Source organism: Streptomyces sp. NPDC096079, from assembly GCF_040303145.1.
Taxonomy (GTDB): domain Bacteria; phylum Actinomycetota; class Actinomycetes; order Streptomycetales; family Streptomycetaceae; genus Streptomyces.
This window is the reverse complement of the sequence record NZ_JBEOST010000003.1, coordinates 111,441-309,911: the sequence shown is the minus strand read 5'-3', so window position 1 is coordinate 309,911 and position 198,471 is coordinate 111,441. Positions and strand designations below refer to the sequence as shown.

At 71.6% G+C, this 198,471-nt stretch carries 184 protein-coding genes and 3 tRNA genes (1 of these 187 cut by a window edge); 83 read left to right on the top strand and 104 right to left on the bottom strand.

Annotated features, from left to right (window positions below):
- The first annotated feature begins 288 nt into the window (after positions 1 to 288).
- Positions 289 to 1,104, top strand: coding sequence for an MBL fold metallo-hydrolase (locus tag ABTY59_RS08840; protein ID WP_352018193.1), 816 nt, complete (start codon positions 289 to 291; stop codon positions 1,102 to 1,104).
- Here ABTY59_RS08840 and ABTY59_RS08835 read toward each other — a convergent pair whose 3' ends face one another.
- Both ABTY59_RS08835 and ABTY59_RS08830 read right to left on the bottom strand, forming a co-directional pair.
- Complete coding sequence (locus ABTY59_RS08835; RefSeq protein WP_352018192.1) at positions 1,105 to 2,169, bottom strand: AI-2E family transporter; 1,065 nt, start codon at positions 2,167 to 2,169, stop codon at positions 1,105 to 1,107.
- Between the two features lie 141 nt (positions 2,170 to 2,310).
- Positions 2,311 to 3,273 carry a pirin family protein gene (locus ABTY59_RS08830; RefSeq protein WP_352018191.1) on the bottom strand — a complete coding sequence of 321 codons (963 nt, stop codon included), beginning with the start codon at positions 3,271 to 3,273 and terminating at the stop codon, positions 2,311 to 2,313.
- 226 nt (positions 3,274 to 3,499) lie between these two features.
- Between ABTY59_RS08830 and gcvH the strand changes: the two genes are divergently transcribed.
- Positions 3,500 to 3,892, top strand: a complete 393-nt coding sequence (gene gcvH, locus ABTY59_RS08825) for a glycine cleavage system protein GcvH (protein ID WP_352018190.1) — start codon at positions 3,500 to 3,502, stop codon at positions 3,890 to 3,892.
- Positions 3,893 to 3,963: 71 nt separating this feature from the next.
- Here the strand turns inward: gcvH and ABTY59_RS08820 are convergent, their stop codons facing one another.
- Positions 3,964 to 4,473, bottom strand: coding sequence for an SseB family protein (locus ABTY59_RS08820; RefSeq protein ID WP_352018189.1), 510 nt, complete (start codon positions 4,471 to 4,473; stop codon positions 3,964 to 3,966).
- A 143-nt stretch (positions 4,474 to 4,616) separates the two neighbouring features.
- On the opposite strand from ABTY59_RS08820, the gene ABTY59_RS08815 reads away from it, so the two are divergent.
- The 3 genes from ABTY59_RS08815 to ABTY59_RS08805 all read left to right on the top strand — a co-directional run bounded on the left by ABTY59_RS08815 (position 4,617) and on the right by ABTY59_RS08805 (position 8,299).
- Entirely contained in the window at positions 4,617 to 6,446 is a 1,830-nt protein-coding gene (locus ABTY59_RS08815) for an acyl-CoA dehydrogenase (protein WP_352018188.1), read from the top strand.
- 142 nt (positions 6,447 to 6,588) lie between these two features.
- A complete protein-coding gene (locus ABTY59_RS08810) occupies positions 6,589 to 7,896 on the top strand; it encodes a M18 family aminopeptidase (protein WP_352018187.1) in 1,308 nt (435 codons plus the stop codon).
- Between the two features lie 58 nt (positions 7,897 to 7,954).
- Complete coding sequence (locus ABTY59_RS08805) at positions 7,955 to 8,299, top strand: hypothetical protein (RefSeq protein ID WP_352018186.1); 345 nt, start codon at positions 7,955 to 7,957, stop codon at positions 8,297 to 8,299.
- Here the strand turns inward: ABTY59_RS08805 and ABTY59_RS08800 are convergent.
- Positions 8,296 to 10,089, bottom strand: coding sequence for an NHL domain-containing thioredoxin family protein (locus ABTY59_RS08800; RefSeq protein WP_352018185.1), 1,794 nt, complete (start codon positions 10,087 to 10,089; stop codon positions 8,296 to 8,298). The genes ABTY59_RS08805 and ABTY59_RS08800 overlap by 4 nt on opposite strands.
- A gap of 142 nt (positions 10,090 to 10,231) precedes the next feature.
- On the opposite strand from ABTY59_RS08800, the gene ABTY59_RS08795 reads away from it, so the two are divergent.
- Genes ABTY59_RS08795 through ABTY59_RS08785 form a run of 3 tightly spaced genes read left to right on the top strand, consistent with a single transcriptional unit; the run spans position 10,232 to position 12,910 of the window.
- Positions 10,232 to 11,635, top strand: coding sequence for a CLIPPER-2 domain-containing protein (locus ABTY59_RS08795; protein WP_352018184.1), 1,404 nt, complete (start codon positions 10,232 to 10,234; stop codon positions 11,633 to 11,635).
- A gap of 2 nt (positions 11,636 to 11,637) precedes the next feature.
- Positions 11,638 to 12,387: a bestrophin-like domain gene (locus ABTY59_RS08790; RefSeq protein WP_352018183.1), complete on the top strand. Its 750-nt coding sequence runs from the start codon at positions 11,638 to 11,640 to the stop codon at positions 12,385 to 12,387.
- 31 nt (positions 12,388 to 12,418) lie between these two features.
- Positions 12,419 to 12,910 (top strand): LURP-one-related/scramblase family protein, encoded by a 492-nt coding sequence (locus tag ABTY59_RS08785; protein ID WP_352018182.1) that lies wholly within the window; start codon positions 12,419 to 12,421, stop codon positions 12,908 to 12,910.
- Positions 12,911 to 12,926: 16 nt separating this feature from the next.
- On the opposite strand, the gene ABTY59_RS08780 is transcribed toward ABTY59_RS08785, so the two are convergent.
- Entirely contained in the window at positions 12,927 to 14,111 is a 1,185-nt protein-coding gene (locus ABTY59_RS08780; protein ID WP_352018181.1) for a trans-sulfuration enzyme family protein, read from the bottom strand.
- A 63-nt stretch (positions 14,112 to 14,174) separates the two neighbouring features.
- Here ABTY59_RS08780 and ABTY59_RS08775 point away from each other — a divergent pair, with 63 nt between their 5' ends.
- The 5 genes from ABTY59_RS08775 (at position 14,175) to ABTY59_RS08755 (ending at position 19,104) form a co-directional block, all read left to right on the top strand.
- Positions 14,175 to 15,647 carry an aminotransferase-like domain-containing protein gene (locus tag ABTY59_RS08775; protein WP_352018180.1) on the top strand — a complete coding sequence of 491 codons (1,473 nt, stop codon included), beginning with the start codon at positions 14,175 to 14,177 and terminating at the stop codon, positions 15,645 to 15,647.
- A gap of 144 nt (positions 15,648 to 15,791) precedes the next feature.
- A complete protein-coding gene (locus ABTY59_RS08770; protein WP_352018179.1) occupies positions 15,792 to 16,169 on the top strand; it encodes a hypothetical protein in 378 nt (125 codons plus the stop codon).
- Between the two features lie 10 nt (positions 16,170 to 16,179).
- Positions 16,180 to 17,637 (top strand): hypothetical protein, encoded by a 1,458-nt coding sequence (locus tag ABTY59_RS08765; RefSeq protein WP_352018178.1) that lies wholly within the window; start codon positions 16,180 to 16,182, stop codon positions 17,635 to 17,637.
- Between the two features lie 17 nt (positions 17,638 to 17,654).
- Positions 17,655 to 18,263, top strand: coding sequence for a hypothetical protein (locus ABTY59_RS08760; RefSeq protein ID WP_352018177.1), 609 nt, complete (start codon positions 17,655 to 17,657; stop codon positions 18,261 to 18,263).
- Between the two features lie 7 nt (positions 18,264 to 18,270).
- Positions 18,271 to 19,104: a histidine kinase gene (locus tag ABTY59_RS08755; RefSeq protein ID WP_352018176.1), complete on the top strand. Its 834-nt coding sequence runs from the start codon at positions 18,271 to 18,273 to the stop codon at positions 19,102 to 19,104.
- Here the strand turns inward: ABTY59_RS08755 and ABTY59_RS08750 are convergent.
- Together ABTY59_RS08750 and ABTY59_RS08745 are read right to left on the bottom strand one after the other, a co-directional pair.
- Positions 19,101 to 20,240, bottom strand: coding sequence for an SMI1/KNR4 family protein (locus tag ABTY59_RS08750; protein WP_352018175.1), 1,140 nt, complete (start codon positions 20,238 to 20,240; stop codon positions 19,101 to 19,103). The genes ABTY59_RS08755 and ABTY59_RS08750 overlap by 4 nt on opposite strands.
- Before the next feature lie 22 nt (positions 20,241 to 20,262).
- Positions 20,263 to 21,066 carry a carbon-nitrogen family hydrolase gene (locus ABTY59_RS08745; protein ID WP_352018174.1) on the bottom strand — a complete coding sequence of 268 codons (804 nt, stop codon included), beginning with the start codon at positions 21,064 to 21,066 and terminating at the stop codon, positions 20,263 to 20,265.
- Positions 21,067 to 21,221: 155 nt separating this feature from the next.
- Here ABTY59_RS08745 and ABTY59_RS08740 point away from each other — a divergent pair, with 155 nt between their 5' ends.
- Positions 21,222 to 22,049: a maleylpyruvate isomerase family mycothiol-dependent enzyme gene (locus tag ABTY59_RS08740; protein WP_352018173.1), complete on the top strand. Its 828-nt coding sequence runs from the start codon at positions 21,222 to 21,224 to the stop codon at positions 22,047 to 22,049.
- 164 nt (positions 22,050 to 22,213) lie between these two features.
- Here the strand turns inward: ABTY59_RS08740 and ABTY59_RS08735 are convergent, their stop codons facing one another.
- From ABTY59_RS08735 to pdhA (ABTY59_RS08710), 6 genes are all read right to left on the bottom strand, one after another.
- Positions 22,214 to 23,524, bottom strand: coding sequence for an MFS transporter (locus tag ABTY59_RS08735; RefSeq protein ID WP_352018172.1), 1,311 nt, complete (start codon positions 23,522 to 23,524; stop codon positions 22,214 to 22,216).
- Positions 23,521 to 24,195 (bottom strand): GntR family transcriptional regulator, encoded by a 675-nt coding sequence (locus ABTY59_RS08730; RefSeq protein WP_352018171.1) that lies wholly within the window; start codon positions 24,193 to 24,195, stop codon positions 23,521 to 23,523. The genes ABTY59_RS08735 and ABTY59_RS08730 overlap by 4 nt, the downstream gene beginning before the upstream one ends.
- A 59-nt stretch (positions 24,196 to 24,254) precedes the next feature.
- On the bottom strand, positions 24,255 to 24,764 hold the full coding sequence (locus tag ABTY59_RS08725) for a hypothetical protein (RefSeq protein ID WP_352018170.1): 510 nt from the start codon (positions 24,762 to 24,764) through the stop codon (positions 24,255 to 24,257).
- Between the two features lie 74 nt (positions 24,765 to 24,838).
- On the bottom strand, positions 24,839 to 26,221 hold the full coding sequence (locus ABTY59_RS08720; protein ID WP_352018506.1) for a dihydrolipoamide acetyltransferase family protein: 1,383 nt from the start codon (positions 26,219 to 26,221) through the stop codon (positions 24,839 to 24,841).
- Positions 26,222 to 26,252: 31 nt separating this feature from the next.
- Positions 26,253 to 27,233, bottom strand: coding sequence for an alpha-ketoacid dehydrogenase subunit beta (locus tag ABTY59_RS08715; RefSeq protein WP_352018169.1), 981 nt, complete (start codon positions 27,231 to 27,233; stop codon positions 26,253 to 26,255).
- 2 nt (positions 27,234 to 27,235) lie between these two features.
- Entirely contained in the window at positions 27,236 to 28,426 is a 1,191-nt protein-coding gene (gene pdhA / locus ABTY59_RS08710; RefSeq protein WP_352018168.1) for a pyruvate dehydrogenase (acetyl-transferring) E1 component subunit alpha, read from the bottom strand.
- 339 nt (positions 28,427 to 28,765) lie between these two features.
- Here pdhA (ABTY59_RS08710) and ABTY59_RS08705 point away from each other — a divergent pair, with 339 nt between their 5' ends.
- The 3 genes from ABTY59_RS08705 to ABTY59_RS08695 all read left to right on the top strand — a co-directional run bounded on the left by ABTY59_RS08705 (position 28,766) and on the right by ABTY59_RS08695 (position 31,187).
- On the top strand, positions 28,766 to 29,425 hold the full coding sequence (locus ABTY59_RS08705) for a response regulator (protein ID WP_352018167.1): 660 nt from the start codon (positions 28,766 to 28,768) through the stop codon (positions 29,423 to 29,425).
- A 250-nt stretch (positions 29,426 to 29,675) separates the two neighbouring features.
- The gene (locus ABTY59_RS08700; RefSeq protein WP_352018166.1) at positions 29,676 to 30,155 is read left to right on the top strand and encodes a pyridoxamine 5'-phosphate oxidase family protein; all 480 of its coding nucleotides are present in this window, start codon (positions 29,676 to 29,678) and stop codon (positions 30,153 to 30,155) included.
- 15 nt (positions 30,156 to 30,170) lie between these two features.
- A complete protein-coding gene (locus tag ABTY59_RS08695; RefSeq protein WP_352018165.1) occupies positions 30,171 to 31,187 on the top strand; it encodes a phosphotransferase in 1,017 nt (338 codons plus the stop codon).
- 49 nt (positions 31,188 to 31,236) lie between these two features.
- Here the strand turns inward: ABTY59_RS08695 and ABTY59_RS08690 are convergent, their stop codons facing one another.
- Entirely contained in the window at positions 31,237 to 32,847 is a 1,611-nt protein-coding gene (locus tag ABTY59_RS08690) for a protein kinase domain-containing protein (protein WP_352018164.1), read from the bottom strand.
- 276 nt (positions 32,848 to 33,123) lie between these two features.
- Here ABTY59_RS08690 and ABTY59_RS08685 point away from each other — a divergent pair, with 276 nt between their 5' ends.
- From ABTY59_RS08685 to ABTY59_RS08660, 6 genes are all read left to right on the top strand, one after another.
- Positions 33,124 to 34,767, top strand: coding sequence for a protein kinase domain-containing protein (locus ABTY59_RS08685; RefSeq protein ID WP_352018163.1), 1,644 nt, complete (start codon positions 33,124 to 33,126; stop codon positions 34,765 to 34,767).
- A 466-nt stretch (positions 34,768 to 35,233) separates the two neighbouring features.
- On the top strand, positions 35,234 to 35,944 hold the full coding sequence (locus ABTY59_RS08680; RefSeq protein ID WP_352018162.1) for a hypothetical protein: 711 nt from the start codon (positions 35,234 to 35,236) through the stop codon (positions 35,942 to 35,944).
- An 85-nt stretch (positions 35,945 to 36,029) separates the two neighbouring features.
- Positions 36,030 to 36,668 carry a PadR family transcriptional regulator gene (locus ABTY59_RS08675; protein ID WP_352018161.1) on the top strand — a complete coding sequence of 213 codons (639 nt, stop codon included), beginning with the start codon at positions 36,030 to 36,032 and terminating at the stop codon, positions 36,666 to 36,668.
- 143 nt (positions 36,669 to 36,811) lie between these two features.
- Entirely contained in the window at positions 36,812 to 37,546 is a 735-nt protein-coding gene (locus ABTY59_RS08670; protein WP_352018160.1) for an ABC transporter ATP-binding protein, read from the top strand.
- On the top strand, positions 37,543 to 40,407 hold the full coding sequence (locus tag ABTY59_RS08665; RefSeq protein ID WP_352018159.1) for an ABC transporter permease: 2,865 nt from the start codon (positions 37,543 to 37,545) through the stop codon (positions 40,405 to 40,407). The genes ABTY59_RS08670 and ABTY59_RS08665 overlap by 4 nt, the downstream gene beginning before the upstream one ends.
- A gap of 97 nt (positions 40,408 to 40,504) precedes the next feature.
- Positions 40,505 to 41,050 (top strand): bacterial proteasome activator family protein, encoded by a 546-nt coding sequence (locus ABTY59_RS08660; protein ID WP_123453478.1) that lies wholly within the window; start codon positions 40,505 to 40,507, stop codon positions 41,048 to 41,050.
- A 211-nt stretch (positions 41,051 to 41,261) separates the two neighbouring features.
- Here the strand turns inward: ABTY59_RS08660 and ABTY59_RS08655 are convergent, their stop codons facing one another.
- The 7 genes from ABTY59_RS08655 to pdhA (ABTY59_RS08625) all read right to left on the bottom strand — a co-directional run bounded on the left by ABTY59_RS08655 (position 41,262) and on the right by pdhA (ABTY59_RS08625) (position 49,330).
- On the bottom strand, positions 41,262 to 42,248 hold the full coding sequence (locus tag ABTY59_RS08655; RefSeq protein ID WP_352018158.1) for an NAD(P)H-quinone oxidoreductase: 987 nt from the start codon (positions 42,246 to 42,248) through the stop codon (positions 41,262 to 41,264).
- A 26-nt stretch (positions 42,249 to 42,274) separates the two neighbouring features.
- Complete coding sequence (locus tag ABTY59_RS08650; RefSeq protein WP_403537395.1) at positions 42,275 to 43,360, bottom strand: potassium channel family protein; 1,086 nt, start codon at positions 43,358 to 43,360, stop codon at positions 42,275 to 42,277.
- Positions 43,357 to 44,763 (bottom strand): molybdopterin molybdotransferase MoeA, encoded by a 1,407-nt coding sequence (locus tag ABTY59_RS08645; RefSeq protein ID WP_502995351.1) that lies wholly within the window; start codon positions 44,761 to 44,763, stop codon positions 43,357 to 43,359. Before ABTY59_RS08645 ends, ABTY59_RS08650 begins: the two co-directional genes overlap by 4 nt.
- Positions 44,733 to 45,587, bottom strand: a complete 855-nt coding sequence (locus ABTY59_RS08640) for an NTP transferase domain-containing protein (RefSeq protein ID WP_352018156.1) — start codon at positions 45,585 to 45,587, stop codon at positions 44,733 to 44,735. Before ABTY59_RS08640 ends, ABTY59_RS08645 begins: the two co-directional genes overlap by 31 nt.
- Before the next feature lie 70 nt (positions 45,588 to 45,657).
- Positions 45,658 to 47,124 carry a dihydrolipoamide acetyltransferase family protein gene (locus ABTY59_RS08635; RefSeq protein WP_352018155.1) on the bottom strand — a complete coding sequence of 489 codons (1,467 nt, stop codon included), beginning with the start codon at positions 47,122 to 47,124 and terminating at the stop codon, positions 45,658 to 45,660.
- Positions 47,124 to 48,170 carry an alpha-ketoacid dehydrogenase subunit beta gene (locus tag ABTY59_RS08630; RefSeq protein WP_352018154.1) on the bottom strand — a complete coding sequence of 349 codons (1,047 nt, stop codon included), beginning with the start codon at positions 48,168 to 48,170 and terminating at the stop codon, positions 47,124 to 47,126. The genes ABTY59_RS08635 and ABTY59_RS08630 overlap by 1 nt, the downstream gene beginning before the upstream one ends.
- Positions 48,170 to 49,330 carry a pyruvate dehydrogenase (acetyl-transferring) E1 component subunit alpha gene (gene pdhA, locus ABTY59_RS08625; protein WP_352018504.1) on the bottom strand — a complete coding sequence of 387 codons (1,161 nt, stop codon included), beginning with the start codon at positions 49,328 to 49,330 and terminating at the stop codon, positions 48,170 to 48,172. Before pdhA (ABTY59_RS08625) ends, ABTY59_RS08630 begins: the two co-directional genes overlap by 1 nt.
- Positions 49,331 to 49,522: 192 nt before the next feature.
- Between pdhA (ABTY59_RS08625) and ABTY59_RS08620 the strand changes: the two genes are divergently transcribed.
- On the top strand, positions 49,523 to 50,047 hold the full coding sequence (locus ABTY59_RS08620) for an Lrp/AsnC family transcriptional regulator (RefSeq protein ID WP_352018503.1): 525 nt from the start codon (positions 49,523 to 49,525) through the stop codon (positions 50,045 to 50,047).
- Positions 50,048 to 50,293: 246 nt separating this feature from the next.
- Here ABTY59_RS08620 and ABTY59_RS08615 read toward each other — a convergent pair whose 3' ends face one another.
- Positions 50,294 to 50,887 carry a TetR/AcrR family transcriptional regulator gene (locus tag ABTY59_RS08615; protein ID WP_352018153.1) on the bottom strand — a complete coding sequence of 198 codons (594 nt, stop codon included), beginning with the start codon at positions 50,885 to 50,887 and terminating at the stop codon, positions 50,294 to 50,296.
- Positions 50,884 to 52,470: a 3-hydroxyacyl-CoA dehydrogenase gene (locus tag ABTY59_RS08610; RefSeq protein WP_352018152.1), complete on the bottom strand. Its 1,587-nt coding sequence runs from the start codon at positions 52,468 to 52,470 to the stop codon at positions 50,884 to 50,886. The genes ABTY59_RS08615 and ABTY59_RS08610 overlap by 4 nt, the downstream gene beginning before the upstream one ends.
- A 124-nt stretch (positions 52,471 to 52,594) precedes the next feature.
- Here ABTY59_RS08610 and paaN point away from each other — a divergent pair, with 124 nt between their 5' ends.
- A complete protein-coding gene (paaN, locus tag ABTY59_RS08605) occupies positions 52,595 to 54,292 on the top strand; it encodes a phenylacetic acid degradation protein PaaN (protein WP_352018151.1) in 1,698 nt (565 codons plus the stop codon).
- Between the two features lie 43 nt (positions 54,293 to 54,335).
- On the opposite strand, the gene ABTY59_RS08600 is transcribed toward paaN, so the two are convergent.
- Genes ABTY59_RS08600 through ABTY59_RS08590 form a run of 3 tightly spaced genes read right to left on the bottom strand, consistent with a single transcriptional unit; the run spans position 54,336 to position 57,003 of the window.
- The gene (locus ABTY59_RS08600; protein WP_352018150.1) at positions 54,336 to 54,998 is read right to left on the bottom strand and encodes a TrmH family RNA methyltransferase; all 663 of its coding nucleotides are present in this window, start codon (positions 54,996 to 54,998) and stop codon (positions 54,336 to 54,338) included.
- Complete coding sequence (locus ABTY59_RS08595) at positions 54,995 to 56,248, bottom strand: HTTM domain-containing protein (RefSeq protein WP_352018149.1); 1,254 nt, start codon at positions 56,246 to 56,248, stop codon at positions 54,995 to 54,997. Before ABTY59_RS08595 ends, ABTY59_RS08600 begins: the two co-directional genes overlap by 4 nt.
- On the bottom strand, positions 56,245 to 57,003 hold the full coding sequence (locus ABTY59_RS08590) for a DUF5819 family protein (protein ID WP_352018148.1): 759 nt from the start codon (positions 57,001 to 57,003) through the stop codon (positions 56,245 to 56,247). The genes ABTY59_RS08595 and ABTY59_RS08590 overlap by 4 nt, the downstream gene beginning before the upstream one ends.
- Before the next feature lie 145 nt (positions 57,004 to 57,148).
- Between ABTY59_RS08590 and paaA the strand changes: the two genes are divergently transcribed.
- The 6 genes from paaA (at position 57,149) to ABTY59_RS08560 (ending at position 62,042) form a co-directional block, all read left to right on the top strand.
- Complete coding sequence (gene paaA, locus ABTY59_RS08585) at positions 57,149 to 58,165, top strand: 1,2-phenylacetyl-CoA epoxidase subunit PaaA (RefSeq protein ID WP_352018147.1); 1,017 nt, start codon at positions 57,149 to 57,151, stop codon at positions 58,163 to 58,165.
- Positions 58,162 to 58,449, top strand: a complete 288-nt coding sequence (gene paaB, locus ABTY59_RS08580) for a 1,2-phenylacetyl-CoA epoxidase subunit PaaB (RefSeq protein ID WP_352018146.1) — start codon at positions 58,162 to 58,164, stop codon at positions 58,447 to 58,449. The genes paaA and paaB overlap by 4 nt, the downstream gene beginning before the upstream one ends.
- Positions 58,446 to 59,174: a 1,2-phenylacetyl-CoA epoxidase subunit PaaC gene (gene paaC / locus ABTY59_RS08575; protein WP_352018145.1), complete on the top strand. Its 729-nt coding sequence runs from the start codon at positions 58,446 to 58,448 to the stop codon at positions 59,172 to 59,174. The genes paaB and paaC overlap by 4 nt, the downstream gene beginning before the upstream one ends.
- The gene (gene paaD / locus ABTY59_RS08570) at positions 59,168 to 59,665 is read left to right on the top strand and encodes a 1,2-phenylacetyl-CoA epoxidase subunit PaaD (RefSeq protein ID WP_352018144.1); all 498 of its coding nucleotides are present in this window, start codon (positions 59,168 to 59,170) and stop codon (positions 59,663 to 59,665) included. Before paaC ends, paaD begins: the two co-directional genes overlap by 7 nt.
- The gene (locus tag ABTY59_RS08565) at positions 59,666 to 60,754 is read left to right on the top strand and encodes a 2Fe-2S iron-sulfur cluster-binding protein (protein ID WP_352018143.1); all 1,089 of its coding nucleotides are present in this window, start codon (positions 59,666 to 59,668) and stop codon (positions 60,752 to 60,754) included.
- A 154-nt stretch (positions 60,755 to 60,908) separates the two neighbouring features.
- Positions 60,909 to 62,042, top strand: coding sequence for an acyl-CoA dehydrogenase family protein (locus ABTY59_RS08560; RefSeq protein ID WP_352018142.1), 1,134 nt, complete (start codon positions 60,909 to 60,911; stop codon positions 62,040 to 62,042).
- 13 nt (positions 62,043 to 62,055) lie between these two features.
- Here the strand turns inward: ABTY59_RS08560 and ABTY59_RS08555 are convergent, their stop codons facing one another.
- From ABTY59_RS08555 to ABTY59_RS08530, 6 genes are all read right to left on the bottom strand, one after another.
- A complete protein-coding gene (locus ABTY59_RS08555; protein WP_352018141.1) occupies positions 62,056 to 62,400 on the bottom strand; it encodes a rhodanese-like domain-containing protein in 345 nt (114 codons plus the stop codon).
- Positions 62,401 to 62,454: 54 nt separating this feature from the next.
- Complete coding sequence (locus tag ABTY59_RS08550; RefSeq protein WP_502995344.1) at positions 62,455 to 63,282, bottom strand: hypothetical protein; 828 nt, start codon at positions 63,280 to 63,282, stop codon at positions 62,455 to 62,457.
- A 101-nt stretch (positions 63,283 to 63,383) separates the two neighbouring features.
- Positions 63,384 to 64,844 carry a DUF2252 domain-containing protein gene (locus ABTY59_RS08545; protein ID WP_352018139.1) on the bottom strand — a complete coding sequence of 487 codons (1,461 nt, stop codon included), beginning with the start codon at positions 64,842 to 64,844 and terminating at the stop codon, positions 63,384 to 63,386.
- 139 nt (positions 64,845 to 64,983) lie between these two features.
- Positions 64,984 to 65,643: a response regulator transcription factor gene (locus tag ABTY59_RS08540; RefSeq protein ID WP_352018138.1), complete on the bottom strand. Its 660-nt coding sequence runs from the start codon at positions 65,641 to 65,643 to the stop codon at positions 64,984 to 64,986.
- 38 nt (positions 65,644 to 65,681) lie between these two features.
- The gene (locus tag ABTY59_RS08535; RefSeq protein ID WP_352018502.1) at positions 65,682 to 67,460 is read right to left on the bottom strand and encodes a sensor histidine kinase; all 1,779 of its coding nucleotides are present in this window, start codon (positions 67,458 to 67,460) and stop codon (positions 65,682 to 65,684) included.
- 182 nt (positions 67,461 to 67,642) lie between these two features.
- Positions 67,643 to 67,729, bottom strand: a tRNA-Leu gene (locus ABTY59_RS08530).
- A gap of 550 nt (positions 67,730 to 68,279) precedes the next feature.
- Here ABTY59_RS08530 and ABTY59_RS08525 point away from each other — a divergent pair.
- From ABTY59_RS08525 to pknB, 6 genes are all read left to right on the top strand, one after another.
- Positions 68,280 to 69,125 (top strand): FHA domain-containing protein, encoded by an 846-nt coding sequence (locus ABTY59_RS08525; RefSeq protein ID WP_352018137.1) that lies wholly within the window; start codon positions 68,280 to 68,282, stop codon positions 69,123 to 69,125.
- A 10-nt stretch (positions 69,126 to 69,135) separates the two neighbouring features.
- Complete coding sequence (locus ABTY59_RS08520; protein ID WP_352018136.1) at positions 69,136 to 69,654, top strand: FHA domain-containing protein FhaB/FipA; 519 nt, start codon at positions 69,136 to 69,138, stop codon at positions 69,652 to 69,654.
- Positions 69,655 to 69,833: 179 nt separating this feature from the next.
- Positions 69,834 to 71,324, top strand: a complete 1,491-nt coding sequence (locus ABTY59_RS08515) for a Stp1/IreP family PP2C-type Ser/Thr phosphatase (RefSeq protein WP_352018135.1) — start codon at positions 69,834 to 69,836, stop codon at positions 71,322 to 71,324.
- Between the two features lie 26 nt (positions 71,325 to 71,350).
- Positions 71,351 to 72,772, top strand: a complete 1,422-nt coding sequence (locus tag ABTY59_RS08510) for an FtsW/RodA/SpoVE family cell cycle protein (protein WP_352018134.1) — start codon at positions 71,351 to 71,353, stop codon at positions 72,770 to 72,772.
- Positions 72,769 to 74,235 carry a peptidoglycan D,D-transpeptidase FtsI family protein gene (locus ABTY59_RS08505; RefSeq protein ID WP_352018133.1) on the top strand — a complete coding sequence of 489 codons (1,467 nt, stop codon included), beginning with the start codon at positions 72,769 to 72,771 and terminating at the stop codon, positions 74,233 to 74,235. Before ABTY59_RS08510 ends, ABTY59_RS08505 begins: the two co-directional genes overlap by 4 nt.
- 156 nt (positions 74,236 to 74,391) lie before the next feature.
- Positions 74,392 to 76,410, top strand: coding sequence for a Stk1 family PASTA domain-containing Ser/Thr kinase (gene pknB / locus ABTY59_RS08500; protein WP_352018132.1), 2,019 nt, complete (start codon positions 74,392 to 74,394; stop codon positions 76,408 to 76,410).
- A 70-nt stretch (positions 76,411 to 76,480) separates the two neighbouring features.
- Here pknB and ABTY59_RS08495 read toward each other — a convergent pair whose 3' ends face one another.
- The 6 genes from ABTY59_RS08495 to ABTY59_RS08470 form a co-directional block, all read right to left on the bottom strand.
- On the bottom strand, positions 76,481 to 77,158 hold the full coding sequence (locus ABTY59_RS08495) for a class E sortase (RefSeq protein WP_352018131.1): 678 nt from the start codon (positions 77,156 to 77,158) through the stop codon (positions 76,481 to 76,483).
- Between the two features lie 37 nt (positions 77,159 to 77,195).
- A complete protein-coding gene (locus tag ABTY59_RS08490; protein ID WP_352018130.1) occupies positions 77,196 to 78,443 on the bottom strand; it encodes a class E sortase in 1,248 nt (415 codons plus the stop codon).
- Positions 78,440 to 79,078 (bottom strand): aminodeoxychorismate/anthranilate synthase component II, encoded by a 639-nt coding sequence (locus ABTY59_RS08485; protein ID WP_190106396.1) that lies wholly within the window; start codon positions 79,076 to 79,078, stop codon positions 78,440 to 78,442. The genes ABTY59_RS08490 and ABTY59_RS08485 overlap by 4 nt, the downstream gene beginning before the upstream one ends.
- Positions 79,075 to 79,236, bottom strand: coding sequence for a hypothetical protein (locus ABTY59_RS08480; protein WP_015034837.1), 162 nt, complete (start codon positions 79,234 to 79,236; stop codon positions 79,075 to 79,077). The genes ABTY59_RS08485 and ABTY59_RS08480 overlap by 4 nt, the downstream gene beginning before the upstream one ends.
- A gap of 64 nt (positions 79,237 to 79,300) precedes the next feature.
- Complete coding sequence (locus ABTY59_RS08475; protein WP_352018129.1) at positions 79,301 to 79,972, bottom strand: class E sortase; 672 nt, start codon at positions 79,970 to 79,972, stop codon at positions 79,301 to 79,303.
- Positions 79,973 to 79,987: 15 nt separating this feature from the next.
- A complete protein-coding gene (locus tag ABTY59_RS08470) occupies positions 79,988 to 80,755 on the bottom strand; it encodes a DUF881 domain-containing protein (protein ID WP_352018128.1) in 768 nt (255 codons plus the stop codon).
- A 140-nt stretch (positions 80,756 to 80,895) separates the two neighbouring features.
- On the opposite strand from ABTY59_RS08470, the gene crgA reads away from it, so the two are divergent.
- Positions 80,896 to 81,150, top strand: coding sequence for a cell division protein CrgA (gene crgA, locus ABTY59_RS08465; RefSeq protein ID WP_030206706.1), 255 nt, complete (start codon positions 80,896 to 80,898; stop codon positions 81,148 to 81,150).
- A 291-nt stretch (positions 81,151 to 81,441) separates the two neighbouring features.
- On the opposite strand, the gene ABTY59_RS08460 is transcribed toward crgA, so the two are convergent.
- A complete protein-coding gene (locus ABTY59_RS08460; protein WP_352018127.1) occupies positions 81,442 to 82,305 on the bottom strand; it encodes a rhomboid family intramembrane serine protease in 864 nt (287 codons plus the stop codon).
- A gap of 22 nt (positions 82,306 to 82,327) precedes the next feature.
- Positions 82,328 to 82,855 (bottom strand): peptidylprolyl isomerase, encoded by a 528-nt coding sequence (locus ABTY59_RS08455; RefSeq protein ID WP_352018126.1) that lies wholly within the window; start codon positions 82,853 to 82,855, stop codon positions 82,328 to 82,330.
- Between the two features lie 183 nt (positions 82,856 to 83,038).
- Here ABTY59_RS08455 and ABTY59_RS08450 point away from each other — a divergent pair, with 183 nt between their 5' ends.
- Positions 83,039 to 83,719 (top strand): DUF5324 family protein, encoded by a 681-nt coding sequence (locus ABTY59_RS08450; protein ID WP_352018125.1) that lies wholly within the window; start codon positions 83,039 to 83,041, stop codon positions 83,717 to 83,719.
- A 170-nt stretch (positions 83,720 to 83,889) separates the two neighbouring features.
- On the opposite strand, the gene ABTY59_RS08445 is transcribed toward ABTY59_RS08450, so the two are convergent.
- Together ABTY59_RS08445 and ABTY59_RS08440 are read right to left on the bottom strand one after the other, a co-directional pair.
- Complete coding sequence (locus ABTY59_RS08445) at positions 83,890 to 84,264, bottom strand: DUF6344 domain-containing protein (RefSeq protein ID WP_352018124.1); 375 nt, start codon at positions 84,262 to 84,264, stop codon at positions 83,890 to 83,892.
- 276 nt (positions 84,265 to 84,540) lie between these two features.
- A tRNA-Ala gene (locus ABTY59_RS08440) sits at positions 84,541 to 84,613 on the bottom strand.
- Between the two features lie 130 nt (positions 84,614 to 84,743).
- Here ABTY59_RS08440 and ABTY59_RS08435 point away from each other — a divergent pair.
- Both ABTY59_RS08435 and ABTY59_RS08430 read left to right on the top strand, forming a co-directional pair.
- On the top strand, positions 84,744 to 85,292 hold the full coding sequence (locus tag ABTY59_RS08435; RefSeq protein WP_352018123.1) for a helix-turn-helix domain-containing protein: 549 nt from the start codon (positions 84,744 to 84,746) through the stop codon (positions 85,290 to 85,292).
- Positions 85,293 to 85,356: 64 nt separating this feature from the next.
- A complete protein-coding gene (locus ABTY59_RS08430; protein ID WP_352018122.1) occupies positions 85,357 to 86,706 on the top strand; it encodes a serine/threonine-protein kinase in 1,350 nt (449 codons plus the stop codon).
- Position 86,707: 1 nt separating this feature from the next.
- Here the strand turns inward: ABTY59_RS08430 and ABTY59_RS08425 are convergent, their stop codons facing one another.
- From ABTY59_RS08425 to dnaA, 11 genes are all read right to left on the bottom strand, one after another.
- Positions 86,708 to 88,054, bottom strand: a complete 1,347-nt coding sequence (locus tag ABTY59_RS08425) for a hypothetical protein (RefSeq protein ID WP_352018121.1) — start codon at positions 88,052 to 88,054, stop codon at positions 86,708 to 86,710.
- A gap of 186 nt (positions 88,055 to 88,240) precedes the next feature.
- On the bottom strand, positions 88,241 to 88,375 hold the full coding sequence (locus ABTY59_RS08420) for a DLW-39 family protein (RefSeq protein WP_003958712.1): 135 nt from the start codon (positions 88,373 to 88,375) through the stop codon (positions 88,241 to 88,243).
- A gap of 147 nt (positions 88,376 to 88,522) precedes the next feature.
- Positions 88,523 to 88,596: transfer RNA gene (locus tag ABTY59_RS08415), tRNA-Ile, on the bottom strand.
- Between the two features lie 99 nt (positions 88,597 to 88,695).
- Positions 88,696 to 89,256, bottom strand: a complete 561-nt coding sequence (locus ABTY59_RS08410; RefSeq protein WP_352018120.1) for a DUF3566 domain-containing protein — start codon at positions 89,254 to 89,256, stop codon at positions 88,696 to 88,698.
- Positions 89,257 to 89,362: 106 nt separating this feature from the next.
- The gene (gene gyrA, locus ABTY59_RS08405; RefSeq protein ID WP_352018119.1) at positions 89,363 to 91,969 is read right to left on the bottom strand and encodes a DNA gyrase subunit A; all 2,607 of its coding nucleotides are present in this window, start codon (positions 91,967 to 91,969) and stop codon (positions 89,363 to 89,365) included.
- A gap of 41 nt (positions 91,970 to 92,010) precedes the next feature.
- Positions 92,011 to 94,041, bottom strand: a complete 2,031-nt coding sequence (gyrB, locus tag ABTY59_RS08400; protein ID WP_352018118.1) for a DNA topoisomerase (ATP-hydrolyzing) subunit B — start codon at positions 94,039 to 94,041, stop codon at positions 92,011 to 92,013.
- A gap of 439 nt (positions 94,042 to 94,480) precedes the next feature.
- Positions 94,481 to 95,035, bottom strand: coding sequence for a DciA family protein (locus ABTY59_RS08395; RefSeq protein ID WP_352018117.1), 555 nt, complete (start codon positions 95,033 to 95,035; stop codon positions 94,481 to 94,483).
- Positions 95,032 to 96,153 (bottom strand): DNA replication/repair protein RecF, encoded by a 1,122-nt coding sequence (recF, locus tag ABTY59_RS08390; RefSeq protein WP_352018116.1) that lies wholly within the window; start codon positions 96,151 to 96,153, stop codon positions 95,032 to 95,034. The genes ABTY59_RS08395 and recF overlap by 4 nt, the downstream gene beginning before the upstream one ends.
- 59 nt (positions 96,154 to 96,212) lie before the next feature.
- Positions 96,213 to 97,091: a phosphogluconate dehydrogenase (NAD(+)-dependent, decarboxylating) gene (gene gnd, locus ABTY59_RS08385; RefSeq protein ID WP_352018115.1), complete on the bottom strand. Its 879-nt coding sequence runs from the start codon at positions 97,089 to 97,091 to the stop codon at positions 96,213 to 96,215.
- Positions 97,092 to 97,201: 110 nt separating this feature from the next.
- Positions 97,202 to 98,332 (bottom strand): DNA polymerase III subunit beta, encoded by a 1,131-nt coding sequence (dnaN, locus tag ABTY59_RS08380; RefSeq protein ID WP_041130169.1) that lies wholly within the window; start codon positions 98,330 to 98,332, stop codon positions 97,202 to 97,204.
- An 828-nt stretch (positions 98,333 to 99,160) separates the two neighbouring features.
- Positions 99,161 to 100,942: a chromosomal replication initiator protein DnaA gene (dnaA, locus tag ABTY59_RS08375; RefSeq protein WP_352018114.1), complete on the bottom strand. Its 1,782-nt coding sequence runs from the start codon at positions 100,940 to 100,942 to the stop codon at positions 99,161 to 99,163.
- Positions 100,943 to 101,338: 396 nt separating this feature from the next.
- Between dnaA and rpmH the strand changes: the two genes are divergently transcribed.
- The 9 genes from rpmH (at position 101,339) to ABTY59_RS08330 (ending at position 108,006) form a co-directional block, all read left to right on the top strand.
- Positions 101,339 to 101,476, top strand: coding sequence for a 50S ribosomal protein L34 (gene rpmH, locus ABTY59_RS08370; RefSeq protein ID WP_007265229.1), 138 nt, complete (start codon positions 101,339 to 101,341; stop codon positions 101,474 to 101,476).
- A 21-nt stretch (positions 101,477 to 101,497) separates the two neighbouring features.
- On the top strand, positions 101,498 to 101,869 hold the full coding sequence (rnpA, locus tag ABTY59_RS08365) for a ribonuclease P protein component (protein WP_352018113.1): 372 nt from the start codon (positions 101,498 to 101,500) through the stop codon (positions 101,867 to 101,869).
- Positions 101,866 to 102,192, top strand: a complete 327-nt coding sequence (gene yidD / locus ABTY59_RS08360; RefSeq protein WP_352018112.1) for a membrane protein insertion efficiency factor YidD — start codon at positions 101,866 to 101,868, stop codon at positions 102,190 to 102,192. Before rnpA ends, yidD begins: the two co-directional genes overlap by 4 nt.
- A 3-nt stretch (positions 102,193 to 102,195) precedes the next feature.
- Positions 102,196 to 103,512, top strand: a complete 1,317-nt coding sequence (yidC, locus tag ABTY59_RS08355; RefSeq protein WP_352018111.1) for a membrane protein insertase YidC — start codon at positions 102,196 to 102,198, stop codon at positions 103,510 to 103,512.
- 33 nt (positions 103,513 to 103,545) lie between these two features.
- The gene (locus ABTY59_RS08350) at positions 103,546 to 104,058 is read left to right on the top strand and encodes a Jag family protein (protein ID WP_352018110.1); all 513 of its coding nucleotides are present in this window, start codon (positions 103,546 to 103,548) and stop codon (positions 104,056 to 104,058) included.
- Between the two features lie 118 nt (positions 104,059 to 104,176).
- Positions 104,177 to 104,893 carry a 16S rRNA (guanine(527)-N(7))-methyltransferase RsmG gene (rsmG, locus tag ABTY59_RS08345; protein ID WP_352018109.1) on the top strand — a complete coding sequence of 239 codons (717 nt, stop codon included), beginning with the start codon at positions 104,177 to 104,179 and terminating at the stop codon, positions 104,891 to 104,893.
- 236 nt (positions 104,894 to 105,129) lie between these two features.
- Positions 105,130 to 106,206: a ParA family protein gene (locus ABTY59_RS08340; protein WP_352018108.1), complete on the top strand. Its 1,077-nt coding sequence runs from the start codon at positions 105,130 to 105,132 to the stop codon at positions 106,204 to 106,206.
- Complete coding sequence (locus ABTY59_RS08335) at positions 106,203 to 107,231, top strand: ParB/RepB/Spo0J family partition protein (protein WP_352018107.1); 1,029 nt, start codon at positions 106,203 to 106,205, stop codon at positions 107,229 to 107,231. The genes ABTY59_RS08340 and ABTY59_RS08335 overlap by 4 nt, the downstream gene beginning before the upstream one ends.
- 157 nt (positions 107,232 to 107,388) lie before the next feature.
- Positions 107,389 to 108,006 (top strand): GNAT family N-acetyltransferase, encoded by a 618-nt coding sequence (locus ABTY59_RS08330; RefSeq protein ID WP_352018106.1) that lies wholly within the window; start codon positions 107,389 to 107,391, stop codon positions 108,004 to 108,006.
- 72 nt (positions 108,007 to 108,078) lie between these two features.
- Here the strand turns inward: ABTY59_RS08330 and trxA are convergent, their stop codons facing one another.
- The 7 genes from trxA to ABTY59_RS08295 form a co-directional block, all read right to left on the bottom strand.
- The gene (gene trxA, locus ABTY59_RS08325) at positions 108,079 to 108,408 is read right to left on the bottom strand and encodes a thioredoxin (protein ID WP_352018105.1); all 330 of its coding nucleotides are present in this window, start codon (positions 108,406 to 108,408) and stop codon (positions 108,079 to 108,081) included.
- Between the two features lie 45 nt (positions 108,409 to 108,453).
- Positions 108,454 to 109,419 (bottom strand): thioredoxin-disulfide reductase, encoded by a 966-nt coding sequence (gene trxB / locus ABTY59_RS08320; protein ID WP_352018104.1) that lies wholly within the window; start codon positions 109,417 to 109,419, stop codon positions 108,454 to 108,456.
- Positions 109,420 to 109,559: 140 nt separating this feature from the next.
- Positions 109,560 to 110,498 (bottom strand): RsmA family anti-sigma factor, encoded by a 939-nt coding sequence (locus ABTY59_RS08315; protein ID WP_352018103.1) that lies wholly within the window; start codon positions 110,496 to 110,498, stop codon positions 109,560 to 109,562.
- Entirely contained in the window at positions 110,495 to 111,199 is a 705-nt protein-coding gene (gene sigM, locus ABTY59_RS08310; RefSeq protein WP_502995343.1) for an RNA polymerase sigma factor SigM, read from the bottom strand. The genes ABTY59_RS08315 and sigM overlap by 4 nt, the downstream gene beginning before the upstream one ends.
- 25 nt (positions 111,200 to 111,224) lie before the next feature.
- Positions 111,225 to 112,919 (bottom strand): protein kinase family protein, encoded by a 1,695-nt coding sequence (locus tag ABTY59_RS08305; RefSeq protein ID WP_352018102.1) that lies wholly within the window; start codon positions 112,917 to 112,919, stop codon positions 111,225 to 111,227.
- A 118-nt stretch (positions 112,920 to 113,037) separates the two neighbouring features.
- A complete protein-coding gene (murJ, locus tag ABTY59_RS08300) occupies positions 113,038 to 115,260 on the bottom strand; it encodes a murein biosynthesis integral membrane protein MurJ (protein WP_352018101.1) in 2,223 nt (740 codons plus the stop codon).
- Between the two features lie 45 nt (positions 115,261 to 115,305).
- A complete protein-coding gene (locus tag ABTY59_RS08295) occupies positions 115,306 to 117,660 on the bottom strand; it encodes a DUF6049 family protein (RefSeq protein WP_352018100.1) in 2,355 nt (784 codons plus the stop codon).
- Between the two features lie 236 nt (positions 117,661 to 117,896).
- Here ABTY59_RS08295 and ABTY59_RS08290 point away from each other — a divergent pair, with 236 nt between their 5' ends.
- A complete protein-coding gene (locus tag ABTY59_RS08290) occupies positions 117,897 to 119,339 on the top strand; it encodes a CCA tRNA nucleotidyltransferase (RefSeq protein ID WP_352018099.1) in 1,443 nt (480 codons plus the stop codon).
- Positions 119,340 to 119,424: 85 nt separating this feature from the next.
- Here ABTY59_RS08290 and ABTY59_RS08285 read toward each other — a convergent pair whose 3' ends face one another.
- The 3 genes from ABTY59_RS08285 to ABTY59_RS08275 all read right to left on the bottom strand — a co-directional run bounded on the left by ABTY59_RS08285 (position 119,425) and on the right by ABTY59_RS08275 (position 122,572).
- Complete coding sequence (locus tag ABTY59_RS08285) at positions 119,425 to 120,684, bottom strand: MFS transporter (RefSeq protein ID WP_352018098.1); 1,260 nt, start codon at positions 120,682 to 120,684, stop codon at positions 119,425 to 119,427.
- Positions 120,685 to 120,760: 76 nt separating this feature from the next.
- Entirely contained in the window at positions 120,761 to 121,843 is a 1,083-nt protein-coding gene (locus ABTY59_RS08280) for an inositol-3-phosphate synthase (RefSeq protein ID WP_352018097.1), read from the bottom strand.
- Between the two features lie 48 nt (positions 121,844 to 121,891).
- Positions 121,892 to 122,572, bottom strand: a complete 681-nt coding sequence (locus ABTY59_RS08275) for a PadR family transcriptional regulator (RefSeq protein WP_352018096.1) — start codon at positions 122,570 to 122,572, stop codon at positions 121,892 to 121,894.
- 370 nt (positions 122,573 to 122,942) lie between these two features.
- Between ABTY59_RS08275 and ABTY59_RS08270 the strand changes: the two genes are divergently transcribed.
- Complete coding sequence (locus ABTY59_RS08270; RefSeq protein WP_352018095.1) at positions 122,943 to 125,699, top strand: transglycosylase domain-containing protein; 2,757 nt, start codon at positions 122,943 to 122,945, stop codon at positions 125,697 to 125,699.
- Positions 125,700 to 125,829: 130 nt separating this feature from the next.
- The gene (locus ABTY59_RS08265) at positions 125,830 to 127,344 is read left to right on the top strand and encodes a glycosyltransferase family 87 protein (RefSeq protein WP_352018094.1); all 1,515 of its coding nucleotides are present in this window, start codon (positions 125,830 to 125,832) and stop codon (positions 127,342 to 127,344) included.
- Between the two features lie 102 nt (positions 127,345 to 127,446).
- Here the strand turns inward: ABTY59_RS08265 and ABTY59_RS08260 are convergent, their stop codons facing one another.
- The 3 genes from ABTY59_RS08260 to ABTY59_RS08250 all read right to left on the bottom strand — a co-directional run bounded on the left by ABTY59_RS08260 (position 127,447) and on the right by ABTY59_RS08250 (position 130,104).
- Positions 127,447 to 128,478, bottom strand: a complete 1,032-nt coding sequence (locus tag ABTY59_RS08260) for an alanine racemase (protein WP_352018093.1) — start codon at positions 128,476 to 128,478, stop codon at positions 127,447 to 127,449.
- A gap of 73 nt (positions 128,479 to 128,551) precedes the next feature.
- On the bottom strand, positions 128,552 to 129,670 hold the full coding sequence (locus ABTY59_RS08255; protein ID WP_352018092.1) for a lipid II:glycine glycyltransferase FemX: 1,119 nt from the start codon (positions 129,668 to 129,670) through the stop codon (positions 128,552 to 128,554).
- 119 nt (positions 129,671 to 129,789) lie between these two features.
- Positions 129,790 to 130,104 (bottom strand): hypothetical protein, encoded by a 315-nt coding sequence (locus ABTY59_RS08250; RefSeq protein WP_352018091.1) that lies wholly within the window; start codon positions 130,102 to 130,104, stop codon positions 129,790 to 129,792.
- A 284-nt stretch (positions 130,105 to 130,388) separates the two neighbouring features.
- On the opposite strand from ABTY59_RS08250, the gene rpsF reads away from it, so the two are divergent.
- The 4 genes from rpsF (at position 130,389) to rplI (ending at position 132,109) form a co-directional block, all read left to right on the top strand.
- Positions 130,389 to 130,679 carry a 30S ribosomal protein S6 gene (rpsF, locus tag ABTY59_RS08245; protein WP_015034882.1) on the top strand — a complete coding sequence of 97 codons (291 nt, stop codon included), beginning with the start codon at positions 130,389 to 130,391 and terminating at the stop codon, positions 130,677 to 130,679.
- A 74-nt stretch (positions 130,680 to 130,753) separates the two neighbouring features.
- Entirely contained in the window at positions 130,754 to 131,350 is a 597-nt protein-coding gene (locus ABTY59_RS08240; protein ID WP_352018090.1) for a single-stranded DNA-binding protein, read from the top strand.
- 57 nt (positions 131,351 to 131,407) lie between these two features.
- The gene (gene rpsR, locus ABTY59_RS08235; protein ID WP_005315025.1) at positions 131,408 to 131,644 is read left to right on the top strand and encodes a 30S ribosomal protein S18; all 237 of its coding nucleotides are present in this window, start codon (positions 131,408 to 131,410) and stop codon (positions 131,642 to 131,644) included.
- A gap of 18 nt (positions 131,645 to 131,662) precedes the next feature.
- Positions 131,663 to 132,109: a 50S ribosomal protein L9 gene (gene rplI, locus ABTY59_RS08230; RefSeq protein WP_053640001.1), complete on the top strand. Its 447-nt coding sequence runs from the start codon at positions 131,663 to 131,665 to the stop codon at positions 132,107 to 132,109.
- A 93-nt stretch (positions 132,110 to 132,202) separates the two neighbouring features.
- On the opposite strand, the gene ABTY59_RS08225 is transcribed toward rplI, so the two are convergent.
- On the bottom strand, positions 132,203 to 133,540 hold the full coding sequence (locus ABTY59_RS08225) for an MATE family efflux transporter (protein WP_352018089.1): 1,338 nt from the start codon (positions 133,538 to 133,540) through the stop codon (positions 132,203 to 132,205).
- A 424-nt stretch (positions 133,541 to 133,964) separates the two neighbouring features.
- Here ABTY59_RS08225 and dnaB point away from each other — a divergent pair, with 424 nt between their 5' ends.
- Both dnaB and ABTY59_RS08215 read left to right on the top strand, forming a co-directional pair.
- Positions 133,965 to 135,446 (top strand): replicative DNA helicase, encoded by a 1,482-nt coding sequence (gene dnaB, locus ABTY59_RS08220; protein ID WP_352018088.1) that lies wholly within the window; start codon positions 133,965 to 133,967, stop codon positions 135,444 to 135,446.
- A 49-nt stretch (positions 135,447 to 135,495) separates the two neighbouring features.
- Positions 135,496 to 136,878, top strand: coding sequence for a serine hydrolase domain-containing protein (locus tag ABTY59_RS08215; RefSeq protein ID WP_352018087.1), 1,383 nt, complete (start codon positions 135,496 to 135,498; stop codon positions 136,876 to 136,878).
- A 61-nt stretch (positions 136,879 to 136,939) separates the two neighbouring features.
- On the opposite strand, the gene ABTY59_RS08210 is transcribed toward ABTY59_RS08215, so the two are convergent.
- The 3 genes from ABTY59_RS08210 to ABTY59_RS08200 all read right to left on the bottom strand — a co-directional run bounded on the left by ABTY59_RS08210 (position 136,940) and on the right by ABTY59_RS08200 (position 138,849).
- A complete protein-coding gene (locus tag ABTY59_RS08210) occupies positions 136,940 to 137,392 on the bottom strand; it encodes a GNAT family N-acetyltransferase (protein WP_352018086.1) in 453 nt (150 codons plus the stop codon).
- Positions 137,393 to 137,418: 26 nt separating this feature from the next.
- Complete coding sequence (locus ABTY59_RS08205; protein ID WP_352018500.1) at positions 137,419 to 137,877, bottom strand: MarR family winged helix-turn-helix transcriptional regulator; 459 nt, start codon at positions 137,875 to 137,877, stop codon at positions 137,419 to 137,421.
- Positions 137,878 to 137,985: 108 nt separating this feature from the next.
- The gene (locus ABTY59_RS08200) at positions 137,986 to 138,849 is read right to left on the bottom strand and encodes a GNAT family N-acetyltransferase (RefSeq protein WP_352018085.1); all 864 of its coding nucleotides are present in this window, start codon (positions 138,847 to 138,849) and stop codon (positions 137,986 to 137,988) included.
- 113 nt (positions 138,850 to 138,962) lie between these two features.
- Between ABTY59_RS08200 and ABTY59_RS08195 the strand changes: the two genes are divergently transcribed.
- Both ABTY59_RS08195 and ABTY59_RS08190 read left to right on the top strand, forming a co-directional pair.
- Entirely contained in the window at positions 138,963 to 139,625 is a 663-nt protein-coding gene (locus ABTY59_RS08195; protein ID WP_352018084.1) for an HAD family hydrolase, read from the top strand.
- A gap of 105 nt (positions 139,626 to 139,730) precedes the next feature.
- Positions 139,731 to 140,924 carry a globin domain-containing protein gene (locus tag ABTY59_RS08190; protein WP_403537316.1) on the top strand — a complete coding sequence of 398 codons (1,194 nt, stop codon included), beginning with the start codon at positions 139,731 to 139,733 and terminating at the stop codon, positions 140,922 to 140,924.
- Here the strand turns inward: ABTY59_RS08190 and ABTY59_RS08185 are convergent.
- The 5 genes from ABTY59_RS08185 to ABTY59_RS08165 form a co-directional block, all read right to left on the bottom strand.
- Complete coding sequence (locus ABTY59_RS08185; protein ID WP_352018083.1) at positions 140,921 to 141,400, bottom strand: NUDIX domain-containing protein; 480 nt, start codon at positions 141,398 to 141,400, stop codon at positions 140,921 to 140,923. The two genes, ABTY59_RS08190 and ABTY59_RS08185, sit on opposite strands and share 4 nt — an antisense overlap.
- A gap of 93 nt (positions 141,401 to 141,493) precedes the next feature.
- Positions 141,494 to 142,390 carry a LysR family transcriptional regulator gene (locus tag ABTY59_RS08180; RefSeq protein WP_352018082.1) on the bottom strand — a complete coding sequence of 299 codons (897 nt, stop codon included), beginning with the start codon at positions 142,388 to 142,390 and terminating at the stop codon, positions 141,494 to 141,496.
- Between the two features lie 227 nt (positions 142,391 to 142,617).
- Positions 142,618 to 143,757, bottom strand: coding sequence for a cystathionine gamma-lyase (locus ABTY59_RS08175; RefSeq protein WP_352018081.1), 1,140 nt, complete (start codon positions 143,755 to 143,757; stop codon positions 142,618 to 142,620).
- Positions 143,754 to 144,245, bottom strand: coding sequence for a low molecular weight protein-tyrosine-phosphatase (locus ABTY59_RS08170; RefSeq protein ID WP_352018080.1), 492 nt, complete (start codon positions 144,243 to 144,245; stop codon positions 143,754 to 143,756). Before ABTY59_RS08170 ends, ABTY59_RS08175 begins: the two co-directional genes overlap by 4 nt.
- Positions 144,246 to 144,254: 9 nt before the next feature.
- Entirely contained in the window at positions 144,255 to 144,632 is a 378-nt protein-coding gene (locus tag ABTY59_RS08165; RefSeq protein ID WP_352018079.1) for a phage holin family protein, read from the bottom strand.
- Between the two features lie 51 nt (positions 144,633 to 144,683).
- On the opposite strand from ABTY59_RS08165, the gene ABTY59_RS08160 reads away from it, so the two are divergent.
- From ABTY59_RS08160 to ABTY59_RS08145, 4 genes are all read left to right on the top strand, one after another.
- Positions 144,684 to 145,001, top strand: a complete 318-nt coding sequence (locus tag ABTY59_RS08160) for a cupin domain-containing protein (RefSeq protein ID WP_352018078.1) — start codon at positions 144,684 to 144,686, stop codon at positions 144,999 to 145,001.
- 144 nt (positions 145,002 to 145,145) lie between these two features.
- Positions 145,146 to 145,364, top strand: a complete 219-nt coding sequence (locus ABTY59_RS08155; RefSeq protein WP_352018077.1) for a DUF5326 family protein — start codon at positions 145,146 to 145,148, stop codon at positions 145,362 to 145,364.
- 237 nt (positions 145,365 to 145,601) lie between these two features.
- Positions 145,602 to 146,372: an IclR family transcriptional regulator gene (locus ABTY59_RS08150; RefSeq protein ID WP_352018076.1), complete on the top strand. Its 771-nt coding sequence runs from the start codon at positions 145,602 to 145,604 to the stop codon at positions 146,370 to 146,372.
- Between the two features lie 138 nt (positions 146,373 to 146,510).
- Entirely contained in the window at positions 146,511 to 146,951 is a 441-nt protein-coding gene (locus ABTY59_RS08145; protein WP_352018498.1) for an SsgA family sporulation/cell division regulator, read from the top strand.
- A 108-nt stretch (positions 146,952 to 147,059) separates the two neighbouring features.
- On the opposite strand, the gene ABTY59_RS08140 is transcribed toward ABTY59_RS08145, so the two are convergent.
- Entirely contained in the window at positions 147,060 to 148,430 is a 1,371-nt protein-coding gene (locus ABTY59_RS08140) for a YibE/F family protein (protein WP_502995342.1), read from the bottom strand.
- 199 nt (positions 148,431 to 148,629) lie between these two features.
- Between ABTY59_RS08140 and thiC the strand changes: the two genes are divergently transcribed.
- Positions 148,630 to 150,414 carry a phosphomethylpyrimidine synthase ThiC gene (gene thiC / locus ABTY59_RS08135; protein ID WP_352018074.1) on the top strand — a complete coding sequence of 595 codons (1,785 nt, stop codon included), beginning with the start codon at positions 148,630 to 148,632 and terminating at the stop codon, positions 150,412 to 150,414.
- 114 nt (positions 150,415 to 150,528) lie between these two features.
- Here thiC and ABTY59_RS08130 read toward each other — a convergent pair whose 3' ends face one another.
- From ABTY59_RS08130 to ABTY59_RS08120, 3 genes are all read right to left on the bottom strand, one after another.
- Positions 150,529 to 151,167, bottom strand: coding sequence for a hypothetical protein (locus ABTY59_RS08130; RefSeq protein WP_352018073.1), 639 nt, complete (start codon positions 151,165 to 151,167; stop codon positions 150,529 to 150,531).
- Between the two features lie 159 nt (positions 151,168 to 151,326).
- Positions 151,327 to 152,757 (bottom strand): metallophosphoesterase, encoded by a 1,431-nt coding sequence (locus tag ABTY59_RS08125; protein ID WP_403537292.1) that lies wholly within the window; start codon positions 152,755 to 152,757, stop codon positions 151,327 to 151,329.
- Positions 152,758 to 153,043: 286 nt separating this feature from the next.
- On the bottom strand, positions 153,044 to 154,150 hold the full coding sequence (locus ABTY59_RS08120; protein ID WP_352018072.1) for a LacI family DNA-binding transcriptional regulator: 1,107 nt from the start codon (positions 154,148 to 154,150) through the stop codon (positions 153,044 to 153,046).
- A gap of 391 nt (positions 154,151 to 154,541) precedes the next feature.
- Here ABTY59_RS08120 and hisC point away from each other — a divergent pair, with 391 nt between their 5' ends.
- Positions 154,542 to 155,636 (top strand): histidinol-phosphate transaminase, encoded by a 1,095-nt coding sequence (gene hisC / locus ABTY59_RS08115; protein WP_352018071.1) that lies wholly within the window; start codon positions 154,542 to 154,544, stop codon positions 155,634 to 155,636.
- A gap of 102 nt (positions 155,637 to 155,738) precedes the next feature.
- Here the strand turns inward: hisC and ABTY59_RS08110 are convergent, their stop codons facing one another.
- Complete coding sequence (locus ABTY59_RS08110; protein WP_352018070.1) at positions 155,739 to 156,119, bottom strand: cyclophilin-like fold protein; 381 nt, start codon at positions 156,117 to 156,119, stop codon at positions 155,739 to 155,741.
- A 205-nt stretch (positions 156,120 to 156,324) separates the two neighbouring features.
- Here ABTY59_RS08110 and ABTY59_RS08105 point away from each other — a divergent pair, with 205 nt between their 5' ends.
- From ABTY59_RS08105 to ABTY59_RS08090, 4 genes are read left to right on the top strand one after another with little or no spacing between them, the layout of a single operon-like run.
- Positions 156,325 to 157,833 (top strand): cytochrome ubiquinol oxidase subunit I, encoded by a 1,509-nt coding sequence (locus ABTY59_RS08105; protein ID WP_352018069.1) that lies wholly within the window; start codon positions 156,325 to 156,327, stop codon positions 157,831 to 157,833.
- An 18-nt stretch (positions 157,834 to 157,851) separates the two neighbouring features.
- A complete protein-coding gene (cydB, locus tag ABTY59_RS08100) occupies positions 157,852 to 158,853 on the top strand; it encodes a cytochrome d ubiquinol oxidase subunit II (protein ID WP_352018068.1) in 1,002 nt (333 codons plus the stop codon).
- Positions 158,854 to 158,887: 34 nt separating this feature from the next.
- A complete protein-coding gene (gene cydD, locus ABTY59_RS08095; RefSeq protein ID WP_352018067.1) occupies positions 158,888 to 162,421 on the top strand; it encodes a thiol reductant ABC exporter subunit CydD in 3,534 nt (1,177 codons plus the stop codon).
- A gap of 19 nt (positions 162,422 to 162,440) precedes the next feature.
- Positions 162,441 to 164,222, top strand: a complete 1,782-nt coding sequence (locus ABTY59_RS08090) for a GAF domain-containing sensor histidine kinase (RefSeq protein ID WP_352018066.1) — start codon at positions 162,441 to 162,443, stop codon at positions 164,220 to 164,222.
- 32 nt (positions 164,223 to 164,254) lie between these two features.
- Here the strand turns inward: ABTY59_RS08090 and ABTY59_RS08085 are convergent, their stop codons facing one another.
- The 4 genes from ABTY59_RS08085 to ABTY59_RS08070 form a co-directional block, all read right to left on the bottom strand.
- The gene (locus tag ABTY59_RS08085) at positions 164,255 to 165,118 is read right to left on the bottom strand and encodes a Cof-type HAD-IIB family hydrolase (protein ID WP_352018065.1); all 864 of its coding nucleotides are present in this window, start codon (positions 165,116 to 165,118) and stop codon (positions 164,255 to 164,257) included.
- Between the two features lie 91 nt (positions 165,119 to 165,209).
- Positions 165,210 to 165,860 carry an NAD(P)-dependent oxidoreductase gene (locus ABTY59_RS08080; RefSeq protein WP_352018064.1) on the bottom strand — a complete coding sequence of 217 codons (651 nt, stop codon included), beginning with the start codon at positions 165,858 to 165,860 and terminating at the stop codon, positions 165,210 to 165,212.
- Positions 165,857 to 166,711, bottom strand: a complete 855-nt coding sequence (locus tag ABTY59_RS08075) for an SGNH/GDSL hydrolase family protein (RefSeq protein ID WP_352018063.1) — start codon at positions 166,709 to 166,711, stop codon at positions 165,857 to 165,859. The genes ABTY59_RS08080 and ABTY59_RS08075 overlap by 4 nt, the downstream gene beginning before the upstream one ends.
- A gap of 1 nt (position 166,712) precedes the next feature.
- The gene (locus ABTY59_RS08070) at positions 166,713 to 167,351 is read right to left on the bottom strand and encodes a hypothetical protein (RefSeq protein ID WP_352018062.1); all 639 of its coding nucleotides are present in this window, start codon (positions 167,349 to 167,351) and stop codon (positions 166,713 to 166,715) included.
- A gap of 152 nt (positions 167,352 to 167,503) precedes the next feature.
- Between ABTY59_RS08070 and ABTY59_RS08065 the strand changes: the two genes are divergently transcribed.
- Together ABTY59_RS08065 and ABTY59_RS08060 are read left to right on the top strand one after the other, a co-directional pair.
- A complete protein-coding gene (locus ABTY59_RS08065) occupies positions 167,504 to 168,019 on the top strand; it encodes a MarR family winged helix-turn-helix transcriptional regulator (protein ID WP_352018061.1) in 516 nt (171 codons plus the stop codon).
- 311 nt (positions 168,020 to 168,330) lie between these two features.
- Entirely contained in the window at positions 168,331 to 168,681 is a 351-nt protein-coding gene (locus ABTY59_RS08060; RefSeq protein ID WP_352018060.1) for a hypothetical protein, read from the top strand.
- Between the two features lie 30 nt (positions 168,682 to 168,711).
- Here ABTY59_RS08060 and ABTY59_RS08055 read toward each other — a convergent pair whose 3' ends face one another.
- Together ABTY59_RS08055 and ABTY59_RS08050 are read right to left on the bottom strand one after the other, a co-directional pair.
- A complete protein-coding gene (locus ABTY59_RS08055; protein WP_352018059.1) occupies positions 168,712 to 169,605 on the bottom strand; it encodes an LLM class flavin-dependent oxidoreductase in 894 nt (297 codons plus the stop codon).
- Between the two features lie 36 nt (positions 169,606 to 169,641).
- Positions 169,642 to 170,553, bottom strand: coding sequence for a serine/threonine-protein kinase (locus ABTY59_RS08050; protein ID WP_352018058.1), 912 nt, complete (start codon positions 170,551 to 170,553; stop codon positions 169,642 to 169,644).
- 88 nt (positions 170,554 to 170,641) lie between these two features.
- Between ABTY59_RS08050 and ABTY59_RS08045 the strand changes: the two genes are divergently transcribed.
- From ABTY59_RS08045 to ABTY59_RS08035, 3 genes are all read left to right on the top strand, one after another.
- On the top strand, positions 170,642 to 171,187 hold the full coding sequence (locus ABTY59_RS08045; protein ID WP_352018057.1) for an RNA polymerase sigma factor: 546 nt from the start codon (positions 170,642 to 170,644) through the stop codon (positions 171,185 to 171,187).
- Positions 171,184 to 172,011 (top strand): hypothetical protein, encoded by an 828-nt coding sequence (locus ABTY59_RS08040; RefSeq protein ID WP_352018056.1) that lies wholly within the window; start codon positions 171,184 to 171,186, stop codon positions 172,009 to 172,011. Before ABTY59_RS08045 ends, ABTY59_RS08040 begins: the two co-directional genes overlap by 4 nt.
- A 94-nt stretch (positions 172,012 to 172,105) precedes the next feature.
- Positions 172,106 to 172,801 carry a hypothetical protein gene (locus ABTY59_RS08035; RefSeq protein ID WP_352018055.1) on the top strand — a complete coding sequence of 232 codons (696 nt, stop codon included), beginning with the start codon at positions 172,106 to 172,108 and terminating at the stop codon, positions 172,799 to 172,801.
- A 144-nt stretch (positions 172,802 to 172,945) separates the two neighbouring features.
- Here ABTY59_RS08035 and ABTY59_RS08030 read toward each other — a convergent pair whose 3' ends face one another.
- The 5 genes from ABTY59_RS08030 to ABTY59_RS08010 form a co-directional block, all read right to left on the bottom strand.
- Positions 172,946 to 173,398, bottom strand: coding sequence for a hypothetical protein (locus ABTY59_RS08030; protein ID WP_352018054.1), 453 nt, complete (start codon positions 173,396 to 173,398; stop codon positions 172,946 to 172,948).
- Between the two features lie 15 nt (positions 173,399 to 173,413).
- The gene (locus tag ABTY59_RS08025) at positions 173,414 to 173,974 is read right to left on the bottom strand and encodes an RNA 2'-phosphotransferase (RefSeq protein ID WP_352018053.1); all 561 of its coding nucleotides are present in this window, start codon (positions 173,972 to 173,974) and stop codon (positions 173,414 to 173,416) included.
- Between the two features lie 123 nt (positions 173,975 to 174,097).
- A complete protein-coding gene (locus ABTY59_RS08020) occupies positions 174,098 to 175,066 on the bottom strand; it encodes a MerR family transcriptional regulator (protein WP_352018052.1) in 969 nt (322 codons plus the stop codon).
- A 67-nt stretch (positions 175,067 to 175,133) separates the two neighbouring features.
- Positions 175,134 to 176,933: an SDR family oxidoreductase gene (locus ABTY59_RS08015; RefSeq protein WP_352018051.1), complete on the bottom strand. Its 1,800-nt coding sequence runs from the start codon at positions 176,931 to 176,933 to the stop codon at positions 175,134 to 175,136.
- Positions 176,933 to 177,778: a M24 family metallopeptidase gene (locus ABTY59_RS08010; RefSeq protein WP_352018050.1), complete on the bottom strand. Its 846-nt coding sequence runs from the start codon at positions 177,776 to 177,778 to the stop codon at positions 176,933 to 176,935. Before ABTY59_RS08010 ends, ABTY59_RS08015 begins: the two co-directional genes overlap by 1 nt.
- A gap of 263 nt (positions 177,779 to 178,041) precedes the next feature.
- Between ABTY59_RS08010 and ABTY59_RS08005 the strand changes: the two genes are divergently transcribed.
- The 4 genes from ABTY59_RS08005 to ABTY59_RS07990 are packed head-to-tail and all read left to right on the top strand — an operon-like array spanning position 178,042 to position 181,529.
- Positions 178,042 to 178,998, top strand: coding sequence for an ABC transporter ATP-binding protein (locus ABTY59_RS08005; RefSeq protein WP_352018496.1), 957 nt, complete (start codon positions 178,042 to 178,044; stop codon positions 178,996 to 178,998).
- Positions 178,995 to 179,885 (top strand): ABC transporter permease, encoded by an 891-nt coding sequence (locus ABTY59_RS08000; protein WP_352018049.1) that lies wholly within the window; start codon positions 178,995 to 178,997, stop codon positions 179,883 to 179,885. The genes ABTY59_RS08005 and ABTY59_RS08000 overlap by 4 nt, the downstream gene beginning before the upstream one ends.
- Complete coding sequence (locus ABTY59_RS07995) at positions 179,882 to 180,793, top strand: ABC transporter ATP-binding protein (RefSeq protein WP_352018048.1); 912 nt, start codon at positions 179,882 to 179,884, stop codon at positions 180,791 to 180,793. Before ABTY59_RS08000 ends, ABTY59_RS07995 begins: the two co-directional genes overlap by 4 nt.
- A 16-nt stretch (positions 180,794 to 180,809) precedes the next feature.
- Entirely contained in the window at positions 180,810 to 181,529 is a 720-nt protein-coding gene (locus ABTY59_RS07990) for an ABC transporter permease (RefSeq protein ID WP_352018047.1), read from the top strand.
- Positions 181,530 to 181,628: 99 nt separating this feature from the next.
- Here ABTY59_RS07990 and ABTY59_RS07985 read toward each other — a convergent pair whose 3' ends face one another.
- Both ABTY59_RS07985 and ABTY59_RS07980 read right to left on the bottom strand, forming a co-directional pair.
- Positions 181,629 to 182,936, bottom strand: a complete 1,308-nt coding sequence (locus ABTY59_RS07985) for a CynX/NimT family MFS transporter (RefSeq protein WP_403537255.1) — start codon at positions 182,934 to 182,936, stop codon at positions 181,629 to 181,631.
- Positions 182,933 to 183,616: a FadR/GntR family transcriptional regulator gene (locus ABTY59_RS07980; protein WP_352018046.1), complete on the bottom strand. Its 684-nt coding sequence runs from the start codon at positions 183,614 to 183,616 to the stop codon at positions 182,933 to 182,935. The genes ABTY59_RS07985 and ABTY59_RS07980 overlap by 4 nt, the downstream gene beginning before the upstream one ends.
- A 124-nt stretch (positions 183,617 to 183,740) precedes the next feature.
- Here ABTY59_RS07980 and lpdA point away from each other — a divergent pair, with 124 nt between their 5' ends.
- Both lpdA and ABTY59_RS07970 read left to right on the top strand, forming a co-directional pair.
- Positions 183,741 to 185,144, top strand: a complete 1,404-nt coding sequence (gene lpdA / locus ABTY59_RS07975) for a dihydrolipoyl dehydrogenase (protein WP_352018045.1) — start codon at positions 183,741 to 183,743, stop codon at positions 185,142 to 185,144.
- A gap of 137 nt (positions 185,145 to 185,281) precedes the next feature.
- Entirely contained in the window at positions 185,282 to 185,899 is a 618-nt protein-coding gene (locus ABTY59_RS07970) for a rhomboid-like protein (protein ID WP_352018494.1), read from the top strand.
- A 132-nt stretch (positions 185,900 to 186,031) separates the two neighbouring features.
- Here the strand turns inward: ABTY59_RS07970 and ABTY59_RS07965 are convergent, their stop codons facing one another.
- The 9 genes from ABTY59_RS07965 to ABTY59_RS07925 form a co-directional block, all read right to left on the bottom strand.
- Positions 186,032 to 186,838: an HAD family hydrolase gene (locus ABTY59_RS07965; RefSeq protein ID WP_352018044.1), complete on the bottom strand. Its 807-nt coding sequence runs from the start codon at positions 186,836 to 186,838 to the stop codon at positions 186,032 to 186,034.
- Positions 186,835 to 188,124 (bottom strand): serine--tRNA ligase, encoded by a 1,290-nt coding sequence (gene serS, locus ABTY59_RS07960; RefSeq protein WP_352018043.1) that lies wholly within the window; start codon positions 188,122 to 188,124, stop codon positions 186,835 to 186,837. The genes ABTY59_RS07965 and serS overlap by 4 nt, the downstream gene beginning before the upstream one ends.
- Positions 188,125 to 188,610: 486 nt before the next feature.
- Positions 188,611 to 189,546: a prephenate dehydratase gene (gene pheA, locus ABTY59_RS07955; protein ID WP_352018042.1), complete on the bottom strand. Its 936-nt coding sequence runs from the start codon at positions 189,544 to 189,546 to the stop codon at positions 188,611 to 188,613.
- A 90-nt stretch (positions 189,547 to 189,636) separates the two neighbouring features.
- Positions 189,637 to 190,893, bottom strand: a complete 1,257-nt coding sequence (gene efeB / locus ABTY59_RS07950) for an iron uptake transporter deferrochelatase/peroxidase subunit (protein ID WP_352018041.1) — start codon at positions 190,891 to 190,893, stop codon at positions 189,637 to 189,639.
- A gap of 5 nt (positions 190,894 to 190,898) precedes the next feature.
- On the bottom strand, positions 190,899 to 192,896 hold the full coding sequence (locus tag ABTY59_RS07945; protein WP_352018040.1) for a copper resistance protein CopC: 1,998 nt from the start codon (positions 192,894 to 192,896) through the stop codon (positions 190,899 to 190,901).
- A gap of 24 nt (positions 192,897 to 192,920) precedes the next feature.
- The gene (locus ABTY59_RS07940; protein ID WP_352018039.1) at positions 192,921 to 193,397 is read right to left on the bottom strand and encodes a copper chaperone PCu(A)C; all 477 of its coding nucleotides are present in this window, start codon (positions 193,395 to 193,397) and stop codon (positions 192,921 to 192,923) included.
- Positions 193,394 to 194,113, bottom strand: a complete 720-nt coding sequence (locus ABTY59_RS07935; protein WP_352018038.1) for an SCO family protein — start codon at positions 194,111 to 194,113, stop codon at positions 193,394 to 193,396. The genes ABTY59_RS07940 and ABTY59_RS07935 overlap by 4 nt, the downstream gene beginning before the upstream one ends.
- Before the next feature lie 36 nt (positions 194,114 to 194,149).
- Positions 194,150 to 194,911: a YcnI family copper-binding membrane protein gene (locus tag ABTY59_RS07930; protein WP_352018037.1), complete on the bottom strand. Its 762-nt coding sequence runs from the start codon at positions 194,909 to 194,911 to the stop codon at positions 194,150 to 194,152.
- Positions 194,912 to 195,037: 126 nt separating this feature from the next.
- Positions 195,038 to 195,820, bottom strand: coding sequence for a hypothetical protein (locus ABTY59_RS07925; RefSeq protein ID WP_352018036.1), 783 nt, complete (start codon positions 195,818 to 195,820; stop codon positions 195,038 to 195,040).
- A gap of 204 nt (positions 195,821 to 196,024) precedes the next feature.
- Between ABTY59_RS07925 and ABTY59_RS07920 the strand changes: the two genes are divergently transcribed.
- Entirely contained in the window at positions 196,025 to 196,468 is a 444-nt protein-coding gene (locus ABTY59_RS07920; protein WP_352018035.1) for an ATP-binding protein, read from the top strand.
- Between the two features lie 73 nt (positions 196,469 to 196,541).
- Here ABTY59_RS07920 and ABTY59_RS07915 read toward each other — a convergent pair whose 3' ends face one another.
- Positions 196,542 to 198,008: an aminopeptidase P family protein gene (locus ABTY59_RS07915; protein ID WP_352018034.1), complete on the bottom strand. Its 1,467-nt coding sequence runs from the start codon at positions 198,006 to 198,008 to the stop codon at positions 196,542 to 196,544.
- A gap of 103 nt (positions 198,009 to 198,111) precedes the next feature.
- Positions 198,112 to 198,471, bottom strand: partial view of a PP2C family protein-serine/threonine phosphatase gene (locus ABTY59_RS07910; protein ID WP_403537232.1) — the final stretch only. 1,092 nt of this gene lie beyond the right edge of the window; 360 of the gene's 1,452 nt are visible here — the last part of the coding sequence; its start codon lies off the right edge, out of view; its stop codon occupies positions 198,112 to 198,114.

Genomic DNA, 198,471 nt, shown 5'->3' with positions numbered 1-198,471 from the left:
GCGCGGTAGGCGGGCGCCGCGCGGTAGGCGGGCGCCGCGCGGTAGGCGGGCGCCGCGCGGTAGGCGGGCGCCGCGCGGTAGGCGGGCGCCGCGCGGTAGGCGGGCGCCGCGCGTAGACAGCCGCCGCGCGGTGGACCGCCGCCGCGCGGTAGACGGGCGCCGCGCGTAGACCGCCGCCCCGCGGTAGACCGCCGCCGCGCTGTGGACGGGCGCCGCCGGACGAGCGGGCGCCGGACCTCCGGAGGACACTGGTCTCGTACGGCCGCCGGGGGGACCTCGGAGTGCGCCATGGACATCCACAAGGTCGGCAGCGACACCACGGTGATCGCCGACAGCCTCGAAGCCCCCGGCGTCGGGCACATCCCCGCGAACGCCTACGTCCTCACCGCCGCCGAACCCGTGGTCGTCGACACGGGGCTCTCGGTCGAGGACCGCGACTTCGTCGCCGCGCTGGGCGGGGTCGTGGACCCGGCCGACGTCCGCTGGATCTGGCTCACCCACCCCGACCGGGACCACACCGGCGGGATCTTCGACCTGCTGGAGGCGGCCCCCCGCGCGCGCGTGGTCACGACCTTCCTCGGCATGGGCATCATGATGACCGAGCGGCCGCTGCCCATGGACCGGGTGTACTTCCTCAACCCCGGGGAGTCCCTCGACGTCGGCGACCGCACGCTGCACGCGTTCCGGCCGCCGCTCTTCGACAACCCCGCCACCGTCGGCTTCTACGACGACCGCACCCGGATCTGCTTCAGTTCCGACTGCTTCGGCGGTCCGATGCCGAGCGCCGAGATCGCCGAGAGCGGGCACGCGAGCGACCTGAAGCCGGAGGAGCTGCGGCGGGCGCAGCTGCTGTGGGCGACGCTCGACAGCCCGTGGGTCCACCTCGTGGACCCGGAGAAGTACCGGGCGACGCTCGCGCCGATGGCGGAGATGAACCCGGAGATCGTGCTGTGCACGCATCTGCCTCCGGCCGTGCGGATGACGGACCGGATGCTGCGGACGATCGCGGGGGCCCCGGACGCCGACCCGTTCGTCGGCCCCGACCAGGCGGCCCTGGAACAGCTCCTGGCCTCGTTCGAGCGGGGCGGTCTGACGCCGGCCTGATCAGTCGGCTGCGGGCTCGGGCGGTGTCCCGTACCGCGTCCGCAGTTCCCCCAGGATCCCCGTCGCCGCGGCCGTCAGCGGGACGGCGAGCAGCATGCCCAGGATGCCCGCGACGGACGCGCCGGCGGTGATGGCGAGCATGACGACGGCCGGGTGCATCTGCACGGTGCGGCTCTGGACCATGGGCTGGAGGACGTTCCCCTCGATGACCTGGACCGCCAGGACGATGCCGAGGACCCACAGGGCGATGGCGAAGCCCCGGTCGGCCAGGGCGACGAGGACGGCGACCGCGCCGGAGAGGAAGGCCCCCAGGTAGGGGATGTAGGCGGTGACGAACACGAGCGCGGCGAGACCCACCGCGCCCGGCACGTCGAGGACGACCAGGCCGATGCCGATGAGGACGGCGTCGACGAGGGCGACGAAGGTGGTGCCGCGCATGAAGCCCTCGACGGCCTCGAAGGCGCGGCGGGCCATGGCCTCGACGAGGTCGCCGGTGGCGCGCGGGGCGAGGGAGCGCAGGGCGCCGGCGGCCCGGTCGGAGTCCTTCAGGAAGAAGAAGATGAGGAGGAGGGCGAGGACGGCGGTGGCGAGCATCTGGCCGACGACGCTGACGCCGCTGATGACCCCGGAGGCGGCGGTGCCGCCGAACTTCTCCAGCAGGACCTTGGCGTTCTTGGCGAGGTCGTCGAGGGAGGTCCCGGCCGCGCCGAGGTGCTTCGCGATGTCGGTGGCGGCCTGCCGGAGCGAGGCGACGATCTGGTCGCCGGTGTCGATGAGGGCGACGACGACGATGTACGTGGCGCCGCCGACGACCACGAGGACGGCGGCGACGGTGAGCGCGGCGGCGAGCGACCTGCTGACCTTCATGCGCAGCAGGCGCCGGTAGAGCGGTCCGAGGAGGGCGGTGCCGAGGATCGCGAGCAGGGCGGGGGTGACGGCGGTCTTGAAGACGACGCAGAGCCAGATGAAGACGGCGGCGACGCCGGCGGCGAGGAGCAGGACGACGCACCAGGCGGCGAACCGGCGGACGGGTTCGGGGAGGAGCGGCGCTCGGCTGGTCTGCACCTGATCACCGGACCACGGCCCCCGGCGTGGCGTCGCGCGCTGAGGGCCGTACGGGTGACGGGCCGTCAGCGGGTGTGCGGGGCGGTACGGCGCGGGGCGGGGTGCCCCGTGCCGTACCGCCTCCTTCGTGCGGTCCCGCCGCTACTCGCCCATGCCGTGGACGGCGGGGATCGTGCCGAGGCGGCCGGCCTGGAAGTCCTCGAAGGCCTGGCGGAGTTCGGCCTGGGTGTTCATGACGAACGGGCCGTAGTGCGCCATCGGCTCGCGGATCGGCTGTCCGCCGAGGAGGACGACCTCCAGGTCCGGGGTGTTCCCGTCCTGCTTCTCGTCGGCGCGGACGGTGAGCGCCCCGCCCTTGCCGAAGACGGCGGTCTGGCCGGTGTGGACCGGCCGCCGGTCGGTGCCGACGGTGCCGCGGCCGGCGAGCACGTACGCGAGGCCGTTGAAGTCCTCGCGCCAGGGCAGGCTGATCTCGGCGCCGGGGCGCAGGGTGGCGTGGATCATCGTGATCGGGGTGTGGGTGATGCCGGGCCCCTCGTGGCCGTCGAGCTCGCCGGCGATGACGCGGAGCAGCGCGCCGCCGTCGGGGGAGGTGAGGAGCTGGACCTGGCCGCCGCGGATGTCCTGGTAGCGGGGGGCCATCATCTTGTCGGAGGCGGGCAGGTTCACCCACAGCTGGAGGCCGTGGAAGAGTCCGCCGCTGACGACGAGGGACTCCGGCGGGGCCTCGATGTGGAGGAGGCCGGAGCCGGCGGTCATCCACTGGGTGTCGCCGTTGGTGATGGTGCCGCCGCCGCCCTGGGAGTCCTGGTGGTCGAAGGTCCCGTCGATGATGTAGGTGACGGTCTCGAAGCCGCGGTGGGGGTGCCAGGGCGTGCCCTTGGGCTCTCCGGGCGCGTACTCCACCTCACCCATCTGGTCCATCATGATGAACGGGTCGAGGTACTGGTAGTTGATCCCGGCGAACGCGCGGCGGACCGGGAAGCCCTCGCCCTCGAAGCCCGAGGGGGCCGTGGTGACGGCGAGGACGGGGCGGGCGACGGCGTCCGCGGGGGCGGCGACGCGCGGCAGGGTGAGCGGGTTCTCGACAGTCACAGCGGGCATGACCGGACCTCCTAGGTGCGACCTTGTACGACCACTTTAGTTGAACGCTGAACTTTCTGCCACCAGGAACGCGGAACCGGTCCGCGCCATTCCCGGACCTCTCGCCGGGACGGCCGAAAGCCGCCCGCCCATCCGGGTGAGAGGCGCCTCCGCACCCCCTCCCGCTCCGCAAGGCTGTTCCCGCCGGGCGGACCACCCGGCGCCCGACGACCCCTGGAGGACCCGCATGACGGACTACCCGGACCACCTGAAGTACACGAAGGACCACGAGTGGGTGGAGAAGACGGGCGGCAAGCGCGTCCGTGTCGGCGTCACCTACTTCGCGCAGAAGCAGCTCGGCGACCTCGTCTTCGTGGACGTCACGACCGTGGGCCGCGACGTCGAGGCGGGAGAGCCGTTCGGCACCCTGGAGTCGGTCAAGTCGGTGAGCGAGCTGTACGCGCCCGTGTCCGGCCGGGTCGTGACCGTGAATCCCGAGCTCGAAGGCGACCCCGAGTACATCAACAACGACCCGTACGGAGACGGCTGGATCGTCGAGATCGACGTCGCCGACACCGGCGCGCTGGACGGCCTGCTCAGCGCCGCGCAGTACCGGACGCACCTCGCCGACGAGGGGTAGCGCCACGGGAACGGGCGGGCCCGGCGGCCCCTCAGGGACCGCCGGGCCCGCCCGTGCGCGTACGGCCTCGGTCAGCCGTACATCCGCCGCATCGCGAAGTCGACCATCTGCTCCACGGCCTTGGCGTCGAAGACCATGCGGTGGTCGCCCTCCATGTCGAGGACGAAGCCGTAGCCGGTCGGGAGCAGGTCGATCACCTCGGCGCCGGTGATCACGAAGTACTTCGACTCCTTGCCCGCGTACCGCCGCAGCTCCTTGAGCGAGGTGAACATCGGGATGACCGGCTGCTGGGTGTTGTGCAGGGCCAGGAATCCGGGGTTGTCCCCGCGCGGGCAGTAGACCTTGGAGGTCGCGAAGATCTGCTGGAAGTCCTCCGCGGCCAGGGTGCCGGTCGTGAAGGCGCGCACGGCGTCCGCGAGCGAGGGCGGCGAGGGCTCCGGGTACAGCGGGGGCTGCTGCGGGGCGTACCCGCCGCCCTGCATGCCACCGCCCGGCATGCCGGCCTGCGGCGGGGCGTACTGCCCCTGCGGGGGCGGCGCGTACTGCTGCTGGGCACCCGGGTTCTGCTCGTAGCCGTACATGGGCCATGAGCCTACTGCGTCACAGATGACCCGAATGGGGTTGCTCTTATTACCGGTGGGTAGCATCATCGGAGAGAGCGTGTTGCTACTCGCTGGTACGTGTACGAGGAACCTGCCTCCCCGAGCCTTACGGAGCCGTCGCCATGGGCCACTACAAGTCGAATCTCCGCGACATCGAGTTCAACCTCTTCGAGGTCCTCGGCCGCGACAAGGTCTACGGCACCGGTCCGTTCGAGGAGATGGACGTCGAGACCGCCAAGAGCATCCTCGACGAGATCCGCCGCCTCGCCGAGAACGAGCTCGCGGAGTCCTTCGCCGACGCCGACCGCAACCCCCCGGTCTTCGACCCGGAGACCAACACCGCCCCGGTCCCCGCCACCTTCAAGAAGTCGTACAACGCCTTCATGGAGTCCGAGTACTGGCGCCTCGGCATCCCCGAGGAGATCGGCGGCACCGTCTCCCCGCGCTCCCTCATCTGGGCCTACGCGGAGCTGCTCCTCGGCTCGAACCCGGCCATCTGGATGTACTCCTCCGGCCCGGCCTTCGCCGGCATCCTCTACAACGAGGGCAACGAGGCGCAGAAGAAGGTCGCGCAGATCGCCGTCGAGAAGCGCTGGGGCTCCACCATGGTCCTCACCGAGCCCGACGCGGGCTCGGACGTCGGCGCCGGCCGCACCAAGGCGATCCAGCAGGAGGACGGCTCCTGGCACATCGAGGGCGTCAAGCGCTTCATCACCTCCGGTGAGCACGACATGGAGGAGAACATCCTCCACTACGTCCTCGCCCGCCCCGAGGGCGCCGGCCCCGGCACCAAGGGCCTGAGCCTCTTCCTCGTCCCGAAGTTCGAGTTCGACTGGGAGACCGGCGAGCTGGGCGAGCGCAACGGCGTCTACGCCACCAACGTCGAGCACAAGATGGGCCTCAAGGCCTCCAACACCTGCGAGATGACCTTCGGCGACCAGCACCCCGCCAAGGGCTGGCTGATCGGCGACAAGCACGACGGCATCCGCCAGATGTTCCTCATCATCGAGTTCGCCCGCATGATGGTCGGCACGAAGGCGATCTCCACCCTCTCCACGGGCTACCTCAACGCCCTGGAGTACGCCAAGGAGCGCGTCCAGGGCACCGACCTGGCCAACTTCATGGACAAGGCCGCGCCCAAGGTCACCATCACGCACCACCCCGACGTCCGCCGCTCGCTGATGACGCAGAAGGCGTACGCCGAGGGCATGCGCTCCCTCGTCCTCTACACGGCCTCCGTGCAGGACGAGATCGCGCTCAAGGAGGCGGCCGGCGAGGACGCGAAGGCCCTGCACGGCCTGAACGACCTGCTGCTCCCGATCGTGAAGGGCTACGGCTCCGAGAAGGGCTACGAGCAGCTCGCGCAGTCGCTCCAGACCTTCGGCGGCTCCGGCTTCCTCCAGGAGTACCCGATCGAGCAGTACATCCGGGACGCCAAGATCGACACCCTCTACGAGGGCACCACGGCCATCCAGGGCCAGGACTTCTTCTTCCGCAAGATCGTCCGCGACCAGGGCGCCTCCCTGAACGCGCTGTCCGAGGAGATCAAGAAGTTCCTCGCGGTCGGCACCGGCGGCGAGGAGCTGGCCGGCGCCCGCGACTCGCTCGCCAAGGCCGCCGTCGACCTGGAGGGCATCGTCGGCACGATGATCACCGACCTCACCGCCACCGGCGAGGACGTCAAGAACATCTACAAGGTCGGCCTCAACACCACCCGCCTGCTGCTCGCCTCCGGCGACGTCGTCGTCGGCTACCTGCTGCTCAAGGGTGCCGCCGTGGCCGCCGAGAAGCTCGCCGCCGGCGCCACCGGCAAGGACGTCTCCTTCTACCAGGGCAAGATCGCGGCCGCGAAGTTCTTCGCCGCCAACGTCCTGCCCGGCGTCTCCGCCGAGCGCGCCCTCGCCGACGCCGTCGACGGCTCGCTGATGGACCTGGACGAGGCCGCGTTCTAAGACGCGTCTCGCTCCGCAGGCACGGCCCGTCCCCGGGGAGGGGGGCGGGCCGTTCTGCCGTCCGGCACGGTCTCGTCACGCCCCCGATCACCAGTTTCCGGGGTCCCGAATTCGCATTCCGGTACCTGCGTAAGGTGAACCCATGAGCAGCGCAGCTTCCCGTCCCACCGCCGGCCCCTTCGACCGCGGCCACACCGACGACCTGATGGCCTTCCTGACGGCCTCGCCCTCGCCGTACCACGCGGTGGCGAGCGCCGCCGAACGGCTGGAGAAGGCCGGCTTCCGCCGGGTCGAGGAGACCGCGGCCTGGGACGGGACGTCGGGCGGGAAGTACGTGATCCGCGGCGGCGCGATCATCGCCTGGTACGTGCCGGAGGGCGCCGCCGCCCACACCCCGTACCGGATCGTCGGCGCCCACACCGACTCCCCCAACCTGCGCGTGAAGCCGCGGCCCGACATGGGCGCCCAGGGCTGGCGGCAGGTCGCCGTCGAGATCTACGGCGGGACCCTCCTCAACACCTGGCTCGACCGCGACCTCGGCCTCGCCGGCCGCCTCACCCTCCGGGACGGCAGCCACCACCTCGTCAACGTCGACCGGCCGCTGCTGCGCGTCCCGCAGCTCGCCATCCACCTCGACCGCCAGGCCAACGACGGCCTCAAGCTCGACCGCCAGCGCCACATGCAGCCCATCTGGGGCATCGGCCAGGTCCACGAGGGCGACCTGATCGAGTTCGTCGCCGCCGAGGCCGGTGTCGACGCCGAGGACGTCACCGGCTGGGACCTCATGGTCCACGCGGTCGACGCCCCCGCCTACCTGGGCCGCGACCGCGAGCTCCTCGCCGGACCGCGGATGGACAACCTGCTGTCCGTGCACGCCGCCACCGCCGCGCTCGCCTCCCTCGCGGGCCGCGACGACCTCCCGTACATCCCGGTCCTCGCCGCCTTCGACCACGAGGAGAACGGCTCCGAGGCCGACACCGGCGCCCAGGGCCCCCTCCTCGGCAACGTCCTGGAGCGCTCGGTCTACGCCCGCGGCGGCTCCTACGAGGACCGGGCCCGCGCCTTCGCCGGCACCGTCTGCCTGTCCTCCGACACCGGGCACGCCGTGCACCCCAACTACGCGGAGCGCCACGACCCGACGCACCACCCGCGCGTCAACGGCGGCCCGATCCTCAAGGTGAACGTCAACCAGCGGTACGCCACCGACGGCAGCGGCCGCGCGGTGTTCGCCGCCGCCTGCGAGAAGGCGGGGGTGCCGTGGCAGTCCTTCGTCTCCAGCAACGACATGCCCTGCGGAACCACGATCGGCCCGATCACCGCGGCCCGGCACGGCATCTCGACCGTCGACATCGGCGTCGCGATCCTCTCGATGCACAGCGCCCGCGAACTGTGCGGCGCGGACGACCCGTACCTCCTCGCCAACGCCCTGGTGGCGTTCCTGGAGGGCTGAGCCCTCCGCCGCCCGCGCGAAACATCCGCGAAAGGTCCCGCCTGACAGCGTCGTCCCCATGCACCGTCATGAGGGTCCGCCGCTGCGGAAGTTCGTCACCGTCACCGCCGTCGCCGTGCTCCTGGGCACGACGACGGCGGGCGTCCTGATCGGCCGGTACGACGAACGGCCCCCGTGGGGGACGGACATCGCCTACGAGGGCGGGTTCGTCCAGGCCTCCCGGATCCGCGGCTACGACGTCGACGGCTCGCGCACGAAGGCGCTGCTGGCCGGGGAGTGCGCGCTCATGGAGCGGCAGGGGATGGGCGGCGAGCGGGCCGTGCACGATCCGGCGGCCTGGGTGGCGGGGTGCCTGGACGGGGCCGCGGGGCGCCCGTCCAGGAACCAGGGGATCGTCCGTTAGCCGTCCATGCCGGCGAGGATCAGCGGCAGGCGGGCGACGCCTTCGGCCGTGACCTTCACGGGGACGCCCCAGTCCTGCTGGTGGACGTGGCACGCGGGGTACTCGTTGGCGGGGTCGTCGTCGCAGGACGCGGCCATCGCGGAGACGTGCAGCACGCCCTCGGTCAGCTCCGGGTTCAGGTCCAGCTCGCGGAACAGGTCGGTCCCCGTCCCCTCGCCGCCGAGCAGCAGCTCCGGCGGGGTCGAGGAGACCAGGAGGCGGGTCGAGGGGCCGTACCGCTCGTCCAGCTTCTGTCCGGTCGGCGCCTGGAAGACGACGTCGAGGCGGAGCCGGCCCGGAGCGACCTCGGTGGCCTCGCGCTGCGTCCGGTAGGCGGCGGACTCGACCTGGACGGCCTCCTCGGGCAGCCGCAGCCGGGTCAGCCGGTGCCGGGCGGACTCGACGACCACGATGTCGCCGCCGACGAGGACCGCGTCGCTGGGCTCGCGCAGGTCGGTGGCGAGGGTGGTGACCTCGCCGGTGGCGGGGTCGTAGCGGCGCAGGGCGTGGTTGTACGTGTCGGAGACGGCGACCGAGCCGTCGGGCAGGGCGGTCACGCCCAGCGGGTGCTGGAGCAGGGCCTGCCCGGCCGCGCCGTCGCGGTGCCCGAAGTCGAAGAGCCCGGTGCCGACGGCGGTGTGGACGACTCCCTCCGTGTCGATCCAGCGGACGGCGCTGGTCTCGGAGTCGGCGATCCACAGCCGGTCCTCGGTGGCGGCGAGCCCGGAGGGCTGCGCGAACCAGGCCTCGGCGGCCGGCCCGTCGACGAGGCCCTCGTTCGTCGTCCCGGCGGCGACCTCGACGGTCCCGGTCCCGGGGTCGTACGTCCACAGCTGGTGGACACCGGCCATGGCGATCCACACCTTGCCCTGCCACCAGGCGACGTCCCACGGCGAGGACAGGTCGACGTCGAGCGCCGGGCCGGAGGTCGGGGACCCCTGCCACCACTGCTTCCCGGTGCCGGCGACGAGCTCGACGGCACCGGTCTCCGGGTCGTACGCGCGCAGCGCGTGGTTCACGGTGTCGGCGACGACGACCCTGCCGTCGGGCAGCTGCGCGAGCCCCTGCGGCTCCCGGAAGACGCCTTCGCCGATCCGCCGGACCACGGTCTCGCCGTCCTCGGCGAGCTCGACGAGCTGGTGCCGGGTGGTGTCGGAGACGAGGAAGTTCCCCGACGGCAGGACGAGGGCCTTCCCGGGGAAGCGGAGATCGGTCGCGACGGGCTCGGGCGCCACGTAGGGCCCGTCCCCGCGCCGCAGCGTCCCCTTGGCCTCGTGCTCGGCCTCCAGCTCCTCGACGAGGGTCCGCAGGGCGTTGGCGTGCCCCTCGCCCGCGTGCTGGGCGACGACGTACCCCTCGGGGTCGATGACGACGAGCGTCGGCCACGCGCGCACGGCGTACTGCTTCCAGGTCGCGAGCTCCGGGTCGTCGAGCACGGGGTGGTGCACCTCGTACCGCTCGACGGCGTCGACGACGGCCTGGTGCTCGGCCTCGTGCACGAACTTCGGCGAGTGCACCCCGATGATCACGAGCGTGTCCCGGTGCTTCTCCTCCAGGTCCCGCAGCTCGTCGAGGACGTGCAGGCAGTTCACACAGCAGAAGGTCCAGAAGTCGAGGAGGACGACCTTGCCGCGCAGGTCGGCGAGGGTCAGGTCGTCTCCGCCCGTGTTGAGCCAGCCGCCCTTGCCGATCAGCTCGGGGGCGCGGACACGGGCACGGCGGGGCGCGGGGGTGTGCGCGGAGTCGTTCATGGTTCAAGGGTGCCGTACGGGTGGAAAGTGGGGGCCGGGTGGGGGGACGGGGCGTGTCCCGGGTGGGGGTGGGGCGGCGGCGGGCGGTGGCATGGGCCGCATGACGCGTGCGGGCAGATCATCGGACTATTCCTGCCGTCGGGTGAGTGTGGGGCTGCTCGTGGTGGTGCTGCTCCTGCTGCCCGGGGCCGTCGCCCGGGCCGGTGGGGCCGGGGACGGGTCGGTGCGGCTGACCGTGACCGTGAACGGGCGGGACGGCACCGGGACCCGGCCCGCCGCGGTACGCGTGGGGGACTGGGTCCAGAAGCGGTACCGGCTGCTGAACTTCGGCGAGGCGGACGTGTACGCCGTGCGGGTCCTCGATCCCGGCGTGCCCGGCGGGGCCGTCCGGTGCCCCCGGGAGCCGCTCGCCGCGCTCGGGGAGACGGAGTGCGTCGCCCGGTTCCGCGCGCTGCCCGGGACGCACCTCGACCCCGCGCGGGCCGAGGGGGACATCCCCTCGCTGGGGCGGCGGATCGGCGCCACCGCCCGCTCCGGGTACGTCGGGGTCGCCGGGGCCCTCGCGCTCGCCGAGCGGGTCTCGGTCGCCGGCGGAGCCGGTCCCGCCGGGCGGGCGGTCCGCGCCCCCGCCGGAACCGCCACCGTCACCTACACCGTGACCAACCGGGGCAACCAGGCCCTCCGCTCCGTACGCGTCGAGGATCCCGCCCTCCGGCTCGGCCCCGGGTCCGTCGGCTGCGGCGGGTCCGCCGGGAGCATCGCGCTCCTCGCCCCCGGCTCCTCGGTCCGCTGCACGGCCACCGTCCGGCGCCCGCCGGGCACCCACCGGAGCACCGGGCTCGCCACCGGCAGCGACCGCGTCCCCACCTTCGACGCCGGGGGCGCGCTCGTCCCCGCGCCCGCGCTCACCGCGCGGTCCTCCGCCGTGTTCACGATCGCTTCGGCACGGGCCCCGGGAGCGGGTGGGGCCCCGGGGACGGGCGGCGCCGCCGGGGCCGGTGCGGGCGGTCCGGGCGGGACTCCGCCGGGCGGTGCGGCGGGTGCGGTCGCCGCCGGGATCCCCGGGGCGGGCGGTGCCGCCGCTGGAGGCGCCGGGACCGGAGCGGCGCCCGGGGCGGCCGGTACTACGGGTACCCCCGGTGCAGGTGGATCCTCAGGTGCCGGTGGGGCACCCGGGGCCGCCGGTGCCACCGGGGCTGCGGGGGCCGCCGGGGCTGCGGGGATCTCCTCAGGGGCCTCCTCCGGCGCCTCCTCGGGAGTCTCCTCCGGCGCCGGAACCGGCGCCGGCACCGGCACCGCCGCGGCGCCCGGCGTGGTCCCCGTGCCGTCCCGGGGTGCCGTCGCCGCCCCCGTACCCCCGCCGGGGGCCGTACCCGCCGATCGGCCGCCGCGACGGCTCGCCGCCGCGCCCGACGGCGAGGGGTTCCTCGGGCGGGTGCAGCGGCGGACGCGGGAGGCGCGGGAGTTCGGGGTCGTGGGGATGCTGCTGCTGCTCCTGATCCCGGCGGCCGTCGCCGCCGCCCTGCTCGGCAACCGGGGGAAGTGACCGTGGCCCTCTTCGAGACGCTCGTCGTCACCCTCGGCGTCGCGTTCGTCGCCGCCCTCGCCGTCGTCGCCAAGACCCGGCTCTTCCCGGTCGACGAGCACGAGGAACCGCGCGAGGACGTCGCCGAGTACATCGCCATGATGGTCTCGGTCCTCTACGCGGTGGTGCTCGGACTCTGCCTGGTGTCCGTCTGGGACACCCGTACCGACGCCGCCGACAACGTCCAGGCCGAGGCGAGCGCCCTGCACCAGACGTACCTCCTCGCGGACGCGCTGCCCGCCGCGCAGCGGCAGCCCCTGCGGGCCGCGGCCCGCACGTACGCCGACCACGTCGTCGGGGTCGAGTGGCCGGCGATGGCGGAGCGCGAGCCGCTCGACCGGTCCGGCTGGCTGCTCCTGGCGGAGGTCCGGAAGGCCGGCGAGGTGGGCGACTCGGCCAGGGTGCCGGAGCAGATCGCGGCCCAGGAGGTGCTGGCCCAGCTGGGCTACGTCGACGACGCGCGCCGGGGGCGGGAGGCGGCGGCACAGGAGCGGCTGTCGCCCGTGCTGTGGACCGGGCTGCTGATCGGCGGCGCGCTGACGCTCGCGTTCATGTTCCTCTTCGGCATCAAGAGGAGCACGACGCACGTGGTGATGGTGATGGGCCTCTCGGGGTTCATCGCCTTCACGGTGCTGCTGATCCATCAGCTGGACTCGCCGTTCGGGACGACGCTCGGGGCGACGCCGGACGCGTTCACCCGGTACTTCGGGTGAGAATCCCGCCCGGCGGGGCAGGCATGGGGCCGTGAAATATCTCGTACGGGACAAGATCTTCGCGATCGGCGACGACTACTGGATCGAGGACGAGCGCGGGCGGCACGCCTTCCTCGTCGACGGCAAGGCCCTGCGGCTGCGCGACACCCTGGAGCTGAAGGACCCCGACGGGCACGTCCTCGTCACCCTGCGGCAGAAGATGTTCAGCCTCCGGGACACGATGACGGTCGAGCGGGACGAGCGGCCGCTCGCGACGGTCCGCCGCAAGCGGCTCTCCCTGCTCCGCAACCACTACCGGGTGACGCTCGTGGACGGCACCGAGCTCGACGTCAGCGGCCGGATCCTGGACCGGGAGTTCACCGTCGAGTACGAGGGGGAGCTCCTGGCCCACATCTCCCGGCAGTGGTTCCACGTCCGTGAGACGTACGCGGTGAACGTGGTCCGTGAGGACGCGGACGCGGCGCTGCAGATCGCGGTCGCCGTGTGCGTCATCCGGATGGCGGAGCGGGAGCGGGAGGACTGACCCGGCGCCCGCGGACTCAGCCCGCCTTCGCCAGCGCCTGCTCCAGGTCCGTCCACAGGTCCTCGACGTGCTCGATGCCGACCGAGAGCCGGACCGTGCCGGCGCCGATCCCGGCCGTCGCCAGCGCCGCCGCGTCGAGCTGGTGGTGGGAGGTGGACGCCGGGTGCATCACCAGGGTCTTCACGTCGCCGAGGGAGACGCTGAGGGAGGCGAGCCGGACCGCCTCCACGAAGGTGCGGCCCGCCTCCCGGCCGCCGGCCAGGTCGAGCGAGACCACGCCGCCGCCCCCGCCGGGCAGCAGGCGCGCGGCGATCTCGCGGTCCGGGTGGCTCGCGAGGGCCGGGTGGCGGACGGCCTCGACCGCCGGGTGCGCCGCGAGGCGGGCGGCCAGCTCGGCGGCGCTCGCGCACTGGCGCTCCATGCGCAGCGACAGGGTCTGCATGCCGCGCAGCGTGAGCCAGGCGGCGAACGGGTCCGTGGCCGCGCCCTGTTCGACGGCGTGGCGGCGGACCCCGCGGTACAGCTCGGGGTCCTTGAAGACGGCGATGCCGCCGAGGACGTCCCCGTGCCCGGCCAGGTACTTGGTGGCGGAGTGGACGACGATGTCGGCGCCGTGCTCCAGGGGGCGGCAGAGCAGCGGGGACGCGAAGGTGTTGTCGACGGCGACGGGCACCCCGGCCCCGGCGGCGACGGCGGCGAGCGCGGGGATGTCGGAGACGCGGGTGGTGGGGTTGGCGATGGTCTCCAGGTAGAGCAGCCGGGTCTCGGGGCGCAGCGCGGCCCGCACCTCCTCGGGGTCGGTGCCGGAGACGTACGTGACGTCGACGCCCCAGCGGGCGGCGAGGTCGCTGAGGACGGCGTACGTACCGCCGTACAGGCAGGTCTGGGCGATGACGTGGTCGCCGCTGCCGAGCAGTCCCTGGAGGACGGCGCTGACGGCGCCCATGCCGGAGGCGAAGGACCGGGCGGCGGTGCCGCCCTCCAGGCGGGCGACGGCCTCCTCCAGGGTGCGGACCGTGGGGTTGCCGAGGCGGGCGTAGAGGAAGGCGTCCGGTGAGGTGAAGCCTTCGGCGAGGGCGTCGGCCGAGTCGAAGCCGAAGACGTGCCCCTGGTGGAGGGGGACGCCGAGGGGCCTGCTGCCGGTGACCTCGACGTGCGGGGGGTGGACGGCGAGGGTCTCGGGGCGCGGGGAGTCGTTCATGAACTCAGTCTCGGGAGCGGCCGGTTGCGTTCACAGGTCCAATCCCGGCAGATTGGTTCGGCGATGGAACCAATCGAAGCACCGGCGCCCCTTCCCGCGCCGGACGACCTCGTCGCCCGTCTCGGCCGCTGGTCCGCCGGGCGGGGGCCGCTGTACCTGCTGCTCGCCGCCCGGCTGCGCCGGCTGATCGACGAGGGCGCGCTGCCGCCGGGTGTGCTCCTGCCGCCGGACCGGCGGCTCGCGGCGGCCCTGTCCGTGGGCCGCACGACGGTGGTCGCCGCGTACGACACGCTCCGGCAGGAGGGGCGGCTGGTACGGCGTCAGGGCAGCGGGACGCGGGTGGCGGCGGCCGCCCTGCCCCTGGACGCGCCCCGGGTGAAGGAGACCTCGAACCCGCTCTTCCTGCACCTCCTGGAAGCTCCGGACGAGGTGATCCTGTTGAGCTGCGCGGCTCCTGACCGGCCGCCGGCCGAGCTGGCGGAGGCGTACCGCTCGCTGACCCTGCCGGACGGGGACCTCGGCTACCACCCGGCGGGGATCGGGGCGCTGCGGGCGGCGGTCGCGGACCGGTACGCGGCGCGGGGCGTGCCCACGGAGCCCGGCCAGATCCTGGTCACCACCGGGGCCCAGCAGGCCCTTTCGCTGCTGGCCCGGCTGCTGCTGGCGCCCGGCGACGGGGTGCTGGTGGAGGCGCCGACGTATCCGGGGGCGCTGGACCTGTTCCGGGAGGCGGCGGCGGTGCCGCTGCCGGTGCGGGTGGGGCCGGACGGGCTGGACGTGGCGGAGGCGGTCCGGGTGATGGAGGCTCGTCGTCCGGCGCTCGCCTATGTGATCGGCCGGTTCCAGAACCCGACGGGCGCGGTCCTGCCGCCGCTCGCCGGGCGGCGGCTCGTGGAGGCGGCGAACGCGCTGGGCGTGCCGCTCGTGGACGACGAGGTCCTCGCCGATCTCGCCTTCGACGCGGACGCCGGCGGACCGCCCCTCTCCTCGTACGGCGAGGTGATCGGCGTCGGTTCGCTGAGCAAGGCGGTGTGGGGCGGGCTGCGGATCGGCTGGGTGCGCGGACCCGCGCCGCTGGTCGCCCGCCTCGCCCGGCTGAAGGCCCTGCACGACCTGGGCAGTGACGTGCCGTCCCAGCTGGTCGCGGTCCGGCTGCTCGACGGGTACGCGCCGGTGCTCGACGCCCGGCTGCGGGCGGCCCGTGCGGGTCACGACCATCTGCGGGCCGAACTGGCGCGGCTGCTGCCCTCGTGGTCCTGCGCCCCGGCGGCGGGCGGGCAGACCCTGTGGGTGCGGCTCCCGCACGGCGACGGCGTGTCGTTCGCGCAGCTCGCCCTGCGGCACGGGGTGGCCGTGCTCCCGGGCGCGACGACCGACGCGCTCGGCGGCAGCGTGCGGCACTTGCGGCTGCACTTCCTGGCCGCCCCGGAGGTGCTGACGGAGGCGGTGCGGAGACTGGCGGCGGCCTGGGCGGAGTACGGCGCGGGGGCGGGGGTGGGCGCCGAGCGGGCTTTCCTGCGGGGAATCCCCGTCTGACCTTGCGCCCCACGCGGCCAGCCGCAACCATACGGTGCAGCTGCAAAGTCGTGAAACATTCTTTCATGGGGGCACGGGGACATGGGCTTTGACGACGACTGGGCCGGCATACGGTCCGACGCGACGCGACAAGGCCCCGTCGGCATGCGGTTGAACCAGCTGGACGGCGGCGGCGGTGGGGGTGCGGCGGGCGGTCCGCCCGACCTCGCCACCGCACCGGCAAAGAAGAAGGCCGCGGCGAACACGATCGAGAACGAGCTGGAGCCGAACACCGGCAAGGCCGCCACGTGGGCGGACGCCGCCACCACGGCGGCCGTCGGCGGCTTCGCGGGCTGGGCGACCGCCGAGGGCCTCAAGACCGTCGAGACCACCTGGGACAAGCAGGTCAAGACGCTCCTCGCCCGGCTCGCGTCCGAGAAGACCGCCCTGCGGGGCACGGCGCTCTCCTTCGACCGGCAGGAGACCGACAACCGCGCCCGGATCGCCGGCGTCCAGCCGTCCTCGCGCATCGCAGGGTACTGAGGGGGCCGGCGTGCTGACGTACTCCGAGATCATGACGACCGACCTGGGCAAGCTCGCCACCGCCGCGGACAAGTGGGACGAGATGGCGGGCGAGCTGCACAAGGTGGAGGAGCGCTACGGGGACAGCGTGCAGTCCCTGACGAGCACCCAGGTCTGGCTCGGCGAGAGCGCGACCGCCGCGCACACCAACTTCACCGCCACCCGGTACGAGTACCAGGCGGCGCAGACGCAGGCGAAGGCCACGGCGACGCTGCTGCGCAACGCCCACGAGCAGTTCACGGAGCTGAAGAAGCAGCTGGAGAACGCCCGTGCCGACGCCGTGAAGGCCGGCATGAAGGTCTCCGAGGAGGGCAGGGTCGCCTATGACTACGAGCGGCTGACGCCCCAGGAGCGCAGCGCCCTGCACCACGACCCGGACGGCGCGAAGGGCGTCCGGGAGGCCGAGGTGGCCTGGGCCGAGCACCTGGACGGCTGCGTGAAGGCCTTCGACCTCGCCGACCAGGACCTGAAGAAGGACCTGGAGGCCGTCGTCAAGGACGGCCACGGCAACAGGAACGACGAGACCTTCGGCACCGGCTTCAACGGTGACGCGGGCAAGGTCGCCGCGGCCGACGAGAAGGCCGCGGACGACCGGATGAACCTGGCCTGGCTGAAGATGAAGGACGACGAGACGCTCGACGACTACGTCCAGCGGCTCCAGCGGGACGGCATCGCGAAGCTCACGGGCAACGAGAAGCTCGCCGACCTCGTCGACAAGTTCACCAAGGGGACCATCACGGCAGGGGCGTTCGCGAGCGCCCTGACGGCCGCGGGGCTCTACTCGTACAAGCTGTCCAAGGCGCTGCGGCCGCCGTTCGTCCACCCGACCGCGCCCGGCACCTTCCTGTCGCGGCAGTTCAACATGCGGCTGGCGGGGGCGGCTCCGGGCAGCCTGCTCAGCAAGGTGCCGCCGGGGCTCGCGACCGCGATCACCGGCTCGGACGAGGCCGCGATGTACGGCGGGTTCATGCGCAACGGCGCCTTCTTCATGCCGGAGGCGGCCGAGGCCAACCTGGTGCGGGTCGCCCAGAACGGCGGCCTCGCCAACGCGGCCAAGGCGGCGGGCTGGCTGCGCGGCGCGGGGGTCGTGGGCGGCGTGGCGGCCACCGCGTACGGCGTGGCCAACCTCGCCACGTACAACACGGACATGATCAAGGCGGATCCGGCGAAGTTCGCCTCGGACCTCACCGGGACGGCCTTCAGCGCGTCGATGACGGCGCTGACCGTCGCCCCGAACCCGGTCACGCTCGGCCTCGCGGTCGGTACGGGTGTGGCGTACGGCGCGGCGCTGATCTGGGACAACCACGAGGCGATCGGGAAGGGTCTGGAGCAGGCGGGGGACTGGGTCGGCGACAGGGCGTCCGACATCGGGAGCGGGATCAAGGACGGTGCGAAGAAGCTCGGCAGCGCGCTGAACCCCTTCGACTGAGCAGGAGCCACACACCCATGCACACGCACGTCACGCCGTTCGACCTCCAGGCGTGGAAGGAGGGGAACCGGCACGACTACCGGGCCGGCTGGAAGGGGGTCTCGCCGGAGTTCGGCGGGATCACGCTGACCTGTCCCCTCCCCCGTACCTCACCCGAGTCGCTCGTCTCGGAGGTCCGCGGCGGGCAGCTCCCCACCGCGTCCTTCGAGGCGCGCGGGGCGCACGTCGAGGGGATGAAGCTGCCGGGTCTGAACCGGTCGACGCTGCGGGTGGGCGACCGGATGGTGTACGTGACGCGGAACCGTTTCGGCGCCACGCTGGAGCAGCGCGCCCTGGAGATGCGGTACGCGGGCGACCACTACCGGCTCGCGGCCCTCGACAAGCACGGCTACGTCCTGACCCGCGCCGCCGACGACGAGGACCCCGGCGTCCGGATCACCGTCCGCGAGGGCGGGCGCGGCAAGGTCCGCAGGCTCTCCGTGCACGTCGACGGGCGGGCCGGGGGCGGCGACCTGGCCCTCGCGCTGGTCTTCGCGGGTGTGGACCGCTCGACCCTGACGCAGCTCGGCGCGGTGAAGGCCGGGCTGTCCCGCGTGACCCATTTCTGGACCGAGTCCCAGTACTGACCACCTGATGATTGAGCGTGAGATGCCTTCCTTCGACGTGACCCGATCCCGCTTCCGGCTGAGCGACGACGAGGTCTTCGTCCTCGCCCAGCTGGCGACGGGGCAGCCGGTCCCCGAGCCCCTGGCGCCGGCCGCGGCCCGGCTGCGGGACGCCGGGCTCGCCAACGAGGCGGGGGAGCTGTCCGCGCTGCTCCTGCCGCTGATGCGGACCCTCGTGCGGCCGTCCGTGATCCTCTCCCTGGAGGCGGGCGGCCGCCAGGGCACCCTGCACCACGGGCTGCTGATCGGCGAGGACCACGTCGTCTGCCACGAGACCTGGCCGGGCGAGGAGGAGGCCCAGTACCGGCTCGTGGAGCCGCGGACCGTGGTCTGGACGCTCGCCGACCTGATCGCCCTGCGCCAGTCGGACGGCGAGGTGACGGAGGAGACCGTCGAGACGACCATGGACGTCCTGGAGGCGGGGCTCGCGGCCCTGGAGAAGGCCTCGGCGGCCCCGGGCGCGGACGAGCGCGCCCTCGTCGCGGAGGCGCTGGCCGCGGCGGGCGGCGGCGCGGTCGCCCCCCGGCTCGCGGAGCTGGTCGTGGAGCTCCGCGCGCAGTGGCGGATGACGGCCGCCTGGCAGGGGCACCGGGAGGGCGCCGCGGGCGTGGTCGCGCGCGCGGTCGCCGCGTGGGACTGCGGGCCGCTCGGCTACTGGCTGCGGGAGCTGCCCGCCGAGCCCCTCGCGGAGGGCGCCGCCACCGCGGACAGCCCGTTCCGGCTGCGCCGGGTCGCCGCGAAGCGGATCTGGCAGGAGCTGACCGCCCTCCTCCCGGACGCCTCGGAGCTGACCCCGGCCTAGGACGGGCCGTCGGTGTCCTCGTCGTCCGGCCCGTACGGATCGAAGTCGATGACGTCCAGCGGGTCCTCGTGGGGGCGGACGAGGCCGGGGAGGCCGTCCGTGCGGAGTTCGCCGCGCAGCCAGGCGAGCAGGGTCCCGGTGAGCGTGCCGGTGAGCGGCGGGCCCTGGTCGGCGTGGCGGGGGATGACGATCAGGGGCCAGTCGTCGGGGGTGTCGCCCTCGGTGAGCCAGCACAGTTGGTCGCCGTCGATGGAGTCGGCGAAGGGCAGGAAGCCGCCCGGTTCGGGCCGTACGGGCAGCGGGTGGTACTCGGGGTGGGCGGCGCGCAGCCCCCGGTAGGCCTCGCTGAACCACTCGTCCGTGCCCGCCAGGTCGTACCGGCCGGTGCCCAGCGGGGCGCCGAAGCGGAGCCACCCGCACCACTCGCCGGCGCCGTAGGTCTCCATCAGGCGGACGTACTCGGTGGGGAGGCGGGTGCCGAGGCGTTCGTACAGCCACTCCCAGCTCTCCGCGCCGAGGTGGGGCGCGGCGGGCGGCGGGAGCAGCGCGGTGAGGGTGCCGAGGCCGCCGCCTCCGGCGAGCGCGGCCCGCTGTCCGGGGGTCGGTCCGGGGCGGCGGGGCGGCGGGGTCCAGGGGGACGGTGCGCCGCCGGCGAGGCGGCTGCGGACGAGGCTCGGGCGCAGGCCGTCCGCCACGAAGCCGGTGAGGGTGGGCAGCAGGGTGGTCCCGGGGCGCAGCCACGGGTCCTTGCCGGCGTTCGCCAGGTCCTGCACGTGGACGACGACAGGCCACCGTTCGGGGTCGTCGGAGGCGGTGGTGTCCCAGTAGAGGGTGTCGGCCGTGCGGGTGCGGCCGAAGGGGAGGACGCCGGGGGCGTCCCGGCGGCCCTCCGTGACGAAGCGGCCGTAGTCGAAGAGGTGCCCGTCGCTGGTGAACGGGGTGTGCAGCCAGAGCCGTTCGCCGATGTCGAGCGGGCCGTAGGCGGTGGCCACGGCCTTGTAGTCGGCGGGCAGGCGAAGCCCCAGCCATGCCTCGACCGCGTCCCAGTCGACGGGTACGGCGGGTCCCTCCGGCGGCGGCCCGAAGAGTTCGGCGAAGGCGGCGACGGCGGTGGCCGCCGCGTCCCGGTCGTTCACGAGGTGCCTCTCTCGGGGCGGTTCAGGCGCGGCGGGCGGGTGGTGTCGGGAGGCCCAGGACCCGGTCCTTCAGGGCGGGGAACTGTTCCCGGGTGGTGCGGACCTTGGCCGGGTCGAGGACGACCCGCAGGACCTCCTCGTCCGGGCCCGCCTCCGCGAGGGTCTCGCCCCAGGGGTCGACGACGATCGAGTGCCCGGCCTGCTCCACGCCCGCGTGGGTGCCGGCGGTGCCGCAGGCGAGGACGTACGCCTGGTTCTCGACGGCCCTGGCCCGGGCGAGGAGGGTCCAGTGGGCGCGGCGGAGGGCGGGCCAGCCGGCCGGGACGACGAAGGCCTCGGCGCCCGCGTCGACGAGCCCGCGGAAGAGCTCGGGGAAGCGCAGGTCGTAGCAGGTGCCGACGCCGACGGTGAGGTGTGGCAGGTCGACGGTGACGAGGTCCTCGCCGGCGGCCATCATCACGGCCTCGCCCTTGTCGAAGCCGAAGCGGTGGATCTTGCGGTAGGAGGCCGCGAGTTCGCCGTCGGGGGAGAGGACGAGCGAGGTGTTGTAGAGCGCTCCGCCCTCCGCCTCGACGAAGGAGCCGGCGTGCAGCCAGACCCCGGCGTCGCGGGCGGCGGCCGCCATCGCCCGGTGGGTGGGGCCGTTCAGCGGTTCGGACTCGGCGGCGAACAGGTCGGCGGCGAAGGCGCCGACGGTCCACAGCTCCGGCAGGACGACGAGGTCGGCGTGGCCGGATTCCTCCCGTACGAGACGCGCCGCGCGGGCGCGACGGGCGTCGACCGGTTCGTCCGGGTCTACCGCGATCTGGATCAGCGAGGCGCGCACACTACCACCGTCCTGGCATTCGAGCCGTCAACACCGGCCTACGATCGTCACACGAAAGCACTGCCGGGGTGCCTTCGGGCAGCGTAACTTAGCGTCCGAGCCTCCCACCCAGTCGTGTTTTCAGCCCGCGCACCGAAGAACCGCCGAGGGGTCCCGTGACCGTCCATCCCAGCCTCCAGAACTACGCCGACGCCTGGACCCACTCCATCGAGGCGATAGCCGAGCTGGTGCAGCCGCTCGTGGAGGGCGAGTGGAACCGGCCGACCCCGTGCATCGGCTGGTCGGTGCGGGACATCGTCTCCCATGTGATCGGCATGGAGACGGAGATGCTCGGCGATCCGCGGCCGATCCATTCCCTGCCCCGCGACCTCTACCACGTGCGCAGTGACTTCGCGCGCTACATGGAGGTCCAGGTCGATGTGCGGCGGCACCACACGGCGCCGGAGATGACCTCGGAACTGGAGTACATCCTCATCCGGCGGGCCCGTCAGCTCCGCAACGAGAACCGCTCCCCCGAGCATCTGATCCGCGCTCCCCTCGGCGCCGAGCAGTCGCTCGAACTGGCCTACCGGGACCGTGCCTTCGACGTGTGGGTGCACGAGCAGGACCTGCGGGCGGCGCTCGGCGTGCCGGGCAACCTGGACTCGGCCGGTGCCCTGGTGGCCCGTGACGTGCTCCTGGAGGCCCTGCCCGAGGCGGTCGCGAAGGACGCGGGGGCGCCCGCGTCCTCGGCGGTGGTGCTCGACGTGACCGGTCCGGTGGAGTTCCTGCGGACGGTACGGGTGGACGCGGAGGGCCGTGGTTCGGTCGACGGCGCGCCGTCGCTGGGCCCCGCGGTGACGCTCACGACGGACTGGGAGACGTTCGTCCGGCTCGCCTGCGGCCGGGTCCGGCCGGCCGAGGTGGCGGACCGGGTCAAGACCGAGGGCGACGCCGGGCTCGCCGCGGCGATCCTGGACAACTTCGCGGTGACGCCGCGGTAGGCCCTAGTGCTGTGGCCGGAAAGGTTTGCCGGGTCGCGGCGTCCGGTGCGGTGCATCGCAAGACGGAGGGCCTCGGCTCGTACTGGACGTACTCGCGAGGGCCGACAACGCGGCGAGGTGCCGTGCCGGGCGTCGCGACCCGGTGAACCTTTCCGGCCACAGCACTAGACGGGTACGTGCACGGCCTCGACGCGGCTGGCGACGAGCCGTTCCCGTTCCCTGCGGTGGGTGCGGGCCTTGAGGCGCAGGATCTGCACGAGTCCGACGGCCTCCAGGACGAAGACCGAGGAGAACGCGATCCGGTAGTTGTCGCCGGTCGCGTCGAGCAGCACGCCCACGGCGAGCAGGGTCGTCATCGAGGCGATGAAACCGCCCATGTTGACGATGCCGGAGGCGGTTCCCTGACGCTCCGGCGGATTGGCCGGGCGGGCGAAGTCGAAGCCGATCATCGAGGCCGGTCCGCAGGCGCCGAGGACCAGGCAGAGGGTGACGAGCAGCCACATCGGCGCGTGGTCGCCGGGGTACGCGAGGGTGGTCCCCCACAGCAGGGCCGTGGCCGCGACCGTGCCGAGGGCGAGCGGGGCGCGGGCCGCGTGGTGGCGGGCGATGATCTGCCCGTACGCGAGGCCGATGACCATGTTCGACAGCACGACGAGGGTGAGCAGGGTCCCGGCGGTGGACCGGGCGAGGCCCTGCGCCTCCACGAGGTACGGCAGGCCCCAGAGCAGCAGGAAGACCATGGCCGGGAACTGCGTGGTGAAGTGCACCCACAGCCCGAGCCGGGTGCCGGGCTCCCGCCAGGACTCGGCGATCTGACGGCGGACGAACGCGGCACCGGCGTGCGCGGAGGGCTCCGGCTCGTACCCCTCGGGGTGGTCCTTGAGGAAGAGCAGCAGCAGGACGAGGACGAGGACGCCCGCGAGGGAGCTGCCGACGAAGGTGGCCGTCCAGCCGAAGCCGTGCAGGGCGCGGGCGATGAAGACGGTGGAGACCAGGTTGCCGGCCATGCCGATGAGCCCGGCGAGCTGGGCGATCAGCGGGCCTCTGCGGGCCGGGAACCAGCGGCTGCCGAGGCGCAGGACGCTGATGAACGTCATGGCGTCGCCGCAGCCGAGGAGCGCGCGGGAGGCGAGCGCGGTGCCGTACGAGGGGGAGAGCGCGAAGCCCAGCTGGCCGATGGTGAAGAGGACGACGCCGAGGGTCAGGACCCGCTTGGTGCCGAGCCGGTCGACGAGGAGGCCGACGGGTATCTGCATGCCCGCGTAGACGAGCAGCTGGAGTATGGAGAACGTGGACAGCGCGGAGGCGTTGACGTCGAAGCGGTCGGCGGCGTCGAGTCCGGCGACGCCCAGGGACGTGCGGAAGATGACGGCGACGAAGTAGACGGCGACGCCGACGCCCCAGACGAGGGCGGCGCGGCGGCCGCCGGGCGGGTCTCCGGGGAGGGTGACCGCGGATCCGTAGGAGCTGGTCACCGGTCCTCACCCCGGACCAGGACCTTGACCCAGCTGAGGTGCTGACGGACGCAGTGCGCGGCGCCCTCGACGTCTCCGGCCTTGATGCGGTCGAGGATCTCGGCGTGCTCGGTGATGTTCTTGGCGACGCGGTCGGGCTGGGACTGCATCACGGCGACGCCCATGCGCAGCTGGCGGTCGCGGAGCTGGTCGTAGAGGCGGGCGAGGATCTGGTTGCCGGCGTGCCGGACGATCTCGGCGTGGAAGCAGCGGTCGGTGACGGCCACCTCGGCGAGGTCCCCGGCCTCGGCGTGCCGCTTCTGCTCCTCCAGGAGCTCTTCGAGGCGGGCGATCAGCGGGGCGGGCGCGGGCACGGCCCGGCGGACGGCGAACTCCTCGACGAGCAGCCGGGTCTCGACGACGTCGGCGATCTCCTGCGCGGAGACGGCGAGGACGAGGGCGCCCTTCTTCGGGTAGAGCTTGAGCAGCCCTTCCATCTCCAGCTTGAGCAGCGCCTCGCGGACGGGCGTCCTGGACACCCCTACGGCCTGGGCGAGTTCCCCCTCGGTGAGCAGGGTCCCCCCTTCGTACCGCCGGTCGAGCACGGCCTGCTTGACGTGCATGTAGACGCGGTCGGCGGCGGGGGGCTGCCTGGTGGGCTGAGGGGCGGGACCGGCTGGCGCTGATGGCATGCGCACAGCATAGATACAACAGGGGTGCAACAGGCAGCCCCGTCCGCATCCTGGACCCCTTACCGGAGCCGGACGTCGTAGTAGTCCTCGCCGCCGACGAGTACGGAGGTGAAGCGCACCGGGAGACCGTCGGGCCTGCGCGGGACCTCCTGGGAGGTGCGGCGGGTGAAGCCGAGCGAGAGACCGGCCACGAAGGGGTCCTCGCCGTCCCCGTCGTGCACCCGCCACCCCTGGGCGGCGATGCGCCCGAGGAGTTCGTCGGCGGGGGTCCGGAAGACGTCGGCGTCGGGAGCGCGCAGCATGCCGACGCCCTCCAGGAGCACCCGCGTCGAGGTGTCCCGGCCTTCTCCCGGCCACCACAGCTCGACGGCCGTGACGGTGTTCTCCTCCTCCAGGAGCACCTCGACGCCCACGCCGTCGCAGGCGGCCGAGACGGTCACCGGAACACGGTTCGGGCGGGTGCGCACCCGGGGCTCGCCCCAGGGCGCGACAGCGGCCACCGTCTCGCCGAGGGTCATGCCGAGGCGTACGGGCCCGGCGCCGTGCGGTGGTGCGAGGTGGAGGTCCATGGCCTCGACCCAAGCATCCGGTGGCAGCTGGTGCCACCACCGGATGTTTCACGTGAAACGGACGAACCAGCCCGCTACGCCCAGGTGATGAGCCTCTTCGGGTTCTCCAGGATCGCGGCGACGTCCGCCAGGAACTTGGAGCCGAGCTCGCCGTCGACCAGACGGTGGTCGAAGGAGAGCGCCAGCGTGGTGACCTGACGCGGCTTCACCTTGCCCTTGTGGACCCACGGCTGGAGCTTGATCGCACCGACCGCGAGGATCGCGGACTCGCCGGGGTTCAGGATCGGCGTACCGGTGTCGACGCCGAAGACGCCGACGTTGGTGATGGTGAAGGTGCCGCCCTGCATCGCCGCCGGCGTCGTCTTGCCCTCGCGGGCGGTGGCGACGAGCTCGCTCAGGGACCGCGAGAGCTCGGGCAGGGTCTGGGCGTGCGCGTCCTTGATGTTCGGCACGATCAGACCGCGCGGGGTGGCCGCGGCGATGCCCAGGTTCACGTAGTGCTTGAGGACGATCTCCTGCGCCGCCTCGTCCCAGGCCGCGTTGATCTCCGGGTTGCGCTTGGCCGCGACCAGGACGGCCTTGGCGATGAGGAGGAGCGGGTTGACCCGCAGGCCCGCCATGTCCTTGTCGGACTTGAGCTCCTCGACCAGCTTCATCGTGCGCGTGATGTCGAAGGTCACGAACTCGGTGACGTGCGGGGCCGTGAAGGCCGAGCCGACCATCGCCGCCGCCGTGGCCTTCCGCACGCCCTTGATGGGCACACGGGTCTCCCGGGCGTCGGACGCCACGGCCGGGGCCTGAGCCGGCACCGGAGCGGGCGCCGCGACCGGGGCCGCCACGGGCGCCGGGGCCTGGACCGCCGGAGCCTCGGCCGGAGCGGCCGCCGCGTGGACGTCCTCGCGGGTGATGATCCCGTCCGGGCCCGTCGGGGTGACCGTCGCCAGGTCGACACCGAGGTCCTTGGCCAGCTTGCGCACCGGCGGCTTGGCCAGCGGGCGGCCGGTCGCGGGACCGTGGCCGTTCAGCTGCTCGGGGACCACCGGGGCCGCCGGGGCCGCCGGTACGGAGACGGGCTCGGCCGCCGTCGCCTTGCGGGCGCGCCGCCTGGTGGAGCTCGCGGCCACGCCGTAGCCGACCAGGACCGGCTGGCGGCCCTCCGGCTCGGGCTCGGCCACCGGCTCCTGCGCGGGGGCGGCGGCCGCGGCCGGTGCCGCCGGTGCCTCGGGAGCGGCGCCGCCGCCCACGTTCACCGAGATGATGACCTGGCCGACGTCGACCGTGGTGCCCTCGGGGAACAGCAGCTCGTGGACCGTGCCGTCGAAGGGGATCGGCAGCTCGACCGCGGCCTTGGCCGTCTCGACCTCGCACACGACCTGGCCGTCCTCGACCGTGTCACCGGGCTGGACGTACCACTTGAGGATCTCGGCCTCGGTGAGGCCCTCGCCCACGTCGGGCATCTTGAATTCGCGGATCGTCACGGTGCTCTCCTCAGTACGCCAGCGAGCGGTCGACGGCGTCGAGCACGCGGTCCAGACCCGGCAGGTACTCCTCCTCCAGGCGCGCCGGCGGGTACGGCGCGTGGTAGCCGCCGACCCGCAGGACGGGGGCCTCCAGGTGGTAGAAGCAGCGCTCGGTGATGCGGGCGGCGATCTCCGCGCCGGAGCCGAAGAACACCGGGGCCTCGTGGACGACCACCAGGCGGCGGGTCTTCTCGACCGAGGCCTGGATGGTGTCGAAGTCGAGCGGGGAGATCGAGCGCAGGTCCACGACCTCGACCGACTTGCCCTCCTCGGCCGCGGCGGCGGCCGCCTCCAGGCAGGTCTTCACCATCGGGCCGTACGCGACGAGCGTGAGGTCCGTGCCCTCGCGGGCGACGCGGGCCTTGTGCAGCTCGCCGGGGATGGCCTCGGTGTCGAGCTCGCCCTTGTCCCAGTAGCGGCGCTTGGGCTCGAAGAAGATGACCGGGTCGTCGCTCTGGATCGCCTGCTGGAGCATCCAGTAGGCGTCGGAGGAGTTCGCCGGGGTGACGACCTTGAGGCCCGCGACGTGCGCGAAGAGCGACTCGGGGGACTCGGAGTGGTGCTCGACCGCGCCGATGCCGCCGCCGTACGGGATGCGGATGACGACCGGCATCTTCACGGTGCCGAGCGACCGGGCCCGCATCTTCGCCAGCTGGGTGACGATCTGGTCGTACGCCGGGAAGACGAAGCCGTCGAACTGGATCTCCACGACCGGGCGGTAGCCGCGCAGGGCGAGACCGATCGCGGTGCCGACGATGCCGGACTCGGCGAGCGGGGTGTCGACCACCCGGTCCTCGCCGAAGTCCTTCTGCAGTCCGTCGGTGATCCGGAAGACACCGCCGAGCTTGCCGACGTCCAGGCCCATGATGACGACCTTGGGGTCGGTCTCCAGGGCCTTGCGCAGCGACTCGTTGAGCGCCTTCGCCAGGGGAAGCTTCTGAACAGCCATGATTACTCGGCCTCTCCGCCCTCGAAGGACGCCTGGTAGGCGGCGAACTCGGCGCGCTCCTCGTCGACGAGCGCGTGCCCGTCCGCGTACGTGTGGTCGAACATCGCCATGTGCTCCGGGACGGGCATGGCGCGGACGACCTCGCGGACGCTCTTGCCGAGGGCCTCGCTCTCGGCCTCCAGCTCCTCGAAGAAGGCCGCGTCGGCGTGGCCCTCGTTCTCCATGTACGCCTTGAGGCGCAGGATCGGGTCCTTGGCCTCCCAGGCCTCCCGCTCCGCGTCCCGGCGGTAGCGCGTCGGGTCGTCGGAGGTGGTGTGGGCGGCCATGCGGTACGTGAACGCCTCGATGAGCGTCGGACCCTCGCCGCGGCGGGCGCGCTCCAGGGCCGACCGGGTCACGGCCAGGCAGGCCAGCACGTCGTTGCCGTCGACGCGGACGCCGGGGAAGCCGAAGCCGCGGGCGCGCTGGTAGAGCGGGACGCGCGTCTGCTTCTCGATGGGCTCGGAGATGGCCCACTGGTTGTTCTGGCAGAAGAACACGACCGGGGCGTTGTAGACCGCGGAGAACACGAACGACTCGTTGACGTCGCCCTGGCTGGAGGCGCCGTCGCCGAAGTAGGCGAGCACGGCGGAGTCCGCGCCGTCCTTGGCGATGCCCATGGCATAACCGGTGGCGTGCAGGGTCTGCGAGCCGAGGACGATCGTGTACAGGTGGAAATTGTTGCTGCTGGGATCCCAGCCGCCGTTGTTCACACCGCGGAACATTCCCAGCAGATTCGTGGGGTCGACCCCGCGGCACCAGGCGACGCCGTGCTCACGATAGGTCGGGAAGACGTAGTCGTCGTCGCGCAGCGCCCGGCCGGAACCGATCTGCGCCGCCTCCTGGCCGAGCAGCGAGGCCCACAGGCCCAGCTCGCCCTGGCGCTGCAGGGCGGTCGCCTCGGCGTCGAAGCGGCGGGTGAGGACCATGTCGCGGTAGAGACCGCGCAGCTCCTCGGCGCTCAGGTCGATGTCGTACTCGGGGTGCTGGACGCGCTCCCCTTCGGGCGTCAACAGCTGAACGAGCTCGGGCTCCGAGGCCGTGGCGGGCTTCGTCGTCGCCTTCTTGGTGGTGCTCGTGCTCGCGCTTGCGGTGCGCTTGGTGCCGCTGCTGCGTCGCGTCGTCTTGCGCGCGGCAGTGCTCTCCACGGTCACGTGCGTGCTCCTCCGTCGGTCCGGCCCCCGGGTTCGCCGGTGAGGCCAGTGCGGCTCCGCCTTGTCCGTACCTTCGCACGGGGTGGGTGCGACGCGGCCGGAGTGGGGCGTGACAGGTGCTCCGGCGAACGCCGTCATAGGCACGTTACCCATTACGCGGCATTCCCGCGAAACCCCACTTGACCTGCGATTTTGCTTGGATTTCCAAGTAAATCGAGAAAGGGGTGGAAGCGCCGCTGGTCAGCGCATGGACAACGACCCGACGCCGTCGTCGGAACACCCGGCACGTTATCCCGCGCACCCCGGGCGCCGGAAGACCCAATATGTGAGACTGACCGCGTGCGCGAAGAAGGAAAAATCCGGGTATTTCTGCTGGACGACCATGAAGTCGTGCGGCGCGGCGTCCACGAGCTGCTCTCCGTGGAGGACGACATCGAGGTGGTCGGCGAGGCCGGGACGGCGGCCGACGCGCTGGTCAGGATCCCCGCGACCCGCCCCGACGTCGCGGTGCTCGACGTGCGACTGCCGGACGGCAGCGGAGTGGAGGTGTGCCGGGAGGTCCGCTCGCAGGACGAGTCGGTCAAGTGCCTGATGCTGACCTCGTACGCGGACGACGAGGCCCTCTTCGACGCGATCATGGCCGGGGCCTCGGGATATGTGCTCAAGGCGATCCGGGGCAACGAGCTCCTGAACGCCGTGCGGGACGTGGCGGCCGGCAAGTCGCTGCTCGACCCGGTGGCCACCGCCCGGGTCCTGGAGCGGCTGCGCGACGGCAACAACCCGAAGGGCGACGACAAGCTCGCCCGGCTGACGGAGCAGGAGCGGAAGATCCTCGACCTGATCGGCGAGGGCCTGACCAACCGGGTCATCGGCGAGCGGCTCCACCTCGCGGAGAAGACCATCAAGAACTACGTCTCCAGCCTGTTGTCGAAGCTGGGCATGGAGCGGCGCTCGCAGGCCGCCGCGTACGTGGCGCGGCGCCAGGCCGAGCGCCACTGAGGCCGAGGAGCTCCGGACCCCGGTCGCGGCCGTGACGGGCCGGACCGGGTCCGACGGCCAACCAGGTCCGACGGCCAACCAGGTCCGACGGCCACCGGGTCGACGGCCACCGGGTCGACGGCCACCGGGTCGACGGCCACCGGGTCCGACGCCAACCTGGTCCGACGGCCCGGTTTCGGGACCTAGGACCCTCCGAACCGGGGCAGGAGCCCCTTTTCCGACAGAGTGCCGGTGGCGGAGAGTGGAAGTCATGCCCACCGACGAGGCCAAGCCCACCGACGAGATCCGCGCCATCGAGCTGCTCGGCCGCGTGTCGTACGGCCGGGTGGCGACGAGCATGCGGGCGATGCCGTTCGTCGCCCCGGCCCGCCACGTCGTGTCCGACGGCCGCGTCCTGCTCCGGATGCACCGGGGCCTCGGCTACCACCGGGCCTGCAACGGCAGCGTCGTCGCGTACGGCGCGGACAACTTCGACTCCGGTGCCACGCGCATCTGGTCCGTGCAGTTCACGGGGACCGCCGAGATCGTCGAGCCGACGGCGGCGGAACGCGCGGCCTTCGGGCCCGAGCCCGTCCAGGTGGACGGCGAGCCGTTCACCCCGGTGTTCATGCGGATCGAGCCGCAGTTCGTGACGGTCCACGAGCTCGACTACCCCGCCGAGGACCGCCCCGGGACGCCCGCCGGGTCCCCGGCCCCTCCCGGGGAGCGACACCTCCACCACGCAGCGTGATCTAACATCTGCGGAGTGCCGCGCTCATCTGTACCGCTCGCTCCGCCCGTCGGCCCCCTCCTGCGCCGCTACAGGGACGTCGGCGAGCCCCTCTCCTGCGTCCCCGTGACCGAGGGCCTGCTCAACCGCGGCTACCGGCTCTCCACCACCCGCGGCGCCTACTTCCTCAAGCAGCACCTGGACGCCCCCACCTCCGACCGGGCCACCATCACCCGCCAGCACCGGGCCACCCAGCGCCTCGCCGCCCTCGGCCTGCCCGTGGCCCCGCCGCTCCCGGACAGCCGGGGCCGCACGGTCGCGCTCGTCGGCGGCCACTGCTACGCCCTGCACCCCTGGGTCGACGGCCGGCACCGCGACGGCGCGCAGCTCTCCACCGGCTGCTCACGGCGCCTCGGCACCCTCCTCGGCCGCGTCCACACCTGCCTGGAGCAGGTCATGGAGTCCCCGCCACCGGGCGGCGACCACGACAGCGCACGCCCCGAGGACACCTTCCGGGCCATCGAGGAGCTGCTCCGCCTCGCCCGCGCGCACCGGCCCCGCGACAGCTTCGACGCGCTCGCCGAGCACCGGCTCAGGGAGCGGCGCCGACTGCTCGCGCAACACGCCCACCACCGTCCCCCGCCCGCCTCCGCCGCCGGGTGGGTGCACGGCGACTTCCACCCGCTGAACCTGCTGTACCGGGGCGCGGAGCCCGCCGCGATCGTCGACTGGGACCGGCTCGGGGTCCGCCCCAGGGCCGAGGAGGCGGTCCGGGCGGCCGCCATCTTCTTCGTACGGCCGGAGGGGCAGCTGGCCCTGGAGAAGGTACGGGCGTACGCGCGCGCGTACCGGCGTGAGACGGGTGCGGACGGCGCGGAGATGGCCGCGGCGGCGCACCGGGTGTGGTGGGAGCGGCTCAACGACTTCTGGACGCTGCGCTGGCGCTACCAGCTGCACGACCGGAGGGCCGACCCGCAGTTCCCCGCGGTGTCGGCCCTGGCGGTCTGGTGGACCCGCGAGTACGCGGCGGTCCGCGACGCCTTCGCCGGGTGAGGGCCCGGCCGTCCGCGACGCCCGCGCCGCGCGGGCCGGCCTCCCGGGGTCAGCCGGTCTCCGTGCCCGTGCCCGTCGGCGGGGTGTCCGGGTTGCCGTTGCCGCCGGAGGAGTCGTCGGTCGGCTCGCCCGTCGGGTCCGTCGGGTTGTCCGTCGGCGGCGCCGTCGTCTTGGTCGGGGTGTGCGTGGGCTCGGTCGGCGGCGCGGTCGTCGGCTCCGTCGGCGGCTCGGTCGTCGGCGTGCCCGTGGTCTCGGTCGGCGTCTGCGTCGCCGGCGGGGTCCACGGCTCCTCGGTGGAGCCGCCGCTCGACGTGCCCGGGTCCTCGGTGGTCTCCTGGCTGGTCTCCTGCGAGGGGCTGGGCTCCTCGGAGACCGTCGACGGCGAGTTGCTGACGGTCGGCGTGGTGCCGCCCGTGTTCCCCCCGTTGTCGCCGGCCTTGTCGAGCGCGAAGACGACTCCGGCGACGACGGCGATCACCGCGAGCGCGGCGAACAGCCACACCTTGCCCCGGCCGCCCTTGCCGCCGTGGGAGCCGTAGCCGTCCTGGCCGTAGCCGCCGGTGCCGACCGTGCCGGCGTCGTAGCCGCCGTAACCGCCGTCGTCCGGGTTCATCGGCGGGAGGATCGGGCCCTGCGCGGTCTCGCCGTGCATCGGGTGGCCCATCGCGGTCGTCGCGGCCATGCCGGCGCCCGGGGTGTGCATCCCGTCGTGCGTCTCGACCGGGCCGGTGTTCCACGTGCCGGTGTGACCGCCCTGCTGCTGGAGCATCTGCAGGCCGTACTGGATGAGCCCGCGCATCTCCTCGGCGCTCTGGAACCGGTCGTCCGGGTCCTTCGCGAGGGAGCGCATCACCAGGCCGTCGAGCTCCGGCGGCGCGCCCTGCGCCACGTCGGACGGCGGGATCGGCGCGTCCTGCACGTGCTGGTACACGACGGACAGCGGCGTCTCGCCGGTGAACGGGGGCCGCAGCGCGAGCAGTTCGTAGAGGAGGCAGCCGGTCGCGTACAGGTCGGAACGGTGGTCGACCGCCTTGCCGAGCGCCTGCTCGGGGGAGAGGTACTGCGGGGTGCCCATGACCATGCCGGTCTGGGTCATCGTCGACTGCGCGCCGTGCAGGGCGCGCGCGATGCCGAAGTCCATGACCTTCACCGCGCCGCCGTGCGTGATGATCACGTTCGCCGGCTTGATGTCACGGTGCACGATGCCGTGCTGGTGCGAGTAGGCCAGCGCCTCCAGGACCCCGGAGACGATGATGAGCGCCTGCTCGGGCCCGGGCGCCTCGGCGCTGAGCAGCAGGTCACGGATGGTGCGGCCCTCGACCAGCTCCATCACGATGTACGGCACGGGCCGGCCGCCCACCAGGTCCTCGCCGGAGTCGTACACGGCGACGATGGCGTGGTGGTTGAGACCGGCGACGGACTGCGCCTCGCGGGTGAAGCGGGCCTTGGACACCGGGTCCTCGGCGAGGTCGGCGCGCAGCAGCTTGACGGCCACGGTGCGGCCGAGCCGCACGTCCTCGGCCGCGAAGACCTCGGCCATGCCGCCCCGGCCCAGACGGTGCGTCAGGCGGTACCGGCCGTCGCCGACGACCCCGCCCACGCCCCACGATTCCGCCGACGCGTCCGGCACACCGCCACCTGCTCCGGATTCGGGTGCCATCAGTCCTCGCCGTCGTCTGTCGTGCCGTGTCCAGTCGCCACGCTACAGGCTCCGTACGACACCACGGTCCGAGATGGACCGGCCATCCAACCCCCTCGACGTACACCTGTGCAAATTCGACGGGTTTCCTCCGAGAGCGCGGAAACGCTTCCTGTGCGGAGGGTCACGGAACGGGTACCGAACCGGCGCCCGGCTTGACGTGTCACTGCCCTACGGCAGACTTGCGCCTGGAAATTCCGGATCGACGCCGCCACGCGCGCGTAGGGGGAAGCACAGATGAGCCAGGACGGCGCACAGGGCCGCTATGCGGGCGGTTCGGTCGCGGGCGGCCGGTACCAGCTGCGTGACCTTCTCGGTGAGGGCGGCATGGCGTCGGTGTACCTGGCGTACGACAGCGCCCTCGACCGGCAGGTCGCGATCAAGACGCTGCACACGGAGCTCGGCCGGGAGCAGTCCTTCCGCGAGCGGTTCCGGCGCGAGGCGCAGGCCGTCGCGAAGCTGTCCCACACGAACATCGTCTCGGTCTTCGACACCGGCGAGGACACCCTCGACGGCGCCGTGATGCCGTACATCGTCATGGAGTACGTGGAGGGACAGCCGCTCGGCTCGGTCCTCGCCTCCGACGTCCAGCAGTACGGCGCGATGCCGGCCGACAAGGCGCTCAAGGTGACCGCCGACGTGCTGGCCGCCCTCGAGGTCAGCCACGAGATGGGCCTGGTCCACCGGGACATCAAGCCGGGCAACGTGATGCAGACCAAGCGCGGCGTGGTCAAGGTCATGGACTTCGGCATCGCGCGGGCCATGCAGTCCGGCGTCACCTCCATGACGCAGACCGGCATGGTCGTCGGCACCCCCCAGTACCTCTCCCCCGAGCAGGCCCTCGGCCGCGCGGTGGATGCCCGCTCCGACCTTTATTCGGTCGGCATCATGCTCTTCCAGCTGCTGACGGGCCGTCTCCCCTTCGACGCCGACTCGCCGCTCGCCATCGCCTACGCGCACGTGCAGGAGGAGCCGGTCGCCCCGTCCTCCGTCAACCGCTCGGTGACCCCGGCGATGGACGCGCTCGTCGCCCGCGCCCTGCGGAAGAACCCGAACGAGCGGTTCCCGAGCGCCGCCGCCATGCGCGACGAGTGCCTGCGGGTCCTCGCCGCCGGTCAGACCGGTGCGCCGATGATCGTCCAGGGCGGCCCGGTCAGCAGCGGCGCGGGCGTCGGCTCGGCGGTCTTCCCGCCCATCGGCCAGACCCCGCCGCCCACCCCGCACGGCGTGCAGCAGCCCTACCTGCCGCCGACGCCGCAGCCCGGCCCGTACGGCCCCGCGACGCCCGCGCCCGCCCCGACGTACGGCTACCCGCAGCAGGCGCCGACGCCCGCGCCGTACCAGGCCCCGGCCCCCGCGCCGTACGCCCCGACGCCCGCGCCGTACGCCCAGACCCCGGCGCCCGCCGTGAGCGGCGGCTCGGGGCCCCGCCGGAACACCCGGGTGCTCGTCGGCGCGATCGCCGCCGCGCTGCTCGCGGTCGGCGGCCTGCTCGTCGTGCTCAACCTGGACAACAAGGAAGAGGACCCGCAGGCGGGCGGCACCGGGGGCACGCAGACCCAGCAGAGCGAGTCGGCGGCGCCCGGACACAAGGGCCCCGACCTGACCAAGACCATCGACCCGAAGAAGTGCACGCAGCCCTCGGAGTCGAATGACGACCCCTCGAAGTTCGAGGTCCCCAACTTCACCTACAAGAACATCCAGTCGGTGAAGGACTGCGTGCAGGCGGCCGGGTGGAAGATCATGACCCAGACGCCGGTGGACGAGTCCACGTACGGCGAGGGCACGGTCCTGGAGCAGTACCCGCCGGCCGGTGAGGACATCTCCGACAAGGACGCCGAGTTCACCCTCAAGATCTCGACGGGCAACCCGCCGCAGTAGTCACGAGGTCGCCGTACGCCCCCTGCCCCCGTCCCGGATGCCGGAAATGTTCCGACATGTGACGCTGAGTTGAACATCTCGGCGGCTCGGTACGGGAGGGGGTCACCCGGTGACTCCAGCACTCCGCACGGCACGCGCGCGGGCCCTTCGCCCGGCGCTCACCTGCGTGTTCACCTGCGCGTGCGCCCTGTACGCCGCACCCCTCACCCCGGCGAGCCCCGTGGCGCAGGGGGCGCTCTTCACCCGCGCGGCACCCCAGGCGTCCGCCGCGTCCGGGCCCCATCCGGCGCACCGGGCAGGGACCGGGCCACGCGGGGAGGGCGCGCCTCCCGAAGAGGCCGCGGCGCACGGAGAGGCCGCGCCACGCGGAGAGGCCGCGTCTCCCGGAGAGGCCGCGTCACCCGGAGAAGCCGCGCCACGCGGAGAGGCCGCGCCGCACGGAGAGGCCGCGCCGCACGGAGAAGCCGTGCCCCACAGCGAGGCCGCGTCCCCCGGGCCGCTCGCTCGGACCGGGCCGCGCGCGCACGTGGCGCCCCGCCCGGCCGCCGTGGAGGCGTCCCGTCTTCGCCGTGCCGGCCCGACGCCGACGGCCACCCCGCCCTCCGGCGCGCCGTCGCCGAGCTCACCGCCGCCGACCGCGCCGCCGGCCTCCCCTTCCGCTCCCGCCTCCCCGGCGGCCTCGACCTCCGCCCCGGCACCGGCCTCGCCGCCCGCGCCTCCGCAGGGCACGCGCCCCGCCCCGCCCGCGCCCGCGCCGACCGGCACCGGTACGCCGTCCGCCCCGCCCGCACCGAGCGCCGGGCCCTCCGACGCCCCCACCCCCACCGGCTCCGCCTCGCTCGCGGGGAGGCCCGCCGGAGAGGGCCGGCCGCGTCCCGGCCGCACCGAGCCCGCCGCCACCGCGACGGCCCCGTCGCCCGGCCCCTCTCGTACCGAAACCGTTACAGGTCCGCGCCGGAACGAGGCCGACGACGAGGCGGACGAAGGGGTACGCGAGGAGGACCCGGTCCTCCCCGAGGCGGCGCCCGCCAGCCTGCCACCGGCGGCGCCCGGGCTGGCGGGCGAGGCCGCCCCCACCCTCGCCGACCAGCGGATTCCCGTGCTCACCCTGGGCGTGGGGATGGCCCTGATGGGGCTCGGCATCGGCTTCCTCGGGCTGCGGATGCGACGCCGCTGACCCCCGGGGTCCCCCTTGAGTCGGACCCCCCGCTTCCCTCTCAGGACGGTTGTCCACATCGGCATACCCGGTATACATACTGAGTATGTCGATCCGCCACGGGCTCCTCGCCCTCCTCGAACGCGGCCCTCGCTACGGCTCCCAGCTCCGGTCGGAGTTCGAGTCCCGCACCGGCTCCACCTGGCCGCTCAACGTCGGCCAGGTCTACACGACCCTCAACCGGCTCGAACGGGACGGCATGGTCGCGCAGGGCGGCGAGGACGAGGCCGGGCACACGCTCTACACGATCACCGACAACGGCCGCGCCGAGCTCAGGACCTGGTTCGAGAAGCCGGTGGACCGCACCAGCCCCGCCCGCGACGAGCTGGCCATCAAGCTCGCCATGGCCGTGGGCGCACCCGGCGTCGACATCCGCGACGTCATCCAGTCCCAGCGCCGGCACACCGTGAAGGCGATGCAGGACTACACCCGCCTCAAGGCGCAGGCCCTGCTCGCCGTCGAGGGCGGCGGGGCCCGGGAGCGGGACGACGTGGCCTGGCTGCTCGTCCTGGAGCAGCTGATCTTCCAGACCGAGGCGGAGGCCCGCTGGCTCGACCACTGCGAGTCCCGGCTGATCCGCCTGTCGGCGCCGGCCCCCGCAGGGGCCCCGGCGCCCGCGCCCACCGCTCCGGTCACCCCGCAGCCCGACCCGAAGGCCGCCGCTCCGGGCGTCGCCGCCTCCTAGCCCGCTCCCACCCCGGGGTACGTACGCCCGGGCGCGCCGACCGCACACGCCCGCGCCCCTCCCGTGCCCCTCACGCACCACCTTCCACCGCACGCACCCGTACCCGGCCGACAGCCGCGTACGGCCAACGGGGGGACCCCTCCATGTCGACACAGCAGCCCGTGCTGCAACTCCAGAACCTGACCCGCGTCCACGGCGCGGGCGCCACCGAGGTGCACGCCCTGCGCGGCATCGACCTCGCCGTGTACCCCGGTGAACTCGTGGCCGTCATGGGCCCGTCGGGCTCCGGCAAGTCCACGCTCCTCACCATCGCGGGCGGCCTGGACACCCCCAGCTCGGGCCGCGTGATCGTCGAGGACACCGACATCACCGCCGCGAGCGTCAAGCAGCTCGCCGCCCTGCGCCGCCGCAGCATCGGTTACGTCTTCCAGGACTACAACCTCATCCCGGCCCTGACCGCCGCCGAGAACGTCGCCCTGCCCCGCGAGCTGGACGGCACCTCGGCCCGCAAGGCGCGCGTCGAGGCCCTCGCCGCCCTGGAGGAGATGGGGCTCGGCCACCTCGCCGACCGCTTCCCCGACGAGATGTCCGGCGGCCAGCAGCAGCGCGTGGCCATCGCCCGCGCCCTCGTCGGCGACCGCCGTCTCGTCCTCGCCGACGAGCCGACCGGCGCCCTCGACTCCGAGACCGGCGAGTCCGTGCTCGCGCTGCTCCGCTCCCGCTGCGACGCGGGCGCCGCCGGCGTCCTCGTCACCCATGAGCCGCGGTTCGCCGCCTGGGCCGACCGCGTCGTGTTCCTCCGGGACGGCGCCATCGTCGACCAGACCGTGCGCAGCGAGGCCGACTCCCTCCTCTCGGGCCAGGTGGCCGAGGCGTGAAGACCTGGTTCCACTCCTGGCGGGCCGCGATCCGCATAGCCCGTCGTGACGCCTGGCGCTCCAAGGGCCGCAGCGCCCTCGTCCTCGCGATGATCGCGCTGCCCATCCTGGGCGTCAGCGCCCTCGACCTGACCTACCGCAGCTCCGAGCTCTCCCCCGCCGAGCGGGTGGAGCGGGAGATCGGCGCCGCCGACGCGCGTTTCAAGGACGCCGACGTCAGCGGTGTCCCGATCTTCCAGGACCCGACCGGCGACATGCACACCCCGGCCAAGGACTACGAGAACGAGCCCTGGCCGAGCGGCTCCACCGACGTCACGAAGACGTTCCCCGCGGGCTCCACCGTCCTCACGGACACCATCGGTTCGGCCAAGCTCACGACGGCCCACGGCCTGCTCATGACCGAGGTCCGTGAGCTCAAGGCGTCCGATCCGGTCGCCCACGGCATCATGACGCTCCTGGACGGGCGCTTCCCCGAGAAGAGCGACGAGGTCATGGCGACCTCCCACTTCCTGGAGAGCAGCGGCCTGTCGGTCGGCTCCACCCTTTCCGCCCGCAACTTCGAGCGTCCGTACCGGATCGTCGGCTCGTACGAACTTCCCAACACGCTCGACACGGATCAGGTCAACGCGCTGCCGGGGACCTTCCTCGCCCCGTACGCCAAGGCGGTCGAGAAGGCCGGTCTGCCGGCGCCCGACACCTCCGTCTCGTACCTCGTGCGCGCCTCCGGTGGTTTCACGTGGAACAGCGTCAAGGAGATCAACACCAAGGGCGTCGCCGTCTTCTCCCGCGCCGTGCTGCTCGACCCGCCCGCCAAGTCCGAGATCCCGCTCTACCAGAAGGACGGCTGGGGCGACTACGAGACCAGCGCGGGGGCCGACGCCGCCGAGCTCGCCTCCCTCGCCACCGTCGTCGGCCTGGCGATGCTGGAGATCTGCCTGCTCGCCGGACCCGCCTTCGCGGTCGGCGCCCGCCGCTCGCGCCGCCAGCTGGGCCTGGTCGGGGCCAACGGCGGTGCCCGCAGCCACATCCGGGCGATCGTGCTGAGCGGTGGCCTGGTCATCGGCGTCGCCGCGGCCGTCACCGGCACCGTCCTCGCCGTGATCCTGACGCTGCTGCTCCAGCCGGTCCTCGAAGGCACCATGGGCCAGCGGTTCGGGGCCTTCGACATCCGGCCCCTGGAAATCCTCGGCATCGCGCTGCTCGCGGTCCTGACCGGTCTGCTCGCCGCGATCGTCCCGGCCGTCACCGCCTCCCGGCAGACCGTCCTCTCCTCGCTCACCGGCCGGCGCGGGATCCGCCGCAGCAGCCGGGTGCTGCCGCTGATCGGCCTGGCCGCCCTCCTCCTCGGCGGCGCGGTCGCCCTCTTCGGCTCGATGGTCTCCCAGCAGGTCACCCTGGTGGCCGCCGGCTCCGCCCTCGCCGAGCTGGGTGTCGTCGCCATGACCCCGGCCCTGGTGGGCCTGTTCGGGCGGACCGGCCGCTGGCTGCCGCTCTCCCCGCGCCTCGCGCTGCGGGACGCCGTCCGCAACCGGGGCCGTACGGCACCCGCCGTCGCCGCCGTCCTCGCCGCCGTCGCCGGCACCGTCGCCGTCACCACGTACATGGCCAGCCGCGAGGCCCAGAACCGGGCCGAGTACGAGGCCTCCCTGCCGTACGGCGTCGCCGCGGCGTTCGTCCAGGAGGAGGGCGGCCGGGACGTCCCCGCGGTCCGCGAGGCGGTCCAGCGCGCCTTCCCCGTCGACGTCCGCGCCGACGTCGGGCGCGTCTCGGTCGGCAAGCCCGGCTGCCCGCCCTGGGGCGGCGACGCGGGCTGCGGCCGCTACGAGGTCCTGATCCCCCGGGCGAACGAGTGCCCGATGTACGCGTCCGGCCCCGGCGGCAGCGACCCCTCGGCGAGGTTCACGCCCGCCGAGCGCCGGAAGATGCTCACCGAGGACTGGCGCTGCAAGGACTCCTCCAGCAGCGGCATGTACATCACGGACGGCGGGCTCGTCATCGGCGACGCCAAGCTGCTCCAGGTCCTCGGCGTCGACGACCCCGCGACCGTGAAGGCCCTCGCCGACGGGAAGGTCGTCACCTTCAACCGCACCCTGGTCGACGCGAAGGGCGCCGTCGGGATCAAGCAGATCACCGACATCGCCGCCGCCGACAAGGCCTCCGAGCAGGGCCGCCCCGTCCCCGGCAAGGTCAGCTCCCTGCCGGCCTACCTGGTGCCCGGCGACCAGAAGTCCTACGGCGTCCAGGCCCTGATGACCCCGGCCACCGCCAAGGCCGCCGGCCTCTCCACCGTGCCGATGGGCCTGTACGTCAGCACCGACCGGCTCCCCGACGGCGACCAGCGCCAGAAGCTCGACAGCGACCTCGCCAAGCTGGGCAGCAATGTCGAGCTGCACCTGGAGGAGGGCTTCGTCAACGAGTACGGCATCGTCCTGCTCGCGCTGGCCATCTTCGCGGGCCTGGTCACCATCGGTGCCGCCGGCATCGCCACCGGCCTCGCCCAGGCCGACGCCGAGGCCGATCTGAAGACGCTCGCCGCCGTGGGCGCCCCGCCCCGGGTCCGCCGCACCCTGAGCGGATTCCAGTGCGGAGTCGTCGCCGCGATGGGCGTGGTCCTCGGCTCGGCCGCGGGCCTGCTGCCCGCCGTCGGGCTCCGGCTCACCGAGGAGCGCGACCAGATCCGCTTCTACGAGCAGAACCTCGCCGAGGGCTGGACCGGCGACCTCACCCCGCCGCACGTTCCGATCGTCATCCCCTGGGAGACGCTGGCCGGCCTGCTCGTCGCCGTCCCGCTCGGCGCGGCGCTCCTGGCGGCCCTGGTGACCCGCTCGCGCGGTGCGCTGGCCCGCCGCGCGGCGACCTGACGGTCTCCGTTCCCGTCCTGTGCCCCTGTACGAGGGTGGATCACCCTCGTACAGGGGCACACCCTGTGGTGACGCGTGTGTACGAGAGAATGGCGGCATGGAGATGCCGAGGAATGACAGGTCGCAGGAGAGCCCCCAGGTCCTCATCGTGGGACAGGACGGGATGGCGCTCGGCGGCACTCAGGGCGACGACGAACCCCGCGAGGTCCCGGTGACGGAAATGGTCGAGCAGCCTGCGAAGGTCATGCGGATCGGCAGCATGATCAAGCAGCTCCTGGAGGAAGTACGGGCGGCCCCTCTGGACGAGGCGAGCCGGGTCAGGCTGAAGGACATCCACGCCAGCTCCGTGAAGGAGCTGGAGGACGGGCTCGCACCCGAGCTCGTCGAGGAACTGGAGCGGCTCTCCCTGCCGTTCACGGACGAGGCGATCCCCTCCGAGGCCGAGCTGCGCATCGCGCAGGCGCAGCTGGTGGGCTGGCTCGAAGGCCTGTTCCACGGCATCCAGACGGCGCTGTTCGCCCAGCAGATGGCGGCCCGCGCCCAGCTGGAGCAGATGCGCCGCGCCCTGCCTCCGGGGGCGTCCCACGACGATGACGACGACCACGGCCACGGCCACGCGGTCCGCTCGGGCCCGTACCTCTAGGCGAAGGGGCTCCGGGGCACGGGCCAGGACCTCTGGGTCCCGGTCACGGCCTCTTGGGTCAAGGCCCGTGGTCACGGCCTCTTGGGTCAAGGCCCCTGGTCACGGCCCCTGGTCAAGGCCCCTGGTCACGGCCCGTGGCCAAGGCCCCTGGGGCACGGTCACGCGAAGGGCCCGGCACACGCACGTGCCGGGCCCTTCGCGTGCTCCCGGGTCAGTCCCGGTCCACGACCAGCAGCACCTTCCCGACGTGACCGCTCTCCTCCAGGGCCCGGTGCCCCTCGGCGGCCCGGGACAGCGGCACGGTGCGGTCGACGACGGGCCGGACCGTACCCGCGCCGATCAGCGGCCAGACGTGCTCCCGTACGGCCGCGACGATCGCCGCCTTCTCCCGCGCCGGACGGGACCGCAGCGTCGTCGCCATGACGGCGGCGCGCTTCGCGAGCAGCGCCCCGAGGTTCAGCTCGCCCTTCACCCCGCCCTGGAGACCGATGACGACCAGGCGGCCGTTCACGGCCAGCGCCTTCACGTTCCGCTCCAGGTACTTGGCGCCCATGATGTCCAGGATGACGTCCGCCCCGGCGCCGTCCGTCGCCTTCGCGAGCTCCTCGACGAAGTCCTGCTCGCGGTAGTCGATGAGGACGTCGGCGCCCAGCTCGGCGCAGCGCGCCAGCTTCTCGGGGCCTCCGGCGGTGACCGCGACCCGCGCCCCGACCGCCTTCGCCAGCTGGACGGCCATCGTGCCGATGCCGCTCGCACCCCCGTGCACGAGCAGCGTCTCGCCCGGCCGCAGGTGGGCGATCATGAAGATGTTGGACCAGACGGTGCACGCGACCTCGGGGAGCGCGGCCGCCGTGACCAGGTCGACGCCCTCCGGCACCGGCAGCAGCTGGCCCGCCGGGACCACGACCTTCTCCGCGTAGCCGCCGCCGGCGAGCAGCGCGCACACCTCGTCGCCGACGGCCCAGCCGGACACCCCGGGGCCGAGCGCGGCGACCCGGCCCGCGCACTCCAGACCGGGGTACGGGGAGCTGCCCGGCGGCGGGTCGTAGAAGCCCTGGCGCTGGAGGAGATCGGCGCGGTTGACCGCGCTCGCCACCACCTCGACGAGCACCTCGCCCTCGCCGGGTACGGGATCGGGCACCTCGGCCCAGACGAGGGCCTCGGGACCACCGGGTTCCGGAATCGTGATCGCATACATGGCGGCGAGGCTACTCCCGCGCGGGCTCAGTCCTGCGGCGGCGTGGAGAGCGGCGTCACCGGCGCGGCTCGCACGATGGTGATCACCCGGTCGGTGAGCTGGAGCGGGCTGGCCGCGGGGTCGTCGTAGCCGAGCAGCCGGTGGCCGCGGAGCACGCTCACCACCAGGTCGCCGGTCTCCCGGACGCTCTTGCCGACCTCGCTCTTGGTCACCGGACGCTCCACGAGGTCGAGGCCCGAGCCCTGCTGGATGAGGTCCTCCATCACCGTGCCGGCGCTGGGGCTCAGCACGGACAGCCCGAGCAGGCGTCCGGCGGCGCTGGCGCTGGTGATGACCGCGTCGGCGCCGGACTGGCGGAGCAGCGGCGCGTTCTCCTCCTCGCGGACCGCGGCGACGATCTTCGCGCCCCGGTTGAGCTGGCGGGCCGTCAGGGTGACCAGGACCGCGGTGTCGTCGCGCTGGGTGGCGATCACGATCTGCCGGGCCCTCTGCACCTCGGCGCGGAGCAGCACGTCGCTGCGCGTCGCGTCGCCGATGACCCCGACGAACCCGTCCGCGTTCGCCGTCTCGATGACCTTGTTGGAGGGGTCGACGATGACGATCTGGTCCTTGCGGAGCCCGGTCGCGCAGAGCGTCTGGATCGCGGACCGCCCCTTCGTCCCGAAACCGACGATGACGGTGTGGTCACGCAAGGTGGACCTCCAGCGATTCAGCCGGAACTCCTCCCGGGTCCGCTCGGTGAGGACCTCGAGAGTGGTGCCGACCAGGATGATCAGGAACAGCACGCGCAGCGGCGTGACCAGCAGGATGTTGGCGAGCCGGGCCGTGTCGCTGTACGGGACGATGTCGCCGTATCCGGTGGTGGAGAGCGTCACGGTCGCGTAGTAGGCGCAGTCGAGGAAGTCGAGCGTCTCGTCGGCGTTGTCGTGGTAGCCGTCACGGTCCACGTAGACGATGAGGACCGTCACGAGGAGCACGCCGAGCGCCATGAGCAGCCGCTTGCCGACCTGGCGCAGCGGCTTCTCGACGACTCTGCGGGGCAGCCGGACCTGGGGGCCGGTGATCCGCTCGTCCGCGTGGCGGGCCATCGCGTCACGACTGGGAAGTTTCACGTGAAACACGCTCCTTGGGCCGGTACGGCGCCCGACGTCGGCGGCCAGGGAAGGTCGAGGACGTCCAGCTCCTGGCCGGACCGGGCACCACCGGGCGGGACGACGGCCATGCCGTCCGCGACGGCGATGCCCCGGAGCATGGCGGGCCCGTTGTAGCGCAGCGGTACGAGCTGCTCGTCCCGGCGCACGACGGGGACGAGCCGGGTGTCGTACGGATGCCCGGGCACCGCGTCGAGCACGGGGGCGCGGCTCCCGGAGGACCGTGTACCGACCAGGGCCGCGAGGAGCGGCTGCGCGAGCGTGAGGAGCCCGGAGACGGCGGCGAGCGGGTTGCCGGGCAGACCGACGAGGTGGCGCCCGCCGCCCAGGGCCGCGAGGAGCATGGGGTGGCCGGGACGGACCTTCACGCCGTCGACCAGGAGCGTGGCGCCCGCCTTGGCGAGGACGCGGTGGAGGTGGTCGACGGGTCCGGCGGCGGTACCCCCGGTGGTCACGACCAGCTCGGCGGCGGAGCCGGTGACGGCCGCGTACAGCTCCTCGGCGTCGTCGCCGATCCGCCGGGTGGCGGTCACCTCGGCGCCGAGCGCCTCCAGCCAGGGGCCGAGCATCGGGCCGAGGGCGTCGCGGATGAGCCCCTCGTGGGGGAGTCCGGCCGTGAGCAGCTCGTCGCCGAGGACCAGGACCTCCACCCGGGGGCGTCGCGGTACCGGGAGCTCGTCGTATCCGGCGGCGGCGGCGAGGCCCAGGACGACCGGGGTCACCGCGCTGCCCGCGGGGAGCAGGACGTCCCCGGCGCGGCACTCCTGGCCGCGGGGCCGGATGTCCTGTCCGGTGACCACCTCGCGCAGGGCGTGCAGCAACGTGCCCCCGGTTCCGGGCCGTTCGGTGCGGGAGTGCTCGGTACGGATGACGGCGGTGGTGCCGGGCGGGACGGGGGCGCCGGTGGCGATCCGTACGGCCTCGTCGGCGGCCAGCGCGGGGGCGGGCGCCTGCCCGGCGAGGACGGGGGTCTCCGCGCGGACCGTCCAGGGCCCGGGGCCCGCGACGGCCCAGCCGTCCATGGCGGAGGTGTCGAAGGAGGGCAGGTCGGTGAGGGCGAGCAGCGGCTCGGCCAGCACCTGCCCGAGCGCCTGCCCGAGCGGCAGACACCGAGGGTCGGCTTCGCCGGTGTCGGCCTCGGCCCGGGCGTCGTTTCCGGCCAGGGCCGCGGCAGCGCGGGCATCGGCTCCGGCCCGGGCCGCCGCGGCGCGGGCATCGGCTCCGGCCCGGGCCGCCGCGGCGCGGGCGTCGGGCCAGGGGGTGGCCCGGTGCGGCGGCTCGGTCGTGGCGCCGCCGGCGGCTCCCGGGGCCACGGGGGCGGGCTCCTTCAAGGTCATCCGGCCTCGTCCTGCTCGGCGGCCCAGCGCTGGGCGAGCGCCGCGGCCTTGCGGGCGGCCTCGGCGACCGCCTCGGGCCCGCCCTCGCTGCCGGCGCGCGCCGCCGCGTAGCCGACCAGGAAGGTCGTCAGGGGCGCGGCGGGGCGGGCCACGCCGTGCGCGGCGTCACGGGCGAGGTCGAGCAGCACGCCGGTGTCGACGTCCAGGTCGATGCCCAGTTCGTCCTTGACTGCGGTGATCCATTCATCCAGCACGGTCCCATGCTCCCTGATGCGGGCGCGGGCCGTGGCGATGTCCTCCCAGGTGTCGCAGTCGAAGGAGGCCAGGGGGTCCGCGCCGACCCGGACGAGGCGCAGTCCACCGGTGAGCAGCCGCAGTGGGCCGTCGGCGAGGGTGCCCCGCCGTTCGGTGACGAGGGCCAGTTCGCGCAGGAGCGGTGTGCGGCGGTAGGCGGCGACGAGCGGCTGGTCGCGGCCCTCGGCGTCGGTGAGGAGCGCGGCCTCGGCGTCGGGGGCCGTGTCGAGCGCGTCGAGGAGGCGGCGGACGGTGGCCGCGTCCAGGAAGGGAAGGTCGGCGGACAGCACGAGGAGGACGTCGGCCCCGGTCTCGCGCGCTCCTGCGCCGAGCGCGGCCAGGGGGCCGCCGCCGGGCGGGTCCTCCCTGGTCCAGCGGACGGGGCGGCCGGTCGGGCGGGGGTCGGCGACGACCACGGTCCGGCCCGCGTCGGGGCAGGCCCCGAGCACCCGGTCGAGGAGGGTCCTGCCTCCGACCCGTACCCCGGGCTTGTCGGAGCCGCCGAGGCGCCGGGCGGCGCCCCCGGCGAGCACGACGGCGTCGTAAGCGGTGGTCACACCGGACAGTATGGTCCGCCGGGTTTCACCGACGGCGGCCCGTCCCCTTCAGCGGGACGGGCCGCGCGCGTCAGACCGTGCGGAGCAGGACGGCCGGCTGCTCGACGCAGTCCGCGACGTACCGCAGGAAGCCACCCGCCGTACCGCCGTCGCAGACGCGGTGGTCGAAGGTGAGCGACAGCTGCACCACCTGACGGACGGCCAGTTCGCCCTGGTGTACCCAGGGTTTGGGGATGATCCGGCCGACACCGAGCATGGCCGCCTCGGGGTGGTTGATGATCGGCGTGGAGCCGTCGACCCCGAACACCCCGTAGTTGTTGAGGGTGAACGTGCCGCCGGTGAGATCCGCCGGGGTGATCGCGCCCTGCCGCGCGGCCTCGGTGAGGCGGGCGAACTCCTCGGTCAGCGACTCGGCCGTGCGGGTCCCCGCGTCCTTGACCACGGGGACGACCAGACCGCGCGGGGTCTGGGCGGCGAAGCCGAGGTGCACGGACGGCAGCCGGACGATCTCCCGGGCAGCCGTGTCCACCGTGGAGTTGAGCTCGGGGAACCGGGCCAGGGCGTGCGCGCAGATGCGCGCGAGGAGCGCGAGCAGCGAGATCTTCGGCCCACCGGCCGCGTTCATCGCCGCGCGGGCCGCCATCAGCTCGGTCGCGTCGGCGTCGACCCAGCAGGTCGCGTCGGGGATCTCCGTGCGGCTGCGGGACAGCTTGTCCGCCACCGCGCCGCGGACACCGCGCAGCGGAATCCGCTCACCGGCCGCTGCGGCGAGCGCCGACGCCGGGACGGCCGCGGGCGCGGGCGCCGGGGCGGCGACGGTCCGCTCCAGGGCGGCGAGGGCCAGCTCCACGTCGGCCCGCAGGATCAGGCCCTCGGGCCCGGATCCGCGCACCTCCCGCAGATCGAGCCCCCGGTCCCGGGCCAGCTTCCGCACGAGCGGCGAGATCACGGGCAGCGGACCCGTGTGCGCGTCCCCGCCGGGAGCCGGTGCGGCGACCGGGGCCGGGGCGACGGCCGGGGCCGGGGCGGCGACCGGAGCCGGGGCGGCGGGCGCCTGAGCGGCGGGGGTCGGGACAGCGGGAGACCGGACGGGCGCGGACGGGCCGGCGGCCGAGGCCGTCGCCGGGTTCGTGTGCCGGACCCGGCGCCGACGGGCGGCGGGCCCGGCCGTTCCGTAGCCCACGAGCACGTTGCCCGAGTACTCCGAGGAGACGGCCGCGGCGGCGTCGCCCCCACCCGCGGTGGGAGCCGCTCCCGGAGCGGCCTCCGCGAGCTCCTCCGGCGCGCCCGTGCCGCCCACGGCGACCGTCAGGAGCGGGGCGCCGACGGGCAGTTCGGTGCCCTCCTCGCCGTACCGTGCGGTGACGACGCCGCCGTACGGGCAGGGCACCTCCACCATCGCCTTGGCCGTCTCGACCTCGACGACCGGCTGGTCGATGGCGACGACGTCGCCGACGGCGACGAGCCAGCGCACGATCTCGGCCTCGGTGAGCCCCTCACCGAGGTCGGGCAGCTTGAACTCAAGGACCTGTGCCATCAGCTGCCCGCCTCCCACTGCAGTCGCGCCACCGCGTCCAGGATCCGGTCCACGCCCGGCAGGTGGTGCCGCTCCAGCATCGGCGGCGGGTACGGGATGTCGAAGCCCGCGACCCGCAGCACCGGCGCCTCCAGGTGGTGGAAGCAGCGCTCGGTCACGCGCGCGGCGATCTCCGCGCCGGGGCCGCCGAAGCCGGACGACTCGTGGACGACGACCGCGCGGCCGGTGCGCCGCACGGAGGCGCAGACCGTCTCGTCGTCGAACGGCACGAGCGAGCGCAGGTCGACGACCTCCAGGTCCCAGCCCTCGGCCTGCGCGGCCTCCGCCGCCTCCAGACAGACCGGCACGGACGGCCCGTACGTCAGCAGGGTGGCGCCGGTGCCCCGGCGCCGCACGACGGCCTTGCCGATCGGCTCGACGGCGGCGGGCGCCTCGGGGGACCAGTCGGACTTGGACCAGTAGAGCCGCTTGGGCTCCAGGAAGACCACCGGGTCGTCCGAGGCGATGGCCGCGCGCAGCAGCCCGTAGGCGTCCTCGACGGTGGCCGGGGTGACGACGTGCAGGCCCGGGGTGGCCGTGTAGTAGGCCTCGGAGGAGTCGCTGTGGTGCTCGACGCCGCCGATCCCGCCGCCGTACGGGACACGGATGACGATCGGCATCGGCATCGCGCCGCGCGTGCGGTTCCGCATCTTCGCCACGTGCGAGATCAGCTGCTCGAACGCCGGGTACGCGAAGGCGTCGAACTGCATCTCCACGACCGGCCGCAGGCCGTACATGGCCATGCCGACGGCAGCGCCGAGGATGCCCGCCTCGGCCAGCGGCGTGTCGGTGCAGCGGTCCTCGCCGAACTCCTTGGCGAGTCCGTCGGTGACCCGGAAGACGCCGCCGAGGGTGCCGACGTCCTCGCCCATCACATGGACGGTCGGGTCCTCGGCCATCGCGTCGCGCATGGCGCGCTGGAGCGCCTGCGCCATCGTGGCGGGCTTCGGCTTCCCGGCGGTCCCGCCGGCCTTGGCCGCCGCGGGGCCGGTCGTCGCGGTCGTCATCACGCCTCACCCTCGGCTTCGAGCTCGGCGCGCAGCTGCGCCGCCTGTTCCCGCAGCTGCGTGGTCTGCTCCGCGTACACGTGGGAGAAGAGTTCCATCGGGTCGAGCACCGGGTCGGCGTTCATCCGTTCGCGCAGCTCCGCCGCCATCGTCTCGGCGGCCTCGGCCGCCGCGCGCCTGCCGTCCTCGTCGAGCAGGCCGCGCTCGGTCAGTTCCCGTTCGAGCAGGAGGATCGGGTCGTGCGCCCGCCAGGTCTCGACCTCGCCCGCCGCGCGGTAGCGCGTGGCGTCGTCGGCGTTGGTGTGGGCGTCGATCCGGTAGGTGACGGCCTCGACGAGGGTGGGTCCGCCGCCGCGCCGCGCGCGGGCCACGGCCTCGGTGAGGACCTGGTGGACGGCGACCGCGTCGTTCCCGTCGACGAGCCGGCCGGGCATCCCGTATCCGACGGCCTTGTGGGCGAGGGACGGGGCAGCGGTCTGCTTGGCGAGCGGCACGGAGATCGCGAAGCCGTTGTTCTGCACGAGGAAGACCACGGGGGCCTGCCAGACGGCGGCGAAGTTCAGCGCCTCGTGGAAGTCGCCCTCGCTGGTGCCGCCGTCGCCGACCATGGCGAGCGCGACGACGTCGTCGCCCTTGAGGCGGGCGGCGTGGGCGAGGCCCACCGCGTGCGGGAGCTGGGTGGCCAGGGGCGTGCAGAGCGGCGCGATGCGGTGCTCACGCGGGTCGTACCCGGTGTGCCAGTCGCCGCGCAGCAGGGTCAGCGCCTGGACGGGGTCGAGGCCCCGGGCGACGGCCGCGAGGGTGTCGCGGTACGAGGGGAAGAGCCAGTCCCGCTCCTCCAGGGCGAGGGCGGCGGCGATCTCGCACGCCTCCTGTCCCGTGGTGGACGGGTACACCGCGAGGCGGCCCTGCTTGGTCAGGGCGGTGGCCTGGGTGTTGTACCGGCGGCCGCGGATCAGCTCCGCGTAGAGCCGGAGCAGCAGCGCGGGGTCGGCGTCGGCCACGGCGTCCGTGCCGAGCACGCGCAGCGGCTCGGCCTCGGGCAGCAGCGGGGCGGGGTCGGTGCGGGGCTGCCACGCCGGCGGCGGGGTGTGCCGGTGGGCGGGAACGGCACCGGGCGGCTCTTGGACTGTCGAACTGCGCTGTTGCAACGAGTCCACCTCCTCGTGGGAGCGGGCATAAGACCCGAAGGCGGGTGGCGCGAGTGTGGCGCGCCTCACCTACCGATTGTTCGGTCGTGGAGGCATTTTGGCTACAGGCACCTTCAGCCTGTGGACAAACGGTTCTCCACAGCCTGGGATAAGGGCAGGTCGTCCACCGGAGAGAGGCGGGGGCACATGGCGGATGAACAAATGGCCGACGACTGGGAGCAGGTCGTCGCACCGGCGCCGGCACCGGTGACCCCAGGCGTCCCGGCACGCCCGCTGGACGCCATCGACCGCGACATCCTGCGGATCCTGCAGACGGACGGACGCGCCTCGATCCGCTCCGTGGCCGAGCGGGTGCACGTCTCCCGGGCCAACGCGTACGCGCGCATCAACCGGCTCATCGACGACGGGGTGATCCGCGGCTTCAGCGCGCGCGTCAACCACGAGCGGGCGGGGCACGGCGCCTCCGCGTACATCACGCTCAAGATCGTCCAGAATTCCTGGCGGACCGTGCGCGAACAGCTCCAGGCCCTGCCGGGAGCCGCGCACATCGCTCTGGTCAGCGGCGATTTCGACGTCCTGCTGCTGGTCCACACCCCCGACAACAGGACCCTGCGCGAGCTGGTGCTCACCAAGCTCCAGTCCATCCCCGAGGTGCTCTCGACCCGGACGCTGCTGGTCTTCGAGGAGACGGACCTGGACCCGGACCACCGCGACCCGGGCCGCTGAGCCCGCGGTGGCCCGGACGACGGCCCAGCGGCCCGAGAAGGCCGCCCCCGCGCCCGGACGACGGCTCAGCGAGCCCCGACGAGGCCCAGCGGCCCGTCGAAGCCGCTCTCCCGCCCGTACGACGGCCCAGCGGCCCGTCGAAGCCGCCCTCCCGCCCGTACGACGGCCCAGCGGCCCGAGAAGGCCGCCCCCGCGCCCGGACGACGGCTCAGCGGGCCCGTCGAAGCAAGAGACCCCTACGACGGCTCAGCGGGCCGTCCGCAGCCCGTCGAAGGCCAGGTGGACGACGGTCTCGGCGAGCTGTTCCCGCTCCGCCGTCGCGTCCGGGTGCGGCCGGTACCACTCCACCAGCGAGTTGATCATGCCGAAGAGCAGCCGGGTCGCGAGCCGGATGTCCACATCGGCCCGCAGGTCGCCCTCGGCGGCGGCCGCCTTCAGCAGATCGGCCACCTTGTGGTCGAACTCGCGCCGCCGCTCCATCGCCCACCGCTCCGTGGCGGTGTTCCCGCGCACCCGCAGCAGCAGCGTCACGTACGGAAGCTCCGCGATCAGGACCTCGACCGTGCGGCGCGTGACGTACTCGACCCGGTCGACGGCCCGGCCGCGCCCGGCCCCCGGCTCGTCGAGCACCGCGAAGAGCCCGTCGAGCGCACGGCTGACCGCGCGCCGCAGCAGCTCCTCCTTGCCGGACACGTGGTGGTAGATCGAGGACTTCGAGATCCCGGCCGCCTTGGACAGGTGCTCCATGGACGTGCCGTCGTAGCCGCGCTCGTTGAAGACCCGCACCGCGACCGAGAGCAGCGTCTCGGGGGTGTACGTGTCGCGCTTCGCCGTGGTCATCGGGAGTCCCGTCCTTCCTCGGCGTATCCCCGGCGGGCGGTGGCCAGGCTGGGCGCGTAGCGGCCCGTCGGGTAGCGCTCGTGCAGGGCGGAGAGCAGATCGCGTACGCGCGCGTGGCCCACGGTCCCCGCCCACTCCAGCGGGCCGGCGGGGTAGTTGACCCCCAGCCGCATGGCCGTGTCGACGTCCTCGGCGGTGGCCACGCCCCGGTCGACCGCGTCGGCCGCGAGGTCGGCGAGCATCGCGACCGTACGGGCGACGATCATGCCGGGCACGTCGCCGATGACGGACACCTTCTTGCCGAGCGCCTGGAAGAGGCCCACGGCCTCGGCGAGCGACTCGGTCGAGGTGTGCTCGCCGGTGGACAGCACGATGCGGGTCGCGCGCGCGTAGTCGAGCGCGAGGTCGAAGTAGATGATCTCGTCGGTGGGGTACTCGAAGGCGGTCTCGCCGTCGGCGAGGCCGAGGCGGGCGCCGCCGGGCAGCCGGACGTACCCGGCACCGCCCTTGCGCCGGACCTTGATCCCGGCCTCCTCGAAGAGCCCGACCAACGGCTCGGCGGGCCCCAGGTCGCCGCGTACGGCGATCTGCTCGGGCGCCTGTGCCGGCGGCGCCGTGTGCGGCTCCGGCCGCTCCGCGCCCTCCGCGTACGAGAACCAGCCGTGCCCCGACTTGCGGCCGAGCCGGCCCGACTCCACGAGCCGGCGCTGCGCGAGCGAGGGGGTGAACTTCGGGTCCTGGTGGAAGGAGTCCCAGACGGACCGGGTGACGGCCTCGTTCACGTCCTGGCCGATGAGGTCGGTCAGCTCGAACGGGCCCATGCGGAAGCCGCCGCACTCGCGCAGGGCCGCGTCGATGGTCGCGGGGTCGGCCGCTCCCTCCTCGTACACCCGGAGCGCCTCGGCGTAGAAGGGGCGGGCGACCCGGTTCACGATGAAGCCGGGGGTGTCCGCGCAGCGCACCGGCGTCTTCCCCCAGCCCTTGACCGTGGCGTACGCGCGCGTGGCGACGTCCGCGTCGGTGGCGAAGCCGCTGACGACCTCGACGAGGGGGAGCAGCGGCGCCGGGTTGAAGAAGTGCAGCCCGACGAAGCGGCCGGGCAGCCGCAGCCCTCCGGCGATGGCGGTGACGGAGAGGGAGGAGGTGTTGGTGGCGAGGACGGTGTCGTCGCCGACGATCTTCTCCAGGTCGGCGAAGAGCCGCTGCTTGACCGAGAGGTCCTCGACGATCGCCTCGATCACGAGGGCGGCGTCCGCGAGCTCGGCGGGGTCCTCGGCCGCGTGCAGCCGGCCGACGGCTGCCTCCCGGGCGGCGGCGTCGAGACGCCCCTTCTCCACGAGCCGGTCCAGGCGGGCGGTGAGGGCGGCGACGGCCTCGGCGGCCCGGCCGGGGGCGCTGTCGTAGAGGCGCACGGGGTGGCCGGCGACCAGCGCGACCTGGGCGATGCCCTGGCCCATGGTCCCGGTGCCCACGACGGCGACGGTGCGGTCCGGCCCGATGGCGGCGGTGCTGTCCTGTCCCACGGCGGCGGTCTCACTGGCGGTCACGTCGTCGCTCCCCCTGACGGTCACGTTGGCGCTCATAGGAGTGATCCTCCCCGATGGGTTTTCCACAGGATCGGCGGACCCCCTTGTCCCGACCGATCGTTCGGTTACTCTAACTCCGTACGCGTCTCCCTGCCCAGCTCGACGAGGAGTTGGTCCATCCATGGCCACCGCTCAGCTGACCACCGACCGTCTGGCCGAGAAGCACCGGTCCACGCTCGACCAGGCGCTCGACACCATCCGCAGCCGCGCCTACTGGTCGCCGTACCCCGAGCACCCCAAGGCGTACGGCGCGGACGGCTCGCTCGACGCGGCGGCGGGTCTCGCCGCCCACCAGTCCACGCTGAACACCCGCTTCGACCTCGACCAGCCGGGCACGGACGGCTGGACCGGCGGCGAGACCTCGCCGTACGGCCCGTCCCTCGGCATCGAGTACCCGCACGCCGACCTCGACGTGCTGCTCCCCGCGATGCGCGCGGGCATGGGCGCCTGGCGGGACGCCGGCGCCGAGACCCGCGCCCTGGTCTGCCTGGAGATCCTCGCCCGTATCTCCGCCCGCACCCATGAGTTCGCCCACGCCGTCATGCACACCAGCGGGCAGGCGTTCATGATGGCGTTCCAGGCCGGCGGCCCGCACGCCCAGGACCGCGGCCTGGAGGCCGTGGCCTACGCGTACGAGGAGCAGACCCGCACGCCCGCCGGCCGGGCCGGCTGGTCCAAGCCGCAGGGCAAGCGCGACCCCCTGGAGCTGAGCAAGGAGTTCACCCCGGTCGGCCGCGGCATCGCCCTGGTCATCGGCTGCAACACCTTCCCCACGTGGAACGGCTACCCGGGCCTGTTCGCCTCCCTCGCCACCGGCAACCCGGTCCTGGTCAAGCCGCACCCGCGCGCCGTCCTGCCGCTCGCGCTCACCGTCAAGGTCGCGCGTGAGGTCCTCGCCGAGTCCGGCTTCGACCCGAACCTGGTGGCGCTCGCCGTGGAGCGGCCGGGCGAGGGCATCGCCAAGACGCTGGCCGTCCGCCCCGAGGTCCGGATCATCGACTACACCGGCTCCACCGCCTTCGGCGACTGGCTGGAGGACAACGCCCGGCAGGCCCAGGTCTACACCGAGAAGGCCGGCGTCAACACGGTCGTGGTCGACTCCACCGACGACTACAAGGGGATGCTGGCCAACCTGGCCTTCTCGCTCTCCCTGTACAGCGGCCAGATGTGCACCACCCCGCAGAACCTGCTGATCCCGCGCGACGGCATCACCACCGACCAGGGCCCCAGGTCGTACGACGAGGTCGTCGCCGACCTCGCGGCGGCGGTCGGCGGCCTGCTCGGCGACGACGCCCGGGCGAACGGACTGCTCGGCGCCCTGGTCAACCCGGACGTGAAGGCGCGCCTGGAGGCCGCCGCCGGGCTCGGCGAGGTCGCGCTCGCCTCCCGCGAGGTGGTCAACCCCGAGTACCCGGACGCCGTGGTCCGCACGCCGGTCATCGTGAAGCTGGACGGCTCCAAGCCGGACGCGCAGGCCGCGTACTTCTCGGAGTGCTTCGGCCCGGTCTCCTTCGCCGTCTCGGTGGACTCCACCGCCGACGCCCTGGAGCTGCTGCGCCGCACGGTCCGTGAGAAGGGCGCGATGACGGTCGGCGCCTACACGACCTCGGCGGACACCGAGCGCGCGGTGGAGGAGGTCTGCCTGGAGGAGTCGGCCCAGCTCTCGCTGAACCTCACGGGCGGGGTGTACGTGAACCAGACGGCCGCGTTCTCCGACTTCCACGGCTCCGGCGGAAACCCGGCGGCGAACGCCGCGCTGTGCGACGGCGCCTTCGTCTCCAACCGCTTCCGCGTGGTGGAGGTCCGCCGCCAGGCCTGACGACCGGGCCGTGCGGGGGCCCCTCGGGGCCTCCGCGCTCCCGTCAGGGCGTCTCGATCTCCGCGTACCGCTGCACCCACGCGTGCATGGCGATCGCGGCGGCCGCGCCCGCGTTGATCGACCGGGTCGAGCCGAACTGGGCGATCGAGCAGACCATCTCCACGTGGGCGCGTGCCTCCTCGGTGAGCCCCGGGCCCTCCTGTCCGAAGAGCAGCACGCAGCGGCGGGGCAGCACGGTCCGCTCCAGCGGGACGGCCCCCGGCAGGTTGTCGATCCCGATGACCGGGATGCCCTCGGCCGCGGCCCACGAGGTCAGCGACGCGGTGTCCGGGTGGTGCCGGACGTGCTGGTAGCGGTCGGTGACCATGGCGCCCCGCCGGTTCCAGCGTCGCCGGCCCACGATGTGGACCTCCTTCGCCAGGAACGCGTTGGCGGTCCGTACGACCGAGCCGATGTTGAAGTCGTGGCCCCAGTTCTCCACCGCGACGTGGAAGTCGTGGCGCCGGGTGTCCAGGTCGGCGACGACCGCCTCGCGCGTCCAGTACCGGTAGCGGTCCACGACGTTGCGCCGGTCGCCGCCGGCGAGCAGCTCGGGGTCGTACCGCTCGTCCCGCGGCCACGGCTCCGGGTGCGGCCCGACGCCGATCTCGGGGCCGAACCCCTCGTCGTACTGGACCGGCTCGGGCTGTTCTTCCGTGGTGCTCACCCGACGAGGGTACGGGGACCGTGCTCCTCACCCGTGAGGCGCTGCCCGGGCAGCGTCTCCGCGGGGGGCTCGACGGGCGTCCGCTTCAGCAGCCGGTCCCGGCCCCGAGCCACCCGGGCGCCCAGCCAGACCAGGAACGCCGTCGGCAGGAACACGGCGTCGGCGGAGATCATCGCGAGCGAGAAGGCCGGCAGCCCGAGGAGCACCGCGATCCCGGCGTGCTCCAGCATCATCGCGACGAGGAGGACGTTCTTCACCTTGCGGTTGAAGAGCGTGAACGGGAACGCGACCTGGACGATCACCGTGCCGTACGTCAGCAGCATCACCATGATCCCGCTGGCGCCGAGCAGCTCGGAGAGGGCCGGCCAGGGCGTGAAGTAGTCCAGGTGGAGCGGGTAGAACAGCGCCGTCCCCTCCTGCCAGCGCGAGCCCTGGATCTTGTACCAGCCGGCCGTGGCGTAGATCAGGCAGACCTCCGCCATGATCACGACGAGGGCGACGTTGTGGGCGAGGTCGGCGAGGGCGTCGAGCAGCGTGCGGGGCTCCCCGGGCGCGAGCCGGCACACCAGCCACCACAGACCGTTCCCGAGCCAGAGCACCCACAGCAGCACCGGCACCCACCACTCGCCGGTGACGTCGCTGAACCACGTCGCGGCGAGGAGGAGGCCGCCGAGCACGACCCACAGCAGCGGTCCGACGACATCGCGGCGCGGCGGCTCCCCCGCGCGGGCCTCGCGGGCCTCCCGGGCCGCCCGCCGGGCGTCCAGGGACCAGACCCGGCCGCAACGGGTGAACACCAGGTACAACGACACGATGTGGAGGACGTTGTCGCCGCCGTCGCCCACGAAGACGGCACGGTTCTGCAGCGACAGCACGCCGACCATGAAGACCACGGACACGGCCCGGGTCCGCCAGCCCACCAGGAGCAGCACGGCGGACAGCAGCGCGATCCCGTAGACGCACTCGAACCAGAGCCGGCCGTCCGACCACATGAGCACGGTGAAGGCCCGGTTGTCGGCGATCAGCCGGTGCGCCATCTCCCAGGACCAGGGCGAGTCGGGCCCGTACAGCTGGTGCCGGTACGGCAGCTCGCGCACCAGGAACAGCAGCCAGGTCAGCGAGAAACCGATCCGTACGATCGCGCTCTGGTACGGGGCGAGGGCACGGCTCGTGACGGTCTGCACGCCCCGGGCGAGCCGGCGGTCGAGGGACTCGCGGGCACGCGCGGGCGTGGCGGGGGAGATGCTCATCGGCCCGCCTCCGTGCGGCTCGTGCCGGCGCCGGCGGACCGGTCGGCCTCGGTGATCGTCCACCACGAGAAGGCGCGGTACGACGGGGTGGGCCGCGACTGCTCGGTGCTCCACCGGGCGGCGGGGACGGGGCGGGAGACGGTGCGGAGCTGGATCCGCCGCGCCTGGGGTCCGAGGGCCCGTCCTCCGGGCCCTTCGAGGGCGTCGAGCCTGAGCACGGCGAGCCGGCGCATGTACTGCTCCGACAGGGCGGCACGCAGTCCGTCGGCACGCCGGCCCTCGGGGTGCGTGTTGACGTAGTAGTCCACGGCCCGGCGGAGCTGGTTCTGCTGCGCGTGGCTGGGCATCGGGTTGTGGCGGATGGCCGCGATGTCCTGGGCGGTGAGGTCGATCCAGCCGGTGGTGCGGAGGCCGCCGTCGGCGGTGGGGACCTCGGCACGGACCTCGACGGAGACGTTCGTCTGGAGCGGGTTGGGCGCGAAGAGCTTCCAGTTCTGTTCGAACTCGGGATAGATCCAGTCGTCGACGGCCTCGCCGTGCCGCTTGGTCAGCGTGTTGGACGGCGCCACGTGCAGGAACACCATCGCCAGGTGGACGCAGGCGAACACGGCGGCGACGGCGAGCGCCACGGCGACGACGACCTGGTACGGCAGCGAGAGCGCCATGATCCCGGCGCCGGACCCGCCGGGTGCGGCCGCCTCCTCGGGAACGGGGGGCGGGGGGTCCTCGGGGGGTCTGCGCCCGTCGTCACTCACCCCGACCGCGTCCTTTTCGACGTACGCGTCCATCCCGCCCCGATCCCGATCGGCCCACCTCGGTTATCCACAGGGTTGACACCATACGGGCCGCCGACCCACCATTGAAGTCATTCAACCGAACGATCGGTCGGTAGGGGCTCTGATGACCGCAGTGACGGCAGGACCGGCAGGGACCACGGGCGCGCCCGGCGTGTCGGACACGGCCGCGGCGGCCGAGCAGGCCGCCTACGAGGCCGTGTTCGACGCCGCCGTCGCCGCGGACGAGCGGATCGAACCGCGCGACTGGATGCCCGAGGCCTACCGGGCCTCCCTCGTCCGGCAGATCGCGCAGCACGCCCACTCCGAGATCATCGGCATGCAGCCCGAGGCGAACTGGATCACCCGGGCACCCTCCCTGCGGCGCAAGGCCATCCTCATGGCCAAGGTGCAGGACGAGGCCGGCCACGGGCTGTACCTGTACAGCGCGGCGGAGACCCTCGGCACCAGCCGCGACGAGCTGCTCGACAAGCTCCACTCCGGCCGCCAGAAGTACTCCTCGATCTTCAACTACCCGACGCTGACCTGGGCCGACGTCGGCGCCATCGGCTGGCTCGTCGACGGCGCCGCGATCACCAACCAGGTCCCCCTCTGCCGCTGCTCCTACGGCCCGTACGCCCGCGCGATGGTCCGGGTCTGCAAGGAGGAGTCCTTCCACCAGCGCCAGGGATACGAGTCGCTGCTCGCCCTCTCCCGCGGCACCGAGGCCCAGCACGCCATGGCGCAGGACGCGGTGAACCGCTGGTGGTGGCCCTCCCTCATGATGTTCGGCCCCCCGGACGACGAGTCGACGCACACCGCCCAGGCGATGGCCTGGAAGATCAAGCGCCACACCAACGACGAACTGCGCCAGCGCTTCGTCGACATCGCCGTGCCCCAGGCCGAAGCCCTCGGCCTCACCCTCCCCGACCCCGACATCCGGTGGAACGAGGAGCGCGGGCACTACGACTTCGGCGCCATCGACTGGACCGAGTTCTGGGACGTCCTCAAGGGCAACGGCCCCTGCAACGACCAGCGGCTGAGCCGACGGCGCCAGGCCCACGAGGACGGCGCCTGGGTCAGGGAAGCGGCGGCGGCCTACGCGGAGAAGCACACCGGCAAGCAGGGAGAGTCACAGGCATGACGACCGACGGTTGGCCGCTCTGGGAGGTGTTCGTGCGCTCCCGCCGCGGACTGTCCCACACCCACGCGGGAAGTCTCCACGCACCCGACGCGGAAATGGCCCTGCGCAACGCCCGCGACCTGTACACCCGCAGGTCCGAAGGCGTCTCCCTGTGGGTCGTCCCCTCGGCGGCCATCACCGCCTCCTCGCCCGACGAGAAGGACCCCTTCTTCGAACCGGCCGCGGACAAGCCCTACCGCCACCCGACCTTCTACGAGATCCCCGAGGGGGTGAAGCACCTGTGACCGGCACCCTCGACACCCGCGCCACCGCCGCCGCACTCGCCCTCGGCGACGACGCCCTCGTGCTCTCCCACCGCCTGGGGGAGTGGGCCGGCTCCGCCCCCGTCCTGGAGGAGGAGGTCGCCCTGGCCAACATCGCGCTCGACCTCCTCGGCCAGGCCCGGATCCTGCTCTCCCTCGCCGGCGACGAGGACGAACTGGCCTACCTCCGCGAAGAGCGCGCCTTCCGCAACAGCCAGCTCGTCGAACAGCCCAACGGCGACTTCGCCCACACCATCGCCCGGCAGCTCTACTTCTCCACCTACCAGCACCTCCTGTACGGCCGGCTGGCCACCGGCGACGGCCCCTTCGCCGGCCTCGCCGCCAAGGCCGTCAAGGAAGTCGCCTACCACCAGGACCACGCCGAGCACTGGACCCTGCGCCTCGGCGACGGCACCACCGAGAGCCACACCCGGATGCAGCGCGCCTGCGACGCCCTCTGGCGGTACACCGGCGAACTGTTCCAGCCCGTCGACGGCCTCGACCTGGCCCTCCCCGCCATGGAGACCGCCTGGCTGGACTCCGTCACCGACGTCCTCGGCCGCGCCACCCTCACCGTGCCCTCCGGCCCCCGCACCGGCGCCTGGACCGCCGGCGCCGGCCGCCAGGGCCTGCACACCGAGTCCTTCGGACGCATGCTCGCCGAGATGCAGCACCTGCACCGCAGCCACCCGGGGGCGACATGGTGACCATGACGGCCCTCGAAGAGGAACTGAGCCGCGTCGCCGGCTCCGTCCCCGATCCCGAGCTGCCCGTCCTCACCCTGGAAGAACTCGGCGTCATGCGAGGCGTGCAGATCCTCGGCCCCGGCCGCGTCGAGGTCTCCCTCACCCCCACCTACACGGGCTGCCCCGCCATCGAGGCCATGTCCTCCGACATCGAGCAGGCCCTCCACGAGCACGGCGTGCCCGACGTCACCGTCGTCACCGTCCTCACCCCGGCCTGGTCGACCGACGACATCAGCGAGGCAGGACGGCGCAAGCTCACCGAGTTCGGCATCGCCCCGCCCCGCCCCCAGGGACCCGCCGGCGGCCCCGTGCCCCTCACCCTGGCGATCCGCTGCCCCCACTGCGGATCCACCGACACCGAGCTCCTGAGCCGCTTCTCCTCCACCGCGTGCAAGGCACTGCGCCGCTGCACCGCCTGCCGCGAACCGTTCGACCACTTCAAGGAGTTGTAGATGGTGTCCCCAGCCGCCGGACGGGCCGGATTCCATCCCCTCCGGGTCAGCGAGGTCGACCGCCTCACCGACGACTCCGTGGCCGTCACCTTCGCGGTCCCGCCCGAACTCCACGAGACCTACCGCCACCTCCCCGGCCAGCACCTCGCCCTGCGCCGCACCGGCGAGCAGGGCGAGGAGATCCGGCGCACCTACTCCATCTGCGCCCCCGCCTCCCCGGCCGGCGAGACCCCCGTCCTGCGCGTCGGCATCCGGCTCGTCGACGGCGGCTCGTTCTCGACGTACGCGCTCAAGGAGCTGTCCGTCGGCGACCTCGTCGAGGTCATGGAACCCATGGGCCGCTTCACCCTCGCCCCACGCCCGGGGTACTTCGCCGCCGTCGTCGGCGGCAGCGGCATCACGCCGGTCCTCTCGATGGCGGCCACCCTGCTCGCCCGCGAGCCGGAGGCCCGGTTCTGCCTCATCCGCAGCGACCGCACCGCCGCGTCCACGATGTTCCTCGACGAGGTCGCCGACCTCAAGGACCGCTACCCGGACCGCTTCCAGCTGGTCACCGTGCTCTCCCGGGAGGAGCAGCAGGCCGGCCTGCCGTCCGGCCGCCTCGACCGCGAGCGGCTCGCCGCACTGCTGCCCGCGCTGCTGCCGGTCGACACGATCGACGGCTGGTTCCTCTGCGGCCCCTTCGGACTCGTCCAGGGCGCCGAGAAGGCCCTGCGCGGCCTGGGCGTCGACCGCGGCCGGATCCACCAGGAGATCTTCCACGTCGACGACGGCTCCGCGCCCGCCCCGGCCCCCGCGGCCGACGCCCCGGCGCACGCCACCCTGACGGCCACCCTGCACGGCAGGTCCGGCACCTGGCCCGTGGAGCGGGACGAGACGCTCCTCGACACCGTGCTCCGATCCCGCGCGGACGCCCCGTACGCCTGCAAGGGCGGGGTGTGCGGCACCTGCCGCGCGTTCCTGGTCGGCGGAGAGGTGCGGATGGACCGCAACTTCGCCCTCGAACCGGAGGAGACGGAAGCCGGATACGTCCTGGCCTGCCAGTCCCACCCGGCCACCCCGGACGTCGAGTTGGACTTCGACCGCTGACCCACCCCGGGGCGCCGCGGGCCGTGCCGCGCCCTCGCCGACCCGCCGCCGGCGCCGCCCAAGTACGGGCGGCGCCGGCATTCCCTTCCCCTAGAACCTGTTCTATCTTGACGAACCGTCAGGTACACCGGGTCGGCAACGGGAAGGCAGCACCGTGGACTTCACCTTCACCGAAGAACAGCAGGCGGCCGTCGAAGCGGCCAAAGCCGTCTTCTCGGACGTCACGCCCGACGCGGTACCGAGCCCCGCACTCACCCCGGGCGCCGTCGCCGAGGACCTCGACCGCCCCCTCTGGGCCCGCCTCGCCGCCGCCGACCTCCTCGGCCTCACCCTGAACCCCGAGCACGGCGGCGCCGGACTCGACACCGTCGCCCTCTGCCTCGTCCTGCGCGAATCCGCCCGCGTCCTCGCCCGCGTCCCCCTCCTGGAGACCAGCGCCGTCGCCCACACCATCGAGCGGTACGCCCACCCCGGCACGGCCGCCGCGCTCCTCCCCAGGACCGCCCGCGGCGAACTCGTCCTCACCGCCGCCTCCCACGGACGCACCGGCCACGAACCCGCCGACCTCGCCGTCACCGCCCACCGCGACGGAACCGACTGGATCCTCGACGGCATCCAGACCGCCGTCCCCTGGGCCCACGGCGCCGACATCATCGCCGTCCCCGCCCGCACCACCGAAGACGCCACCGTCCTCGCCCTGCTGCCCCGCGCACAGGAGGGCCTCGACCTCAGCGACCAGTACTCGACCAACGGCGAACTCCTCGCCGCACTGCACCTCGACGCCGTCCGCCTCCCCGAGACAGACGTCATCGACGCCGCCGACGCCTGGAACCACCTCCGCGACGTCCTCACCACCGGAACCTGCGCGCTCGCCCTCGGCCTCGGCGAGGCCGTCCTCACCATGACCAGCCAGTACACCGGCAAACGCGAACAGTTCGGCCACCCCGTGGCCACGTTCCAGGCCGTCGCCGTCCAGGCCGCCGACCGCTACATCGACCTGCGCGCCATGGAAGCCACCCTCTGGCAGGCCGCCTGGCGCCTCACCGACGGCGCCGGCGGACCACTCCCCACGGCGGGCGACATCGCCGTCGCGAAGATCTGGGCCTCCGAAGGAGTACGGCGCGTGGTGCAGACCGCCCAGCACCTGCACGGCGGCTTCGGCGCCGACACCGACTACCCGCTGCACCGCTACCACGCCTGGGCCAAGCACCTCGAACTGTCACTCGGACCCGCCTCGGCCCACGAGGAGGCCCTCGGCGACCTGCTGGCCGCCCACCCCCTCGACTGACGCGCGACCCCTGTCAGAGGACGAACGCCGGGCTGCCGCCCTCCGCCACCATCGGACGCCCGGCGCCGTCCCAGGCGAGCATCCCGCCGTCGACGTTCACCGCATCGAAGCCCTGCTGCACCAGATACTGCGTGACCTGCGCCGAACGGCCCCCCACCCGACACATCACAAAGGCACGCCCCTGCTCGGCCACGGCCTCCGTCACCTCACCGAAGCGGGCCACGAAGTCGCTCATCGGCACGTGCAGCGCGCCCTCGACATGACCGGCCGCCCACTCGTCGTCCTCCCTGACGTCCAGCACCAGGGCATCGGCCGGCACGGAAGCCGCGTCCACCGAGGGCAGCGGGGAGAAATTCATGGGACAGGCCTTCTCTCGTCAGAACCACCCGAAGGACTCGGGCGCACGGAAAACCTACTGCACCAGCCCCGCCAGCTCGCCCTCCCGCTCGGAGACCTGAGCGAGCAGCTGCTCGGCGATCTCCTCCAGAAGCCGGTCCGGGTCGTCGGGAGCCATCCGCAGCATCGCGCCGATCGCGCTCTCCTCCAGCTCACGCGCCACCGCCGACAGCATGTCCTTGCGCTCGGCCAGCCACTCCAGACGCGCGTACAGCTCCTCGCTCTCGCTGAGCCGCTCCTCGGCCGGCACGGGACCGGCCTCCCACTCCGCGGACAGCTCCCGCAGCAGCGCCTCGTCACCACGGGCGTAGGCGGCGTTGACCCGCGTGATGAACTCCTCACGCCGCCGCCGCTCGTCCTCCTCGCGCGCCAGGTCCGGGTGGGCCTTGCGGGCCAGCTCGCGGTAGAGCCTGCGGACCTCCTCACCGGGACGGACCCGCTTCGGCGGCTGCACCGGACGGTCGGTGAGCATCGCCGCGGCCTCGGGGGAGAGACCGTCGGCGTCGATCCACTCGTGGAACAGCTCGTCCACCCCGGGCATCGGCATCACCGCGGCCCGCGCCTCCTGCGCCCGCCGCAGATCCTCGGGATCACCGGTGCGCGCCGCCCGCGCCTCGGCGATCCGCGCGTCGAGCTCGTCGAGCCGCGCGTACATGGGCCCCAGCTTCTGGTGGTGCAGCCGCGAGAAGTTCTCCACCTCGACCCGGAAGGTCTCGACGGCGATCTCGAACTCGATCAGCGCCTGCTCGGCCACCCGAACGGCCTGCTCCAGCCGAGCCTCGGGCCGCTCATCCCCGGGTCCCTGGTCCACACCCTGGTCCACGCTCACGTCCACGCCGCCCAAGTCCTCGTTCCGCCTCGTCCCACCCAGCCTACGGTCCTCCGGGGGGCCTCCCCCCTCCCTCCCCCTCCCTCCCCTCCCCCTTCGAACCCCCGCCGCGGGCGTCAGACGCCCAGCTCCGCCGCGACGCGTCCCGTACGGACGGCGGCGAGCAGGTCGGCGTGGTCGGCCGTGGTGCGGTCCGCGTACGTGACGGCGAAGGACGCGACGGCCTCGTCGAGCTCCTCGTTCTTGCCGCAGTAGCCCGATATCAGGCGCGGATCGGCGCTGTGGGCGTGTGCGCGGGCGAGCAGGGCGCCGGTCATCCGCCCGTAGTCGTCGAGCTGGTCGGCGGTCAGGGCGGCGGGGTCGACGCTGCCCTTGCGGTTGCGGAACTGCCGCACCTGGAACGGACGCCCCTCGACCGTCGTCCAGCCCAGCAGGATGTCGCTGACGACCTGCATCCGCTTCTGTCCGAGGACCACGCGCCGCCCCTCGTGACCGGCGTCGGGGACGGTGAAGCCCGCGGCGGGCAGATGCGGCAGCAGCGCGGAGGGACGGGCCTCCTTCACCTGGAGCACCAGGGGCTCGCCGCGGTGGTCCAGGAGCAGCACCACATAGGACCGGGTGCCGACGCTGCCGGTGCCGACCACCCGGAAGGCCACGTCGTGGACGGCGTACCGGGCGAGGAGCGGAAGTCTGTCCTCGGACACGGTGTCCAGGTACGGGCCGAGGGAGTCGGCGACCTCGGCCGCCTCGGCGTCGGGGACCCTGCGCAGCACCGGGGGAGCGTCGACGAACCTTCGGCCGCCGCCTTCGGCGTCCGTCACGGCCTCGGTCGACCGGGCGGCGAACCGGGCGCTGGTGTTGTTGCGGGCCTTGGCGGAGACCCGTTCCAGGGTGCCGAGGAGGTCGCGGGCGTCGGTGTGGGAGACGAGTTCCTCGTCGGCGATCGCGTTCCAGGCGTCGAGTGCGGGCAGCCGGGCGAGCAGGCGCATGGTCCGCCGGTAGGCGCCGACGGTGTCGAAGGCTGCGGCCCGGCACACGTCCTCGCTCGCTCCGACTTCCCGTCCGGCGAGGACGAGGGAGGTGGCGAGGCGCTTGAGGTCCCATTCCCAGGGGCCGATGACGGTCTCGTCGAAGTCGTTGAGGTCCATGACGAGCCGTCCGCGCGCGTCGCCGTAGAGGCCGAAGTTCGCGGCGTGCGCGTCGCCGCATATCTGGGCGGCGATGCCGGTGACGGGGGTCCCGACGAGGTCCTGGGCCATCAGTCCGGCGGAGCCGCGCAGGAAGGCGAAGGGGCTCGCCGCCATCCTGCCGACCCGTATCGGCGTGAGCTCGGGGACGCGGCCGCGGCTCGACTCCTCGACGGCCCGCACGGCGTCCGGGCGGTCGGCTGCGAGGGCCGGTCGGTCGTGCGAGGAGCGGGGGATCCGCTCGCGCAGCTGCTTGCCCCGGTCCTTGGGGGAGACCGCGGTGCCGGGGGCGGTGCGGCGCGCGAATCCCGGCACGTGCGGGACGCGCGTCCCGTCCTGCTGCCCGTCCGTACCGCGCTGTCCTGGCACGACGGCCCGGATCTCGTCCATGGGACGCCCTCCCCCGATGCGATGTCCAACATCATCCGGCCCTGACCGTACCGCCGTTCCCGATCCACCGTCTCCCCCTGTGGACAACGACGCCACGAGCCTGTGGACAACCTTCGAAGCCCCGTTCGGGAGGGGCTCGCTACAGCCCTGCGTCGCGGGCGAGGAGGGCCGCCTGCACCCGGTTCTCGCAGTGCAGCTTGGCCAGGATCCGGCTGACGTACGTCTTCACCGTGGCCTCGCTCATGTGCAGCCGCTTCCCGGCGTCCGCGTTGGAGAGGCCCTCCCCGAGCAGCGCGAGGACGTCGCGCTCCTTCTCGCCGAGCGCGGCGACCCGGGCCCGCGCCTCCTCGGCGCGCGCCGCCTCCCGGCCGGTGGCCAGCCGCTCCACCACGTGCCGGGTCGCGGCCGGCGACAGATAGGCGTCTCCCGCGGCGGCGGCCCGCACCGCCCGGATCAGCTCGGCGGGCGCGGTGTCCTTGAGCAGGAACCCGGCACCCCCGTGCTCCAGCGCCCGCAGCACGTTCTCCCGCTCCCCGAAGGTCGTCAGGATGATCACCCGGGACGCGGGTGCGGCCCTGCGGAGCTCGGGCAGCGCCGAGAGGCCGTCGAGCACCGGCATCTGGATGTCGAGCAGCACCACGTCGGCGGCGTGCGCCCGCGCGGCCTCGACGGCCGCCCGCCCGTCGGCGGCCTCGCCGACGACCTCGATCTCCGGGTCCGAGATGAGGATCATCCGGATGCCGGCCCTGATCAGAGGCTCGTCGTCGGCGATCACGACCCTGATGGGCTGCCCTGCCACAGCTTCTCCCCCACGCCTCCGGTACGGGCTGGGCAGCGCTACCGCTGCTCGACCACGTACGACTTCTTCTCGATCAGCTTGCCGTCCTTGAAGCAGAACCGGAAAACGGGTTCCTTCCCGTAGGTCTCGCCGATCTCCGAGGACATCAGCACCAGGCAGGTGGAGCCCTCCGGCCGCGTGGGGCCCGAGCCGCCCAGGCCGGCCGTGGCTATGGTGTCGCCGGACGGCAGCTGGTCGCGGACCTCCTGCTCCGTCATCCCGACGTTCACGGCGTCGTACTGGGCGGGGTCGATCATCCCGTCCTTCAGCGAGCCCATGAGGAAGTAGAGGCCGAAGCCCGCCGCCACCACGAGCAGGACGAGCGCCGCGAACGCGATCCCGCAGCCGATCGCGATCGCCCCGCCCGTGCTCCTGCCCTTGCCCCCGCGCACCGCCATGGCCAGCTCCCGCTCCGTGAACGTCCAGTCGGCCGGTCCGACCGCGACCGGACGACCATGGCCCGCCAGCGGCCTCGTGGTCTGCTGCCGGAAGTCGTCGGCGGCATCGACCAAAGGCGCTGCGTCCACCACGGGCGCCGCCCCGTACGGCAGCATCCCGGCCACTCGGAAGCCGCCGTCGTCGGCGGGGCCGGCGTGGCACATGCCGCCCACGAGCCGGGCGCGCTCGGCGAGCCCGGCCAGCCCCTGGCCGCCGCTCACGACGTCCTTCACGGGGCCTCCGACCGGCTCCCCGTTGACGATCTCGACGACGAAGGTGTCCGGTTCGTACCGCAGCTCGACGCCGATCGGCGTCCCCGGCGCGTGCTTGTAGGCGTTGGTCAGGGCCTCCTGCACGATCCTGTACGCGGCGTGGTCGGCGGCTGGTGGCAGGGGCCGCTCGTCCCCCAGCCGCCGCAGCCCCACCGAGGTGCCGGCGGAGCGGGCGGCCGCCACGAGCCCCTCGATGCCGGCGATGCCGCGCGCGGCCCGTCCTGTCTCGTCGCCCGCGGGCGACGGTGGTGTCGCCGTGCCGTGGTCCGCGGCGACGCCGTCGCGCAGTATCCCGACGACCTCCCGCAGTTCGTGCATGGCGGTCACCGAGGCGTTCCGCAGGACGCCGACCACCTCGCGCTGCCGCTCGCTCAGCTCGCGGTCCACTTCGAGGGCGCCGGTGTGCACGGCGATCAGGGCCAGCTGGTGACCGAGGCTGTCGTGCATGTCCTGGGCGATCCGCTGGCGTTCGCGCAGCCGGGCCTGCCAGACCACCATGGTCCGCTCGCGCAGCAGTTGCGCGTTGCGCTCCTGGAGCGCGTGCAGCAGGGTCCTGCGCTGCGTCCAGTACCGGTGGGCGAGGCCCGGGGCGAGGGTGGTGCCCAGGTAGTACAGGGTCGCGATGAAGGCGACGGTGAGGAGCCGCTGCCGGTCCCAGGTCTCCAGGAGCGTCCCGCCGACGTTCAGGACGAAGGCGGTGATGAACGCGGTCAGGGCCCGGCCGGCGCTCGCGACGTACCGTCCGGACGACCAGCCGAGCACGAGGAGCAGCGGGCCGAGACCGGGCACGAAGGGCGCGAGCCCGGCGGTCAGGACGAGCGAGCTGGCGGGGAGTCTGCGGCGCAGCAGCGACAGCACGGCCGTGGCGGCGCCGACCGCGGCGAGCCGCCATCCCTCGCCGCCCAGGAGTTCCTCGGTGCCGGCGGCCAGCACGGCGACGACCACGGCGAGGGCCACCTCACCGGTGATCCTGCGCGGCGACCACTGTCCGGGGACCGCGAACCAGTGCCACCAGGCGGCGGCTCGGGCCCCGATGTCCCGCGCGGTCCAGCTCCCCGACTTCGACATTTCGTCCACGCTCGAACCCTAGGCAGCGCCGGTCACCCGGGGCGTCCCTCTTTCGTCTCGCTCCCCGGCGACCAAAGTCGCGGTCCACCGCCGGCCCCGCGGGGCATCCCGACGTGGGAAGGCTCACACGGGTACCGACAACGCGGAAGCCCCGTAGGTCGATGACCTACGGGGCTTCCGTCTGGTGCGCGAGGGGGGAGTTGAACCCCCACGCCCTTGCGGGCACTGGAACCTGAATCCAGCGCGTCTGCCTATTCCGCCACCCGCGCATTGGGTGGTCTCCCTGCCCTCCCCCTTTTCAGTGGGAGCGCCTGGCGACATCTGAAGATTAGCACGTCGCAGACCGTGGATTCACATCCGTTGTTTCGCCCCTCCTCCCGCAGAACAAGGAGAGGGAGGGGGCGCTCCCCACGGATGCCGACTGCCGCCGACGAGCCTCGGACGAGGAGTACGAACGGGGGGAGCGGAGAAGCAGAGAAGGGGGAGACTCCCGAGCGGAAGCGGGAAGCGTCAAGGAAGCAGGGGAATGCGACGGGAGCGCGACGGGAGCGGGAACCGAGGAGGAACCGGCACGGACGAGGGAGGAAGGAGGGCGGAAGGGGACGGACCGTCCCGAACCCCGCCCGGAACCTGGACCGAGCCTCGGCTCCCACAGCCGGGTGCGGGACACTGTCCACAGGCCACCTCTACGATCCGTGGGGAAAGCCTGTGAGAGGTGACACTCGTCCACAGGGCAGAGAAGGGGAACCAGCCGATTTCCCGACGCGTGGATACGATCAGTAAGCAGTACCAGGGCGACAACGACGGAGGAGGTGCCCCATGGGAGTCCTGAAGCGTTTCGAGCAGCGTCTCGAAGGCCTGGTCAACGGCACCTTCGCCAAGGTCTTCAAGTCCGAGGTCCAGCCCGTCGAGATCGCCGGCGCGCTCCAGCGCGAGTGCGACAACAACGCGACGATCTGGAACCGCGAGCGGACCGTCGTCCCCAACGACTTCATCGTGGAACTGAGCACGCCGGACTACGAGCGTCTCAGCCCCTACTCGGGCCAGCTCGGCGACGAGCTCGCCGGCCTGGTCAGGGACTACGCGAAGCAGCAGCGGTACACCTTCATGGGCCCGATCAAGGTCCACCTGGAGAAGGCGGAAGACCTCGACACCGGTCTGTACCGCGTCCGCAGCCGCACGCTCGCGTCGAGTACGTCACAGCAGCAGCCGCCCTCCCCGGGGCCGCAGCAGCACCAGCAGCAGGGCCGCGGCGGCTACGGGTACCCCCCGGCCGGCGCCCCGCCCATGCCCGCCTCTCCGCCTCCGGGCGCGCCCGGCCACCGGCCGGCGGGGGCCCCCGGATCCATGCCCGGACCCGGCACCCACGCCGGATCGGGCGCCGCGGTGCGCCGCTGGATCGAGATCAACGGCACCCGCCACCAGATCTCCCGCCCGACCCTGGTCCTCGGCCGCAGCACCGACGCGGACGTGAGGATCGACGATCCCGGCGTCTCCCGCCGGCACTGCGAGATCCGGACCGGAACGCCCTCGACGATCCAGGATCTGGGATCCACCAACGGCATCGTGGTGGACGGGCAGCACACCACCCGCGCTACGCTCCGCGACGGCTCGCGGATCGTCGTGGGCAGCACCACCATCGTTTACCGGCAAGCCGAAGGGTGAAGCGGGGGCAATGTCAGAGCTGACCCTGACGGTCATGCGGTTGGGTTTCCTGGCCGTTCTGTGGCTGTTCGTCATCGTGGCCGTCCAGGTCATCCGAAGTGACCTGTTCGGCACACGGGTGACCCAGCGTGGTTCGCGCCGCCAGGAGGCGCGACCCCAGCAGAACGCGCGCCAGGCCGCCGCGCCGCCGCAGCAGCGCGGCCAGCAGAACACGGGAGCCCGCCAGCGTCGCGGCGCCCCGACCAAGCTGGTCGTGTCCGAGGGCACCCTCACCGGCACGACCGTCGCCCTCCAGGGCCAGACGATCACGCTGGGCCGGGCGCACGACTCGACGATCGTCCTCGACGACGACTACGCCTCCAGCCGTCACGCCCGGATCTACCCGGACCGGGACGGCCAGTGGATCGTCGAGGACCTCGGGTCCACCAACGGCACGTATCTCGACCGGGCCCGCCTCACCACCGCCACACCGATTCCGCTGGGCGCGCCGATCCGTATCGGCAAGACCGTCATCGAGCTTCGGAAGTAGTGCCACATCATGAATGAGCGCGAGCGGAGGCAGCGAGCCGGGACGGTCCCCGCCGCGGGACGTGCCGCGCTCCCGGCCGGAGCGAATGGATCGACCGGCGTGACCGGAGCGACCGGAGGGTGGGCAGTGTGGGTCGAGACCGGCTGTACCCCGATGCAGCGTCGACAGGGCAGGTGGGCATGACTCTGTCCCTGCGATTCGCCGCGGGCTCGCACAAGGGCATGATCCGCGAGGGCAACGAGGACTCGGGCTACGCCGGGCCCCGGCTGCTCGCCATCGCCGACGGCATGGGCGGCCAGGCCGCCGGTGAGGTCGCCTCCTCCGAGGTGATCTCCACGCTCGTCACGCTCGACGACGACGTCCCCGGCTCCGACATCCTCACCTCGCTCGGTACGGCGGTGCAGCGCGCCAACGACCAGCTCCGGATGATGGTCGAGGAGGACCCGCAGCTGGAGGGCATGGGCACCACGCTCACCGCCCTCCTGTGGACCGGTCAGCGGCTCGGTCTCGTGCACGTCGGGGACTCGCGCGCCTATCTGCTCCGTGACGGCGTCCTCACCCAGATCACCCAGGACCACACCTGGGTCCAGCGCCTCGTCGACGAGGGCCGGATCACCGAGGAAGAGGCCACCACCCACCCGCAGCGCTCGCTCCTGATGCGCGCGCTCGGCAGCGGCGACCACGTCGAACCCGACCTCTCCATCCGTGAGGTCCGGGCCGGCGACCGCTATCTGATCTGCTCCGACGGCCTGTCCGGCGTCGTCTCGCACCAGACGCTCGAGGACACCCTCGCCAGCTACCAGGGCCCGCAGGAGACCGTGCAGGAGCTGATCCAGCTCGCGCTGCGCGGCGGTGGCCCCGACAACATCACGGTGATCGTCGCCGACGTCCTCGACGTCGACGGCGGCGACACCCTCGCCGGTCACCTCAGCGACACCCCGGTCATCGTGGGCGCCGTCGCCGAGAACCAGGCGCAGCTCAACGACGGCGGGGCGATGCAGACCCCGGCCGGCCGCGCCTCGGGCCTCGGCCGTCCCGCCCCGCACTACCAGTCGCCCGCCGGCGGCTTCGGTCCGCCCGGCAGCGGCGACGACCACGGCTACGGCGGCATGCCCCCGCAGGGCTCCTTCGAGTCGTACACCGACGACGACTTCGTGAAGCCGCGGACCGGCCGCAAGTGGCTCAAGCGCTCCTTCTTCTTCGTCCTCGTCGTCGCCGTCATCGGCGGCGGCCTCTACGGCGGCTGGCGCTGGACGCAGACGCAGTACTTCGTGGGGTCCAAGGACCAGCACGTGGCGCTGTACCAGGGCATCAGCCAGGACCTGGCGTGGGTGTCGCTGTCGAAGGTGTCGAAGGACCACCCCGAGATCGAACTCAAGTACCTCCCCGCCTACCAGCGGAAGCAGGTCGAGGACACCATCGCGGGCGGCAACCTCTCCAAGGCCCAGACGAAGATCGCCGAGCTGGCCGTGCAGGCCTCGGCGTGCAAGAAGGCCGAGCAGCGTCACGCCGCCGCCGAGAAGGCCGCCGACCAGGCGAGCAAGCCGCCGGCCACGCAGAAGCCCGACGGCGCCACTCCCGACTCCAAGCCCACCACAGCCGCTCCCTCCCCGGGTCCCACCCTCACCGCGGAGGAGCAGAAGCTGGCCTCGAACTGCGGCAAGCAGTAAGCACCCGTAGGGGGCCTTTCACCACCATGAGCGTTGTCACCAACACGACCACCATCGGCGCCATCGAGGCGCCGAGCCGTCGCAACACCGAGCTGGCGCTGCTCGCGTTCGCCGTCGTCATCCCGGTGTTCGCGTACCTCAACGTGGGCCTGGCCATCGACGGCAAGGTCCCGGCCGGAATGCTCGGCTACGGCCTCGGCCTGACCCTGCTCGCGGGCGTCGCGCACCTGGTGGTGCGGAAATGGGCCCCGTACGCGGACCCGCTGCTGCTGCCCCTGGCGACCCTGCTGAACGGCATGGGCCTGGTGCTGATCTGGCGTCTCGACCAGTCGCCGCGGCTGATCGCGAAATCCATCCGGGACTTCGGCAGCTTCAGTGCCGACGCCCCCCAGCAGATGTTGTACTCGGCGATCGGCATCGCCATGTTCGTGGGCGTGCTGCTGCTCCTCAAGGACCACCGTGTCCTTCAGCGCTACACGTACATCTCCATGGCGGCGGCCCTCGTACTGCTGCTGCTGCCGCTGGTGCCGGGCCTCGGAACTCCCGTGTACGGCGCCAAGATCTGGATCAACGTCGCCGGTTTCTCCATTCAGCCGGGCGAATTCGCCAAGATCGTGCTCGCCGTCTTCTTCTCCGGCTACCTCATGGTGAAGCGGGACGCACTGGCGTTGGCCAGCCGTCGCTTCATGGGGCTCTACCTCCCCCGGGGACGCGACCTGGGCCCGATCATCACCATCTGGGCGATCAGCCTTCTCATCCTGATCTTCGAGAACGACCTCGGTACGTCGCTGCTCTTCTTCGGCATGTTCGTGATCATGCTGTACGTGGCGACGGAGCGGACCAGCTGGATCGTCATGGGTCTGCTGATGTCGGTCGCCGGCGCGGTCGGTGTGGCCTCGTTCGCGAGCCACGTGCAGGCCCGTGTGGACGCCTGGGCCGACCCGTTCGGCTGCGCGGAGACGGTGCCCGCCTGCGACCAGATGACCCAGGTACTGATGTCCTTCGGTTCCGGCGGCATCCTCGGCACCGGCCTGGGCCAGGGCAACTCGGACCTCATCGGATTCGCCGCCAACTCCGACTTCATCTTCGCCACGGTCGGCGAGGAGCTCGGCCTTGCCGGGGTGATGGTCTTCCTGCTGCTGTACGGCCTGATCATCGAGCGGGGCGTCCGCACCGCCCTCGCGGCGCGTGACCCCTTCGGCAAGCTCCTCGCGATGGGCCTCTCCGGTGCCTTCGCGCTCCAGATCTTCGTCGTCGCCGGCGGTGTGATGGGCCTCATCCCGCTCACCGGTATGACCATGCCGTTCCTCGCGTACGGCGGATCCTCCGTGATCGCCAACTGGGCCCTGATCGGCATCCTGATCCGGATCAGCGACACCGCGCGCCGTCCCGCGCCCGCGCCCGCACCCTCCCCCGACGCCGAGATGACGCAGGTGGTCCGTCCGTGAACAAGCCGCTGCGGCGGGTCGCGATCTTCTGCGGCCTGCTCGTCCTCGCCCTGCTCCTGCGGGACAACTGGCTCCAGTTCGTCCGCGCCGACGAACTGAACGCGCACTCGAAGAACCGCCGCGTCCAGATCGAGCGGTACGCCAACGTCCGCGGCAACATCATCGTCGACGGCAAGCCGATCACCGGGTCCGTCGACTCGCAGGACGAGTTCTACAAGTACAAGCGGACCTACCTGGACGGCCCGATGTGGGCCCCCGTCACCGGTTACGCCTCGCAGGCCTACGACGCCAACCAGATCGAGAAGATCGAGGACGGCATCCTCACCGGCAACGACGACCGGCTCTTCTTCGACCGCACCCTCGCCATGTTCACCGGCGAGAAGAAGAAGGGCGGCGACGTCGTCACCACCCTCAGCGGTGCCGCGCAGAAGGCCGCCTACGAGGGCCTCGGCAACAAGACGGGCGCCGTCGTCGCCATCGACCCGAAGACCGGCAAGATCCTCGCGATGGCGTCGACGCCCTCGTACGACCCCTCCTCGTTCGCCGGCTACTCCGGCAAGGACGAGAAGGCCTGGGTCGCGCTGGAGTCGGACAAGAACAAGCCCAAGCTGAACCGCGCGATCCGCGAGATCTACCCGCCCGGCTCCGTCTTCAAGGTCGTCACGGCCGCCGCCGCGCTCGAGAACGGCAAGGTCACCGACATCAACGCGGCGACCCAGACCCCCGAGGGCTGGAAGATCCCCCTCTCCAACAAGGAGATGGTCAACCACGCCAAGGGCTGCGCCAACGCCAGCCTGAACCGGGCCCTGGAGATCTCCTGCAACTCGGTGTTCGCGAAGCTCGGCGACGACGTCGGCGTGGACAAGATGGCCGAAATGGCCGAGAAGTTCGGTTTCAACGCCGAGCAGTTCACGCCGGTCCGTTCCTCCGCCTCGGTCTTCGACAAGAAGGCCGACCGCGGTGGAAACGCGCTCTCGTCGATCGGCCAGTTCAACACCGCGACCACCCCGCTGCAGATGGCGATGGTCACAGCGGCGATCGCCAACGACGGCAAGCTGATGAAGCCGTACATGATCGACCAGCTGCGGGCCCCGAACCTCGACATCATCAAGCAGAACGAGCCGGAGGAGATGAGCCGCCCGGTCTCCCCGGAGACCGCCCAGAAGCTCCAGCAGATGATGGAGAACGTCGTCTCCAACGGCACCGGCGGCAACGCCGACCTGAACATGGACGGCGTGAAGGTCGGCGGCAAGACGGGTACGGCCCAGCACGGCGAGAAGAACGCCAAGCGTCCCTACGCCTGGTTCATCTCGTACGCGAAGACCTCCGAGGGCTCCCCGGTCGCGGTCGCCGTGGTCGTCGAGGACTCGGCGGGCACCGACCGTGAGGACATCACCGGTGGTGGCCTCGCCGCCCCGATCGCCAAGGCCGTGATGAAGGCGGTCCTCAAGACCCGGGGCTGACGCCCCGGACCCCGTACGAGCCAGGTACCGGTCAGGTATCAGCTACCGGCCCCGGGCGGAACGCCTTCCCGGGGCCGGTAGCGTATGCGCGAACAGCACACACCGCCGGACCACCCATGGGTGCGGTCGGGACAGACGGAGAGGGCTGGATTAGCTATGGAAGAGCCGCGTCGCCTCGGCGGCCGGTACGAGCTGGGCCCGGTGCTCGGCCGCGGTGGCATGGCCGAGGTGTACCTCGCCCAGGACACCCGGCTCGGCCGCACCGTCGCCGTGAAGACGCTGCGGGCCGACCTGGCCCGCGATCCGTCCTTCCAGGCCCGGTTCCGCCGTGAGGCACAGTCCGCCGCCTCGCTGAACCATCCGGCGATCGTCGCGGTCTACGACACCGGCGAGGACTACGTCGACCAGGTCTCCATCCCGTACATCGTGATGGAGTACGTCGACGGGTCGACCCTGCGTGAGCTGCTGCACTCCGGGCGCAAGCTGCTGCCCGAGCGCACCCTCGAGATGACGGTCGGCATCCTCCAGGCGCTGGAGTACTCGCACCGCGCCGGCATCGTGCACCGTGACATCAAGCCGGCGAACGTCATGCTGACGCGCACCGGCCAGGTCAAGGTCATGGACTTCGGCATCGCGCGCGCCATGGGCGACGCGGGCATGACCATGACGCAGACCGCCGCGGTGATCGGCACGGCCCAGTACCTCTCCCCCGAGCAGGCCAAGGGCGAGCAGGTCGACGCCCGCTCCGACCTGTACTCCACGGGCTGCCTGCTCTACGAGCTCCTGACCGTCCGGCCGCCGTTCATCGGCGACTCCCCGGTCGCGGTCGCGTACCAGCACGTCCGCGAGGAGCCGCAGCCGCCGAGCAACTTCGACGGCGAGATCACGCCCGAGATGGACGCCATCGTCCTGAAGGCGCTGGTCAAGGACCCCGACTACCGCTACCAGTCCGCCGACGAGATGCGCGCGGACATCGAGGCCTGCCTCGACGGTCAGCCGGTCGCGGCCGCCGCCGCGATGGGCATGGGGATGGGCATGGCGGGCGCGCCCGGGTACGGCGGGGGCTACGGCGGGTATCCGCCGGAGGACCAGCCGACGACGGCGCTGCGCCAGGCCGACCCGGCCGGCCAGACGTCGATGCTGCCGCCGGTCAATCCGGACGACGGCGGCTACGGCTACGACGACCGCCCGGACCGTCGTCGCGGAGGTGGCCAGAAGAAGTCGAACACCTCGACGATCCTGCTGGCGCTCGCGGGTGTCCTGGTGCTCGTCGGCGCGATCTTCATCGGTGTGTCGCTCTTCGACAAGAAGGACGGCCCGCAGCAGGTCAGCGTCCCGTCGCTGGTCGGTCAGACGATGGCGAGTGCCGAGGACCTGGCGAAGAACGCGCAGGTGAAGGTCCAGCGGGCCGGCAGCGAGCGCTGTGACCAGCCCAAGGACAGCGTCTGCCGGCAGGAGCCGGCGGCCGGCCCCAGCGCGAAGATGGACCTCGGCGGCACGGTCCAGGTGTACCTCTCCGAGGGCGCCCCGCTCATCGAGGTCCCGGACGTCGTCGAGCAGTCCCAGGAGCGGGCCGAGGAGAGCCTCAAGGCCAAGGGCTTCACGGTCAAGGTCGAGCAGGAGGAGTCCGAGGAGGACCCCGGCACCGTCCTGCGGCAGAACCCCGACGGCGGCACGAAGGCCGAGAAGAACTCCGAGATCACAATCACGGTCGCGAAGAAGCAGCTGTCCGAGCTTCCCAGCGTCAAGGGCCGGACGTACGACCAGGCGCTCCAGCAGCTGAACTCGCTGGGCTTCACGAACGTGTCCAAGGAGGACGTCGACTCGGACCAGCCCGCGGGCACGGTCGTCGACCAGACGCCGCAGGGCCCGTCGAACCAGCCGAAGGACGTCCAGGTCGTGCTGAAGGTCTCCAAGGGCCCGCAGCAGACCCAGGTCCAGATCCCCACGGGGCTCACCGGCAAGAAGTTCAACGAGGTCCGCGACATGCTGCAGGGCATGGGCCTCACGGTCGTCCAGCAGGGTTCCGACAAGGAGGACGCGCTGGTCCTCGGCACGAACCCGCCGGAGGGCACGCAGGTTCCCACCAACCAGCCGGTCACCGTCATCACCATGGGCGGCGGAGGCGGCGGGGACAACAACAACGGCAACCCCGGCGGCGGCTTCTTCGGCTGACGCCCGCGTGAGCGGACGGGAGGGCCCCGGCATCCGATGTGGATGCCGGGGCCCTCCCGTCTGTACGGCCTCAGCGCAGTTCGGCCGGAGGGGTGCGGTCGCGGTCGACCTTCTCCGTGCGCTCCAGTTCGCCCCAGACGATGTAGCGGTAGTCCGAGGTGTACATGGGGGTGCAGGTGGTGAGCGTGATGTAGCGGCCGGGCTTGGTCTTCCCGGATTCCTTCGGGACGGGCTGGAGGACGTCCACGTTGTACTTCGTGGTCTCGGGCAGGGTCTTGTAGACCTTGTAGACGTACCAGGTGTCCTTGGTCTCGAAGACGATCGCGTCCCCGGTCCTCAGCTTGTGGATGTTGTGGAACTTCGCGCCGTGTCCGTCCCGGTGCGCCGCGAGCGTGAAGTTGCCCTGCTCGTCCCGGGGCAGCGCGGACTTGATCGGGTCGGTGTAGTAGCCGGCGACGCCGTGGTTGAGGACGTCGGTGCCGGTGCCCTGCTTCACCAGGACCTCGCCGTTCTTCATGGCGGGTACGTGGAGGAAGCCGATGCCGTCCTTGGTGTCGAGCGCGCCGGGGCCCTGGTCGGCCCACTGGTCGCGGACCTGGGCGCCGTCCTTGTCGGCGGCGCGGTCGGCGAGGACGTTGGTCCACCACAGGGAGTAGACGACGAACAGGCCGAGCACCAGGCCCGCGGTGATGAGGAGTTCGCCGAAGAGGCTGATGGTCCCGGCGATCCGGTTGCGCGCGCGTGCCACTAGGTCGTCCCGTCGTCCCGTCCGGAGGTGTCGGGTCTCAGCCTACGAGCGCTTCCGGCTTTCCCTTGCTGCGCGGGCGTTCGTCGACCAGCTTGCCCCACACGATCATGCGGTACGTGCTGGTGAACTCCGGCGTGCAGGTGGTGAGTGTGATGTACCGGCCGGGTCCCCTGAAGCCGGACTGCTTCGGTACGGGGTCGATGACCGAGACGTTGGACGGCGAGGTCTGCGGCAGGATGCTGGCCATCTCGTACGTGTAGTACGCGTTCTTGGTCTCGACGACGATCGGGTCCCCGGGCTTCAACTGGTTGATGTACCGGAAGGGTTCGCCGTGGGTGTTGCGGTGGCCGGCCACCGCGAAGTTGCCCTGTTTGTCGGCGGGCATGGCCGTCTTGAGCTTGCCCTCGCCGTAGTGGCCGACCATGCCCTTGTCGAGGACCTTGCTCTTGCTGATGCCCTCGGCGATGGGGACGACCACGTCGAGCTTGGGGATGTACATGATGGCGAAGCCCTTGCCGGGCTCGAAGGCCTCGGGCTTGTCGTCGTCGGCGCCGTGGGCCCAGGTGTCCTCGATCTGCGCCTTGGCCTTGTCGGTCTCCTGTCCGGCCAGGACGTTCGTCCACCACAACTGGTAGGCGACGAAGAGGAGCATGACGACGCCGAAGCTGATGAAGAGTTCACCGACGACACGGCTGGCGACGACGCCGACGCTCTCCTTCGCGGCGCGTGCCGCGCGGCGGGCCTCGACGCGGGAGAGGGGCCGTCCTTCGGCGGCGGGTGCCGGGGTCGCGCCCCTGCCCTTGCCGCCCTTGGCCGCGCGGCGGCGTTCGGCCCGGCCGGGTCCCGCGAGCGGCTCGGCAGGGGCCCCGGAGGGCTCCTCCAGGGCCCGCAGGGGCATCGTCTCGTCCCTCGCCTCCCGCGGGGGCTCCTCCGTCCCGTACGGCCCGTACGAGGGCGTGTAGGGGCCCTCGGGCCCGTCGGTCGTAGCGGGGGCCTCCTCGTACGCGTACGGCTCGGCGGGTGCGTAGGCGTCGGCGGTCGGACCGTACGGTTCGGCGGGCGCGTACGGCTGGGCCGGTGCGTACTGCTCGGCAGGTGTGTACGGCTGGGCCGCTGCGTACGGATCGGCGGGCGCGTACGGCTCCGCCTGCCCGGCCGCGTAAGGGTGGGCGGACGCGTACGGATCCGCGGGTGCGTACGGATCCGCGGGCGCGGGCGCGTCGCCGGGTATCGGCTCGGGCCCGGGAACGTTCGTCGCCCGGAACCACGGCGAGCCCGTCGTCACGCGACGGCCTTGCCCACCACCGGAGCGAGCCCCGCCGACCGGCCGACCGCCCCCTTGTCGCCGCACTGCTCCAGCCAGTTGGCCAGCATCAGGTGCCCGTGCTCGGTGAGCACCGACTCCGGGTGGAACTGCACGCCCTCGACGGGCAGTTCCCGGTGGCGCAGCCCCATGATGATGCCGTCCTCGGTGCGTGCCGTGACCTCCAGCTCGGCGGGCACGGTGGCGGGCTCGGCGGCCAGCGAGTGGTAGCGGGTGGCGGTGAACGGCGAGGGCAGGCCGGCGAAGACGCCCTGGCCCTCGTGCGTGACGAGCGAGGTCTTCCCGTGCAGCAGCTCGGGGGCGCGGTCGACGACGCCGCCGTAGGCGACGGCCATCGACTGCATGCCGAGGCAGACGCCGAAGACGGGAACGCCGGTGTCGGCGCAGTGCCGGACCATGTCGATGCACACGCCGGCCTGCTCGGGCGCTCCGGGCCCGGGGGACAGCAGGACGCCGTCGAAGCCGTCCTGGGCGTGGCTCAGCTCGACCTCGTCGTTGCGGAGGACTTCGCACTCGGCGCCGAGCTGGTAGAGGTACTGAACGAGGTTGAAGACGAAGCTGTCGTAGTTGTCGACGACGAGAATTCGCGCGCTCACTGGCCGTCCACCGTCACATCGTTGAACGGAAGCAGAGGCTCCGCCCAGGGGAACACGTACTGGAAGAGGACGTAGACGACCGCGAGGACCAGCACGATCGAGATCAGCGCCCGCACCCACGCGTTGCCCGGCAGATGCCGCCAGATCCAGCCGTACATGACGTCGACCGCCCCTTCCGTTCGTTACGGGGACCAGAGTACGGGGCGAGGGGGCCCTGGGGGGTCAGCTGTCCAAAGCCTGTGGACGACCGTCGGTCACCGGCTGGGTGGCGTCGAGGTGTGCCCAGACGATCAGCCGGTGGCTGCTGCCCCACTCGGGGTCGCAGGTGGTGAGGGTGAGGTAGCGGCCGGGGCCGTCGAAGCCGGACTTCCTCGGGACGGGGTCGACGACGGCGGTGTCCCCGGGGACGGTCCGATGGGGGCCGCGGTCGATCCGGTACGTGAACCAGGTCGTGCCGTCGGTGAGGACGACCGCGTCGCCGGGGCGCAGCCGGGGGAAGTCCTTGAAGGGGTCGCCGTGGGTGCGGCGGTGGCCGGCGACGGCGAAGTTCCCGGTGTCGCCGAGGGTGGTGGTGCGGGGGTAGTGCCCGAGGCCCTCCTTCAGGACGTCGGGGCCGGTGCCTTCGAGGACGGGCCATTTCCAGTCGCGACCGAGCCGGGGGACGTACATGACGGCGATGCCCTTGCCGGTGGCGTACGGGGGGCGCACGCGCGCGGGGGCGGGTGCGGCGGCGACGGGCGTGTCGGTCCACTCCCGCTGGAGGGTCTCGATCTGGGCGGCGCTCGCGCTGTCGGCCTGGACGCCGGTCCAGTACAGGAGGTAGGCGACGAAGAGGACGACCAGGGCGCCGGTGGTGATGCAGAGCTCGCTGAGGGTCCTGACGACGAGACGCAAGCGGCCCTCCCGCTGTCAGCTCACCGGCTTCGCGTAGTGGAGGTCCACTGTGCCCGAGTACCCGGGAAGAGTCACCGCCCTGTGCTCGTCGACTTTCCAGCCGAGTCCGTACGCCTTGACGTACAGCTGGTAGTTCTGGAGCGCGGGGGAGGCGGCGAGGGCCCTGTTCAGCCTGTCGCGGTCACCGACGGCGGTGATCTTGTACGGCGGGGAGTAGACGCGGCCCTGGAGGATCAGGGTGTTGCCGACGCAGCGGACGGCGCTGGTGGAGATGAGCCGCTGGTCCATGACGCGGATGCCCTCGGCGCCGCCCTGCCACAGGGCGTTGACGACGGCCTGGAGGTCCTGCTGGTGGATGACCAGGTCGTTGGCCTGCGGTTCGGGGTAGCCGGGGGCGGCCTGGGCGTTCGGCGGGGCGTCGTCGAGGGTGACGGTGAGGCCGGAGCCGGAGACCTCGGTGGTGCCCGCGGCGGCTTCGAGCGCGGCGAGTTTCGCGTCCTCCGCGCGCGTGGAGCCGTCGTCGCGCGCGGCGAGCGAGTCGACCTGGGCGCGGAGGGCGGCGGCGGACTCGTCGAGGCCGGCGTTCTTGTGGCTGCGTTCCTCGATGAGGTCGGAGAGCCTGAGGAGTGAGGCGTCCGTGCGGATGTTGGTGCCCTTGGCGGTGTTGAAACTCGTGACGAAGATCAGTCCGGCGAGGGCGAAAACGGCAAGGGTGAGCACCCGGACGGGGCGCCACCTCGTGGTGCGGCCCGGCCTTTCGGGAGTGTCGGCGGAATTGCTCAACGTACCCTGATCCCCTTCGGTGCCGCGGAACCACTACGCTAACGGACGCCTGGGGGACGCAGTCGTCCTCCTTCGTCACATCCCGGCGCCAGCCACAGTTCCCTGCGCGGTCACGCAGCGCATCGACAGGAGAGTCCCTCGTGCCGAAGTCACGGATCCGCAAGAAGGCCGACTTCACGCCTCCGCCCGCCAAGCAGGCCACCAACATCAAGCTGACCAATCGCAGCTGGGTGGCGCCCGTGATGCTGGCGCTGTTCGCCATCGGTCTGGTGTGGATCGTGGTCTTCTACGTCACCGACGGCACCATGCCGGTCGAGTCGATCCGGAACTGGAACATCGTGGTGGGCTTCGGCTTCATCGCGGCCGGCTTCGGCGTCTCCACCCAGTGGAAGTAGCCGGTTAGCGCCTCCGCGGGCCCTTCGTCAAGCTCTCCCCCGAGCTTATCCACAGCGTTGTGCACAGCACTGGATAACTTACGAAGATCTGTGGATAACTCGCACAGGGTTGACGCCGGTATGACCGGAATCACCCTCGCAGGATCACACAACGCCCCTCGCCTCCCTGGAGAAATACCAGGTCAGAGGCGAGGGGCGCGGTGTTTCCCCACACAGTGGGGAGGATCCGCCACGCACTGTGGATAACTCTGGGGAAAGCTCACACGGGGGCTCTTCCACAGCCCCCTGTGCTCAGGTGAGCGCGGCCGAGCGGGCCAGCACGATCCCCAGGTCGATCAGCAGCACCACTCCACAGGCCCCGTACTGCACGAGGTCCCGGCGGGACCGGGGCGTGTGCACCATCGCGTACGTCAGCAGGACGCCGGCGACCAGACCGCCCACGTGCGCCTGCCAGGAGATCCCCGGACGGGTGAACGTGATGAGCAGGTTCAGCGCCACGAACAGCAGCGCCGGCCGCATGTCCTGCCGCCTGCGCCGGGCCAGCACGATCCAGGCACCGAGCAGGCCGTAGACGATGCCCGAGGCACCGAGCGAGAACTGGTTCTGCGGGGACAGCAGATAGGCCAGCGCCGAGCCGGAGAGCCCTGAGAGCAGACAGAGGGCCGTGTACCGGATCCTCCCCAGCTCGGGTTCGACGATCCCGCCGATCATCCACAGGCCCAGCATGTTGAAGAGGAAGTGCGGGATCTCCTGGTGGAGGAAGGCGGAGGTCAGCAGGCGGTACCACTCGCCGTCCGAGACCCCGACCAGCTCACCGCTCGGCAGATACGCGCCGCCGATGAGCGCGAGGTCGTCGACCAGCCGGTCGCCCACCACCTGGACGGCGATGAACAGCGCCAGGTTGATCGCCATGAGGATCTTGGTGACCAGACGCCCGTCCTCCGCCACCCGTCCGCCCGCGAGCGTCCGGGGCTGGTTGGCGTCGGCCGCGTGGCCGGTCCCCGAGCCGCCCCGGACGCACTCGGGACACTGGAAGCCGACGGACGCGGAGATCATGCACTGCGTGCAGATGGGCCGCTCGCAGCGGACGCAGCGGATGCCGGTCTCGGCCTCCGGATGGCGGTAGCAGCGCAGCAGACCGGGCTGCGTGTCCATGGCGGGTTCCATCCCTTCCGCCTCAGCGCTTCTCGATCACCACGGAATCGACCGTGACGTCCTGCAGCGGACGCTCGGTGTGGGGGTCGGTCGGGGTGGTCGCGATCGCGTCCACGACCTTCCGGCTCTTGGGGTCCACGACCTCGCCGAAGATGGTGTGCTTGCGGTTCAGCCAGGTCGCGGGACCGACGGTGACGAAGAACTGGGAGCCGTTGGTCCCCGGGCCGGCGTTGGCCATGGCCAGCAGGTAGGGACGGTCGAAGAACAGCTCCGGGTGGAACTCGTCGGCGAACTCGTAGCCGGGCCCGCCCGTGCCGTTCCCCAGCGGGTCGCCGCCCTGGATCATGAAGCCCTTGATGACCCGGTGGAAGACCGTTCCGTCGTAGAGCGGGTCCGAGGAGACCGCGCCGGTGGCGGGGTGCGTCCACTCGCGCTCGCCGGAGGCCAGCTCGACGAAGTTCCGGACCGTCTTCGGGGCGTGGAACGGCATCAGCCGCACCTCGATGTCGCCCAGGCTCGTCTTGAGGATCGCGTACAGCTGCTCGGCCACGGTCGCCTTCCGTCCCACGTCGAGACGCGTCGTGTCGCGTCATGTCACGTCTGTCTCTGGCGTGTCCGATCCTCGCATGCCCCGGATGCCAGCCCCACATGCCGGACGTCGCTCCGGCGGGCATGATTCCGAAAAGGATGGAAAGGTGAAAAACCGACATCGCCACCGAGGAGGAGGAATCCCGTGACCCGCATGGACAGCGTGCGCGCCGCGACAGGTTCGGCGAAGGAGAGCGTCGTGCACGCCGCGGAAGTGGTGGCGCCGTACGCCGAGACCGCCAGGGACCAGGCCACGTACTACGCGCACGAGGCGCGGTCGTGGGTCGCGCCGAAGGTCTCGAAGGCCGCGCAGCAGACGCGAGCGCAGGCCCGTGTGCAGTACGACTCGTATGTCGCACCGCATGTACCGCCGCGGGTCGACGCGGCCGCACACCGTGCGGCGGTCAAGACCCGCCTGGCCGCCCGTCAGGCGGCCGACTACACCGTTCCGCGCGTCGAGAGCGCGGTCGCCGCGACCGGTCCCGTCCTTGAGGAGGCCGGGTCGCGTTCCACCGCCGCCTGGGCCGCGCTGCGCGGTCAGGTGACGCCGAAGGAAATCCAGAAGATCGTGAAGAAGCACGAACGTCGGGCCAGGGCCGGACGTCTGGCCAAGGGACTCGTCGTCCTCGGCCTGTTGGCGGGCGGCGTCTTCGCCGCCTGGAAGTGGTGGGACAAGCAGGCCAATCCCGACTGGCTGGTCGAACCTCCCGCTCCCACCGAGATGGACGAGGACTCCTCGCTGTCGTCCGTGGACGGCAGTGGGACTTCGTCCGATCCGGAGCTGGAGACCGACGCCGAGGCCGCCGAACGCGACGAGCGCCGCTGATCGACCACCCTCTGCCGGGGTCCTACCGGGTCTTGCCGGGGTCTTGCCGGGTCCTACCGGGTCCTACCGGGTCCTACCGGGTCCTACCAGGGTCTTGCCGATCCTGCCGGGCCCTGGCGATCCCGCTGTGCGTGGAGTGTGGGGAGTGCGTCTCATGACCTCCCCGCCTCCTACGCCGCAGCGGCGAGCGCCGGCTCCGTCAGCAGGGCCGCGTCGGCCTCGGTGCCCGCGGTCGCCGACGCACGCTGCCGCGCGGAGGGCGAGGAACCGTGGGCCTCGGCGGCGATGCGCTGCTTGATGGTGGGCGGCAGGGTGCGGTCCCCGGCGAGCGGCCACCCATGGGTCCGCTGTGCCGGTACGGAGGCCAGGGCCCGCTCCCCGGCGGTGACGGTGTGGGCGGCGGCGGGCGCGGCCGGCTCCTCGGGCTGCTGCACGGCGGGCTGCCCGGCCGCGGCGGCGGTGCTCGCCAGGCCGACGGAGGCGAGGAGGGCGAAGAGGACGGAGATGAAGGCGGTCCAGAACTGCTTGACCTTGGCGGTGGCCATGACCCCTCACTTTCGTGATGATCTCGGATGGTTCATTTCGGGTTGCGCGCTTTACGTACTTTTCTCATGATGTGGATGCGGCCCCGATTTCCACGCACCGACGCCGTCGTCGCGCAGTTCTTCCGATGAACACCACCCGGACGGACCAGCGCCGCCCCCGGTCACCCAGCGCCACGGCGCCCTGCCGCGCCCCGTCTCCCCGCCCCGCGTCCCGGCACGGGAACACGAAAGACCCCCCTGTCCTGCGCGACCGCAGGTCAGGGGGGTCTGTCCGAGTGGAGCCTAGGGGAGTCGAACCCCTGACATCTGCCATGCAAAGACAGCGCTCTACCAACTGAGCTAAGGCCCCGGAACGAGGAACAGCGTACCGGGTCACCCCCCATGTCCGGCAAAAGGATTGGGACTCCCGGTCGGCGACCACTCTCCGTAAGATGCTGATCGAGGTTCGCAGTGGCGAACCTAAGGGATGGGGAGAAGTAATGGACGCAGCGCAGCAGGAAGCCACGGCAAGAGCCAGAGAGCTTCAGCGCAGTTGGTACGGAGAGCCGCTGGGGGCGCTCTTCCGTCGCCTGATCGATGACCTCGGGCTCAATCAGGCCAGGCTCGCGGCCGTGCTCGGGCTCTCCGCGCCCATGCTGTCCCAGCTGATGAGCGGCCAGCGGGCCAAGATCGGCAACCCGGCCGTCGTCCAGCGCGTCCAGGCCCTCCAGGAGCTCGCCGTCCAGGTCGCCGACGGCAGCGTCAGCGCCGCCGAGGCCACCGACCGGATGGACGAGGTCAAGAAGTCGCAGGGCGGCTCCGTCCTCACCAGCGCGGGCCCGACCGCCCCCGGCTCCGGTGCGCCGACCGTCCGCCGCGTGGTCCGCGAGATCCAGTCGCTGCTGCGCTCCGTCGCCGCCGCCGGCGACATCATCGACGCCGCCGACTCGCTCGCCCCGGCCCACCCGGAGCTGGCAGAGTTCCTCCGGGTGTACGGCGCCGGACGCACCGCGGACGCGGTCGCCCACTACGAGTCGCACCAGAACTGACGCGGGGCGGGCAGCCGGCCGGCCCCGGGGAGAGACGACGCACACGGGGAGCGGGCGCAGCGCGATGGGTGAGGTCTTCGCTGGTCGGTACGAGCTGATCGACCCGATCGGGCGCGGCGGGGCGGGCGCCGTGTGGCGTGCCTGGGACCACCGGCGCCGTCGCTATGTGGCGGCCAAGGTCCTGCTGCAGAGCGACGCCCACACGCTGCTCCGCTTCGTCCGCGAGCAGGCGCTGCGGATCGATCACCCGCACGTCCTCGCCCCGGCCAGCTGGGCCGCCGACGACGACAAGGTCCTCTTCACCATGGACCTGGTGGCCGGCGGCTCGCTGGCCCATGTCATCGGGGACTGCGGCCCGCTGCCGCCCCGGTTCGTCTGCACGCTCCTCGACCAGCTGCTCTCGGGCCTGGCCGCGGTGCACGCCGAGGGGGTCGTGCACCGGGACATCAAGCCCGCCAACATCCTCATGGAGGTCACCGGCGCCGGGCGGCCGCATCTGCGGCTGTCCGACTTCGGCATCTCCATGCGCAAGGGCGAACCCCGCCTCACCGAGACCGACTACGTGGTGGGGACGCCCGGTTACTTCGCGCCCGAGCAGCTCCTCGGCGCCGAGCCGGACTTCACCGCCGACCTCTTCGCCGTCGGGCTGGTCGCGCTGTATCTGCTCCAGGGGCGCAAGCCGGATTCCCAGGTCCTCGTCGCGCACTTCCTCGCGCACGGCACCCCGGGGGCCCCTGAGGGCGTCCCCGAGGCGCTGTGGCAGGTGCTGGCCGGTCTGCTGCAGCCCGACCCGCAGACCCGGTTCCGCACGGCCACGGGGGCGCGCAAGGCGCTGAGCGCCGCCGTCGAGATGCTGCCCGAGCCGCGGCCCGACGAGCAGCCGGTCGTGATCTCCGACCAGCTGGGCCCGCTCCCGGCCGGCTTCGGCCCCGAAGGCCCCACGAAGCCCGCCGCCCCCACGAAGCCCGGTGAGCCCGCCGGGCGCACGGAGCCCGGTGAGCGGCCCGTACAGCCCCCGGCACAGCCCGTACAGCCCCCGGCGCAGCCCGTACAGCCACCACACCAGCCGTACCCGGCCCACCAGCCCGCCGCCCACGTCCCCGCGCCCGCGCCCGCGCCCGCGACGCTGCCCGGGCCCTCCGAGACGGGCAGCTTCCATCTGCCTCCCCCGGTCACGCACCCGACCCCCTCCTTCGAGCAAGCACCCACCCCCGTGGCGCCGTACGGACAAGCCCCTACTCATCCATACACCGCTCGACCCGATCAGGTTCCCACCCCGTTCACGGCACCCACCGCGCCCCCGCACCCCGCCCCCGTACGCCGACCGGGACCGCCCCCGAAGGTGGCGGTCCCGGTGCTCCTGCTCGCGCTGGTGTCGCTCGCGGTGGGTTTCTGGGCCCTGGCGCAGCTCTGACTCAGGTCCGCCGCCGGGCCAGCAGGGTCCAGGCCCCGAGCCCGAGGAGCAGCACGGTGCCGGTGCCGATCCCGGCCGCCGCGACGACCTTCATGGTGCCGTCCGTCGTGGCCGCCGCCCCGGAGGCGCCGCTCGCCGCCGCCTCCCGGTCGTCCGCGGTCACCGAGAACATCCCCGGGTCCCCGTCGTACGCGGGCGGCCGCCCGGGGTTTCCCTCGACGTTCACCCGGAGCGTCAGCGGCACCGGCCCGTCGCCGTACTCGGCGGCGACCTCGGGGCTCAGCGTCGCCGACAGGTAGTACCAGCCGGCGAACCGCATGCCGCTGGTGGCCTCGTCGTACGAGGTGCGGTTCTCGTGGGCCACCGGACGCAGCGGGTCGAGCGCCAGCGTCGCGGGCTTCCCGTCGTAGCGGACCGTGTTCATGTCGACGAAGCCGAGGGCCGGGTTGTCGAGCGACAGGGTGAGCGCGTTGCTCACCGAGTCGCCCTCGGTGCCGCTGCCGAGTTCGGCGCTGGCGAAGAGCTGCTGCCCCCAGTCCACGGGCACCCGGTAGAAGAGCGTCTGACCGGGCCTGATGTCCGCCCGCCACTCGCCCTCCCGCAGGGACACGGCCCCGTGGAACCCGGCGCCGCCCTGGCGCTTCTGCTGGCCTCCGGCCGGCGGGGCGGGCGTGCCCGAGGGCCAGGCCTCGGGGAGCGCCGAGGGGCCCGGCTGCTTGAGGAGGGGCTCGGTGACGTACCGGATCTCCAGTTCCCAGTCGTCCGGGGTGGAGGCCTCGGCCGAGTCGCGCTCGACGACCACGTAGTAGGCGCCCTGCTTCTGGCAGCTGGAGGAGTCCGGGTCGACGATCCGGCGGGCGTAGGCGGCGAGCGGCCTGGGGTACTGACCGGAGGCGAAGTCGACCTGCTGGTAGCCGCAGTCGGTTCCGGAGTTGTCCTGGATGCCGACCTTGAAGCCGTCGCCGTAGTCGACCTTGCCGCCGGGCTTGGGGACGGCGACGACGGAGACGTAGGAGTTCCGCCGGGCGTCGAGGTCGACCCGGTAGTAGACCTTGCCGTTCTTCCCGAGGGTGTCGCGGTAGGTCAGGCCGGTCGTGAGGGGCTTCGCGTCGAGGCTGGAGGCCGCGCCCTTGATCCGCCGGGCCGCGTCGTCGAAGGCGTACCCCGGCACCGCCGCCCCTCCGGCCTCCTCGGCGGCCGGGGCCCGGGCCGGCAGCACGGTCGTGGCCGCCTCGGCGGCCCGCGCCTGGACGGGCAGTGCCGTCACCGCTCCCATGGCCGCGGCCGCGGCGATCAGGGCCCCCGCCCTCCGGCCGATCCCGGTCCGCCTCCCGGCCTGCGTGCTCACGCGCTTCTCCCGTCCGATCCCGCCCTGCGGTGCCGGTCCATCCTGCCCTTCACGGAACCACGACACGAGCACTTTGCTTCAGCAAGCAGATGATTCACGCAAGCGAAAGAAGAGAAAGGCGTTCGGAAAAAGCGAAACCCCGGTCCGCTCACGCGGCCGGGGCTTCACCCACAGAGTGTGTGTGTCTCAGACACCGGAACCTGCGGGCACGGAGTCGGTCGCCTCCGTCCACAGGTCCTGCTCGGCGCGATCCGCCTGGATCTGGCGGTACACGAGGAGCCCGCCGATGGCGGCCAGTGCGACCAGGAGAAGCTTCTTCACCGCGCGACCTCGTCTTTCGTTGACGTAGGAGACTTCTGACGCCCACTCTACACATCGACCGATACCGATCGGTGACCTGTGCGAGCTTCAAACCTCACACAAACAGATCGACCCGGATGGAGGAACCATCCGGGTCGATCTGAACTGTGGGGCTAACAGGATTTGAACCTGTGGCCTCATCCTTATCAGGGATGCGCTCTAACCAACTGAGCTATAGCCCCGCCGCGCTTTGCGGTGTGTGTCCCGCGCGCTGACTCCTGAACATTAGCGCACGTGGGGGCCAGTCCCAAAATCGGTTCCTGCCCCGGCCCCCACGCGGCTCACTCGTCCTCGGCCAGCGTCAGCTCGACACCGCCCACGAAGCCCGCCGACAGGTTGTAGATGAACGCGCCCAGCGTCGCGAGCGCGGTCATCAGCACCACGTCGATCACGGCGATCACCGAGGTGAACATCAGCACCCGCGGCAGCGACAGGAACGACTGCAGGTCGAAGCCGTTGGACTCGTTCGAGCCCGTGGCCTCGCTGATCGTCCCGCCGACCGTCGAGAAGACGCCCATGGCGTCCATGACCATCCACAGCACCGCCGCGGCCACGACCGTGCAGATGCCCAACGCGATGGAGAGCAGGAAGCTCACCTTCATCACCGACCACGGGTCGGCCTTGGCCACCCGCAGCCGCGCCTTGCGCGTCCTGGGCGTCGTGCGCGCCCCGGTCCGCGGCCGGCGCACGGCCCCGGTCTGCCCGCCCTGCGTACCGCCCGCGGGGGCGCCGTACGCCTGCGGCGGGTGGTACGGCGCTCCCGGCTGCCCCTGGGGGCGCTCGCCGGGCAGCGGCCCGTTGTAGGTCTCGTACGAGGGCTGCTGCCCCCGAGTGTCCGTCACCGCAACCCCCTGGGAGTCCGTGGCGGGGCCACGGGCGCCGTTCGCTCCAGCACCAGCAGAAGCTCCGGCAGCCGCCGATCCGGCGCCCGTGGCTCCACTCACGCTCTTACTCCTCGTGCTCCCCGGCCGAAGGCTCCGTGCCCTCGACCGCCTCGGCGTCGGCCTCGACCGACTCGACCACGCCCTCGGCGTCGTCGGCGCTGTCGACGTACTCGTCGTCGCCGCCCGCCTCGGCGTTCCGTGCGATGCCGACGACGGCATCGCGCTTGCCCAGGTTGATCAGCTGGACGCCCATGGTGTCACGGCCGGTCTCCCTGACTTCGTTGACTCGCGTACGAATCACACCGCCGGACAGCGTGATGGCGAGGATCTCATCCGTCTCCTCGACCACCAGCGCGCCCACGAGCGAACCGCGGTCCTCGACGATCTTGGCGGCCTTGATACCGAGGCCGCCACGGCCCTGGACGCGGTACTCGTCGACGGGGGTGCGCTTCGCGTACCCGCCGTCGGTCGCGGTGAAGACGAACGTACCGGGCCGGACGACATTCATCGAGAGCAGCTCGTCGTCCTCGCGGAAACTCATCCCCTTGACGCCCGAGGTGGCGCGTCCCATCGGACGCAGCGCGTCGTCCGTGGCGGTGAAGCGGATCGACTGCGCCTTCCGGGAGATGAGCAGCAGGTCGTCCTCGGAGGAGACCAGCTCGGCGCCGATCAGCTCGTCGTCGCTGCCGTCCTCGCGCTCCCGCAGGTTGATCGCGATGACACCGCCGGAACGGGGCGAGTCGTAGTCCTTCAGCGCGGTCTTCTTCACCAGACCGGCCTTGGTGCCGAGCACCAGGTACGGCGCGGCCTCGTAGTCGCGGATCGCCAGGATCTGGGCGATCTGCTCGTCCGGCTGGAAGGCCAGCAGGTTCGCCACGTGCTGACCGCGCGCGTCCCGGCCGGCGTCCGGCAGCTCGTACGCCTTGGCCCGGTAGACCCGGCCCTTGTTCGTGAAGAACAGCAGCCAGTGGTGGGTGGTGGAGACGAAGAAGTGGTCGACGATGTCGTCCTGCTTCAGCTTCGTGCCGCGGACACCCTTGCCGCCGCGCTTCTGCGAGCGGTAGTCCTCGGTCTTCGTCCGCTTCACGTAGCCGCCGCGCGTGATGGTGACGACGATGTCCTCCTCGGCGATCAGGTCCTCGATGGACATGTCACCGTCGAAGGGCACGAGCTTGGAGCGGCGGTCGTCGCCGAACCGCTCGACGAGCGCGGCGAGTTCCTCGCTGACGATCGCCCGCTGGCGCTCCGGGGAGGCCAGGATCGCGTTGTACTCGTTGATCTTCGCCTGGAGTTCGTCGTGCTCGGCGACGATCTTCTGGCGCTCCAGGGCGGCGAGCCGGCGGAGCTGCATCTCCAGGATCGCGTTCGCCTGGATCTCGTCGATCGAGAGCAGGTCCATCAGGCCCGTGCGGGCGACCTCGACCGTGTCGCTGCGGCGGATGAGCGCGATGACCTCGTCGATCGCGTCGAGGGCCTTGAGCAGACCGCGCAGGATGTGGGCGCGCTCCTCGGCCTTGCGCAGCCGGAACCTCGTCCGGCGGACGATGACCTCGATCTGGTGCGTCACCCAGTGGCGGATGAACGCGTCGAGCGAGAGGGTGCGCGGCACGCCGTCGACGAGCGCCAGCATGTTCGCGCCGAAGTTCGTCTGCAGGTCGGTGTGCTTGTACAGGTTGTTGAGGACGACCTTGGCGACGGCGTCGCGCTTGAGCACGATCACCAGGCGCTGGCCGGTCCGGGACGAGGTCTCGTCACGGACGTCGGCGATGCCGCCGACCTTGCCGTCCTTCACCAGGTCGGCGATCTTCTGCGCGAGGTTGTCCGGGTTGGTCTGGTACGGAAGTTCCGTGACCACCAGGCACTGGCGGTTCTGGATCTCCTCGACCTCGACGACCGCGCGCATCGTGATCGAGCCACGGCCGGTGCGGTACGCCTCCTCGATGCCCTTGCGGCCGACGACGAGCGCGCCGGTGGGGAAGTCGGGGCCCTTGATCCGCTCGATCAGCGCGTCGAGGAGCTCCTCGTGGCTGGCCTCGGGGTGCTCCAGCGCCCACTGGGCACCGGCCGCGACCTCGCGCAGGTTGTGCGGCGGGATGTTGGTGGCCATACCGACGGCGATACCGGCGGAGCCGTTGACCAGCAGGTTCGGGAACCGGGCCGGGAGGACCGTCGGCTCCTGGTTGCGGCCGTCGTAGTTGTCCGTGAAGTCGACGGTCTCCTCGTCGATGTCGCGGAGCATCTCCATCGACAGCGGCGCCATCTTGCACTCGGTGTAGCGCATGGCGGCCGCCGGGTCGTTGCCCGGGGAGCCGAAGTTGCCGTTGGAGTCGACGAGCGGCATGCGCATCGACCACGGCTGGGCGAGGCGGACGAGCGCGTCGTAGATCGAGGAGTCGCCGTGCGGGTGGTACGTGCCCATGACGTCGCCGACGACGCGGGCGCACTTGTAGAAGCCCTTCTCGGGCCGGTAACCGCCGTCGTACATCGCGTAGAGCACGCGCCGGTGGACGGGCTTGAGGCCGTCCCGTACGTCGGGCAGCGCGCGGGACACGATGACGGACATCGCGTAGTCGAGGTACGAGCGCTGCATCTCGGTCTCGAGCCCGACGGGCTCGATCCGGAGCACGGGCTCCTGCTCTTCGGTGGTGCCGGGAGTGATTTCGTCGGCCATTGCTGGTCGTCAGTCCTTTCGTACGGTCAGCTGAGACCGACTCAGATGTCGAGGAAGCGAACGTCCTTGGCGTTGCGCTGGATGAACGAGCGCCGCGCCTCGACGTCCTCGCCCATCAGCACCGAGAACAGGTCGTCGGCCTGGGCCGCGTCGTCCAGGGTGACCTGGCCGAGAACGCGGTGCTCGACGTCCATCGTGGTGACGCGCAGCTCCTCGGCGTTCATCTCGCCGAGACCCTTGAAGCGCTGGATCGAGTCTTCCTTGATCCGCTTGCCGTTCTGCTTGCCCAGCTCGACGAGCGCGTCCCGCTCCCGGTCCGAGTACGCGTACTCGAAGTCGTCCCGGCCCCACTTGATCTTGTAGAGCGGCGGGCGGGAGAGGTAGACGTGCCCGGCCTCGACCAGCGGCCGCATGAAGCGGAAGAGGAAGGTCAGCAGCAGGGTGTTGATGTGCTGGCCGTCGACGTCGGCGTCCGCCATCAGGATGATCTTGTGATAGCGGAGCTTCTCGATGTCGAAGTCCTCGTGCACACCGGTGCCGAAGGCGGAGATCAGCGCCTGGACCTCGGTGTTCTGCAGGATCTTGTCGACGCGGGCCTTCTCGACGTTCAGGATCTTGCCGCGGATCGGCAGGATGGCCTGGTACATCGGGTTGCGGCCGGACTTGGCCGAGCCGCCGGCGGAGTCACCCTCGACGATGAAGATCTCGCACTTGGACGGGTCGTTCGACTGGCAGTCGGAGAGCTTGCCCGGCAGCGACGCCGACTCCAGGAGGCCCTTGCGGCGGGTCAGGTCGCGCGCCTTGCGCGCGGCCACGCGCGCGGTGGCGGCCTGGATCGACTTGCGGATGATGTCCGCGGCCTCGTTCGGGTTGCGGTCCAGCCAGTCGTTGAGGTGCTCGTAGACCGCCCTCTGGACGAAGGTCTTGACCTCGGTGTTGCCCAGCTTGGTCTTGGTCTGGCCCTCGAACTGCGGCTCGCTCAGCTTGACCGAGATGATCGCCGTCAGACCCTCGCGGATGTCGTCGCCCGTGAGGTTGTCGTCCTTCTCGCGGAGCAGCTTCTTGTCGCGCGCGTACTTGTTGATCAGCGAGGTCAGCGCCGCCCGGAAGCCCTCCTCGTGCGTGCCGCCCTCGTGGGTGTGGATGATGTTGGCGAAGGAGTAGACGCCCTCGCTGTAGCCGCTGTTCCACTGCATCGCGACTTCGAGGGACAGGTTCTTGTCCTTGTCCTCGGCGTCCAGGTCGATGACCGTGGGGTGGATCAGCTCGCCCTTGCGCGAGTTGAGGTACTTCACGAAGTCGACGATGCCGCCCTCGTAGTGGTACCTGACCGTGCGCGCGGCCGGCGTGGCGGCGGCCTCGGCGTCCGGGTCGTCGGCGCCGACGGTGGCCTTCGCGGACTCGCGCTCGTCGGTGAGCGTGATCGTCAGGCCCTTGTTGAGGAAGGCCATCTCCTGGAAGCGCCGCGACAGCGTCTCGAAGGAGTACTCGGTGGTCTCGAAGATGTCCGGGTCGGCCCAGAAGGTGACCGAGGTGCCGGTCTCGTCGGTCTGCTCGTGCTGGGCGAGGGGCGCGGTCGGGGCGCCCATCTTGTAGTCCTGGGTCCAGCGGTGGCCGTCGGTCTTGATCTCCACCGAGACCTTGGTGGAGAGGGCGTTGACGACGGAGACGCCGACGCCGTGCAGACCGCCGGAGACCGCGTAGCCGCCGCCGCCGAACTTGCCGCCCGCGTGGAGGACCGTCAGCACGACCTCGACGGCCGGCTTGCCCTCGGACGCGACGATGCCGACGGGGATGCCGCGGCCGTTGTCGACGACGCGCACGGCGCCGTCGGCCAGGATCGTCACGTCGATGGTGTCGGCGTGGCCGGCCAGGGCTTCGTCGACCGAGTTGTCGACGACCTCCTGCACCATGTGGTGCAGACCGCGCTCGCCGGTCGAGCCGATGTACATGCCAGGGCGCTTGCGCACGGCATCCAGGCCTTCGAGGACCTGGATGTTGCTGGCGGTGTACTGGTTGTTCTCGTTGGGGTCGCCGGAATCGGCCACGAAGCGCCCTTTCTGGCACAGCACAGGCCGTTCTCCGGGCATACGGGAGCGGCTGCGTCGTTCGACTTGTTCCGCAGGGTGGCGGGATTGTCTACCAGTCTACCGGTAGCGCCGACACTCATGGGGGTTTGCCGGTACCTGAATGCGCATGTGCCGCCCTGAGCGGGCGCGAGACGACTCCCCATATCCGGATAGGGGCTCCAGAGCCCCCTGACGGCCACCCAGCGCTTCGAGCGGTAGCTCGTTGTGGGCAGGTGTTCCGGCGGGGCGGAGCACCGGGTCACGGAGGCATCCGCACGGCGCCCTGCACTCGGACCGCACTCGGACCGCACTCGGACCCGCGGCCCGGGAACGGACCCGCGGCCCGGGAACGGACCGGCGGCCCGGGGAAGGGACCAGCGGCCCGGGAACGGACCAGCGGCCCGGGGAACGGACCCGCGCCCCGGGGAAGGGACCCGTCCTCCTACCCGTACGTGTCCCCTGGCCCGACGGACCCCGGCGCCCGCAGCGGCCCGTACCCCCGGCGGGGACCACCGGGACCGAGGACCTTGATCAGCCGCACGGTCCCGTGCCCCAGGTCCTCGTTGAGCCGCGCGACCAGCGTCGGCGCGAGCAGCCGCAGCTGCGTCGCCCACGCCGTCGAGTCGCACTGCACCGTCAGCACCCGCGCGTCCGGCTCGTCGTCGAACTTCAGCGGTACGCAGTGCTTCGCCAGGTCCTCGCCGACGATCTGCGGCCAGCGGCCCATGACCCCGCCGACCGCCGCCGGGGTCTCCCAGCCCCGCTCGGTGATCAGCCGGTTGATCGCGGCGCCCAGCGCCATCGGGTCGCGGCCGTCCGCACGCGCGCCGGAGCGCAGCCCGCCACCGCGCCGGGCCTGCTTCTTCTGCGCCGCCGCCGCGCCCCGCGCCTTCGCCTGCTCCTTGGCGGCGCGCAGCGCGACCCGCGCGAGATCGACACCCGAGGCTTCGGGCACCGCGGGCTTGTCCACAGGCTGTGGGGAATCGCTCTCGCTCATACCCGCTCCACCGTCCCGCCGGACACGGCGTACCTGGTGCCCGCGAGCACGCCCGGGACGTCGTCGTCCACCGCCGCCGTGACGAGCACCTGCTCGCCCGGCGCCACCAGCTCCGCGAGCCGCTCGCGCCGCCGCGCGTCCAGCTCGGCGAAGACGTCGTCGAGGACGAGGACCGGCTCGTTGCCCTCGGAGCGCAGCAGGTCGTACGAGGCCAGCCGGAGCGCCAGCGCGTACGACCAGGACTCGCCGTGGCTGGCGTACCCCTTCGCGGGGAGGTCGCCGAGCTTCAGCAGCAGCTCGTCCCGATGGGGTCCGACGAGCGTGACGCCCCGCTCGATCTCCTGCTTGCGGACCTCGGCGAGCGCGGCGAGCAGCTGCTCGTACAGCTCCTCGCGGGTGTGCCCGGTGCCCGGTGCGGAGGGCCGGTACTCGAGCAGGACCGGTCCGCCGCCGGGTGCGAGCTGCTCGTACGCCTTGTCGGCGAGCGGCCGCAGGACGCCGATGAGGTCGAGGCGCTGGGCGAGCAGCTCGGCACCGGCCCGGGCGAGGTGCTGGTCCCAGACGTCCAGGGTCGACAGGTCCATGCCGCGGCCGCCGTGGCGCCGGGCCATCGCGGCCGACTTGAGGAGCGTGTTGCGCTGCTTGAGCACGCGCTCGTAGTCGGAGCGCACGCCCGCCATGCGCGGCGTGCGCGCCGTGATCAGTTCGTCGAGGAAGCGCCGGCGCTCCCCGGGATCGCCCTTGATCAGGGCGAGATCCTCGGGGGCGAACAGCACCGTCCGTACGATCCCGAGCACATCACGTGGTCTGACCTGTGAGGACCTGTTGATGCGGGCGCGGTTGGCCCGGCCCGGATTGAGTTCGAGCTCGATCAGCTGGGAGCGCTCGCCCTGGGTGACCGCGGCCCGGATGACCGCGCGCTCCGCCCCCATCCGGACGAGGGGGGCGTCGGAGGCGACGCGGTGGCTGCCGAGGGTCGCGAGATAGCCGACGGCTTCGACCAGATTGGTCTTGCCCTGGCCGTTCGCGCCCACGAAAGCGGTGACGCCCGGGTCGAGTGGGACCTCGACCCGGGCGTAGGAGCGGAAGTCGGCCAGCGAGAGGTGCGTGACGTGCATGGTGGGCGCCGACCTTCTTCCCCCGGCGGCTGTGCACCGCGGGGTGCACAGCCTGTGGATTACTTCTTCGTCTCGACCGCGTGGCCGCCGAACTGGTTGCGCAGCGCGGCGATCATCTTCATCTGCGGGGAGTCGTCCTGGCGGGAGGCGAACCGCGCGAACAGCGAGGCGGTGATCGCGGGCAGCGGGACGGCGTTGTCGATGGCGGCCTCGACCGTCCACCGGCCCTCGCCGGAGTCCGACGCGTAGCCCCGCAGCTTGTCCAGGTGCTCGTCCTCGTCCAGTGCGTTCACCGCGAGGTCGAGCAGCCAGGAACGGATGACCGTGCCCTCCTGCCAGGAGCGGAAGACCTCGCGCACGTCGGTGACGGAGTCGACCTTCTCCAGGAGCTCCCAGCCCTCGGCGTAGGCCTGCATCATCGCGTACTCGATGCCGTTGTGGACCATCTTCGCGAAGTGGCCGGCGCCGACCTTGCCCGCGTGGACCGAGCCGAACTCGCCCTCGGGCTTGAGCGCGTCGAAGATCGGCTGGACCTTCGCCACGTCCTCGGCGGAGCCGCCGTACATCAGCGCGTAGCCGTTCTCCAGGCCCCAGACGCCGCCGGAGACGCCGCAGTCGACGAAGCCGATGCCCTTGGCGGCCAGCTCCTCGGCGTGCTTCTCGTCGTCCGTCCAGCGCGAGTTCCCGCCGTCCACGACGATGTCGCCGGGGGAGAGCAGGTCGGCCAGCTCGTCGATGGTGGACTGGGTCGCGGCACCGGCCGGAACCATGACCCACACGACGCGCGGACCCTTGAGCTTGCCCACAAGCTCTTCGAGGCTGGGGACGTCGGCGAGGTCCGGGTTGCGGTCGTATCCGATGACGGTGTGGCCTGCGCGGCGGATGCGCTCACGCATGTTGCCGCCCATCTTGCCGAGACCGACGAGACCGAGCTCCATCAGAGATTCCTTAAGCGTCGTGTGCGGTGTACCCGGGTCCGAGCCTACGCCCGGACCCCCGTGCACACCTGTGGGGTCGGCCGCTCAGGCGACGACCCCGACGACGGACGTCAGCCGCTCAGCCGCACCGGCATGATCAGGTACTTGTAGGCCTCGTCCGCCTCGGCGTCGAGCGCGGGCTTGCCGCTCAGCAGCGCCGGCTTGGTGGAGGTCGTGAAGGAGAGCTGGGCGACCGGGGAGTCGATCGCGCTCAGGCCGTCCAGCAGGAACGTCGGGTTGAAGGCGATCGAGATGTCGTCGCCGTCCAGCTGCGCGTCCACCCGCTCCACAGCCTGTGCGTCGTCGCTGGAACCGGCCTCCAGGATCAGCACGCCCTGCTCGAAGCTCAGCCGGACCGGGGTGTTGCGCTCGGCCACCAGGGCCACGCGCTTCACGGCCTCCACGAAGGGGGCGGTCTCGATCACCGCGACCGAGTTGAACTCGGTGGGGAAGAGGGTCCGGTACTTCGGGAGGTCGCCCTCCAGGAGGCGGGTGGTGGTGCGGCGGCCCGCGCCCTCGAAGCCGATGAGGCCCTCGCCCTTGCCGGAGCCGGAGAGCGCCAGGGTCACCGTGTCGCCGCTGGTGAGCGCCTTGGCGGTGTCCAGGAGGGTCTTGGCGGGCACCAGGGCGACCGCGGAGGCGTCCGGGGACTCCGGCTTCCACAGGAACTCGCGGACCGCGAAGCGGTAGCGGTCGGTGGAGGCCAGGGTGACGGTGTCGCCCTCGATCTCGATGCGCACACCGGTGAGGACGGGCAGCGTGTCGTCACGGCCGGCGGCGATGGCGACCTGCGCGGCGGCGGAGGCGAAGACCTCACCGGGGACGGTGCCGGTCGCGGTGGGCATCTCCGGCAGAGCCGGGTACTCCTCCACAGGCAGGGTGTGGAGGGTGAAGCGGGAGGAGCCGCAGACCACGGTCGCCCGTACACCGTCTGTGGAGATCTCCACGGGGCGGTTGGGGAGGGCGCGGCAGATGTCGGCGAGCAGGCGGCCGGAGACGAGGACGGTGCCGTCCTCCTCCACCTCGGCCTCGACCGAGACCCGGGCGGAGACCTCGTAGTCGAAGCTCGAGAAGCTCAGGGCGCCGTCCTCGGCCTTCAGGAGAAGGCCCGCGAGGACGGGGGCCGGCGGACGGGCCGGGAGGCTGCGGGCCACCCAGGCCACCGCCTCCGCGAGTACATCGCGCTCCACCCGGATCTTCACCGGAACCGCCTCCTGCTGTTGCTGGCTCTTCGTCGACTGCGGGAACCAGTCTGACGTACGCCGCCGACACTCGGTGCTGCTCGGGGTCAAGTCGCGACGAGAGCGCGTCGGAGCTCCGGCGCCGAGTTGTCCACACGTCCCACTTCGAAGCGAATTCCGGGCTAACTCTATGTGGGAGTAGTAGTAGGGCCTGTGGAAACCGTGGATAACGTCGTTTTCGCAGGTCAGGGTCGGTTTTTTGTCCACCGAGCCTGTGGGTGGACCCCGTGGACAACCAGGGGTTTCTGTGGACACCCGAAAGTTCTGCACACCCGGTACACAGGCCATGGGGAGTTCTCCCCAGCGCTGTCCCCAGCTTTCCCCAGGTTCCCCACAGCCCAAACGTCTCCCTTGGTGTGACCGCTTTCACTCGGGCCGGTGAGCGGGGGTGTTTCGTTGCCGAACAGTGGACAGCGGTGTGGAGAAGCTGTGGGCAACCGGCCGCCCCCTGTGGGCAGCCAGTGGACAACCTTCGGGACCCCCTGTGGACGAAAGATTCATCCACAGCCTGTGGAGATCGTTTGCCAACAATTCCACAAGGGCCTGACCTGGGGTGATGATCTGTCACCAGGCTGGCCTGTGGACACAATCCGGATAACTCAACAGTCCCCACCCTGTGGACGGGAGATCATCCCCCAATCTGTGGAGAACCCGCCACCGGAACGGAGTAATCGAACACGCCAGGGGCGGCGGGGGACGGCCGAAGGGCCGCGGGAACGCCGAAGGGCGCCCCGGGAGGTGTCCCGGAGCGCCCTCGGAGCGCTTCTGGAGGGGCCGTGGCGGCCCGCGTCAGCCGTTCTTGATGCGGTTGGTGAGCTCGGTGACCTGGTTGTAGATGGAGCGCCGCTCCGCCATCAGGGCCCGGATCTTCCGGTCCGCGTGCATCACCGTCGTGTGGTCGCGACCGCCGAACTGCGCGCCGATCTTCGGCAGCGACAGGTCGGTGAGCTCACGGCACAGGTACATGGCGATCTGCCGGGCCGTCACCAGGACACGGCTGCGCGAGGATCCACAGAGGTCCTCCACCGTCAGACCGAAGTAGTCGGCGGTGGCCGCCATGATCGCGGGAGCGGTGATCTCCGGCGAGCTGTCCTCGCCCCCGGGGATCAGGTCCTTGAGGACGATCTCGGTGAGCCCGAGGTCCACCGGCTGCCGGTTGAGGCTCGCGAAGGCCGTCACCCGGATCAGCGCGCCCTCCAGCTCACGGATGTTCCGCGAGATCCGGGAGGCGATGAACTCCAGTACCTCCGGCGGGGCGTTGAGCTGCTCCTGCACCGCCTTCTTGCGGAGGATCGCGATGCGCGTCTCCAGTTCCGGCGGCTGCACGTCGGTGGTCAGTCCCCACTCGAAGCGGTTGCGGAGCCGGTCCTCCAGGGTCACCAGCTGCTTGGGCGGCCGGTCCGAGGAGAGCACGATCTGCTTGTTCGCGTTGTGCAGGGTGTTGAAGGTGTGGAAGAACTCCTCCTGCGTCGACTCCTTGCTCGCCAGGAACTGGATGTCGTCGACGAGCAGGATGTCCACGTCGCGGTAGCGCTTGCGGAAGGCGTCGCCCTTGCCGTCGCGGATCGAGTTGATGAACTCGTTGGTGAACTCCTCGGAGCTCACGTACCGCACGCGCGTGCCCGGATAGAGGCTCCGCGCGTAGTGTCCGATGGCGTGCAGCAGGTGGGTCTTGCCGAGACCCGACTCCCCGTAGATGAAGAGGGGGTTGTACGCCTTCGCCGGCGCCTCGGCCACCGCGACGGCGGCCGCGTGCGCGAAGCGGTTCGAGGAACCGATGACGAAGGTGTCGAAGAGGTACTTGGGGTTCAGCCGCGCGTGCTGCTCGCCCGGAGCGCCCGCGCCCTGCCCGGAGGAAGAGGAGCCGTGCCCGCCGCCCGGCACACCGACCGGTCCGGGGACCGGACCGCCGGGGCGGGGACCAGGCCGGGGACCGTGGCTCGGGGGCTCGGGCAGCTCGGAGCGGTCCGGCCGCTGCGGCTCGTAGCCGCGGGCGGGCTCGTCGTACCGGGTGCTCCGGGACTGCTCCGGACCCGTGTACGGCGCGCGCTCCTGGTAGCCGCCGAGCCGCGGCTGCTGCCAGGAGAGGTCCTCCTGGGTGCGCGGCCAGGCGCCGGGGTCGGGCCGCTGCGGCTGCGCGTAGTCCGGATAGGCGGGGCGCGCCGTGGGCAGCCCGTCGTCGGGCATCGGCCGGTGGCCGTAGCCGCCGTCGTACTTCTCGTACGCCTCGGGCTGCGCGCGCTCGTCGTAGCGGGGCTGCTGCGGCTGCACCGGGGGCGCCGGCGGCGTCGGCTCGCCGACGGAGTCGTCGACGGTGATCGCGATCCGGATCGGCCGGCCGCACTCACGGCTGAGCGTCTCGCTGATCAAGGGGGCGAGCCGGCCCTCGAGGACCCGCTTGCCCCACTCGTTGGGCACGGCGAGCAGAGCGGTGTCCGCGACCAGGGCGAGCGGCTGGCAGCGCTCGATCCACTGTTTGTCCTTGGGCTCGATTCCCTGCTGGCCCTCCGCGAGGAGCTGCTCCAGGACGCGTGGCCACACTGCGGCAAGATCGGCAGGTACGTCAGCCACAGGGCACGCTTTCTCGCAGGTCCCACGATGGTGTGGTTCTCGGGGACAGTGGGTCGAAGTCCGTGAGGACGGGTCCGGTGAGGACAGGTGGGACAGAACGGCAAAAGATTGTGGAGACCGTCCACGGTAGTCGGGCCGGATGACGTGGTTCAAGTTGTTGTCCACAGCCTGTGCACAATGGGGGGTGGCGACAGGTCGGTTTGACCGGATGGCGTAGCCGCGCGTACCGTAACCAGGTCGAGTTGTCGATGGCTGCTGCCGCCTGCCTCCGATGGGCAAAGATCACGGTCAGTGATCGTGTAGCGGTGCACTCGGGCGTATTGCGAGCTACTCGTGGGCGCACGGTGACAGCCAGGCGATGTCCCGCCATCTACGAATCATTTCTGGAGCCCCCGAGTGAGCAAGCGCACCTTCCAGCCGAACAACCGTCGTCGCGCCAAGACCCACGGCTTCCGCCTGCGCATGCGTACGCGTGCCGGTCGCGCCATCCTTGCGAACCGCCGTTCCAAGGGTCGCTCGGCGCTGTCCGCCTGATCCGCTTAAACAGGTCATGACGTGCTGCCTACCGAGAATCGGCTGAGGCGGCGCGAGGACTTCGCAACAGCGGTACGCCGAGGTCGCAGGGCTGGTCGCCCGCTCCTCGTCGTCCACCTACGCAGCGGTGCAACGAACCCGCACGCGCCTGGGGAGAGCGCTCCCCCGACGCGTGCGGGTTTCGTCGTGAGCAAGGCAGTGGGCGGTGCGGTCGTACGCAACCAGGTGAAGCGACGTCTGCGCCATCTCGTCCGCGACCGTCTCTCCGAGCTGCCCCCCGGTAGCCTGGTGGTCGTACGGGCGTTGCCCGGAGCCGGCGACGCCGAACACGCACAGCTGGCCCGAGACCTGGACGCCGCTCTCCAGCGGCTGCTGGGAGGGGGCACGCGATGAAGTACCCGCTGCTGGCTCTCATCAAGCTGTACCAGTGGACGATCAGCCCTCTTCTGGGCCCCGTCTGCCGGTACTACCCGTCGTGTTCCCACTACGGATTCACGGCCATCGACCGGCATGGCGCGATCAAGGGCACGGCCCTGACCGCCTGGCGCATCCTGCGGTGCAACCCGTGGTCGCCCGGCGGCGTGGATCACGTCCCCCCGCGCAAGCGCCCCCGCTGGCACGAGATGCTGCGGAACGCGCTGCGCGGTGACAAGGGCGGGTCCCCCGCCGAGACGAGCCCGGCCGCCGAGACCTCGCCCAATGCTCAAGGAGCCTGATTAGTGGACACGATTGCCAGTCTGTTCAGCTTCATCACCTGGCCCGTTTCCTGGGTCATCGTCCAGTTCCACAAGGTGTACGGGGCGATCTTCGGCCCCGACACGGGCTGGGCCTGGGGCCTGTCCATCGTGTCCCTCGTGGTGCTCATCCGCATCTGTCTGATCCCGCTCTTCGTGAAGCAGATCAAGTCGACGCGGAACATGCAGGCGCTCCAGCCGAAGATGAAGGCGATCCAGGAGCGCTACAAGAGCGACAAGCAGCGTCAGTCCGAAGAGATGATGAAGCTGTACAAGGAGACGGGCACCAACCCGCTCTCCTCGTGCCTTCCCATCCTGGCGCAGTCGCCGTTCTTCTTCGCCCTGTACCACGTGCTCTCCGCGATCGCCTCGGGCAAGACGATCGGCGTCATCGACGAGCCGCTGCTCGCCAGCGCCCGTCAGGCGCACATCTTCGGCGCTCCGCTGGCCGCCAAGTTCACGGACTCCGCCGCCGAGGTCGCCGCTCTCGACGCCTCGCTGACCTCGGTCCGCATCGTCACCGCGGTCATGATCATCATGATGTCGGCCTCGCAGTTCTTCACCCAGCGCCAGCTGATGATGAAGAACGTCGACCTCTCGGTGAAGACGCCGTACATGCAGCAGCAGAAGATGCTCATGTACATCTTCCCGGTGATCTTCGCCGTCATGGGCATCAACTTCCCCGTCGGTGTCCTCGTCTACTGGCTGACCACCAACGTGTGGACCATGGGCCAGCAGATGTACGTGATCAACCAGAACCCGACGCCGGGCAGCAAGGCCCAGGACTCCTACCTCCAGCGCCTGCTGAAGAGCATCACGCAGCACGGTGAGGTCCGCGGCCGCCGCCGGAAGAACATCGTCAAGGTGATCGTCGCCAAGGGCAGCGACCGCAACGAGAACGAGCGCCGCTTCTTCGTGGGTCTGTCCAAGGCCGGCTTCGCCGCCCAGGCCGACGGAACCGTGATCAAGGGCGACACCCTCGTGGCCGAGGCCGAGGGCGGTGCCGCCGGCAAGCGCCAGCAGCCCAAGCGTCAGACGAAGTCCCAGCGCCAGGCGTCCGGTGCCCAGCACCCCGTGGCGAAGGACTCCGAGGAATCCTCCGAGCCGGCCGCCGAAGAGGCGACCACCTCGCTCGAGAAGAAGCCCCAGGGCCAGGCCACGACCGAGGCCAAGGACGAGGCGCCGGCCGACAGCCCGCAGCGCCCGAGCCGCGCCAACTCCGGAGGCTCCCGCCAGGGCAAGTCCGGTCAGGGACAGCGCAAGGGCCAGCAGCGGCCCAAGCACCCGTCCTCCAAGAAGTAAGCAGCCCTCCCAGAAGCAAGAAGGAGTCCATCCGTGACGGAAGGCACCACCTCCGCCGCCGCCGAGGGTGGCGACACCCTGACCCGCCTGGAGCAGGAGGGTGAGATCGCGGCCGACTACCTCGAGGGCCTGCTCGACATCGCCGACCTCGACGGCGACATCGACATGGACGTCGAGGCGGACCGGGCCGCGGTCTCGATCATCAGCGACTCCAGCAGCCGCGACCTGCAGAAGCTCGTGGGCCGCGACGGCGAGGTCCTGGAGGCGCTCCAGGAGCTGACGCGCCTGGCCGTGCACCGCGAGACCGGGGACCGCAGCCGCCTGATGCTCGACATCGCCGGCTTCCGGGCCAAGAAGCGCGCCGAGCTCGCCGAGCTGGGTGCCAAGGCCGCGGCCGAGGTGAAGTCCACGGGCCAGCCGGTCAAGCTGGACCCGATGACGCCGTTCGAGCGCAAGGTCGTGCACGACGCGATCGCCACCGCCGGTCTGCGCAGCGAGTCCGAGGGCGAGGAGCCGCAGCGCTTCGTCGTCGTGCTCCCGGCCTGACCCCTCACGTAGTGTCGGCCCCGTCTGTTCGCAGGCGGGGCCGATCTTTGTCAGCCTTGATAGTCAGCCACCACAGTGCGCTCGCACGCCAGGCGTGCGGTACGGAAGGACGGTTCCCGTGACGGAGGCAGCGGAGCTCCCCGAGGCGCCGGAGCAGGCGCGGACAGTCTTCGGCGAGTACTTCCCGGAGGCCGTGCGGTACGCGGAGCTCCTCGCGGACGCGGGTGTGAAGCGCGGTCTGATCGGCCCGCGCGAGGTTCCGCGGCTCTGGGAACGCCACCTGCTGAACTGTGCCGTCCTCTCGGAGGTCGTCCCCGAGGGCGTCACCGTCTGCGACGTGGGCTCGGGCGCCGGCCTGCCCGGTATCCCGCTGGCCCTGGTCCGCCCTGATCTGAAGATCACGCTCCTGGAGCCGCTCCTGCGCAGGACGAACTTCCTCCAGGAGGTCGTGGAGCTGCTGGGCCTCGACCATGTGACCGTGGTCCGGGGGCGCGCCGAGGAGATGCTCGGCAAGATCACGCCCGTGCACGTGGTGACCGCCCGGGCCGTGGCCCCGCTCGACCGGCTGGCCGGCTGGGGCGTTCCGCTGCTGCGTCCGTACGGAGAGATGCTGGCACTCAAGGGCGACACCGCGGAGGAGGAGATCGACGGTGCTCGCGCCGCGCTCTCGCGGCTCGGCGTGGTGGAGACCTCGGTCGTCCATGTGGGCGAGGGCATCGTCGACCCGCTGTCGACGGTCGTCCGTGTGGAGGTCGGCGAGAGCCCCGGTGGCGTGCGGTTCGCCGCCAAGCGGGCCAAGGCGGCCCGTACGAGCAAGACCCGTCGACGCCGCTGAGCGTCGCATACGTACCATTTCGGAGTGTCGACCGGTCCCGGCCGGGCGGCGGGGGCATGGTGTTTCACGTGAAACGTCGCTCACTGCTGCAGGGGATCATCAGCCGCGGTCGCGCGGCTGCCGCGCCCCGGGACCGTCGACCCCGCGTGAAGCCACCCGCGAGGGTTACGGAGTTCTCCACAGAGGTGGATTCACCCACAGAACCACCGGCCTCGCTGGTTCACGACCCCGAAAGCATGGCAGGCTCTCCTCATCGCGAGCCTGAAGCCGAGGAGAGTGAATCCTTGCGGTCCGACGCCAACATCGCGGGACCGATGACCGATCCGGTCCCCGGTCCCCGAACCGAATCGGTGGGGGAGGATGTTTCACGTGAAACACCGCCCCCGATGGACGACACCCCCATCGGTCGTGCTGCCCAGCTGGCAGTAGAGGCACTGGGTCGTGCCGGTGAGGGACTTCCCCGCCCGGCAGAGACCCGTGTGATGGTCGTGGCCAACCAGAAGGGCGGCGTGGGCAAGACGACCACGACGGTCAACCTTGCCGCCTCCCTGGCGCTGCACGGCGCCCGGGTCCTCGTCATCGACCTGGACCCGCAGGGCAACGCCTCGACGGCGCTCGGCATCGACCACCACGCCGAGGTCCCCTCGATCTACGACGTCCTGGTGGACAGCAAGCCGCTCTCCGACGTGGTGCAGCCCGTCAGGGACGTCGAGGGCCTCTTCTGTGCCCCGGCCACCATCGACCTCGCCGGCGCGGAGATCGAGCTGGTGTCGCTGGTGGCCCGTGAGAGCCGTCTGCAGCGGGCGATCCAGGCTTATGAGCAGCCGCTGGACTACATCCTGATCGACTGCCCGCCCTCGCTCGGCCTCCTCACGGTCAACGCGATGGTGGCGGGCGCGGAGGTGCTGATCCCGATCCAGTGCGAGTACTACGCGCTGGAGGGGCTCGGACAGCTCCTGCGGAACGTCGACCTGGTCCGGGGGCACCTCAACCCGGCGCTCCACGTCTCGACGATTCTGCTCACCATGTACGACGGCAGGACGAGGCTCGCCTCCCAGGTCGCCGACGAGGTGCGCACCCACTTCGCCGAGGAGGTCCTGCGGACCAGCATTCCGAGGTCCGTCCGCATCTCGGAGGCCCCGAGCTACGGGCAGACGGTCCTCACCTACGACCCGGGCTCCAGTGGCGCCCTGTCGTACCTCGAAGCGGCCCGTGAGATCGCGCTGCGGGGGGTCGCCGTGCACTACGACCCGCAGCACGCCCATGCAGGGCACCAGAACAACCAGCGCAGCATGTCGGAGGGGATCCAGTGAGCGAGCGACGTAGGGGATTGGGGCGTGGGCTCGGTGCGCTGATCCCCGCTGCTCCCCAGGAACGGCAGGTGGAGCGAGGGGTGGCCGCCGCGAAGCTGGCGACGCTGCCGCAGAGCCCGCAGCCCCCGGAGTCGACGCCGACCTGGAACGAGCCCGAGCCGGTGGCCCTGCCCGAGCCTCCGGCCGGGGCGTACTTCACCGAGCTGCCGATCGATTCCGTCGTTCCCAACCGGCAGCAGCCCCGTGAGGTCTTCGACGAGGACGCGCTGGCGGAGCTCGTCACCTCCATCAAGGAGGTCGGCCTGCTCCAGCCCGTGGTCGTGCGCAAGATCGAGGCCGACCGGTACGAGCTCGTCATGGGTGAGCGTCGTCTGCGGGCGTCGACGGCGGCGGGCCTGGAGCGTATCCCCGCGATCGTCCGGGACACCGACGACGAGAAGATGCTCCTGGACGCGCTCCTGGAGAACCTTCACCGGGCCCAGCTCAACGCCATCGAAGAGGCCCACGCCTACGAGCAGCTGCTCAAGGACTTCGGCTGCACGCATGACCAGCTCGCGGAGCGCATCGGGCGGTCCCGTCCGCAGATCTCCAACACGTTGCGGCTGCTGAGGCTCTCGCTGCCCGTGCAGCGCCGGGTCGCCGCCGGGGTGCTCTCCGCCGGCCACGCACGCGCCCTGCTCGGCGTGGAGGACCCGGAGGCCCAGGACAGGCTGGCCTACCGGATCGTCTCCGAGGGGCTCTCGGTGCGCAGCGTCGAAGAGATCGTGAGCCTCATGGGCTCCGAGGAGCCCGCTGCCGCGGTCAAGCCGAAGGGCCCGCGTGCCGGTGCCCGTGTCTCGCCCGCGCTCACGGACCTCGCCACCCGTCTCTCGGACCGCTTCGAGACCCGGGTGAAGGTCGACCTGGGGCAGAAGAAGGGAAAGATCGTCGTCGAGTTCGCGTCGATGGACGATCTGGACCGGATCCTCTCGACCCTGGCCCCCGGCGAGGGACGGGTCCTGGACCAGAAGAACGCAGAGGGCTGATCCCCTCTCGCTGAGGCCGCCCAGGGCGGGCCGTGCTCCGGTCTTCACCGGAATGCGGCCCGCCCTTTGCCTGTGAGCGGTGTCCTCCCGATCGCCCGATCGATACGATTCCGAGAGGCGTATCCGTGCTCGATGGCGAGGAAAACGAGGTGCAGCCGTGGGGCGTCGGCTCGTACCGCTCACGCTGGACAACCTTCCGGATCTCCCCAAGCGGTGTCGCTCCTGTGTCTTCTGGGAGCTCGACCCGGTCAGCGGTGAGGCCGCGGTGAAGGCGGGGCGCCCAGAGCTGGAGAAGGAAGCCTGGATCTCGGCCGTTCTCCTGGAGTGGGGTTCCTGCGGTCGTGTGGTCTACGTCGACGAGGTGCCGGTCGGCTACGTCCTCTACGCTCCCCCGGCCTATGTACCGCGTTCGACGGCCTTCCCGACGAGCCCCGTGGCCGCGGACGCCGTCCAGTTGATGACGGCGTGGATCATGCCGGGCTATCAGGGACAGGGGCTGGGGCGGGTGGTGGTGCAGACCGTCGCCAAGGACGTGATGCGGCGGGGCTTCAAGGCGATCGAGGCGTTCGGTGACGCCCGCTGGAAGGAGCCGGCCTGTGTGCTGCCGGCCGAGCATCTCCTCGCGGTGGGCTTCAAGACCGTTCGCCCGCATCACGCCTTCCCCCGGCTGAGGCTGGAGCTCAGGACGACGCTCTCCTGGAAGGAGGACGTCGAGATGGCTCTCGACCGGCTCCTCGGCGCCGTGCAGAAGGAGCCGGTGCTGCGGCCGCTCTAGCCTCGGCGGACACGAGAACGGCCCGCCCCCTCGGAGGGGACGGGCCGTTTCACGTGAAACAAGGGCCGAGCATCAGGCCTGGACGAAGCCTTCGAGGTCGCGCAGGATCGCGGCCTTCGGCTTGGCGCCGACGATGGTCTTGACGACCTCGCCGCCCTGGTAGACGTTCAGCGTCGGGATCGACATGACGCCGTACTTGGCCGCCGTGCCCGGGTTCTCGTCGATGTTGAGCTTCACGACCTCGATCTCGCCGTGCTCGGCGGCGATGGCCTCCAGCGACGGGGCGATCTGGCGGCACGGACCGCACCAGGCAGCCCAGAAGTCCACGAGGACGGGCTTGTCGCTCTTGAGGACAACGTCCTCGAAGTCTGCGTCGGTCACGTTCTTCAGGGCGCCGGCCACGGCGACCTCCTTTTTCTGCGGGGTGTGGGGCGGGGAGAGATGAGGTCAGACCGCGGGGGTCTCGGCCAGCTTCTCGCTGTCGGCGAGGGCGGCCAGGAAGCGCTCGGCGTCGAGCGCGGCGGAGCAGCCGGTGCCGGCGGCCGTGATGGCCTGGCGGTAGGTGTGGTCGACGACGTCGCCGGCGCCGAAGACACCCGTGAGGTTCGTGCGCGTCGACGGGGCGGCGACCTTGAGGTAGCCCTCCTCGTCGAGGTCCAGCTGGCCCTTGAAGAGCTCGGTCCGCGGGTCGTGGCCCACGGCGATGAAGAGGCCCGTGACGGCGAGCGGGCGGGTCTCGCCGGTCTTCGTGTCGCGCAGGGTCAGACCGGTGAGCTTCTGGTCGCCGTGGATCTCGGTGACCTCGCTGTCCCAGGCGAAGGAGATCTTCGGGTCGGCGAAGGCGCGCTCCTGCATGGCCTTGGAGGCACGCAGGCTGTCGCGGCGGTGGACGATCGTGACCGACTTGGCGAAGCGGGAGAGGAAGGTGGCCTCTTCGATCGCGGTGTCGCCGCCGCCGACGACGGCGATGTCCTGGTCCTTGAAGAAGAACCCGTCGCAGGTGGCGCACCAGGAGACGCCGCGGCCGGAGAGCACGTCCTCGTTGGGGAGGCCGAGCTTGCGGTGCTGGGAGCCGGTGGTGACGATCACGGCCTTGGCGCGGTGCACGGTGCCGGCGGTGTCGGTGACGGTCTTGATGTCACCGGTCAGGTCGACGGCGATGACATCGTCGGGAACCAGCTCGGCGCCGAAGCGCTCGGCCTGGGCGCGCATGTTGTCCATGAGGTCCGGGCCCATGATCCCGTCACGGAAACCGGGGAAGTTCTCGACCTCGGTGGTGTTCATGAGGGCGCCACCAGCGGTGACGGCACCCTCGAAGACCAGGGGCTTCAGCGACGCTCGGGCCGTGTAGAGCGCCGCGGTGTAACCCGCGGGACCGGAGCCGATGATGATCACGTTACGGACGTCGCTCACGGGTTTCTTCCTCGTCTCTGCAGACTTGCCACTGCCTACGGGGGCGGTTGTCTCGGTCGCTCTCACCCCACCCAACGGATCCTAAGGGGCGTGCATTCCCGAGACCGCCGCGCGGCACCGTGGTCGTGCGGAGAGCCAGGTCAGGAGCGTGGGTACGTCTGGCTGAGGAGGAGATCGGCGGCCGGGGCTCCGCTCTTCTGGGGGTGTGCCGCGCAGGAGGCGTCGAGCACATAGGCCTGGACCCGTGTGCTGTCCGCGGGATCCGTCAGGACGAGCAGGTAGGCGGGCGTGCCCTGGTACTCGCCTCGCTCATAGCCGAGCACGCCGTCGCCGCGGCCGGTGCCCGCCAGAACACAGGCGGGAACGGCAACGTCCCTGCTGCGCAGGGAGGGGTCGCCACTGGCCTCGGAGGACATGGACTCGGGACCGACCCCCTGAGGGGTCTTGGGTGCGCGGTCCCCGCTCAGCAGGGCGTGGACGCGGTCCTCGACGGGCGCGCCGGAGAACGGACTGAGCGGTGCGCTCGCGAATGCGTCGGCCTTCTTGGTGTCGCTGTCCGCGCTGCCGGCGGTCAGGTTGCCCGCCTGGCTGAGATAGAGGCTCGTGCCGAGCACCACGGCTCCGAAGGCGGCGCCGATGGTGGAGAGCAGGGCGATCCGGCGGCGTCGGGGTCTGCCGGGACGCCCGGGGCCGGTGCCCGCCCGAGGACGTCCGGCAGGACGGTCCACGGCGGGGGAGGCCAGGGGGGCAGGAGCGGTCTCGTCGGAGGAGAGCGATGTTTCACGTGAAACGGGGCTGTCGCTCTCGGGCAAGGTGGCGTTGAGGAGGGCCTCGGCGGCCAGGGCGGCATCGATCCGCCCGGCGATCTCGGCGGGCATGCGGGGCGGTCCCGGAAGCGTGCCGAGGAGGCCGCGGATCTCCTCCAGGGAGGACCGCACGTCGGCGCAGAGGGGGCAGCCGTCCAGGTGCCTGCGTACGACCGTCGCACGGGTCGGTGAGAGCAGCCCCTCGGTCAGGTCGGAGATCTCCGAGACGTCCGGGTGCTGTGTGGTGTCGGCCCTGCCGGCCGTGGAAGTCACGTGCGCCCACCTCCGCCCTTCACAGCAGCTGGATCTGTCGGTCCGGTATCCGTCGGCCCCGGCACCGGTGGGACGGATGTCCCCGGCGTCCGGTTCCTTCCCCCTTCGGTGGCCTCGTTACCCACGGTGTCGGCGCGCAGATGAGTGACCATCGGAAGGAGGCGCGCCCGCCCGCGTGCGCACCGGCTCTTCACGGTCCCGGTGGGAACGCCGAGGATACGGGCCGCTTCGGCGACCGGGTATCCCTGCATGTCGACCAGGACGAGGGCGGCGCGCTGGTCCTCGGGGATCGTGCCCAGCGCGGCGAGCAGTTGCCGGTGGAGGTCCTGGCGTTCCACCGGTGCCTCGGCCGACTCGTGGGGGTCGAGGAGCTGCTCGAAGCGGTCGGTGTCGTCGACGGGCGAGGTCCTGCGGGAGGCCGCCTTGCGGACACGGTCGAGGCAGGCGTTCACGGTGATGCGGTGGAGCCAGGTCGTGACGGCCGACTGGCCGCGGAAGGTATGCGCGGCCCGGAAGGCGGAGATCAGGGCGTCCTGGACGGCGTCAGCGGCCTCCTCGCGGTCCCCCAGGGTCCGCAGGGCCACCGCCCACAGCCGGTCGCGGTGGCGCCGCACGAGCTCACCGAAGGCGTCCGGGTCTCCGGCGACATGGCGTTCCAGGAGTTCCCGGTCGTCCGTGGCGTCGTCTATCGGTCGGTCCAACGGTGAGCCCCCTCCCCTCTGGTCGTCAGCTCATGACCTTGACTTCGGTCAGCTGGCCGCGGAACTCGCCCTCGGTGAGGGGCAGCTCCGTCAGCCAGACCAGAACGTAGCGGGTCGTGGTGGGCTTGGGCAGCTTCAGCTTCACCTCGCTGTCCGTTCCCTGCGCCTGGGTGGTGAACTCGTCGGCCGTGGTCGGCGCCGAGGAGGCGCCTTCGGGTGCCGTGCGGATCTCCACCGAGGTGTTCCCGACGAACGACAGGTCGACCGAGCCGACCTTCTGGGCCGAGCCCAGGTCCAGCACGATTCCCACGCCGGGCTTCTGGTTGCCGAACTTCGCGGTGGCGTAGTTCTTGGTGTGCCAGAAGGTGCTCGGATCACCGTCGAAGGCGTTCTTCACGGCCTCCGGGTACTCCTCGCCGTTGCCCCCGGGGAACGGGTCGAAGTCCTGGGCGGACGAGATCGCTATCGGCTTCGGTGGCTCGGGCTTCTCGTCGGTGGTCGGCGAGGTGACCGGAGTCTCGGGGTTCTTGCCGTCCGGCGCGAGCAGCCGGTCCGCGATCTGCCAGCTGCCGAGGCCCAGCGCGGCGATGAGGAGGGCCGATACGGCCCACTTCATCGCCCTGCCGGTGCGGCTCTGCAGCGGGGGCGGCGGGACGATGACCGTCGGGGTGACCACGGGACGCGGCTGGGGGCGTCCGTAGGTGCCCTGCTGGTACGTCGTGTGCTGGTACTCGGGCGGGGCGGTGAACTCCGGCTCCGGCGGCTTCACGCGGGGCATCGCCGCCACGGCCTTGGCCAGCTCGTCCGGAGTCGTGCAGGGCGGCTCCTGACGCGAGGCGGTGGCCCCGTCGTTGGCGAGCGCGCGCATGGCGATCTCGGAGAGGCCCCGGTGGACCCCGGCGCGGACCTGGTCCGGCGGCAGCAGCCCGACGCCCTTGGGGAGCCCGGAGAGCCCGTAGGCGTCGCTGTCGTACGGCCAGCGCTGGGTGAGCGCGGCGTACAGCAGGGCGCCGATGGCCTCGGTGTCGGCGCGCTGCGGACGCTCGGCGGTGATGCCACGCAGGGCGGCGTTCACGGCCAGGCCGCGGATCCGGTACTGACCGGTGGAGGACCGCAGGACGGCGCTCGGGGTCAGCCGGAGGTGCGCGAGGCCCTCGCGGTGGGCGGCGGCCATGGCCTGCGAGACCTGGCTGACGAGCTGGTAGGCGTCGTGGGGCTCCAGGGGGCCGACCGCGAGCAGCGCGGTCAGCTCGGTGGAGTCCGGCAGCCATTCGTGCACGACGTAGACGAGGTCGTTCTCCTCGACGGCGTCGAGGACCTGGACGAACCGGGGGTCGCCGAGCAGGGCCGAGGAGCGGGCCGCGGCCAGGACCGACCGGGCTCGGGGGTGGTCGGCCGGCAGCAGGTGGACCCCGACGGCACGGCGCAGTTTCTCGTCGACGGCACGCCAGCTGCTGAAGCCGTCCAGACGGGTGACGCACTCTTCGAGTCGGTAGCGTCTGGCCAGTTTGTGACCGCTGTGCAGTTCCGGTGCCGTGAGGGAGGGCTGTTCGCCGCTCTTTCGTTCGACCGCCTTGTTCTCCGTGGCCTCGGCGGTCTTCTCCGCCGTCTTCTGCTCTTCCGCCACCCCGTCGGTCGCGGCCGTGTCCGCCTTGGCGGTCAGCGGGTCATCGCCGCTGTTGTCGGCCACGTCGACGGCAGCCGTGCTACGTTCCGCCACCGTCGTTCCTGCCTCCCCATCCGTTGCGCCACATCCAACAGCCAAGCCAATTGTGCCCACAGTCGGACGCTATGCACGACACACGGTTCCCGCCGATGGTTGTGCGGGACCGCTCGGTTCAGCGTCCCAGGCGCCCGCGGACCATCCCGACCAGGGTGTTCAACTCCGCGATCCGCATGCGCTTCGCGGCGACGAAGAAGACGCCGAGGAGCGCCGCCCCACCGACCACGAGGGCGACGAGCGAGCCCAGGGCTCCCTCGCCGAGCAGCTTCAGCAGGCCGAAACCTACGGCACCGGCGACGATTGCGGCAGGTACGGAGGCCATGCAGAGGCGAGCGTAGGTCCGCAGCACGTGCGTGCCGTCCAGGTCGCCGCCCAGACGCTTGCTGAGCCGCCGCCACGCGATGCCGACGCCGACGGCGTAGGCGAGCCCGTACGAGGCGGCCATGCCGACCACGGCCCACTGGGCGGGCAGGACGACGTAGCAGACCGCCGAGGCGGCCGCGTTGACGGCGGCGACGATCACCGTGTTGTAGAAGGGCGTCCGGGTGTCCTCGTAGGCGTAGAAGCCGCGGAGCACGACGTACTGGACGGAGTAGGGGATCAGGCCGAGGCCGAAGGCCATCAGGATGAAGCCCATGCCCTGGGCGGCCTCGATGCCGCTGGACGCGTAGAGCAGGGTGCACATCGGGACGCCGAGCGCCAGGAAGGCGAAGGAGACCGGGACGATCGCGACGGCCGAGTTCCGCAGGCCCTGCGAGATGTCGTCCCGGACGGCGCCGGGGTCGTCGTCGTGGGCGGCGCGGGAGATCCGCGGCAGCAGCGCGGCCATCACGGAGACCGTGATGATGGCCTGCGGCATGCCCCAGATCAGCTGGGCGTTGGAGTAGGCGAGGAAGCCGGCACCGTTCTTCCCGGACTCCTCACCCGCGGCCGTGGCGAGCTGGGTGACGACCAGGACGCCCGCCTGGTTGGCGAGGACGAAGAGCACGGTCCACTTGGCCAGCTTGACCGTCTTGCCGAGGCCGTGGCCCTTCCAGTCGAAGCGGGGCCGGAAGCGGAAGCCCGTCTCGCGCAGGTACGGGATCATCGCGAGGGCCTGGACGACGAGCCCGAGGAGCGTGCCGACGCCGAGGAGGCGGATGCCCTCGTCCGGAATGGTCTGCACGCCCATGTGGGACTCGGCGGAGGTGCCGTAGACCCAGATGAACAGGCCGAAGGTGACGATCATGACGATGTTGTTGAGGACCGGGGTCCACATCATCGCGCCGAACTTGCCGCGGGCGTTGAGGATCTGACCCATCACCACGTGCACACCCATGAAGAAGATCGTGGGCAGGCAGTAGCGGGCGAAGGTCACGGCCACGCTGTTGGCCGCGGCGTCGTCGGCGATGGTGTTCGACATCAGCCGGATCAGCAGCGGCGCCGCGAAGACGGCCAGGGCCACGATGAGGCCGAGCGCCACCATGACCAGGGTGAGCAGGCGGTTGGCGTAGGCCTCGCCGCCGTCCTCGTCGTTCTTCATCGAGCGCACGAGCTGCGGGACGAAGACCGAGTTGAGGCCACCGCCGACGGTGAGGATGTAGATCATCGTCGGCAGGGTGTAGGCGATGGTGAAGGTGTCACCGAGCAGGGCCGCGCCGAGCGCACCGGTGATCACCAGGCTGCGGACGAAACCGGTCAGCCGGGAGACCAGGGTGCCCGCCGCCATCACGGCGCTCGACTTCAGCAGCCCGGAGGCGCGCCCGGACTTCTTCGGGGCGGGCGCGGGCAGGGGGTCCGGTTCCGGCGTGGGCGTCGGCACCTGGCCGGGCGCCTGCTGGTCGCGGTAGAGGTGCGCGAACGCGTCCGGTTCGGGGGTCTCCTCGCCGGCCCGGGTGACCAGGTCGTCGACGCCGGTGAACTGGACCGTGCGGGCGTCGTCGCCGTACGGCAGGTGGCGCGAGGGACCGTCCGGCTCGGGCGCCGGGGTGTGTGCCCACACCCGGGGGTCGGGGGCGTGGTGCGGCGCGGCCGGCTGCTGGTACAGCGCGTGGGGGTCCTGGTAGGTGCCGGGCGGCGGCGGAGGGTGCGCGGCGCGGTCGTACAGCGCCTCGGTCACCGGGTCCTGCGCGGACATGTCCTGGGCCCGGTACGGGTCGTGCGCGAAGGCGTCCTGGACGTAGGGGTCCTGGGCGTAGGGGTTCTGCGCGTAGGGGTCGTGTCCCTGCGGGCCAGGGGCGCCCTGCTGCGGGGGCGGCACCGGCGGGTGGCCGGCACCGGGAGGCACCGCGGGCGTCCCACCGGACGGCGCCGGGCCGCCCGGGCCCTGGCCGCGGTCACCGTCGTACGGCGCGTTCATGGTTACCCCACCTCATCGTCCCCGGCCGACCGGCCACGACATCGCTCAACGGTCCACTTTCTCACCCGGGCCCGACGGGTCGCCGCTTTCGGGCGCGGTGTCCGGTGTCGGGTCACTCGGCTGCACGGGTTCGTCCCCGTGGGCCTCCGCCTCGCCCGGCGCGTCCTCGTCGGGCACCGGCGTGGTGTCGTCCTCGGCGTCCTCGGCCGCCTCGGCGGCGGCGTTCCGGGCGGCCACCCGCTTGCGCTGGCTGTACATGCGCACGCCCGCGAGGACGAGGAGGAGGACACCGCCGGCGATGACGAGCATCACCGTGGGGGTGATCTCGGAGACCCGCACGGTGAAGTTCATCGGCTGCCCGTACGGCGTGCCGTCCTCGGTGTAGAGCTGGGCCGTCATCGGCACCTGGCCGTTGACGTTGGCCGAGGCGCTGAACTTCACCGACTGGCTGTGTCCGCCGCCGACCTTCACCGGGAGCTCGGCGAACCTCTCGCCGTTCAGCTCCAGCCGGTTCTTGTTGCCGGAGGTGAGGCGCAGCTTCAGGTTGTCCACGCCCTGGAGCAGCTTGTTCTGGACGGTGACGGGGATCGTCGCGCTGCGGCCGGAGAGCGTGAGGTCCGACTTGTCGACCAGCTGGACGCCCTTGGTGAGGGTCTGCAGATAGTCCAGGACGTTGTTCCGGTAGATCGCCGCCGCCCGGGCCTCACCGCGCCAGGAGGTCGACATCTCGCGGTTGATCGCGTTGCCGAACGGCGTCACGACCCGCTCGGGCTGGGTCAGGACGACCTTGAAGTCGTCCAGCTCGTCCCGCGTGGTCTTCATGTCCCGGAAGGCCTGGACCGGCAGCTCCCGGTCGCGGAGCTTCTTCGGGTAGCGCGAGCTGCTGGGCACCGTGGTGGAGGCGTCGGGGTCCGGCTTGGCCGCGGCGGCCGCGAGGAGGTCGCTGGGCTGGCTCCAGCGCCGGCCGGAGAGCCCCTTCAGCGCGGTCGCCATGGACTGGGCCTGGGCGCCGGTCGGCATCCGCTGCGGAGCGACCACGACGCTGCGCTGGTCCTCCGGCTGTTCCATGGTGATCGCGAGGGTCTGGGCCAGGAACTCCTGGACCGCGAGCGTGGAGGTCTCCGCGCGGACCATGTCCCCCTCGAAGGCGGTGGACAGCAGCGCGTCGCTCACGACGGCCGTGGTGCTGCCGTTCCCGAGCGGACGGGCGGCGGTGGGCGTGTAGGCGAGGTCGTCGCGGACGCTGTCGCTGCGGGCGATCACCTTGTCGGCGCCGGCCGAGGTCGCGACGGCCACGATCGAGGGGTCCACGGCTCCGTCGGCGGGCCAGGCGAAGTCGGTCGACGCCTGGACGTGCAGGACGGTCTCGACCGTCATGCCCGCCAGGGCCGTCGCCGACTGGAGGTGTCCGAGGGACCCGGGGACGTCCCTGCCCCGGTGGGCCAGGGAGGCCAGATCGGGGTCGGCGAAGGGGAGGGCGACGACCTTGTGGCCCTGCACCGCCTTCTCCAGCGCGTCCAGCCACCGCTCGGCGACGGCCTGGTTCTTGCCGGGGACGTCCTGGTCGCCGTCCTTGACCCGGTAGCCGTTCGCCATGGCGTCGACGGAGGCCAGCAGGTCAGGGTCGACGACCCAGGTGACCGGAAGGTCCTTGCCCAGGGAGACCAGCTGGTCCAGGCGCCCGCCCGGACGCAGCTCGGCCGCCAGGTCGTCGTCCTCGAAGACTGGGGTCTGCTGGTCGTCCGTGGCCGTCTGCGCCGAGACGTGCGCCGAGCCGATCAGCGGCCAGAGATAGGTGAGCTGGGTCTTCTTCTCGGCGGCCTCGGGCTGGTACGGCAGGAAGGTCCGCTCGATGCCGAGCACCCGGTCGCTCTGCCGGTCCGGGGTGTGTCCGGTGAGGGAGACGCCCAGCTGGTAGACGCCCTCGTCGTCGAGTCCGAGCGCGGAGACGGGGACGGACAGCGAGAAGTCCGTGCTGAGACCGGCACCGAGGCGGGGGATCTTGACCGTGGGGGCGTCCTCGAGGACACCGGGGTCGCTGTCGCTCCGGTAGCCGGTCCGCCCCGAGACCTGGTCGATCTCGCTGCGGCTCGTCATCTTCGGCCCGACGCGGAGGTTCACCGTCGCGTCGGTGACCGTCTTCTTGCTCCGGTTGGTCACCGTTCCGGTGACCGTGACCGTGTCCCCCTCGACCGGCGCGCTCGGGGTCAGCGTGTCGAGTGACACATCGACGGTCCTGGATCCGGTGCCGTCCTCGGACGCGGCCGACGGAGCGGCCACGACCGGGGCCTGGAGCAGGCCGGCGAGAAGGGGCGCCCCGAAGGCGACGGTGATCGTGCGCCGCAGCCATCGGCGGGCAGGTGAGGGACCGGTTCCCTGGATGTCTGCCGCCTCGGCCACGCGTTCGCCCGTCCTCGTCGTTGTCGGTGATGCCAGTGGTGTCGATGGTTCCCGGTTGCTGTGTCCAGGCATGGTAACGAGGCACGCCGGGGGCAAGTGCCGGGGACTGCTCCAGGCGATCTTCGACCGATCGCCCTCCGGCCCCGCCCGGCACCCGGTCGGCGGAAGCGGGGCCTCCCCCGCGCCGCGTGAAACGGGGACGTCGCGGTGAGCCGGGGCACGTACCCTTTTCTGTTGTGCCGAACGCCAACGAAGACACCCCGACTGCACTGAGCCAGGTGCAACGCCGCGCAGTCAGTGAACTACTGCGTGTGTCCCCCGTCGCCGACGACCTCGCCCGCCGCTTCCAGGAGGCCGGGTTCAGCCTCGCGCTGGTCGGCGGTTCGGTGCGCGATGCGTTGCTCGGCCGGCTCGGCAACGACCTGGACTTCACCACCGACGCCCGCCCCGAGGACGTACTGAAGATCGTCCGTCCGTGGGCCGACGCGGTGTGGGAGGTCGGCATCGCCTTCGGGACGGTCGGTTCCCAGAAGGACGGCTACCAGATCGAGGTCACCACGTACCGCTCGGAGGCGTACGACCGGACCTCCCGGAAGCCCGAGGTCTCCTACGGCGACTCCATCGACGAGGACCTGGTCCGGCGTGACTTCACCGTCAACGCCATGGCCGTGGCGCTCCCGGAGAAGGAGTTCATCGACCCGTACGGCGGTCTCGAAGACCTCGCCGCACGCGTCCTGCGCACGCCGGGCACCCCGGAGGAGTCCTTCTCCGACGACCCCCTGCGCATGATGCGGGCCGCGCGGTTCGCCGCACAGCTGGACTTCGAGGTCGCTCCCGAGGTCGTCGGCGCCATGAAGGAGATGTCCGGCCGGATCGAGATCGTCTCCGCCGAGCGCGTCCGTGAGGAACTCAACAAGCTGCTGCTCTCGGCGCACCCCCGGAAGGGCCTCGGGCTCCTCGTGGACACGGGTCTCGCCGAGCACGTCCTGCCCGAGCTGCCCTCGCTGCGCTTGGAGAGCGACGAGCACCACCGCCACAAGGACGTCTACGAGCACTCGCTGACGGTGCTCGACCAGGCGATCGACCTGGAGGAAGACGGGCCCGACCTGGTGCTGCGCCTGGCCGCCCTGCTCCATGACATCGGCAAGCCGCGCACCCGACGCTTCGAGAAGGACGGGCGGGTCTCCTTCCACCACCACGAGGTGGTCGGCGCCAAGATGACCAAGAAGCGCATGACCGCGCTCAAGTACTCCAACGAGATGGTCAAGGACGTCTCGCGCCTCGTGGAGCTGCACCTCCGCTTCCACGGCTACGGGACCGGCGAGTGGACCGACTCGGCCGTGCGGCGCTATGTGCGCGACGCCGGGCCGCTGCTCTCGCGCCTGCACAAGCTGACCCGCTCGGACTGCACCACGCGCAACAAGCGCAAGGCGGGTGCCCTCTCCCGCGCCTACGACGGCCTTGAGGACCGCATCGCCCAGCTCCAGGAGCAGGAGGAGTTGGACTCGATCCGCCCCGACCTCGACGGCAACCAGATCCAGGAGATCCTGGGCATCGGCCCCGGCCCCGCCATCGGTCAGGCGTACAAGTTCCTGCTGGAGCTGCGGCTCGAGAACGGCCCGATGGAGCACGACCAGGCCGTCGCCGCCCTCAAGGAGTGGTGGGCAGCGCGCGACTGAGCGGGCTCAGCGCCCGGTGGGCCGATGTTTCACGTGAAACACCGGCCCGGTCGACGCCAGGAGGGGTGATGTTTCACGTGAAACATCACCCCTCCTGGCGTTCCCGGCGCAGGGCCACGGCGAGCCCCGCGTAGAGCAGGGTCACCAGCACGATCAGCAGGGACGACCGGCCGTCGGGCGGCAGCATCAGCGCGGCGACGCCCGCAGCGCCCACGAAGGCGACGTTGAACAGCACGTCGTAGAGCGAGAAGACCCGGCCCCGGAAGGCGTCGTCCACGGTCGTCTGCACCACCGTGTCCGTCGCGATCTTGGCTCCCTGGGTGATGAGCCCCAGGACGAAGGCGGCGACGAGGAACGGCGTCGAGGCGAAGGTCAGGCCGAGCGCCGGGAGGAGGACGGCGGCCGCCGCCGTGCACACGGTCATCCAGCCGAAGGGGCCGAACCGCCCCACCGCCCAGGGGGAGAGGACGGCGGCGGCGAAGAAGCCGGCGCCGGAGGCCGCGACGGCGAGCCCGAGGAGGCCGAGTCCCTCGGAGTCCGTGGAGCTCCACGAGTAGCGGGCGAGCATGAGCACGGTGACGAGCAGGGCGCCGTAGCAGAAGCGCATGAGGGTCACCGCGAAGAGCGCCCGGGCGGCGGGGCGCCGCTCGGCGAGGTGCCGCAGTCCCGCGACCAGACCCTGCGCCGTCGACCGCAGGGCCGAGGTGAGGGGCTGCGGGACGAGGTCGGGATCGGGGCCGAGGAGCTCTCGGGACATCCGCAGGGAGGCCAGGGCGGCGCAGAGGTAGAGGACGGCGCCGAAGGCCACGACGGCCGCGTCGGAGTCGTCCGCGAGGAGCCGGACACCGAACGCGAGGCCGCCGCCGACGGTGGCGGCGAGGGTGCCCGCGGTGGGCGAGAGGGAGTTCGCCATGACGAGGCGCTCCTCGTCGACGACACGCGGGAGGGAGGCCGAGAGCCCTGCCAGGACGAACCGGTTGACGGCGGTGACCGAGAGGGCCGAGGCGTAGAAGAGCCAGTCCGGGACGGAGGCGAGGACGAGGACCGCGGTCCCGCCGGCGAGGAGGGAGCGCAGCAGGTTCCCGTACAGGAAGACCTGCCGGCGCTGCCAGCGGTCGAGGAGCACCCCGGCGAAGGGCCCCACGAGCGAGTACGGGAGCAGGAGCACCGCCATGGCGGAGGCGATCGCGGCGGGGGAGGTCTGTTTCTCGGGGGAGAAGACGACGTACGTGGCCAGGGCGACCTGATAGACGCCGTCGGCGCACTGGGACAGCAGCCGGACGGCAAGCAGGCGGCGGAAGTTCGTCAGGCGCAGGAGTACGCGCAGATCACGTACGACGGACATGGCAGCAAGACTCACATACGAAGAGGGCCCCCGGGCAGTGGCTCGGGGACCCTCGATCGACAAGCGTGCGGGCGCTTTAGCGCTCGACCTCACCCTTGATGAACTTCTCGACGTTGGCCAGGGCCTCGTCGTCGAAGTACTGGACCGGCGGGGACTTCATGAAGTACGAGGACGCGGAGAGGATCGGGCCGCCGATGCCCCGGTCCTTGGCGATCTTCGCGGCGCGCAGGGCGTCGATGATGACACCGGCCGAGTTCGGGGAGTCCCACACCTCGAGCTTGTACTCGAGGTTCAGCGGAACGTCGCCGAAGGCGCGGCCCTCAAGGCGCACGTACGCCCACTTGCGGTCGTCCAGCCAGGCCACGTAGTCCGACGGGCCGATGTGGACGTTCTTCTCGCCCAGCTCACGGTCGGGGATCTGCGAGGTGACGGCCTGCGTCTTGGAGATCTTCTTGGACTCCAGGCGCTCGCGCTCGAGCATGTTCTTGAAGTCCATGTTGCCGCCGACGTTGAGCTGCATGGTGCGCTCAAGACGGACACCGCGGTCCTCGAACAGCTTCGCCATCACGCGGTGCGTGATGGTCGCGCCGACCTGCGACTTGATGTCGTCGCCGACGATCGGGACGCCCGCCTCGGTGAACTTGTCCGCCCACTCCTTGGTGCCGGCGATGAAGACCGGGAGAGCGTTGACGAACGCGACCTTGGCGTCGATGGCGCACTGCGCGTAGAACTTCGCAGCGGCCTCGGAACCGACGGGCAGGTAGCAGACGAGAACGTCGACCTGGCGGTCCTTGAGGACCTGGACGACGTCCACCGGCTCCTCGGCGGACTCCTCGATGGTCTGGCGGTAGTACTTGCCGAGACCGTCGAGCGTGTGACCGCGCTGGACCGTGACGCCCGCGTTCGGGACGTCGCAGATCTTGATGGTGTTGTTCTCGCTGGCGCCGATGGCGTCGGAGAGGTCGAGGCCGACCTTCTTCGCGTCGACGTCGAAGGCGGCGACGAACTCGACGTCACCGACGTGGTAGTCGCCGAACTGGACGTGCATCAGGCCGGGCACCTTGGTCGCCGGGTCGGCGTCCTTGTAGTACTCGACGCCCTGCACCAGCGAGGCGGCGCAGTTGCCCACGCCGACGATGGCTACGCGAACCGAACCCATTCCGGTTGCTCCCTGTGTGATCGTGGAAGCCCTGCTGTGCGCAGGGTTTCACTTGGCGGTGTCGTCGGACGGATCCGGCCGGGTACTGCCCCCGTGCCGGGGCAGGCCGCCCGTCTCTCCAGAATCGTTGTCGTGCAGAGCGGGGGCGTCGGGGCCGGATCGCTGATCCCGCCCTGCCCGCTCGCTCTCGATGAGCTCGTTCAGCCAGCGCACTTCGCGCTCCACGGACTCCATACCGTGGCGCTGCAGCTCAAGCGTGTAGTCGTCGAGGCGCTCGCGGGTCCGGGCCAGGGAGGCGCGCATCTTCTCGAGGCGCTCCTCCAGCCGGCTGCGGCGACCCTCCAGCACGCGCATCCGCACCTCGCGCTCGGTCTGCCCGAAGAAGGCGAAGCGTGCTGCGAAGTGCTCGTCCTCCCAGGCGTCCGGGCCGGTGTGGGAGAGGAGCTCCTCGAAGTGCTCCTTACCTGCCGGGGTCAACCGGTAGACGATCTTGGCCCGGCGTCCTGCGAGTGAAGCGGCGAGGGCCTCCTCCGCGGCGCTGCCCGGTTCCTCGATCAACCAGCCGTTGGCGACCAGCGTCTTGAGGCAGGGATACAGCGTTCCGTAGCTGAAGGCCCGGAAGACGCCCAGCGAGGTGTTGAGGCGCTTCCGCAGCTCGTACCCGTGCATCGGAGCCTCGCGGAGCAGGCCGAGGACGGCGAACTCGAGGATGCCGGAGCGTCTGCTCATCCGTCGTCTCCTCCTCCGCTTCCGGGGCCTTATGCCGTGCTGATGTATCGACTCGATACATCAGCACGATAGAACGGCCACTCTGTCTCGACAAGCGGGACCGCCGTGACCGGCGTCACATCGTCAATTCACAGTGATCGACTTGCCGGATTTGGGGTGAAGTCCGTCTCTAGGTGGGTTTTGGCCGTGCGTAGTCTGTGCGGCATGCAGACCACCGGGAACCGAGCGACGCCCTGGGGCGTCAGTGCTGCGGGTGACCGGCTGCGGTACGGAGGGACCTCCGATGGGGTTCGGACGTGCCCATTTCGGGGGGACCGGAACTCAACTGCCGCTTCCAGGCGTACGCGCCTGCCCGAGGAGTAGTCGTTCGATGAGCGAGCATCGTCGCAAAATGCCGCCGCAGCAGCCGCCGACGGGCGGTCGCGCGGCGGCACGGCGCGCTGCCCAGCAGCCGATGGGCCGCAGGTCGGCCCCGGCCCATGACGTCGGTTCGGAGGCCCCTTCGGCCTCGTACGGACCTCCCTCCTCCCACGGGGAGGAGCCGCGTCCGTACGGCGGCCGCGCGGAGGCCCGGCGGGCCGCCCAGCGGGGCAGCCGTCGCCGGGGAGCCGATTCCGGTCCTGGCGGACCCGGCGGTCCCGGTGGGGGGCGGCGCGGTGGCGGCGGTGGCCGCGGCGGTGGTCGCGGCGGCGGTGCGGGGCGGGGCCCCGAGGGGCGCCAGCCGGGCAAGAAGCGGATCATCGACTATCCGCGCCACAACAAGTGGGGCTGGCGTCGCTGGGTGCCCTCGTGGAAGCTCGTGTCGGGCACGTTCCTGTTCTTCGTGGCGAGCCTGATGGGTGCCGCGGCCTTCGCGTACTCGCAGGTGGACATCCCGAACACGGCCGACACCGCGACCTCGCAGAACAACATCTACTACTGGTCCGACGGATCCCGCATGGTCGCGACGGGCAGCGGTGCCAACCGCCAGATCGTCCAGATCGGGCAGATCCCGCTCTCCATGCAGAACGCGGTGATCTCTGCGGAGAACAAGACCTTCCGCGAGGACTCCGGAATCGACCCCATGGGCATCGCCCGCGCCGTGTGGAACATGGCCAAGGGCGGCGAGACCCAGGGTGGCTCGACGATCACCCAGCAGTACGTGAAGAACAACCGGCTCGACGACCAGTCGCAGACCCTCACCCGGAAGGTGAAGGAACTCTTCATCTCCATGAAGGTCGGCAACACCCTCGGCAAGGACGAGGTCATGGCCGGTTACCTGAACACCTCGTACTACGGACGGGGTGCCTACGGCATCCAGGCCGCGGCCCGCGCCTACTTCAACAAGGACGCCGCGAAGCTGAACCCCAGCGAGTCGGCGCTGCTCGCCGCGGTGCTGAAGGGCGCGACGTACTACGACCCCGCCGGCTACCCCGACATCGATCCCGAGGCATCGGCCGAGAAGAACACCGTGCGCGCCACCAAGCGGTGGAAGTGGATCCTCGACGAGATGCAGAAGGACGGGCACCTCACGGCCGAGGAGCGGGCGAAGTACCCCACCTTCCCGAAGGTGGAGAAGCTCAAGAAGAGCGCCAATCTGAGCGGTCAGATCGGTTACCTGGTGAGCACCGCCAACCAGAACATGCAGAACCAGTTCCAGATCAGCGAGGCGGAGCTGGAGCGCGGCGGCTACGAGATCCACACCACCTTCGACAAGCAGAAGGTGGCGAAGATGGAAGAGACGATCAAGGGCGTCATCAAGGAGAACATCGACCCGAAGAAGCGCCCGAAGACGGACACGCACGTCCAGTTCGGTGGCGCTTCCGTCGATACGGCGACCGGGAAGATCGTCGCCATCTACGGTGGCGCCGACGCCACCAAGCACTTCCGGAGCAACGCCGACAGCACCGGTGCCCAGGTCGGCTCGACGTTCAAGCCCTTCGTGCTGGCCGCCGCGATGCAGGACGGAGTCCGGGACAAGGACGGCGGTCCGGACCAGGACGCCTCCGAGCGCACCATCCTGGACCCGGACAAGAGCCTCTACAACGGCAAGGACGACCTGACGATCCGCAAGTACAACGGGGACGTCTGGCTGGACGACAAGGGCGACGAGTGGCGCCAGAGCAATGACGAGGACGCCAGCTACGGCCCGATCTCGCTGCGGTACGCCATGATCAAGTCCGCCAACTCCCCGTACGTGCAGCTCGGTATGGACGTCGGTATCGACAAGGTCCGCGCCGTGGCGGAGAAGGCCGGACTCCGGCCCGAGTCCCTCGTCAAGGGCGAGGTCCCGTCGTTCTCCCTCGGTGTCTCCAGCCCGAGCGCCATCCGCATGGCCGGCGCGTACGCCACCTTCGCCAACAAGGGCCAGCAGAACGACCCGTACTCCGTGGAGAAGGTGGTGCGGAGCGGCAACACCGTCGCCCAGCACAAGCAGGAGCCCGAGCAGGCCTTCAGCTCGGCCATCGCCAGCAACGTCACCGACGTCCTGCGGTCCGTCGTGGACGACCCCCGGGGCACCGGCACCAAGGCCCGCATCCCGGGCCGCGCGGTGGCCGGCAAGACCGGTACGACCGACGACAACATGTCGGCCTGGTTCGTGGGCTACACGGCCCAGCTGTCGACCGCGATCGACATGTACCGCTTCGACGACGACGAGACGAAGCAGGGTCGCAAGTTCGAGAAGATGTACGGCACGGGTGACCAGCCGACCATCCACGGTTCGTCCTTCCCCTCGCGGATCTGGCGCGAGTACATGACGGACGCCGTGAAGGACGATCAGGTCGTGGACTTCCCGAAGCCGGAGAAGCTGGAAGGCGCCGAGCCCGTCTTCGGCGGTGGCGCCAAGAGCCCGACGCCGACGCCGACAGCCACGGCGTCGCCCACCGAGTCGACGATGCCGACGACGACTCCCCCGGCCACGCCGACGACGACTCCGCCGACGAGGCCGACGAAGACGCCGAAGCCGGGCAAGACGACCTGTGACGTCTGGAACTGGAACTGCGACAACACGGGCAACCCAGGGGGCAACACCGGGCAGCCCACGACCGAACCACCGGTCACCGAGACGCCGACGACGACTCCTCCGCCGACGGACGACAGCTCAGGCGGCAACGGCAAACCAGGGGGCGGGTCCTGGATCCCCTGATGATCCCCTCGCCTTCCGGTGAGGACCCGGGCACGTCCTGAGGGCCGTCGCGCCCGCTCCGTACCTTCCGTACGGAGCGGCCGTGGCGGCCCTCGCCGTTTTCCCGGGGACGTACGGCAGGATGTCCCCCATGCCGAGCCTCCAGAAGTCGAGCGCGCCGCCGGACCGCTCGAAGACGGTCATCCCCACCCACCGGGACAAGGTGGCCGCCGCGGGCAGCGAACTGATCGGCGGCCCCTACGGGCGACGGGCGACGGCCGGCACCGGGCAGCTGACGCCGGTCCGGGTGATCGTGCTGGTCGCCCTCGGCATGTACGCCCTCGGCATGGTGCAGAAGCTGCCCTGCTACAACTGGGCCTGGTTCCGGGGCACGACCTCCCAGTACACGCACGCCTGCTATTCGGACATCCCGCACCTCTTCGCCGGGCGGGGCTTCTCCGACGGCCTGGTCCCGTACTTCGACCGGCTGGGCGGCGACATACCGTTCCTGGAGTACCCGGTGCTGACGGGCCTGTTCATGGAGGTCGCGGCCTGGCTGACGCCGGGCGGCGGCGACCTGACGTGGCAGGAGCAGTGGTACTGGCTGGTCAACGCGGGCCTGCTGATGGTCTGCGTGGCCGTCCTGGCGGTCTGTGTGGCCCGGACGCACCGCCTGCGGCCCTGGGACGGCCTCCTGGTCGCCCTGGCGCCCTCGGTCGCGCTCACCGCCACGATCAACTGGGACATACTGGCCGTCGCGCTGACCGCCGCCGCCGTCCTGATGTGGTCGCGGGGCCGGCCGCTGGCCTTCGGGATCCTGCTGGGCCTGGCCACGGCGGCCAAGTTCTACCCGATACTGCTCCTCTGCCCGCTGCTGATGCTCTGCTGGCGCGCCGGGAAGTGGCGGGCGTACGGGACGGCGGTGCTCGGCGCCGGCGGTGCGTGGCTCGTCGTGAACCTGCCGGTGATGCTGCTCGCGCCCGAGGGATGGAAGCAGTTCTACCTGTTCAGCCGGGACCGCAACGTCGACTTCGGCTCGGTCTGGCTGCTGATCAGCCAGCGCACGGGTGACGTGATCACGCCGGGCCGGGCGAATCTGTACGCGCTGCTGCTGATGGCGGTGGCGGTCGCGGGTCTGGCGTACCTGGCGTTCACGGCGCCCCGCAGGCCCCGCTTCGTCCAGCTGGCCTTCCTGATCGTCGCCGCGTTCGTGCTGACGAACAAGGTCTACTCGCCGCAGTACGTCCTGTGGCTGGTGCCACTGGCCGCGCTCGCGCGGCCCCGCTGGCGCGACTTCCTGATCTGGCAGGCCTGCGAGGTCATGTACTTCCTCGGGATCTGGATGTACCTGGCGTTCACGGCCGGCGGCAACAAGCAGGGCCTTCCGGTGGACGGCTACCAGTTCGCGATCGTCCTGCACCTGCTCGGCACGCTGTACCTGTGCGCGATGGTCGTACGGGACGTCCTGGCGCCCGAGAAGGACCCGGTCCGGCAGGACGGCGCGGACGACCCCTCGGGAGGGGTCCTGGACGGCGCCGAGGACCTCGTGGTGGCGGGCAGGGCGGCCCACCCGGCCCGGCACGCGGCCCCGGCCGTCGAGGAGGGGCGGCGGGTGCGCTGGGGCACCGCGGACGACCCCGCGTACCCGTGGGGCGCCCCCGACTGACCGAGACCGGCCCCCGACCGACCGAGACGCACTCACCCCCTGGAGCCCGCTCCAGGGGGTGAGTGCTTTCCGGGGACGTTCCGGGCCCGTTCTCCGGTGGGGTCAGCGCTCCACGAGCCGGTCGAACTGCGTCGTGGTGTGGCGCAGATGCGCCACGAGCTCGTCGCCCACCCGGGGCTCCTGGGCGTCGGCCGGCACGAACAGGATCGACACTTGCATGTGCGGCGGCTCGGCGAACCAGCGCTGCTTCCCGGCCCAGACGAACGGCGAGAGGTTCCGGTTCACGGTGGCCAGGCCCGCCCGGGCGACGCCCTTGGCGCGCGGCATGACGCCGTGCATGGCCTTCGGGGCCTCCAGGCCCACGCCGTGGGAGGTGCCGCCGGCGACGACGACCAGCCAGCCGTCCGACGCGGCCTTCTGCTGGCGGTAGCCGAAGCGGTCGCCCTTGGCGACCCGGGTCACGTCGAGGACGGCGCCCCGGTACTCCGTGGCCTCGTGGTCCCCCAGCCACAGCCGGGTGCCGATCCGGGCGCGGAAACGGGTCTGCGGGAACTGCTGCTGGAGCCGGGCCTGCTCCTCGGCCCGCAGGTGGCTCACGAACATGGTGTGCAGCGGCAGCCGGGCGTTCCGCAGGCGGTCCATCCAGGCGATGACCTCCTCGACCGCGTCGGTGCCGTCCGGGCGGTCCAGGGGCAGGTGGAGGGCGAAGCCCTCCAGACGCACGTCCTCGATGGCGGCGTGGAGCTGCGCGAGCTCCTCCTCGCGCACGCCGTGCCGCTTCATCGAGCTCATGCACTCGATCACGACGCGGGCGCCCACCAGGGCGTGGACGCCGTCCACGGACGACACGGAGCGGATGACCCGGTCGGGCAGCGGAACCGGTTCCTCACCCCGTCGGAAGGGGGTGAGGACCAGCAGGTCGCCGCCGAACCAGTCCTTGATCTTCGCGGCCTCGTACGTGGTGCCGACGGCGAGCATGTCGGCGCCGAACCGGGCCGCCTCGTCCGCGAGGCGCTCGTGCCCGAAGCCGTACCCGTTGCCCTTGCACACCGGAATGAGACCGGGGAACTGGTCGATCACGGTCTTCTGGTGCGCCCGCCAGCGAGCGGTGTCGACGTAGAGGGAGAGCGCCATGGCCGGCCCGGAACCTTTCTGACGGCAGCGGTGTATCAAAGGTGTGTACGAGACTACGAAGCCTACGGAACGGTCAGCGCCGCGACATGTAGATGTCGAGCGCCTTGTGCAGGAGCTTGTTCAGGGGGAAGTCCCACTCGCCGACGTACTCGACGGCCTCGCCACCCGTGCCCACCTTGAACTGGATGAGGCCGAAGAGGTGGTCGGTCTCGTCGAGCGAGTCCGAGATGCCGCGGAGGTCGTAGACGGTCGCGCCCATGGCGTACGCGTCGCGCAGCATCCGCCACTGCATCGCGTTCGAGGGCCGGACCTCACGGCCGATGTTGTCGGAGGCGCCGTACGAGTACCAGACGTGCCCGCCGACGACGAGCATGGTCGCGGCCGAGAGGTTCACACCGTTGTGGCGCGCGAAGTAGAGCCGCATGCGGTTGGGGTCCTCGTTGTTGAGGACGGTCCACATGCGCTGGAAGTACGAGAGCGGGCGCGGCCGGAAGTGGTCGCGGACGGCCGTGATCTCGTACAGCCGCTGCCACTCGGCCAGGTCCTCGTAGCCGCCCTGGACGACCTCGACACCGGCCTTCTCGGCCTTCTTGATGTTGCGGCGCCACAGCTGGTTGAAGCCCTTGAGGACGTCGTCGAGCGAGCGGTTCGCGAGCGGGACCTGGAAGACGTAGCGGGGCTGCACGTCGCCGAAGCCGGCGCCGCCGTCCTCGCCCTGCTGCCAGCCCATCTTCCGCAGCCGGTCCGCGACCTCGAAGGCGCGCGGCTCGATGTGGGTGGCCTCGACGTCCTTGAGGCGCTTGACGTCCGGGTCCTGGATGCCGGCCTTGATGGCGGCCGAGTCCCAGCGGCGGATGACCACCGGCGGGCCCATCTTCACCGAGAAGGCGCCCTGCTGCTTGAGGTGCGCCAGCATCGGCTGCAGCCAGTCGTCGAGGTTCGGCGCGTACCAGTTGATGACCGGGCCCTCGGGGAGATACGCGAGGTAGCGCTTGATCTTCGGGAGCTGGCGGTAGAGCACCAGGCCGGCGCCGACGAGCTCACCCGTCTTGTCGAACCAACCGAGGTTCTCCGAGCGCCACTCGGTCTTCACGTCAGCCCACGCCGGGACCTGGCAGTGGCTCGCGGCGGGCTGGCTCTGGATGAATGCCAGATGCTGCTCACGGCTGATGGTCCTCAGGGTCAGGCTCATGCGGGGCGCTCCTCGGCAGGTGTGTCCCCATCGGTCAGGGGCTCCGGCTCTCGCGCCGAAGCCTACTGTGACCTTGGAGCGCCCCGAATGGGTGTGTGTGCCCCGACGTGCCGTCGGGCTCAGCTGATGACGCCGCCGAAGAGGCCGCCGTGCGCCATTCCGAGGTAGAAGCCGAAGGCCGAGGCGCCGAGTCCGAGGATCAGCAGGAACCGTTCGCGCGTGGTCACGGAGATGAACTGTCCGTACGCGCCGGTCAGGATGCCGATCAGGCCCGACCAGGAACTGAGCAGATGCAGGTTGTAGAACTGCGCGGTGGTGAACGAGATGATCCCCAGCACCAGCGTGACAGCCATCAGGGTGTCCTGGAGCGGGTGGGGTTTGCCGTCGGTCGCGAAGAGAGAGTGGCCGGGGTCGGGACGCATTGCCTGGGCCATGAGGCACCTCCTGGCGTGGCTGCCGGAAGGCGGCGCATCGTAGCGCCGCCGACATCCGTTGTGTACAGATTGCGTCCCCTCTCCGGAGAATTTCAACCGGAAGCCGATGTGCGGGTACTCTGTACAGCTGCGCCGGTGTCTGCCCAGGTCCCTCCGGGATCCCCGACCGCTCTCCTCGCTCGCCGAGGGGACTGTCAGTGGTGGCGGATACCGTTGCTTACGCATCACGACCCTCCTGCCACGGAACGACCGTGGCCGCTGAGTCCAAAGGAGGTGGGTTCCACATGCGTCACTACGAGGTGATGGTCATCCTCGACCCCGATCTCGAGGAGCGCGCTGTCTCCCCGCTGATCGAGAACTTCCTCTCCGTCGTCCGTGAGGGCAACGGAAAGGTCGAGAAGGTCGACACCTGGGGCCGTCGTCGTCTCGCCTACGAGATCAAGAAGAAGCCCGAGGGCATCTACTCGGTCATCGACCTGCAGGCCGAGCCTGCGGTCGTCAAGGAGCTCGACCGCCAGCTCAACCTGAACGAGTCGGTCCTCCGGACCAAGGTCCTCCGTCCCGAGACCCACTGAGCTTCTAGCTCAGAGGTCATCGGGTTCGAGTAGCAACACAGCAGCCAGAAGCAAACCCGCCGAGAGGTTCCCCCATGGCAGGCGAGACCGTCATCACGGTCGTCGGCAATCTTGTCGACGACCCCGAGCTGCGCTTCACCCCGTCCGGTGCGGCGGTCGCGAAGTTCCGTATCGCGTCCACCCCCCGCACCTTCGACCGTCAGACCAATGAGTGGAAGGACGGCGAGAGCCTCTTCCTGACCTGCTCGGTCTGGCGACAGGCGGCGGAGAACGTCGCGGAGTCGCTCCAGCGAGGCATGCGCGTCGTCGTGCAGGGCCGGCTGAAGCAGCGGTCCTACGAGGACCGTGAGGGCGTCAAGCGCACGGTCTACGAGCTGGACGTCGAGGAAGTCGGCCCCAGCCTCAAGAACGCCACGGCCAAGGTCACCAAGACCACCGGTCGCGGCGGCCAGGGTGGATACGGCGGCGGCGGCCAGCAGGGCGGCGGCGGTGGCGGTGGCGGCTGGGGTGGAAACTCCGGCGGCGGTGGCCAGCAGGGTGGTGGCGGTGCTCCCGCCGACGACCCGTGGGCGACCGGCGGCTCCTCCTCCGGCGGCGGCCAGCAGGGCGGCGGCGGTGGCGGCTGGGGTGGAAACTCCGGCGGCGGCTACTCGGACGAGCCCCCCTTCTAGGGCCCTGCCCCGGAAGCAGCTCGTACCCATACTTCTTGATCACACAGGAGAAACACCATGGCGAAGCCGCCTGTGCGCAAGCCTAAGAAGAAGGTCTGCGCGTTCTGCAAGGACAAGACCGCGTACGTGGACTACAAGGACACGAACATGCTGCGGAAGTTCATTTCCGACCGCGGCAAGATCCGTGCCCGCCGCGTGACCGGCAACTGCACGCAGCACCAGCGTGACGTCGCCACGGCCGTCAAGAACAGCCGTGAGATGGCGCTGCTGCCCTACACGTCCACCGCGCGATAAGGGAAGGGTGACCAAGAAATGAAGATCATCCTCACCCACGAGGTCTCCGGCCTCGGTGCCGCTGGCGACGTCGTCGACGTCAAGGACGGCTACGCTCGCAACTACCTGGTCCCGCGTGGTTTCGCGATCCGCTGGACCAAGGGTGGCGAGAAGGACGTGGCGCAGATCCGCCGCGCCCGCAAGATCCACGAGATCGCGACCATCGAGCAGGCCAACGAGATCAAGGCCCAGCTCGAGGGCACGAAGGTGCGCCTGGCCGTTCGCTCCGGCGACGCCGGCCGCCTCTTCGGCTCCGTGACCCCGGCCGACATCGCCTCGGCGATCAAGACCGCGGGTGGCCCCGACGTCGACAAGCGTCGCGTCGAGCTCGGTTCGCCGATCAAGACCCTGGGCTCGCACCAGGTGTCCGTGCGTCTGCACCCCGAGGTTGCCGCGAAGCTCGGCGTCGAGGTCGTCGCCGCGTAACGCTGCCCTTGGCAGTCTGCGCTCAGCAGTGAGGAAGGGCCGCACCCCTCGGGGTGCGGCCCTTCCGCCGTTTCACGTGAAACCTCCGGTGGCTCAGCGAGTGGCGCCGGTGACGATCCAGCGCCCGGAGCGCATACGGAACCAGAGCGTTCCCATCCGCACCGTCATCATCAGGGTCATCGCCCACCAGAGCGCCGTCAGCCCGCCGCCGAGCGCCGGGATCATGAGGGCGACCGGGGCGAAGACGGCCAGGGTCAGCAGCATGGCCCAGGCCAGGTAGGGGCCGTCCCCCGCGCCCATCAGGACGCCGTCGAGGACGAAGACCACGCCGGAGATCGGCTGGGAGAGCGCGACGACCAGGAGGGCGGGCAGCAGAGCGTCCTGCACGGTGGCGTCGCTGGTGAAGAGCGGGACGAACAGGGGGCGGGCGACGATGAGCAACGCGCCCAGTGCCACACCGGAGACCACGCCCCACTGGACCATACGGCGGCAGACCTGCCGTGCGCCGTCGGCGTCGTCGGCTCCGAGGTAGCGGCCGATGATGGCCTGACCGGCGATGGCGATCGCGTCGAGTGCGAAGGCCATGAGGCTCCACAGGGACAGGATGATCTGGTGGGCCGCGACCTCCGCGTCGCCCAGCCGGGCGGCGACGGCCGTGGCGATCATCAGGACGCCGCGGAGGGAGAGCGTGCGGACCAGGAGCGGGACGCCGGCCTGGGCGGAGGCGCGGATCCCGGCCGGGTCGGGGCGGAGGGAGGCGCCGTGGCGGCGGGCTCCGCGGACGACCACGACGAGGTAGGCGACGGCCATGCCGCACTGGGCGATGACCGTGCCCCAGGCGGATCCCGCGATGCCGAGGCCGGCACCGTAGACGAGGCCGACGTTGAGCGCGCCGTTGGTCGCGAAGCCGGCGACGGCCACGTAGAGCGGTGTACGGGTGTCCTGGAGACCGCGCAGGACGCCGGTGGCGGCCAGTACCACCAGCATCGCCGGGATGCCGAGGCTGGAGATCCTCAGGTAGGTGACGGCGTACGGGGCGGCCGTGTCCGAGGCGCCGAAGACGTCGACGAGCCACGGCGCCGCCGGGAGGGTCAGTGCGACGACGGCGACGCCGAGCAGGAGGGCGAGCCAGATGCCGTCCATGCCCTGCCGTATGGCGGCCTGGAGGTCGCCCGCACCCACGCGCCGGGCGACGGCCGCCGTGGTGGCGTAGGCGAGGAAGACGAAGACGCTGACGGCGGTGGAGAGCAGTGCCGCGGCGATCGCGAGGCCCGCGAGCTGGGGTGTGCCGAGGTGGCCGACGATGGCGCTGTCGACCATCAGGAACAGCGGCTCGGCGACGAGTGCGCCGAAGGCCGGCAGGGCGAGGGAGACGATCTCGCGGTCGTGCTGCCGACGGACGGCCTTGGAGGTCGCGGGGGCCTGAGTCATGGGCTCAATCTAATCTTCCACAGGTAAGAGATGCAATGCCTTAGTGATCCTTACTTTTGCCTGGCGCGGGGCTTCGGGTGTGGGCCGTTTGTTCTGATCTTGATTCAGGGGGAGAACTTTTTCTCCCCCACAGCCCGTGGATGGGAAAACCGCAGGTCAGGTGCGCGAAGGCGAGGGCGTTATGAGTTTGTCCACATGGCTGTCCCCCGGTCCGTGCACAGGATCCGGGGAGTTCTCCACAGCATCTGGGCCTTCACCCACAGGGCCTGTGGATAACCAGATTGGCTGACGCTCCCCGCGGGCCTACCGTGGTCCGGCGCCCGACGCGCCAGAAGCGGTCGCAAAGCCACTCGTTGATCAAGGCCGTGGCGTAAGAAAGAGTGGCATGGCGAGGTCCGCGGAGCGGACGGGAGGAGGTGGCTCGGTGAGCATTCCTGAGCCCATGGACGACCCTTGGGCCGACAGCGGACCGAGTGATCGGCTGCCCACCCGTACCCGCGGCGAAGGGCGTGGCCGGGGCCGAGGTCGCGACGACCAGCACGAGCGCGGCAGCGACGGCTCCTGGGACGGCGGTCTCTCCGGGTTCGAGCGCGTCCCCCCGCAGGACCTCGACGCGGAGCAGTCCGTGCTCGGCGGCATGCTGCTCTCCAAGGACGCCATCGCGGACGTCGTGGAGATCATCAAGGGCAACGACTTCTACAAGCCCGCCCACGAGACCGTCTACGCGGCGATCCTCGACCTCTACGCCAAGGGCGAGCCCGCCGACCCGATCACCGTCGGCGCCGAACTCACGAAACGCGGCGAGATCACCCGCGTCGGCGGCGCCTCCTACCTCCACACCCTCGTCCAGTCCGTCCCGACCGCCGCCAACGCCTCGTACTACGCGGAGATCGTCCACGAGCGGGCCGTCCTGCGGCGCCTCGTGGAGGCCGGCACCAAGATCACGCAGATGGGCTACGCGGCCGACGGGGACGTCGACGAGATCGTGAACTCGGCGCAGGCCGAGATCTACGCGGTCACCGAGCAGCGCACCACCGAGGACTACCTGCCGCTCGGCGACATCATGGAGGGCGCGCTCGACGAGATCGAGGCGATCGGCTCCCGCAGCGGTGAGATGACGGGCGTGCCCACGGGCTTCACCGACCTCGACTCGCTCACCAACGGACTGCACCCCGGTCAGATGATCATCATCGCGGCCCGTCCCGCCATGGGTAAGTCGACCCTCGCCCTGGACTTCGCCCGGGCGGCCTCGATCAAGCACAACCTGCCCAGCGTCATCTTCTCCCTCGAAATGGGCCGCAACGAGATCGCGATGCGTCTGCTCTCGGCCGAGGCCCGTGTCGCGCTCCACCACATGCGCTCCGGCACGATGACCGACGAGGACTGGACGCGTCTCGCGCGCCGGATGCCGGACGTGTCCCAGGCTCCGCTGTACATCGACGACTCGCCGAACCTCTCGATGATGGAGATCCGCGCGAAGTGCCGTCGGCTCAAGCAGCGCAACGGCCTCAAGCTCGTCATCATCGACTATCTGCAGCTGATGCAGTCGGGTGGTTCCAAGCGGCAGGAGAGCCGTCAGCAAGAGGTCTCCGACATGTCGCGAAACCTCAAGCTCCTCGCCAAGGAGCTGGAGCTGCCGGTGATCGCGCTCTCGCAGCTGAACCGTGGCCCCGAGCAGCGCACCGACAAGAAGCCGATGGTCTCCGACCTGCGTGAGTCCGGCTCGATCGAGCAGGACGCCGACATGGTCATCCTGCTGCACCGCGAGGACGCCTACGAGAAGGAGTCACCGCGCGCCGGCGAGGCGGACATCATCGTCGGCAAGCACCGTAACGGCCCGACGGCAACGATCACCGTGGCCTTCCAGGGCCACTACTCGCGCTTCGTGGACATGGCCCAGACCTGAGCCCGATACAGGGAGGCAGCGCGGCCGGGCGTGACGTTGGATGGCCTGCATGACGACATCTTTCGAAGCGTTGCTGCCCGGCACCGAGCGGGCTCTGCTGCACCGCGTCGCGGTGGCCCAGTCCGAAGGGCGAGCTCCCTCCTTCGTGGGGGCGGTGGTCCGCGACGGAGCGTTGGTGTGGAGCGGTGCGCGCAGTTGTGTGGACGGCCACGCGCCGGACGCCGACACCCAGTTCAGGATCGGATCGATCACCAAGGTGTTCACCGCCGTGCTGGTGATGCGGCTGCGGGACGAGGGCCTGCTCGGGCTCGACGATCCGCTGGAGCGGCATCTGAAGGGCACGGGCGCCGGTGAGGTGACGATCGCCCAACTCCTCGGCCACACCGCCGGTCTCGCGGCCGAGACGCCCGGCGCGTGGTGGGAGCGGTCCTCCGCCGCGCTGCGGCCCGAGCTCTCCGACGTCCTGGGAGAGCAGCCCTTCCTCCAGCCGCCGGGGCGTCGGCACCACTACTCCAACCCCGGCTACACGCTGCTCGGTTCGCTGATCGAGGCGGTCCGGGGCGTGAGCTGGGAGGAAGCGCTGCGGCGCGAGATCCTGGAGCCGCTGGGGATGAGCCGGACGACGCTCGACCCGGTCGCCCCGCACGCGGGTGGCTGGGCGGTCCACCCGTGGGCCGACGTCATGCTCCCCGAACCGTCCGAGGACCTCGGTCTGATGGCACCGGCGGGGCAGCTCTGGTCGACGGCCGGCGACCTCGCGCGGTTCGCGGCCTTCCTCGCGGCGGGGGACGAGCGGGTGCTCGCCACGGCGTCCGTCGAGGAGATGCGTGCCCCGGCCTCCCCGGCGGGTGAGGGTGACTGGGAGGGGAGTTACGGGCTCGGTCTCCAACTGCTGCGCAGGGACGGCCGCACCCTGATCGGCCACACCGGCTCCCTCCCGGGTTTCGTCGCCTGTGTGTGGGTGAGCGTGGAGGACGGCCTGGCGGGGATCGCCCTCTCCAATGCCACCTCGGGTCCGCTGACGGGGGTCGTGGCCGCCGATCTCGTGCGGATCGTGGCGGAGGCGGAGCCGCGGTTCCCGGAGCCGTGGCGCCCCCTTCCCGCGGCCGAGGTGGACGAGGAGCTGCTCTCCCTCACCGGGCCCTGGTACTGGGGCACGTACGCCTACGGGCTGCGGATCGGTCCCGAGCGGAGCGTGGTGCTCGAACCCCTGCGGGGAGCCGGGCGACGGGCTCGCTTCCGGGCGCTGCCCGAGGGTGGCTGGGGCGGGCTGAACGGCTACTACGCGGGGGAGACGCTCCGCGCGGTGCGGGGTCCCGACGGGGGCGTGAGCCATCTCGACCTGGGGTCGTTCGTCTTCACGCGGGAGCCCTACGAGCCGGGCGACACGGTTCCCGGTGGGGTGGACGAGGCCGGTTGGCGCGGGCTCTGAGCTGCTGAGGGATCGGGTGTTTCACGTGAAACCGTCGTGTTTCACGTGAAACACGACGTCGTCAGAGACTCTTCTTGAATCCCACGTGGGAGGCCTCGAAGCCCAGGCGCTCGTAGAAGCGGTGGGCGTCGGTGCGGCTGACGTCGGAGGTCAGCTGGACGAGCCGGCAGTCCTGGCGCTCGGACTCCTCGACGGCCCACTCGATGAGCTGCGTACCGAGACCGCTGCCGCGTTCGTCGGAGTGGATGCGGACGCCCTCGATGATCGACCGGGTGGTGCCCTTGCGGGAGAGCCCGGGGATGACCGTCAGCTGGAGCGTGCCGACGACCTTGTCCCCCCGGACGGCCACGACGACGTGCTGGTTCGGATCGGCCGCGAGGCGCTCGAACGCGGCGAGGTACGGCGCCAGGTCGTCGGGGGACTCACGCTGCGCCCCCAGGGGATCGTCGGCGAGCATCGCGACGACGTCCGGAAGGTCCTCGGCGGTCGCGGGGCGTATCTCAAGATCGCTCATGCCCGGAAGCGTACGCGCCGGCCGTGTCACGCCGGGGCGCCCACGCCCTCCACGACCCGCACCAGCGGTGCCAGCTCCGGGTTCCGAGCGGCTTCGTCGAGGGCTTCGCGCAGGGCGCTGTCGTTGGTGGGGCGGGCCTCTTCGAGGAGCTTGAGGCCCGCCTCGGTCACGTCGGTGTAGATCCCGCGCCGGTCGGTCGCGCAGAGGTAGCGGGTCAGCAGCCCGCGGTCCTCGAGCCGGGTGACGAGCCGGGTGGTGGCGCTCTGGCTGAGGACCACGGCGTCGGCGACCTGCTTCATCTGGAGGTGGCCGCCGGGGCCGCTGTGCTGACGGCTCAGGACGTCGAGCAGCGAGTACTCCCGCACGCTCAGACCGTGACCGGACTCCAGGGCGCGCTCGATGTGGCCCTCGATCCTGCCGTGCAGCAGGGAGAGGGCGCACCAGCGCTGGGAGAGCGCGGTGAGTGCGGGGTCCGTCGCGGTCATCATGTCTCCTCGGTCCCTCCTCGATGCCGGAGGTCTCTCCTCGACGCCGGGAAGGCTCTCGGTCAAGGGTAGAGGAAGTGGCGCAATAATGCGCGCCTGCAAGTAAATCTATCCGGCGGCGACCGTCAGGGGAGCGAAGCGGCGGCGCCAGTCGCCGGGGAGGTCGGGCAGGGAGCGGACCATCACCGCGTTGGTGGCGACCGCGTCGATGCCGTTCTCCTTAGCCCAGCCCAGCAGGGAGGTGTGGCGGACGTCGATGTCCGTGCGCAGCGGCCGGTCGGTGGCGGCCGCGAGGGAGGCGATCAGGGCCTGAGCGGTGGCCGGGTCGCGGGCGATCAGGGGGCCGATGACATGGGTGTCCATGTTGGGCCAGGCCGCCGCGAAGCCGATGATCTCGCCGTTCTCCTCCGCGACCCGGAGGTGGTCCGCGAACGCGGGGAGCCGCGCGATGATGTGCGTCCGGTCGAGGCCGAAGACCTCGTGGTCCAGGCGCAGGACCGCCGGCAGGTCCTCCGCCGTCGCCGGCCGGACCGCGGCCTCGGGAGCGGGCGCGGTGAAGGTGAAGTGCCCGCGCACCATCGTCGACCGGCTGATCTCGGTGAAACCCAGCTGCTCGTACAGGGGCTGTCCGTTGGGCGTGGCGTACAGCGTGAGCGGGGTGTCCCCTGCCTCCGCCAGGACGTGCTGCATGAGTCGGCGGCCCAGGCCCTGACGGGCGTACCGCTCGGCGACGAGGACCATGCCGATCGCGGCGAGGCCGGGGCCGTAGGAGGTGACCACGGAGCCGGCGGCGAGGCCGGGACCGTGGGGGTCGTCCATGCCGTGACCGGTACCGGCGGTGAGCAGCAACCCCCACTTGTGTTCCTCCCGTGGCCATCCCCGGTTCTCGGAGAGGTCGGCGCAGGCGAGGAGGTCCTCCGAGCCGAGGCGCCGGACCGGGAGCTGGGTGAGCGGGGCGGGGGAGATCGGCATGCCGTTCAGGCTGTCCGACGCGGTGATCTCGCGTCCACCGTTTTATGGGATCCGGCAGGCCCTCCTGGCCGATGCCCGAGGAGCCGTTGATTCCGTCGGCCGGGGCACGGACGATGTTTCACGTGAAACCCCGAAACCACCGCACACGACGACTGCACCTCTTCGATCTCGACGGCACCCTGATCAGGGGCTCGGCGGCCGCGGTGGAGATCTCCCGGCAACTGGGACTGGTGGAGGAGATCACCGCTCTGGAGGAGGGCTTCCTGCGGGGGCTCACCCCGGACGAGTTCGCCGTCCAGGCCCGCGAGCTGTGGTCGGCGCTCACCCAGGAGCAGGTCGCGACGGCCTTCGAAGGGGCGCCCTGGCTGGGGGGCATCCGCGAGGTCTGGGCGGACATCCGGGCCCGTGGCGATCGCTGCGCCGTCATCTCCCTCTCGCCCGACTTCTTCGTCGAGCGGCTTCTCGACTGGGGCGCCGACTCGACGCACGGATCGCTCTGGCCCGCGGTCCCGTTCGCCGAGCCGATCCACCGGCCCGGCATCCTGAACGCGCACGCGAAGGTGCGGATCGCGAGGGAGCTCTGCGCGGGGTACGGCGTGGACCTGGCCGACTGCGTGGCGTACGGGGACTCGATGTCGGACGCGGAACTCTTCGCGATCGTGCCGGAGAGCGTGGCCGTGAACGCGGACCACCATCTCGCCGGGCTCGCCCGCCACAGCTACTCCGGAGGGGACCTGCGCGAGGCCTACGCCCTGGTGCGAAACAGCGCAGCCTAGCCAGAAACCCGGGCCTATGGCCCGAGAACGCCACTTTCTGTCCGAAGCGCCGGTCGGAAGCGCCATGCTGCGATCACGGAAGCCGGCCAGCGCGAGGCGAGGCACATGATGGATGCTCCGACGACCACGACGGACGAGCGGGATTCCCCGGCGGCGGACCGGAAGGAACCCCGAATACCCCAGGGACCTTCCGCCGACGCCTTGCTCGTCCGGCGGACACTGGCGGAGATCGCACCGGTCGCCGAGCGGGTGACCTCGTACTTCTACGCCCTGCTCTTCGTCCGGAACCCCCAGCTGCGCGAGATGTTCCCGGCTGCCATGGACACCCAGCGGGACCGGCTCCTGAAGGCCCTCCTCACGGCGGCCGAGCACATGGACGACGCCCCGGTCCTCACCGCGTACCTGGAGAACCTCGGCAGGGGGCACCGGAAGTACGGCACCCGGTCCGAGCACTACCCGGCCGTCGGCGAGGCCCTCATCGGCGCGCTCACGCGGTACGCGGAGAAGAGCTGGGACGAGGAGACCGAGGCGGCCTGGGTCCGCACGTACACGACGATCTCCCAGATCATGATCGACGCCGCCGCGGAGGACGAGCGGGCCGCGCCCGCCTGGTGGCAGGCCGAGGTGGTCTCCCACGACCTGCGCACCCCGGACATCGCCGTGGTCACGCTCCGGCCGGACCAGCCGTACCCCTTCCTCGCCGGGCAGTACACGACGCTGGAGACCCCGTGGTGGCCCCGGATATGGCGCCACTACTCCTTCGCCTCGGCACCCCGTCCGGACGGGCTGCTCTCGCTGCACGTCAAGGCGGTCCCGGCCGGCTGGGTGTCCAACGCGCTGGTCCACCGGGCGCGCCCCGGGGACGTGCTGCGGCTCGGCCCTCCGGCGGGCTCGATGACGGTCGACCACTCCACGGACACCGGCCTGCTCTGCATGGGCGGGGGCACCGGGATCGCACCGATCAAGGCGCTGGTCGAGGACGTCGCCGAGCACGGGGACCGGCGCCCCGTCGATGTCTTCTACGGGGCGCGCAGCGGCCACGACCTCTATGACATCGACACCATGCTGCGGCTCCAGAAGACCTTCCCGTGGCTCTCCGTCCATGCCGTCACCGAGGAACAGGGGAGGCTCCCGGACGCCGTCTGCCGCTACGGGCCCTGGGACGAACGCGACGCGTACCTCTCGGGTCCGCTCGACATGGTCCGTCGCGGCGTCGACGCGCTGCGCGGGGCGGGGGTCCCCTCGGACCGCATCCGGCACGACTTCCTCGCGGAGCTGGCCCCCGCGACGGCCGGCTAACCCAGGTCGGGGGCGTGCATCGCGCGGACGCCCTCGATGTTGCCGTCGAGGTAGTGGCGCAGGGAGAGCGGGACGAGGTGCACGGCGGCGATGCCGACCCGGCTGAAGGGAACCCGGACGATCTCGTACTCGCCGACCGGTTCGTCGATCTCGGGGCCGTGGCGCAGGGCGGGGTCCATGGAGCCGAGCCGGCAGACGAAGAAGTGCTGGACCTTCACCCCGGAGACCCCGCCGTCGACGATGTGCTCGACGGTGTCGACGAAGCAGGGGACCACATCGGTGATCTTGGCGCCGAGCTCTTCGAGCACTTCGCGGTGCAGGGCCTCGACGACGGTGGCATCGGTGGGCTCGACGCCGCCGCCGGGCGTGAGCCAGTAGGGATCCATCCCGGGCTTGGTCCGCTTGATGAGGATCAGGTCGTCCCCGTCGAGCAGGATGGCGCGTGCGGTGCGCTTGATCACGGGCCGTTCGGTCATGGGAAGAAAATGGCCCGTGCGGGGTGTCCTGAAACGCACCTGTCGCCCGCGGTTCGCGGGGACGTCACCGGCCTCGGCCGGCCCGCCGGGGACTCACCAGTTCCCGGCGGCCCGCAGCAGCTCCTCATGGGCCCGCGCGAGGGGCGGCAGCGCGAGTGTCCCCGTACGCGCGACCAGGAAGTACGTGCGGAGCGGAGGGACCGGGGGATCGAGCAGCGCCACCAGCTGTCCCCGGTGCAGCGCGTCCTCGCACAGATAGCGCGGCAGGACGGCGAGGCCCGCCCCGGAAGCGGCGGAGTCCCGCACGGCCCGCAGGTCAGGCGCGATGACGGTGGCGGCGGCGGCCGGCTTGCTCTCGAAGACGCTCGCCCAGTAGCGCGAGACGAAGGGCAGCGACTCATGGACCTCGACCACCGGCAGCTGCTCCAGGACCACCGCGCCCTTGCTGAGAAGGACGTCGGGGGAGAGCCGGGCGCCCCAGCGCGGGGCAGCGACCAGGACGTGCTCCTCGTCGCAGAGCGGCGTGGACGCGAGCAGACCGCCCCGGGGGCGTGCGGTGGCGATGGCCAGATCGTGATGGCCCGCGGCGAGCCCGTCGAGGATCTCGTCCGTGTCTCCGAGGAAGGAGACCCGGACGGCGAGCCCCTGGCCGACCAGCGGGGTGAGGGCGGGCAGGGCGCGGAGCGCCGTGAACTCCGGAGGCCCGGCGAGGTGGAGGGTGCGGACCCCGCTCTCCTGGTCGAGCCCGGCCTCGGCGATCTCCACGAGGGCGTCCAGATGGGGCGCCGCGCGATGGGCGAGCTCGTCTCCCATGGTGGTGGGCGTGACCCCGCGCGCCTGCCTGAGGAAGAGCGGCCGCCCCAGCTGTCGCTCCAGCGTCCTGATCTGGCTGGTGACGGCGGGCTGGGACAGCCCCAGGAGCGCGGCGGCACGGGTGAAGGAACCGGCCCGGTGCACCGTGACGAACGTGCGCAGCAGCGCCAGATCCATCTCCGCCCCCTCGCGGCCGTGCGGCCGTTCGACTCAGGCGGTCGGCTGACTGCGCCTCAGGACCGTCCAACTATAAATAAGTCGATAGGTCGCTGTCGTTACCGTGATTGGACACTGACGCACAGTCAACTAGCCTTGTTCAGGCGGTCTCCGCGCGTGGAACCGAGGGTGTTCCGAGCCACGAGGGGGGAGGCTCGGAGCGCCCTCGTTCCGTGCGGCCGGCCGCGTCAGCTCGTGCTTCCCGCCTCGTCCAGGGCGCGCAGGACGTCGGCGATCAGGTCCTCGGGGTCCTCGGCTCCGACGGAGAAGCGGATGAACCCCTCCGCGACCGCGTCCCCGCCCCAGCGCCCGCGCCGCTCCGCCGTGGAGCGCACGCCGCCGAAGCTGGTGGCGTCGTCGACGAGACGCAGCTCCTCCAGGAACCGCTCGGCCCGCTTCCGGTCCGCGAGCTCGAAGGAGACCACGGGGCCGAAGCGCCGCATCTGCCGGGCGGCCACCGTGTGCGAGGGGTCGTCGGGCAGCCCCGGGTAGCGCAGCCCGGTGACCTCCGCGCGCTCGGCGAGCGCCCGTGCCAGCGCCAGCGCGGTGGAGCACTGCCGGTCGATCCGCAGCTGGAGCGTGGCGAGCGACCGGTGGGCGAGCCAGGCCTCCATGGGGCCGGGGATGGCGCCGACGATCTTGCGCCAGCGTCGTACGTCCGCCGCGAGCCGGGGATCCCGGCAGCTCACGTGGCCGAGGAGGATGTCGCCGTGCCCGGTCATGCCCTTGGTGTCGCTGGCGACGGAGAAGTCCGCGCCCAGTTCCAGCGGTCGCTGGCCGAGCGGGGTGGCGAGGGTGTTGTCGACGGCGACGAGCGCCCCGGCCGCGTGGGCCTCCCGCACGAGCCGGCGGATGTCGCAGACGTCGAGACCGGGATTGGACGGGCTCTCGATCCACAGCAGCCGCGCCCCGTCCAGTACGGACAGCTGGGCGTCGCCGCCGGTGGGGGCGGTGCGGACCTCGATGCCGTACGCCCGCAGCTGTTCGTGCAGCAGGGGAAGGGCCTGGTAGCCGTCGGACGGCAGCACCACCGCGTCGCCGGTCTTGAGCTGGGAGAACAGGACGGCGGAGATCGCGGCCATGCCGGACGCGAAGACCAGCGTCTCCACGCCCTCCTCCCCCGGCGCCTCCAGCTGGCCGATGGCCCGTTCCAGATGGGTCCAGGTCGGGTTCTCGTCACGGCCGTAGGTGTACGGGCCGCTCGGCTCGCCCGGCAGATGGAAATGTGCCGCGAAGACCGGCCCCGGCAGGGTCGGTTCGTACTTCACGGGCTCGGGCAGTCCTGCCCGTACCGCCCGCGTGCCGTCGCCGAGTTCGTCGTCCGTCACGGTGTCCGTTCCTCCAGTTCCGCGCGTATGGCGGCGAGCAGTCCCTCGCTCGCGGCCTCGACCATCTCCAGGCACTCCTCGAAGCCCTCGCGTCCCCCGTAATAGGGGTCGGGGACGTCGAGTCCGGGCCCGGCGGCCGGGTCGTAGGAGCGCAGCAGTCGTATTCTCGCCGCCTCCTCGGGGGTGCGGGCGAGCTCCCGCAGCTCCCGCAGATGTCCTTCGTCGAGGGCGATCACCAGGTCGAGGGCGGGGAACCACGAGGATCGGAACCGCCGGGCGGTGTGCGCGGAGGTGTAGCCGTTCTCGTCGAGCACGGCGACCGTGCGCGGGTCCGCCCCGTCGCCCTCGTGCCAGCCCCCGGTGCCCGCGCTGTCGATCTCGACCAGGCCACCGAGGCCGGCCTCCTCCACGCGACGGCGGAAGACGTGCTCGGCCATCGGCGAGCGGCAGATGTTGCCGGTGCAGACGAAGCAGACGCGGTAGGCCATGGTCGCCCCTCAGTCGCCGTCGGGGAGCACGACGTTGAGCGCCCAGGAGACGACGGAGATGATCAGGCCGCCCAGGACGGCGGTCCAGAAGCCCTCCACGTGGAAGCTGAGGTTCAGCTGCTCGGCCAGCCACGACGTGAGGAGCAGCATCAGGGCGTTGACCACCAGGGTGATCAGGCCGAGCGTCAGGACGAAGAGGGGAAGGGTCAGCAGTTTGACGATCGGCTTGACCAGGACGTTCACCAGCCCGAAGACAAGGGCGACGAGAATGAGGGTCAGGGCCTTCTTGCCGGTGCTGTCACCGGTCAGGGTGATGTCCTGGAGCAGCCAGATGGCGACTCCCAGGGCGCCCGCGTTCGCGAGCGTCTTGACTACGAAATTCATCATGTGTCTGATCGTGGCAGACATGATCGGGCCGAGGGCAGGGGCTAACGGGCAATGAAGGCATTCCGTCTGGACGAGCTGGAGGCGGAGCGCGCCGCCAACAAGGGCGCGTACCTCCAGTTCCTGCGTGAGCGGAACATGTCGGTGGGCCTGTACGCGTTGGACGCCGGGGAGCTCGATCCGCAGCGGCCGCACAGCCAGGACGAGGTGTACTTCGTGGTGAGCGGCCGGGCGGCGATCACGGTCGGGACGGAGACGACCCAGGTGGCGCGCGGCAGCGTGGTCTACGTGCCGGCCGGGGTGGAGCACCGGTTCCATCACATCAGCGAGGACCTGCGGGTGATGGTGGTCTTCTCGCCTCCGGAGGGCTGAGGGTCGTAGGCCCCTCAGCCCCTAGGGGGCGGATCAGGGGAGAGCGGGGGCCGCAGGGCCCCCAGGGGCTTCGTCCCGCCCCTAGCCTTGAGGGTGTCCGGCGCGGAGTGCGCCGGGCGGATCTTCGAGAGCGAGGTAGGGACGATGGCCGTACGAGAGATTCTCGCGGGGATGCCCTGGTGGGTGAAGTGGGTCGCCATACCCCTCCTCGCCCTGTTCGTCTTCGGCGGACTGATCACCAGCGTCCTGACCTTCGTGGTCGGGCTGCTCTTCAAGGTGCTGCTCTTCGCGGCCCTCGTCGCCGGACTGATCTACGTCGTCCGCAAGTTCAGCTCGTCCTCCAGGTCCCGCGAGGACTGGTAGCACAAGCTACTGATCGGTATGAAGCGCACTGCGGGCATTAGCCCGGGCGGGGGAACGCGCTGGTCGAATCAGGGTGTGGGCCCTGGGGCTGCCACTAGAGTGGAATCTCTCCGCCGCGTTGGGGACTACAGGCGTAGACCTCCGTACTGACCAGCGGTTTCCCAGGCCCGGCGGGCGCGCGGGGGCGGCCCCCGCGGGCGGGTGCACTGCATCCGTCGTCACGCCTGGGGGTGACCTTTGGCCACGGCTACGCAGACGGCTGCGCCTACCCTGATCGGCTCGGTACAGCGGGCGCTGAGACTCCTGGAGGCCGTGGCCTCCCATGCGGAGGGCGCCCCGGCCAAACAGCTCGCCCGCGAGACGGGCCTACCGCTTCCCACGACGTACCACCTGCTCCGCACCCTGACGCACGAGGGCTATCTGGTCCGCGACAAGGGTGTGTTCGTCCTTGGCGACGCCGCCGTCCGACTGGCCGGCGGCGGAGATGTGCAGAATCGTCGCATCAAGATCGAAGACTCCCTCGCCCACTGGCGGGACGAGATCGGCGTCCCCATTTACTTCGCCCTCTACCGCGAGGGGGAGATCGAGCTCGTCGCCGTCGCCGACACCCCTTCCGCCCCCGCAGTGGAGGAATGGGCCGACTTCCGCGAGACCGCGCACGCCCATGCGATCGGGCAGTGCCTGCTGAGTCAACTCGATCTGAAATCTCGTCAAGACCACCTCGATCGCCATCCGGTGGAAGCCATCACTCCGTACACGGTGAGTAACCAACGTCTCCTTTTGGAGCGTTTGGGCGGTTTGGGGCGAATGGAGCCCGTGGTGGAGCGTCAGGAATATGCGCTGGGCACGGTCTGTGCCGCAATCCCCATCACCGCGGGTTCCACGGCGGCCACGATGGCCATTTCCCTCCCCCTTCACCAGGAAGAACGGTTGCTCCCAGCAGTCGAGCGGCTACGCACGGAGATCGGAAGGCTCTTCAGTTCACTCGCGTTCTCTATCAGTATCTGAAAAATCACTCCTTGTGATCTGGTAGCGCTTACAGCACGATTGCGTCAAGAGGGCCACGGGGGATCATTCCTGGCCGTTTCGGTCACAGCTTTCAGCAGCTGTGTTTACACAACTGCTTCATCTACTGCGGGGTACATGATGCGAGAGTCGGTTCAGGCCGAGGTCCTGATGAGCTTCCTCGTCTCCGAGGAGCTCTCCTTCAAGATCCCGGTCGAACTCCGATATGAGACCCGGGATCCCTACGCGGTACGGATGACCTTCCACCTCCCCGGAGACGCGCCCGTGACCTGGGCGTTCGGAAGGGAACTGCTGCTCGACGGGATCAACCGGCCGAGTGGGGACGGGGACGTGCACATCGCACCGACGGAGCCCGAGGGGCTCTCGGACGTCTCCATCCGGCTCCAGGTGGGCGCCGATCGCGCGCTGTTCCGGGCCAGCGCGCCGCCGCTCGTCGCCTTCCTCGACCGAACGGACAAGCTGGTTCCGCTCGGTCAGGAACGGACACTCGGTGACTTCGAAGACAACCTGGAGGCGGCACTGGGCCGGATCCTCGCCGAGGAGAACGCCGGACCCGCCTGATCCGGCGCCGCCCGCCCGATCCGGACACCGTCTGCTCCGGACACCGTCTGCTCCGGCACCGCCTGATCCGGACCCGACGGAGCCCTCAGTACCTTCCCGCGCCCCGCCTCACTTGGCGCGGCGCCGCCGCCCTCCCCGTACCGCCGCGGGCTGTCCCCCTCCGGGCGCCGCCCGGTCGGCGGAGACGACCAGGGCAGCGAGCGCCGTGGTGACCGGCACGGACGCGACCAGACCGATCGAACCGACCAGCGTCCGGACGATCTCCTCGGCCACCAGCTCGCTGTTGGCCACCGTCCCCATGCTGCTCTGGGCGATGGAGAACAGCAGCAGCAGAGGCAGGGCGGCACCCGCGTAGGCGAGCACCAGCGTGTTCACGACCGAGGCGATGTGGTCCCGGCCGATCCGGATCGCCGCCCGGTACAGGCCGCGCGGCCCCATGCCCGGGTCGGCCTGGTGCAGTTCCCACACGGCCGAGGTCTGGGTGACCGTCACGTCGTCGAGCACACCGAGCGATCCGATGATGATGCCGGCCAGGAGCAGGCCCGACATGTCGATCTCCGGGTACAGACCGTGGATCAGGCCGGTGTTGTCGTCGGTGTTGCCGCTGAGCGAGGCCCAGTCGATGAAGACCGAGCCGAGCAGGCCGATCAGCATCAGCGAGATCAGCGTGCCGAGCACCGCGACCGAGGTGCGGGCCGAGAGGCCGTGGCACATGTAGAGCGCGATGAGCATGATCGCGCTCGACCCGACCACTGCCACGACCAGCGGATTCGACCCCTCCAGGATCGCCGGCAGGATGAAGAGGGTCAGCACCAGGAAGCTCGCGGCGAGGGCGATGAGGGCCATCACGCCGCGCATGCGGCCGACGAGTACGACGACGAGGGCGAAGATCCCGGCGAGCACCGCCAGCGGGACCTTCCGGTTCACGTCGGTGACCGAGTACTGCAGGTCGTGCGGGGCGTCGGGGGCGTACGCCACCACCACGCCCTGTCCCTCGTGCAGTTGGCGCGGTGCGTCGGGCTGGACGACCTCGACGAACCGACGGCCCTTGTCCGGGCCGCTGGTGACCTCGACCGTCGCCTTCGCGCACTGCCCCTGCTGGGCGTCGACCGCCTCGCGCCCCTCCGGGGTGGAGGTGTCGCCGGTCGGCGGGACCTGGGCGGCGTTCACGTCCTTGCAGTCCACGTGCTCGACCGAGACGACCGTGCCCTGCTGGGTCTGGCGGTCGAACCCGACGCCGGTGCGCTCGTGCGCGGGGGTGCCGCCGGGCCACAGGACCACGAGACCGACGACGACGGCGGTGGCGAAGGGGATCAGGACGGCGGCGATGACCTTGCGCAGATGCCGCGAGACGGGGGCGGCGGGCCCGTGGCCGTGGCTGTGTCCGTGCCCGCCTCCGTGCCCGTGGGAGGGGCCGGAACCGTGTCCGGGACCGTGGGCGTGGCCGTGCGGCTCGGGGGGCTGCTGGGGGGAAGTCACCGACCGATCATCGCAAGAACGGTGGGGGCCCACTGTTCAGCACGCCAGGGATGGCGCTAGCGTGGTGACACCTTTGCACACGCGGGAGCTCGGAGCACCGGGCTGAGAGGGCGCTGATCACCGTACGCACGTACGGGAGGAGGCTGCGCCGACCGCCGAACCTGTTACCGGGTAATGCCGGCGTAGGGAGATCGGTCTCATGACCATTCAGGATGCACGCACGCCTGCCTCCGACCAGAACCAGACCGACGGGCAGGAGCGCACGCCGGGCTGGCACAAGGGGTACGTCCAGGGTTCGCGCCCCGACCTCCGGGTGCCCGTCCGTCAGGTGCACCTCACCAACGGCAAGGACGTCACGCTGTACGACACGTCCGGCCCGTACACCGACCCCGCCATCGACACCGATGTCCGGCGGGGCCTTCCGCCGCTGCGCGAGAACTGGATCATCGCGCGCGGCGACACCGAGGAGTACGCGGGCCGGCCGGTCCGCCCCGAGGACGACGGCATCAAGCACACCTCGCCGCGCGGCGGCGGGCTCAAGAACCTCGACGCCGTCTTCCCCGGCCGTCCCCGCCTGCCGCGCCGGGGCCGCGGCGGCCAGGCGGTCACCCAGCTCGCGTACGCCCGCCGGGGCGAGATCACCCCGGAGATGGAGTACGTCGCGATCCGCGAGAACGTCTCCCCGGAGGTCGTCCGGGAGGAGATCGCCGCGGGCCGCGCGGTGCTCCCGGCGAACGTGAACCACCCGGAGATCGAGCCGATGATCATCGGCAAGCGGTTCCTGGTGAAGGTCAACGCCAACATCGGCAACTCCGCCGTCACCTCCTCCATCGAGGAGGAGGTGGAGAAGATGACCTGGGCGACCAAGTGGGGCGCCGACACGGTCATGGACCTGTCCACCGGCCGCAACATCCACACCACCCGCGAGTGGGTGCTGCGCAACTCCCCCGTGCCGATCGGCACCGTGCCGCTCTACCAGGCCCTGGAGAAGGTCGACGGCAGGGCCGAGGACCTGACCTGGGAGATCTACAAGGACACGGTCATCGAGCAGGCCGAGCAGGGCGTCGACTACATGACGGTCCACGCGGGCGTGCTCCTGCCGTACGTGCCCCTCACCGCGCGCCGCAAGACCGGCATCGTCTCGCGCGGCGGCTCGATCATGGCCGCCTGGTGCCTCGCGCACCACAAGGAGAACTTCCTCTACACGAACTTCGAGGAGCTCTGCGAGATCCTGGCGGCGTACGACGTCACGTACTCGCTCGGCGACGGCCTGCGGCCCGGCTCGATCGCCGACGCCAACGACGAGGCGCAGTTCGCGGAGCTTCGCACGCTCGGCGAGCTGAACACGATCGCCAAGCGGCACCACGTGCAGACGATGATCGAGGGCCCCGGGCACGTCCCGATGCACAAGATCAAGGAGAACATCGACCTCCAGCAGGAGATCTGCGAGGAGGCGCCGTTCTACACGCTCGGCCCGCTGACCACGGACGTGGCGCCCGCGTACGACCACATCACCTCGGGCATCGGCGCGGCGATGATCGCCTGGTGGGGCACGGCGATGCTCTGCTACGTCACGCCCAAGGAGCACCTGGGCCTGCCGAACAAGGACGACGTGAAGACGGGCGTCATCACGTACAAGATCGCGGCGCACGCGGCGGACCTCGCCAAGGGGCACCCGGGCGCGCAGGAGTGGGACGACGCGCTCTCGGACGCGCGGTTCGAGTTCCGCTGGGAGGACCAGTTCAACCTGGCCCTCGACCCGGACACCGCGCGCGAGTTCCACGACGAGACGCTGCCCGCGGAGCCGGCGAAGACCGCGCACTTCTGCTCCATGTGCGGACCGAAGTTCTGCTCGATGAAGATCTCCCAGGACATCCGGCGCGAGCACGGGGGGACGCAGCAGGAGATCGAGGCGGGCATGGCGGAGAAGTCGAAGGAGTTCGCGGCGAGCGGCAACCGCGTCTACCTGCCGCTGGCCGAGTAGGTCCTGGTCCGCGGGCCCTGAGGGCCCCGAGCCCTGAGGGCCCGCGCCCGTAAGGTCGCCGAGCCCTGAGGGCCCGCGCCCGTAAGGTCGCCGAGCCCTCAGGGCCCGCGCCCCTCAGGGCCTCGGTGTGTCCGGTGGGCCGGTCGCGGCGAGGACGTCGCGGAGGAAGGGGAGGATGCCGCGCTCCAGGAGGGCGCGGCGCCAGGCCTCCCGGGCGTGGGCGAGTTCGTCGTCGGCCGCGGTGGCCCCTTCCGCCGCGGCCGGGCTGTTGCGCAGGGCGGTCAGGAGGAGTCCGGCGCCCGCGCTCAGCAGGCCGGCGGCGGCGAGGGCGGCGAAGACGAGACCCGCGGTCAGCAGGGTCCCGCCGAAGACCATCGTGGGGGCGATGGCGTGCAGCACTGCCCCGACCAGCAGGAATATCGCGGCGGCGGTGCCCGCGAGGACGGGGACCATCACCGTGACGATGGCGACGACCCCGGCACCGGCGCCGGGGTCCGCCAGGGGCGTGCGGGGCCCGGCGGGGGCCCGGCTCTGTTCGCGGACCTTCACGAAGTGGTCGTACTCGCTCGCCGCGGCGGAGGTGATGAGCGCTGTCGCGTTCAGGGTCATGGCGCGCAGCTGCGCGACCGTGAGCCGGGTTCCGATCCCGTCGAGTTCCGGACGTGCGTGGGCGGTGCTCAGTGCGTCGTCGAGGACCCGCTCGTACTCGGCGCGGTCCTCGGTCAGCAGGTGCGGAGCCACGTTCATGTGCATCCCCCGATGCTCCGTAGGCCCGGATCGGCCGTGGGAGACGGCCGGTCGGGCGGAAACGGAGGAGAGCCTGCTACGGATGACCCGATGGTATTGCGGTGACGCCACGGCCTGACAGGGTGTTTCCGGAAATCGACTTCCCCGGATGCGCAGGGTTATGCGTCAGCCGTTCAGGGGGAGTTGGACGACCAGTAGCTTTCCGGCCATGGTCACTCCGCCGTCCATGGCGATCGCGAGCCCGTCCGCGTACACGTGGGGTCCGTCGACGACCGGGCCCCCGCCGTCCTCGCCGTCCTCCGTGCCGACCTGGCCGAGGAGGTACGGGATGGGGCTGTGGCCGTGCACGATCCGGCGGCCGCCGTAGGTGCCGAGCAGCTCCTGGACGGCCTGCGGGCCGCCGTCGTCGCGGAACGCGAAGCGCTTGGTGAACTTCCGGAAGAGGTCCCAGACCTCGTCGGCGTCGTTCCTGTTGAGGACCTCGTGGACCGTGTCGTTGACGTCCTCGATGGTCTGGCCGTATTCGAGGTACGCGGTGGTGTCGGAGTGGACGAGGAGGTGGTCGTCCTCGCGGACCACGGCGTCCAGCCGGGACATCCACTGGAGGTGGACGTCCTGGAGCCGGTCCATGTCGTGCTTCTGGCCGCCGTTGAGCAGCCAGGCGGCCTGGAAGGTGGCGGTGCCCGCGCCGGAGTTGACGGGCGTGTCGCCGAACCGCTTGGCACCGATGAGTAGCAGTTCGTGGTTGCCCATGAGGGCCTTGCAGTAGCCGCCCGCGGCGGCGGCCTCGGCGGAGAGGCGCATGACGAGGTCGATGACGCCGATGCCGTCGGGGCCGCGGTCGGTGAAGTCTCCGAGGAACCAGAGCCGGGCGTTGCCCGCGGCCCAGCTGCCGTTCTCGTCGATGAGGCCCTGGGCGCGCAGCGCGGCGACGAGCTCGTCGAGGTAGCCGTGGACGTCGCCGACGACGTAGAGCGGGCCGGGTCCGTCGCCGTTCCCGGGCTCCGGGGCGGGGACGGGCTCGGGGGTGACCGGGACCTGGACGGTGTCGCCGCGCTGGATGACCGGGAGGTCGCGCTCGGTCGGGGTGTACCCCTCGGGCGCCTCGCCCGCGGGGAAGGCGTTGCCGGGGTGGCCGGTGGCGACGGAGACGATCGACGAGCCCTCCGGTGCGGTGAACGCCGGGGCGAGGCGGTGCCCCAGGTGGAGGGTCGGATCGGCGGGCATGGGCGCCGGAGCCTGGGGCGCCGGGGGTGCGGTCGTCGGCTGTGCGGTCGCCGGCTGTGCGGCGGCGACGGGTGCCGGCACGGCGGGGACGGGCTCGGCCGGGTGGGCCTCCGCGGAGAGGCTCTCGCCGGCGAGCGCCGCCGTCGAGAAGGTCTCGACCGGGTGGGCCTCGACCGAGAGCGCCTTGACCGGGCGGGCCTCGACCGAGGGCGTCCCGACCGGGTGGGCCTCGACCGAGACGGGCTCGGTCTCCGGGGACGGCGGTTCGGCGGCATGACCCTGCACGGGCACGCGGGCGTACGGCGGTACGCGGAAGTCACGCAATGTCGCCGTGCGTACCACGGGCTCCTGACCGGCCCCCTGAGTCATCGACCCCTCCACCACCGTCGCGATGCCCTGCACATCGCGGACCGGCCTGGTCGGGGTGGTCCGCGGTGTCGTCCGCCCATCATAGGAATGAGGGTCCTCCTGTGTGACGCACCAGGGGTGGTGAATCCGGGTCCACTCCGGGTTCACCGGTTGTTTCGCCCGAATTGAGAAGGTCCAGTCCAGGGTAGAGGCCGGTACGGCTGCCGGTTTCGCCGTCTCCGCCCACGGGCAGGGGCGGAGACGGCGGGTCGGACGACGGCGGGTCGGGGCGCCGCGGCCGCTCGTGTCAGTCCTTCGCGGGCGAGCGCGGCGGGCTGACGGTGGTGCGCGGCGAGCGCCGCTGCGAGGAGGTGCGGACGATCAGTTCGGTCGGTATCACCTGCTCGACCGGTCCGTCGGTGTCGATCCCCTCGATGGCGTCGATGAGGAGCTGGACGACGGCGGTGCCGATGCGGCGGGGTTTGAGAGAGAGCGTGGTGACGGGTGGTTCGGTGGTGGCGTAGACGGTGGATTCGCTGCAGCAGACGATGAGCAGGTCGTCCGGGACGCGCAGTCCGTAGCGGCGCGCGGCGGCGAGGAGGTCGGTTCCGTTGGGGTCGAAGAGGCCGTAGACGGCGTCGGGGCGGTCGGGGCGGGCGAGCAGCCGGTCGGCCGCGACGGCGCCCGCGCACGGGTCGTGCGCCGGGTAGGCCTCGTAGACGGGGTCCTGTCCGACGCGCTCGCACCAGTTGAGGTACGCCGTGGTGGACAGGCGGGTGTAGGTGTCGGTGGTGGTTCCGGTGAGCAGGCCGATGCGGCGGGCGCCGGCGTCGGCGAGGTGGTCGAGCAGGTCGAGGACGGCGGCTTCGTGGTCGTTGTCGACCCAGGCGGTGACCGGGAGGGTGCCGGCGGGGCGTCCGTCGGAGACGACGGGCAGTCCCTGGCGGACCAGTTCGGTGACGACGGGGTCGTGGTCGGAGGGGTCGATGACGACGGTGCCGTCGAGGGCGACGTTCGACCAGACGTCATGGCGGGAGGTGGCGGGGAGGATGACCAGGGCGTAGCCCCGGGCGAGTGCGGCCGATGTGGCTGCTCTGGCCATCTCCGCGAAGTATGCGAATTCGGTGAAGGTGAAAGGTTCATCCCCGTACGTGGTCACGGTCAGGCCGATGAGTCCCGACTTGCCGGTGCGGAGCGTGCGGGCCGCCGCGGATGGGCGGTAGCCCAGCCGGTCGGCGACCTCGCGGACGTGGCGGCGGGTGGCGTCCGGGAGTCGGCCCTTGCCGTTGAGCGCGTCGGAGACAGTCGTGATGGAGACCCCGGCGGCGGCGGCCACGTCCCGGATGCCTGCCCGGCCCTGCCGGCTTCCCCGGGTCTGTGCCCGGCTCACCTGGTGCTTCCCTGCTGCTGTCATGGCGAGCCGATAGTAGGGCGATGAGGGGCGGTCGGGACGGTCGCATATGCAGGCGTTGACAGGCACGTTTCTGCATGATCGAAATACCCTAAGAGGCTTGAAATCAAAGGCAGTTAGGGTGTTCCTCGTGTGATCTATGCTCATCGAACGGCGTAGGCCTGGCGAGGGGGCGAGGTCTCGAAGAGGTCTCAACTCACCTCTACGGGGGATGCGCGCCACGGCGCCCGCCACCGGCGCGCGCCACCCAGACGCGCGCCCCCCCTCCTCCGGGGCGGGAAAAGGGACGTTTCCACAGCGTGTCCCTCCTGTTGTCCACAGCCCATTCGCAGCGGAGGCGAATCCTCTTAAGGTGAGGAGTATTGGCGGTACGGACGGTCGAGGAGGCCACACTGTGAGCGAGACCAGCGGGACGAGCACCGGCAGCCCCAAGCTGCGCGCCGAGCTGGACGGCGTCCCCACCTACAAGCCGGGCAAGCCGGCCGCCGCGGGGGGTCCCGTGGCCTTCAAGCTGTCCTCCAACGAGAACCCCTACCCGCCGCTGCCCGGGGTCATGGAGACCACCCTGGCCGCCGCCGCGAACTTCAACCGCTACCCCGACATGGCCTGCACCGGTCTGACCGAGGAGCTGGCGAACCGCTTCGGCGTGCCCGTCTCGCACCTGGCCACCGGCACCGGCTCGGTCGGCGTCGCCCAGTCGCTGCTCCAGGCCACCTCGGGCCCGGGCGACGAGGTGATCTACGCCTGGCGCTCCTTCGAGGCGTACCCGATCATCACGCAGATCAGCGGGGCCACCTCGGTGCAGGTGCCGCTGACCGAGGGCGAGGTGCACGACCTCGACGCGATGGCCGAGGCGATCACCGACCGGACCCGGCTGATCTTCGTCTGCAACCCCAACAACCCCACGGGCACCGCGGTGCGCCGCGCGGAGCTGGAGCGCTTCCTGGACCGGGTGCCCTCCGACGTCCTGGTCGTGATCGACGAGGCGTACCGGGAGTTCGTCCGCGACACCGAGATCCCGGACGGCATCGAGCTCTACCGCGACCGGCCGAACGTGGCCGTGCTGCGCACCTTCTCCAAGGCGTACGGCCTGGCGGGTCTGCGGGTCGGCTTCGCGGTCGCCCACGAGCCGGTGGCGGCGGCGCTGCGCAAGACGGCGGTGCCGTTCGGAGTGAGCCAGCTGGCCCAGGACGCGGCGGTCGCCTCGCTGCGGGCCGAGGACGAACTGCTCGGGCGGGTCGGCTCGTTGGTGGCCGAGCGCGAGCGGGTCCATGCGGGGCTCGTGGCCCAGGGCTGGACCGTGCCGGACACCCAGGCGAACTTCGTCTGGCTGCGGCTCGGCGAGCGGACCATGGACTTCGCGGCGGAGTGCGAGCGGCACGGCGTGGTGGTGCGGCCGTTCGCGGGCGAGGGCGTGCGCGTCACGATCGGTGAGTGCGAGGCGAACGACCTGTTCCTGAAGGCGGCGGAGGGCTTCCGCAAGGCCTGACGGGTCCGGGGCTGATCGGTCCGGGACGGCGGGTCCGGGGCTGATCGGTCCGGGACGGCGGGTCCGGGGCTGATCGGTCCGGGACGGCGGGTCCGGGGCTGATCAGTCCCGGACGCGTTCCACGCGGATCGGGTCCCCGTCCCGCACGGTGGCCAGGATCCGCGGGTCGCCGTCGAGCGCCCCGAGCAGATTGCAGGGGCTGGCGAGCCGGCACTCGGCGCCCCGCGAGATCGGGGTGGGGCCGTAGGGGAGCGCGAGCGCGTCGCCCTCCGTCCAGAAGGCCACGGTGCCGGGCTCGACGACCTGGCGCGCGCCGTCCTCGACCGAGGACGAGACCGGTGTGTCGAAGTAGACCTCCTCGCCCCAGGTGCGGGCGGTGGAGGAGATCGGGAGGGCTCCCGCGAGCGCGGTGCTCGTGGGGGTCTCCTCAAGGGTGGCCGTGGTGTGTCCGGCCGGCCAGATGATGCGTATCCGAAGGGTCATGCCCCGGATTCAACAATATGTTGAAGGTCCTGGGAAGAGGTGACCTTCGGTAGGGGGACCCCCGACTGACGGTACGGATTTCGTATGAGCCATAATGCTTGTGAATGTGAACGCGTTCACAAGCGTGTCCTGTTTCCTCCCGTAATAAGTGGGATTAGCAGGGCAAACTGCCGATGTGACCACGGCGATGTAAGGAGAAAACGACGTGGACCTCGCTCTGGCACCAGAGACTCTGGCGCGCTGGCAGTTCGGCATCACCACCGTCTACCACTTCCTCTTCGTACCCCTGACGATCTCCCTCGCCGCGCTCACCGCCGGTCTGCAGACCGCCTGGGTGCGCACGGAGAAGGAGAAGTACCTCAGGGCGACGAAGTTCTGGGGCAAGCTCTTCCTGATCAACATCGCGATGGGCGTGGTCACCGGCATCGTGCAGGAGTTCCAGTTCGGCATGAACTGGTCCGACTACTCCCGCTTCGTCGGCGACATCTTCGGCGCCCCGCTCGCCTTCGAGGCGCTCATCGCCTTCTTCTTCGAGTCGACCTTCATCGGTCTGTGGATCTTCGGCTGGGACAAGCTGCCGAAGAGGATCCACCTCGCCTGCATCTGGATGGTGTCGATCGGCACCATCCTCTCCGCGTACTTCATCCTGGCGGCCAACTCCTGGATGCAGCACCCCGTGGGCTACAGGATCAACGAGGAGCGGGGCCGGGCGGAGCTCACCGACTTCTGGCAGGTGCTCACGCAGAACACCGCGCTCACCCAGTTCTTCCACACGATGACGGCGGCCTTCCTGGTCGGCGGAGCGTTCATGGTGGGTATCTCCGCGTTCCACCTGGCGCGCAAGAAGCACGTCCCGATCATGCGGACCTCGCTGCGGCTCGGTCTGATCACGCTGATCATCGCCGGCCTCGGCACCGCCATCAGCGGCGACCTGCTCGGCAAGGTCATGTTCAAGCAGCAGCCGATGAAGATGGCCGCCGCCGAGGCGCTCTGGGACGGCGAGGCGCCCGCACCCTTCTCGGTCTTCGCCTATGGCGACGTCGAGAAGGGCCACAACACGGTCGCCATAGAGATCCCGGGCCTGCTGTCCTTCCTCGCGAACGACGACTTCAGCTCGTACGTCCCGGGCATCAACGACGTGAACAAGGCCGAGCAGGAGAAGTACGGGCCCGGCGACTACCGGCCCAACATCCCCGTCGCCTACTGGGGCTTCCGCTGGATGATCGGCTTCGGCATGGCCTCGCTGGGCATCGGCATGCTCGGCCTCTGGCTGACCCGGAAGAAGTTCATGCTGGCACCGGGCCTGAGGACCGGTGAGGACGAGGTGCCGAACCTGGTCCTGTTCAAGCGGAAGGCGCTCAGCCCGCGCTGGGGCAGGTGGTACTGGATCATCGCCCTCTGGACGATGGCGTTCCCCCTGATCGCCAACTCCTGGGGCTGGATCTTCACCGAGATGGGCCGCCAGCCCTGGGTGGTCTACGGCGTGCTGCGCACCCGTGACGCGGTCTCCCCCGGTGTCTCCCAGGGCGAGGTCCTCACCTCGATGATCGTCTTCACCACCCTCTACGCGATTCTCGCCGTCATCGAGGTCAAGCTCCTCGTGAAGTACGTCAAGGCGGGCCCGCCGGAGCTCACCGAGGACGACCTCAACCCGCCCACCAAGATCGGCGGGGACTCTCGTGACCCCGACCGCCCCATGGCCTTCTCGTACTGAGGCTCAGGAGATCGAGGCATGGAACTCCACGACGTCTGGTTCGTACTCATCGCCGTCCTCTGGATCGGCTACTTCTTCCTCGAAGGATTCGACTTCGGGGTCGGCGTCCTGACCAAGCTGCTCGCCCGGGACCGGGTGGAGAAGCGGGTCCTCATCAACACCATCGGACCCGTCTGGGACGGCAACGAGGTGTGGCTGCTCACCGCCGGCGGGGCGACCTTCGCCGCGTTCCCCGAGTGGTACGCGACGCTGTTCTCCGGCTTCTACCTGCCGCTGCTGATCATCCTGGTCTGCCTGATCGTCCGGGGCGTCGCCTTCGAGTACCGGGCGAAGCGGCCGGAGGAGAACTGGCAGCGCAACTGGGAGCAGGCCATCTTCTGGACCTCGCTGATCCCCGCGTTCCTCTGGGGCGTGGCCTTCGGCAACATCGTCCGGGGCGTGAAGATCGACGCCGACATGGAGTACGTCGGCACCTTCTGGGACCTGCTCAACCCGTACGCGCTCCTCGGCGGCCTGGTCACGCTCACCCTCTTCACCTTCCACGGCGCGGTCTTCGCCGCGCTCAAGACGGTCGGGGACATCCGGACGCGGGCGCGTGCGCTCGCGCTCAAGCTGGGCCTGGTCACGGCGGTGCTCGCCCTGGGCTTCCTCCTCTGGACCCAGGCCGACACCGGGGACGGCGGGAGCCTCGTGGCGATGCTGGTCGCCGTGGTGGCGCTCGTCGGCGCGATCGTGGCCATCAAGGCGGGGCGCGAGGGCTGGTCGTTCGCGCTGTCGGGCGTCACCATCGCGGCGGCGGTGGCGATGCTCTTCCTCGCCCTGTTCCCGAACGTCATGCCGTCTTCGCTCAACCCCGAGTGGAGCCTTACCGTGACGAACGCGTCGTCGAGCCCGTACACCCTCAAGATCATGACCTGGTGCGCGGCGATCGCGACCCCGCTGGTGCTGCTCTACCAGAGCTGGACCTACTGGGTGTTCCGCAAGCGCATCGGCACGCAGCACATCGCCGACGCTCACTAGTCGGCACTCGGCAGCCGACTCTCACCAGAGGGGCATGTTTCACGTGAAACCGATCGATCCGCGCCTGCTCCGGTACGCGAGGGCCACCCGTCTCTTCCTGATCGCGGTGGTCGCGCTCGGCCTCGTCGGAGCGGCGCTGGTCATCGCCCAGGCGATGCTCATCGCCGAGGTCGTGGTGGGGTCCTTCCAGAAGGGCCAGTCGGTTTCCGCCCTGACCACCCCCCTGCTGCTGCTCGCCGGAGTCGCGGCGGCACGGGGGCTGGTCTCCTGGCTGACCGAGCTCGCCGCCCACCGGGCGAGCGCGGCGGTCAAGTCCGAGCTGCGCGGCCGGCTCCTCGGCCGGGCCGCCGGGCTCGGACCGGGGTGGCTGAGCGGTCAGAGGGCCGGTTCGCTGATCGCCCTCGCCACGCGGGGCGTGGACGCGCTCGACGACTACTTCGCCCGCTATCTGCCGCAGCTGGGGCTCGCGGTGGTGGTGCCGGTGGCGGTCCTGGCCCGGATCGTCACCGAGGACTGGGTCTCGGCGGCGATCATCGTCGTGACGCTGCCGCTCATCCCGCTCTTCATGATCCTCATCGGCTGGTACACCCAGGCCCGGATGGACCGGCAGTGGAAGCTGCTCTCGCGGCTCTCCGGCCACTTCCTGGACGTGGTGGCGGGCCTTCCCACGCTCAAGATCTTCGGCCGGGCGAAGGCCCAGGCCGAGTCGATCCGCGCGATCACCTCGGAGTACCGCCAGGCGACGATGCGCACCCTGCGGATCGCCTTCATCTCCTCCTTCGCCCTGGAACTCCTCGCGACCCTGTCGGTCGCGCTCGTCGCCGTGACCATCGGCATGCGGCTCGTCCACGGCGAGCTCGACCTCTACACCGGGCTCGTCATCCTGATCCTGGCGCCCGAGGCCTACCTTCCGCTGCGGCAGGTGGGCGCGCAGTACCACGCGGCGGCGGAGGGGCTCGCGGCGGCGGAGGAGATCTTCGACGTCCTGGAGGAGCCGGTACGGGACGGGGGCACCGCGTCCGTGCCGCGGTCCGTACGGCTTGAGCTCGACGGCGTGACCGTCCGTCACGCGGGCCGCACCGAGCCGTCGCTCGACGCGGCGACGCTGACGGTCGAGCCGGGCGAGACGGTGGCCCTGGTCGGGCCCAGCGGTGTCGGGAAGTCCACGCTGCTCGACGTCGTCCTCGGCTTCGCGGTGCCGGAGGAGGGCGGTTCCGTACGCGTCGGGGGCACCGATCTGGCGACGCTCGACCTGGAGGAGTGGCGGTCCCGGATCGCCTGGGTGCCGCAGCGCCCGTACCTCTTCGCGGGGACGGTCGCGGAGAACGTACGGCTGGCCCGGCCGGACGCCTCCGACGAAGCCGTACGGGACGCCCTGCGGGACGCCGGGGCGGACGGGTTCGTCGCGGGGCTGCCGCAGGGGCTCGACACGGTCCTCGGCGAGGACGGTGCGGGACTCTCGGCGGGACAGCGGCAACGGCTCGCGCTCGCCCGGGCGTTCCTGGCCGACCGGCCGCTGCTGCTGCTCGACGAGCCGACGGCGGCGCTCGACGGCGCGACGGAGGCGGGCGTGGTCGACGCCGTCCGGCGCCTCGCCGCCGGCCGGACGGTGCTGCTGGTCGTGCACCGTCCGGCGCTGCTCGCGGTCGCCGACCGGGTGGTCTCGCTGGCGGGCGCGGCGCCGGTGACGCGCCCTGCGGGCACGGCGGAGGACGGTGGGCTCGCCCCGGGCGAGGGCACCCCGCCGCCCCTCACGGAACAGCCGCCCGCACCGGGTGCGGCGGACGAGCCGCGCGGGTCGGGCCTGGCGCGGGTGCGGAGCATGGCCGGGGAGCTCAAGGGGCGGATGGCGCTCGCGCTGCTGCTCGGGAGCCTCGCCCTCGGGTCCGCCGTCGGGCTCATGGCCGTGTCCGGCTGGCTCATCTCGCGGGCCTCCGAACAGCCGCCCGTGCTCTATCTGATGATGGCCGTCACCGCCACGCGCGCCTTCGGCATCGGCCGGGCCGTCTTCCGGTACGCCGAGCGGCTCGTCTCCCACGACGCCGTCCTGCGGATGCTTGCCGACCTGCGGGTCTCCGTCTACCGGCGGCTGGAGCGGATCGCACCGGCCGGACTGCGCCGCACCCGGCGCGGAGACCTCCTCGCCCGGCTCGTCCAGGACGTCGACGCGCTCCAGGACTACTGGCTCCGCTGGCTGCTCCCGGTGGGCGCGGCGCTCCTCGTGGGCGTCGCCTCGGCGGGGTTCACCGCCTGGCTGCTGCCCGAGGCCGGTGCCGTGCTCGCGGTGGGCCTGCTGGTCGCGGGGATCGCCGTACCGGCGGCCGGCGGGGCCCTCGCCCGCCGGGCCGAGCGTCACCTCGCCCCCGCGCGCGGCGCCCTGGCGACCGCCGTCGCCGATCTGCTGCGCGGCTGCGCCGAACTGACCGTGGCCGGAGCGCTGCGGGGCCGGATCGAGCGGACGCGGGACGCCGACCGGACCCTCACCTCCATCGCCTCCCGGCAGGCCGCGGCCACCGCGCTCGGCGCCGGCCTTTCGGCCCTCGTCTGCGGACTGACCGTCGCGGCCGCCGCGCTCGTCGGCGTCCGGGCCGTGGCGGACGGACGGCTCGACGGCGTGGCCCTCGCGGTGGTCGTCCTGACGCCGCTCGCCGCCTTCGAGGCCGTCACCGGGCTCCCGCTCGCCGTCCAGTACCGGCAGCGCGTGAAGCGCAGCGCCGAGCGGGTCTTCGAGGTGCTGGACGCGCCCGTCCCCGTACACGAGCCGAGGACGCCCGCCGCTCCCCCCGCGAACCCGTTCCCGCTGGAGCTGTCCGGGCTCTCGGCCCGGCACGCCGGGCAGGACCGGCGCGCACTCGACGACTTCGCCCTCACCCTGGAGGCCGGGCGGCGGGTCGCGGTCGTCGGCGCCTCGGGCTCCGGCAAGACCACGCTCGCCCAGGTGCTGCTGCGCTTCCTGGACGTGGAGCACGGCACGTACCGGCTCGGCGGCGTCCCCGCCCGGGAGCTCGACGGCGACGCGGTCCGGCGGCTCGTCGGCCTCTGCGCCCAGGACGCCCACCTCTTCGACAGCTCCGTCCGCGAGAACCTGCGGCTCGCCAAGGTCGGCGCGGACGACGAGGAGCTGCGCGAGGCGCTGCGCCGGGCCCGGCTGCTCGACTGGGTCGACGGACTCCCCGAGGGACTCGACACCCTCGTGGGCGAGCACGGCTCCCGGCTCTCCGGAGGCCAGCGGCAGCGCCTCGCGCTCGCCCGTGCCCTGCTCGCCGACTTCCCGGTCCTCGTCCTCGACGAGCCGGCCGAACACCTGGACCTGGCCACCGCCGACGCGCTCACCGACGACCTGCTCCGGGCCACCGAGGGCCGCACCACCGTCCTCATCACCCACCGGCTGCACGGACTCGACGCCGTCGACGACGTGGTCGTCCTCGACGAGGGACGGACCGTGCAGCGCGGCCCCTACGCCGAGCTCGCGCAGGCGGACGGCCCGCTGCGCCGGATGCTGGAGCAGGAGCGCGAGACCGATCTGCTGGTCGGCGCGACCACCCGGCCGACTTTTCTCGCCAAATAGGACTTACTAGTCTCGTGGCATGACCGCAGCCGCGTCCGACGACCCGGACCCCCTGGAAGCCCCGGACCCTCCGGAGCCCGCCTCGGTTTCCCCGGATGCTCCGGAGCCCGCCGCAGATCCCCTGGAGGCCGCCACCCTGGCCACTCGCAGTCTCCAGGGGCTGTCCACGGAGCTCACCGCCCGCGTGCCGCAGCTCCTGGAGGCGATGCGCTCGGTCGGCACCGGGCTCGAACTCCACTCCACCCTCGACCGGATCTGCGAGACGGCCGCCGAACTCGCCGACGCGCGCTACGCCGCGATCGGCGTCGTCGACGACGAGGGCGAGGGCCTCTCCGACTTCGTCACCTTCGGCGTCGACGAGGAGACGGCCCGCCGGATCGGCCACCGCCCCGACGGTCACGCGGGACTGCTCGGCGCGCTGATCCGCGACCCGCAGACCATCCGCCTCGCCGATCTCTCCACGGATCCCCGCGCGGCGGGCTTCCCGCCGGGGCATCCGCCGATGCGGACCTTCCTCGGCGTCCCCATCCGGGTCCAGGGCGAGATCTTCGGCAACCTCTACCTCGCCGAGAAACACGGCGGAGGCGACTTCAACGACTACGACGTGCACATGGTCCGGGTCCTCGCCACCGAGGCGGGCATCGCGATCGGCAACGCCCGCCTGTACGAGGCGGCCCGGCAGCGCGAACGGTGGATCGACGGCTCCGTCGCCGTCACCACCGCCCTGCTCTCCGGCGGCGACGCGGACGACGCCCTGACCGTCGTCGCCGAGCAGGCCCGCCGGCTCGCCGACGCGGACGCCGGGATCGTGCTGCTCCCCGCCGAGGAGGGCGGCCTGGAGATCGTCGCCGTCTCCTCCCCCAGGCCCACGAAGTCGCTGGGCGTGGTGATCCCGCCCGAGAGCGCCGTCGTGAAGGAACTCCTGGAGGGCGAGGCGGTCTTCGTGGCCGACGCCTCGACGGACCCGCGCATGATCAGCCGGCTGACGTCCCCGTACGGGCCCAGCATGATGGTGCCGCTGCAGAGCGGCGGACGGGTCCTCGGCGCGCTCGCCACGCCCCGGGCGCGGGGCGCCCGGCAGTTCACGGAGGCGGAGCGGACGCTCGCCACCCAGTTCGCCTCGCAGGCCGCCCTCGCCCTGATGATGGCCGACGCGCAGCGCGACCGGGAGCGCCTCGCCGTCTACGAGGACCGCGACCGGATCGCCCGCGACCTGCACGATCTGGTGATCCAGCGGCTCTTCGCCACCGGCATGATGCTGGAGAGCGCCCAGCGGAGGTCGATCGTGCCGGCCGTGCGCGAGGGCGTGGGCAAGGCCGTGGACGAACTGGACGTGACCATCCAGGAGATCCGTACGGCGATCTTCGCGCTCCAGCAGGGCCCCGCCGAGGCTCCGTCGGGGCTCCGCACCCGGGTCCTGCGGGAGATCAACATGGCGGCCGTGCCGCTCGGCTTCAAGCCCGCGCACCGCTTCCTCGGAGCGATCGACTCGACGGTCGGCGAGCTCACCGGAAAGAACCTCGTCGCCGCCCTCCGCGAGGCGCTCTCCAACGCCTTCCGGCACGCCGGGGCGAGCCGCATCGAGGTGGTCGTCGACGCCGGGGTCACCCTGCCCGACGGCTCCGCCGGGGTGCGCCTCTCGGTCGCCGACGACGGCATCGGCATCCCGGCGGGAGGGCGGCGCAGCGGCCTGCGCAACCTGGCCCGCCGGGCCGAGTCGCTGGGCGGCGCGAGCTGGTGCGGCCCGGGCCTGGGCGAGGAGGGCGGCGGTACGACGGTGGTGTGGGAGGCACCGCTCTGACGGGCGGTGCGTGCCGCGTCCCGAAACAGGCCCTAGGGCTGCTGTGCCAGGGCCTCGGCGACGAGCTGTTCGATGACGACGGCCACGCCGTCGTCGTTGTTGCCGACCGTCCGGCCCGAGGCGGCGGCGATGACGTCGGGGTGGGCGTTGCCCATCGCGTACGAGCGTCCCGCCCAGCTCAGCATCTCGATGTCGTTCGGCATGTCGCCGAAGGCGACGACCTCCTCGGCCGTGATGCCGCGCTCGGCGCAGCACAGGGCCAGGGTGGAGGCCTTGGAGACGCCGAGCCCGCTGATCTCGATGAGGGCGGTCGGGCTGGAGCGGGTGAAGGAGGCCCGGTCGCCCGCCGCCTCCCGCGCGACGGCCAGGAACAGGTCGGGGTCGAGCTCGGGGTGCTGGGCGAGCAGCTTGAGCACCGGGGCGGCGGCACCGGGCTTCTCCTCGAAGAGGAGCTTCTCGGCGGTGGCGACGGTGGCGCCGGGGTCGAGGAAGAAGGGCGGGTAGTCCGGCTCGTAGTGGATGCCCGTGGTGAGCTCGACGGCGAACGACGTCCCCGGCGCGGCGGCGCGCAGGGCCTGGACGACGGCGAGCGCCACCGGCCGCTCCAGCGGGCGGACCTCCAGGAAGGTGCCTCCCGCGTGGAGGTCGACGACGGCGGCGCCGTTGGCGCAGATCGCCATGCCGTGGCCGTGGACGTGGTCGCTGACCACGTCCATCCAGCGGGCCGGGCGGCCGGTGACGAAGAAGACCTCGATCCCGGCCTGCTCGGCCGCCGCGAGGGCGGCGACCGTGCGCTCGGAGACGGACTTGTCGTCGCGGAGCAGGGTGCCGTCGAGGTCGGTGGCGATCAGCCGGGCGACCGGGGCGGAAGGGCGCGGGGAACGGGGAGAGGTCACCGCACCATTCTTCCGCACCGGACGCACGGGCGTGCGAGGAGGCGCACATATGAGTGCGGGCTTCTCGGCGCGGGGCCGCGCGGCTTCCCGCTCAGTACGCGACCTCCACGACCGCCCGGTGGGTGCGCCGGTCGTCGACGTGGGTGAGCAGGTAGTGCGCGAGATCGGCGCGGGAGAGGGTCTTCGGCCGCTCCAGACGCGCGTTCTCGGCGGTCCGGTAGGTCCGGGTCAGCGGGCCGTCGGTCAGCATCGGGGGCCGTACCACCGTCCATGTCGTGCCGTCCGCCGCCGACGACCGTACGAAGCCCTCCATGCGGGCCATGTCGGCGTACCCGTGCCGGTACAGCCGCTGGATCACGTACCGGGTGACGAGGCGCTGCGGCAGCGGCACGTCCGGCGTGGTGTCCAGGCCGGCGGAGGAGAGGCAGAGCAGCCGGCCGACCCCGGCGGCGCGCATGGCCCCGACGATGTTCCGGGTGCCCTCCGAGTAGACGGTCGTGGGGTGCTTGCGGTCGGTGCTGCCGAGGCAGGAGAGCAGGGCGTCGTGCCCCGGGACGGCCTGCCGCCAGGCCTCGGGGGTGAGGACGTCGCCCGCCAGGACGGTCAGCCGCGACTCCGGGTCCGTGACCGGAACCCGGGCGGGGTCGCGGGCGACGGCGGTGACCTGGTGGCCGGCGGCGAGGGCCTGGGCCAGGAGCTGGGCACCCGTACCTCCGGTGACGCCGAAGAGCATCAGTCTCATGACGCCGACGCCTCCGCGTCCGCCCGTCGTGCCAGGGCTTCGACGAGGGCGACGGCCACGGCCCGCTGGCCGTCGAGCGCGAGGTGGATCCCGTCGTCGAGGTGGAGTCCGGCGGTGGCCGCGCGGGTGTCGACCGTGAGTTCCGGCCGCCCGAGGAGGAACTCGGCGACGGTGTCGATGTCCTCGCCGGCCCAGCCGATCCCGGCGCGGCGGAAGTGCGGGTAGGCGTCGGCCGCCTCCTGGTCCAGGGAGCTGGGGGTGAGCCAGATCCAGCGGTCGGGGCCGGGGAGCCCGCGGCCGGCGAGTTCCCTCAGGGCGAGGAGGTTGCGCTCGGTCTCCGTCTCGCTGACCAGCCGGGTGCCGGGCGCCTTCGCGCCGCGGCCGAGGCGCTGGGCGTCGTTCGCGCCGAGCATGCAGAGGATCCAGTCGGGACGGAGGAAGGCGAGCTGGGGCAGCTGGGCGAGGGCCTGGGCGGTGGTGGAGCCGGAGACGGCGAGGTCGACGAGCTCGATCCCGTCCGGGAGGAGGTGGCGCAGGATCGAGAACCAGGAGAGCCGGTCGGCGGTGGTGCTCTCGCCGAGGGCCACGATCCGCTGCCCGGGGCGGAAGGGCAGCCGGTCGGCCCGCTCGGCGAAGCCGGGGTCCCGGAGGAGTGCGGCGGCGGTGTCCCGGGCCTGGTCGTCGAGGCCGCGCAGCAGTTCCCGGTAGGCCTCGGGGGTGAGGCCGAAGAGGTCGGCGAGGCGGGTGTCGGGCAGCTCTCCCAGGTAGCGGAGGGTCTTCTCGGGCTGCTGGAAGCGCACGAGCTTGCCGGTCAGGTCCTCGGTCGTGTGCGCGTTCGTGTGCTCGGGCATGTCAGTGCTCCTTGCGGGTGCGGCGACGGGGCAGCAGGAAACCGGCGGCGATCAGCCAGCCCAGGCAGGTGAAGCGGGCCAGGGGCAGCAGCAGCGCGGCGCCGTCGAAGAGCAGGGTGAGGGCGGCGAGCTCGGCGACCGTCGCCAGGACGAGTCCGGTCACGGCGAGCGCGCGGGGCAGCAGCCCGGCGAGGAGCCCGGGGACGGCGATCCCGGCCACCAGCAGGCCCAGCGTCACCACGTGGCCCGGGCCGCCGGTCGCGAAGGCCAGGTACTGGAGGGCCCGGACGAGCGGCGGGAGGTCGAGGACCTCCGTACGGGACAGGGTCCAGCTCACCAGGCCGCAGCAGGCCAGGAAGCCGGCGGCGAGGAGGCCGCCGGCCAGGGCGATGGTCGCGCCGGGGGCGCGGACGCCGAGGCGGTGCAGTCGGGCCGAGACCGTGGCCGCGTAGACGGCCAGCGGGATCGAGGCGGCGAACTGGAGGGCGCCGGAGACCTGGACGGCGCCGGAGTGGGCGCGGAAGTACACCACGATCTCGTCGGTCGCGCCGAAGGGCGAGGGGAAGGGATCGCCGCCGGCGAGCACGGTACTGAGCACGAGGCCGGCCAGGAACAGCCCCGTGAACACCGCGGCGAGCACCCCGGGCGGAGGTCCTCCCCGGGCTTCCCGGCGCGCTCGTGGGGTCTCGGTCGGCCGGGGGTCGGTCCAGCTCTCTGCAGACACGGGCCTATCCGTTCTCTGAGGAGAATAGTTCACAGCGGAGAATCGTTCTTGTGGCGTACGATAACCCCGTGAGCAGTGACCGGCAACCAGTGGAAGATCCCGGAGCGGCGACCTCCGCGCCCCCGCGCGGCGGAGCGTTCCTGCTCGCCCAGCTCGGGGCGCACGCGGCGGGCCGCTTCGGCGAGCGCGTCGGCGAACTCGGCCTCGCCCCGCCGGACGTCGGCCTGCTGCGGATGATCGCCACACAGCCGGGGCGGAGTCAGCGCTCCCTCGCGGCCGACCTCGGCGTGGTCCCGAGCAGGGTCGTCGCGCTCATCGACAGCCTGGAGAAGAAGGGGCTCGTCGAGCGGCGGCGGAGCGCCGAGGACCGCCGCCATCACGAGCTGTACGTCTCCGAGGACGGGCGCCACGCGCTCGGCCGCGTCCGTGAGGCCGCCGCGCTGCACGAGGACGACCTGTTCGCGGCGCTCGACGAGGAGGACCGGGGCCGGCTCACGGCGCTCCTCGGGCGGATCGCCGAGCAGCAGGGCCTCACCCCGGGCGTCCACCCGGGCTACCGCCACCTGCCGAAGCGGCCGGGCTGACACCGGACGCGAGGGGGGTGCGGCGGCGCACCTGTGAGACCGGCGTGCTGCGGTGGCGTACCCGTATGGCGGCGTGTTGCGGTGGTGTACCCGTGCGGCCGACGTGCTGCGGTGGCGTACCCGTGCGGCCGGCGTGTTGCGGTGGTGTACCCGTGCGGCCGACGTGCTGCGGTGGCGTACCCGTATGGCGGCGTGTTGCGGTGGTGTACCCCTGCGACCGGCGTGTCAGGACATGGCCGTAAACACCCGTTCGTTTTCGGCGTGACGGGGAAGATCCCTGGGAGCTGACGGCGTCTCCGGGGAGGGCGGGCATGGTCGCGGGCCGGCGAAGAGAGGAGTGCGACTCCTGCGGTGCGCCGTACGGGACGTGGGTCGCGAGCCTCCGGATGACGCTGTGCGCGGAGTGCGAGCGGGCCGGAGCGGCCCAGCCGGAACGGGAGCCGGTGCTGGTGGGCGACGTGCTGGCGGGCCTGGCCGCCCTCGTGACCCGCCCGCCGGAGGCCGCCGCGGACAGGGGCGGTGCGAGGGCCGCCGTAGGGGACACGGCCCGTGCCGTGAGCGCCGTACCGCAGCAGCGGACGCCGGGCGCCCCGGCGCGTGAGGAGGGCCCCGCCGCCTGGGACACCCGCGGAGCCGACACGGAGTGGCCCCGCACGGCCTGACCCGCTCCGGCGCGGATCAGGCCGACGTGCTCAGCCCAGCTGGGCGAGCGCCTGCGTGGCGATGTTCTCGAAGACGGTCTGGTCGGCGGCGAAGTCGGAGTCCGCGATCGGCCAGTGGATCACGATCTCGGTGAAGCCGAGTTCGCGGTGGCGCCCGGCGAAGTCGACGAACGCGTCCACGGACTCCAGCGGCCGGCTCCGGTCCGGGGTGAACCCGGTCAGCAGGATCTTGTCCAGTTCGGCGACGTCCCGCCCGGACTCGGCGCAGGCCTTGGCGAGCTTCTCGACCTGGCCGCGCAGTGCCGCCACCGACTGCTCCGGCGTGCCCTCCTCGTACAGCTTCGGGTCACCGGTCGTCACCCACGCCTGCCCGTACCGCGCGGCCAGCCGCAGTCCGCGCGGTCCGGTCGCCGCCACCGCGAACGGCAGCCGCGGCCGCTGGACGCAGCCGGGGATGTTCCGCGCCTCGTCGGCCGCGTAGAACGTGCCCCGGTCCGTCACCGCGTCCTCGGTGAGGAGCCGGTCCAGGAGGGCCACGAACTCGCCGAAGCGGTCGGCCCGCTCCTTCGGCGTCCACGCCTCCTGCCCGAGCGCGGTGGCGTCGAAGCCGTTGCCGCCCGCGCCGATGCCGAGGGTGATCCGCCCGCCGGAGACGTCGTCCAGCGTGATCAGCTCCTTGGCGAGCGTCACCGGGTGCCGGAAGTTCGGCGAGGTCACGAGGGTGCCGAGCCGGAGCCGCTCGGTGGCCGTCGCCGCCGCGGTGAGCGTGGGCAGCGCGCCGAACCACGGGCCGTCGCGGAAGCTCCGCCAGGAGAGGTGGTCATAGGTGTACGCGGCGTGGAACCCGAGGTCTTCGGCCCGCCGCCAGATCTTCTGTCCCTCGCTCCATCGGTGGATGGGGAGGATCACGGTGCTCAGACGCATGCCGTCGACCCTACGGCAGCCGGTTCCCCGGCGGATTCAACGCGGCAGCCAGCTCAGCAGGGCCGTCGCCGCGAACACCGTGGCCGACGCCAGGCCGACCGCGCGCGGGGCCAGCCACCAGGGGCCCTCGGGGGGCTGGGCCTGCGGGGCCGGAGCCAGCAGCGCGTCCGCGAAGGCCTGGGCGGTCGGCGGCCGGTCCGCCGGCTCGACGGACATCGCGGCCCGTAGCAGCAGGTCGACGTGGGGCGGGAGCTCCGCTCCGGCCGGGAGCGCCGGCAGCGTCGACGCGGCCGGCCGGTCGGTCAGCAGAGCGGTCGCGCGGCCGCCCGAGCCGAACGGCTTCCGCCCGGTCAGCAGCTCGTAGGCCACGACGGCCAGCGCGTACACGTCGGCTCTCCCGTCGAACCCACCGGTCTGGAAGGCCTGTTCCGGTGCCATGTACGCGGGCGTGCCCGTGGTCACCGTCAGCCCCGACGCGTCGGCCAGCTGCTTCGCGCTGCCCAGATCCGCCACCAGCACCGCGGCGGGCGCGGGATCGGTCGAGAGCAGCAGGTTGGACGGCTTGACGTCGCGGTGCACCACACCCGCCTCGTGCAGGACCTGGACCGCGTAGCCCGCCTCCGCGGCCAGCCGCAGCGCCTCCTGCGGGTCGCACCGCCCGACCCGGTCCTCCAGGGTGCCGCCGCGCACGAGGTCCATGACGAAGTAGGGCTGGTCCTCCTGCACCCCGACGTCGTGCACCCGGACCACCCGCGGGCTGGCGATGCGGCGCAGCAGCCTCGCCTCCGCCAGGAACCGCTCGCGCACATCGGCGTTGGCGGCCCAGTTCTCGGCCAGCACCTTCACCGCGACCTCGGTGTCGAGCTCCGGATCGTAGGCCTTCCAGACCGTCGCGAAGGAGCCGGCTCCGAGCCGGTCCAGGAGGAGGTAACGGCCGAGCTTGCGCATGTGGCAGCATTCTGCCGGAGTCCCGAGGAGCGTGGAACGCCCCCTCGACGGGTGGGGTGTGCGCGGGACGGGACGGGGGGAATTCCGGGTGTTCGAGGAAGGCGAACTGGAGCGGCTCGTGACGGCCGCTCAGGCGGGTGACCCGGGGTCGATGGAGTACCTGCTGGCCAAACTGCGTCCGGTGGTGCTGCGCCGCTGCTCGCGCTTCCTGCCCCACCACTCCGACGCGGAGGAGGCCGCACAGGACGCGCTGCTGTCCATCAGCAAGCACCTGGGCGAGTACGGCGGCCACGGCTCCTTCCTGGGCTGGGTGACGGTCATCGCCTCGAACGCCGCCCGGTCGACCTACCGCTCGATGCGCAGGCGCGCCGAGGACAGCCACGCCGACCTCCCCGAGTCCCTCGACCCGCGCACCACCAGCGTCATCGCCGGGACCCGGCTCGACCTGATGGAGGCGCTGGCCGCGCTGGAGCGGCAGCACCCCGCCCTGGTGGAGTCCTTCGTGCTGCGCGACCTGGGCGACCTGACCTACGTCCAGGTGGCCGAGGCGCTGGGTGCCCCGTTGGGCACGGTCAAGGACCGCATCCACCAGGCCCGCCGCTTCATGCGCGAGCGCCTGGTCACCGGTCTGTGAACGGCGGTACCGCGACGGGCGGCGGCCGTGCCGTCGTCCGGTCCCGGTCCGCCGTCGCCGCCCTGGTGACAGCCGCCGCGCTCGGTCTGGTGACCGGTCGGTTCGTCCTGCCGCCGCCCCCCGGGGCCGATGCGCCCCCGGCGGCGCGGTCGGGTGCCGCGGCCGGCGGGGCGCCCCGGGGCACGTCCGCCCTCCCGGCGCCCGCGTCCTCGGTCTCCGGCTCCGCCTCGCCGACCGGGGCGACGGGGCCGGTGACGAAGGCGAACCTTCTGGAACCCGCGGCGTTCGGACCGGAGTTCGGCACCGGGCGGATCCACGTCACCGACCGGTACGGCGACGGGTCGTACGCCAACGCGGCCTGTACCGGGGAGAAGACGCTCACCGAGACCCTGGGCGGGCCGGGTGCCCACTTCCGCGGGCTGATGACCGGCACCCGCACCGACCCGGGCGACCCCACGCTGGCCGCGGACACCGCCGACCAGGTCGCCCGCGAGGTCGTCGCCGCGGCCCGGAACCCCTCCCTGGCGCGGAACTTCGCCGACCGCCTGCTGCTGGAGGAGGTGCCCTGCCAGGAGGAAGCGCCGGGGCACTGGGTCTACGGGAGGACCAGGACGCTGCGGCTCGCCCCGGACGTCACCGCGAGCTGGATGGGCTCCTACCAGGGAACCCTCAACACCACCGGCACGGCGCCCGAGGGCAAGGAGCCCTGCGGCGGCATCGCCGTGCTGCGCAGCGGCAGCCACTACGGGGTGTTGGAGGTCGCCGCCTGCCTGGGGACGGACGCGATGAACCGTGTCGTCAGGACCGCTCTGTCACAGCTGTGAAACAGGGGTTCGGGGCTCCAACTTTCCCTCCTCCCGCGGCATCACCCCGGTTGTACGAGGACGCAGCAGGCGTCCCGACCAGCAGGGGGACCAGATGACCGAGAACAAGAACGTCCAGCAGAAGTCCGTTCGCCGCAACCGGGTCGCCGCCGCGGCCTGCTTCGCCGCCGCGCTGATCACGGCGAGCGTCGTCGGCACCCAGTCGGCCACCGCCGACGGGACCGCCCACCGCACCGCCACCGCCGCCCGCCCGGCCGCGGTCGCGGCCGCCGCGCCCCGGCTCGGCTCCGCCCACCTCGTCCAGAGCGAGGACGCCTTCCAGCAGGGCCTGAGCCCGGTCGGCGCGACCGTCGAGCTGAACGGACGCCAGGGGCTGTCCGCCTGCTCCGGCGAGGAGACGATGCGCGACCTGACCAAGGGCGCGGCCACCGCGTACGCGTCCGTGAACTGGACCCTCGACACCGACGGCCTGCTGACCGAGTCGGCCGCGAGCGCGCCCACCAAGACCGCGGCCGCCCTCTGGGAGAAGCAGCTCGTCGCGCTCGTCCAGGACTGCCAGGACGAGCCCGCCGGCCACTGGTACTACGGCGCGGCCCACACCCTGACCACCACCGGCGGCACCGCCCGCTGGTACCCGGCCTACAGCGGCGACGGCAGCCTCAGCGGCGGGGTCGCGGTCCTGCGCAGCGGCACCAGGGTCGCCGTCGTCGAGCTCTCCGGCCGGCCCGCCGACGCCTCGCACCACGTCGAAGGCATCGCCGCCGCGGCACTGAACCGCCTCTCCTCCTGAGCGGCGGTCTCTTCGCCCGAGCGGCGGCCTCTCCGACCGAGCGGCGGCCTCTTCTCCCAAGCGGCGGCCTCTCCGACCGAGCGGCGGCCTCTTCTCCCGAGCGGCGGCCTCTTCTCCTGAGCGGGCGCCCCGGGCCCACGGCGGTCAGCGGACGTGGGCGCTCATCCAGGGGGTGAGCGTGACTCCCGTGACCAGCTCCTTGTACGTCTGGTCGCCGGGCAGCGGGACGACCAGCCACCAGCCGGGTGGGAAGAACCGTCCCTTCACGTGGGCGAGGCCCCCGTGGACGGACCGCAGGAAGGCGGGGACGGCATCGCGCGGCACGTCCGCGAACTCGATGCCGTCCACGGTGATCAGGGCGTCGTCCTCGGGGAAGACCTGGATCGTGACCGAGGGGGAGCCGCCCAGCTCGACGTAGGCCTCGTGCGGGAGCGATCCGCCCGCGTCGAGGACGGCGAACGCGCCGGACGAGGTGCGCCGGGAGGTCTGGTCCGCGCCGATGTCGTCGGTCACCGTCATCTCCAGGTGGAACTCCTGGGCGATCTCGCGGATCGCGGTGACGGCCGCTTCGGTGCTGGGCAGGTGCGGGTGAGGCATGCGAACGATCATGCCTCAGACGGGGAAGCGGAGGAACTCCGGCGGGACGGCGTCCGTCAGCCACACCCCGTTGGCGCTGACGTGGAAGACGTGTCCGGCCCGGTGCATGGCGCCGGCGTCCACGCTCAGCACCACGGGCCGGCCCCGCCGCGCGCCGACCCGGGTCGCCGTCTCGCGGTCGGGGGAGAGGTGGACGTGGTGGCGGGCCATGGGCCGCAGCCCCTCGGCCCGGATCGCGGAGAGCCGGTCCGCGACCGTACCGTGGTAGAGGTACGCGGGCGGTTCGGCGGCGGGCAGGTCGAGGTCGACCTCCACCGTGTGGCCCTGGCTCGCGCGGATGCGGGTGCCCTCGATCGCGAAGCGCTTCTTGTCGTTGGTCGCGACGACGTGGTCGAGCTCCTCGCGGGTGACCGGGAACCCGTGCTCCGCGGTGGCCCTGAGCAGGGCGTCGATCTCGGTCCAGCCGTGTGCGTCGAGGACGAGTCCGATGCGCTCGGGCTGGTGGCGCAGGTGCTTGGAGAGGTACTTCGACACCTTCACCGTGCGCCGCTCGTCGGGCGGTTGTCTTCGGGTCATTCCTTCAGGATGCCGGAGCGTGACCCGTCTCACCATCGAATTCGCGGGGGCAGGTTTGATCCACAACCAACGTGAGTTATCCACAGGGGAGTTGGCGATTCTGTGGACAACGGAGCTATGTTTTCAGGGTGATTGGGTAAATTCGCCCGATGTGCGATGACTTGAGGCAAGGGCGTCCAATGTCCTTTTCTGGACCTCGCGTTCCGCGGCGGCCGCGATGAAGGCCTCGACGCCCTCCGGACCAACCAGGCTCTGCACGGCCCTTATCGTCCCGTCGGGCAGGGACACCGCACGCGGCTGATCGCCCTTCACCCAGGGCTCGTCCTGCGACAGATGGATCTGGAGGTGACGGGTCGCCAGCAGGCGCATGGCCCGCGCGAGTTCGGCGTCCACCGTCTGCTGGGCGAGCGGCCTCAGTCGCCGCACCATCGTCGCCGCCTCGGCCGCGTCCGCGTCCGTCGGCGGCCGGTGCTCCAGGTAGCGCGCGAACACGTGCTCCGTCGTGAACTCCAGGAAACGGGAGGCGATGTGCTCGACCTGATCGCGAAGTTCCCTCAGGTGTCCGGTGATCGCCGAGAGCGGGACGCCCGCCGCGTACAACTCGGCCGCCACCGCCAGCTCTTGCGGGCTCGGCACGAGGTACTCCTCGTCCTCCCGGTCCGGCAGCCGCTCCAGTACGCCGAGCTCGACGGCCTCCCGGATCGCCTCCTCGTCCGGCGTTCCGCCGAAGCGGGCGTCCAGCTCCGCGCGCGAGATCCGGTCCGCCTCCTCGTCCGTCCACGGCCCGTGGACCTCCGCGACCAGGCCCAGCACCCCGCCGAGCCCCCGGCCCGTGTCCCAGGCCTCCAGCAGCTCCTTGATCGAGGCGAGGGTGTAGCCCCGGTCGAGGAGGTCGGCGATCTGCCGGAGCCGCGCGAGGTGCGCGTCCCCGTACACGTTCGACCTGCCCCGCCGCTCCGGGCGGGGCAGCAGGCCGCGGTCCTGGTAGGCACGGATCGTCCGGACCGTGGCCCCGCTGTGATGCGCGAGATCCTCGATCCGGTACTCCGGCTGTGCTGACTGCTCGGACAAACCCGCTCCCACCGACCGCATCCGCCACCCCGCAGCCGCGGGGCCCCTCCTGGGAGGGATCGTACGACCGCTGCTCCCCGCCCGTCGGCTACGCCGGCGGCTGCCACCGGGCCAGCGCCCGCAGCGTGCGCGGGCTGAGCCGGGACAGGAAGTGGGCGCCCCGCGCCTCGGGGGTCACGGGGACGACGGCCCGGTCGTGCAGGACCGCCCCGAGGATCGCGTCCGCGACCTTCTCCGGAGGGTAGTTCCGCAGCCCGTACAGCCGGGAGGCCTTCTGCTGCCGCCGCTTCTCCTCCGCCGTGTCCGTGACCCCGGCGAACCGCGCGGTCGCCGTGATGTTGGTGTTGACGATGCCGGGGCATATCGCGGACACCCCGATGCCCTGGTCGGCCAGCTCGGCGCGCAGGCACTCACTGAGCATCAGCACCGCCGCCTTCGACGTGCTGTACGCCGGCAGCGCCCGGGACGGCTGGAAGGCCGCTGCCGAAGCGGTGTTGACGATGTGGCCGCCCTGGCCCCGTGCGGTCATCTGCGCACCGAAGAAGCGGCACCCGTGGATGACACCCCACAGGTTGACGTCCAGCACCCGCTTCCACTCCTCGGCGGAGGTCGCGAAGAACGAGCCCGTGAGCCCGATGCCCGCGTTGTTGACCAGGACGTCGACGACCCCGTACTCGTCCGCGACCTTCGCGGCCAGCTTCTCCATCGCCTGCTCGTCGGAGACGTCGACCGCCTCGCCCCAGGCCTCGGGGGCGCCGATCAGACGAGCCATCTCGGCCGTGCGCGCGGCGCCCTCGGCGTCCCGGTCGACGGCCACCACCCGGGCGCCCGCCTCCGCGAACGCGAACGCGGTGGCCCGTCCGATGCCACTGGCCGCCCCGGTGACCAGGACCAGCTGACCGCCGAACCGCTCGGTGTACGCCGGCTTCACCCCGCCCTTCGCCGCCGTGGACGCGACCGGCTTCGGCGCCTTCGTCGCCGCGTCCTCGTTGGCCCGGACGAACGCGGCGATCCACGCGGACAGCTGGTCCGGCCGGGTGCGCGGCACCCAGTGCTTGGCGGGCAGGGTGCGCCGGGTCAGATCCGGCACCCAGGTCCCCAGGTCGTCGTAGAGCCGCTCGGAGAGGAAGGCGTCACCGGTCGGGGTGATCAGCTGCACGGGCGCGTGCGCGTACGCGTCGGGGCGCGGCCTGCCCAGCCGGGCCCGGACGTTGTCCCGGTAGAGCCAGGCGCCGTGCGCCGCGTCGCTCGGCAGGGAGGGCGTCGGGTAGTCGCCGGCCGGGACCTTCTCCATCCGCTCCAGGAGCTTGGGCCAGCGCTTGCCGAGCGGCCCCCGCCAGGCGAGCTCAGGCAGCACGGGCGTGTGCAGCATGTACACGTACCAGGACTTGGCGCCCTGACCGAGGAGCTGGCCCACCCGGCGCGGGGTGGGCCGGGTCATCCGCTGCTTGATCCAGTGCCCGAAGTGGTCGAGCGAGGGGCCCGACATCGAGGTGAAGGAGGCGATCCGGCCCTCGGTGCGGGACACGGTCGCGAACTCCCAGGACTGCACCGACCCCCAGTCGTGGCCGACGAGGTGGACCGGCCGGTCCGGGCTCACGGCGTCGGCCACCGCGAGGAAGTCGTCCGTCAGCTTCTCCAGGGTGAAGCCGCCGCGCAGCGGGGCCGGCGCCGTCGACCTGCCGTGGCCCCGGACGTCGTACAGGACGACGTGGAACTCCTCGGCCAGCCGGGCCGCGACCTCCGACCACACCTCCTTGGAGTCCGGGTACCCGTGCACGAGCAGCACGGTCGGCCGCTCCGTGTCGCCCAGCTCGGCGACGCACAGCTCGATCCCGCCCGTACGGACCCAGCGCTCCCGCGCCCCGTCCAGCCCGGCAACCGCCATCAGACCGCCCCTTCGTTCCAGCGCCGCACGTGCGGCAGATCGTCGTCCAGCCAGAAAGCGCTCTGCTCCGGGTCCCGGGAGTCGGTGACGACCAGGATCTCCTCGAACTTCGCGCCCGTCCCCCGGAATCCGAGGTGCGGTTCGACCGCCCAGAGCCCGGGCACGGGCGGGTGGTCGGAGAACGTGTACGGCGACCAGAGCGGCGACCAGCCGTCCCGGTGGCCGTGCAGGGCGTCGCTCGCGAGGCCCTTGAGCGACTGCGTGCCGAAGCCGAAGAGCGTCGGCGTCCAGCGGCGCTCCTTCACCCGGTCGATCCTGTGGGCGATGACTCCGAAGGGATAGGCCCGGTGCCGGTTCGCGTACCCCTGGCGGACCATGAGCCGGTCCACGTCCTCGTATATCTCGCGCAGCGTGCGGCGCTCGCGCACCTCGCGCAGGATCAGCTCGCGGTGCGCCTCCAGGTCGGCGAGCAGCTTGTCGTGCAGGGGGTCGAGGCCCAGGCAGCCGCTGTAGCCGATGTCCGCCGTGTAGCCCCGGTAGACCGGCGCCATGTCGAGGATGAACGGCATCCCCGCCTCCAGGCGCCGGTTCGTGGGGAAGAACTGGAGCGGGATCTTGAAGTCCACGAAGGCCGTGCGGTCCCCGAACCAGGCGAACGGCCGGTGGAACCAGTCGCGGACGCCCCGCTCGTACAGCCACTCCCGCTGCATCCGGGCGGCCTCGCGCTCCGTCACGCCCGGCTTGAGCTGGGCCGCGACGGCTTCCGCGCACTCGTAGGAGAGCCGTTGGACTTCCCTGAACCCCCGCAGCTCCGCGGAGAGTTCGCCTGTCACTGCTGAGGCCATGCCACCCGCCGTCCCGTGTGAGCGCCCGGCTGCGCTACGCGTCCGTAACTTGACACCGATGAATGTGACAATGCCCGGCGGCTGCGTCAAGGGGTCGGACCGCGGCCCTGTGGAAAAGTCCGCGGGAAAGACCGACCGACGGCCCGGGGAGAAAGACTTTCGTCGCGACGCCCTTACGGGTTTGTAGTCCTGTAGTCGGAGAAGGATCGAGCCGTTGGGCTGACGACCGCTGTGGCGCACGCCACTACCGTCGAAGCGTGACTGTGATCGCGACCGAAAGCCTCAGCAAGCGGTTCCCCCGGGTGACCGCTCTCGACCGGCTCTCCCTGGACATCGGGCCCGGTGTGACCGGACTGGTGGGTGCCAACGGAGCCGGCAAGTCCACGATGATCAAAATCCTCCTCGGGCTCTCCCCCGCCACGGAGGGCAGCGCGCAGGTCCTCGGCCTCGACGTGCGGACGCACGGCCCCGAGATCCGTGAGCGCGTCGGGTACATGCCCGAGCACGACTGCCTCCCGCCGGACGTCTCGGCCACCGAGTTCGTCGTCCACATGGCGCGGATGTCCGGGCTGCCCGCGACCGCCGCCCGCGAGCGGACCGCCGACACCCTGCGGCACGTCGGCCTGTACGAGGAGCGCTACCGCCCGATCGGCGGCTACTCGACCGGCATGAAGCAGCGGGTGAAGCTGGCGCAGGCGCTGGTCCACGACCCGAAGCTGGTCCTCCTCGACGAGCCGACCAACGGTCTCGACCCGGTCGGCCGGGACGAGATGCTCGGACTGATCCGACGGGTCTGGACCGACTTCGGCATCTCCGTCCTCGTCACCTCGCACCTCCTGGGCGAGCTGGAGCGGACCTGCGACCACGTCGTCGTCATCGACGGCGGACGCCTGCTGCGCTCCAGCTCCACCAGCGACTTCACCCGGACCACCACGACCCTCGCGGTCGAGGTCACCGACTCCGACGCGCACCCCGACGGCACGGGCGCGCTCCGCGCGGCCCTCGGGGACGCCGGAGTCACGATCCACGAGGGCGTGGAGGACGGCCTGCCCGGTGCCGGCCACATCCTCCTCCTGGAGGCGGCGGGCGACGAGACGTACGACCTCGTGCGGGACACCGTCGCCGGCCTCGGGCTCGGCCTCGTCCGCATGGAACAGCGCCGCCACCACATCGCCGAGGTCTTCAAGGCGACGGACCAGGAGGAGGTGTCGGCTCGATGAGCTCCCAGGCCCCCGAAACGACCCAGATCCACAACATCGGCTATCGGTCCTACGACGGCCCGCGCCTCGGCCGGGCGTACGCGCGCAGGTCACTGTTCTCGCAGTCGCTGCGCGGCGCGTACGGTCTGGGCCGCAGCGCCAAGTCCAAGGTGCTGCCGATGCTGCTCTTCGCGGTGATGTGCGTCCCGGCGCTGATCATCGTCGCGGTCGCGGTCGTCACCAAGCAGTCCAAGCTGTCGATCGAGTACACGCAGTACGCGCTGTTCCTCCAGGTCGTCATCAGCATCTACCTGGCCTCGCAGGCGCCCCAGTCCGTCTCGCGGGACCTCCGCTTCCGGACGGTGCCGCTCTACTTCTCCCGCCCGATCGAGCGCGCGGACTACGTCCTCGCCAAGTTCGGCGCGATGGCCTCGGCGCTGTTCGTGCTCACCGCCTCCCCGCTGCTGATCCTCTGGATCGGTTCGCTCCTCGCCAAGATGGACTTCGCCGAGCAGACCAAGATGTTCGGGCAGGGGCTCGTCTCGGTGGCCCTGCTCTCGCTGCTCTTCGGCGGCATCGGGCTGGTCATGGCGGCGCTCACGCCCCGTCGTGGCTTCGGCGTCGCCGCGGTCATCGCGGTCCTGACCATCTCGTACGGCGCCGTCTCCACGCTCATGGGCATCGCCTACGCGACGGACAACCAGGGCGCCATCCAGTGGCTCGGCCTGTTCTCGCCCATGACCCTCGTCGACGGCGTCCAGACCGCCTTCCTGGGCGCGCCGACCGGCTTCCCCGACGGCGGGGGCCCGGGCGCCGGTGTCGGCGTCGTCTACCTCCTGGCCGTCCTCGCGCTCATCGCCGGCTCGTACGGCATCCTGATGCGCCGCTACCGAAAGGTCGGGCTGTGACAACCCTCTCCATCGACCACGTCTCCCGCTGGTTCGGAAACGTCGTGGCCGTGAACGACGTCACCATGACGGTGGGCCCGGGCGTCACCGGTCTCCTCGGCCCCAACGGCGCCGGGAAGTCCACCCTGATCAACATGATGGGCGGCTTCCTCGACCCCTCCACCGGCAGCGTCACCCTCGACGGACAGACGATCTGGGGGAACGAGTCGGTCTACCGCGAGATCGGCGTCGTCCCCGAGCGGGAGGCGATGTACGACTTCCTCACCGGCCGCGAGTTCGTCCTGGCCAACGCCGAACTGCAGGGCCTCGGCGCCAAGGAGGCCCAAGCGGCCCTGGCCACGGTCGAGATGGAGTACGCGCAGGACCGCAAGATCTCCACGTACAGCAAGGGCATGCGGCAGCGCGTGAAGATGGCCTCGGCCCTCGTCCACCAGCCGTCCGTGCTCCTGCTCGACGAGCCGTTCAACGGCATGGACCCGCGCCAGCGCATGCAGTTGATGGACCTGCTGCGGCGGATGGGCGCGGAGGGGCGCACGGTCCTGTTCTCCTCGCACATCCTGGAGGAGGTCGAGCAGCTCGCCTCCCACATCGAGGTGATCGTGGCCGGGCGGCACGCGGCCTCCGGCGACTTCCGCAAGATCCGCCGGCTGATGACGGACCGGCCGCACCGCTACCTCGTCCGCTCCAGCGACGACCGGGCCCTCGCCGCCGCCCTGATCGCCGACCCGTCCACGGCCGGCATCGAGGTCGACGCGGTGGAGGGCGGACTGCGGATCCAGGCCGTCGACTTCGGACGCTTCACCGAGCTGCTGCCGAAGGTGGCACGGGAGCGCGGCATCCGGCTGCTGACCGTCTCGCCCTCCGACGAGTCCCTCGAATCCGTCTTCTCGTACCTCGTCGCGGCCTGAAAGGAGCCTGACCGATATGTACAACCCCACAGTCGCCCGGCTCACCTACCGGGCCCTCCTCGGCCGCCGCAGGGCGCTGATCCTGTTCCTGCTGCCCGGAATGCTGCTGCTCATCGCGGCGGCGGTCCGCGCGTTCAACGGCGCCGACGACCAGGTCGCGGCGGACGTCCTCGGCGGCTTCGCGCTGGCCACGATGGTGCCGCTGATCGGCGTGATCGCCGGGACGGGCGCCATCGGGCCCGAGATCGACGACGGGTCGATCGTCTATCTGCTGTCCAAGCCGGTGAAGCGGCCCACGATCATCTTCACGAAGCTGATCGTGGCCGTCGCGGTCACGATGGTCTTCTCCGCCGTCCCGACGCTGATCGCCGGCTTCATCCTCAACGGCAACGGCCAGCAGGTCGCCGTCGCCTACACGGTCGCCGCGCTCGTCGCCTCCATCGCCTACAGCGCCCTCTTCCTGCTCCTGGGCACGGTCAGCCGGCACGCCGTCGTGATCGGTCTGGTCTACGCCCTGGTGTGGGAGGCCCTCTTCGGCTCGCTGATCGCGGGCGCCCGGACCCTGAGCGTCCAGCAGTGGGCGCTGGCCCTCGCGCAGAAGGTCACCGGCGACGGCCTGGTCACCTCCGACGTGGGCCTGACCACCGCGGTGACGCTCCTGGTGGCCGTCACGGTCGTGGCGACCCTGCTCGCCGGGCAGAAGCTGCGCAGGCTGAAGCTGGCCGGCGAGGAGTAGCGGGCCTCGACTCCGCGGCGCGGTCCGGATGCTCAGGCCGTAGGCCCGCGCCGGAGGCTCAGACCTCCTACGCGGGCCGTACGGTTCAGGTCCGGACGCTCAGACCGTACGGTTCCGGGCCGCGAGCAGGCCGACGGCGAGGGCCGCCGCGCAGACGCCGAGGACGGCGCAGATCGGCAGCGTCCAGGAGCCGGTGGCCTCGTGGAGGGCACCGGCCGCCAGCGGCCCGGCGGCGGCGAGCAGGTACCCGACGGTCTGGGCCATCCCGGACAGCCGGGCCGCGGTCGCCGCGTCCCCGGAGCGCAGCACGATCAGGGTCAGGGCGAGGCCGACGGCACCGCCCTGACCGACGCCGAGGACCGCCGACCAGAGCCAGGCGCCCTCCACGGGAGCCACCATCAGACCGGCGTAGCCGGCCGCGACCAGGGTCGTGACCAGCACGATCAGCGGGCGCTGGCTGCGCATCCGGCCGGCGAGCAGCGGCACCGCGAAGGCGCCGGCGACCTGGACCAGGTTGTTGAAGGCGAAGATCACACCGGCCGTGGAGCGGCTCATCCCGTGGTCGGTGAAGATCGTCGGCATCCAGGCGATCAGCACGTACGACCACAGGGACTGCAGGCCCATGAAGAGGGTCACCTGCCAGGCGAGCGCGGAGCGCCAGACGCTCACCGGGCGGGCGCCGCCGGCCGGGACGGCCCGTACCGCGTGTCCCGTACGTCCCCGGGCGATCAGCACCTGCGGAAGCCAGGCGAGGGCCGCGACCGCCGCGAGCAGCGACCAGAAGCCCAGGGAGGCTTCCCAGCCGCCGCCCAGGGCCTTCTCCAGCGGCACCGCGGCCGCCGCGGCGACCGTCGCGCCGGCGATCATCGCGCCGGTGTAGACCGAGGTCATCGACGCGGCCCGGTCCGGGAAGTCCCGCTTGATCAGACCCGGCATCAGGACGTTGAGCAGGGCGATCGCCGTGCCGACGAGGATCCCGCCGCCGTACAGCGCGTACACGGACGGCAGCACGCGCGCGAGGATGCCGACGCCGAGCAGCAGGAGCGCCGCGAACAGCACCCGCTCGGCCCCGAACCGGCGACCCAGCCACGGTGCCACCAGCGCGCCCAGGCCGAGGAACAGCACCGGCACCGACGTCACGAGCGAACTCGCGGTCGCCGAGAGCCCGAAGGCGGCGGATATCTCGCCGACCAGCGGCGCCACGCTCGCCAGCGCGACCCGCATGTTGAGCGAGGCGAGCACGATGCCGACCAGGAGCACCGCCGGGTGGGCGAGCAGCGCGCGCCGGGCCGCGGCCCCCTCGGCCGAGGCCCGGATCCCCGCCTCTGCGTCGACGAGCGTACGGGCCGCGTCGTCGCCGTCCGCCTGCGGCCGGAGCCCTTGCTCCGTACGCGTTCCCGCGCTCACTCGCCCCTCCCCGTCACCGCTGCGACCGTCTCCATCGGCACCCGCAGCAGCTCGCGGGCCTGCCGCTCCGCCGCCTCCGGATCGCCGGCCTCGACGGCCGCCACCAGGGCCTCGTGGGCGTCGATGTCGACCGGGGGCATCTCCCGGTCGCCGAGGGCCTCCACCAGGACCTCGTGCACCTGAGCGGAGAAGAAGCGGTACACCTCGACGAAGGCGGCGTTGTGGGTGGCCGCGACGACCGCGAGGTGGAAGGCGAGGTCCGCGTCCGCGTCCCGGTCGCCCTCCTCCCGCAGCCCGGTCAGTGCGGCCCGCAGCCGCGTCAGGTCGTGCGTGTCGCGCCGGACGGCCGCGAGCCGGGCGGCCTCGGCCTCCAGGGCGACCCGCAGTTCGAGGACGTCGGCCGCGCCCGCGTGCCGGACGCCCCGGAGCACGGCGGCCGGGTCGGCGGTCGACCTGACGAAGGTGCCGTTGCCCTGGCGGGACTCCAGGAGGCCGGCGTGGACGAGGACCCGGATCGCCTCGCGGACGGTGTTGCGGCCGACGCCGAGCTGCTGCGCGAGCTCGTGCTCGGTCGGGATGCGGTCGCCGACCGCCCACTCGCCTTCGGTGAGCTGCGTGCGCAGCTGCTCCACCACGGAGTCCACCAGCGAGGTGCGCCCCGCCGCCTTCAGTGCCGCCATGCCGCTCCGTACCCCTTCATTCGCCCGGTTGCCCAGTCATCCTACAACTGCCTGCGCGAGGGACGGCGGACTACTGTGGGGCCGTACGCGGACCGAACACCCTCACCACCCTCGGGAGTCAGTCATGTCAGACCGCTTCGACGTCGTCGTACTCGGAGCTGGCCCCGGCGGCTACGTCGCCGCCATCCGCGCCGCCCAGCTGGGCAAGCGGGTCGCGGTCGTCGAGGAGAAGTACTGGGGCGGTGTCTGCCTGAACGTCGGCTGCATCCCCACCAAGGCGCTGCTGCGCAACGCCGAGCTCGCCCACATCTTCAACCACGAGGCGAAGACCTTCGGCATCAAGGTCGACGGCACCGTCTCCTTCGACTACGGCGAGGCCTTCCGCCGCAGCCGCTCGGTCGCGGACGGCCGCGTCAAGGGCGTCCACTTCCTGATGAAGAAGAACGGCATCACCGAGTTCAACGGCCGGGGCACCTTCCTCGACGCGAACACCCTCCAGGTGGCCAAGGCCGACGGCACCTCGGAGACGATCACCTTCGAGAACTGCATCATCGCCACCGGCGCCACCCCGCGTCTGCTCCCGGGCACGGCCCTCAGCGACCGCGTCGTCTCGTACGAGCAGCAGATCCTCGCCGAGGACGCCCCGAAGTCGATCGTCATCGCCGGCGCCGGCGCCATCGGCATCGAGTTCGCGTACGTGCTGAACAACTACGGCACCAAGGTCACGATCGTCGAGTTCCTCGACCGCGTCGCCCCGCTGGAGGACGAGGAGGTCTCGAAGGAGCTGGCGAAGCAGTACCGCAAGCTCGGCATCGACGTCCTGACCTCCACCCGTGTCGAGGCCATCGACGAGTCCGGCCCGCAGGTCCGCGTCACCGTCACCGGCAAGGACGGCGTCCAGAAGGTCCTGGAGGCCGACAAGGTCCTCCAGGCCATCGGCTTCGCCCCGAACGTCTCCGGCTACGGCCTGGAGAACACCGGTGTCGCCCTGACCGAGCGCGGTGCCATCGACGTCGACGGCCGCTGCCGCACCTCCGTGCCGCACATCTACGCCATCGGCGACGTCACCGCGAAGCTGATGCTCGCGCACACCGCCGAGGCCATGGGCGTCATCGCGGCCGAGACCATCGGGGACGCCGAGACGATGGAGCTCGACTACCCGATGATCCCGCGCGCCACCTACTGCCAGCCGCAGATCGCCAGCTTCGGCTGGACCGAGGCGCAGGCCCGCGAGAAGGGCTACGACGTCAAGGTCGCCAAGTTCCCGTTCGTCGCGAACGGCAAGGCGCACGGCCTCGGCGACGCCACCGGCTTCGTCAAGATCGTCGCCGACGGGACGCACGGCGAGATCATCGGCGCCCACCTGATCGGCCCCGACGTCACCGAGCTGCTGCCCGAGCTGACCCTGGCCCAGCAGTGGGACCTCACGGTCCACGAGGTCGCCCGGAACGTGCACGCGCACCCGACGCTGGGCGAGGCCGTGAAGGAAGCGATCCACGGCATTGCCGGACACATGATCAATTTCTGAGGTTTCTCCCAGCCCGGGGTGATAGGCACTGAAAGGTGCCGAGCAAAACCTCTCAGGGGGCGAACCCGCCGGGGGAAACCCCTCCGGGCGAAACCCCTCCGGGCGAAACCCCTCCGGGTGGCGAACCGTCCCGACCGATCAGGTCGTGGGTGCGTTCGTCACCCGGTACGCATGTGTGGCTGGCGGTCATCGCGATCACCAGCCTCGTCATCGCGCTCTCCCCGCACGGTCTGGAGACCTATCTCCTGCACCGCAACAGCAGCAATCTCCACCAGCTCGCGCACCACCCCATGCGGGCCCTGCTGGGCAGTGCGTTCTGGATCGAGAACCCGGCCGACCTGCTCCTCTACGCGGTGCTCTTCGAGGTCTTCCACGCTCCCGTGGAGCGCTGGCTCGGCACCCCGAAGTGGCTCTTCACCGTCGCCACCGCGCACATCGCGGCCACGCTCATCAGCCAGCAGGTGGTCCTGGCCGCCATCCAGCTCCACGACGTGCCGCGCAGCATGGCCCACGTCGTCGACATCGGGGTCAGCTACGGCCTCGCCGCCTCGGCCGGGATCCTGACGTACCGGCTGCCCACGCCCTGGCGCTGGCTCTACCTGGCCGCCGTGCTCGCCTTCTTCCTCGTCCCGCTCGCCGCCGACCGCACCTACACCGACCTCGGCCACGCGATCTCGCTGGCCATCGGCCTGGCCTGCTACCCGCTGACCCGGGAAAAACCAGTGGAGCCCGAACATCGGCCCGGCGCACACTAGTTGCACGCGGGGGACACGGGGGATCCCCCGGGTGCGGCCGCTTCGAGCGCGCGGACCCCAATCCGCGCGGGCCGCGACCCACGAAGGCCCGCTCCCCTGAGGGGAGCGGGCCTTCGTACGGTTCTCGCGAGGTCAGGCGGACAGCAGGCGCTCCAGGACGACCGCGATGCCGTCCTCCTCGTTCGACAGCGTCACCTCGTCCGCGACCGCCCGCAGCTCCTCGTGCGCGTTGCCCATGGCCACGCCGTGCGCCGCCCAGCCGAACATCGGGATGTCGTTCGGCATGTCGCCGAAGGCGATCGTCTCCGCGGCCTTCACGCCGAGCCGGCGCGCGGCGAGCGAGAGGCCGGTCGCCTTGCTCAGGCCGAGCGGGAGGATCTCCACGATCCCGGGCCCCGCCATGACGACGTCCACGAGCCCGCCGACGGTCTCCCGCGCGGCGCGGGTCAGCTCGTCGTCGCCCAGCGTCGGGTGCTGGAGGTACAGCTTGGTCAGCGGCGCCGACCACAGCTCCGCCGGGTCCTCGTACGCCACGTACGGCAGGGGCCCCTCCTGGGCGCGGTAACCGGGCCCCATCAGGACCTCGCCGTCCAGACCGTCACGGCTGGCGGCCAGCGCCAGCGGGCCGACCTCCGCCTCGATCTTGGAGAGGGCGAGCCCCGCGAGCTGCCGGTCCAGGGTCAGCGAGGTCAGCAGCCGGTGCTCACCGGCGTGGTAGACCTGTGCGCCCTGCCCGCACACCGCGATCCCCTGGTAGCCGAGGTCGTCGAGGATGTGCCGGGTCCAGGGCACCGCCCGGCCGGTGACCACGATGTGCGCGGCACCCGCCGCCGTCGCGGCGGCGAGCGCGTCCCGGGTGCGGTCCGAGACGGACTCGTCGGCCCGCAGCAGCGTGCCGTCGAGGTCCGTCGCGACCAAGCGGTAGGGGAAGGGGCTCACTTGGCGATCGGCTCCAGGACCTCACGGCCGCCGAGGTACGGGCGCAGGACCTCGGGCACCCGGACCGAACCGTCGGCCAGCTGGTGGTTCTCCAGGATCGCCACGATGGTGCGCGGTACGGCGCACAGCGTGCCGTTCAGGGTGGCCAGCGGCTGCACGGTCTTCTTGCCGTCCTTCTCCTCGCGCATGCGGACGGAGAGGCGACGGGCCTGGAAGCCGTCGCAGTTGGAGGCGGAGGTCAGCTCGCGGTACTTGCCCTGCGTCGGGATCCACGCCTCGCAGTCGAACTTGCGGGAGGCGGAGGAGCCGAGGTCACCGGTGGCGACGTCGATGACCTGGAACGGCAGCTCCAGCGAGGTCAGCCACTGCTTCTCCCACTCCAGGAGCCGCTTGTGCTCGTTCTCCGCGTCCTCGGGCGCGACGTACGAGAACATCTCGACCTTGTCGAACTGGTGGACGCGGAAGATGCCCCGGGTGTCCTTGCCGTACGTGCCGGCCTCGCGGCGGAAGCAGGGCGAGAAGCCCGCGTACCGCAGCGGCAGCTTGTCGGCCTCGATGATCTCGTCCATGTGGTACGCGGCGAGGGGCACCTCGGACGTGCCGACGAGGTAGTAGTCGTCCTTCTCCAGGTGGTACACGTTCTCCGCGGCCTGGCCGAGGAAGCCGGTGCCCTCCATGGCGCGCGGACGGACCAGCGCCGGGGTCAGCATGGGGATGAAGCCGGCCTCGGTGGCCTGGGCGATCGCGGCGTTGACCAGGGCGAGCTCCAGGAGCGCGCCGACGCCGGTCAGGTAGTAGAAGCGCGAGCCGGAGACCTTGGCGCCCCGCTCGACGTCGATGGCGCCGAGCGCCTCGCCCAGCTCCAGGTGGTCCTTGGGCTCGAAGCCCTCGGCCGCGAAGTCGCGGATGGTGCCGTGCGTCTCCAGGACGACGAAGTCCTCCTCGCCGCCGACCGGGACGTCCGTGTGGACGATGTTGCCGAGCTGGAGCAGCAGTCGCCTGGCCGTCTCGTCGGCCTCGTTCTGCTCGGCCTCTGCGGCCTTGACGTCGGTCTTGAGCTGCTCGGCCTTCTGCAGGAGCTCGGCGCGCTCCTCGGGTGTGGCCTTGGGGATCAGCTTGCCGAGCGCCTTCTGCTCGGATCGGAGCTCGTCGAAGCGGACGCCGGACGACCTGCGCCGCTCATCGGCGGAGAGCAGGGCGTCGACGAGCGCGACGTCCTCTCCACGGGCGCGCTGGGAGGCGCGAACACGGTCGGGGTCCTCACGGAGCAGGCGAAGGTCAATCACCCCACCAGGCTACCGGTGCGCGTTCCCCCGCCCCCACCGGATAAGGGCGCGCGTGTTGTTTTGCCCGAATTGAGACGCGTGGAAATGACGTGAGTCAGGTCGCCGCATTCACTTATCCACAGGCTGTGCGGAAGATCTGTGGACTACGGAGAGGCTCACGCGGATTTCCCTCGTCGCGCCTGGGAATTCCGTGATCAAACACCATTGACGCACTCATTTGGGTGGGAATTGCTCGCTCCAACGAGTGGGACGGCAGAGGGGTGCTGACGAGGGCGTCAGGGCTGCGCTGTGGACGGCGCACGGAGTGGCGGGGGGTGAGTGGGCCGATTTGTCGACCTTGTCTCGATGCGGTGTCGACTTGTCCCCAGGCATCGCCGGAGCCTGTGGATAACCTCTGTGGGTAACTGAAAAGTATGCAGGTAGGACTAGTGGTTCGTACCTGTGGACGAACGCTCCCACCGCCGGGAGCGTTCGGTCACCATCGGATCAGGCCCGACCGTCCTGGGCCCTCGCCAGCCAGTCGGAGGCCTCCATGAACTCCCCGTCCGAAGTCCCGCGCCGCAGCGCCCGCACGTCCTCGACCGCGACACCCGCCCGAGGGTACGAGCCGAGGAAGCGCACCTTGGGGCAGATCCGCTTGAGGCCCATCAGCGCCTCGCCCACCCGCCGGTCCGAGATATGGCCCTCGGCGTCCACGGCGAAGCAGTAGTTCCCGATCCCCGCCCCCGTGGGCCGGGACTGGATCAGCATCAGGTTCACCCCGCGCACCGCGAATTCCTGGAGCAGTTCGAGGAGGGCACCCGGATGATCGTCACCCAGCCACAGCACCACCGAGGTCTTGTCGGCGCCCGTCGGGGCCGCCGGCCGGGCCGGCCGGCCCACGAGCACGAAGCGCGTCTCGGCGTTCTCCGCGTCGTGGATCTCCGTCACCAGGGCTTCCAGGCCGTACGTGGCCGCCGCGAACTCCCCGGCGAACGCCGCGTCGAACCGGCCCTCCTGGACCAGCCGGGCCCCGTCCGCGTTGGAGGCGGCCGACTCCCACACCGCCTCGGGCAGGTGCGCCCGCAGCCAGTTCCGGAGCTGGGGCTGGGCGACCGGGTGCCCCGTCACCGTCTTGATCTCCGAGAGCTTGGTCCCGGGCCGGACGAGCAGGGCGAAGGCGATCGGCAGGAGCACCTCGCGGTAGATCATCAACGGCTCGCCGGAGGCCAGCTCGTCCAGGGTCGCGGTCACCCCGCCCTCGACCGAGTTCTCGATCGGGACGAGCGCCGCGGCGGCCTCACCGTTCCGCACGGCGTCGAGGGCGGCCGGGACCGAGACCATCGGGACGAGCTCCCGCGTCGCGGCCTCGGGCAGCGTGCGCAGCGCCGCCTCAGTGAAGGTGCCTTCGGGGCCGAGATAGGTGTACCGGGTGGCGGACATACCGTCACCCTAATGCTCGCCCGGGGAGCGGGCCGCCCCCCGAGCGAGGCCTCTCACCCCTCGGACGGAGGCGCGCTCCGGCCGGGCCGTTCACGCCTCCAGAAGGCGCTGGCCCACGTATTCGCCCTCGGCGGGGCCACCCGGGACGGCGAAGAGCCCGCTCGCCTCGTGCCGGATGAACGCGGACAGCGCGTCGCCCCGGTCGAGCTTGCGCTGCACCGGGACGAAGCCCCGGAGCGGGTCCGCCTGCCAGCAGACGAAGAGGAGGCCCGCGTCCGGTGTCCCGTCCGCCCCGATCCCGTCGTGGAAGGAGAACGGCCTGCGCAGCATCGCCGCCCCGCCGTTCTGTTCGGGGGCGGAGATCCTGGAGTGGGCGTTGTCCGGGATGACCGTCTTCCCGTCCGGTCCCCGCTTGTCCAGGTCGAGCTCGGTGGTCTCGGTGCCGCCGGTCAGCGGGGCACCGTCGGACTTCCGCCGCCCGATCACCTTCTCCTGCCGGTCCAGCGGCAGCTTCTCCCAGTCGTCGAGCAGCATCCGGATCCGGCGCACCACCGCGTAGGAACCGCCGGCCATCCACTCCTGCGCCCCGCCCGCAGGGACGAAGATCCGCCGGTCGAAGTCCGGGTCGGAGGGCTTCGGGTTGCCCGTGCCGTCGACCTGGCCCATCAGATTGCGGGCCGTCATGGGCTTCGCCGTGGCACCGGCCGAGCGGTTGAATCCGTTCATCTGCCAGCGCACCCGGGCCGCGTCCCCCGCGTCCTTCTGGAGGGCGCGCAGCGCGTGGAAGGCGACGAGCGCGTCGTCGGCGCCGATCTGCACCCACAGGTCGCCCTCGGAGCGCCGGGGGTCCAGGGCGTCGGCGGAGAAGGCCGGCAGCGGGTCGAGCCCGGCGGGGCGGCGCGAGGTGAGCCCGGTGCGGTCGAAGAAGGTGCGGCCGAAGCCGAAGGTGACCGTGAGGGAGGACGGGCCCGCGTCGAGCGCGACACCGGTGTCCTGCGCCGGGGCCTTGCCCGACATCAGCACCTTCGCCGTGGCCGACCAGCGGCGCAGCAGGGCGGCGGCCTCCTTGCGCCCGGCGCCCGGAGCGAGGTCGAAGGCCACCAGATGGCCCCGGGACTGGAGAGGGGTGGTGATGCCCGCCTGGTGTTTCCCGTGAAACGTCACCGCGGTCGAGCCGACGGTGGTCAGGGCGGGGGCGCCCCCCGCCCCGACGGTGTCGTCGCCGGGCAGGGCCGCGGCGATCCCGGCGCCGCCGGCCGCACCGACGACGAGGCCGGCCGCGCCCGCCGCGCCGACGGTGCCGAGCAGGCGCCGCCGGGAGAGCTGAAGGTTGTCGCTGTCGGTCACGTGGCTCAGCCGATCTTCACGTTCTTGTCGATGGTGGTCTGGTCGATCTCGGACGTACGGACGGTCACCTGGATCTTCCATTCGCCCGGCATCGGGATCTGGACGCCGCTCGCGCTCCAGTGTCCGGTCTGGATCCGGTCGGGGGCGACGGGCAGCGGGCCCACGTCCTTCGCCTCCAGGGTGAGGGCGACCTTGATCTCGGGGACGTCGAGCGGCTTGCCGTTGGGGCGCTCGACGAAGATGTGGAGCGCGTTGGCGCCGGTGCGGCCGGGATCGAGGCTGAGACGGACGACGCCCTTGCCGTCGACGCCGCCGGTGTCGAAGGGCAGACGGATGTCGACGGGCCGGTCGGGCACGGCGGCCGGGCCGGAGGCGGAGGTGGACCGACCGGCCTCCTCCTCGGTGCGGCCGGGCTCGGTCGAGGTGAGCACGGTGGTCACGGCGAGAAGGACGACCGCGACGGCGGCCTCGGTCAGCACCGAGCGGCGCAGACCGGACCGCTCGGGGTCGGCGTCGCGCTCCCGCTTGCGCGTGGCGGTGGCGACGGCGGCGCGCTGCCGGGCGAGCTGCGCGGCCCGCTCGGGAGCGACCGCCTCGTCCGCCTCGTCCGTTTCGGAGGTCCCGCGTTCCACGTCCGCCGCGTCGGCCTCAGCCGTCTCGGTCCCGTGTTCCTCGTCCGCCTCGACCGCCTCGTCCGCCTCGGCGGTCCCGCGTTCCTCGTCCGCCGCGTCGGCTTCCCTCTCGTCCGTGGCACGGGGCGCGGGGTCCGCCAGGCGCTGGGTCCAGCGGCGGGAGATCCAGGCGATGCCGATGAGCACCGCCATGAGGCCGATCTTGACCAGGAGCAGCTGGCCGTACCGGGTCCCGGTCAGGGCCGACCAGGAGCCCACCTGGCGCCAGGACTGGTAGAGCCCGGTGGCCGCGAGGACGGCCACGGAGCCGAAGGCCACCTTGGAGAAGCGCTCGACGGCGGAGCGTTCGAGGGACGGCGCCCGGTAGAGGGCGACGAGGAGCACGGTGAGGCCGCCGAGCCAGGCGGCGACGGCGAGGAGGTGCAGGATGTCGACGGGCATGGCGATGCCGGGCTGGAGACCGGTCGAGGCGTGCTCGGCCAGGGCCCAGGTACCGGCGATGCCGGCGGCGACGACCGTGCCGCCGAGGCCGAGTCCGAAGGCGAGGTCCTTCCGCTCCTTCGGGTCGGTCCGGCGGGCGTAGGCGCCGAAGAGGACGGCCACGAAGAGCGCGGCCGCGCCGAGCAGCAGCAGCCGGGAGGTGAGCGCGGCGCCGGTCTTGGTCTCCAGGACGGCCTTCAGGCCCGCCAGGTCGAAGGCGTCGGCGAGCTTTCCGGAGCCGGTGTAGGGGTTGCGCAGGAGCAGCATCGCCAGGGTGGCGCCGGTGAGGGTCAGCCAGCCGCGGACGACCGTCTGCTGGACGGGGCGGACGCCCGCGCCGCGCGGCCAGCAGGCCAGGACGAAGGCGCCGCCGCCGACGAGGACGGCGAAACCGGCGTACGAGAGGTAGCGGGCGATGCCGTAGAGGGCGCCGACGAGGCCGCCGCCGGGCGCCTGGTCGGGCAGGGCGACGGAGGTCGTGGAGGGGGCGCCGATGGAGAAGGTGAAGGCACCGGCGATGGGGTGGCTGTCGGCCGAGACGGTCTGCCAGGCCACGGTGTACGTGCCGTCGGGCAGTCCGGCGCGGAGCCCCACCCCGTACCGGACGACGGAGCCACTGCACAGGTCGCGGATCTCGCCGGTGTCGGCCCGGCGGCCCGACGGGTCGAGGACCCGGATGGAGTCGGGGCTCATGGCGACCTGTTCGGAGAAGGTCAGATTGACCTCCTTGGGGGCGGTGGCGACCACCGCCCCGTCCTTCGGGTCGCTGCCGGTGAGCGCCGCGTGCGCGGAGGCGGGGGCGGCGCCGGCGAGCAGCGTGCCGAGCAGCGCGGCCGCGAGGATCAGCAGCCGGGCCAGGGCGTTGCCGAGGCGCGGGGCGGTGGTTGTCATCTCTGTGTCACTCCGTCAACGAGCTCAGTGCTGCTGCGGGTTGTGGTTGGGTGCTTCGACGGGCACGTCGACCTTGATGGGGTCGGACTTCTCGAAGTGCAGCTCGATGCTGACCTTCTCGCCCTGCTTGGGCTTCTTCTTCAGCTCCATGAACATGATGTGGTTGCCACCGCGTTCGAGCTTCAGCTCCCCGTTCGCGGGGATGTCGAAGGACGTCACCTGCTGCATCTTCTGGTTCTTCGTCTCGTGGATCGTGACGTCGTCCGAGAGGGGGCTGGTGACCGAGGTGAGCTTGTCCGCGGTGGCGCTGTCGTTCTTGATGGTGAGGAAGCCGCCGGCCATGTCCATCACCGGCTGCGGCATGAACGCCCCGCTGACCTCCAGCTTCGGCTTGCCGTCCGCGGAGGGGCCCTCCGCGGAGCTGTCCGAGGAGCACCCGGTCAGCGCGAGGGCGGCGGCGAGGGCCACGGCGGCGGACAGGGCGGTGGTGCGGCGGTTCACGGGTTCTCCCCCTTGATGATCTTCGGCAGGTCCTTGGCGTAGTCGTCGACGGTCGCGTCCTCGCCGTACAGGACGTAGCCCTGGTCGGTGGTGGGCGAGAAGGCGATCACCTGGGCTCCGTGCATGGAGACGACGTTGCCCTCCTTGTCCTTCGTCGGCGGGTCGATGCCGATGCCGATCTGCCGGGCTCCCGCCTGGATGGCGGAGAAGTCGCCGGTGAGGCCGGTGAAGGACGGGTCGCCGGCGGCGGGCAGCCACTTGGCGAGCTCGGCGGAGGTGTCCCGCTCGGGGTCCGTGGTGACGAAGACGACCTGGAGCTTGTCCTGGTCGGCCTTGGACAGCTGCTTCTTGGCGATGGCGATGTTGCTCATCGTCAGGGGGCAGACGTCGGGGCAGTGCGTGTAGCCGAAGTAGATGAGGGTCGGCTTGCCCTTGGTCCGTTCCCGCAGGTCGTACTTCTGGCCCTTGGTGTCGGTGAGGACGAGCGCGGGCTTGGTGAACGGCCGGTCGAGGACGGTGGCCGCCTTGGTGGAGTCGGAGCCGCCGGAGACCTCGGCGACCGCCGAACCGGAGCCCGACGGCTTGTCGTCGTTGCCGCCGAGGCCGACCGCGGCGGTGATGCCGAGGGCGGCCACGATCGCGACGGCCGCGATGACCAGGGGCGTGCGCCGCCCGGGACGGGCCGGTGCCGTCCCGGGCGTCTTCTCTTCAGACATGGTGCTTCTTCCGGATATCGGGTGAGGGTGCGGCCGTCAGGCCGAGCGGCGGCGGCCGGCGAGGACGCCGAAGGCGACACCGGCGACACCCACGAGGATGCCGACGACACCGAGGACGCGGGCCGTGGTGTCGGTGGCGGAGGAGGGCGAAGCGGTCTCCTCGTGGCCCGCCGCCTTGTCGTCGTGACCGGCCTTCTCGTCGGTGCCCGCGGAGGCGGACGGAGCGGCGCCGCCGTGGTGGTCGGCGGAGGCGGCGGAGAGCTTGAGGACGGGGGCCGGGTTCTGCGGCTCCTCCGCGCCCTCCTTCTGCTCCTCGATCCAGCGCACGACCTCCTTGTTGTCGTACGTCTGGATCGCCTTGAGGACCAGCTCGTCGGTGTCCTCCGGCAGCTGGCCGAGGGAGAGCGGGAACTGCTGGAACTGGCCGGGGCCGATCTTCGAGCCGTCGGCGGTCCAGGTGACCTTGGAGACGGCCTCGTTGATCTTCTTGCCGTGCAGCTCAAGCGGCTTGCTGAGCTTGCTCTTGGTGACCTCGGCCTTCCAGCCGGAGATGGGCTCCGGCATGACGGAGGCCAGCGGGTGGTCGAGCGGGAAGTTGACCTCCAGCTTCACGGTGGAGGCGTTGTCGCGCTCGTTCGGGACCTTGATGTTCACGGTCGCGTAGCCGCCCTTGGCCGCCTCGCCCTGCGGCTGCACGCTGACGTGCGCGAAGGCGGTGCCGGACAGCAGCACCACGGAGGAGAGGGCGATGCCGCCGGCGAGGGCGACGCGGGTGGCGGAGACACGGGAAACGGTCATGGCAGAAGACACTCCAGCTCGGAAAGGTCACGGTGGTGGACGCGTCCGGCACGCCGGGGGACAGGGGTCCCGGGCGGGCGTGCGGACGCACGCGGCCCACTCCCGTCGAGCGGTGAGCGGTCCGCGTCAGGCTGCGAGGACGCAGTCGGCGGCCGGGGGGCCGCGCCTGATCACCGTGTGCTGAAGGGCCTCGGCCACCGGCGGCGGCGAGGGGTCCGAGGGCGCCCGGAGGGCCCGCCGCGGTCCCGTGCCGGGTGCCGTCGGCAGTCCGGCGAGCAGCGCCCGTACGAGACGGAGCGCGGCGCGCAGGGACCGTACGAGCGCGCCTTCGGCGAGTTCCGTCGCGCCCTGCTCGGACAGCTCGACGAGCCGGCCGAGGGCGTGGTCGCCGCGCCGGAGGAGCCAGCCCGTGGCCAGGGCGGCCACGAGGTGGCCGAGGAGCATGGGCAGCCCGGGCAGCAGCTCGCCCGAGGGCGCCGTCACCAGGGCGGCCGCGTGTCCCATGTGGGCGTGCGAGGCGGCCGGGTCGAGCCCCGCGTCGGTGAGGACGCGGGTGGCGTCGGTGGGGCTGAGGGACGCCGTCCCCGCTCCGCAGACCAGCCGGGCGGCCATCCGGACGAGGGCGTCGTCGGCCTGGCCGCTCAGGGCGAGCTGCCGCTGGCCGAGTCCGAAGAGGAGGTGGAGGCCGAGCTGCCCGCCGGCGAGGGCACCGACGACGAAGCCGAGGGAGCGTTCCCGTCCGGCGAAGAGGACGGTCACCCCGAAGACGCCGAGGAGACCGGCGACGACGGTCCACAGGGCGATGCCCGCGCAGGCGGCGAGGGCGTGTCCCAACGCGGACAGCACGACGCAGACCGCGGTGAACACCGCGGCCCTCAGCAGCCGTGGAGCGAGCGCGGGGGCAGTCATGGCGCGCCCATCATCGCACCACGCGCCCCACCGCCATGAGGCAGGTCCGGAAGGTCGTTCTTGGGCCTCTTCGCGGTGACATACACCGGCGCGCCCGCCCTCTGCATCCGCCGATCGAGCGCTCTTGACGCCTCGGGGCGCTTACGGAGCGTCCGCTCCGGCAATACGTATCGGTATGTCGAGCCGCTGCCGGGAGGCTGGAGCATGAGCATCTGGTGGTCACTCCATCTGCGGCGCGAGGCCGCGAGCGTGCCCCTGGCGCGAAGGCTTCTGCTGGGCACGATGGAGACGGCGGGCGTCGATCCCGACGTGTCGTACGAGTTGTCGGTCGCGCTGACCGAGGCGTGTGCCAACGCCGTCGAGCACGGCGGGGGCGAGGGCTCCCGCCCGGAGGGCGCGTACCGGGTGACGGCGTACCTGGACGGCGAGACCTGCCGCATCGAGGTCGCCGACTCGGGCCCCGGCTTTCCCGGGACGGCCGCTCCGGCGGCCCCCGCGGACGACGCCGAGCACGGCCGGGGGCTGCGGCTGATCGAGGAGCTGGCGGATCACGTCCAGTTCGGCAACCGCTCGGGCCGGGGCGGTGCCGTGGTCAGCTTCGACAAGATCCTGAAGTGGCGGGACAGCCCGTCGCTGCTTCTGGCCTGACGTCCCCGGGGACGGGGGAAGGGCCCCCGCCGGTCGGTCGGCGGGGGCCCTTCGGTTCCAACGTACGCGGAGATCAGCCCTTCAGCGCGGCCATCCACGCCTCGACCTCTTCGGCGCGGCGCGGCAGCGCGTCCGAGAGGTTCCGGTTGCCGTCCTCGGTCACGAGGATGTCGTCCTCGATCCGGACGCCGATGCCGCGGTACTCCTCCGGCACGCTCAGGTCGTCGGCCTGGAAGTAGAGGCCCGGCTCGACGGTCAGGCACATGCCCGGCTCCAGGGTGGTGTCCACGTACTTCTCGGTGCGCGCGGCGGCGCAGTCGTGGACGTCCATGCCGAGCATGTGGCCGGTGCCGTGCAGGGTCCAGCGGCGCTGGAGGCCGAGCTCCAGGACGCGCTCGACCGGGCCCTCGACGAGGCCCCACTCGACGAGCTTCTCGGCGAGGACGCGCTGGGCGGCGTCGTGGAAGTCGCGGTAGGCGGCGCCGGGCTTCACCGCGGCGATGCCGGCCTCCTGCGCCTCGTACACGGCGTCGTAGATCTTGCGCTGGATCTCGCTGTACCGGCCGTTGATCGGCAGGGTGCGGGTGATGTCGGCGGTGTAGAGCTCGGTGGTCTCCACGCCGGCGTCGAGCAGCAGCAGGTCGCCGGAGCGGACGTCGCCGTCGTTGCGCACCCAGTGCAGGGTGGTGGCGTGCGGGCCGGCGGCGCAGATGGAGCCGTAGCCGATGTCGTTGCCCTCGACGCGGGCGCGCAGGAAGAAGGTGCCCTCGATGTAGCGCTCGCTGGTGGCCTCGGCCTTGTCGAGGACCTTGACGACGTCCTCGAAGCCGCGGGCGGTGGAGGCGCAGGCCTTCTCCAGCTCGGCGACCTCGAAGGAGTCCTTGATGAGGCGGGCCTCGGAGAGGTGGACGCGGAGTTCCTCGTCGCGCTCGGCGGTGACCTTGTCGGTCAGCGCGGCCTCGATGGAGGCGTCGTGGCCGCGGACGGCGCGGACGGGGCCGGTGGCCTCCTTGAGGGCGTCGGCGAGCTCGCGCACGTCCTTGGCCGGGATGCCGAGGAGCTGCTGGGCCTCGGTGAGGGAGTGGCGGCGGCCGACCCACAGCTCGCCCTGGCCGTCGAGCCAGAACTCGCCGTTCTCGCGGTTGGAGCGCGGCAGCAGGTAGAGGGTGGCCTCGTGGCCGTCGGCGGTGGGCTCCAGGACGAGGACGCCGTCCTGGGTCTGGTCGCCGGTGAGGTACGCGTACTCGGTGGAGGCGCGGAAGGCGTACTCGGTGTCGTTCGACCGGGTCTTGAGGTTGCCGGCGGGGATCACCAGGCGCTCGCCCGGGAAGCGGGCGGACAGCGCGGCGCGGCGCGCGGCGGTCTTGTCGGCCTGCGCGATCGGGGCGAGGTCGTGCAGCTCGGTGTCGGCCCAGCCGGACTTCATGTTCTCGGCGAGCTCGTCGGACACGCCCGGGTAGAGGCCGTTCTTCCGCTGCTTGATCGCCTGCTCTTCGGTCTCGGTCTCTTCCGGGGTCTCCGGGGTGAGCTCCTCGGCCACGGGTCTGCCTCCTCTTGGTACGACACTGAACCCCCACCATCGTACGGTCGTACGGAAGGGGGCCCAGGGCCGGAAGACCCATTACCGGAGCGTCACATTCCGGTCACTCGAAGCGGGCGGCGAGCAGGACCACGTCCTCCCCGTCCACGGCCGGGTCGAGTCCCTCCGGGAGCAGCGTCCGCAGGACGTGGTCCGCGACGGCGCCCGGGTCGCCCCGGTCCGCCCTCGGCACGCTCGCGGCGGCGGCGTGCAGCCGTGCGAAGGCCCGGTCCATGGCGTCTCCGGTACGGCGCAGCAGCCCGTCCGTGTAGAGAAGCACCGTTTCTCCGGGCGCGGGGGACAGCTCCACGCTCGGCGCCTCCCAGCAGGAGAGCATCCCGAGCGGGGCGGAGAGCGAGGTCTCGACGAACTCGGTGCGGCGGTCTCCGACCACCAGCGGCGGGGCGTGCCCGGCGCCGGCGAG

What these genes read in the sequence shown, in the direction of transcription:
- ABTY59_RS08840 (WP_352018193.1), top strand. Translation starts at nt 289, where the DNA reads ATGGACATCCACAAGGTCGGCAGCGACACCACGGTGATCGCCGACAGC.
- ABTY59_RS08830 (WP_352018191.1), bottom strand. Translation starts at nt 3,273, where the DNA reads ATGCCCGCTGTGACTGTCGAGAACCCGCTCACCCTGCCGCGCGTCGCC.
- gcvH (WP_352018190.1), top strand. Translation starts at nt 3,500, where the DNA reads ATGACGGACTACCCGGACCACCTGAAGTACACGAAGGACCACGAGTGG.
- ABTY59_RS08820 (WP_352018189.1), bottom strand. Translation starts at nt 4,473, where the DNA reads ATGTACGGCTACGAGCAGAACCCGGGTGCCCAGCAGCAGTACGCGCCG.
- ABTY59_RS08815 (WP_352018188.1), top strand. Translation starts at nt 4,617, where the DNA reads ATGGGCCACTACAAGTCGAATCTCCGCGACATCGAGTTCAACCTCTTC.
- ABTY59_RS08810 (WP_352018187.1), top strand. Translation starts at nt 6,589, where the DNA reads ATGAGCAGCGCAGCTTCCCGTCCCACCGCCGGCCCCTTCGACCGCGGC.
- ABTY59_RS08805 (WP_352018186.1), top strand. Translation starts at nt 7,955, where the DNA reads ATGCACCGTCATGAGGGTCCGCCGCTGCGGAAGTTCGTCACCGTCACC.
- ABTY59_RS08800 (WP_352018185.1), bottom strand. Translation starts at nt 10,089, where the DNA reads ATGAACGACTCCGCGCACACCCCCGCGCCCCGCCGTGCCCGTGTCCGC.
- ABTY59_RS08780 (WP_352018181.1), bottom strand. Translation starts at nt 14,111, where the DNA reads ATGAACGACTCCCCGCGCCCCGAGACCCTCGCCGTCCACCCCCCGCAC.
- ABTY59_RS08775 (WP_352018180.1), top strand. Translation starts at nt 14,175, where the DNA reads ATGGAACCAATCGAAGCACCGGCGCCCCTTCCCGCGCCGGACGACCTC.
- ABTY59_RS08770 (WP_352018179.1), top strand. Translation starts at nt 15,792, where the DNA reads ATGCGGTTGAACCAGCTGGACGGCGGCGGCGGTGGGGGTGCGGCGGGC.
- ABTY59_RS08760 (WP_352018177.1), top strand. Translation starts at nt 17,655, where the DNA reads ATGCACACGCACGTCACGCCGTTCGACCTCCAGGCGTGGAAGGAGGGG.
- ABTY59_RS08755 (WP_352018176.1), top strand. Translation starts at nt 18,271, where the DNA reads ATGATTGAGCGTGAGATGCCTTCCTTCGACGTGACCCGATCCCGCTTC.
- ABTY59_RS08730 (WP_352018171.1), bottom strand. Translation starts at nt 24,195, where the DNA reads ATGCCATCAGCGCCAGCCGGTCCCGCCCCTCAGCCCACCAGGCAGCCC.
- ABTY59_RS08725 (WP_352018170.1), bottom strand. Translation starts at nt 24,764, where the DNA reads ATGGACCTCCACCTCGCACCACCGCACGGCGCCGGGCCCGTACGCCTC.
- ABTY59_RS08720 (WP_352018506.1), bottom strand. Translation starts at nt 26,221, where the DNA reads ATGCCCGACGTGGGCGAGGGCCTCACCGAGGCCGAGATCCTCAAGTGG.
- ABTY59_RS08715 (WP_352018169.1), bottom strand. Translation starts at nt 27,233, where the DNA reads ATGGCTGTTCAGAAGCTTCCCCTGGCGAAGGCGCTCAACGAGTCGCTG.
- ABTY59_RS08700 (WP_352018166.1), top strand. Translation starts at nt 29,676, where the DNA reads ATGCCCACCGACGAGGCCAAGCCCACCGACGAGATCCGCGCCATCGAG.
- ABTY59_RS08690 (WP_352018164.1), bottom strand. Translation starts at nt 32,847, where the DNA reads ATGGCACCCGAATCCGGAGCAGGTGGCGGTGTGCCGGACGCGTCGGCG.
- ABTY59_RS08685 (WP_352018163.1), top strand. Translation starts at nt 33,124, where the DNA reads ATGAGCCAGGACGGCGCACAGGGCCGCTATGCGGGCGGTTCGGTCGCG.
- ABTY59_RS08675 (WP_352018161.1), top strand. Translation starts at nt 36,030, where the DNA reads ATGTCGATCCGCCACGGGCTCCTCGCCCTCCTCGAACGCGGCCCTCGC.
- ABTY59_RS08670 (WP_352018160.1), top strand. Translation starts at nt 36,812, where the DNA reads ATGTCGACACAGCAGCCCGTGCTGCAACTCCAGAACCTGACCCGCGTC.
- ABTY59_RS08660 (WP_123453478.1), top strand. Translation starts at nt 40,505, where the DNA reads ATGGAGATGCCGAGGAATGACAGGTCGCAGGAGAGCCCCCAGGTCCTC.
- ABTY59_RS08655 (WP_352018158.1), bottom strand. Translation starts at nt 42,248, where the DNA reads ATGTATGCGATCACGATTCCGGAACCCGGTGGTCCCGAGGCCCTCGTC.
- ABTY59_RS08635 (WP_352018155.1), bottom strand. Translation starts at nt 47,124, where the DNA reads ATGGCACAGGTCCTTGAGTTCAAGCTGCCCGACCTCGGTGAGGGGCTC.
- ABTY59_RS08630 (WP_352018154.1), bottom strand. Translation starts at nt 48,170, where the DNA reads ATGACGACCGCGACGACCGGCCCCGCGGCGGCCAAGGCCGGCGGGACC.
- ABTY59_RS08620 (WP_352018503.1), top strand. Translation starts at nt 49,523, where the DNA reads ATGGCCGACGACTGGGAGCAGGTCGTCGCACCGGCGCCGGCACCGGTG.
- ABTY59_RS08615 (WP_352018153.1), bottom strand. Translation starts at nt 50,887, where the DNA reads ATGACCACGGCGAAGCGCGACACGTACACCCCCGAGACGCTGCTCTCG.
- ABTY59_RS08610 (WP_352018152.1), bottom strand. Translation starts at nt 52,470, where the DNA reads ATGAGCGCCAACGTGACCGTCAGGGGGAGCGACGACGTGACCGCCAGT.
- paaN (WP_352018151.1), top strand. Translation starts at nt 52,595, where the DNA reads ATGGCCACCGCTCAGCTGACCACCGACCGTCTGGCCGAGAAGCACCGG.
- ABTY59_RS08595 (WP_352018149.1), bottom strand. Translation starts at nt 56,248, where the DNA reads ATGAGCATCTCCCCCGCCACGCCCGCGCGTGCCCGCGAGTCCCTCGAC.
- paaA (WP_352018147.1), top strand. Translation starts at nt 57,149, where the DNA reads ATGACCGCAGTGACGGCAGGACCGGCAGGGACCACGGGCGCGCCCGGC.
- paaB (WP_352018146.1), top strand. Translation starts at nt 58,162, where the DNA reads ATGACGACCGACGGTTGGCCGCTCTGGGAGGTGTTCGTGCGCTCCCGC.
- paaD (WP_352018144.1), top strand. Translation starts at nt 59,168, where the DNA reads ATGGTGACCATGACGGCCCTCGAAGAGGAACTGAGCCGCGTCGCCGGC.
- ABTY59_RS08565 (WP_352018143.1), top strand. Translation starts at nt 59,666, where the DNA reads ATGGTGTCCCCAGCCGCCGGACGGGCCGGATTCCATCCCCTCCGGGTC.
- ABTY59_RS08555 (WP_352018141.1), bottom strand. Translation starts at nt 62,400, where the DNA reads ATGAATTTCTCCCCGCTGCCCTCGGTGGACGCGGCTTCCGTGCCGGCC.
- ABTY59_RS08545 (WP_352018139.1), bottom strand. Translation starts at nt 64,844, where the DNA reads ATGGACGAGATCCGGGCCGTCGTGCCAGGACAGCGCGGTACGGACGGG.
- ABTY59_RS08535 (WP_352018502.1), bottom strand. Translation starts at nt 67,460, where the DNA reads ATGTCGAAGTCGGGGAGCTGGACCGCGCGGGACATCGGGGCCCGAGCC.
- ABTY59_RS08525 (WP_352018137.1), top strand. Translation starts at nt 68,280, where the DNA reads ATGGGAGTCCTGAAGCGTTTCGAGCAGCGTCTCGAAGGCCTGGTCAAC.
- ABTY59_RS08520 (WP_352018136.1), top strand. Translation starts at nt 69,136, where the DNA reads ATGTCAGAGCTGACCCTGACGGTCATGCGGTTGGGTTTCCTGGCCGTT.
- ABTY59_RS08515 (WP_352018135.1), top strand. Translation starts at nt 69,834, where the DNA reads ATGACTCTGTCCCTGCGATTCGCCGCGGGCTCGCACAAGGGCATGATC.
- ABTY59_RS08510 (WP_352018134.1), top strand. Translation starts at nt 71,351, where the DNA reads ATGAGCGTTGTCACCAACACGACCACCATCGGCGCCATCGAGGCGCCG.
- pknB (WP_352018132.1), top strand. Translation starts at nt 74,392, where the DNA reads ATGGAAGAGCCGCGTCGCCTCGGCGGCCGGTACGAGCTGGGCCCGGTG.
- ABTY59_RS08480 (WP_015034837.1), bottom strand. Translation starts at nt 79,236, where the DNA reads ATGTACGGCTGGATCTGGCGGCATCTGCCGGGCAACGCGTGGGTGCGG.
- ABTY59_RS08460 (WP_352018127.1), bottom strand. Translation starts at nt 82,305, where the DNA reads ATGGACACGCAGCCCGGTCTGCTGCGCTGCTACCGCCATCCGGAGGCC.
- ABTY59_RS08445 (WP_352018124.1), bottom strand. Translation starts at nt 84,264, where the DNA reads ATGGCCACCGCCAAGGTCAAGCAGTTCTGGACCGCCTTCATCTCCGTC.
- ABTY59_RS08435 (WP_352018123.1), top strand. Translation starts at nt 84,744, where the DNA reads ATGGACGCAGCGCAGCAGGAAGCCACGGCAAGAGCCAGAGAGCTTCAG.
- ABTY59_RS08430 (WP_352018122.1), top strand. Translation starts at nt 85,357, where the DNA reads ATGGGTGAGGTCTTCGCTGGTCGGTACGAGCTGATCGACCCGATCGGG.
- gyrA (WP_352018119.1), bottom strand. Translation starts at nt 91,969, where the DNA reads ATGGCCGACGAAATCACTCCCGGCACCACCGAAGAGCAGGAGCCCGTG.
- ABTY59_RS08395 (WP_352018117.1), bottom strand. Translation starts at nt 95,035, where the DNA reads ATGAGCGAGAGCGATTCCCCACAGCCTGTGGACAAGCCCGCGGTGCCC.
- recF (WP_352018116.1), bottom strand. Translation starts at nt 96,153, where the DNA reads ATGCACGTCACGCACCTCTCGCTGGCCGACTTCCGCTCCTACGCCCGG.
- gnd (WP_352018115.1), bottom strand. Translation starts at nt 97,091, where the DNA reads ATGGAGCTCGGTCTCGTCGGTCTCGGCAAGATGGGCGGCAACATGCGT.
- yidD (WP_352018112.1), top strand. Translation starts at nt 101,866, where the DNA reads ATGAAGTACCCGCTGCTGGCTCTCATCAAGCTGTACCAGTGGACGATC.
- ABTY59_RS08340 (WP_352018108.1), top strand. Translation starts at nt 105,130, where the DNA reads ATGGCAGGCTCTCCTCATCGCGAGCCTGAAGCCGAGGAGAGTGAATCC.
- murJ (WP_352018101.1), bottom strand. Translation starts at nt 115,260, where the DNA reads ATGAACGCGCCGTACGACGGTGACCGCGGCCAGGGCCCGGGCGGCCCG.
- ABTY59_RS08285 (WP_352018098.1), bottom strand. Translation starts at nt 120,684, where the DNA reads ATGTCCGTCGTACGTGATCTGCGCGTACTCCTGCGCCTGACGAACTTC.
- ABTY59_RS08280 (WP_352018097.1), bottom strand. Translation starts at nt 121,843, where the DNA reads ATGGGTTCGGTTCGCGTAGCCATCGTCGGCGTGGGCAACTGCGCCGCC.
- ABTY59_RS08275 (WP_352018096.1), bottom strand. Translation starts at nt 122,572, where the DNA reads ATGAGCAGACGCTCCGGCATCCTCGAGTTCGCCGTCCTCGGCCTGCTC.
- ABTY59_RS08270 (WP_352018095.1), top strand. Translation starts at nt 122,943, where the DNA reads ATGAGCGAGCATCGTCGCAAAATGCCGCCGCAGCAGCCGCCGACGGGC.
- ABTY59_RS08265 (WP_352018094.1), top strand. Translation starts at nt 125,830, where the DNA reads ATGCCGAGCCTCCAGAAGTCGAGCGCGCCGCCGGACCGCTCGAAGACG.
- ABTY59_RS08260 (WP_352018093.1), bottom strand. Translation starts at nt 128,478, where the DNA reads ATGGCGCTCTCCCTCTACGTCGACACCGCTCGCTGGCGGGCGCACCAG.
- ABTY59_RS08255 (WP_352018092.1), bottom strand. Translation starts at nt 129,670, where the DNA reads ATGAGCCTGACCCTGAGGACCATCAGCCGTGAGCAGCATCTGGCATTC.
- ABTY59_RS08250 (WP_352018091.1), bottom strand. Translation starts at nt 130,104, where the DNA reads ATGGCCCAGGCAATGCGTCCCGACCCCGGCCACTCTCTCTTCGCGACC.
- rpsF (WP_015034882.1), top strand. Translation starts at nt 130,389, where the DNA reads ATGCGTCACTACGAGGTGATGGTCATCCTCGACCCCGATCTCGAGGAG.
- ABTY59_RS08240 (WP_352018090.1), top strand. Translation starts at nt 130,754, where the DNA reads ATGGCAGGCGAGACCGTCATCACGGTCGTCGGCAATCTTGTCGACGAC.
- rpsR (WP_005315025.1), top strand. Translation starts at nt 131,408, where the DNA reads ATGGCGAAGCCGCCTGTGCGCAAGCCTAAGAAGAAGGTCTGCGCGTTC.
- rplI (WP_053640001.1), top strand. Translation starts at nt 131,663, where the DNA reads ATGAAGATCATCCTCACCCACGAGGTCTCCGGCCTCGGTGCCGCTGGC.
- ABTY59_RS08225 (WP_352018089.1), bottom strand. Translation starts at nt 133,540, where the DNA reads ATGACTCAGGCCCCCGCGACCTCCAAGGCCGTCCGTCGGCAGCACGAC.
- ABTY59_RS08215 (WP_352018087.1), top strand. Translation starts at nt 135,496, where the DNA reads ATGACGACATCTTTCGAAGCGTTGCTGCCCGGCACCGAGCGGGCTCTG.
- ABTY59_RS08210 (WP_352018086.1), bottom strand. Translation starts at nt 137,392, where the DNA reads ATGAGCGATCTTGAGATACGCCCCGCGACCGCCGAGGACCTTCCGGAC.
- ABTY59_RS08205 (WP_352018500.1), bottom strand. Translation starts at nt 137,877, where the DNA reads ATGACCGCGACGGACCCCGCACTCACCGCGCTCTCCCAGCGCTGGTGC.
- ABTY59_RS08200 (WP_352018085.1), bottom strand. Translation starts at nt 138,849, where the DNA reads ATGCCGATCTCCCCCGCCCCGCTCACCCAGCTCCCGGTCCGGCGCCTC.
- ABTY59_RS08195 (WP_352018084.1), top strand. Translation starts at nt 138,963, where the DNA reads ATGTTTCACGTGAAACCCCGAAACCACCGCACACGACGACTGCACCTC.
- ABTY59_RS08190 (WP_403537316.1), top strand. Translation starts at nt 139,731, where the DNA reads ATGATGGATGCTCCGACGACCACGACGGACGAGCGGGATTCCCCGGCG.
- ABTY59_RS08185 (WP_352018083.1), bottom strand. Translation starts at nt 141,400, where the DNA reads ATGACCGAACGGCCCGTGATCAAGCGCACCGCACGCGCCATCCTGCTC.
- ABTY59_RS08180 (WP_352018082.1), bottom strand. Translation starts at nt 142,390, where the DNA reads ATGGATCTGGCGCTGCTGCGCACGTTCGTCACGGTGCACCGGGCCGGT.
- ABTY59_RS08170 (WP_352018080.1), bottom strand. Translation starts at nt 144,245, where the DNA reads ATGGCCTACCGCGTCTGCTTCGTCTGCACCGGCAACATCTGCCGCTCG.
- ABTY59_RS08165 (WP_352018079.1), bottom strand. Translation starts at nt 144,632, where the DNA reads ATGATGAATTTCGTAGTCAAGACGCTCGCGAACGCGGGCGCCCTGGGA.
- ABTY59_RS08160 (WP_352018078.1), top strand. Translation starts at nt 144,684, where the DNA reads ATGAAGGCATTCCGTCTGGACGAGCTGGAGGCGGAGCGCGCCGCCAAC.
- ABTY59_RS08155 (WP_352018077.1), top strand. Translation starts at nt 145,146, where the DNA reads ATGGCCGTACGAGAGATTCTCGCGGGGATGCCCTGGTGGGTGAAGTGG.
- ABTY59_RS08145 (WP_352018498.1), top strand. Translation starts at nt 146,511, where the DNA reads ATGCGAGAGTCGGTTCAGGCCGAGGTCCTGATGAGCTTCCTCGTCTCC.
- thiC (WP_352018074.1), top strand. Translation starts at nt 148,630, where the DNA reads ATGACCATTCAGGATGCACGCACGCCTGCCTCCGACCAGAACCAGACC.
- ABTY59_RS08130 (WP_352018073.1), bottom strand. Translation starts at nt 151,167, where the DNA reads ATGCACATGAACGTGGCTCCGCACCTGCTGACCGAGGACCGCGCCGAG.
- ABTY59_RS08125 (WP_403537292.1), bottom strand. Translation starts at nt 152,757, where the DNA reads ATGACTCAGGGGGCCGGTCAGGAGCCCGTGGTACGCACGGCGACATTG.
- ABTY59_RS08120 (WP_352018072.1), bottom strand. Translation starts at nt 154,150, where the DNA reads ATGACAGCAGCAGGGAAGCACCAGGTGAGCCGGGCACAGACCCGGGGA.
- ABTY59_RS08110 (WP_352018070.1), bottom strand. Translation starts at nt 156,119, where the DNA reads ATGACCCTTCGGATACGCATCATCTGGCCGGCCGGACACACCACGGCC.
- cydB (WP_352018068.1), top strand. Translation starts at nt 157,852, where the DNA reads ATGGAACTCCACGACGTCTGGTTCGTACTCATCGCCGTCCTCTGGATC.
- cydD (WP_352018067.1), top strand. Translation starts at nt 158,888, where the DNA reads ATGTTTCACGTGAAACCGATCGATCCGCGCCTGCTCCGGTACGCGAGG.
- ABTY59_RS08090 (WP_352018066.1), top strand. Translation starts at nt 162,441, where the DNA reads ATGACCGCAGCCGCGTCCGACGACCCGGACCCCCTGGAAGCCCCGGAC.
- ABTY59_RS08080 (WP_352018064.1), bottom strand. Translation starts at nt 165,860, where the DNA reads ATGAGACTGATGCTCTTCGGCGTCACCGGAGGTACGGGTGCCCAGCTC.
- ABTY59_RS08075 (WP_352018063.1), bottom strand. Translation starts at nt 166,711, where the DNA reads ATGCCCGAGCACACGAACGCGCACACGACCGAGGACCTGACCGGCAAG.
- ABTY59_RS08060 (WP_352018060.1), top strand. Translation starts at nt 168,331, where the DNA reads ATGGTCGCGGGCCGGCGAAGAGAGGAGTGCGACTCCTGCGGTGCGCCG.
- ABTY59_RS08055 (WP_352018059.1), bottom strand. Translation starts at nt 169,605, where the DNA reads ATGCGTCTGAGCACCGTGATCCTCCCCATCCACCGATGGAGCGAGGGA.
- ABTY59_RS08050 (WP_352018058.1), bottom strand. Translation starts at nt 170,553, where the DNA reads ATGCGCAAGCTCGGCCGTTACCTCCTCCTGGACCGGCTCGGAGCCGGC.
- ABTY59_RS08035 (WP_352018055.1), top strand. Translation starts at nt 172,106, where the DNA reads ATGACCGAGAACAAGAACGTCCAGCAGAAGTCCGTTCGCCGCAACCGG.
- ABTY59_RS08030 (WP_352018054.1), bottom strand. Translation starts at nt 173,398, where the DNA reads ATGCCTCACCCGCACCTGCCCAGCACCGAAGCGGCCGTCACCGCGATC.
- ABTY59_RS08025 (WP_352018053.1), bottom strand. Translation starts at nt 173,974, where the DNA reads ATGACCCGAAGACAACCGCCCGACGAGCGGCGCACGGTGAAGGTGTCG.
- ABTY59_RS08020 (WP_352018052.1), bottom strand. Translation starts at nt 175,066, where the DNA reads ATGCGGTCGGTGGGAGCGGGTTTGTCCGAGCAGTCAGCACAGCCGGAG.
- ABTY59_RS08015 (WP_352018051.1), bottom strand. Translation starts at nt 176,933, where the DNA reads ATGGCGGTTGCCGGGCTGGACGGGGCGCGGGAGCGCTGGGTCCGTACG.
- ABTY59_RS08010 (WP_352018050.1), bottom strand. Translation starts at nt 177,778, where the DNA reads ATGGCCTCAGCAGTGACAGGCGAACTCTCCGCGGAGCTGCGGGGGTTC.
- ABTY59_RS08000 (WP_352018049.1), top strand. Translation starts at nt 178,995, where the DNA reads ATGAGCTCCCAGGCCCCCGAAACGACCCAGATCCACAACATCGGCTAT.
- ABTY59_RS07990 (WP_352018047.1), top strand. Translation starts at nt 180,810, where the DNA reads ATGTACAACCCCACAGTCGCCCGGCTCACCTACCGGGCCCTCCTCGGC.
- ABTY59_RS07980 (WP_352018046.1), bottom strand. Translation starts at nt 183,616, where the DNA reads ATGGCGGCACTGAAGGCGGCGGGGCGCACCTCGCTGGTGGACTCCGTG.
- lpdA (WP_352018045.1), top strand. Translation starts at nt 183,741, where the DNA reads ATGTCAGACCGCTTCGACGTCGTCGTACTCGGAGCTGGCCCCGGCGGC.
- pheA (WP_352018042.1), bottom strand. Translation starts at nt 189,546, where the DNA reads ATGTCCGCCACCCGGTACACCTATCTCGGCCCCGAAGGCACCTTCACT.
- ABTY59_RS07945 (WP_352018040.1), bottom strand. Translation starts at nt 192,896, where the DNA reads ATGACAACCACCGCCCCGCGCCTCGGCAACGCCCTGGCCCGGCTGCTG.
- ABTY59_RS07935 (WP_352018038.1), bottom strand. Translation starts at nt 194,113, where the DNA reads ATGTCTGAAGAGAAGACGCCCGGGACGGCACCGGCCCGTCCCGGGCGG.
- ABTY59_RS07930 (WP_352018037.1), bottom strand. Translation starts at nt 194,911, where the DNA reads ATGACCGTTTCCCGTGTCTCCGCCACCCGCGTCGCCCTCGCCGGCGGC.
- ABTY59_RS07925 (WP_352018036.1), bottom strand. Translation starts at nt 195,820, where the DNA reads ATGACTGCCCCCGCGCTCGCTCCACGGCTGCTGAGGGCCGCGGTGTTC.
- ABTY59_RS07920 (WP_352018035.1), top strand. Translation starts at nt 196,025, where the DNA reads ATGAGCATCTGGTGGTCACTCCATCTGCGGCGCGAGGCCGCGAGCGTG.